Annotated in this window: 173 protein-coding genes, 2 tRNA genes and 2 pseudogenes (1 of these 177 only partly in view); 89 read left to right on the forward strand and 88 right to left on the reverse strand. The window is 59.0% G+C overall.

Features of this window, described 5'->3' with window-relative positions; translation table 11 throughout:
• The 4 genes in view from MCRY_RS04635 to MCRY_RS04650 are tightly spaced (at most 7 nt apart) and all read left to right on the forward strand, a layout consistent with a single transcriptional unit that may run on beyond the window.
• A protein-coding gene (locus MCRY_RS04635; RefSeq protein WP_085628310.1) for an extracellular solute-binding protein crosses the window boundary here: on the forward strand, positions 1 to 783 show its 3' portion. Its footprint begins 1,167 nt before the window's first position; only the last 783 of its 1,950 coding nucleotides appear in the window; its start codon lies beyond the left edge, outside the window; it ends in the stop codon at positions 781 to 783.
• A gap of 7 nt (positions 784 to 790) precedes the next feature.
• A complete protein-coding gene (locus MCRY_RS04640; RefSeq protein ID WP_085628311.1) occupies positions 791 to 1,951 on the forward strand; it encodes a microcin C ABC transporter permease YejB in 1,161 nt (386 codons plus the stop codon).
• A 3-nt stretch (positions 1,952 to 1,954) separates the two neighbouring features.
• Entirely contained in the window at positions 1,955 to 3,145 is a 1,191-nt protein-coding gene (locus MCRY_RS04645; protein ID WP_085628312.1) for an ABC transporter permease, read from the forward strand.
• A complete protein-coding gene (locus tag MCRY_RS04650) occupies positions 3,142 to 4,734 on the forward strand; it encodes an ABC transporter ATP-binding protein (RefSeq protein ID WP_085628313.1) in 1,593 nt (530 codons plus the stop codon). The genes MCRY_RS04645 and MCRY_RS04650 overlap by 4 nt, the downstream gene beginning before the upstream one ends.
• Here MCRY_RS04650 and hemN read toward each other — a convergent pair.
• Positions 4,731 to 6,086: an oxygen-independent coproporphyrinogen III oxidase gene (gene hemN / locus MCRY_RS04655; RefSeq protein WP_085628314.1), complete on the reverse strand. Its 1,356-nt coding sequence runs from the start codon at positions 6,084 to 6,086 to the stop codon at positions 4,731 to 4,733. The two genes, MCRY_RS04650 and hemN, sit on opposite strands and share 4 nt — an antisense overlap.
• Positions 6,087 to 6,145: 59 nt before the next feature.
• Here hemN and fnrL point away from each other — a divergent pair, with 59 nt between their 5' ends.
• Positions 6,146 to 6,892, forward strand: coding sequence for a transcriptional regulator FnrL (gene fnrL, locus MCRY_RS04660; RefSeq protein ID WP_085628483.1), 747 nt, complete (start codon positions 6,146 to 6,148; stop codon positions 6,890 to 6,892).
• Positions 6,893 to 6,895: 3 nt separating this feature from the next.
• On the opposite strand, the gene MCRY_RS04665 is transcribed toward fnrL, so the two are convergent.
• Positions 6,896 to 7,987: a TFIIB-type zinc finger domain-containing protein gene (locus MCRY_RS04665; RefSeq protein WP_085628315.1), complete on the reverse strand. Its 1,092-nt coding sequence runs from the start codon at positions 7,985 to 7,987 to the stop codon at positions 6,896 to 6,898.
• Between the two features lie 77 nt (positions 7,988 to 8,064).
• Between MCRY_RS04665 and MCRY_RS04670 the strand changes: the two genes are divergently transcribed.
• A complete protein-coding gene (locus MCRY_RS04670; RefSeq protein WP_085628316.1) occupies positions 8,065 to 8,430 on the forward strand; it encodes a CZB domain-containing protein in 366 nt (121 codons plus the stop codon).
• 133 nt (positions 8,431 to 8,563) lie between these two features.
• Here the strand turns inward: MCRY_RS04670 and MCRY_RS04675 are convergent, their stop codons facing one another.
• The 7 genes from MCRY_RS04675 to MCRY_RS04705 all read right to left on the reverse strand — a co-directional run bounded on the left by MCRY_RS04675 (position 8,564) and on the right by MCRY_RS04705 (position 14,915).
• The gene (locus MCRY_RS04675; protein WP_085628317.1) at positions 8,564 to 9,688 is read right to left on the reverse strand and encodes an SPFH domain-containing protein; all 1,125 of its coding nucleotides are present in this window, start codon (positions 9,686 to 9,688) and stop codon (positions 8,564 to 8,566) included.
• 17 nt (positions 9,689 to 9,705) lie between these two features.
• Positions 9,706 to 10,605: a DUF2927 domain-containing protein gene (locus MCRY_RS04680; protein ID WP_085628484.1), complete on the reverse strand. Its 900-nt coding sequence runs from the start codon at positions 10,603 to 10,605 to the stop codon at positions 9,706 to 9,708.
• A gap of 76 nt (positions 10,606 to 10,681) precedes the next feature.
• On the reverse strand, positions 10,682 to 11,881 hold the full coding sequence (locus MCRY_RS04685; protein ID WP_085628318.1) for a toxic anion resistance protein: 1,200 nt from the start codon (positions 11,879 to 11,881) through the stop codon (positions 10,682 to 10,684).
• A gap of 30 nt (positions 11,882 to 11,911) precedes the next feature.
• A complete protein-coding gene (locus MCRY_RS04690; protein ID WP_085628319.1) occupies positions 11,912 to 12,814 on the reverse strand; it encodes a 5-bromo-4-chloroindolyl phosphate hydrolysis family protein in 903 nt (300 codons plus the stop codon).
• A 171-nt stretch (positions 12,815 to 12,985) separates the two neighbouring features.
• Entirely contained in the window at positions 12,986 to 13,840 is an 855-nt protein-coding gene (locus tag MCRY_RS04695; RefSeq protein WP_085628320.1) for a hypothetical protein, read from the reverse strand.
• Positions 13,840 to 14,037, reverse strand: a complete 198-nt coding sequence (locus MCRY_RS04700; RefSeq protein ID WP_085628321.1) for a hypothetical protein — start codon at positions 14,035 to 14,037, stop codon at positions 13,840 to 13,842. The genes MCRY_RS04695 and MCRY_RS04700 overlap by 1 nt, the downstream gene beginning before the upstream one ends.
• A 53-nt stretch (positions 14,038 to 14,090) precedes the next feature.
• A complete protein-coding gene (locus MCRY_RS04705; RefSeq protein ID WP_085628322.1) occupies positions 14,091 to 14,915 on the reverse strand; it encodes a pseudouridine synthase in 825 nt (274 codons plus the stop codon).
• Positions 14,916 to 14,978: 63 nt separating this feature from the next.
• Between MCRY_RS04705 and MCRY_RS04710 the strand changes: the two genes are divergently transcribed.
• Together MCRY_RS04710 and MCRY_RS04715 are read left to right on the forward strand one after the other, a co-directional pair.
• The gene (locus MCRY_RS04710; protein WP_085628323.1) at positions 14,979 to 15,440 is read left to right on the forward strand and encodes a nucleoside deaminase; all 462 of its coding nucleotides are present in this window, start codon (positions 14,979 to 14,981) and stop codon (positions 15,438 to 15,440) included.
• Positions 15,437 to 15,982 (forward strand): pseudouridine synthase, encoded by a 546-nt coding sequence (locus tag MCRY_RS04715; RefSeq protein ID WP_085628324.1) that lies wholly within the window; start codon positions 15,437 to 15,439, stop codon positions 15,980 to 15,982. Before MCRY_RS04710 ends, MCRY_RS04715 begins: the two co-directional genes overlap by 4 nt.
• Positions 15,983 to 15,995: 13 nt before the next feature.
• Here the strand turns inward: MCRY_RS04715 and MCRY_RS04720 are convergent, their stop codons facing one another.
• From MCRY_RS04720 to clpS, 5 genes are all read right to left on the reverse strand, one after another.
• A complete protein-coding gene (locus tag MCRY_RS04720) occupies positions 15,996 to 16,457 on the reverse strand; it encodes an SRPBCC family protein (protein ID WP_085628325.1) in 462 nt (153 codons plus the stop codon).
• Positions 16,458 to 16,590: 133 nt separating this feature from the next.
• Positions 16,591 to 17,484: an oxygen-dependent coproporphyrinogen oxidase gene (gene hemF / locus MCRY_RS04725; RefSeq protein ID WP_085628326.1), complete on the reverse strand. Its 894-nt coding sequence runs from the start codon at positions 17,482 to 17,484 to the stop codon at positions 16,591 to 16,593.
• Positions 17,485 to 17,572: 88 nt separating this feature from the next.
• A complete protein-coding gene (locus MCRY_RS04730) occupies positions 17,573 to 18,376 on the reverse strand; it encodes an SDR family NAD(P)-dependent oxidoreductase (protein ID WP_085628327.1) in 804 nt (267 codons plus the stop codon).
• A gap of 12 nt (positions 18,377 to 18,388) precedes the next feature.
• Entirely contained in the window at positions 18,389 to 19,402 is a 1,014-nt protein-coding gene (locus MCRY_RS04735; protein WP_085628328.1) for a class I SAM-dependent methyltransferase, read from the reverse strand.
• Between the two features lie 24 nt (positions 19,403 to 19,426).
• Positions 19,427 to 19,786: an ATP-dependent Clp protease adapter ClpS gene (gene clpS / locus MCRY_RS04740; RefSeq protein WP_085628329.1), complete on the reverse strand. Its 360-nt coding sequence runs from the start codon at positions 19,784 to 19,786 to the stop codon at positions 19,427 to 19,429.
• 85 nt (positions 19,787 to 19,871) lie between these two features.
• Between clpS and MCRY_RS04745 the strand changes: the two genes are divergently transcribed.
• Positions 19,872 to 20,570 carry an HAD family hydrolase gene (locus tag MCRY_RS04745; RefSeq protein ID WP_085628330.1) on the forward strand — a complete coding sequence of 233 codons (699 nt, stop codon included), beginning with the start codon at positions 19,872 to 19,874 and terminating at the stop codon, positions 20,568 to 20,570.
• 205 nt (positions 20,571 to 20,775) lie between these two features.
• Positions 20,776 to 22,326, forward strand: coding sequence for a D-alanyl-D-alanine carboxypeptidase family protein (locus MCRY_RS04750; protein WP_420890821.1), 1,551 nt, complete (start codon positions 20,776 to 20,778; stop codon positions 22,324 to 22,326).
• A gap of 11 nt (positions 22,327 to 22,337) precedes the next feature.
• Here MCRY_RS04750 and ccoS read toward each other — a convergent pair whose 3' ends face one another.
• From ccoS to MCRY_RS04775, 5 genes are all read right to left on the reverse strand, one after another.
• The gene (gene ccoS / locus MCRY_RS04755; RefSeq protein WP_085628331.1) at positions 22,338 to 22,496 is read right to left on the reverse strand and encodes a cbb3-type cytochrome oxidase assembly protein CcoS; all 159 of its coding nucleotides are present in this window, start codon (positions 22,494 to 22,496) and stop codon (positions 22,338 to 22,340) included.
• 13 nt (positions 22,497 to 22,509) lie between these two features.
• A complete protein-coding gene (locus tag MCRY_RS04760; RefSeq protein ID WP_085628332.1) occupies positions 22,510 to 24,696 on the reverse strand; it encodes a heavy metal translocating P-type ATPase in 2,187 nt (728 codons plus the stop codon).
• A gap of 3 nt (positions 24,697 to 24,699) precedes the next feature.
• The gene (locus MCRY_RS04765) at positions 24,700 to 25,161 is read right to left on the reverse strand and encodes a FixH family protein (protein ID WP_085628333.1); all 462 of its coding nucleotides are present in this window, start codon (positions 25,159 to 25,161) and stop codon (positions 24,700 to 24,702) included.
• Positions 25,161 to 26,597, reverse strand: a complete 1,437-nt coding sequence (gene ccoG / locus MCRY_RS04770) for a cytochrome c oxidase accessory protein CcoG (protein ID WP_085628486.1) — start codon at positions 26,595 to 26,597, stop codon at positions 25,161 to 25,163. The genes MCRY_RS04765 and ccoG overlap by 1 nt, the downstream gene beginning before the upstream one ends.
• Positions 26,598 to 26,693: 96 nt before the next feature.
• Positions 26,694 to 27,572, reverse strand: a complete 879-nt coding sequence (locus MCRY_RS04775) for a LysR family transcriptional regulator (protein WP_085628334.1) — start codon at positions 27,570 to 27,572, stop codon at positions 26,694 to 26,696.
• 98 nt (positions 27,573 to 27,670) lie between these two features.
• Between MCRY_RS04775 and MCRY_RS22815 the strand changes: the two genes are divergently transcribed.
• Positions 27,671 to 27,811 (forward strand): hypothetical protein, encoded by a 141-nt coding sequence (locus tag MCRY_RS22815; protein WP_171046124.1) that lies wholly within the window; start codon positions 27,671 to 27,673, stop codon positions 27,809 to 27,811.
• Positions 27,812 to 28,004: 193 nt separating this feature from the next.
• Here MCRY_RS22815 and ccoP read toward each other — a convergent pair whose 3' ends face one another.
• The 4 genes from ccoP to ccoN are packed head-to-tail and all read right to left on the reverse strand — an operon-like array spanning position 28,005 to position 31,419.
• Positions 28,005 to 28,874, reverse strand: coding sequence for a cytochrome-c oxidase, cbb3-type subunit III (ccoP, locus tag MCRY_RS04780; protein WP_085628335.1), 870 nt, complete (start codon positions 28,872 to 28,874; stop codon positions 28,005 to 28,007).
• The gene (locus MCRY_RS04785; RefSeq protein ID WP_085628336.1) at positions 28,871 to 29,056 is read right to left on the reverse strand and encodes a cbb3-type cytochrome c oxidase subunit 3; all 186 of its coding nucleotides are present in this window, start codon (positions 29,054 to 29,056) and stop codon (positions 28,871 to 28,873) included. The genes ccoP and MCRY_RS04785 overlap by 4 nt, the downstream gene beginning before the upstream one ends.
• 10 nt (positions 29,057 to 29,066) lie before the next feature.
• Positions 29,067 to 29,795, reverse strand: coding sequence for a cytochrome-c oxidase, cbb3-type subunit II (ccoO, locus tag MCRY_RS04790; RefSeq protein WP_085628337.1), 729 nt, complete (start codon positions 29,793 to 29,795; stop codon positions 29,067 to 29,069).
• 13 nt (positions 29,796 to 29,808) lie between these two features.
• A complete protein-coding gene (gene ccoN / locus MCRY_RS04795; protein WP_085628338.1) occupies positions 29,809 to 31,419 on the reverse strand; it encodes a cytochrome-c oxidase, cbb3-type subunit I in 1,611 nt (536 codons plus the stop codon).
• Between the two features lie 201 nt (positions 31,420 to 31,620).
• Between ccoN and MCRY_RS04800 the strand changes: the two genes are divergently transcribed.
• The gene (locus MCRY_RS04800; RefSeq protein ID WP_085628339.1) at positions 31,621 to 32,460 is read left to right on the forward strand and encodes a universal stress protein; all 840 of its coding nucleotides are present in this window, start codon (positions 31,621 to 31,623) and stop codon (positions 32,458 to 32,460) included.
• Positions 32,461 to 32,468: 8 nt separating this feature from the next.
• On the opposite strand, the gene MCRY_RS04805 is transcribed toward MCRY_RS04800, so the two are convergent.
• Positions 32,469 to 33,119 carry a GntR family transcriptional regulator gene (locus MCRY_RS04805; protein ID WP_085628340.1) on the reverse strand — a complete coding sequence of 217 codons (651 nt, stop codon included), beginning with the start codon at positions 33,117 to 33,119 and terminating at the stop codon, positions 32,469 to 32,471.
• Positions 33,120 to 33,149: 30 nt separating this feature from the next.
• On the reverse strand, positions 33,150 to 33,842 hold the full coding sequence (locus MCRY_RS04810) for a M48 family metallopeptidase (RefSeq protein ID WP_085628341.1): 693 nt from the start codon (positions 33,840 to 33,842) through the stop codon (positions 33,150 to 33,152).
• 104 nt (positions 33,843 to 33,946) lie between these two features.
• Here MCRY_RS04810 and MCRY_RS04815 point away from each other — a divergent pair, with 104 nt between their 5' ends.
• The 3 genes from MCRY_RS04815 (at position 33,947) to MCRY_RS04825 (ending at position 36,242) form a co-directional block, all read left to right on the forward strand.
• On the forward strand, positions 33,947 to 34,267 hold the full coding sequence (locus tag MCRY_RS04815; RefSeq protein ID WP_085628342.1) for a TIGR02300 family protein: 321 nt from the start codon (positions 33,947 to 33,949) through the stop codon (positions 34,265 to 34,267).
• Positions 34,268 to 34,335: 68 nt separating this feature from the next.
• Positions 34,336 to 34,411, forward strand: a tRNA-Ala gene (locus MCRY_RS04820).
• Between the two features lie 292 nt (positions 34,412 to 34,703).
• Positions 34,704 to 36,242, forward strand: coding sequence for an asparagine synthase-related protein (locus MCRY_RS04825; protein ID WP_085628343.1), 1,539 nt, complete (start codon positions 34,704 to 34,706; stop codon positions 36,240 to 36,242).
• A gap of 25 nt (positions 36,243 to 36,267) precedes the next feature.
• Here the strand turns inward: MCRY_RS04825 and MCRY_RS04830 are convergent, their stop codons facing one another.
• On the reverse strand, positions 36,268 to 37,206 hold the full coding sequence (locus MCRY_RS04830) for a hydrogen peroxide-inducible genes activator (RefSeq protein WP_176234496.1): 939 nt from the start codon (positions 37,204 to 37,206) through the stop codon (positions 36,268 to 36,270).
• Positions 37,207 to 37,309: 103 nt separating this feature from the next.
• Here MCRY_RS04830 and MCRY_RS04835 point away from each other — a divergent pair, with 103 nt between their 5' ends.
• The 8 genes from MCRY_RS04835 to mnhG are packed head-to-tail and all read left to right on the forward strand — an operon-like array spanning position 37,310 to position 43,949.
• Positions 37,310 to 38,281 carry a universal stress protein gene (locus MCRY_RS04835; RefSeq protein WP_085628345.1) on the forward strand — a complete coding sequence of 324 codons (972 nt, stop codon included), beginning with the start codon at positions 37,310 to 37,312 and terminating at the stop codon, positions 38,279 to 38,281.
• Complete coding sequence (locus MCRY_RS04840) at positions 38,281 to 40,539, forward strand: putative monovalent cation/H+ antiporter subunit A (RefSeq protein ID WP_238939400.1); 2,259 nt, start codon at positions 38,281 to 38,283, stop codon at positions 40,537 to 40,539. The genes MCRY_RS04835 and MCRY_RS04840 overlap by 1 nt, the downstream gene beginning before the upstream one ends.
• The gene (locus MCRY_RS04845; protein WP_085628346.1) at positions 40,536 to 40,955 is read left to right on the forward strand and encodes a Na+/H+ antiporter subunit B; all 420 of its coding nucleotides are present in this window, start codon (positions 40,536 to 40,538) and stop codon (positions 40,953 to 40,955) included. Before MCRY_RS04840 ends, MCRY_RS04845 begins: the two co-directional genes overlap by 4 nt.
• On the forward strand, positions 40,955 to 41,317 hold the full coding sequence (locus tag MCRY_RS04850; protein WP_085628347.1) for a Na+/H+ antiporter subunit C: 363 nt from the start codon (positions 40,955 to 40,957) through the stop codon (positions 41,315 to 41,317). Before MCRY_RS04845 ends, MCRY_RS04850 begins: the two co-directional genes overlap by 1 nt.
• Positions 41,314 to 42,810 (forward strand): Na+/H+ antiporter subunit D, encoded by a 1,497-nt coding sequence (locus MCRY_RS04855; RefSeq protein ID WP_085628348.1) that lies wholly within the window; start codon positions 41,314 to 41,316, stop codon positions 42,808 to 42,810. Before MCRY_RS04850 ends, MCRY_RS04855 begins: the two co-directional genes overlap by 4 nt.
• Positions 42,807 to 43,286 (forward strand): Na+/H+ antiporter subunit E, encoded by a 480-nt coding sequence (locus MCRY_RS04860; protein ID WP_085628349.1) that lies wholly within the window; start codon positions 42,807 to 42,809, stop codon positions 43,284 to 43,286. Before MCRY_RS04855 ends, MCRY_RS04860 begins: the two co-directional genes overlap by 4 nt.
• Entirely contained in the window at positions 43,286 to 43,585 is a 300-nt protein-coding gene (locus MCRY_RS04865; protein WP_085628350.1) for an MrpF/PhaF family protein, read from the forward strand. Before MCRY_RS04860 ends, MCRY_RS04865 begins: the two co-directional genes overlap by 1 nt.
• Positions 43,578 to 43,949, forward strand: coding sequence for a monovalent cation/H(+) antiporter subunit G (gene mnhG, locus MCRY_RS04870; protein WP_085628351.1), 372 nt, complete (start codon positions 43,578 to 43,580; stop codon positions 43,947 to 43,949). Before MCRY_RS04865 ends, mnhG begins: the two co-directional genes overlap by 8 nt.
• A gap of 53 nt (positions 43,950 to 44,002) precedes the next feature.
• Here mnhG and MCRY_RS04875 read toward each other — a convergent pair whose 3' ends face one another.
• Positions 44,003 to 44,290, reverse strand: a complete 288-nt coding sequence (locus tag MCRY_RS04875) for an HU family DNA-binding protein (RefSeq protein WP_085628352.1) — start codon at positions 44,288 to 44,290, stop codon at positions 44,003 to 44,005.
• 185 nt (positions 44,291 to 44,475) lie between these two features.
• Positions 44,476 to 45,960 (reverse strand): AMP nucleosidase, encoded by a 1,485-nt coding sequence (locus tag MCRY_RS04880; protein WP_085628353.1) that lies wholly within the window; start codon positions 45,958 to 45,960, stop codon positions 44,476 to 44,478.
• 113 nt (positions 45,961 to 46,073) lie between these two features.
• Between MCRY_RS04880 and MCRY_RS04885 the strand changes: the two genes are divergently transcribed.
• From MCRY_RS04885 to MCRY_RS04900, 4 genes are all read left to right on the forward strand, one after another.
• A complete protein-coding gene (locus tag MCRY_RS04885) occupies positions 46,074 to 46,493 on the forward strand; it encodes a VOC family protein (RefSeq protein ID WP_085628354.1) in 420 nt (139 codons plus the stop codon).
• 77 nt (positions 46,494 to 46,570) lie between these two features.
• Positions 46,571 to 47,326, forward strand: a complete 756-nt coding sequence (locus tag MCRY_RS04890) for a class II aldolase and adducin N-terminal domain-containing protein (RefSeq protein WP_085628355.1) — start codon at positions 46,571 to 46,573, stop codon at positions 47,324 to 47,326.
• 69 nt (positions 47,327 to 47,395) lie between these two features.
• The gene (locus MCRY_RS04895) at positions 47,396 to 48,259 is read left to right on the forward strand and encodes an SDR family oxidoreductase (RefSeq protein ID WP_085628356.1); all 864 of its coding nucleotides are present in this window, start codon (positions 47,396 to 47,398) and stop codon (positions 48,257 to 48,259) included.
• Positions 48,256 to 48,888, forward strand: coding sequence for an exopolysaccharide biosynthesis protein (locus tag MCRY_RS04900; protein ID WP_085628357.1), 633 nt, complete (start codon positions 48,256 to 48,258; stop codon positions 48,886 to 48,888). Before MCRY_RS04895 ends, MCRY_RS04900 begins: the two co-directional genes overlap by 4 nt.
• On the opposite strand, the gene dxs is transcribed toward MCRY_RS04900, so the two are convergent.
• Genes dxs through MCRY_RS04930 form a run of 6 tightly spaced genes read right to left on the reverse strand, consistent with a single transcriptional unit; the run spans position 48,885 to position 54,141 of the window.
• Positions 48,885 to 50,810, reverse strand: a complete 1,926-nt coding sequence (gene dxs, locus MCRY_RS04905; RefSeq protein ID WP_085628358.1) for a 1-deoxy-D-xylulose-5-phosphate synthase — start codon at positions 50,808 to 50,810, stop codon at positions 48,885 to 48,887. The genes MCRY_RS04900 and dxs overlap by 4 nt on opposite strands.
• 21 nt (positions 50,811 to 50,831) lie before the next feature.
• Positions 50,832 to 51,701 (reverse strand): polyprenyl synthetase family protein, encoded by an 870-nt coding sequence (locus MCRY_RS04910; protein ID WP_085628359.1) that lies wholly within the window; start codon positions 51,699 to 51,701, stop codon positions 50,832 to 50,834.
• A gap of 9 nt (positions 51,702 to 51,710) precedes the next feature.
• Positions 51,711 to 51,953, reverse strand: coding sequence for an exodeoxyribonuclease VII small subunit (locus MCRY_RS04915; protein WP_085628360.1), 243 nt, complete (start codon positions 51,951 to 51,953; stop codon positions 51,711 to 51,713).
• On the reverse strand, positions 51,950 to 52,876 hold the full coding sequence (locus tag MCRY_RS04920) for a histone deacetylase family protein (RefSeq protein WP_085628361.1): 927 nt from the start codon (positions 52,874 to 52,876) through the stop codon (positions 51,950 to 51,952). Before MCRY_RS04920 ends, MCRY_RS04915 begins: the two co-directional genes overlap by 4 nt.
• Before the next feature lie 52 nt (positions 52,877 to 52,928).
• Positions 52,929 to 53,630, reverse strand: coding sequence for a response regulator (locus tag MCRY_RS04925; protein WP_085628362.1), 702 nt, complete (start codon positions 53,628 to 53,630; stop codon positions 52,929 to 52,931).
• Between the two features lies 1 nt (position 53,631).
• Positions 53,632 to 54,141, reverse strand: coding sequence for a MarR family winged helix-turn-helix transcriptional regulator (locus tag MCRY_RS04930; protein WP_085628363.1), 510 nt, complete (start codon positions 54,139 to 54,141; stop codon positions 53,632 to 53,634).
• Between the two features lie 161 nt (positions 54,142 to 54,302).
• On the opposite strand from MCRY_RS04930, the gene MCRY_RS04935 reads away from it, so the two are divergent.
• Positions 54,303 to 55,172, forward strand: a complete 870-nt coding sequence (locus MCRY_RS04935) for a branched-chain amino acid aminotransferase (RefSeq protein WP_085628364.1) — start codon at positions 54,303 to 54,305, stop codon at positions 55,170 to 55,172.
• 132 nt (positions 55,173 to 55,304) lie between these two features.
• Here the strand turns inward: MCRY_RS04935 and MCRY_RS04940 are convergent, their stop codons facing one another.
• The 5 genes from MCRY_RS04940 to MCRY_RS04960 all read right to left on the reverse strand — a co-directional run bounded on the left by MCRY_RS04940 (position 55,305) and on the right by MCRY_RS04960 (position 60,881).
• A complete protein-coding gene (locus tag MCRY_RS04940; RefSeq protein WP_085628365.1) occupies positions 55,305 to 56,495 on the reverse strand; it encodes an ABC transporter permease in 1,191 nt (396 codons plus the stop codon).
• A 3-nt stretch (positions 56,496 to 56,498) separates the two neighbouring features.
• A complete protein-coding gene (locus MCRY_RS04945; protein WP_085628366.1) occupies positions 56,499 to 58,196 on the reverse strand; it encodes an ABC transporter permease in 1,698 nt (565 codons plus the stop codon).
• A gap of 3 nt (positions 58,197 to 58,199) precedes the next feature.
• A complete protein-coding gene (locus MCRY_RS04950; protein ID WP_085628367.1) occupies positions 58,200 to 58,487 on the reverse strand; it encodes a DUF1330 domain-containing protein in 288 nt (95 codons plus the stop codon).
• Between the two features lie 58 nt (positions 58,488 to 58,545).
• A complete protein-coding gene (locus tag MCRY_RS04955; RefSeq protein ID WP_085628368.1) occupies positions 58,546 to 59,664 on the reverse strand; it encodes an extracellular solute-binding protein in 1,119 nt (372 codons plus the stop codon).
• Between the two features lie 110 nt (positions 59,665 to 59,774).
• On the reverse strand, positions 59,775 to 60,881 hold the full coding sequence (locus MCRY_RS04960) for an ABC transporter ATP-binding protein (RefSeq protein WP_085628369.1): 1,107 nt from the start codon (positions 60,879 to 60,881) through the stop codon (positions 59,775 to 59,777).
• Between the two features lie 533 nt (positions 60,882 to 61,414).
• On the opposite strand from MCRY_RS04960, the gene MCRY_RS04965 reads away from it, so the two are divergent.
• The 9 genes from MCRY_RS04965 to MCRY_RS05005 all read left to right on the forward strand — a co-directional run bounded on the left by MCRY_RS04965 (position 61,415) and on the right by MCRY_RS05005 (position 69,151).
• The gene (locus MCRY_RS04965; protein WP_085628370.1) at positions 61,415 to 62,074 is read left to right on the forward strand and encodes an ABC transporter ATP-binding protein; all 660 of its coding nucleotides are present in this window, start codon (positions 61,415 to 61,417) and stop codon (positions 62,072 to 62,074) included.
• Positions 62,052 to 63,674, forward strand: a complete 1,623-nt coding sequence (locus MCRY_RS04970; protein ID WP_085628371.1) for a KpsE/RkpR family capsule polysaccharide export protein — start codon at positions 62,052 to 62,054, stop codon at positions 63,672 to 63,674. Before MCRY_RS04965 ends, MCRY_RS04970 begins: the two co-directional genes overlap by 23 nt.
• Before the next feature lie 147 nt (positions 63,675 to 63,821).
• The gene (locus MCRY_RS04975) at positions 63,822 to 64,742 is read left to right on the forward strand and encodes a manganese-dependent inorganic pyrophosphatase (protein ID WP_085628372.1); all 921 of its coding nucleotides are present in this window, start codon (positions 63,822 to 63,824) and stop codon (positions 64,740 to 64,742) included.
• Positions 64,743 to 64,801: 59 nt separating this feature from the next.
• A complete protein-coding gene (locus MCRY_RS04980; protein ID WP_244897881.1) occupies positions 64,802 to 65,083 on the forward strand; it encodes a DUF1294 domain-containing protein in 282 nt (93 codons plus the stop codon).
• Positions 65,084 to 65,161: 78 nt separating this feature from the next.
• The gene (locus MCRY_RS04985; protein ID WP_085628374.1) at positions 65,162 to 66,034 is read left to right on the forward strand and encodes a TIGR01459 family HAD-type hydrolase; all 873 of its coding nucleotides are present in this window, start codon (positions 65,162 to 65,164) and stop codon (positions 66,032 to 66,034) included.
• 104 nt (positions 66,035 to 66,138) lie between these two features.
• Positions 66,139 to 66,582 (forward strand): MaoC family dehydratase, encoded by a 444-nt coding sequence (locus tag MCRY_RS04990; RefSeq protein ID WP_085628375.1) that lies wholly within the window; start codon positions 66,139 to 66,141, stop codon positions 66,580 to 66,582.
• Between the two features lie 117 nt (positions 66,583 to 66,699).
• Complete coding sequence (locus MCRY_RS04995) at positions 66,700 to 67,632, forward strand: bifunctional riboflavin kinase/FAD synthetase (protein WP_085628376.1); 933 nt, start codon at positions 66,700 to 66,702, stop codon at positions 67,630 to 67,632.
• Entirely contained in the window at positions 67,629 to 68,102 is a 474-nt protein-coding gene (locus MCRY_RS05000; protein WP_085628377.1) for a YcgN family cysteine cluster protein, read from the forward strand. Before MCRY_RS04995 ends, MCRY_RS05000 begins: the two co-directional genes overlap by 4 nt.
• The gene (locus tag MCRY_RS05005) at positions 68,102 to 69,151 is read left to right on the forward strand and encodes a threonine aldolase family protein (RefSeq protein ID WP_085628378.1); all 1,050 of its coding nucleotides are present in this window, start codon (positions 68,102 to 68,104) and stop codon (positions 69,149 to 69,151) included. Before MCRY_RS05000 ends, MCRY_RS05005 begins: the two co-directional genes overlap by 1 nt.
• Before the next feature lie 68 nt (positions 69,152 to 69,219).
• Here the strand turns inward: MCRY_RS05005 and hspQ are convergent, their stop codons facing one another.
• Positions 69,220 to 69,546 carry a heat shock protein HspQ gene (gene hspQ, locus MCRY_RS05010; RefSeq protein ID WP_085628379.1) on the reverse strand — a complete coding sequence of 109 codons (327 nt, stop codon included), beginning with the start codon at positions 69,544 to 69,546 and terminating at the stop codon, positions 69,220 to 69,222.
• 228 nt (positions 69,547 to 69,774) lie between these two features.
• Between hspQ and MCRY_RS05015 the strand changes: the two genes are divergently transcribed.
• Positions 69,775 to 70,365 carry a transglycosylase SLT domain-containing protein gene (locus tag MCRY_RS05015; RefSeq protein WP_085628380.1) on the forward strand — a complete coding sequence of 197 codons (591 nt, stop codon included), beginning with the start codon at positions 69,775 to 69,777 and terminating at the stop codon, positions 70,363 to 70,365.
• Positions 70,366 to 70,454: 89 nt separating this feature from the next.
• On the opposite strand, the gene MCRY_RS05020 is transcribed toward MCRY_RS05015, so the two are convergent.
• Positions 70,455 to 71,669, reverse strand: a complete 1,215-nt coding sequence (locus MCRY_RS05020) for a flavin monoamine oxidase family protein (protein WP_085628381.1) — start codon at positions 71,667 to 71,669, stop codon at positions 70,455 to 70,457.
• A 190-nt stretch (positions 71,670 to 71,859) separates the two neighbouring features.
• On the opposite strand from MCRY_RS05020, the gene MCRY_RS05025 reads away from it, so the two are divergent.
• Positions 71,860 to 72,528, forward strand: coding sequence for a hypothetical protein (locus MCRY_RS05025; RefSeq protein WP_085628382.1), 669 nt, complete (start codon positions 71,860 to 71,862; stop codon positions 72,526 to 72,528).
• 30 nt (positions 72,529 to 72,558) lie between these two features.
• Here the strand turns inward: MCRY_RS05025 and MCRY_RS05030 are convergent, their stop codons facing one another.
• The 4 genes from MCRY_RS05030 to MCRY_RS05045 all read right to left on the reverse strand — a co-directional run bounded on the left by MCRY_RS05030 (position 72,559) and on the right by MCRY_RS05045 (position 78,870).
• Entirely contained in the window at positions 72,559 to 73,155 is a 597-nt protein-coding gene (locus tag MCRY_RS05030) for a LolA family protein (RefSeq protein WP_085628383.1), read from the reverse strand.
• Between the two features lie 104 nt (positions 73,156 to 73,259).
• Positions 73,260 to 76,217 carry a DNA translocase FtsK gene (locus tag MCRY_RS05035; protein WP_085628384.1) on the reverse strand — a complete coding sequence of 986 codons (2,958 nt, stop codon included), beginning with the start codon at positions 76,215 to 76,217 and terminating at the stop codon, positions 73,260 to 73,262.
• An 11-nt stretch (positions 76,218 to 76,228) separates the two neighbouring features.
• A complete protein-coding gene (locus tag MCRY_RS05040; RefSeq protein ID WP_085628385.1) occupies positions 76,229 to 77,419 on the reverse strand; it encodes an aminotransferase class I/II-fold pyridoxal phosphate-dependent enzyme in 1,191 nt (396 codons plus the stop codon).
• A 122-nt stretch (positions 77,420 to 77,541) separates the two neighbouring features.
• Positions 77,542 to 78,870 carry an amidase gene (locus MCRY_RS05045; protein WP_085628386.1) on the reverse strand — a complete coding sequence of 443 codons (1,329 nt, stop codon included), beginning with the start codon at positions 78,868 to 78,870 and terminating at the stop codon, positions 77,542 to 77,544.
• Positions 78,871 to 78,958: 88 nt separating this feature from the next.
• On the opposite strand from MCRY_RS05045, the gene MCRY_RS05050 reads away from it, so the two are divergent.
• Positions 78,959 to 80,176 carry a UbiH/UbiF/VisC/COQ6 family ubiquinone biosynthesis hydroxylase gene (locus MCRY_RS05050; RefSeq protein WP_085628488.1) on the forward strand — a complete coding sequence of 406 codons (1,218 nt, stop codon included), beginning with the start codon at positions 78,959 to 78,961 and terminating at the stop codon, positions 80,174 to 80,176.
• A 74-nt stretch (positions 80,177 to 80,250) separates the two neighbouring features.
• On the opposite strand, the gene MCRY_RS05055 is transcribed toward MCRY_RS05050, so the two are convergent.
• Entirely contained in the window at positions 80,251 to 81,777 is a 1,527-nt protein-coding gene (locus tag MCRY_RS05055; RefSeq protein WP_085628387.1) for a DUF2125 domain-containing protein, read from the reverse strand.
• A 125-nt stretch (positions 81,778 to 81,902) separates the two neighbouring features.
• Here MCRY_RS05055 and MCRY_RS05060 point away from each other — a divergent pair, with 125 nt between their 5' ends.
• The 5 genes from MCRY_RS05060 to lpxK all read left to right on the forward strand — a co-directional run bounded on the left by MCRY_RS05060 (position 81,903) and on the right by lpxK (position 85,792).
• A complete protein-coding gene (locus tag MCRY_RS05060) occupies positions 81,903 to 82,655 on the forward strand; it encodes an SDR family oxidoreductase (protein WP_085628388.1) in 753 nt (250 codons plus the stop codon).
• Positions 82,652 to 83,272 carry an enoyl-CoA hydratase/isomerase family protein gene (locus MCRY_RS05065; protein ID WP_085628389.1) on the forward strand — a complete coding sequence of 207 codons (621 nt, stop codon included), beginning with the start codon at positions 82,652 to 82,654 and terminating at the stop codon, positions 83,270 to 83,272. The genes MCRY_RS05060 and MCRY_RS05065 overlap by 4 nt, the downstream gene beginning before the upstream one ends.
• Positions 83,273 to 83,335: 63 nt before the next feature.
• Positions 83,336 to 83,572, forward strand: a complete 237-nt coding sequence (locus MCRY_RS05070; protein ID WP_085628390.1) for a DUF4170 domain-containing protein — start codon at positions 83,336 to 83,338, stop codon at positions 83,570 to 83,572.
• Positions 83,573 to 83,576: 4 nt separating this feature from the next.
• The gene (locus MCRY_RS05075; RefSeq protein ID WP_085628391.1) at positions 83,577 to 84,803 is read left to right on the forward strand and encodes a 3-deoxy-D-manno-octulosonic acid transferase; all 1,227 of its coding nucleotides are present in this window, start codon (positions 83,577 to 83,579) and stop codon (positions 84,801 to 84,803) included.
• Positions 84,800 to 85,792, forward strand: coding sequence for a tetraacyldisaccharide 4'-kinase (gene lpxK / locus MCRY_RS05080; RefSeq protein ID WP_085628392.1), 993 nt, complete (start codon positions 84,800 to 84,802; stop codon positions 85,790 to 85,792). Before MCRY_RS05075 ends, lpxK begins: the two co-directional genes overlap by 4 nt.
• A gap of 3 nt (positions 85,793 to 85,795) precedes the next feature.
• Here lpxK and MCRY_RS05085 read toward each other — a convergent pair whose 3' ends face one another.
• On the reverse strand, positions 85,796 to 86,659 hold the full coding sequence (locus MCRY_RS05085; protein WP_085628393.1) for an N-formylglutamate amidohydrolase: 864 nt from the start codon (positions 86,657 to 86,659) through the stop codon (positions 85,796 to 85,798).
• 146 nt (positions 86,660 to 86,805) lie between these two features.
• Between MCRY_RS05085 and MCRY_RS05090 the strand changes: the two genes are divergently transcribed.
• Positions 86,806 to 86,880, forward strand: a tRNA-Val gene (locus MCRY_RS05090).
• Positions 86,881 to 86,962: 82 nt separating this feature from the next.
• Entirely contained in the window at positions 86,963 to 87,088 is a 126-nt protein-coding gene (ykgO, locus tag MCRY_RS05095) for a type B 50S ribosomal protein L36 (RefSeq protein WP_008562923.1), read from the forward strand.
• Positions 87,089 to 87,449: 361 nt separating this feature from the next.
• Here the strand turns inward: ykgO and MCRY_RS23325 are convergent, their stop codons facing one another.
• Positions 87,450 to 87,950: a hypothetical protein gene (locus tag MCRY_RS23325; RefSeq protein WP_238939399.1), complete on the reverse strand. Its 501-nt coding sequence runs from the start codon at positions 87,948 to 87,950 to the stop codon at positions 87,450 to 87,452.
• On the opposite strand from MCRY_RS23325, the pseudogene MCRY_RS23590 reads away from it, so the two are divergent.
• From MCRY_RS23590 to MCRY_RS05105, 3 genes and pseudogenes are all read left to right on the forward strand, one after another.
• A pseudogene (locus MCRY_RS23590) lies at positions 87,852 to 88,376 on the forward strand (hypothetical protein); the annotation flags it as partial. The gene MCRY_RS23325 and the pseudogene MCRY_RS23590 sit on opposite strands and share 99 nt — an antisense overlap.
• Before the next feature lie 33 nt (positions 88,377 to 88,409).
• Positions 88,410 to 89,969 carry a glycosyltransferase family 61 protein gene (locus MCRY_RS23335; RefSeq protein ID WP_238939397.1) on the forward strand — a complete coding sequence of 520 codons (1,560 nt, stop codon included), beginning with the start codon at positions 88,410 to 88,412 and terminating at the stop codon, positions 89,967 to 89,969.
• A 139-nt stretch (positions 89,970 to 90,108) separates the two neighbouring features.
• On the forward strand, positions 90,109 to 90,417 hold the full coding sequence (locus MCRY_RS05105) for a DUF4389 domain-containing protein (protein ID WP_085628395.1): 309 nt from the start codon (positions 90,109 to 90,111) through the stop codon (positions 90,415 to 90,417).
• 4 nt (positions 90,418 to 90,421) lie between these two features.
• Here the strand turns inward: MCRY_RS05105 and MCRY_RS05110 are convergent, their stop codons facing one another.
• The 9 genes from MCRY_RS05110 to MCRY_RS05150 all read right to left on the reverse strand — a co-directional run bounded on the left by MCRY_RS05110 (position 90,422) and on the right by MCRY_RS05150 (position 101,059).
• Complete coding sequence (locus tag MCRY_RS05110) at positions 90,422 to 92,083, reverse strand: peptidoglycan-binding protein (RefSeq protein ID WP_085628396.1); 1,662 nt, start codon at positions 92,081 to 92,083, stop codon at positions 90,422 to 90,424.
• 99 nt (positions 92,084 to 92,182) lie between these two features.
• Positions 92,183 to 93,382 (reverse strand): phenylacetate--CoA ligase family protein, encoded by a 1,200-nt coding sequence (locus MCRY_RS05115; protein WP_085628397.1) that lies wholly within the window; start codon positions 93,380 to 93,382, stop codon positions 92,183 to 92,185.
• A gap of 46 nt (positions 93,383 to 93,428) precedes the next feature.
• A complete protein-coding gene (locus tag MCRY_RS05120; RefSeq protein ID WP_085628398.1) occupies positions 93,429 to 94,253 on the reverse strand; it encodes an ABC transporter ATP-binding protein in 825 nt (274 codons plus the stop codon).
• Between the two features lie 69 nt (positions 94,254 to 94,322).
• Positions 94,323 to 95,624, reverse strand: coding sequence for an ABC transporter substrate-binding protein (locus MCRY_RS05125; RefSeq protein WP_085628399.1), 1,302 nt, complete (start codon positions 95,622 to 95,624; stop codon positions 94,323 to 94,325).
• 61 nt (positions 95,625 to 95,685) lie between these two features.
• On the reverse strand, positions 95,686 to 96,915 hold the full coding sequence (locus MCRY_RS05130; RefSeq protein ID WP_238939396.1) for a branched-chain amino acid ABC transporter permease: 1,230 nt from the start codon (positions 96,913 to 96,915) through the stop codon (positions 95,686 to 95,688).
• Positions 96,915 to 97,154 (reverse strand): hypothetical protein, encoded by a 240-nt coding sequence (locus MCRY_RS05135; protein ID WP_085628400.1) that lies wholly within the window; start codon positions 97,152 to 97,154, stop codon positions 96,915 to 96,917. Before MCRY_RS05135 ends, MCRY_RS05130 begins: the two co-directional genes overlap by 1 nt.
• 75 nt (positions 97,155 to 97,229) lie before the next feature.
• Positions 97,230 to 98,183 carry a branched-chain amino acid ABC transporter permease gene (locus MCRY_RS05140; protein ID WP_085628401.1) on the reverse strand — a complete coding sequence of 318 codons (954 nt, stop codon included), beginning with the start codon at positions 98,181 to 98,183 and terminating at the stop codon, positions 97,230 to 97,232.
• A 10-nt stretch (positions 98,184 to 98,193) separates the two neighbouring features.
• Positions 98,194 to 98,949 (reverse strand): ABC transporter ATP-binding protein, encoded by a 756-nt coding sequence (locus MCRY_RS05145; protein ID WP_238939422.1) that lies wholly within the window; start codon positions 98,947 to 98,949, stop codon positions 98,194 to 98,196.
• 145 nt (positions 98,950 to 99,094) lie between these two features.
• A complete protein-coding gene (locus MCRY_RS05150) occupies positions 99,095 to 101,059 on the reverse strand; it encodes an AMP-binding protein (protein ID WP_085628403.1) in 1,965 nt (654 codons plus the stop codon).
• 217 nt (positions 101,060 to 101,276) lie between these two features.
• Here MCRY_RS05150 and MCRY_RS05155 point away from each other — a divergent pair, with 217 nt between their 5' ends.
• Genes MCRY_RS05155 through MCRY_RS05165 form a run of 3 tightly spaced genes read left to right on the forward strand, consistent with a single transcriptional unit; the run spans position 101,277 to position 104,319 of the window.
• Positions 101,277 to 103,163, forward strand: coding sequence for a hybrid sensor histidine kinase/response regulator (locus MCRY_RS05155; RefSeq protein ID WP_085628404.1), 1,887 nt, complete (start codon positions 101,277 to 101,279; stop codon positions 103,161 to 103,163).
• Positions 103,160 to 103,861: a response regulator transcription factor gene (locus MCRY_RS05160; RefSeq protein ID WP_085628405.1), complete on the forward strand. Its 702-nt coding sequence runs from the start codon at positions 103,160 to 103,162 to the stop codon at positions 103,859 to 103,861. Before MCRY_RS05155 ends, MCRY_RS05160 begins: the two co-directional genes overlap by 4 nt.
• On the forward strand, positions 103,852 to 104,319 hold the full coding sequence (locus tag MCRY_RS05165) for a GNAT family N-acetyltransferase (protein ID WP_085628406.1): 468 nt from the start codon (positions 103,852 to 103,854) through the stop codon (positions 104,317 to 104,319). The genes MCRY_RS05160 and MCRY_RS05165 overlap by 10 nt, the downstream gene beginning before the upstream one ends.
• A 2-nt stretch (positions 104,320 to 104,321) precedes the next feature.
• On the opposite strand, the gene MCRY_RS22820 is transcribed toward MCRY_RS05165, so the two are convergent.
• The 7 genes from MCRY_RS22820 to leuS all read right to left on the reverse strand — a co-directional run bounded on the left by MCRY_RS22820 (position 104,322) and on the right by leuS (position 113,519).
• Positions 104,322 to 104,483: a hypothetical protein gene (locus MCRY_RS22820; RefSeq protein ID WP_171046125.1), complete on the reverse strand. Its 162-nt coding sequence runs from the start codon at positions 104,481 to 104,483 to the stop codon at positions 104,322 to 104,324.
• A 49-nt stretch (positions 104,484 to 104,532) separates the two neighbouring features.
• Positions 104,533 to 105,732, reverse strand: a complete 1,200-nt coding sequence (locus MCRY_RS05170; protein WP_085628407.1) for a Zn-dependent hydrolase — start codon at positions 105,730 to 105,732, stop codon at positions 104,533 to 104,535.
• A gap of 152 nt (positions 105,733 to 105,884) precedes the next feature.
• Positions 105,885 to 108,653 carry a formate dehydrogenase subunit alpha gene (gene fdhF / locus MCRY_RS05175; protein ID WP_085628408.1) on the reverse strand — a complete coding sequence of 923 codons (2,769 nt, stop codon included), beginning with the start codon at positions 108,651 to 108,653 and terminating at the stop codon, positions 105,885 to 105,887.
• 153 nt (positions 108,654 to 108,806) lie between these two features.
• A complete protein-coding gene (locus tag MCRY_RS05180; RefSeq protein ID WP_085628409.1) occupies positions 108,807 to 109,391 on the reverse strand; it encodes a glutathione S-transferase family protein in 585 nt (194 codons plus the stop codon).
• 39 nt (positions 109,392 to 109,430) lie between these two features.
• Positions 109,431 to 110,456: a DNA polymerase III subunit delta gene (holA, locus tag MCRY_RS05185; RefSeq protein WP_085628410.1), complete on the reverse strand. Its 1,026-nt coding sequence runs from the start codon at positions 110,454 to 110,456 to the stop codon at positions 109,431 to 109,433.
• Positions 110,453 to 110,947 (reverse strand): LPS assembly lipoprotein LptE, encoded by a 495-nt coding sequence (lptE, locus tag MCRY_RS05190; RefSeq protein ID WP_085628411.1) that lies wholly within the window; start codon positions 110,945 to 110,947, stop codon positions 110,453 to 110,455. The genes holA and lptE overlap by 4 nt, the downstream gene beginning before the upstream one ends.
• Positions 110,934 to 113,519, reverse strand: coding sequence for a leucine--tRNA ligase (gene leuS, locus MCRY_RS05195; protein ID WP_085628412.1), 2,586 nt, complete (start codon positions 113,517 to 113,519; stop codon positions 110,934 to 110,936). Before leuS ends, lptE begins: the two co-directional genes overlap by 14 nt.
• Positions 113,520 to 113,667: 148 nt before the next feature.
• Here leuS and MCRY_RS05200 point away from each other — a divergent pair, with 148 nt between their 5' ends.
• The gene (locus tag MCRY_RS05200) at positions 113,668 to 114,930 is read left to right on the forward strand and encodes a glycosyltransferase family 4 protein (RefSeq protein WP_085628413.1); all 1,263 of its coding nucleotides are present in this window, start codon (positions 113,668 to 113,670) and stop codon (positions 114,928 to 114,930) included.
• A 47-nt stretch (positions 114,931 to 114,977) separates the two neighbouring features.
• Here the strand turns inward: MCRY_RS05200 and MCRY_RS05205 are convergent, their stop codons facing one another.
• Positions 114,978 to 115,487, reverse strand: coding sequence for a DUF3576 domain-containing protein (locus tag MCRY_RS05205; RefSeq protein ID WP_085628414.1), 510 nt, complete (start codon positions 115,485 to 115,487; stop codon positions 114,978 to 114,980).
• Positions 115,488 to 115,762: 275 nt separating this feature from the next.
• Between MCRY_RS05205 and MCRY_RS05210 the strand changes: the two genes are divergently transcribed.
• A complete protein-coding gene (locus MCRY_RS05210) occupies positions 115,763 to 116,737 on the forward strand; it encodes a porin (RefSeq protein WP_085628415.1) in 975 nt (324 codons plus the stop codon).
• A gap of 465 nt (positions 116,738 to 117,202) precedes the next feature.
• On the opposite strand, the gene MCRY_RS05215 is transcribed toward MCRY_RS05210, so the two are convergent.
• Entirely contained in the window at positions 117,203 to 117,769 is a 567-nt protein-coding gene (locus tag MCRY_RS05215) for a tyrosine-type recombinase/integrase (protein ID WP_085628416.1), read from the reverse strand.
• A 1,087-nt stretch (positions 117,770 to 118,856) separates the two neighbouring features.
• On the opposite strand from MCRY_RS05215, the gene MCRY_RS05220 reads away from it, so the two are divergent.
• On the forward strand, positions 118,857 to 119,252 hold the full coding sequence (locus tag MCRY_RS05220; RefSeq protein ID WP_085628417.1) for a DUF6626 family protein: 396 nt from the start codon (positions 118,857 to 118,859) through the stop codon (positions 119,250 to 119,252).
• Positions 119,253 to 119,522: 270 nt separating this feature from the next.
• Here MCRY_RS05220 and MCRY_RS05225 read toward each other — a convergent pair whose 3' ends face one another.
• Positions 119,523 to 120,479, reverse strand: coding sequence for a site-specific integrase (locus MCRY_RS05225; protein WP_085628418.1), 957 nt, complete (start codon positions 120,477 to 120,479; stop codon positions 119,523 to 119,525).
• Between the two features lie 152 nt (positions 120,480 to 120,631).
• On the opposite strand from MCRY_RS05225, the gene MCRY_RS05230 reads away from it, so the two are divergent.
• From MCRY_RS05230 to MCRY_RS05240, 3 genes are all read left to right on the forward strand, one after another.
• Positions 120,632 to 121,519 (forward strand): porin, encoded by an 888-nt coding sequence (locus MCRY_RS05230; protein WP_085628419.1) that lies wholly within the window; start codon positions 120,632 to 120,634, stop codon positions 121,517 to 121,519.
• 99 nt (positions 121,520 to 121,618) lie between these two features.
• The gene (locus MCRY_RS05235; protein ID WP_085628420.1) at positions 121,619 to 123,088 is read left to right on the forward strand and encodes a tetratricopeptide repeat-containing sulfotransferase family protein; all 1,470 of its coding nucleotides are present in this window, start codon (positions 121,619 to 121,621) and stop codon (positions 123,086 to 123,088) included.
• Complete coding sequence (locus MCRY_RS05240; RefSeq protein ID WP_085628421.1) at positions 123,079 to 123,741, forward strand: YggS family pyridoxal phosphate-dependent enzyme; 663 nt, start codon at positions 123,079 to 123,081, stop codon at positions 123,739 to 123,741. Before MCRY_RS05235 ends, MCRY_RS05240 begins: the two co-directional genes overlap by 10 nt.
• Before the next feature lie 107 nt (positions 123,742 to 123,848).
• On the opposite strand, the gene MCRY_RS05245 is transcribed toward MCRY_RS05240, so the two are convergent.
• From MCRY_RS05245 to MCRY_RS05265, 5 genes are all read right to left on the reverse strand, one after another.
• The gene (locus MCRY_RS05245) at positions 123,849 to 124,412 is read right to left on the reverse strand and encodes a F0F1 ATP synthase subunit B (RefSeq protein WP_238939395.1); all 564 of its coding nucleotides are present in this window, start codon (positions 124,410 to 124,412) and stop codon (positions 123,849 to 123,851) included.
• Between the two features lie 5 nt (positions 124,413 to 124,417).
• Positions 124,418 to 124,963, reverse strand: a complete 546-nt coding sequence (locus MCRY_RS05250; RefSeq protein WP_085628422.1) for a F0F1 ATP synthase subunit B' — start codon at positions 124,961 to 124,963, stop codon at positions 124,418 to 124,420.
• 85 nt (positions 124,964 to 125,048) lie between these two features.
• Positions 125,049 to 125,273: a F0F1 ATP synthase subunit C gene (locus tag MCRY_RS05255; protein ID WP_072775827.1), complete on the reverse strand. Its 225-nt coding sequence runs from the start codon at positions 125,271 to 125,273 to the stop codon at positions 125,049 to 125,051.
• Between the two features lie 66 nt (positions 125,274 to 125,339).
• Positions 125,340 to 126,089 (reverse strand): F0F1 ATP synthase subunit A, encoded by a 750-nt coding sequence (locus tag MCRY_RS05260; protein WP_085628423.1) that lies wholly within the window; start codon positions 126,087 to 126,089, stop codon positions 125,340 to 125,342.
• Entirely contained in the window at positions 126,073 to 126,420 is a 348-nt protein-coding gene (locus tag MCRY_RS05265; RefSeq protein ID WP_085628490.1) for an AtpZ/AtpI family protein, read from the reverse strand. Before MCRY_RS05265 ends, MCRY_RS05260 begins: the two co-directional genes overlap by 17 nt.
• A 230-nt stretch (positions 126,421 to 126,650) precedes the next feature.
• Between MCRY_RS05265 and MCRY_RS05270 the strand changes: the two genes are divergently transcribed.
• Positions 126,651 to 126,986 (forward strand): ArsR/SmtB family transcription factor, encoded by a 336-nt coding sequence (locus tag MCRY_RS05270; RefSeq protein WP_085628424.1) that lies wholly within the window; start codon positions 126,651 to 126,653, stop codon positions 126,984 to 126,986.
• A gap of 72 nt (positions 126,987 to 127,058) precedes the next feature.
• Complete coding sequence (locus tag MCRY_RS05275; protein ID WP_085628425.1) at positions 127,059 to 128,006, forward strand: hypothetical protein; 948 nt, start codon at positions 127,059 to 127,061, stop codon at positions 128,004 to 128,006.
• 2 nt (positions 128,007 to 128,008) lie between these two features.
• Here the strand turns inward: MCRY_RS05275 and MCRY_RS05280 are convergent, their stop codons facing one another.
• From MCRY_RS05280 to MCRY_RS05305, 6 genes are all read right to left on the reverse strand, one after another.
• On the reverse strand, positions 128,009 to 130,021 hold the full coding sequence (locus MCRY_RS05280; RefSeq protein WP_085628426.1) for a M3 family metallopeptidase: 2,013 nt from the start codon (positions 130,019 to 130,021) through the stop codon (positions 128,009 to 128,011).
• Between the two features lie 79 nt (positions 130,022 to 130,100).
• Entirely contained in the window at positions 130,101 to 131,171 is a 1,071-nt protein-coding gene (locus tag MCRY_RS05285; protein ID WP_085628427.1) for a HesA/MoeB/ThiF family protein, read from the reverse strand.
• Positions 131,168 to 131,626, reverse strand: a complete 459-nt coding sequence (dut, locus tag MCRY_RS05290; protein ID WP_085628491.1) for a dUTP diphosphatase — start codon at positions 131,624 to 131,626, stop codon at positions 131,168 to 131,170. The genes MCRY_RS05285 and dut overlap by 4 nt, the downstream gene beginning before the upstream one ends.
• 50 nt (positions 131,627 to 131,676) lie before the next feature.
• Positions 131,677 to 132,870 (reverse strand): bifunctional phosphopantothenoylcysteine decarboxylase/phosphopantothenate--cysteine ligase CoaBC, encoded by a 1,194-nt coding sequence (gene coaBC, locus MCRY_RS05295; RefSeq protein ID WP_085628428.1) that lies wholly within the window; start codon positions 132,868 to 132,870, stop codon positions 131,677 to 131,679.
• 59 nt (positions 132,871 to 132,929) lie between these two features.
• Complete coding sequence (locus MCRY_RS05300) at positions 132,930 to 133,709, reverse strand: ChaN family lipoprotein (protein WP_085628429.1); 780 nt, start codon at positions 133,707 to 133,709, stop codon at positions 132,930 to 132,932.
• Positions 133,706 to 134,584 (reverse strand): RNA polymerase factor sigma-32, encoded by an 879-nt coding sequence (locus MCRY_RS05305; protein WP_085628430.1) that lies wholly within the window; start codon positions 134,582 to 134,584, stop codon positions 133,706 to 133,708. Before MCRY_RS05305 ends, MCRY_RS05300 begins: the two co-directional genes overlap by 4 nt.
• A 207-nt stretch (positions 134,585 to 134,791) precedes the next feature.
• Here MCRY_RS05305 and MCRY_RS05310 point away from each other — a divergent pair, with 207 nt between their 5' ends.
• Both MCRY_RS05310 and MCRY_RS05315 read left to right on the forward strand, forming a co-directional pair.
• Entirely contained in the window at positions 134,792 to 135,667 is an 876-nt protein-coding gene (locus MCRY_RS05310; RefSeq protein ID WP_085628431.1) for a glutathione S-transferase, read from the forward strand.
• Between the two features lie 89 nt (positions 135,668 to 135,756).
• Positions 135,757 to 137,268 carry a YifB family Mg chelatase-like AAA ATPase gene (locus MCRY_RS05315; RefSeq protein ID WP_085628432.1) on the forward strand — a complete coding sequence of 504 codons (1,512 nt, stop codon included), beginning with the start codon at positions 135,757 to 135,759 and terminating at the stop codon, positions 137,266 to 137,268.
• Between the two features lie 29 nt (positions 137,269 to 137,297).
• Here MCRY_RS05315 and gshB read toward each other — a convergent pair whose 3' ends face one another.
• The 3 genes from gshB to rsmI all read right to left on the reverse strand — a co-directional run bounded on the left by gshB (position 137,298) and on the right by rsmI (position 139,618).
• On the reverse strand, positions 137,298 to 138,230 hold the full coding sequence (gene gshB, locus MCRY_RS05320; protein ID WP_085628433.1) for a glutathione synthase: 933 nt from the start codon (positions 138,228 to 138,230) through the stop codon (positions 137,298 to 137,300).
• 66 nt (positions 138,231 to 138,296) lie between these two features.
• A complete protein-coding gene (locus tag MCRY_RS05325) occupies positions 138,297 to 138,722 on the reverse strand; it encodes a YraN family protein (RefSeq protein ID WP_085628434.1) in 426 nt (141 codons plus the stop codon).
• 38 nt (positions 138,723 to 138,760) lie between these two features.
• Positions 138,761 to 139,618 carry a 16S rRNA (cytidine(1402)-2'-O)-methyltransferase gene (rsmI, locus tag MCRY_RS05330; protein ID WP_085628435.1) on the reverse strand — a complete coding sequence of 286 codons (858 nt, stop codon included), beginning with the start codon at positions 139,616 to 139,618 and terminating at the stop codon, positions 138,761 to 138,763.
• Positions 139,619 to 139,708: 90 nt separating this feature from the next.
• Between rsmI and MCRY_RS05335 the strand changes: the two genes are divergently transcribed.
• Genes MCRY_RS05335 through MCRY_RS05345 form a run of 3 tightly spaced genes read left to right on the forward strand, consistent with a single transcriptional unit; the run spans position 139,709 to position 145,579 of the window.
• Positions 139,709 to 140,890, forward strand: coding sequence for a penicillin-binding protein activator (locus MCRY_RS05335; protein WP_085628436.1), 1,182 nt, complete (start codon positions 139,709 to 139,711; stop codon positions 140,888 to 140,890).
• Positions 140,850 to 143,663 carry a [protein-PII] uridylyltransferase gene (locus tag MCRY_RS05340; RefSeq protein ID WP_085628437.1) on the forward strand — a complete coding sequence of 938 codons (2,814 nt, stop codon included), beginning with the start codon at positions 140,850 to 140,852 and terminating at the stop codon, positions 143,661 to 143,663. The genes MCRY_RS05335 and MCRY_RS05340 overlap by 41 nt, the downstream gene beginning before the upstream one ends.
• Before the next feature lie 26 nt (positions 143,664 to 143,689).
• Positions 143,690 to 145,579 carry a DUF4214 domain-containing protein gene (locus MCRY_RS05345; RefSeq protein ID WP_085628438.1) on the forward strand — a complete coding sequence of 630 codons (1,890 nt, stop codon included), beginning with the start codon at positions 143,690 to 143,692 and terminating at the stop codon, positions 145,577 to 145,579.
• Positions 145,580 to 145,677: 98 nt separating this feature from the next.
• On the opposite strand, the gene MCRY_RS22825 is transcribed toward MCRY_RS05345, so the two are convergent.
• Complete coding sequence (locus MCRY_RS22825) at positions 145,678 to 145,977, reverse strand: type II toxin-antitoxin system Phd/YefM family antitoxin (RefSeq protein ID WP_171046128.1); 300 nt, start codon at positions 145,975 to 145,977, stop codon at positions 145,678 to 145,680.
• A 299-nt stretch (positions 145,978 to 146,276) separates the two neighbouring features.
• On the opposite strand from MCRY_RS22825, the gene murJ reads away from it, so the two are divergent.
• Positions 146,277 to 147,818: a murein biosynthesis integral membrane protein MurJ gene (gene murJ, locus MCRY_RS05355; protein WP_085628440.1), complete on the forward strand. Its 1,542-nt coding sequence runs from the start codon at positions 146,277 to 146,279 to the stop codon at positions 147,816 to 147,818.
• On the opposite strand, the gene MCRY_RS05360 is transcribed toward murJ, so the two are convergent.
• Positions 147,815 to 148,504, reverse strand: coding sequence for a rhomboid family intramembrane serine protease (locus MCRY_RS05360; protein ID WP_085628441.1), 690 nt, complete (start codon positions 148,502 to 148,504; stop codon positions 147,815 to 147,817). The genes murJ and MCRY_RS05360 overlap by 4 nt on opposite strands.
• A 77-nt stretch (positions 148,505 to 148,581) precedes the next feature.
• Here MCRY_RS05360 and trpS point away from each other — a divergent pair, with 77 nt between their 5' ends.
• The 16 genes and pseudogenes from trpS (at position 148,582) to MCRY_RS05440 (ending at position 162,111) form a co-directional block, all read left to right on the forward strand.
• On the forward strand, positions 148,582 to 149,616 hold the full coding sequence (gene trpS, locus MCRY_RS05365; RefSeq protein WP_085628442.1) for a tryptophan--tRNA ligase: 1,035 nt from the start codon (positions 148,582 to 148,584) through the stop codon (positions 149,614 to 149,616).
• Positions 149,617 to 149,710: 94 nt separating this feature from the next.
• Positions 149,711 to 150,193 carry a VOC family protein gene (locus MCRY_RS05370; RefSeq protein WP_085628443.1) on the forward strand — a complete coding sequence of 161 codons (483 nt, stop codon included), beginning with the start codon at positions 149,711 to 149,713 and terminating at the stop codon, positions 150,191 to 150,193.
• A 184-nt stretch (positions 150,194 to 150,377) separates the two neighbouring features.
• Positions 150,378 to 151,241: a branched-chain amino acid aminotransferase gene (locus MCRY_RS05375; RefSeq protein WP_085628444.1), complete on the forward strand. Its 864-nt coding sequence runs from the start codon at positions 150,378 to 150,380 to the stop codon at positions 151,239 to 151,241.
• Between the two features lie 79 nt (positions 151,242 to 151,320).
• Entirely contained in the window at positions 151,321 to 151,776 is a 456-nt protein-coding gene (locus MCRY_RS05380) for a universal stress protein (protein WP_085628445.1), read from the forward strand.
• 62 nt (positions 151,777 to 151,838) lie between these two features.
• Positions 151,839 to 152,369 (forward strand): hypothetical protein, encoded by a 531-nt coding sequence (locus MCRY_RS05385; RefSeq protein ID WP_085628446.1) that lies wholly within the window; start codon positions 151,839 to 151,841, stop codon positions 152,367 to 152,369.
• Between the two features lie 100 nt (positions 152,370 to 152,469).
• On the forward strand, positions 152,470 to 153,033 hold the full coding sequence (locus MCRY_RS05390) for a NifU family protein (RefSeq protein ID WP_085628447.1): 564 nt from the start codon (positions 152,470 to 152,472) through the stop codon (positions 153,031 to 153,033).
• On the forward strand, positions 153,023 to 153,598 hold the full coding sequence (tsaB, locus tag MCRY_RS05395; RefSeq protein WP_085628448.1) for a tRNA (adenosine(37)-N6)-threonylcarbamoyltransferase complex dimerization subunit type 1 TsaB: 576 nt from the start codon (positions 153,023 to 153,025) through the stop codon (positions 153,596 to 153,598). The genes MCRY_RS05390 and tsaB overlap by 11 nt, the downstream gene beginning before the upstream one ends.
• The gene (locus tag MCRY_RS05400; RefSeq protein ID WP_085628449.1) at positions 153,595 to 154,008 is read left to right on the forward strand and encodes a GNAT family N-acetyltransferase; all 414 of its coding nucleotides are present in this window, start codon (positions 153,595 to 153,597) and stop codon (positions 154,006 to 154,008) included. The genes tsaB and MCRY_RS05400 overlap by 4 nt, the downstream gene beginning before the upstream one ends.
• A 150-nt stretch (positions 154,009 to 154,158) precedes the next feature.
• Positions 154,159 to 155,154, forward strand: coding sequence for a BMP family lipoprotein (locus tag MCRY_RS05405; RefSeq protein ID WP_085628450.1), 996 nt, complete (start codon positions 154,159 to 154,161; stop codon positions 155,152 to 155,154).
• A gap of 96 nt (positions 155,155 to 155,250) precedes the next feature.
• Positions 155,251 to 156,813 (forward strand): annotated as a pseudogene (locus MCRY_RS05410) (ABC transporter ATP-binding protein); the annotation flags it as partial.
• 493 nt (positions 156,814 to 157,306) lie between these two features.
• Entirely contained in the window at positions 157,307 to 158,398 is a 1,092-nt protein-coding gene (locus MCRY_RS05415; RefSeq protein ID WP_085628451.1) for an ABC transporter permease, read from the forward strand.
• The gene (locus MCRY_RS05420; RefSeq protein ID WP_085628452.1) at positions 158,398 to 159,363 is read left to right on the forward strand and encodes an ABC transporter permease; all 966 of its coding nucleotides are present in this window, start codon (positions 158,398 to 158,400) and stop codon (positions 159,361 to 159,363) included. Before MCRY_RS05415 ends, MCRY_RS05420 begins: the two co-directional genes overlap by 1 nt.
• 161 nt (positions 159,364 to 159,524) lie before the next feature.
• Complete coding sequence (locus tag MCRY_RS05425) at positions 159,525 to 160,439, forward strand: sulfite exporter TauE/SafE family protein (protein WP_085628453.1); 915 nt, start codon at positions 159,525 to 159,527, stop codon at positions 160,437 to 160,439.
• Positions 160,439 to 161,197 (forward strand): TIGR02186 family protein, encoded by a 759-nt coding sequence (locus MCRY_RS05430; protein WP_085628454.1) that lies wholly within the window; start codon positions 160,439 to 160,441, stop codon positions 161,195 to 161,197. Before MCRY_RS05425 ends, MCRY_RS05430 begins: the two co-directional genes overlap by 1 nt.
• Positions 161,197 to 161,628: an acyl-CoA thioesterase gene (locus MCRY_RS05435; protein WP_085628455.1), complete on the forward strand. Its 432-nt coding sequence runs from the start codon at positions 161,197 to 161,199 to the stop codon at positions 161,626 to 161,628. Before MCRY_RS05430 ends, MCRY_RS05435 begins: the two co-directional genes overlap by 1 nt.
• Before the next feature lie 69 nt (positions 161,629 to 161,697).
• The gene (locus MCRY_RS05440) at positions 161,698 to 162,111 is read left to right on the forward strand and encodes a hypothetical protein (RefSeq protein ID WP_085628456.1); all 414 of its coding nucleotides are present in this window, start codon (positions 161,698 to 161,700) and stop codon (positions 162,109 to 162,111) included.
• Between the two features lie 32 nt (positions 162,112 to 162,143).
• Here MCRY_RS05440 and uvrC read toward each other — a convergent pair whose 3' ends face one another.
• The 5 genes from uvrC to MCRY_RS05465 form a co-directional block, all read right to left on the reverse strand.
• A complete protein-coding gene (gene uvrC, locus MCRY_RS05445) occupies positions 162,144 to 164,012 on the reverse strand; it encodes an excinuclease ABC subunit UvrC (RefSeq protein ID WP_085628457.1) in 1,869 nt (622 codons plus the stop codon).
• 311 nt (positions 164,013 to 164,323) lie between these two features.
• Positions 164,324 to 165,103 carry an SDR family oxidoreductase gene (locus MCRY_RS05450; protein ID WP_085628458.1) on the reverse strand — a complete coding sequence of 260 codons (780 nt, stop codon included), beginning with the start codon at positions 165,101 to 165,103 and terminating at the stop codon, positions 164,324 to 164,326.
• Between the two features lie 18 nt (positions 165,104 to 165,121).
• Positions 165,122 to 166,069, reverse strand: a complete 948-nt coding sequence (locus MCRY_RS05455) for a calcium/sodium antiporter (protein WP_085628492.1) — start codon at positions 166,067 to 166,069, stop codon at positions 165,122 to 165,124.
• Positions 166,070 to 166,076: 7 nt separating this feature from the next.
• On the reverse strand, positions 166,077 to 166,244 hold the full coding sequence (locus MCRY_RS05460) for a hypothetical protein (RefSeq protein WP_420870483.1): 168 nt from the start codon (positions 166,242 to 166,244) through the stop codon (positions 166,077 to 166,079).
• Position 166,245: 1 nt separating this feature from the next.
• Positions 166,246 to 167,043 carry a S49 family peptidase gene (locus MCRY_RS05465; RefSeq protein WP_085628460.1) on the reverse strand — a complete coding sequence of 266 codons (798 nt, stop codon included), beginning with the start codon at positions 167,041 to 167,043 and terminating at the stop codon, positions 166,246 to 166,248.
• A gap of 263 nt (positions 167,044 to 167,306) precedes the next feature.
• Between MCRY_RS05465 and MCRY_RS05470 the strand changes: the two genes are divergently transcribed.
• From MCRY_RS05470 to MCRY_RS05495, 6 genes are all read left to right on the forward strand, one after another.
• Positions 167,307 to 168,185 carry a LysR family transcriptional regulator gene (locus MCRY_RS05470; RefSeq protein ID WP_085628461.1) on the forward strand — a complete coding sequence of 293 codons (879 nt, stop codon included), beginning with the start codon at positions 167,307 to 167,309 and terminating at the stop codon, positions 168,183 to 168,185.
• 94 nt (positions 168,186 to 168,279) lie between these two features.
• Complete coding sequence (locus MCRY_RS05475; RefSeq protein WP_085628462.1) at positions 168,280 to 169,104, forward strand: putative hydro-lyase; 825 nt, start codon at positions 168,280 to 168,282, stop codon at positions 169,102 to 169,104.
• Between the two features lie 26 nt (positions 169,105 to 169,130).
• Positions 169,131 to 170,162, forward strand: a complete 1,032-nt coding sequence (locus MCRY_RS05480) for a TRAP transporter substrate-binding protein (protein WP_085628463.1) — start codon at positions 169,131 to 169,133, stop codon at positions 170,160 to 170,162.
• A gap of 34 nt (positions 170,163 to 170,196) precedes the next feature.
• Positions 170,197 to 170,745 (forward strand): TRAP transporter small permease subunit, encoded by a 549-nt coding sequence (locus MCRY_RS05485; RefSeq protein ID WP_085628464.1) that lies wholly within the window; start codon positions 170,197 to 170,199, stop codon positions 170,743 to 170,745.
• On the forward strand, positions 170,742 to 172,025 hold the full coding sequence (locus tag MCRY_RS05490) for a TRAP transporter large permease (RefSeq protein WP_085628465.1): 1,284 nt from the start codon (positions 170,742 to 170,744) through the stop codon (positions 172,023 to 172,025). The genes MCRY_RS05485 and MCRY_RS05490 overlap by 4 nt, the downstream gene beginning before the upstream one ends.
• 40 nt (positions 172,026 to 172,065) lie before the next feature.
• The coding region (locus MCRY_RS05495; RefSeq protein ID WP_244897882.1) for a carboxyltransferase domain-containing protein at positions 172,066 to 172,350 on the forward strand (285 nt) is incomplete at its 3' end.

Here is a 172,350-nt window from a genome sequence, read left to right on the forward strand (position 1 = left end):
AATTCGTTTGCCGAAGGTCAGGAATGGGAGGCCAAGGGCGTACCTGAAGGCGCTGAATTGGCATTCTTCCAGTCGCTGGGTGATGTTGTTCCGCAAGATTTGCTGACCGATCCGGTGGTCATGCCGCACAGCTCGAACAAGGACAATCCTTCCGACCGCCGCAACCAGCGTACTGCGTTGCGTATCCTTGCCGAAGAAGGTTGGTCGGTTGACGACCAAGGTCGCATGGTCAACGAAAACGGCGAACAGTTGTCGCTGGATTTCCTGGTTCTATCGACATGGGACGATACGCGGCAGGCGACCATCGAGACCTACGTGAACACGCTGCGCGACTGGGGCATTGAGGTGAACGCCAACGCGGTTGACTCTGCACAGGGGCAGCAACGCTTCCTCGACAAGGATTACGACCTGATCCAGACGTCGATGCAGACCTTCTCAACCATCGGAACGGGGTTGAAACAGCTTTTCGGGTCGGAAACCGCGGAAGTGTCTTCTTGGAACCCGTCGGCGCTGCGCAGCCCTGTGGTGGATGCCATCATCGAAGCAGCGCTGAATGCGGAATCGCGGGAAGACGAAGTGACCGCGATGATGGCACTGGATCGTGCGTTGCGCTATGAGCGAGTGGTTGCCCATGCTGGTTTTGTGCCTGAATATTGGGTCGCCTATTACGACATCTTCGAACGCCCCGAGACTTTGCCAACGCTTGGGTTGGGGGTTCTCGACTTCTGGTGGTTCAACGAAGAGAAATACGAGGCCCTCAAGGCCGCTGGCGCGCTGAGGTAAAAGACCCTTGGGAGCCTATATTCTTCGACGGCTGTTGCTGATCATTCCGACGTTGTTCGGGATAATGGTGATCAACTTTGCCCTGACGCAATTCGTACCAGGCGGGCCGATTGAGCAAACGCTCGCGCGCATCCAAGGCGAAGGCGACGTGTTCGCCGGGTTCTCGGGCGATGGTGGTGGCAACCAGAATGCCGAAGAGACGTTCGGGTCAGACAGCGACTACATCGGTGCCCGTGGGCTGCCCAAGGAATTCATCGAAACGCTTGAGATCGAGTTCGGCTTTGCGCGGATCGTGTGCGAAGATGGTTATGTCGGAGAGCCGGATCTCGAAGATTCTGCCTGCGAGAAAGAAGCCATCGGCGCAGTTGAGCGGTTCGGCATGATGATGTGGAACTACCTGCGTCTTGATTTCGGAGAGAGCTATTTCCGGTCTATCGGCGTGATGGAGCTGGTTCTGGAAAAGATGCCTGTTTCTATCTCATTGGGCCTTTGGTCCACGATCATCGCCTATATCGTTTCGATCCCTCTGGGCATTCGCAAAGCCGTCAGAGATGGCACCCCGTTCGACACCTACACGTCGGCAGCAATCATCGTCGCCTATGCGATCCCGGGATTCCTGTTTGCGATCCTTTTGCTTGTCCTGTTCGCAGGCGGATCGTACTTTCAGATCTTCCCGCTTAGGGGACTGACGTCTGACAATTGGGACGAGCTTCCGTTCTTTGCCAAGATCGCAGATTATTTCTGGCACATTGCGCTGCCGGTTTTGGCCTCGACGATTTCGGCCTTTGCGACGCTCACCTTGCTGACCAAGAACAGCTTTCTGGACGAGATCAAAAAGCAATACGTGATCACTGCGCGGGCCAAGGGTTTGGCAGAACGTCAGGTGCTCTATGGCCACGTCTTCCGCAATGCGATGTTGATCGTGATCGCGGGCTTTCCAGCGGTGTTTATCGGCGTGTTCTTTTCCGGGTCGTTGATTATCGAGACGATCTTTTCGCTAGATGGGTTGGGGCGCCTTGGGTTCGAAGCGGCGGTGGCCCGCGATTACCCGGTGATCTTTGGCACGTTGTTCGTTTTTGGCCTGATCGGCCTTGTCGTCGGTATCCTGTCGGATCTGATGTATGTGCTGGTCGACCCACGCATCGACTTTGAGAAACGGGAGGGCTGACACATGGCAGCCAATCCCGAACCAAGCGACCGCGATATCGTAACCGAACCAAGCCCGGCGGTGCCTATAGCCCCCGTACGCAGCCGGTTCACGTTGTCCCCGTTGAACCAACGGCGCTGGAACAACTTTAAACGCAATCGCCGCGCGTTCTGGTCGCTGATCATCTTCTGCGTGTTGTTCGGCATGTCGCTGTTTGCCGAGTTCATCGCCAACGACAAACCGATCCTCGTGCAGTATCGCGGCGAATATTACACCCCGATCTTCAGCTTCTACCCAGAGACAGCATTCGGAGGCGATTTCAGGACAGAGGCCGCATATCGCGATCCGGAAGTGAAATGCCTCATCCTTACAGGCGGGCTTGAGGAATGCTTTGACGATCCAGAAGGGCTGATCGAGCAAGTCGATCAAGGCGTCGTTCTTGATGGTGATTTCTACAAAGGCTGGTCGATCTGGCCGCCCATTCCCTATGATTATCAAACCCCGGTCGACCGCCCCGGCGCCGCCCCCCTGCCCCCAAGCGAGCAGAACTGGCTGGGCACCGATGATACCAAGCGCGATGTGATGGCGCGGGTCATCTATGGCTTTCGGCTATCGATCTTCTTCACCCTGATCGTCACGGTGCTGGCCAGTGTTGTGGGCATCGTCGCAGGGGCCTTGCAGGGGTATTTCGGCGGCTGGCTTGACCTGATCTTTCAACGGATCATCGAGATCTGGTCGTCGACGCCATCGCTATACATCATCATCATCTTGTTCGCGATATTGGGGCGAAGTTTCTGGCTTCTTGTCTTCCTGACAGTGCTGTTCGGCTGGACCGCCCTTGTCGGCGTGGTCAGGGCCGAATTCCTGCGCGCGCGGAACCTTGAATATGTAAGGGCGGCCAAAGCCCTTGGTGTCTCGAACACGACAATCATGTTCCGGCACATGCTGCCCAACGCGATGGTGGCGACTTTGACCATGCTGCCCTTTATCGTGACCGGTACTATCAGCACGCTGGCAGGTCTGGATTTCCTTGGCTTTGGTTTGCCATCGTCGGCGCCATCGTTGGGGGAATTAACCTTGCAGGCCAAGCAAAACCTCCAAGCGCCGTGGCTCGGCTTTACCGCGTTCTTCGTGTTCGCCTTGATGCTGTCACTGCTGGTCTTCATCTTCGAAGGCGTGCGCGACGCGTTTGATCCGAGAAAGACGTTTACATGAACAGCATCCTCGAGGTGAAAAACCTCTCCGTGGGTTTCCGGCAGGATGGGCAGACCGTACCAGCAGTGCGGGGCGTGTCGTTCCATATCGAGCGCGGCGAAACCGTGGCTTTGGTCGGGGAATCGGGATCTGGCAAGTCGGTGACCGCCTTGTCAACGGTGTCACTCTTGGGGGATTCCGCTAGGGTCGATGGGTCGGTTCTTTATAATGGTGAAGAGATGGTTGGTGCGGATGATGCGCAGTTACGGCGAATCCGGGGCAACGACATCAGCTTCATCTTTCAGGAACCGATGACATCGCTCAACCCGCTCCACACGCTGGAAAAGCAGTTGGCCGAGTCGCTGGCGCTGCACCAAGGTCTGGCCGGAGATGCGGCACGGGCACGGATTATCGAACTGCTGAACAAAGTGGGCATCCGTGACCCCGAAAGCCGCCTTGGTGCCTATCCGCACCAGTTATCCGGTGGTCAGCGTCAACGGGTGATGATCGCAATGGCGTTGGCGAACGGGCCGGAACTGCTGATTGCGGATGAACCTACGACGGCTTTGGACGTGACCATTCAGGCGCAGATCCTTCAATTGCTGGCCGAGCTTAAAGACGCCGAGGATATGAGCCTTTTGTTCATCACCCATGACCTTGGCATCGTGCGCAAGATCGCTGATCGGGTTTGTGTGATGAAGGACGGGCAGATCGTCGAGTCAGGGCCAACCCGCGAGATTTTCAGCAATCCGCAGCATCCTTATACGCAGATGCTGTTGAGTGCGGAATCCACAGGCTCCCCTGATCCGGTCAAAGAGGGCGCGGAAGAGATCGCGCGGACCGACAACCTCAAGATCTGGTTCCCGATCCAGCAAGGTTTCATGAAGCGCACGGTTGGCTATGTGAAGGCCGTCAACGATGCAACTATCGCTGTACGCGCTGGTGAAACTGTAGGCATCGTAGGTGAATCCGGGTCGGGCAAGACGACGCTGGCGCTGGCTATTATGCGGCTGATCGGGTCCGAGGGCGAGATCACATACCGGGGCCAGAATGTGCGCGACTGGTCAACCCGCGAATTGCGGCGACTGCGGAGCGAGATGCAGATCGTATTCCAAGACCCCTATGGCAGCCTTAGTCCACGCATGACCTGCGAACAGATCATTGCCGAAGGACTGGGGGTTCACGGGGCACCAGATGGGCGTTCCGACCGCGAACTGGTCACCGAAGTGATGACCGAAGTGGGGCTGGATCCAGCAACGATGCATCGCTACCCGCATGAGTTTTCCGGCGGTCAGCGTCAACGAATCGCCATTGCGCGGGCGATGGTTCTTCGACCCAAACTGGTGGTATTGGATGAGCCGACATCGGCGCTGGACATGACGGTTCAGGTGCAGATCGTGAACCTGCTGCGCGACCTTCAGAGGAAATACGACCTTGCGTATCTATTCATCAGCCACGATCTGAAGGTGGTCCGCGCGATGTCACACAAGGTCATCGTGATGAAGGCAGGGGATGTCGTGGAATACGGCACTGCTGAAGACGTGTTCACCCATCCGCAGACGGATTACACAAAGACGCTGATGGCGGCTGCGTTCGATCTGGCGAGTTAAATCGCTGAACTGTGGCCAGCCGAGGACAGGTCGTAGGCGTCGAAACTGCGGGCGATGATCCGAGTGAGAGGACGGGCTTCGGGGGGCACGTAAAGACCGTTACTGTCGACAACCAGCAAGTTCTCGAACTCTGAATTGGTCCGTCTGAGCAGATCCGTCACTTCGCCCTGGGTTGTTTTGTAGTCCCGCACAAGCTCTGCCGTGTCGACCCGGAAGTCACACATCAGCATTTCGATCATGCGCGCGCGCAGTTTGTCCTGTTGGGTAAAGCTGTGGCCACGCACGGTCGAGAATTCATGTGCGCGGATCGCCTTGGTATAGGCGGATGTGGCAGGTGCGTTCTGCGCATAGCCCTGCGGAAATCTGGAGATCGAAGACGCCCCCAAACCGACCAAGACGTCTGACGTGTCGTCGGTGTAGCCTTGGAAATTACGGCGCAACGTGCCTTTTCGGGCCGCAACGGACAGACCATCTTCGCGGGTGGCGAAATGGTCGATCCCGATCTCTTCGTAATTGTCCCAGACAAAAAGCTTGCGGGCGGTTTCGAACAGATCGAGCCGTTCGTCCGGGCGCGGAAGCGCATCCGAGGGAATCATCTGCTGACGCTTGGCCATCCAAGGCACATGCGCATAGCCATACAGTGCGACGCGGTCCGGAGAGAGAGACAAGAGCTTCTGCACCGAATCGACGATCTTGCTGCGGGTCTGGTCGGGCAAGCCGTAAAGGATGTCCGCGTTCAGGCTTTGAATACCCCGGTCGCGGATCATGTCGACCGCCCGTTTGGTGGTGTCGAAACTTTGCTCTCGACCAATGGTCTTTTGAATGACGGGATCAAAATCCTGCACACCGATCGAGGCGCGGTTCATGCCGCCTTCGAACAGGGCATCAAGACGACCTGCGTCAATCTCGTTCGGGTCGATTTCGACGGAGAATTCGTAGTTATCTGCAAAATCGGCCACTTCACGCACAGCAGCGTTCAGATCACGCATATGTTCAGGCGACATGAGGGTCGGCGTGCCCCCGCCCCAGTGCAGACGTGACAGACGAACGCCGCGCGGCAGGTGCCGCTTTAGAAGGGTCAATTCGTCCTTGAGCGTTTCCACATAGGCCGTGACTGGTTCACCGCTGGCCGTTCCTTGCGTCCGGCAGGCACAAAACCAGCACAGACGGCGACAAAACGGCACATGCAGATAGAGCGAAATTTCGGAGTTTTCTGGGATCGCTTCGATCCAATCGGAGAAATCCCCCGGTTTCACGTCATTCTTGAAATGCGGCGACGTAGGATAACTCGTGTACCGAGGTACCTTCGCGTCGAATAGTCCCAATCGGGAAAGTTGTGTTCTCGCTACCATATGCATAGCATTAGAAGAGAAACACCAAATCAACTTTGATGCAGATCAAGACGAAAGCCATGTTGAAAGAAGATCATCTCTCCGTCACGCAGGATTGCAACGATTGTCCGATCCGCCACCGCGCGGTTTGCGCCCGGTGTGAAACAGACGAATTGGCGCATCTTGAAGACATCAAGTACTACCGTCGCTTCGAGGCCGGACAGACAGTCATCTGGTCCGGGGACCGGATGGATTTTGTCGGGTCCGTCGTGTCAGGGATCGCGACACTGACTCAGACGATGGAAGATGGGCGCACACAAATGGTTGGCCTTTTGCTGCCAAGCGATTTCGTCGGCCGCCCGGGGCGTGCGACGGCGGCCTATGACGTTGTGGCGACCACGGACATGGTCATGTGCTGCTTCCGAAAAAGCCCGTTCGAAGACCTGATGGAACGCACACCGCATATCGCACAGCGGCTGCTTCAGATGACGCTCGACGAACTGGATGCGGCGCGCGAATGGATGCTGGTTTTGGGCCGCAAGACCGCACGCGAAAAGATTGCGTCTCTGCTGTCGATTATCGCCCGTCGCGATGCAACGCTCAACATGGGCGGGCTTGACGGGCCGGTCACGTTCGACCTCCCCCTCACACGCGAAGCGATGGCGGATTACCTTGGGCTGACCCTTGAAACCGTGTCGCGACAGGTGTCCGCGCTCAAGAAAGACGGAATCATCCACCTTGAGGGCAAGCGTCACATCATGGTGCCCGATATGAGCCTGCTTCTGGAAGAGGCCGGAGATGATACCGATGGTGGGATGCTGGTCTGACGATCACTGACTCATCGCGGCGACGTATCCCACGCCCGCCGCAAGAATCAGACCAAGAATAACGGCAAAGGCGATTTTCCACCCGGACCAAGGCCGTTCGCCCTGCACTGCACCTGTCCGCCCGTTGACGACGAACCGATAACTTTTCCCGCGGTACTTGTACGCAGCAAGCCAGACTGGAAGCAGAACGTGCTTGAACGTGACTTCTGACACCCGTGTGTCGATATCATGGACACGTTGGCGATCTCCGCCGATGTCAAATTTCACATCGCGCACGATAATGCGGTCCATGTAGGCGCGCGCCTCGTGATACCCGTCGTCCAACGCAACACCATATGCCTCAGCCCGGAACCCCGCGAGGTATTCTGGCTGGTAAGGTTCAAGTTCCGATAAATCCCACGGTTCCAGCGCATCAGTATGTTTCTTAGGCAAAGAGCGTGACGCAAGGACCAAAACATCATCAAAGAACCGTGCGACATGCCCCGAGGCCGGACGCCAACGCACCTTGGCGACGCGCACGGTTTCTGATTTTCCGTTCCGCACAACCCTCTGATTTTCATAGTAAACAGTGCCGTGCTCGCCCCGATAGGATGATTTCGTCTCTGCGTCGAAAGTCCAATATGGCACGTATATCCCGGTCATCTTCCGCCCCTTGCGGGCGTAGTCCTGCAATCCGTTGGGCGCGAACCAAAGCCGCCCCAGCCAATCGGTCATGGCTTTTCGGGCGTCCTTTTCATCCAAAGCAAAGGGCAGCAGACCCTTCGGCTTGATGTGGCGATTGGGACCGGTGTCAGTGACGACAGGTGTCGCACAGAATGGACATTCGGCGGCGTGAACACCGGGGTCGAATTCCACTTCGGCTGCGCAATTGGAACATTTTGAGACACGTGTTTCTTCCATGTCCTGCGACGGAAGCTGATTGGCAATTGCCGCCTCGAAATCAATTTCGCGGATGGAGCCACCAGACCAAGGCCCCGACTGGGAAATCTCCTCGATCGCACCGCAGTGATCACAAAGCATCCGCCCTCCCGCAGGATCGAACCGAAGATCCGCGCCGCAGTTTTCACAGGGAAAGCGATATTGGGTTTCTGACATGCCAGATCGTCTCAGTGTCTAAATATGCGGCGATAAAGGTCGTTCACGCAAAGGACATTGGATGAAAAGGATACATCATGGCCCCTACAGACCTTTATACGCAATTGAACGAAGCTATCGGAGCTCATGGCGCTTGGAAGCTCCGGCTGCGGATGGCGGCCCAGAAAGGCACCAGTTCTGAGATGATCGAAACCGCCGGGGATTGCCATGTCTGCGATTTCGGTCGCTGGTTGGACAGCTTGCCCAGCCACGTGCGAGCGCAACCCGAGGCGCGCCAGACCATCGACCTGCATGCTGCGTTCCACACATGCGCTGGCCGCGTTGCCAAGATCGCGGCTCAAGGCCAAAAGGACACGGCTTTGGCAATGCTGGACCACGAGTTCAACGACGCCTCGAATGCGCTGAAAAACGCTGTGGTCAAATGGAAGCTGGCTGCAAATTGATGCGGCATGGTCGGCTGACTGAATCATGCCGATCTTTCGACAAGGCGAGACCTGCTTTGGTCCATTCCAAAACAGGTTTGCGCAACGTCGATCCGACCGAACAGACCGCATAAAGGTGCACTCCCCATAGGTTTTAAGCGCCCGGCGGGGGTGGTGGTAGGACAGTGAACAGCTGCGCCAGTTCCATCACGTCTTCGGCCTTTTTCCAACCGTCCTGCCCAGCCGTCCAGACATAGCTTTCCCTCGTCAGGCCGCCTTGGCTGGCCATGCGGCCCAAAGCGGCCTTGGAGAAGGGCCCCTTTGTTTCGCCGTTCTCGGCCACGTGCCAGACATGTTCGACCGGCGGCGGGGGCGGCATCTGGCGCGCCGGGGGAACGGCTGCGCTTTGCACCTGCGTCGGGCCTCCCCACGGACCGGCCTGCGCTGCTGCGTGTCCGATTTGCATTCCAAGACCAGCACCCAGACCCGCCTGAATAGCGGCGGCGCCGGCTCCGTCTTTGCCCAAAGCTTCGGCCGCCTGAAACTGCATGTATTGGTTCAGATTGCCAATGACCCCCATCGATGACCGCTTGTCCAGAACCTCTTCGACAGCCGGAGGAAGCGAGATGTTCTCGATATAGAGTTCGGGCAGCTCAAGACCGTATTCCGCCAGCATGGGCGCGATTTCCTTGCCCAGAAGTTTGCCCAATTCGCGCGTGTTGGCGGCCATATCAAGAACCGGAATGCCCGCGCGAGCGATGGTGCGCGAAAACTCCTGCACGATGATGTTTCGGATCTGGTAGCTGATCTCGTCCATGGTAAATTCGCCGTCCGTGCCGACGATTTCGATCAGGAACTTCGCCGGATCGATCACACGCACGGAATAGGTGCCGAACGCGCGCAGGCGCACAGGGCCAAATTCGGGATCGCGGCAGATGATCGGGTTCTTGGTGCCCCATTTGAGATCTTGGAACCGTGTGGTGTTCACATAGTAAATCTCGGATTTGAACGGCGAGCGGAAGCCATGATCCCAGTGTTGCAACGAGGTCAGAATGGGCATGTTGTTGGTTTCAAGCATATAGAGACCGGGTGTGAACACATCGGCCAATTGGCCTTCATGAACGAACACCGCCGCCTGCCCTTCACGCACGGTCAGCTTGGCCCCGTACTTGATCTCGTGGCCCTCGCGCTCGAACCGCCAGACCATCGTATCGCGGGTGTCATCCGTCCAATGGATGACGTCGATGAATTGGCCACTCAGGAAATCAAAAATCGGCATAGGGGCTCTCCGTTCAGTCAGCTTGGTCCACCGTCGACAAGCTCTTGGGCGAGGCTTTGCACGATGGGGCGTGCCTCGTCCGCGGTCATGCCGGGGGTCAGGCGAGGGTCATAAAGGATTTTCAAAAGAAGTTCGTCATGGTTTGTGAGCAGCGCGAATTCCTCGTCGTCGTTGAAAATCGACGGCCGGGCATTGGGGTCATCATTGGCAAGGCCAAGCCCCTGCGCGAGCTCTTCATGGATGCAGGCCTGCCGGGTGAGGTCGGGGTGTTCCGTCCTCACCAAAGCAATCGCCTGACGATAGGCGCTGCTTGCGTTACTGTCGGCGAAGGCCACGACAAGACAATGGATGGCACGCGGCAGGTTCAGAAAGATCGCTCGGCTCGAGGCTTCCATACCTGGCGCGATGCTGTCCAGCGTAGCACGCAATTGGTCTTTGTCGTCTTGGCCCATGACCAGAACATGAAAGTTGGGCTGCGACGAAACAAGCGAAATGGGGTGACCTGACACGCGTGAAAGCCGACGTGTATAGCTTGACAGGATATCGCGGTCCTTGGCCTGATTTGCCGCTGACAGGCTGTCACCGAAGGTTACACCGACGCGCACCGGGACCGTCCATTTCTTGATATCGCCCAAATCTCCGCTGGACGGCTGCAATCCTGCACCCCGCGTGTATTCCTCGGCCAGTGCGATGCGTTCGAAATTCCGCGCCAGCATCTGATCGGTGAAGGGTGTGTCGACGCCACCCCCGTCAGTCCGGAGCAGACCCTGTGCCAGCAGGTCTTCCTGCACCCGCGCATAATACCGGCGCAGCTCGATCGCTTGTGCCGATGGAGTGGCAGTCTTGGCCGGGACCTCGGATTGCGGGCGCTCGGGGCGGGCCTGCGGCTTGGTATCCGCAGGCACGGCATCCGTCATGAAGGCATCGCAAGCAGACAAGGCCGCAAGCGCGGCGCAGGACCACAGAATATGAGACCAGCGCCGCTGCACGATCTTACTGGTCCGGCATAGATGCAGCTGTGGTGTCGCCAATACCGTCCCGGCGCGCTTTGGCAGAGGCGAGCGTATCGCGCAGGTCGGCTTCCATCTTTTTGAGCTCGGCTTCGGCAGCGGCGCGCTTGGCCTTGCCTTCGTCCGCGATCTGCAGGCTCTCTTGAATCGTGCCGATCAAATCAGCATTGGCCTGTTTGACCGCATCGATATCGAAAACGCCGCGTTCCATTTCCTCGCGGATCAGCTTGTTGCTCTCGCGCAGGTTCTTGGCGTTGGATGTCAAAAGCTCGTTGGTAAGATCATTGGCATCGCGCACCGCTGCCGCCGCTTCAGCTGAACGCTGGATGGTGACTGCCTGCGCCAACTGAGTTTCCCAAAGAGGCACGGTGTTGACCAGCGTGGAGTTGATCTTGGTGACCAGCGACTTGTCGTTTTCCTGCACCAGACGGATCGACGGCAGCGATTGCATCGTCACCTGCCGCGTCAGTTTCAGGTCGTGCACCCGCCGTTCCAGATCGTCACGGGCGGCCCGCAAATCCCGCAGTTCCTGCGCCTTCATCACCTGATCGTTTTCCGGTGCGGCCTGAACCTCGGCCTCTTTGGCCGGGATGTCGGTGCTGTCGATCGACTGCAGCTTTTCTTCACCAGCGGCGATGTAAAGCGCCAGTTCGTCGTAGAATTGCAGGGTCTTGTCATAGAGCAGATCAAGCGACTTGATGTCCTTGAGCAGCGTGTGTTCGTGCTTGAGAAGATCATCGGTGATCTTGTCGATCTGACCCTGCACTTTTTCGAATTTCGCGGTGAATTTCGCAAACGGTGCAGCACGGCCTAGCAGTTTTTCCCACCAGCTACGTTCGCGGCGCACATCCAGTTCCGACACCGAGAAACCGCGGATCGTGCTGACGATGCCCCGCAAACTGTCACCGGCAGGACCCACGTCCTTATTCCGCACATCGGCCAGCATCGCTTGCGAGATTTCCTGCAATTCCGCCTGCGCGTTGGACCCGAAAGACACGATGGACTGGGTATCTGTCATGTCGATTTCGGCCATGCGCGACCGGATTTCCTCGGTGAGGGCGGGATCTGCTTGCGCCAGAGGCACAATGGCGTCCGCGGCTTTGGGTTCCGGCAGGATCACAGCATTCACTTCTTCGACCAGAGCAAGCGTATCTTGGGCTTTGGCGCGGGTTGTTTCAGACATCGAGATTTCCTCTACAAAACATTTTCTACTCTATTTCATGTCCCGATCAATTCGGACACCTTCACGCTGCAAACGGTCGCGCAAAACGTCGATTTCGACCGTGAGATCGGAGCGATCGTCCAGCAACATCTTACGTGTGCGTGCTGAAAAATTTTGTTCCAGATCGTCCAACAGGGATTCGTAATCTTTGCGCGCCTGCGCGTCCTGCGTCCGGGCGTAGACGTCTGCGAACTTGATCGTCGCGTCGCGGGCGCCGATCAGATACACGCTCAGGTATTTGCGCGCGGATGTGAGGTCTCTGGGGTCGTCCTCCACCGTGCGAAATAGGTCTTTTGCGGTGGCCTGAAACCGTTCGACACGTGCGATCATGGCTCGGTCACCAGACCGGGTAATGGCATCGCGCATGGCGGCCAGATGGGTTTCGGCCTCATCGACGGCCCGGGCCACGCGATCCTGCTGGAAGGTGTCGATCCCTTCCATCCCCTTGTCCCTCAAAGGGTCAATGCCGAATGCACCCAAATGCAGCGCGGCTGCGGCCGCTCCGAAGATAATCGGGGCCACCAGGCCCGGTTCATTGGCAAATGCTGCGACGCCGACACCTACACCAGCCAGAAGCGCGGCCGCGATCTTGCGCGGGAATGCCGGTCGGCGCGAAACCTTGCGCGAGTTATAGGCAGCCTCGGCTGTCAGACCGCCCCGCAAAAGCCAGGCTCCAAGCAGGAGGGCACCCGCCCCTACAAGCCCAAGCCCCATACCGATAGCGCCCTCGTTGATCGACGTGGCGGCAAGAACGATGGGCGGTACGAAAAGAACGTTGGAGCGCGCTCCAACCGGATCAACGGTTGCGCCTTTGTATGCACCGGACGGCGAAACTTTTTCGGATTGAGAGGCTGCTTCGTTCGGGCTGTATTTGCCGCCATAGCGCTGAGCCATGTCAGAGTCCCCCCAGCCAACCGCTGGTCACTCCGAACAGGAGCACGATCAGAAGGACATAGCTGACTTTCTGCAGGCCGGCACCGGACATGAGACCCCCTTTCCCAAGTGTTGAAAGAAACTTAGGGGATGTGCCAATGGCTTACTAGGGGGAAGTCGGCGCAGTTCCGCTCATGCGGCGCGGTAGCGATTCATGCGATTGAACAAGAGGTCGGTCTGAAGTTCGAAATTGTCACGACCCTGTCCGATCCCACGCTGGCGGGCGCGGGTTTCAAACGTATCGACCAGCGCCTGAATCTTGATCAGGAACTTGCGGCGTTGAAAGGGGGTCACTTTTCCGTCAGGCGCGTCAGACAAAGCGACCACTTCGTTCTGAAGCTTATCGAGCAGCTTGGTCACCGAGGGTGCGATGCGCTGCAGGGTTGGCGTTGAAACATCAATCGTGCCCAAAAGCCCCATAATCGTGTTCACGAAAACGCGGGTGCGTTCATAAAGATCGTCGTCTTGTAACGGCACAAGGGCCTGAAGAAGAGCGTCGCAGCGGTCTTCGAACTCTTGATAGATACCGGTATTGATGATCCGCAGTTTCGTCGCCGGATTGTCCATTCCCTTGTCGCGCATCGGGTCGAGACCGAACGAAATCAGGCACAGGATAAAGGTCGACAACGCGATCACGAGCGGAACGGCCGGGACCATGATCTTGGTGGTTGCCAAAAGTCCTACCACCAAAGCCACAATGGTGCTGCCGATGAGTTTGAAAGGGATCTGCGGACGCGCGGCAACTTCGGCCATGTCATAGGCGATATGCGCTTTCTGCCCAACAGATAGGCACATTAGCCCGACACCGAACAGAGAAATGATCAGGATCGCCGATGCAAACCCCGCAACGGTTCCATCAAGCAACCACAGAATCAGAGGACAGGTCGCAAGTACCATGAACCCGACCGGCACATCTTCGGCCGGAGCGACCTTGCCCAAGGCTGCGCTGCGTTGGTTGTCGAACAGGCGCATCGACCGAAGTTCCATCACAACAACCCCAATGCAAAAATGGTTAACCAGAGGATGCAGAAGGCAACCCAAGATGCCATTGCACCTTCGCTACGAATGCGTTGCATCGCGCCACGGAGCGCTTTGGATGTATCATCTGCAACCGTCCCGAGGTTCGACAGAACCAGAAGGACCGAGGTCACAAGCACGGCGGAGGTGATGAATGTAATCAACATGACGCCTGTGTCGCCAGAAAACCGGGCGGAAAATAGGCGTCAAAAGGGTAAGATCAGGGAGTCTTTCTGGGCTTGGTTGGGCGAGGTTTTCTGCGCACCAAACCAGGCTTTCCTTTCAAAGACTTAACTGCGTTCTCGGGATCAGGAGATTCCAGTCCCAATTGGTCGCGGACGACCTTACGGCGCAGTTCCTCGACCTCTCCGGGTTTCAACTGCCCAAGTTGAAACGGGCCATAGGAGATACGGATCAAGCGATTCACCGTCAAACCGATATCCGCCAGGGCACGGCGAATTTCGCGATTCTTGCCTTCACGCAGACCGATGGTCAGCCAGGCGTTCGCGCCCTGCTGCCGATCCAGTGTCACCGCCATCGGCTGAAACCGCTCTCCGTCGATGACCATGCCCTTGCGCAGCGGCTCGAGGCTTTCGTCCTTGGGTTGCCCCTTGACCCGCACGCGGTATTTGCGCAGCCATCCGGTCGAGGGCAGTTCCAGCTTGCGCTTAATCCCGCCATCATTGGTCAGCAGCAGCAAACCCTCGGAATTGAGGTCGAGCCGTCCAACGCTCATGACACGGGGCATCTCCTCTGGCAGCTTGTCGAAGATTGTTGGCCGCCCCTGTTCATCCTTGGTCGTCGTCACCAGCCCAACGGGCTTGTGATACAGCCATAGGCGCGGCTCATCCGGTGTCCCGACTACCTTGCCGTTGACCACCACCTTGTCAGACGCGGTGACATTGAGGGCCGGGCTTGAGATGGTTTTGCCATTTACGGACACGCGCCCCTGCAGGATCAATTGCTCGGCTTCGCGACGGCTGGCAAGACCAGCGCGGGCAATGACTTTGGCGATGCGATCACCGGGGGGCGGGTTCTGTGTCATAACCAGCGGCTTAGTCCAATTCAGCCCCTTGGGAAAGCCGATTGCGCGGTCTATTACGGGGGCATGGTGTTCCGTTCGAATATGTCGCTGGCGCTGGAGCAAGCCCGCGAAGCCGCCGCCCGAGGCGAAGTGCCAGTTGGTGCCGTTGTCGTGGCAGCCGATGGAACCGTTGTCTCTATGGCGGGCAATAGGACAAGAGAGTTGAATGACCCCACAGCCCATGCAGAGCTTCTTGCGATCCGCGATGCGTGTGCCCTGCTGGGTGTTGAACGGCTGACAGATCACGATCTCTATGTGACATTGGAGCCCTGCCCGATGTGCGCGGGTGCGATCGTAAACGCCCGCATCCGGCGGCTTTATTATGGGGCGCAGGACAGCAAGTCAGGCGGCGTTGCACATGGCGCGCGGGTGTTCTCGCATCCGCAATGTCATCATGTGCCCGAGGTCTATGACGGTGTGAGCGCGTCGGAGGCCGAACAATTGCTAGTCGATTTTTTTGCCGCCAAACGGGGGACAGGTTCGTGACCCGTATCATTCTGTTCAACAAGCCCTTCGATGTTCTATCGCAGTTCACCGACAAAGGCACCGAAGGCACGACGCGACGCACCTTGTCCGAATTTATTGACGTGCCCGGCGTCTATCCTGCGGGGCGACTGGACCGGGACAGCGAAGGGCTTATGGTGCTGACCAACAACGGGAAATTGCAGGCCAAGATCAGCAATCCCAAGTTCCGGTCGCCCAAGAGCTATCTTGCGCAGGTCGAAGGCCATCCAACTGACGATCAGCTTGAGCAGTTGCGTAAAGGCGTGGTCCTGAAGGATGGCCCGACCCGACCCGCGCAGGTCGAACAGATCATGCCGCCGGCTCTGTGGGACCGTGATCCTCCGGTTCGTTATCGCAAGACGGTGCCTGACGCGTGGCTGCGCCTGACGATCACCGAAGGCCGCAACCGGCAAGTGCGCCGGATGACGGCTCATGTCGACCTGCCCTGCCTACGGCTGGTCAGGTGGTCCGTCGGTGAATGGTCGCTGGACGGGATCGCTCCGGGAACGTGGCGGGACGCTTAGGCCCAGACATCGTTCACGCAGCTCTACGCGGGCGGCGTCCTTCACATTCGGACTTCAGATCGGCCAAACCCTGCTCCAGCGCTTTTCGAATTGTGCGCTTTGCATGGCCCGTCAGAAGCGTTGCGTATGCCCCTCGAAACGATTCCGCAGTTTCGACCCGGGTGTTTGCCCCCTCGGCGGTCAAGCGCCAGATGTGTCGTGCCGAAACCACCGTCGTCTTACCCGTCCAGCCGATAAAGCTTGGCGCGTCCAATGCCTGCACGGTGCTTCGGATGGTCATGCCTCCAGCGCGCCATTCGAATCTGGTGCCGACCGTCACGCACCCGACCGCGCCGACCCACTCGACGTCCCTGTTCCAGTCCGGCCAAGTTTCGGGATCCGAAATCCGCGCCCAGACCGCCTCACGCGAGGCGGAAATAAGAATAGAGGCCCGTGCCTGAGCACGAGCAGAAATATCAATGTCGAAAAGAGACATGGCTGGCGTCCAACCTATCGGGACGCCGGCGGCTTGGCGCGCCGGACCATCCGGCAGCGCGGCGACCGGCCACTAGCAGATGCGTATGCCTCTATGCAGGATCAAGCCCGCAGCGCAGAGGCAGAAAAATAAATCAGACCCACTTGGCCAAAGGCGGCAGGCTCATCAGCACGGCATTGGCGTCATGCCCGGTTTCAAGCCCGAACTTCGTGCCTCTGTCGTAGACAAGGTTGTATTCAGCATAAAGCCCGCGATGGACCAATTGCGTGTCCTTGTCGGCGTCCGACCAGTCCTGCACACGGCGTTTTTCGACCAATGGCACATAGGCGGGCAGAAACGCGCGTCCGATATCCTGTGTCAGGCTGAAATCGGTTTCCCAATCACCTGTGTTGTGGTCATCCATGAAAATACCACCGACACCCCGCGCCCGACCCCGGTGCGGAACATAGAAATACTCGTCAGCCCATTCCTTAAGGCGCGGGTAATAGGCCTCTCCATGCGGGTCGAGATGCTTTTTCTGGGTGTCGTGGAAATGCTGGGTATCCTCGGCGTATTCGATGCAGGGATTGAGATCAGACCCGCCGCCGAACCACCACGCATGCGGTGTCCAGAACATCCGCGTGTTCATGTGCACCGCCGGAGCGTGCGGGTTTTGCATATGCGCCACGAGGCTGATGCCCGACGCCCAGAAGCGCGGATCGTCTTTCATACCGGGAATGCCCTTGCGTGCCGCCATCGCGTGCTGCGCCCGTTCACCCAGCGTGCCATAGACGGACGAGACATTGACGCCGATCTTTTCGAACACCCGACCGCCCCGCATCACGCTCATCAAACCGCCGCCCGCATCTGAGCCGTCGTCGGAATGGCGTTTGGTTTCGGTCACTTCAAAGCGTCCCGGAGCGGCATCGCTTAACGGTCCGGTGTTTTGGCTGTCCTCCAGCCCTTCGAACGCGGCAACGATCTGATCGCGCAATTCGCGAAACCACGCAGAGGCGCGCGCTTTTTCGGTGTCAAAGTTTTCCGTCATGTCACTGTCCTATATTTCTGACGGGACAGTACAATGCATCACGAGAATCACAAGCCACTCCAAGGGCTTGGGTCTGCGGCGAAAACGGTCAGTGTGCAGGGGCGCTGACCGGGTCGATCAAGGTTCGGCCGCCGTCGATGGTCATGATTTGCCCGGTGATGAATCCCGAGCTTTCCGAAGCTAGGAACTGCACCGCCTGTGCCAGTTCCGCAGGGCTTGCGATCCGGCCAAGGGGCGTGTTGCTTTCGATCTCTTTTCGGTAATCATCATGTTCCTTGAGCGCTTGCGCAAGGCTGGCCGACATCACCGACCCCAGAGCGACCGAATTCACACGAATCCGGTGTTCTGCCAGGCACACCGCCAGTGATCGGGTCAGTTGGTCAAGGGCCGCCATCGAAACCGAGAAGCCAAGCAGTTCAGGCTGTGTTCGCCGCGCCGCGATAGATGACAGATTTACGATGGCCCCGGCCTGACCGTCTTCTTTGTCGGCGGCCTGCTTGATCATGCGTTTGGCCACCATCTGCGACAGGCGAAACGTATTGGTCACGTTCTGCAACATCAGCGCTTCAAGCGAGGCATCATCAAGCTCGAGCGGATCGGACGGCAGGACCTGCCGACTGCCATTCACGAGAATATCGACGCGGTCGAATGCGTCGATTGTCGCGGATAGCAGGTTGGCCAGTGTCAGACGCTCACGGAGATCGCCTGCGAAGTAACGGATGTTGCCGTCTTCTTCTACGATCTCGCCACATTCATGCGACAGGCGTGCCTCATCCATGTCGGCAAACATGACATTTGCCCCCTGATCGACGAAATGCCGCGCAATCGCGAGACCAACACCATTTGCGGCGCCGGTGACAATGGCTGTCTTGCCTTCGATGGAAAATGACATTCTGAGGCTCCCTCAACGCCGTTTCGCGCGGCCGGGTTTTTCCGAAGTTCTTGGATGATCTGCCTGAAGTATCTTGAACCGGTTGTTGCCGTCCAGTTCCGCGACCTGCTGAAAACACTCCGAGAGCGTGGTTTCATAAGGTAGGTGTCGGTTGGCCACCAGAATGAGCGAGCCTTTCGGACGCAGCAAACGTGCGGCGGACCGGATGAAAGCTTGTCCCAACTGCGTATCGGGCGTGCGGCTGGTGTGGAAGGGGGGATTCATCACAACCCAATCCAGAGCACCCGCTTTGCCCCACGTGGTCGCGTCGGCCCAATGAAAGCTGACCCGATCATCATGGACGTTCTTCTCGGCACAGGTCAGCGCACGCCTGTCCGCCTCGACCAGATCGACATGGATTACACCGGGCAGATCAAGAAGGTGACGGGTCAAGTAGCCCCAGCCTCCACCAAGGTCTGCGCCATGACCTTTGAGCGCCTTTGGCAGCGCTTCGACAAGTGCCCGGGATCCGTCGTCAGGCCCATCCGCAGAGAAAACACCGGGTTGCGTGGTCCACCCCGACGCGATTGGTGCAGGGTCCGGCAAGGCGCACTCCTGAAATGCGCTGCGTGCTGTGAACCAGAATATCTTGCCATGCGCTTTGGACATCTGGCCTTCGATTGTGACCTTGCTCTTGGCGAATTTCAGCATTGCGTCGATGCCGTCGGTCTTGGCACCATCCACGATCACAAGGCCCTGACCGGCAATCGCTTCGGCCTGTGACAACAAACCCCGCGCAAGTTCTCGGCTGCGCGGCAACGTGACATGGACGATATCGGCAGGGCCGTGCGCAACGGTGGTCACAACGTGCCCCATTGCCTCGAACTGATCGAAGGCCGGTTTGAAATTTTGCTGAACAGAGATGTCGTACGCAGCAAGGCTGGACAAATCAGCGTCAACCGCCGGTTCCAGCAAAACAATGCGTGCACCCTCGGACAGGGTTAGCGCGCCTGTTTCAAGCGCGTGGTCTAATCGAGCTGATGTCATGGGAGATCCGGAACTGAGGCCCGGTTATTCCTTTTCCATGGTGCATTGCAGCGGATGCTGATGACGACGCGCAAAGTCCATCACCTGCCCCACCTTGGTTTCCGCGATTTCGTGGCTGAATACACCGACAACCGCGACGCCCTTTTTGTGGACGGTCAACATGATCTCAAACGCCTGCGCATGGGTCATGCCAAAGAACCGCTCCAGCACATGCACGACAAATTCCATCGGGGTGTAGTCGTCGTTCAGCAACATCACCTTGTAAAGCGGCGGACGTTTCGTCTTGGCACGCGTCTCGACGACGACCCCAGTATCGTTGTCATCATTAGACGGTGGCCCGGCCAATGGGCGGGACGACGTGATTTTGGCCGACAGGTGTCTCATGCTTGGGTCTGGACCTCGGGTTCCATATCCTTGATGGCTCTATATAACCTGTCCTGACTTCGAGAAAAGAGGCGCGTGCCCCGCTATGATGCGAAAGCTGCAAACAATCGGGTTCGATGCCGACGATACGCTTTGGCATAACGAGCGGTTTTTCAAACTCACTCAAGAGCGGTTCGAAGAGTTACTGTCTGATTACACGGACAAATCTTTACTGCATGACCGTTTGATTCAGGCCGAGCGGCGCAATATCGGCCACTATGGGTTCGGTGTGAAAGGCTTTGTGCTGTCGATGATCGAAACTGCAATCGATGTGACAGAAGGCGCAGTTCCCGGTCATGTGATCCGCAATATCCTGGATGCCGGGCAAGATATGCTAGCCCATCCCATCGAATTGCTGCCTCATGTTCAGACGACGGTCGAGACACTCGCGCAAAGCCACCGGCTGGTTTTGATTACCAAAGGCGACCTGCTGCATCAGGAACGCAAGCTCGCTCAATCCGGCCTGGGCGAGCTCTTTGATGATGTGGCGATCGTGTCCGAAAAATCAGTCGAGACTTATCAAACCGTTTTCGGACGTCATTCCGGAGGCGTTGCAGCTGCAATGATGGTCGGCAACTCGATGAAGTCAGACGTGGTGCCCGCCGTTACGGCCGGAAGTTGGGGTGTGTTCGTCCCTCATGACCTTGAATGGGATCTCGAAAAAGCCGAACCGCCAAAGAATCCACGCTTCCTAGAAATTGCTGATCTGGGTGATTTGCCATCGCTGGTGGCAGATATCGGCTGATCGCGTTCGCCACATTCTTGCCACAATGGCTGCCCTAGTTGGCAGATTGAATCCTCCCCCAACATCTTGGGGTCGGGCAGGTTATGATCGAGAAAAAGATATAAAAATAAGGACTTTATCGGTCTCCGCGCCTGTGCTACGTTTTCTGTAATAATAATGCTGACCGGAAAAATTCGGCAGCTTGAGGCAGAGAAGGCGGAAAATCGTGACGGGACGGCGTAGAAAGCCGGGCCGAATTGGCCTGTACGTGATCACTGCAATCTGGTTGGCCATATTGGTGCCAATGAGCGCCATGGCAGCACCCTATGCTGCGATGGTGATGGATTCCCGAAACGGTGAGGTTATCCATTCGGACAACGCAGACACACGGCTTCACCCAGCCTCTTTGACCAAGATGATGACGCTCTACGTGGTTTTCGAAGCTGTTCAGAACGGCGAGATCAGCATGGACACCAAAGTCCGCATCTCTCAGAAAGCCGCGGCAGAACCCCCGTCAAAGCTTGGCTTGCGCGCAGGATCCACGATCCAATTGCGCTATCTTGTGCGGGCCGCTGCAATCAAGTCGGCCAATGACGCGGCAACAGCGCTGGCCGAAGCGATTTCCGGTTCCGAAGCGGCTTTTGCTCGGCGTATGAACCGGACCGCCAAAGCGATTGGCATGACCCGGACTACCTTTAAGAACGCGCATGGTCTCACCGAATCCGGGCATCTTTCAACCGCGCGGGACATGACGATTCTTGGGCGGCATGTGCTGTACGACTACCCACAGTACTACAACCTTTTCTCGCGCCGCAGCACGGATGCGGGGATCAAGACCGTCGCCCATACAAATCGGCGCTTTCTGGACAGCTATGCAGGGGCCGACGGGATCAAGACCGGCTACACGCGCGCGGCCGGCTTCAACCTAACCGCATCCGCTGAACGCGGTGGCGAACGGATCATCGTGACCGTGTTCGGCGGCAACTCAACCGCGTCGCGCAATGCGCAGGTGGCCAAGCTGATGGACCTTGGATTCAAAAAGGCCCCTAGCCGCATGGCGCTGCGTACACCACGCAAACCGCCGTACCTTGGCCCGGACACATCGGCTACAACCGAAACTGTGATCGCACGCAGCCAAACACCGTCAACAAACACACGGGCGAAATCCATTCGCGTGGTCGCCGCCGCCGTGAAGACAAGCCTGCGCCCAACCGCACGACCGGTGGCGGAACCGATCCTGCCGGATGCGCTGGTGGCTGAATTGAAACAGGACATTCAATCGGTTCTCGAGGACGTCCAGACAGCAGAAGTGCAAGACGTGGCAGCCACTTCAGCACAGATTGCCTTAGCCACACCGGTATCAGAGGCCACGGTAGACGCGGCCTTGTCCAGCGAGCAAGCCGCACCCAGCGCTTCGGTCAAACCGGTTGTCCGGCCAAGAACACTGGTTCTCGCATCAGCCACGGCACGACAGGCTGCTCCAGCAGCCCCCGCGCCCAAGCGCGAGGCTGAAGTCGTCACGCGCATCTCGACCTCTGGCGGGCGGCATTGGGGTATCAATGTCGGGCGCTTCTCCAGCCGTCATGCTGCCGAAAAGGCGCTTCTGAAAACCGCGCTTGCCGAAATGGCCACTCTCGATGGTTCCCTTCGCAAGATCGTGAACGGATCGCGCGGCTTTGATGCCAACTTCATGGGCCTGACCCGCGATTCAGCAGACCTCGCATGCCGCAGGCTTCAGGCGCGGCAGGTCACGTGCTTTATGATCGGGCCAAGCTGACCCACAAAGGATCAGCTTTTGGGGCGGTCGTCGTAGTCGTCTGACAGGATACGCTGTGCAGCCCCTTCCGGGTCTTCGTATTGTCGCGACCTGACCGTGAACACAAAAGCCACCAGCCCGATCCCGCCTAGGATCAGCGATACAGGAATCAGATAGGTCAGGACGTTCATCGAAGGCTCCGGTTCATTTGAGGCGCAGGGCGTTCAGCGACACCGTAATCGAAGAGCTGGACATCGCCAAGGCGGCGATCAACGGCGAACACAGACCTGCCACCGCCAATGGCACAGCGATGATGTTGTACCACGTCGCAATGGTGAAATTCTGACGAATGCGCTTGATGGCCACGCGTGACGTGGACAGCGCATCGGCAATCGGCTCTAGCGACTTGCCCAGCAGCACCACATCTGACGCCACACGTGCCGCATCCAATGCGCTGGCCGGCGAGATCGAGGCATGTGCGCCAGCCAAGGCAGCCGTATCGTTCAGCCCGTCCCCTACCATCAGTACGTGTTTGCCACTGTCGGTCAGCTGCGCGATCCGCGCCGCCTTGTCCTGTGGAAGCGCCTCAGCAACCCATTTGCTGATGCCGATCCGGTGCGCAAATGCTTCCACAGCAGGCGTGGTGTCGCCCGACATCAGGATGACCTCAAACCCGTCTTCCATCAGCTGTGCCACCAAGGCTTCCGCCCCATCGCGGATCTGGTCTGCAAAGCGGAACGGATCGGCCACAGTGTCTCCGACGCGCAACCAAGCACAGGTCTCGGTGCTGTCGCCGCCACCAACCCAACTGCCGCGGCCAAGGCGTACCGTCTCGCCCATCCATGTACCTTCGGTGCCGTGACCCGGACGCTCAGTGATATTCGTGACCTTCGCCGGAGCGATCCCTACGTCACGGATGGCCTCGGCCAGAGATTGCGACAACGGATGTGATGACCCGTCCGCCAAGGCGAGAGTAATGCCAAGATCGCGGCGCGAGTGATCGCCAAGGTTAACGACCTCGGGTGTGCCAGCGGTCAGTGTACCGGTCTTGTCGAACACCACCGTGTCCACCTGTGCCATCCGCTCCAACGCGGTTGCATCCTTGATCAGCAATCCCTTGCGGAACAGACGCCCGGACGCCGCCGTAGTCACCGCGGGAACCGCCAGCCCAAGTGCACACGGGCAGGTGATGATCAGAACCGCCGCCGCGATGTTAAGCGCGGTGCGCAGATCAAAGGTATAGAAATACCAGCCAAGGAATGCCAAAGCCGACAGGATATGGACGCCCGGCGCATAAAGCTTGGCCGCTTTGTCTGCCAGCGAGGTGTAGCGCGACCGACCGGATTCAGCGATGGCGACCAGATCAGCCATGCGGTGCAATGACGTGTCCCGTCCAACTGCATTGGCCCGGATGGTCAGTGGGCCGGTCAGGTTTACCTCACCTGCGCTCACCGTTGCACCGGGACCCGCATAAATCGGACGTGTCTCTCCTGTCAGCAGCGACCGATCCAGCTCTGATTGGCCCTCGACGATTTCACCATCCACAGGCATCCGACCACCGGGACGCACCCGGATCAGGTCGCCAACAACCAGTGCAGACATGGCGATTTGTTCTTCGCCTGAATCTGTCACGCGCCAAACACGCGGCACTTCCAGCGCGGCGAGCTCTTCGGCAGCAGATCGGGCAGCAGAGCGCGTGCGGTGGTCCAGATACCGCCCCGCCAGCAAGAAAAACGTCAAGGTGATCGCCGCATCGAAATAGGCGTGTTCGCCAGACAACGACGTTTCCCAAAGCGATGTCGCAACCGCCAAACCGATGGCCAGCGAGATCGGCACATCCATGTTAAGCCGCCCTGCCCTAAGTGCGGTCCACGCATGCTTGAAGAACGGTTGTGCTGAAAACGCGATGGTGGGCAAGGCGATGGCTGCGGAGATCCAGTGGAACATGTCCCGTGTCGGGCCATCGGCCCCCGACCACACAGCGACCGACAGCAGCATGATGTTCATTGCCGCAAAGCCCGACACCGCCAGGCGCATCAGCAGATCGCGACCTGCCTTATCCGTATCGGTGGCCCGCAGCGCCGTCGTATCCAGCTCGTGGGCCTCGTAACCGGCACGCTCCAACACGCTGATCAGGTCGTCTGCCGTAACGTCCGATTCCGCTTCGATCTGCGCCCGCTTAAGCGTGAGGTTTACCCGTGCACCTTTGACACCCTCGGTCGCGCCAAGGATCCGCTCCACGCCGGAAATACAGGCGGCGCAGTGGATCGATGGCAAAGACAGGACGATATTGACGTCTTGGGGAACGGCCGCTTCGGCCAAAGCCTCGGCCGCAGGTGCGGCGGAACAGGCGGGACAGGCCGACGTCGGTGGGCGCATCGCGAGGGTCATGGATCAGCTTTCGACGTGCAGGACAACGCGCTGTTCAAAGGCAACGCCGTCCAGCGATGTGGCTTTCATGCGGATGTTCCAGTTGCCCGGGGCCAGTGTTTCACGCGCCACATACGCCCGACCGTCAAAAGCGAAATCCGGTGTACGGTCGTCCTGAACATGGGTTGCCCGGCCAAGAACAGCATCGAGCGTTCCAGCCTGCACAGGCTTACCCTCGCCGTCCTTGATGCTCAGGATCAGCAGACCGCCCTTGGCTTCGGCATACACCTCCCAGCCCAGAGATTGCTGCTGTGCACGACGCGCATCAAAGCTCTGCGAGGCGACATACGAGTTCTTCACCTCAAGCCCCGGAAAGGTTTTCACCGCAGAATAGGCGAGCACCAGATTGACCGAGATGATGACCGCAAAACAGCCGCCGAAAATGGCCAACGCATGCCAGCCGGTGAGTTTGAATTCCTTGGTCATCAGTTGCTTCTCCCATTGAAGATCGTGTCGGTGTAGGCGCGGTCGCCATTGGTCAGGTCTTCGACCCAGAACCGGATGTCACTGCGTTCGTCTTCGGCCGGGTCTGATCCCGGTGCAGCGACGACATAAACCCGTTGCAGGAAAGTTTCGTTGGCGGGGACATCGACAGTTTCGTACGGCGTGCCCTCAAGCTGAACCCGCAAGGCCGGGTGCCCGGTCACAGAGACCCGGAAAGGCCGGTCTTCGCCGTGTTTGTTCAACAGACGCACATCATAGGTGTTGCGGATTGAACCATCCGACAGGGTCACAAATGTCGGATTGCGGACCGGTGCCACGGTCATGTCGATCTCTGGCCGGATAAACAGCGCAAAAACCAGACCGATGCCCACCAGTGCCCAGAGTGTGGTGTACATCATCGTGCGGACGCGGAAGATGTGGAACCATGCGGTGCGCGGCTTTTCCCCGGCCCGTTCTCGCGGCTCATCCGACAGCGCCAGATAGTCGATCAGACCACGTGGTTTGCCGATCTTTTCCATGATGTCATCGCACGCGTCGATGCACAGGCCACAGGTGATACACTCCATCTGTTGCCCATCGCGAATGTCGATGCCCATCGGGCAGACGTTCACACAGGCCATACAATCGATGCAGTCGCCAAGTTGCTCGGCCCCATCGCCCTTGCGATGCTTGCCGCGCGGCTCTCCACGCCATTCGCGGTAGCCGATGGTCAGCGTGTCTTCGTCCATCATGGCCGCCTGAATACGGGGCCACGGGCAGGCATAGATGCAGATCTGTTCACGGGCGAAGCCACCAAAGAAGAACGTGGTCGCGGTCAGGATCAGCATGGTCGTATAGGCCACCGGATGCGCCTGACCTGTCACCAGATCGCGCAGCAGCGTTGGCGCGTCAGCAAAGTAGAACACCCACGCCCCGCCAGTGGCGAGGCCGATAAAGAACCACGACACCCATTTGGTCAGACGCAGGCGGGCCTTGCGGAAATCCATTTTTTCCTGCCGGTGCAAGCGCAGACGCGCGTTGCGGTCGCCTTCGATCCAGCGTTCGACAAGGATGAAGAGGTCCGTCCACACGGTTTGCGGGCAGGCATAGCCACACCAGACCCGGCCCAGCGCCGAGGTGAACAGGAACAGGCCAAGCCCTGCCATAATGAGCAGGCCTGCGACGAAGTAAAATTCGTGCGGCCAAATTTCGATCCAGAAGAAAAAGAAACGCCGGTTGGCAAGGTCGATTAGGACCGCCTGATCCGGCAATTGCGGGCCACGGTCCCACCTGATCCACGGAGTGACATAATAAATGCCCAGCGTGACGATCATGATGATCCATTTGAAGCTGCGGAAACTGCCATTCACACGCTTGGGGAAAATCGGTTCCCGTGGGGCGTAAAGGTTCGGCGGCGTTTGGTTTTCTGCTTGAGGCACGAGCGAATTGGCTCCCAAAGACGGATTGGCTTGATCGTCTTTTCTCAGGGGCAGCGGCGCCAGACTTTGACTTGCATCAAATACTGTATCTTTAATTCAGGTTTTTACCGCTTCCCTTCGGATCCAGCGCAAAAACGCCTTGAGCGGGGCACGCTGCACACCAGGCCGCGTGACAAGATTGTACCCGGCATCCAGTCGATCTTCGAAAACGGCTATGAGGCGCTCTGCGGCAAGGTCTTCTGCGACGGCGATTCGCGTGGACACTGCAACCCCCTGCCCGTTTCGCGCCCCATCGAGCATGAGGTTTCCCGGAACATGGGTCCGCGACAGCACTTTCGCATCGGCAAGCCCGTGCTGGGTCAGCCAAGCCGAAGATTCCGTCGTGCCCAATTCTTCAAGCCACGGGTAGTCGATCAGGTCACGCGGCTCGGATGGCGCTGGTCCTTTGAACAATGACGGCGCTCCGATGACCACAAGCGATGAGTCGATCAAACGTTCGCACTCAAGCCCGGCCCAACCACCCGAGCCATAGCGGATCGCAACGTCGATGCCGCCGGGGGATGGGTCTGTCAGAACCGGGCTTGGCGTGACGATCATGTCGATGCCCGGGTGCTCCATCTGGAAACTGCCAAGGCGCGGCATCAACCACGCGCTGGCAAAGGTCGGCGTGCACCCCACGTTGAGCGGCCTATGCGCATCGGCATTTGTCAGCGCTTCAACCCCGGCGGAAATTCTGGTGAAGCCGTCCTCCAAGGCGCGGGCAAGGTCGCGCCCGCCGTCAGTCAGCTCCAACGCCCGGCTTGAACGGTCGAACAGGGGAGTTCCAAGATGGGTCTCAAGACTGCGCAGTTGCTGGGAAATGGCGGCGTGACTGACATTCAGCGCAGCCCCGGCATCGGTCACCGATCCGGTTTGGACAAAAGCGCAAAACGCCCGCAGGGCGGAAAGCGATGGCAGCCGGGACCAATCAACCATGTAATCTCACCTTACACGTTGGATTTATCCCTGAGTCGCATTTGCTGCACCAAAACGCAAGTATGAGCGCAGGAACACAGAGATCACAGGAGACCGACATGTTCACCACATTTGCAAAAACGTTCTTCCGGGCAAGCGGCGTATCCCCGAGCCGCTACCAGCCATTGATGCCCAAATCATGGTATCGTGAAGACCTGCGCGCGCAGGACGGACCGAAGCGGTGGGAGGACTGGCGGTGATTGATCCGGTTGTGTATCAGCCGCCGCGCATCTGGCACGGGCAGGCAAACAAAAACCGCGCCGGGCGGTGGCCGTGGCGCGGTGGCAGGTGATAATCAGCCTCTCAAAATAAAAGCGCCGGTGCCTCGAAACGCGCGAACAGAAAGAGGAACCGGCGCTTTCCCATCTGGCCCGAAGGCCAGATGGTATGGGGTTATTCGACCGGGGCTTCGCCGCCGCCGAGACCATGCACATAGCTGGCCACAGCGCGGATTTCGGCCTCTGTCAGACGCTCTGTCCAAGGCGGCATCACGCCAAAGCGCGAATAGGTCACTGTCTCGGTCAGGGTCGCGTAGTCGCCACCATAGAGCCAGATCGCATCCGTCAGGTTCGGTGCACCCTGCCAACGGTCGCCTGTGCCGTCGTCCATGTGGCACGCCGCGCAATTGTCGAGGTACACGGTCTCACCGGCAGCCACCATTGAGGCGTCTTGCGGCTCACCTGAGAGCGACATCACGTAGTTGACCACTTGGCTGATCTCGTCTTCGGCCAGCATTTCGCCGAAAGCCGGCATCTGTGACCAACGGGCATCAGGGTCTTCTTCGTTGCGGATACCATGCGCGATGGTTGCATGGATCGCCTCGATATCCCCACCCCAGAGCCAGTCGTCGTCCAGCAGGTTCGGATAGCCCTTGGCACCAGCCGCACCAGAGCCGTGGCACTGGGCGCACCATGTGCGGAACACCGCAGCACCTGCGTTCTGGGCATACTGGTTCAGATCTGCATCCTGTGCGATCTCGGTCAGTTCGACAGAGGCCAGCTGCGCGTTGATCCCAGAATTGGCCTCTTCGAACCGTGCGATATCTTCGGCCACCTCGGCGCGGGTCGAGAACCCGAGAAGCCCAGGGGTGGCAGACTTGATACCGGGCCATGCCGGGTACGCGATCGAATACAGCACGCCCCACACGATACAGGCGTAGAAGGTCCACAGCCACCAGCGCGGCAGAGGTTTGTTATATTCCTTGATCCCGTCCCACTCGTGACCGGTGGTTTCATAATCAAGATCGTCGTCTTTCTTACTCATGGCCTCGCCTCCTTGGATGCGGCGGGTTTGTCTTCATTGCGAAACGGGATGTTGGCTGTGTCGCGATGTGTCTTGTTGCTGCCGGGGCGTACGGCCCAAAAGATGACCCCGACAAAGAACAGGAACAGGACGAGCAGCATCCAGCTGTCAGCGAAGGCTCGAAGGAAAGAATAGGTTTCCATAGTTTCCTCCTTAGCGGCTTGCGTCTGGGGTGAATGTCGAGAAGTCGACCATTGTGCCCAGCACTTGCAGATAGGCGATCAAAGCATCTGCTTCTGACACGCCCGGTTGACCGTCAAAGTTGCGCACATTCACGCTTTCGCCATACCGCTCAAGCAGACCGTCGAAGTCGCTGTCCGGATCAGCTTGCGCACGGAAGTCTGCACGCGCTGCTTCGATCATCTCCGAGGTGTATGGCACACCGACAAATGCGTTGGTCGCCATGACGTCACCGATATGTTCGCCTTCCAGAAGTGTCGCTTCGAGGAAGCCATATTTCGGCATCACCGATTCCGGCACGACAGACTGCGGATCGCGCAGGTGATCGACATGCCAATCGTCCGAGTAGCGGCCACCGACGCGGGCAAGGTCCGGTCCGGTCCGCTTGGACCCCCATTGGAACGGGTGGTCATACATCGACTCTGCCGCCAGTGAGTAGTGGCCGTAGCGTTCAACCTCGTCGCGCATCGGACGGATCATCTGGCTGTGGCAGACATAGCAACCTTCGCGCAGATAGACGTCCCGTCCCGCCAGTTCGAGAGGGGTGTAGGGACGCATCCCATCCACTTCTTCGATGGTGTTTTCGAGATAGAAGAGCGGCACAATCTGCACCAATCCCCCGATGGTCACGACAAGGAAGCTGAGGACCAGCAACAGTGTCGCGTTGGTTTCGATGACCTTGTGCTTGTCAAGAATACCCATTGTCCAAGCCTCCTTATTCGGCCGCGACAGCTGCTGAGCTGGCCACGGCATCTTTTGCCGGGCTGCGCTTAACAGTCATCCACAGGTTGTAGCACATGATCAGCGCACCAGCGAGGTACATGACCCCACCCAGAGCACGCACCACGTACATTGGGAACTTCGCGCTTACGGTGTCGGCAAAGCTGTTCACAAGGAACCCGTTCGCATCGACTTCGCGCCACATCAGGCCTTCCATGATCCCCGTGACCCACATCGAGGCCGCGTAGAGAATGATACCGATTGTGGCGAGCCAGAAGTGCCAGCTGACCATGCTAAGGCTGTAAAGCCGCTGACGGTTCCAGAGCTTGGGCACGAGGAAGTACAGAGCACCAAAAGTAATCATGCCATTCCAGCCAAGCGCGCCGGAGTGCACGTGACCAATGGTCCAGTCGGTGTAGTGCGACAGCGAGTTCACTGCGCGGATCGACATCATCGGCCCTTCGAAGGTCGACATGCCGTAGAAGCCAAGCGAGATCACCATCATCCGGATCACCGGGTCGGTGCGCAGCTTGTCCCATGCGCCAGACAGCGTCATCAGACCGTTGATCATGCCGCCCCAGCTGGGCATCCACAGTACGATCGAGAACACCATGCCAAGGGTCGACGCCCAATCCGGCAGGGCGGTGTAGTGCAAGTGGTGCGGTCCCGCCCAGATATACAGGAAGATCAGTGCCCAGAAGTGGATGATCGACAGTTTGTAGCTGAAGACCGGGCGTTCCGCCTGCTTAGGAACGAAGTAGTACATCATGCCGAGGAAGCCCGCGGTCAGGAAAAAGCCCACCGCGTTGTGGCCATACCACCACTGAACCATCGCATCCTGCACACCCGCGAAAACCTGCACGGATTTCGATCCGAAGACCGAGACAGGGATGCTCAGGTTGTTGAACACATGAAGCATCGCAACAGTGACAATAAAGGACAGGAAGAACCAGTTGGCCACATAGATATGCGGCTCTTTACGCTTGATGATCGTGCCGAGGAAAACCGCCAGATACGCCAGCCAGACAATGGTCAGCCAAAGGTCAATATACCATTCAGGTTCCGCGTATTCCTTGGACTGAGTTGCGCCCAGCAGATACCCCGTCGCCGCCAGAACGATAAACAGGTTATAGCCCCAGAACACGAACCAAGCCGTGTTCCCGCCCCAAAGACGCGCGGCGCTGGTCCGTTGCACCACGTAGAACGATGTCGCGATCAAGGCGTTGCCGCCAAACGCGAAAATCACCGCAGATGTGTGCAGCGGGCGCAGACGTCCAAAGTTCGCATAGCCTTGCGCCCAATCAAAGTTCAGCGCCGGAAACGCGAGCTGAAACGCGATAAAGGTTCCCGCAAGGAACCCGACCACACCCCAGAACGCCGTTGCGACTACGCCGTAGCGGATCACACCGTCCATGTAGCTTGTTTCGAGAACGGCCGCCGGCACCGGTTCATCGGTGTTCCGCAACGTCCATAGGAAGAGCCCGGCAGATACCGCCATGATAAGAATGGCGTGAACCTGGTAGGCTAAATCGCGCGCATAGCTTGCAGCAATCATCGCAAAGAGCGTGATCAAACCAAGCGCGATCAGCTTGATATAGTTCAACATTTTTTGTCCCTTCGTCGTACCTGCACGATTCGGCTGCCGCGCAGGCGGTTTTCAGACTGGGCCCTTAATGCGAAACTTGGCGAAACCTATCCTTGATCTGCATCAATAGAATTGCGGGACTTGTTTGATGGGTGTCAAAGCGCCTCATGCGACTTCAGTCGAATGTGAGGCCAGTGGGAAATACATCCAAGGGAGTCACACATGTCTTTCAAATCGATTCTGGCCGTCGCCACCGATCAGGCCCATCTGACCGAGACTGTTACCCAGGCCGCGTCCATCGCCAGCGCGCTGGACGCCCATGTTGATGTTTTGTGTATAGGCGTGGATCGCACGCAAACCGGTTATTATTACGCCGGAATGAACGCGGCCGTTCTGCAGGAAACCCTGCATCAGGCCCGTGAAGCGGCCTCGGGAATGGCGGCTTCAGCGAAAAAGCAACTCGATTCGAGCGGCTTGCGCTGGGGTGTCATCGAAGCGGTATGCCAACTTGCGGATGTGGCCCGCTTTGTCGCCTCGCATTCGCGATTTGCCGACCTGACGGTTGTTCCGCGTCCGTATGGCGATGATCGCGGCATTGAGCTTGAGCCGGTCGTCGAGGGCGCTTTGTTCGAAGGGCAGTCCCCGGTCATCGTCTTGCCTGATGGCGGGTCAGAGCTGAAACTGCCCGAGAAAATTGCGATCGGCTGGAACGAAAGCGCCGAAGCGCTGCGGGCCGTGCGCAGCGCCTTGCCCATGCTCAGCGCCGCACAGTCGGCACATATCGTCGTCATCGACCCACCCAAACATGGGCCGACCCGGTCCGATCCCGGCGGGCAATTGTCACAATTCCTTGCCCGGCATGGGGTGAAGGTCGAAATCGACGTGTTGTCAAAGACGATGCCGCGCGTGTCCGACGTGATGCGTCGGCATGTCACCGACATCAACGCCGACATGGTGGTGATGGGGGCCTATGGTCACTCGCGTTTCCGCGAGGCGATCTTGGGCGGCGCAACACGCAACATGCTCGAAACCTGCGAAGTGCCGGTGTTCATGGCACATTGAACGCCCGGTTACCCGGTCAACAAACGCAGACCTTGGGTCACGTCTGACCGAACAGCCAAGCGAAGGCCGGGTTCATCCCCGGCCTTCAACGCTGCCACGATCAACCTGTGATATTGCGGTGCCTCCGTGCGACGCAACCGGCCGTAAAGGGCGCGCATCGTCGGACCAAGCTGCAACCAGACCTGTTCAGCCATGGCCAGCATCGCCGGTGCCTGAGCACGCAGATACAAGGTTCGGTGAAAATCCAGATTGGTGCGAATGTAGCCGACCGCGTCCCGATTCGAGATCGCGTCGGAAATCGTCCCGTTGATGGCCTGCAAACGGTCGATGAGGGCAAGATGCGCGCGAGGCAGGGCCCGGCTTGCCAATTCGACCTCGATCAAGGCACGCAACGCGGCAAGTTCCTCGATACGGTCATTCGACAGTTCAGGCGTCGAGACTCGCCCCGATGCCGACATCGATAGCGCGCCTTCGGCGACCAACCGCTGAAACGCCTCGCGGGCCGGCGTCATCGACACGTCAAACTCCCGTGCGACTCCGCGTAACGTGAGTTGTTCACCCGGAGACATTTGCCCGAACATGATCCGGTTCCGCAAACCGCGATACACGCGATCATGCGCTGATAAAGTGGGTTCCGTGGGGCGGGTGAGGACGCTCATACTGAACTGTGATCACAGCACGGGAACGGGTCAAGCATCAAACCGGAAGCGATGCAGCTTCGGGCCTTCATGCCGCAGCCAGTCCCGCGCCTCGCGATGTGGTCCATAAAGCTGATCAACCACACGCCAAAAATCAGCCGAGTGGTTCATCTCTTGCAAATGCGCGACCTCATGGGCGGCCACATATTCGAGAACAGGCTTGGGTGCGAGGATCAACCGCCATGAATACATCAATGCGCCAGCCGATGAGCATGACCCCCAACGCGACCGCGTGTCACGCAGCGTCAGCCGCGTGTAGCGACGGCCCAGACGTTGCGCATAATGATCGGATGCCCGTGTCAATTCCGCGCGCGCCTGCTCCTTGAGCCACGCCAGCAAATGGATGCGTCCTGTCTCGACCGGTGCGGGCAAAGAGATGTGACCATCAGACACCGAAAGCCGCCGGCCAGTGCCCTGAACAACCTCGAACGGCTGACCACAAACTTCCAACCGCTGCCCCGGCCCGACATGTTCTGGAGTGGCCTGTTTCGACAGATGTCCGACGACCCAGTCCCGCTTTTCGGCAGCAAAGGCCAGTGCGTCCCGCTCCGACACGCCACGTGGCACAGTCAGGGTCACACCGCCGTCGACTCTTGAAATTCGAAGCGTCATGCGCCGGGCACGCGTGTTCTTCCGCAACTTCAACGGAATTTCGGGGTTGCCAGGAAAGGTTGTGACGCCCATATGCCGCTCGATGAACTCTGCGCCCTAAAGCCTTTGACACCGGTTCGGTGTTATGGCAGTTGGCGCAGATTGTCGATATGACCACGCAATAAAGGGGATGACCCATGCCCAAAGAAGAATGGGGCGTCAAACGTGTTTGCCCAACCACTGGCAAGCGCTTTTATGACCTGAATGCCAATCCGATCATTAGCCCATATACCGGCGAAGTTGTCGAGATTGACACCGGAAAGACCCGCATGATCGCGGCTGATGCCGAAGACCGTCAAAGCAAAGCCAAGATGGAAACCGACGAAGAAGTCGATGTCCTGGAAGACGATGATGTCGATGTTGATCTCGATGACGACGATGATGTTCTCGAGGATGACGACGACGATAACGTGTCTTTGGACGATATCGCTGACGTCGCAAGTGACGACGACGATTAATTTCTGCTGATGGGGCGGAATCACGCTTGATCCCGCCCCCGGCTTTGCGTAATTGAACGCCCACAAACGGGGCCTTAGCTCAGCTGGGAGAGCGCTTGCATGGCATGCAAGAGGTCAGGGGTTCGATCCCCCTAGGCTCCACCATTTCCCTAACTTATCCTTTGTTTCTACCGTTGAGCGCCGCCCGTAACAGCGGAATGGTGGTCATAGTGTTATTCTAGGTGAAGGCAGGACCCTCTGCCGCAGCGAACACGACACTCCGCATCCCGCATGATCGCTCAGATCAAAGATCTGGATACGCGGATGCACGGCACCATCAACCGTGGATACAATCCCACAGCTATCCGGATTTGCATCGCGCGTTGAAGAACAGCGTTTCGCCAAGCGAATCACTGTGTCACTGTAAAGAAAAAATAAATCGCAGTGGCAGGCAGATATGTTTCAAGCACAGCAGCAGTGGAATTTCAGGTACGGCCCATTTGAACATCGGTTTCGCTATCAATACGTGATTTCCCGATCCGATGAAGCACTTGATGGGTTCGAAGCGCGCAAACTTGATGCGCTGAATATCTACAGCGGCAAAGACCTCCCCGTTCGTGAGGTCCGCGACGCCACAGGCGCCTTGGTCGGCTTCGTTCTGGGGATTGCTGTGGGCATGCAGGCCGAGCAGTCGGCAGCAGTGGTACAACTTCCTTTCAAGAAAACGTCAAAAATCTTCTGGGACCATTTCGAAAAATATCTTGATGATGCAGCCGGGCGCTACGCCTTCGTCATGCGGGCCCGCGGACAATCGCGGCTATACACCGATCCCGTCGGGATGATCGGGGCAGTTTTCAACGCTGAGGATGGCTATGTTGCATCGTCGGTCTTGCTGGCCATCAAGCGCCCTCTGCGCCCACATCCCAAATATGATTTCGATGTGATCCGTGATCTTGGCGGCAAACTGTCTCTGTTCCATACGGCAGACGCCGATGTGCATCGGCTTAATCCGAACCACTACCTTGACCTAGACACACTCAAGACACACCGGTTCTGGCCAAGAGATATCCGCTTCACCCCAGAGCCGGCTGACCCAACAGACACATATCGCGAAATCATTGAAACCGCGCGGGCCAATATCGGCGCCATCGCGCAGGACTATCCTTGCTCCCTGCCGGTGTCCGGCGGCATGGACAGCAGGCTTCTGCTTGCCTTTGCCGGCGAACATCTAAGCAAGATCAAACAGTTCTACACCCACATCAACAATTATGCGACCCGCCGAGACGCCGCCATCGCGGCAGAGCTGTGCCGGGTCTGCAAAATTGACCACGAAGTCCATGACAAAAGGAATTTCGGGATTGCGCGGCGCGAGGTTCGGTTGAACAAACACGCGTATGAGCTGACATATGGCGCGCCAGCCTCTCCACCTCGGGAGTACCAGAATGGCGTCATCCAAGGCGTTCCTGACGGCAATGTTATTCTTCGCGGTCACCAGACCGACCTACTGCGCGCCGTCTACGTGTTCCGGCCCGAAGCCGAATGGCGCGATGCGGATTGGCAGATCGAACGCTTGTTCATCGTCCCACGCGGTGACTTTAACAAAGACGTGGCAGACCGTTTCCGAGAGGATTTCGAGGCATGGCAATCGGACCTACCTGAGCCAGCCATGGAAAAGGCAGCAGATTTCATGTTCCTTGAGGTCTATTACAATTCATCCATCGGGGCATCTTTCCCAGCGCTTTGGCGCAATTTCTACATGTCACCCTATAACAGCAGACGTCTGATCACCCTGTCGCTGATGTTCTCAGAAGCCCGCCGCAGGGCATCTGCGCCGGTGTTCGAATTGATCGAGATGATGAACAGCGATCTTTCCAAGGTGCCTTTCGATTTCGAAGCCCCTGCCTCGCTGGAAATCGGGGCGCATTGGAGCAAAGGGGCGGCCTCGACAGAAAAACGCAGGGATCGCACTGTCGAAAGTTTGCTGAAGTACGCTTAATCCAAACGGCCACAGCAGCGGCGTGTCAGGACTGGCGCGGCACGTCGCCCAGCACGGTGATCTCGGGCGCGCGTTCGGTCAGCGACCTGCAGACCAGCGCGGATAACAACCGAAACTCTTCCTCGCGCGAGGTGCCTTTGCGCCAGACCATTCCGATGGTGCGCGAGGGAGCGGTTCCCCGAAACGGGCGCGCAACAACGATGTCCTGATGGGCCACCTCGGATTTGACGTAAAGCGCTGGCATCAACGACAGGCCCATACCGGTCGCCACCATCTGACGAAGGGTATCTAGGCTCGTGCCTTCGTAGTCATGGGACAATTCCACTCCGTAATCATCCGAAATCCGGCGCACAAGCTCATACAGTCTGTGTCCCGGCTCCAGCGATAGGATTGTCTCTCCACGCAGCATCACCGGGTCGATCTCCGGTTCTTTTGCCAGACGGTGATCGGCGGGCATTACGACCTGAATCGGTTCGCGGAACAGGGACAGAGAGTCCAGATCTACCCGATTGACCGGCAGGGGAAAGAACAAGAGATCCAACGCACCGTCCTCCAGACTTCGCAAAAGCACATCCGGAAGACCCTCGCGCACATAAAGACCCAGCTTCGGGTATGTCCGATGCAGCTCCGGGATCACGAGTGGAAGAAAATACGACCCGACGGTCTGCACGACACCGATCCGAATGACCGAACTCAACACACTTTGCCGCGACTTTGCGATGGTATGAATCTCGGCCACTTCCCGAAGGATACGACGCCCTCTTTCGGCGATGTCCTTGCCAGTCGGGGTCATCACGACCTTTGAACGGCTGCGTTCGACAAGGCTGGCGCCAAGCCGCAGCTCAAGTTCCTTGATCTGCGCGCTGAGTGTTGGCTGCGTGACATTGCACGTTTCCGCGGCGCGGCGAAAATGCAGGTGATCCGCGACTGCGACCAGATATCGAAGTTGCTGCAAACTGGGCATCATCACGCTCTTTGATAGAATATTTCTATCAATACTGCGATTATTTTCGATTTGGTCAATAAAGAATGCACCCTATCTACCATTTTGGGCAAGGGAGCATGGTGTGCAGCGTTTCAAGAACATTCTTTTCGTATGCGACGAACAGAGCGCCTTTGAACTGGCGTTGGAGCGTGTTGTCTGGCTTGCCAGTGCCAATGAGGCCCGCGTCACGATGGTGACGACAATCGACAGTGGCGGCGCGCAGGACATGTCGCGTCTCTTTTCGATGATCCCCGGCCTCGGCAGCCACGATATCGGCGAAACAGTGATTGCCGTCCACCGCGCCAAGCTCGAAGATCGGGCGCAAAAGCTGCGCGACAAAGGCATCGCGGTCGACACGAAGCTGCTGATCGGCACACCCTTTATCGAAATTATCCGTCAGGTCTTGCGACAAGGGCATGATATCGTAATCAAGGGTGCACACCGTGCGGCTGGACGCAGGGTCTTTCCGGGTGCCGACATGCACCTCTTGCGCAAATGTCCTTGCCCGATCTGGGTCTTGAACTCGGCGGCTGAACCCATGTCGCGGCGCATTCTTGTTGCGGTCGATCCTGACCCGTTCGAACCCGATCGGGACAGCCTCAATCGAACGCTGATGGATCTCGCGACGTCACTTGCCCGTAACGACAATGCCAAGCTGGATGTAATGAACGTCTGGCACCTGCAGGAAGAGGCAACATTGCGGCATGGGCTGGCGAATATTCCCGAAGGCGAAATCGACCGCTTGGTCACGCAAACCCAAGACGACAGCAAGGGCCGGCTGCAAGAACTTGTGGCAGCCTATGCCGAATTCGATGACATCATGCGTGTTCTACACATTAAAGGGGTTGCAGCGGATGCAATCCCGGAACATGTCACAGCCGAAGGTATCGACACCATTGTCATGGGCACTCTGACCCGTACCGGCGTGGCCGGGCTGTTCATCGGCAATACCGCCGAAACCATTCTCAACCATGTCAGTTGCTCGGTCCTGACCGCAAAAGCCCCCGGCTTTGCCACACCGATCGGCGCAAGACCCTCAGGAGGTATCCACTGATGGCGGGCGGATTTCCCACCGACACACGCGGCAACGGTCTGACCGGGATTGTCCCGGTCCTGTTTGCCGGTGCGATTTTTGCTTATTTCGTGTCGCTCATGCCGGCGATCGCCGCAAACGAGGTGATCCGGGTCTCAATCCCTTGGATTCCCTCCCTCGGGATCGAGCTGGCGTTCCTCGTGGATGGTCTGAGCCTGACCTTCTCGTTGTTGATTTCCGGCATTGGCACGCTGGTGCTGCTCTATTCCAACACCTACCTTGCCGGGCATCCGCAATACGCCCGGTTTGCCCTGTTCTTGACCGCATTCATGCTGTCCATGCTGGGGCTTGTCCTGGCCGATGACCTGATCCTGCTTTTCGTCTTCTGGGAATTGACGACACTCACCTCCTACATGCTGATCGGGTTCTCACATGAAGCCGAGAAAAGCCGCCGGAACGCGTTGCAAGCGCTGTTCGTCACCGGCGCGGGGGGTCTGGCCTTCCTCGCCGGGTTGATCCTGTTGGCTGCGGCCTCTGGAACAACCAGCATTTCCGGCATCATCGCGCAGGGCAACGCGCTCAAAGAGCACGCCATGTACCTGCCGATCCTGATTCTGCTGCTGGCAGGTACGTTCACCAAGTCGGCGCAGGTGCCGTTCCACTTTTGGCTGCCCAACGCGATGGCCGCCCCCACCCCCGTCAGCGCCTTCCTGCATTCGGCCACCATGGTCAAGGCGGGTGTCTACGTTATGGCGCGAATGCACCCGGCGATGTCAGGCACCGATGTCTGGCTTTGGACGCTGACGATCTTTGGCGCTGTGACTGCCGTATTTGCCAGTCTGCTGGCGCTGCGCCAGACAGACCTCAAGCAGGCTCTAGCCTACACCACGCTCATGGCGCTTGGCACGCTGACGCTGTTTCTGGGGCAGGAGTCCGGCTATGCGATGACAGCATTCGCGACCTTCCTAATCGTACATTCGCTTTACAAAGCGTCGCTCTTTCTGGTTGTCGGCTGTATTGATCTGTCCACGGGCACCCGCGAGACCGATCACCTGGGCGGTCTGGGTCGTCTCATGCCAGTCACCGCTGTTGCAGCAGCACTTGCCGCGCTGTCAATGGCGGGCTTTCCACCATTCCTTGGCTTTATCGGCAAAGAACTGAAATACGCGGGTGCGATCGCGGTTGCCTCTGAACCTTTGTTCGTGGCTGGTGCGGCGCTGCTATCGAACGCACTCATGCTTGCTGTGGCAGGGGTCGTGGCCTTCCGACCGTTCTGGCAAGGTAGCGTCCCGTCCGGTCAAGCCCCTCGCGAAGCACCCTGGCAGATGTGGGCTGGTCCGATCATTCTTGCCAGCCTTGGCGCGGTTTTCGGGATTTACCCTGACCTGTTGCAAGTCGCATTGATCAACCCAACCGTGATTTCGCTGACCGGCGAAGTCGGCGAAGCGAAAGAGCTCAAACTCTGGGCGGGCATCAATGTTCCCTTGTTCCTCAGCATCGCAACCTTTGTATTGGGCCTGCTGTTCTATAAGTTCCATGTCCAACTGCGCGCAAAGCTCGAACAGGGTTTCCAGGCAATCCCGAACTTGGATCACGGCTGGGATCGGTTTCTTGACGGGCTCAAGGGGTTTGCAAAGTGGCAAACCTTGCTGGTGCAAAACGGCAAACTCACCAGCTATCTTTTCGCAACCTTCCTGACAATTGCAGCAGGTATCCTGCTGACTCTGCTCTACACTGGCATGCCAATGATCGCCGTCGATCTGTCGGATGTAGAGTGGAAGCACACCTCTATCGCGCTATTGACGATTGCAGGCGCACTTCTGGCGCTTGTCACCAACTCGCGGATCGCCGGGATCGCAGCCCTTGGGGTGGTTGGCATCGGCATCGCGCTGATCTTTATTGTGTTCAGCGCACCGGACGTGGCCATCACGCAGTTGCTTGTCGAAACGCTGGTCGTGGTGCTTGTGGCGGTGGTGATGCTGCGCTTGCCGTCGCTGCCTAAAGCCGAGTTCCGCCTAGGCCATGCGGCACTGTCGATTGCGGTAGGCGCATCCGTTTCGTTGATCCTGATCGCCGTCGTCTCAAGTCCGCTTGATCTGCGCCTGACCGATTATTTCGAAGCGACAAGCTGGCCCGAAGCCTACGGGCGGAACATCGTCAACGTAATCCTCGTGGACTTCCGTGCGCTCGACACCTTCGGAGAGATCGCCGTGGTCGTGATCGCCGCCCTGTCGGCCTATGCACTGCTGCGCACAACACGCAAAGGAGACCAAAAATGAATTCCGTCATCCTGCGCGTCGGCACGCGGTACCTTGCCGGAATCCTGCTGGTGTTTTCGTTCTACATGATGCTGCGCGGCCACAATGAACCAGGTGGTGGCTTTATCGGCGGGCTGACCGGAGCGACCGGGTTTGTTCTTTACGCCATCGCTTGTGGCACTCAGGACGCTCGGGCTGCGTTGCGCGTACTGCCGCAAACCATCGCCATGTGGGGTTTGGGCATCGCACTATTGGCAGGCCTGTTCGCAGCACTCTTCGGTGATGCGCTTTTCACCGGTCAATGGCTTTTCATCGGCGCAACCGAAAGTGACAAAGGCCTGCCCCTGTCGACCGTTCTGGTCTTCGACATCGGCGTCTATCTCGTGGTGTTCGGGTCAATCCTCACCCTTGTCTTCGCCATGGAGGAGGAAGTCTGATGGAATTCCTGTTTGCCATAACCGTCGGCGTCATGGTGTCGGCAGCGGTTTATCTGATGCTATCGAACAACCTGCTGCGCTTCATCTTTGGCCTTGTCCTGATTTCAAACGCAGCCAACCTGACGATCTTTGTCTCGGGTCGCCTGACGGATGGCGCACCGCCGCTGATCCCCGAAGGCGCCGATGCACCACTGGTCGATGTGGCCAACGCGCTGCCGCAAGCACTGGTACTGACCGCCATCGTCATCGGCTTTGGCCTTTTCGCCTTCGCCATCGTCCTCGTCTTCCGGGCGTGGACCACCCTGAATTCCCTGACACCAGACGACATGCGCCTGGCCGAACCTGAAGAGGCACAAAAGTGAGCTGGCTTCTCGCACTTCCGATCGTTGTTCCGTTTCTGACGGCGGTCCTCGCGTTCCTGACGCGACAAAGCCCGCTGGGGCGCTGGATTTCCGTGGCCGGATCAGCGGTGCTGCTGTTCGCGTCGATCACGCTCATGAACACGGTCCTACGCGACGGCGTAATTGCCGGGCAAATGGGCGGCTGGGCCGCACCGTTTGGCATCACGCTGGTGGCGGACCTTCTGTCTGCCGTCATGGTCCTGATCACCGCCATCGTTGCCGTTGCCGTATCCATCTACGCCATTGCGGATGTGGACGAAGGCATGGAGCGTTTGGGCTACCACGCGCTGTTCAACATGCTGATCGCCGGTGTGGTCGGCGCGTTCATTACCGGCGACCTTTTCAACCTTTACGTCTGGTTCGAGGTGATGCTGATTGCGTCTTTCGGCCTACTGGTGCTGGGCGGACGGCCCGAACAGATCGACGGGGGCGTGAAATATGTGGCACTGAACCTTGTGTCCACAATCATGTTCCTGACCGGTATTGGCTTGCTCTATGGCATGACCGGCACGCTGAACATGGCAGATTTGGCAACTGCTGTGGACGATGCGGACCAACGCCTGCTGACCATCGTCGCGGTCCTCTTCATGATTGCCTTCGGGGTCAAGGCTGCCGTGTTCCCGCTCTTCTTCTGGCTGCCCGCCTCGTACCACACGCCCGCCTTCTCGGTCTCGGCGGTGTTCGCGGGACTGCTGACCAAGGTCGGCGTCTACGCCCTCCTGCGCATGTTCACGCTGGTGTTCGACCACGACACCGCCTTCACCCACACGATCCTGCTTTGGGTCGCGGGCCTGACCATGGTGGTTGGCGTTCTGGGCGCGGCTGCACAATCAGACATGCGCAAGATCCTGTCGTTCCACATCGTAAGCCAGATCGGCTACATGATCCTTGGCCTTGCCTTGCTGACGCCGCTCGCCATCGTCGGCGCGGTGTTCTACCTCGTGCACCACATCGTGGTGAAGGCAAACCTGTTCCTAATCGCAGGTGTGGCGCAACGGATCGCCGGCGGGACAGAGCTTTCGCGGATCGGCGGCCTCTACAAATCCGCGCCTCTTTTGGCGGTGCTCTTCGTGGTCCCGGCCTTCTCGCTCGCTGGCTTCCCGCCGCTCTCAGGTTTCTGGGCCAAGTTCCTTCTGGTCAAGGCGGCGCTCGACGTTCAGGGCTGGATCATCGCCGGCATTGCGTTGGCGGTGGGTCTGCTCACGATCTACTCCATGACCAAGATCTGGGCGCAGGCCTTCTGGGAACCACACCCCGACGGGATCGAGCCGAAACTGTCGTCACTGTCCAGCCGAGACCGTGCTGCTATGCTGATCCCAATTGCCGGGCTCGCTGTGCTGACCGTCATCATCGGCGTGATGCCTGAACCTTTCGTCCAATTCGCCGAGGCCTCTGCGGCGCAGCTTCTTGACCCGACAGCCTACATCACCGCGGTGCTGGGAGAACAGCCATGAACACCTTTGGACTGAACATCATCCTCGCCATCGCATGGGTTGCGTTCACCGGCTCGGTGTCCCTCATTGGCCTCATCACTGGCTTTGTGATCGGCTATGGTGCGTTGTGGCTGATCCAGCCGCTGATTGGGACAAGCAGCTATTTCAAACGTGTGGCCGCATGGATCAAGCTTGTGATCATGTTCCATTATGAACTGATCGTCTCCAGCATCGCGGTTGCCATCGACGTGCTCACTCCGCGCCACCGGTCGCGCCCCGCGATCATCGAGGTGCCGCTCGACGTGAAAACCGACACCGGCATCCTGCTGGTCACAAACCTGATCTCGCTCACACCAGGCACGCTGAGCCTTGACGTGAGCGAAGACAGAAAGACGCTGCTTGTACATGCGATGTTTGCCGACGATCCCGATGCCCTGCGCAAAAGCCTGAAGGACGGGATGGAGCGTTGGGTGATTGACGCTGTGGAGGGCGCGTGATGGATGGATTTCTAGAGATTAGCCTTGAGATCGGCTTTATGTGCGTCGTGATTTCGGTCGTTTTGGCCTTTGTGCGTCTGATCAAAGGGCCAAGCCTTCAGGACCGGGTCGTCGCCCTCGACTTCATGACGGTGGCCATCGTCGCCTTCTGCGGCCTCGCTGCCATCCGCTATGGCACCCCGGCGTTTCTGGACGTGGCACTGGTGCTGGCCCTCGTCGGCTTCCTCGCGACAGTCGCCCTTGCCCGCTTTGCCGAACGCAACACTGAACGCTCCAGAGAAAGGTCACGTCATGATTGAAGTTGTCGCCGGCTCCCTGATCATCCTTGGCGGGTTCTTTGCCGTGATTGGCGCGCTTGGCCTGCTACGCCTGCCAGACGTGCTTTTGCGGATGCACGCTTCGACCAAGATCGGCACCTTGGCCTGCGGGTTGATCCTGTTGTCCAGCGCCGTGATCTTTGGCACATCGGACATTATCATCCGGGTGATTGCCATCGTTCTCTTCATCCTTCTCACTGCGCCCATCGGCGCGCACATGATGGGCCGCTCAGTCGTTTCGACGGGCGTGCCGCTGTGGAAGAACGAAGGCCTAGAGGAAGGCAAACTCGATACCGCCCTGCACGAGGAACACAGCACTCCGGCTGGGCCAAAACCTGATCACTGAAATGCAAAAGGCCGCTCTGACGAGCGGCCTTCAAGGTAAGTCTGGAGGTCGGATCAGCCGTTCACGCTGTCCTTGAGAGCCTTCGCAATGGTCATCTTGACCACCTTGTCGGCTTCTTTCTTGAACTGCTCGCCAGTGGCAGGGTTGCGCACCATGCGCTCCGGGCGCTCGCGGCAGTAGATTTTGCCGACACCGGGAAGCGTCACTGCACCGCCACCAGACACTTCTTTGGTGATGATGTTGGTCACTGCGTCCAGTGCTGCTCCGGCGGTTTTCTTGTCGCTGCCCATTTCTTCGGCCAGAGCGGCCACAAGCTGGGTCTTGGTCATTGGTTTCGCCATTTCGTGGTCTCCTTAACTGCCCGATCTTGGGCCTCGTGGTGAAAAACTAACCGTATATTGCGAGGAAACACAACGGTTGGTAGGCGATTACCCGACGTTTTTCGCCTTTTTCAGCCGATTTCCACAGCTTTGTCACACCCTAAGTCGGACGAAAGCGCCATTCGATGTCGCTAAGGCAGAATCGCCTACAGGAACGCGGTTTCCTCGAAGCTGCGCAGCTTCCGGCTGTGAATGCGCTCAAGCGGCATCTCTCGCAGGTGTTCCATCGCATGAATACCGATCATCAGGTGCCGCGCAACCTGCGTTTTGTAGAAATCAGACGCCATGCCGGGCAGCTTCAATTCGCCATGCAAAGGCTTGTCGCTAACACATAGAAGCGTGCCATAGGGCACCCGAAAGCGAAAACCGTTGGCCGCAATCGTGGCACTTTCCATGTCGAGCGCAATGGCCCGGCTCTGGCTCAGACGCTGCACCGGACCGCGTTGGTCGCGAAGTTCCCAGTTGCGGTTGTCCACGCTGGCCACCGTGCCAGTCCGCATGATGCGCTTGAGGTCATACCCCTCAAGCTGCGTTTCGGCAGCCACAGCGCGTTCCAGCGCGATCTGGATCTCGGCCAAGGCCGGGATTGGGACCCAGACGGGCAGATCGTCATCCAGAACACGATCCTCGCGCAGATAAGCATGGGCCAGCACAAAGTCGCCAAGGCTTTGCGAATTGCGCAGGCCTGCGCAATGTCCGACCATCAACCATGCATGTGGGCGCAGAACGGCGATATGATCTGTCGCTGTCTTGGCGTTTGACGGCCCCACCCCGATATTCACCAAAGTGATCCCCGACCCACCTTTGCGCTTGAGGTGATACGTCGGCATCTGGGGCATCTTATCGACCGCAGGAAGCGGCGCATCTGCCTCGAAAATCTCGGCATTGCCGGTGCTGACAAAGCTCATGTAGCCGCTGTCCGGATCGGCAAGCTGTGCCCGCGCATAGGCTTCGAATTCGGCTACGTAGAACTGGTAGTTGGTAAACAGAACATGATTCTGGAAATGGTGCGGGTCGGTCGCCGTGTAATGCGACAGCCGCGCCAGAGAATAATCCACACGCTGCGCAGTGAACGGCGCCAAAGGCTCTGTTCCATCCGGCGCGGGCTTGGCCACACCGTTCACGATATCATCATTCGTGGTCGCCAGATCAGGCACGTCAAACACGTCGCGCAGGATAAAGTCTGCCGCCCCTTCTTGGGGCACTGTGATCGTCGCATCGTTCGCCACAGCGAAATGCACCGGCATAGGGGTGTCCGAAACACCCACCTCGACCGGAACACCGTGATTGCCCATCAACAGCGACAGCTGCTGTTCAAGATAGTGACGGAACAGGTCAGGCCGCGTGATGGTGGCCGCATGCGTTCCGGGATGCGCCACGTGACCGAAACTCAAACGGCTGTCGACCTTGGCAAAGCTGGTCGTTGTGATCCGCACCTCTGGATAAAACGCACGGTAGCGCACGCCGGGATGCCCCTGCTTCATCGCGGTTTGAAAGCTGTCGCACAGGAACTGCGTGGACTGCGCATAGAGCGTGCACAGCCGGTCTACCGCCGCCTTCGGATCGTCGAAACGCTCGGGGTCCGGGGTCTCTGGTGAGATAACATCGAGATTGATGGAACGGTCCTGCATCCCCGGCCTTTCTTGGTCTTGCGCCTGCCTCGCGCGCAGGTTGACAGCTTGCGTGGGTGGGATCAAGCTGGAGAAATGGTCAGCACTGCTGACTTTTTCTATGAGGCATGCACATGGACTATGAAACTGTGTCCGCGCCCGAGTTCGGCGCATCCTTGCGCGGGATCGGATTGAACCTATTGGTGCGCGATGTGCTGGCACAAACCGAAGGTCTTTGCACGCTGTTCGGAATGCGGGCCTTTCAGGCTTCACGCGACTTCGCGATCCTGCAATATGGGCAACAGGTGTTCCAACTCCACGCCGACGCAACCTACGCCAAGCATCCACTGCTAAACCTTCTGCCAGAAAACCCGCCACGTGGCGCCGGGATTCAGATTCACCTCTTCGACACAGACCCGGACGACGCAGCCCAGCGCGCCGACACAGTCGGCTTCACCGTCCTGCAACCGCCAACCGACAAACCGCACGGGCTGCGCGAATGCTTCCTGCTGTGCCCGGACGGTTATGCTTGGGTCCCGTCGCGACCACTTTGACACCTATACACCAATATCACACCGCTTGACTTTACGTTGGGAAAGGCTTGCTTTGATCCCAAACACAGGAGGCTTCCATGTCCGTTACGCAACTCGCTCCAAATATGGAGCATTGGCAGGAACGCGTTGATCTTGCAGCCGCTTTCCGCTGGATCGCACGGCTCAACATGCACGAGGCCGTTGCCAATCACCTAAGCCTGTCGATCAATGACGACGGCACCCGGTTCCTGATGAACCCCAACCAAATGCACTTTTCCCGTATCAAAGCGAGCGACCTGCTGATCGTGGATGCGAACGACCCTGAAACGCTCAAGGGCCCCAATGCACCTGACCCGACCGCTTGGGGTTTGCACGGTGGATTGCACCGTCACTGTCCCCATGCACGCTGTGCAATGCATGTCCATTCAGTCCACGCCACCGTACTGGCTTGCCTGCAAGACCCGCGCCTGCCCCCCATCGACCAGAACTGCGCTACTTTTTTCAATCGCTACGTGATCGACACGCAGTATGGCGGTCTTGCCTTCGAGGAAGAGGGCGAGAGATGTGCGCAGCTTTTCACCGACCCAAAGCAGAAGGTGATGATCATGGGCAACCACGGCGTGATGGTCATCGGCGACACGGTAGCTGACACGTTCAATCGCCTGTATTACTTCGAACGCGCCGCCGAAACCTACATCCGCGCGTTGCAAACCGGGCAGCCACTCAAGGTCTTATCCGATGATATCGCGGAGAAAACCGCACAGGAACTTGAAGGTTACCCCGAACAGGATGCCCGCCACTTGTCTGAATTGAAAAAAATATTGGATTCCGAGGGATCCGATTACGCCTCTTGAGCGTTAACATTTCCGTGGGCAGATGACTGCGCCGCTTGGTTTTGGATTTAATTGTACCACGTTCAAATTATGGACCACACATTGCTCTCTCTTGGACACGGCTATAGCGCGGCCTTTCTGGCCCAGCGCCTGCTGCCCAAGGGTTGGAAAATAGCCGGGACAACGCGCGACCCGGACAAGTTTCGCGACTTCCATGCTCAGGGCATCACCCCACTTTTGTGGGACAGAGAGGCCATTCTTCCTTGGCTTGAAAACGCCAGTCACGTGCTGGTCTCTGCTGGTCCGACCGAAGACGGCGATCCAACGCTGGGTCTGCTCAAGACGGATTTTTCAGCCCAAGCCAAACGGCTTGACTGGGTCGGCTACTTGTCGACAACGGGTGTCTACGGGGATGCACAAGGAGATTGGGTTGATGAAAGCGCACCGTTGACCCCCGCCACCGAACGCGGCCGCCGCCGGGTCCGGGCAGAGGCAGCATGGTCCGCGATCCCGGATTTACCACTCCACATCTTCCGGCTTGCGGGGATCTACGGCCCCGGCCGTGGCCCGTTCTCCAAGGTGCGCGACGGCACCGCGCGCCGCATCATCAAACCCGGTCAGGTGTTCAGCCGCATCCATGTCGAAGACATTGCGCAAGTGCTCGAAGCATCCATGCAACACCCCAAACCGGGCACCGTGTATAATCTGTGCGATGACGATCCTGCCCCGCCACAAGACGTGATCTTGCACGCCGCGACCCTTTTGGGGGTCGATGCACCGCCAGAATTGCGCTTCGAGGACGCAGAGTTGTCTCCCATGGCGCGCAGCTTCTATGCCGAAAGCAAACGAGTCAGGAACGACCGGATTAAATCGGATCTTGGTGTCGCGCTGAAATACCCCGATTACCGGTCAGGCTTGGCCGCCATCCTTGCGCAAGAGCAGGCCAAACAGTGACACCCGATCAGGTCGCTCCACGATCGCTCACCGGCCTTCTGGACACGCTCGACCCCGAAAATCCCGCAACCGGCGCCGAACACCGCCACCATGACGCCCATGAAGGGCTAACGATTCAAGACATGCTCGACCGGGTCGGTGCACGCTCTTTTGGCGCGGCACTCTTGGTCCCGTCTCTGATCCTCGTGTCGCCTTTGTCGATCATACCGCTGATGCCCACCATCGGCGGGCTGGTCATTCTCACCATCTCCATTCAGGCATTTTTCGGTCGCGACCACTTGTGGCTGCCTGGGTTCCTCGCCACCAGACGGCTCAGCGGAGCGCAACTGAAACGCGCTGTGAACTACCTACGCAAACCCGCCGCTTGGCTTGACCGCAACAGCCGACACAGGCTGCGCTTTTTGTCCGCGTCACCAATGGACCGGATCGCGCTCTTGGCGGTCATGGTCGTCGCAGCGACATGGCCTTTTCTGGAAATCCTGCCCATGTTCACATCGATCAGCGCAGGCGGCGTTGCCCTTATTGCCTTTGCGCTGATGGTGCGCGACGGATTTGTTCTGATTGCAGGTTATACCGTTCTGGGGCTGTCGCTGGCGGTGGTCGCCGCTTTGATCAGCGGGATCTTCTAAGCCCGTTTGCCAATCGCAGCGACGCCTAAAACATCCAGCACCTTTTTCTCGATGTCCTCGGCATTCAAACCCGCCACATCATACATGGCTTGCGGGCTGGCTTGATCGATGAAGATGTCCGGAAGAACCATCGACCGGAACTTCAGCCCAGTGTCGAACACTTCGGCCTCGGCCAGCAAATGCGCAACATGGCTGCCAAAACCACCGATGGCACCTTCTTCGATGGTGATCAGCGCCTCGTGGTCTGCGGCCAGCTTGAGGATCAAATCCTCATCCAGCGGCTTGGCAAAGCGCGCGTCTGCCACGGTTGGACTGATGCCCTTGGCCTCAAGCGCCTCACAGGCGGTGAGAACTTCGCCCAAACGCGTGCCGAAAGACAAGATTGCAACCTTGCTGCCTTCGCGGATCATTCGCCCTTTACCAATTGGTAAAACTTCACCCCGCTCTGGCATTTCAACGCCCTGCCCCTCGCCCCGCGGATAGCGGAACGCGATGGGCCCTTCATCATGCGCCACTGCCGTCGCAACCATATGCTTCAGCTCCGCCTCATCCGCCGCCGCCATGACGACAAAGCCCGGCAGGTTCGCAAGATAGGCAACGTCATAGCTGCCCGCATGGGTTGCCCCGTCGGCCCCCACCAGCCCAGCCCGATCAATGGCAAAGCGCACCGGCAGCCGCTGGATCGCAACGTCATGCACCACTTGGTCATACCCACGCTGCAAGAACGTCGAATACATCGCACAGAATGGCTTAAGCCCCCCTGCCGCCAATCCAGCGCAAAAGGTCACACCATGCTGCTCTGCAATGCCCACATCAAACGTCCGCGATGGATAGCGTTCGGCAAACAAGTCTAGCCCGGTGCCATCCGGCATCGCCGCAGTCACAGCACAAATCATCGGATCATCCGCCGCTTCCTGCAAAAGCGCGTCGGCGAACACCTTGGTATAGCTTGGCGCGTTGGACGGCGCTTTCTTCTGCTCGCCCGTCACAAGATCGAACTTGGCCCGTGCGTGCCCACGATCAGCGGACTCCTCCGCAGGGCCATAACCCTTGCCCTTCTTGGTCACGACATGGATCAGGATCGGCCCATGCGCCCGGTCCTTGACCGTCCGCAGCACCGGCAAAAGCTGCTCAAGGTCATGCCCATCAATCGGCCCGACATACGAGAACCCAAGCGCCTCAAACAGCGTGCCGCCCACGGCCATACCCTTGAGCAAATCCTTCGCCCGCTTCGCCCCTTCGCGGAAAGGTTCGGGCAAGAAACTCACCGCGCCTTTGGCGGCTTCTTTCAAATCTTGAAACGGCGCACCCGCATAAAGCTGCGACAGGTAGGACGACAGCGCTCCGACAGGCGGGGCAATACTCATCTCGTTGTCGTTCAGAATGACGATCAACCGCTTTTTCAGATGGCCCGCGTTGTTCATCGCCTCATAGGCCATGCCCGCGCTCATCGCACCATCACCGATCACTGCAATCGCATCGCCATGCCCGGTGTCGCAATTACCCCCCAGATCGCGCGCCACGGCAAAACCCAAGGCAGCAGAGATAGAAGTCGAACTGTGCGCCGCGCCAAACGGATCATACGGGGATTCCGACCGTTTGGTAAAACCCGACAGCCCGTTTTCCTGCCGCAAACTTCCCATACGGTCGCGCCGCCCGGTCAGGATTTTGTGCGGATAACACTGATGCGACACGTCCCAGATGATCTTGTCACGCGGCGCATCGAAAATTGCGTGCAAAGCAACGGTCAATTCAACCACACCCAGCCCGGCCCCCAGATGACCACCGGTCTTGGACACAGCGGTGATCGTTGCACGGCGCAGCTCATCGGCCACCTGCTCAAGCTGAGCATCGGAAAACCGTTTCAGGTCAGCCGGGGAAGAGACCGTATCAAGAAGCGGGGTCTCTGTGGAAAAGGACATAAGCCGCGCCTCCGGGTCGCATCAGGTGTCGCGCGAGATAACGAACTGCGCCGCCTCATTCAAGGTTTGCGCGCGTGCGCCATAGGGCGACAAGGCATCACAGGCGGCGTCAACCAGATCGGACGCACGCCGTTTTGCGCCATCCAGCCCCAAGAGCGACACAAACGTGGCCTTGCCCCGATCCGCATCCTTGCCCACCGCCTTACCAACTGTAGTCTCGTCACCTTCAACGTCCAGAATATCGTCCGCAATCTGAAACGCGAGGCCAAGGGCCGTGGCATAGTCAGTGAGCGGTTTCAGATCAGACTGTGCCAGCCGCGCACCCGCCTGAGCCGACCACACGATCAGCGCCCCGGTCTTACCCGCCTGCAACTCGGTGATCTGGTCAAGCGTCAGCGGGGTCTCTGCCGTTTCAGCCTGAATATCCAAGGCCTGCCCCAAAACCATGCCCCTATGGCCAGAAGCACGCGCGAGGCTAAGCGCCAGATCAGCCCGGACGACAGGATCGGCATGGCAGGCCGCGTCGAGAACCAACTCGAACCCCAGCGTCTGGAGCGCATCCCCCACAAGAACCGCCGTTCCGTCATCCCATTTGCGATGAACCGTCGGCAGACCCCGCCGCAGGTCGTCATCGTCCATGCAGGGCAGATCATCATGCACAAGGCTGTAGGCATGGATCGCCTCGATGGCAGCCGCAGGCCAGATCGCCTGTGCCTCAGGCACGCCGTGCAGCCGCGCGCCTTCCATCACGAGAAACCCTCGCAACCGTTTGCCGCCCGACACCGCGTACCGCATGCCATGGATCACCGGCAGGTCAGGTTCCTTCGCCAGAACTTCGTCCAGATGCGCGCCGATCCGGGCAGCATCGCGGCGCAGCGCGTCAGAAAACATCGCTCCGGCTTACTCGGGATCAAAGGGCGCGGTGCCCGTGGGCTTGCCATCGGCATCCAGCGTGATCGCCGCGACCTTTTCCTGCGCCTCGTTCAGCTTGGCCTCGCACCGCTTTTTCAGTGCAGCCCCGCGTTCATAAAGCGCAATGGATTCCTCAAGCGCCACATCACCGCGCTCCAACTGGCCCACCACCTTTTCAAGCTCGGCCATAGCAGCTTCAAAGCTCATCTCGTCTACAGGTGTGTCACTCATGACGCGGCCTCCATCAGTTCTTCCACATGCGCACGCGCACTGATCGCGAGCGCAGACAAATCATACCCGCCTTCCAAAGTCGATACGATCCGCCCGTCACAAAGCTCTGCTGCCAAGGCGCAAAGCTCGCGGGTCAGCCAACGGAAATCCTCGGTCGACCACTGCAACTCCGCGAGTGGGTCGTCCTGATGCGCATCAAATCCTGCAGAGATGATGATCAGTTCCGGTTGGAAAGCCCGCAAACGCGGGAACACCTGCGCCTCATAAGCCGCCCGCATCTCTGCACCACCCGAACGCGGCGCCAAGGGCACGTTCAATACGTTGTCATGCGCCCCGCGTTCCGACGGATCACCGGTGCCCGGCCACAGCGGCATCTGCTGGCTGGTGATCGTCAACGCCCGTGCTTCGTTCCACAACAAGTCCTGCGTCCCGTTGCCGTGGTGCACGTCGAAATCCACCACCGCGACTCGGCTCAGACCATGCGCCTCAAGCGCGTGTTTGGCACCGATGGCGGCGTTGCCGAACAGGCAGAACCCCATTGGCGTCTCGGTTTCTGCGTGGTGTCCTGGCGGACGGATGGCGCAGAACGCGTTGCCCACCTCTTCGTCCAGCACCAGATCGACCGCCCGGACCACAGCCCCGGCGGCCCGAAGTGCTGCATTCACGCTCCCCGGAGACATCCATGTGTCTGCGTCAAGCTGGTGCAAACCCTCTGCGGGCTGCTCTGCAATAATCGCATCGATATGCGATTGCGGATGTACATAGGTCAAATGCGCCGTGTCGACCAAAGGCGCAGCCTCACGCCGCAGATCCAACCCTTGCAACGCGTGCAACACATGCTCCAGCCGTGCCACCCGTTCGGGGTGCCCGTCCGGTGTCACATGGTCCAGACACTCCGCATGTGTGATCAATGCCGTCGCCATACGCGCGCCTTCCTTGCTTCTTCTTTTTCCAAATATGCAAAAATCAAACCCGTCAGTCGGGCGCAAGCATATACCCAGCACCGCGCACCGTTTGCAGGTAGCGCGGCTGTTTCGGATTGTCCTCGAGCTTTCGACGCAAGCGGGTGATCTGTACGTCCACCGCACGTTCCTGGCTCTGCCCCCGGTCGCGGCCCAGTTCCTCGACCAGCTGTGTCCGGCTCAATGCGGCGCCCGGTTTGGCGGCAAAGATTTTCATCAGCTGAATTTCGGTCGAGGTCAGGCGAACAAGATCTTCGCCACGCCACATTTCGGCCCGTTCCGTATCATAGCGGATCGGCCCGAGATTGAGGTATTTCGGCGCGCTGTTCGCAGCAGTCTGTTCCGGCATCCGACGCAAAATCGCGTTGATCCGAAGCAACAGCTCCTTCGGCTCGAACGGCTTTGCAAGGTAGTCGTCTGCCCCGGCCTCAAGCCCTGCAATGCGGTCTTCGGTCTCGGCGCGCGCGGTCAATAGAAGGATCGGCGTGGTCGAACGCTCGCGAATGCCCCGCGTCAGGCTGATCCCATCTTCGCCCGGCATCATCACATCAAGAACAATCAGGTCGAAATCCAGCCCTGACAGGATACGCCGCGCATGGGCTGCATCCCGCGCCGCACTGACCAGAAATCCGTTGCGGATCAGGAATTTCTGCAACAGCCCACGGATACGTTCGTCGTCATCGACAATCAGCAGGTGTGCATCGGGCTCAGCCATTTCAGCGTCCTTCCCGCATCGCGATATAGGCGCGCTTCATGTCTTCATCCATCATCGCTTCGAGAACAGTCTTGAACCCGGCAACCGCCTCGGGTCCGGCCTTGCGATATGCATCCCGCATGCGGGCGCGCTGTGCGTCAGACAATTGCTGTTCCAGCGCTTCTCCAGCTTCGGTCAAGGTCAAATGCCGCTCTCTCTTGTCGCTACGTCCTACATGGCTTGTCACAAGACCATCTTCGATCAAAGTGCGCAACACACGGTTCAGAGATTGCTTGGTGACCCCAAGAATAGCGAGCAGATTGTTCACCGTGGTGCCCGGGGCGCAATGGATGAAATGAATGGCCCGGTGATGGGCCCGACCGTAGGACATACCCTCGAGAATGCGATCCGGGTCAGCTGTGAACCCACGATAGGCAAAGAACATCGCTTCGATCCCCTGCCGCAGCTGCTCGTCCGTGAGATAGAGCAGCGCCTGCCCGCTTGATCCACTTTGGGTGGGTCCGTCCGCCATGGTCCGTCGTCCAATCCGTCTTTTTGTTAAACTCGAAAATACGTCAGTCTTGTTGACATTCCAAGGCTCAAATGGTAGCGAATCTCAGTTTTGGCGCAATATTATGTCCGATTCGGACCTAATTTGCGCAATTTATGAAAATCCGGGCGAGGAGAATTGAAATGGCCGGAACCTATGACGACCGCGACGGCAAGATCTGGATGGATGGCCAGCTCATTGATTGGCGCGACGCAAATGTCCACATCCTGACCCATGCGATGCACTATGCCAGCTCGGTCTTCGAAGGCGAACGTGCGTATAACGGCAAGATTTTCAAATCGCGCGAGCATTCAGAGCGGCTCAAGCGGTCAGCGGAAATGATTGACTTCGAAATCCCCTATACTGTGGACGAAATCGAAGCGGCCAAGAAAGCGGTTCTCGAGGCCAACGGTCAGTCTGACGCCTATGTGCGGGCGGTCGCATGGCGCGGCGTGGGCGAAGACATGGGTGTCGCGTCGGCGCGCAACCCGGTTCGCATGGCCATCGCCAGCTGGGAATGGGGCGCCTATTACGGCGACGCCAAGATGAAAGGCGCCAAGCTCGATATCTCAAAATGGAAACGCCCATCGCCCGAAACCATCCCGAGCCACGCCAAGGCTGCAGGTCTCTATATGATCTGCACCATGTCCAAACACGCGGCCGAGGCCAAAGGCTGTTCCGACGCGATGATGTTCGACTATCGCGGGTACGTGGCCGAAGCGACCGGCGCCAACATTTTCTTCGTCAAGAACGGTGAAGTGCACACGCCGACACCGGATTGCTTCCTCAACGGCCTGACCCGTCAGACGGTGATCGGCATGCTCAAAGAGCGCCAAGTGAAGGTCCATGAGCGCCACATCATGCCGGAAGAACTTGAAGGTTTCGAGCAGTGCTGGCTCACCGGCACGGCTGCTGAGGTCACTCCGGTTGGTAAAATCGGCGACTACAACTTCGAAGTTGGATCGCTGACCCGCGAGATCGCGGAAGGTTACGAAAAGCTCGTCCGCAGCTGATCTCGACCTCAATCAAAGAAAAGGCCCTGCATGGTGGTGCAGGGCCTTTTTTGTTGAGCGAAAAGACTTTTGCAAAAGCCTTCGCCTGCATTTTCAAAAATGCGGAAAAGCCGCTTCCAAGCGGCTTCCCCCTTATCCCGGCGACATACCCCGGAGCCGCTCGGACCGGCGGCGCAGGATCTCGACCGAGGTCAGCAGGCAGATCGAGATACCAACAAGGATCGTCGCGGCGGCAAGGATCGTCGGTGAAATCTGCTCGCGCAGACCGGTGAACATCTGCCACGGCAGAGTCTGCAACTCGGCCGAGCCGATGAACAGCACCACAACCACCTCGTCAAACGATGTGATGAACGCGAACAAACCACCCGAGATCACCCCCGGCAGGATCAGCGGCATCTGCACCTTGAAGAAGGTGGTCACAGGGTTTGCGCCCATATTGGCAGCAGCCCGTGTCAGAGACCGATCAAAGCCCACCAGCGTGGCTGTCACGGTGATGATGACAAACGGAATACCCAGCACCGCGTGCGCCAGAACGATACCCCAATAGGTGCCGACCAGACCAATTTTGGAGTAGAAGAAATACATCCCCGTGGCCGAGATGATCAGCGGCACGATCATCGGAGAAATCAGGATCGCCATGATCGCCCGCTTGCCCGGCACATGGCTCTGGCTCAGGCCGATGGCCGCCAGTGTGCCCAAAGACACCGAGATCAACGTCGCAACCGGAGCCACCATCAACGAGTTCTTGACCGCGTTTGTCCATTCCGGGTTGGTCAGGAAGTCACGGTAATGTTTGAGGCTATAGCCTGCCGGATCGAAAGCCAGCATTTCCGGCGTGAACGTAAAGAAGTCCTCGGCGTTGAACGACAGCGGCATCACGACGATGATCGGCGTAATCAGGAAGACAAAGATCGCACCGCACAGCACGCGAAACGAATAATGCCACAGGACCTGTCCGCCAGTGAGGTAGGGCACCAAATGTGCTCGGTATCGCCCCATGCCGATCCAGTAGATGAACCAGCCGAAGAACCAGCCGAAAAGGCCGCCCATGATCAGGCCCGGAATGCCGTTGAAGAGGAACCCCGCGACAGCTGCCACGGCGATCATGCCCCAGCGCACCGGCTTTTCCAGCGCTTCACCCAGCACCTGCATGGCGACAAAGGCCAGTGCTGCCATCAAAGCGGCGCCAACAAGGATACCCAACAGGCCCGACCCTTGTGCCGTGCCAAGGAACAGCCCGGCAAACCCGCCCGCTGCGGCCAGAACACCGGCAGTGAACCCGATGGGCTTTTTCTCGATCGGTGTGAGAATGGCTTCCGACATGGCTCAGCCCCCCAATTTCACATTGTCGATGCCGACGATCCGGTCGTAGGCCCAGTATAGAAGCAGAACCACCACCAGCAGGATCGTCCCCAACGCGGCCGCAAGGCCCCAGTTGAGCGAGCTTGAGATGTGATACGCAATCCGGTTCGAGATGAAGATACCCGATGTCCCGCCCACGATTTCCGGCGTGATGTAGTAGCCGATGGACAAGATGAACACGAGGATCGATCCCGCACCGATGCCCGGGATGGATTGCGGGAAATAAACGCGCCAGAAGGTCGTCCAGTTGGTCGCACCCAGCGATTTCGCCGCCCGCACGTAGGTTTGCGGAATTGTCGACATCACCGAATACATCGGCAGGATCATGAACGGCAGCAAGATGTGCGTCATCGCCACGATGGTGCCGAACTGGTTGTTTATCATCGTCAATCGTGCGTCATCCGCCACAAGCCCCAGCCAGACCAGAGTGTCGTTGATCACACCCTGCTGTTGCAGCATCACCTTCCACGCCGACGTGCGCACCAGAAGCGAAGTCCAGAACGGCAGCAGAACGAGGATCATAAGCAGGTTTGCCGTGCGCGATGGCAGGTTCGACAGCAAGTAAGCGATTGGATAGCCCAGCAAGATACAGCTGATCGTGATCACCATACTCATGAACATTGTACGCTGGAACAGCAGGCCGTAGATGCGTTCATCCTCGTCGCGCAGCGCCGGACCTTCAGGCGTTTTCTGCATGTCGACGGAATTCAGGAAATACCCTGATGTGTAGGACGGGCTGTAGGTCTTGATGGTCTGCCAGATTTCCGGATCGACCCAGTCTTCGTCGATCTCTTCCAGCCCGTCGCGGAACGCGATGGTCTCGAAATCCGGGCTTGCGACTAGTGCCGCAGCGGCTTGGAGCATGTCAGATCGCGGGCCAGTGTAGCCGCTGACATCACCTTCCGAAAGATCCTGATACAGCGCTGTGTGTACCACTGTCCAAGGTTCTTCCTCCAGAGGGCTGTCGCCCTCTTCGGTCTGCATGAAACGTGCGAAAATCTGATAGGAGGCGGCGGTGCGCGGCAGAACATCGGCAATGTCAGAGCGCAGTTCGAACGCGGGCATTCTGCCCGATCCATCCCAGCCCTCTTGCGCCGCGATCCAAGTAGGGTCGCCCATCAACTCCGCCCACGGGCGGGCTTCGTCCCAATCACCGTTCAAATCTTCGAATTGGTCTTGGTAAACCTCGCCGATATCGTCGATCCCGCGTCCTGATTTACGGAACAGCGATGACGCGCCAGTCTGTTCGTAGTTCAGACGCGACCCAAGCCGGGTGTGCAGCTTGCGTTCGGCGGCGTAAAACACATCGTAATAAGCCGCCTCGAACACCTCGTCGCGCGGCACGCCGCCAGCAGCGGCATCGTAATCAGCCAGAGCCGCCACGGTTCGGGGCATCGTATCGCGTACGATCTGGTTTTCCACAGACCGGAAGAGCATGTCGCCAATCGGCGCGATAAAGCTGACCAGAACAAAAATCAAAAGCGGTGCGATCAGGGCAAGGGCCCGCAATTTCTGCGCACGCAAAGCTCGGTTCAGGGATTGTTTCAGCGGTCGGCCGTCCGCGGCAAGAACCGGGCCGTCATCGGCCTTGTCCGCTGCGCGTAGCGCATTGTCGGGCGTCGGGCCCGTGATCTTGTCGGGTTCGGTTGCTGCGTCCGTCATGGCTCAGGTGCCCTCGACTAGGATGATTGTGCTTGTAGCGGTGCGACGGCGAATCTCTGCGACCTCTTGATAGGCGGGGTCGTGATACGCGCGCGTTGCTGTCTCGAAATCGTCGAATTCAATGACGACGTGGCGTTTCTGGGTCTCGCCTTCCATCGTCTCGGACTGCCCACCCCGAACGATGAACTTCGCTCCGTAGCTCTCAAGGATCGGCGTATCGCGCTCGATATACTCCTTGTAGGCTTCGGGATTGTTCACCGTGATATGGCCGATGATATAGCCTTTGGGCATCAGACTGTCCTTTTGGTGCGGGATGGGCCAACAGGCCCACCCCAAAGCCATCAAAGGCTTATTGTGCCAGCCACGCCTGGAACTTCGCGTCGATATCGTCGCGATAGTCAGCCCAGAACTCGTAGTTGTAGAGGAACGTGTTGGCCGCATTGTTCGGATCGGTCGGCATATGCGGTGCCATCTCGATACCAAGCTCTGCGTGTGTGGACACCAGCGGTGCCGACGACGCACGTGCCGGGCCGTACGAGATGTACTTGGCCTGATCAGCCAAACGCTGGGTGTCGGTCGCGAAGCGAACGAAATCCATCACGCGGGCCAGACGGTCTTCCGGAAGACCCGCCGGGATGATCCAACCATCAAGGTCGAACACCTGCGCGTCCCACATCATGCCGATAGGCTGACCCTGCTCGACGATGGCAGAGAACAGACGACCGTTATAGGTCGAACCCATGAAGATCTCGCCATCCGCCAGAAGCTGCGGCGTGTCTGCACCGGCATTCCACCAGATCACTTCGTCCTTGATGGTGTCGAGCTTGGCCAGAGCCTGGTCCTGACCTTCGTCAGTTTCCAGAACGTCATAGACGTCTGCTTTGGCAACGCCGTCACAAAGAAGCGCCCATTCCATGTTGTTGATCGGGCGCTTTTCAAGCGCGCGCTTGCCCGGATAGGTTTCCAGATCGAAAACCGAGCAGATGTCCGACGGCGGCTCTACACCGGCCGGAACCATGTCTGTGCGATAGCCGAACGTGGTCGAGTATACGATCTGCGGAATGTAGCAATCAGACACGATCAGATCGCCGAAGTCGTCGCTTGCGCTTGTACCATCGGGTGCCGCTGCCAACATTTCGTCATGGTCGATTTCCATCGCCAGACCTTCGTCGCAAAGGCGAATCGCATCAGCCGCAACCACGTCGACCAGATCCCAGGTGACGTTGCCCGCTTCGTTCATCGCGCGCAGCTTTGCCACGGCTTCAGCCGAGCTTTCGTCCCAGGAGGCGCTGACATCCGGGTTCATCTCGATATACGGCGCAACGTAAGCGTTTTGCTGCGACGCCTGGTAGGCACCGCCCCAGCTGACAAGTGTCATGTTGTCGGCCATACCATGGCCTGCTGCATAGGCACCTGCAGCGGCAACGGTAAGAGCGCTGGTCGCCAAAAGTGTTTTAGACAGTTTCATTCATATTCTCCCGTTCGACCCGGTTATGACAGATGGCGCTGGCGGTCGGGCCGAACCAGCAACGCCTGTAATGACACGGGGGGACAAAGATCACCCCCGCGACAATCCTGCTAGTTAGACGCGTCTAGGGCCCGACAATCGTCGGGCAGCCACCCGATGTCGATCTGCGTTCCCGGCTCCAGTCGCACCTGATCGGGCGCGTTCCGCGTTTTAATGACGAATTCGTCATTGCCCGCCACCTTGAGCCTGGTGCGGAAGATGTCGCCCATGTAGACGAACTCGAGCACTTCCGCCTTGAGCGTATGTGCACCTTCCTGCAAACGGTCTTTGTTGATCTCGACCCGCTCCGGCCGGATCGACACGCGGGTGCGTTCGCCAACCTTGCTGACATTGACCGGCTTCGCGTCGATCAGCCCGCCATCGTCAAGCTGCACGACGCACCGCTCACCCTTGATCTCGCGGATGGTGCCTTCGAGCGTGTTATTCTCGCCGATAAACTGCGCGACAAAGCTGTTCTGCGGCTTCTCGTAAAGCTCGTCCGGCGGGGCCAACTGCTGAATGCGGCCATCGTCGAAGACGGCAACGCGGTCCGACATGGTCAACGCTTCGGTCTGGTCGTGGGTCACGTAGACCACGGTGATACCCAGACGGTGCGCAAGGTGCGTGATCTCGAACTGCATCTTTTCGCGCAGCTGCTTGTCCAGCGCGCCCAGCGGTTCGTCCATCAGAACCAGCTCGGGTTCGAACACCAGAGCCCGCGCCAATGCGATCCGCTGTTGCTGACCACCCGACAATTGCGCCGGACGGCGGCCCCCAAAGGCCCCCATCTCGACCATGTCGAGCGCCCGCTTGACCTTGGCTTCGCGGTCGGACTTGCCGATCTTGCGCACCTCAAGCGGAAAACTGAGGTTCTCCGCGATGGTCATATGCGGAAACAACGCATAATTCTGGAACACCATGCCGATCCCGCGCTTGTGCGGCGGGATGTTGTTGATCGGCTTGCCATCCAGCTTGATCTCGCCGTGGGTCGCTGTTTCGAACCCGGCAAGCATCATAAGGCAGGTGGTCTTCCCCGATCCCGAGGGCCCGAGCATCGTAAGAAACTCTCCCTTCGGCATGGTAAGGTTAAGGTCTTTTACGACCAGCTGTACGCCGTCGTAGCTCTTTTGCACTCGTTCAAATTCGACGAACGCGTCACTGTTTGACGTGTCGGGCAAAAACGAACTCCCTGTTTGGTCCACGGATTGCTTCCGCTTGTCTGGATGAAATAAATCGCGTTGCGGCCCGCATTGCAACACGGTCGTCCAAGTTTCGCGTCCAAACGGACGTGTGCGGGACAATTGAACAGTATTGAGGCAGCAAGTCAGGGAAAACGCCTGCAAAACGAAAGAAGTCAGTCCATTCTCTCATCGTGAAATGCGTCACTTTGACTCCATATCGCCCAAATCGCATGCATCTGCCCGCTACCAAGCCAGAGTTGCGAAAAGCGCGATAGGCGATTCGCGACGCTTTGTGCGCTGAATATGTCTCCGGATCAGAATCCCGCAGCATTGGACGGTCACGCATTCATCCGCTTATAGAATACGGTCCCGCTGCCGCTAGAACCCGCAAGGCGCAGTGCGTCCGGTCCGGCTCCATGAACAATACCCGCTTTTTGCTAAGGATTAGCCACAATCCAGTCAAACTCGGCCTCTAAACCCTATGGAAACCAACCTGTGCACATCCTGCATGGGTCTGACGTGGGGGCTCGATGCTTGAATTCGACAATGTGAGCAAATCGTTCTGGACGGGATCGCATCGCAAGGTGATCCTGGACCGGGCGTCGTTTCGTGTCGAGCTGGGGCAATCGCTGGGGATTCTGGCGCCCAACGGCACTGGCAAGACGACGCTGGTCAACATGATGGCCGGGCTGGAAAAGCCCGATGAGGGCGAGATCCGCAAGACCTGCCGGGTGTCCTTTCCTCTGGGCTTCATGGGCGGAGTGGTCACGCGGCACAGTGCGATGGAGAACTCGCGCTTCATCGCGCGGCTTTACGGGCTCGATCCCGATTACGTGGAGGCTTATTGCCGCTGGCTGTGTGATCTGGGCGAATATTTCGACCAGCCTTTGGGCACGTATTCCTCGGGCATGCGGGCACGGTTCACCTTTGCCCTGCTGCTGGCGCTCGATTTCGACATCTACCTCGTGGACGAGGGGATGCCGACCTACACCGATGTGGAGTTCAACCGGAAGGCAGGTGATATCCTCGCCGAGCGGCTGCGCACCACCACCATGATCATGGTGTCTCACCAACCCGAAACGCTGGCGCGATTTGTCAGCAAGGCCGCCGTTCTCAAGGATGGTCAATTGCACATGTTCGACAGCCTGGAAGAAGCGAAACAGCTCTATGACTATGAAACCCACAGCTAAGCGCTTTCGCATCCGCCGCAGCGAGCACGGGATGGGCAATGCCCAGATGGCAGCCGCCGGACATCCCGCAGCCGCCTCTGCGGCACCCGCGTCCAATGCGCCAAGCCCGCGCATTGAACGGCCCGCCGATGGTGGCGTTGAGCAGGCCTTGCTTGCAATCCGGAACGAAGGTCTGACCGCGCGCCAGTTGCGCATGGCCCGGCGGATCGCCCAGAAACATGGGCTTGATCCAAGCACCGATTACGAAGCCGTCTATCTGCTGCGCCTCAAAGGCATCGACCCGTTCCAGCGCGAAAATGCATTGGACCTCATGCTTCCTGCAGACGCGGCGTCCCAGCCCAAACGCAAGGCCCCCGTCGCCGATCAGCCTTTGGCCCAGCAGCCACAGCTGCCGCAAGCCGTGCGCGAAGATGCCCGCAATCTCCCCGCCACCGACACGCGCAGCCCGGCGGAACGCCGGGCGCAAGAGATCACCGTGATCCAGAAAGACATGGCGCGCCGCAGGCGGCGGCGGATGCGGATGCTCTTTGCGCGCCTTGCCGCTTTCGTGCTGCTGCCGACCATCGTTGCGGGCTGGTATTTCTTCACCCTCGCCACGCCGATGTACGCCTCGAAATCCGAATTCCTCATCCTCAAGGCCGAGACCAGCAGTGGTGGCATCGGCGGGCTCTTCTCGGGCACGCAATTTGCCACCAATCAGGACGCCATCGCGGTGCAAAGCTATCTCACCTCCAAGGACGCCATGCTGCGCCTCGACGGGGACGAAGGGTTCCGGTCGCATTTCGCGCAGCTCGAGATCGACCCGCTGCACCGGCTGGAGCCGGATGCCACCGCCGAGGACATGTACAAGCTCTACAAGAAATACGTCCAGATCGGCTATGATCCCACCGAGGGTGTGATCCGCATGGAAGTGGCCGCCGCCGATCCGCAGGTGGCCGCCGATTTCTCGACAGCGCTCATTGGCTATGCCGAGGAACGGGTCGACAACCTGACGGCCCGCAAGCGCGAGAACGCGGTCAAGGATGCCGAGCTGGGTCTGACCGAAGCCGAACAGGCCCGCCGCACGGCGCAGGAGAGGCTGGTGCGCCTGCAACAGGACAGCGCCGTGCTCGACCCCCGCGCCCGCATCGGGGCATTGCAGGGCCGGATCGAAACCGTCGAGACGGAAATTCAGGAAAAGAACCTGCAGCTGCAGGCGCTGATGGACAATGCTCGCCCCAACCGCAGCCGCGTCGAAGGGGTGGAGGCCGACATCCGCCGCCTTGAAACCCTCAAGGCCGAGATCAATGCCGAGATGACAGCGCAAAGCGCAGGCGCCGGATCGCTGGCAGAAACCGCGGTGCAGATCCAACTGGCCGAGGCGGACCTCACCACCCGCGACATGATGCTGTCCGCAGCCCTCGAACGGCTGGACCAGGCCCGCCGCGATGCCGACAGCCAGGCGCGGTATCTAACCACTTCGGTCTACCCCCTGCCCTCGCAGGACCCAAGCTACCCCCGCGCCTTCGAGAACACGCTGCTGACCTTCCTCGTCTTCTCCGGCATCTACCTGCTCATCTCCCTCACCGCCTCCATCCTCAGGGAACAGGTCGCCAACTGAAGCACAGGCGGAGCGTCAGCGCTCCGCCAAAACGCCAAGGCGGGTTTTCTACCCAGCCCGAAGCGGACACAAACTGCCACAGGTGACAACCCCAATCGCGCGCCCTATAACGCGCGCGACTTGATTTTGGCAGAGCAGAGGCCCCACATGACAACCTTCGTTTTCGGACACAAATCCCCCGACACCGACAGCACCGGCAGCCCGATCATCTGGGCGTGGTATCTCAACCAGATCAAAGGCGAAGACGCCAAGCCCGTTCTGCTGGGCGAGCCCAACACCGAAGCCGCGTTCGTGCTCGACCACTGGAAACTCGACAAACCCGAGATCATCTCGACCGTGGACGCCGATCAACCCGTTGTCATCGTCGACACCAACAACCCCGCAGAACTGCCGGCCGCCATCAACAGCGCCGACATTCGCGCGATCATCGACCACCACAAGCTGGTCGGCGGTCTGGAAACCAAAGGCCCGATCGACATCCGCATCGAACCCGTCGCCTGCACCGCCACCATCATGTGGAAGATGATCGGTGACGACCTCGCCCAAGCCCCGCGCGGCATCAAGGGCGCGATGCTCTCCTGTATCCTCAGCGACACGCTGGAATTCCGCTCGCCGACGACCACACAAGAAGACAAAGCCATCGCCCACGCGCTGGCCGAAGACCTGGGCGTGTCGATCCCCGACTTCGCTGCCGAGATGTTCGTAGCGAAATCCGATGTCTCTGCTTTCTCCGACGCCGAACTCCTGCGCATGGACAGCAAGGAATACCCGGTCGAAGGCACCAAGTTCCGCGTGTCGGTTCTGGAAACCACGTCACCCAAGATCGTGCTCGACCGCAAAGACAGCCTGATGGCAACCATGACCGACGTGGCAGCCGAAGACGGTGTCGATCAGGTGATCCTCTTCGTCGTCGACATCCTGAACGAGGAATCGACACTGCTGGTCCCGAATGAACTGGTCAAAACCCTTGCCGAGAAAAGCTTCGGCGCAACAGTCACCGGCGACACCGTGGTCCTGCCCGGCGTCGTGAGCCGCAAAAAGCAGATCATCCCGAACCTTAAGCTCTGATCTGACAAAGGATGACGCTGACACCCACAATGTCGGGTCTCATCCTAGGATGCGGGGTCGTGGCTTTCGTCAACGGCTTCGCTTTTTTGGTGTTCCGCATCGACAAGGACCGCGCCATTCAAGGCGAATGGCGTGTGTCCGAAACAACCCTCCTCACCCTCGCTTTTTTCGGCGGCTGGTTCGGTGCAAAGGCGGCACAACGCAGGTTCCGGCACAAGACGCGGAAAGAGCCGTTCCGCACATTCCTGAACCTGATCCCGCTTTTGTGGCTGCTCTTGGCTGTGGTCGTCGCGCACGAGGCTGACATATTGAACCTGCCTGTGTTCTCCACCTCCCAATGACGAAGTTTGCCGGCCTCGGCTGGCAATCATCCCCGGTTCGGGCGATACGTGGCACAAACCGCGTCAATCAGGTGCCCCATGACCCAGATCATCACTTCCCTCGCTGACATCGCAAATCGCTACGACGTGCTGCTCGTCGATCTCTGGGGCTGCGTGCACAATGGTGTCACCGCGCATGAAGAAGCGGTCGCATCCTTGCGCGGGTTCAAACAGGGCGGCGGCTCGGTGGTGTTGCTCACCAACGCCCCAAGATCGCGCCACGAGGTTGCCAAGCAGCTCAAGCGCCTGAACGTGCCCGAGGACTGCTATGACAGCATCGCCACCAGCGGCGACAGCGCCCGCGCGGCAATGTTCCGTGGGGCCGTGGGCGAAAAGGTCTGGTTCATGGGACAACCTTTTGACGATACCTTCTTTGATCCGATGGAGCTGATCGACAACCCGGTGACCATCCAGCGTGTCGAATTGGAAGACGCCGACGGGATTGTCTGTTGCGGTCCGTTCGACCCCTATGCCGATCCTTCGGTGAACCGCCCTCAGTTTCTCTATGCCAAGCAGAAAGGCCTCAAACTGCTCTGCGCCAACCCCGATATCGTGGTTGATCGCGGCGAAAAACGCGAATGGTGCGCAGGTGCGCTGGCCGCGCTCTATACCGAGATGGGGGGCGAAAGCCTGTATTTCGGCAAACCGCATCCGCCGATCTACGATTTGGCCCGCCGCCGGATCAGCGCGCTGGGTCTGGATATCGACCCGACCCGCATTCTGGCCATCGGCGACGGTGTCCACACCGACATAGACGGGGCGATGGGTGAGGATATCGATTCCCTCTTTATTTCCGGTGGCCTCGCGGCGTCTGAGACAAAAACGTCGCAGCAACCCGATGCAGACGCGCTAAGTGCTTACCTTGCAAAGGAAATTGCCTCTCCGACATATACTATTGGACAACTCCGCTAACGCAGATTTTGCTTGCTTTTCTGCGGTTGCAAAGTAATAAAGTTGCCAAATTGGGCATCTGACTTAGCTATTTATTACTTTGTCGCCTGCGAGTGGAGTGCGAAATGTTGGACAACCTGCCACGCGGAACGATCTGCATCGAAGACATCGAAATGGGAATGTCCCGCCACCTGCGCAAACAGGTGACCGATCAGGACATCGAGATGTTCGCGCAGATCTCAACGGATCGAAACCCGGTGCATCTTGACGACGATTACGCACAGGACACGATCTTCGAAGGCCGTATCGCGCATGGCATGCTGACCGCCGGTCTGATTTCAGCCGTGATCGGGGAACAATTGCCCGGTCATGGCACTGTCTATATGGGCCAGACGCTCAAATTCCTCGCCCCTGTGCGCCCCGGCGATATGGTCTATGCCGAGGTCAAGGTGGTCGATATCGACATCGCCAAGCGGCGCGTGACGCTGGATTGCCATTGCTCGGTCGATGGCAAGAAGGTGCTGATCGGCGAGGCCAAAGTGCTCGCGCCCTCGCGCAAATTCGACTGACCCTGCCACGGGCGAGGATGCGTCGACGCATCCTCGATTTTCCGTTGACGTAAAATCGCCCCCGCCAGACCTGAGCGGGGATTGCAACCCTCCCACGCCCCCGCTAGTCCTCTGCGCATGAAGATCGTGCGGGATTATCAATTCGTAGCAAGCGCCGACAAGGGCGCAACAGTCGCCATCGGCAATTTCGACGGCGTGCATTCCGGCCATCAGGCCGTGATCAAACTGGCACGCGACGCGAAGCCCGACGCGCCCTTGGGTGTTGTCACGTTCGAACCGCATCCCCGCGAATATTTTGCCCCCGACGCAGCCCCCTTTCGCCTGATGAACACCAAGGCGCGTGCGACCCGGCTGCGCAAGCTTGGGGTCGATGTGCTTTACGAGCTGAACTTCAATACCCAATTGGCCGAACTGACCCCTGAAGGTTTCGCAGCGAACGTGATCTCCAAAGGGCTTGGCCTGCGCCATGTCGTGGTCGGCGCGGATTTCTGTTTTGGAAAGGGGCGCGCGGGCACTGTGGACGACCTCCAGCGCTTTGGGTCCGAGATGGGCTTTGGCGTGACCGTCGCCGAACTTGTGACGGCGGGGTCCGGCGCCGTATCCTCGACCGCGATCCGCACCGCGCTGTCCGACGGAAACCCGCGTCTTGCGGCCGATATGCTGGGCCACTGGCACCGCATCGAAAGCGAAGTGATCGGTGGCGAACAGCGGGGGCGCGAACTGGGCTATCCTACCGCCAACATGTCGATCGACGGGCTGCACCCGCCGAAATTCGGCGTCTACGCGGTGCTGGTCGATGTGCTCGACGGCCCTCACGCCGGATCATATCATGGTGCAGCCTCTATCGGGGTGCGCCCGATGTTCGGCGAGAACCGTGCCAATCTGGAAACCTTCATCTTCGATTTCAGCGGTGATCTTTACGGTGCAACCGTGTCGATTGCACTTGTGGACTTCCTGCGCCCCGAGTTGAAGTTCGACAGCCTTGAGGCGTTGATCACGCAGATGGATGCCGACTGCGCCCAGGCCCGTGCCATCCTGACCGCGCTATGAGCAAGGACCCGATAGATCGGTCAGGTCTGGCCCCCCGGTTCTGGGAACGCAAAGCGCTGACAGACCTCAACCCGCAGGAATGGGAAGCGCTATGTGACGGGTGCGGCAAGTGCTGCCTGAACAAGCTTGAGGATGAAGACACCGGCCATGTGGAACTGACCCGCGTGGCCTGTCGCCTCTTCGACGACACCACCTGCCGCTGTGCGCAATACGAGATCCGGCATCAGTTTGTGCCGGAATGCATCGTTCTGAAGCCGTCGAATATCGACGACCACGCCTATTGGATGCCCAAGACCTGCGCCTACCGGCTGCTGTGGGAGGGTAAGCCGCTTTACAACTGGCATCCGCTTATTTCAGGGACGCCGGAGTCTGTACATGACGCGGGAGTTTCGATGCGAAACGCCACCGTAGCTGAATTCGAAGTTGATGAAGACGATTGGGAAGACCACATCATCGAGGAGCCGATCTGATGTTTTTTGCCTCTGACAACAGCGGACCCGTGCCGCAGGCCGTTCTCGACGTTCTGGCCGAGGTCAACCAAGGCCACATGATGGGCTATGGCGCTGATCCCATGATGGACGAGGTGCGCCAGCGCATCCGCGATCTGTTCGAAGCCCCCGAAGCGGCGGTCTATCTGGCCGCAACCGGCACTGCGGCCAACGCCCTTGCGTTGGCGACCCTGATCGAGCCGTTCGACACGGTGTTCTGCACACCCATGGCCCATATCGAAGAGGACGAATGCAACGCGCCCGAGTTCTACACGGGTGGCGCGAAGCTGACGCTGGTGCATGGGTCGGACCGGATGACACCCGAAGCGCTGACCCGCGCCATCGAAAGCCAAGGCAACCGTGGTGTGCACGGCCCGCGTCGCGGTGCAGTGTCGATCACGCAGGTGACCGAGGTCGGCAACGTCTACACATTGGCCGAGCTGAAGGCGCTGTGCGACGTCGCCAAATCCTATGACCTGCCTATTCATCTTGATGGTGCGCGCTTTGCCAATGCGGCGGTGGCGCTGGGATGCTCTCCTGCCGAGATGACGTGGAAGCTGGGTGTCGATGTAGCGGTGTTCGGCGGCACGAAAAATGGGCTGATGGGGGTCGAGGCGGTGGTGTTCTTTGATCCGTCAAAAGCATGGGAATTCGAACTGCGCCGCAAACGGGGTGGGCATCTGTTTTCCAAACACCGTTATCTGTCGGCGCAGATGGCAGCCTATCTGCGGGATGACCTGTGGAAAGACCTTGCGCAAAATGCCAACGCCAAGACAGCACAGCTTCTTGACGGTCTGCGCAAACGAAATGACGTTGAAATCGTGAACGACGTCACTGCCAACATGATCTTTTTCCGCGCGCCGCGCGCCCTGCACCAGACACTTCAGACAAGCGGTGCGCGATATCATGTCTCTGGTGGTGATCTGGCCAACGGGCCATCCGAAGGGCTGCTGACGGGGCGTCTGGTCTGCGATTGGTCACTGCCCGACACCGAGATCGCCCGCTTTGTTTCGCTGCTGAACGCTGCATAAGAAAAGGGCTCCCAAGTGGGAGCCCTAACTCATTACGTGTGGCAAACTAAGAGAGAGAGAGTATTCGATCAGTTATACTGGAAGTGCAGTTCGTAGCTTCCATCTTCGAATGCGCCAAAAAGATCAGGCACATCCGGGTGTTCGACAGGTTCGCCCGAGTAATCAGCGATCAGGTTCTGTTCGGACACATAAGCGACGTAGAAGCTTTGTTCATTCTCTGCGAGCAGATGATAGAACGGTTGCTTCTTTGCGGGTCGGCTGTCCTCGGGAATCGCCTCATACCATTCTTCGGTATTGTTGAATTCCGGGTCCACATCGAACACCACGCCCCGAAAGGGGTGTTTGCGGTGCCGAACGACTTGGCCGATGTTGTATTTTGCGCGTTGTCTGATCATGGGTCCTATCCGTTGCCACATACCTGCCTGATTTTCGACAAATTGTCCAATTCTAGCGGCGATTTTTGTGGAAACAGTCTGTGATGCATTTCGACACAAGGTTTTTTCGTTTTTTGGCAAGGGCTTGCTGGCTACAGCAATTGTGATTTCCCCTGCGCCCCCTTTGCGCTAGACTGCAAACAATCCGAAAGGCGGAGCAACCGCCTTCGAGCAAAAAGCGAGAGGCCCATGAGCAGATTCTTTCGCGCCTTGGTGATTGTCCTGCTGGCGGCCTCGTGTGGAGGCGGCGGTGGCACATCGGCGCCCCGAAACCTCGACGATGCCTGTTCGATCCTGCAACAGCGCCCCGGCTACCTGCGCGCGTTCCGCGCCGCAGAGCGAAAATGGGGGGTGCCGGTGCATGTGCAGATGGCGTCGATGTATCAGGAAAGCAAGTTCAAGTCCGACGCCCGCACACCGTTCCGTTATACCTTGGGCGTGATCCCGATGGGGCGGCAAAGCTCTGCCTATGGCTATAGCCAGGCTTTGAATGGGACATGGGAGGAATACCAGCAAGATCAGCGTAAGTTCCGTGCGAAACGCAATGACATCAGCGATGCGACGGATTTTATGGGCTGGTACATGGCAGAATCGAACCGTCGCCTTGGCATTTCGCTGGCAGATGCGCGCAACCAATATCTGGCCTATCACGAGGGTCGGACCGGATTTTCACGCGGGACGTATAACAGCAAGGCGTGGTTGTTGCGGGTGGCCGACGAGGTTGCCTCGCGGTCAGTGACGTATCAAGGCCAGTTGGCGCGCTGCCCAGTGCGGAGATAGGTCCGAAACGGCCCAATTGTTTCGCGCGCGAAACAATGAGGCAACGCTCCTGACCCTTTAACCCTTTGTTAACATATTGCATTTCCTGCCTACCCATCGGGGTACGCAGCCTCAAGAACCTGCAGGGCCCGAGAGATCAGGGCCTCATCAGGCAGCGCTGACAGATCGCGCGCAGGACCAGCCCCGTTAAAAGCCAGCAGGATCGGCGCATCGAGCACGGGGGCCAGGTTGAGCCACTGGTTGAACTGGCCCGGTGGCAGCCCTGTGTCAGGCGTCAGAATCCACGTTGCCTCGGCATCCCAGAACGCCTGTTCAAACTGCAAGTAAAGCTTGTCCAAAAGGCCAAAGCCAAGACGGTGGATCGCAGTCTCCTTGTCTTTGGGCAAAGCGGGCGAAAAGTCGATGCGCTGCGCCTTCAGAACGCCCAGCGGTACGGTGACGATGACAGCGTCGAAGCGGCCCAGCTCGTCTTTGGCCGAGCCAAGCTGCACACCTTTGTCCGTCAGCGCGACACGCCGCACCTCGGTGCCAAGGCGGATGTCCAGATCGGTGTCCAACTGTCCAAGGATCTGCGAATAGCCGCTTGGAAAGAGCCGGTCCATGCCGTCGTAATCGAGGTCGTTCTGGTAGGCGTTCCAGTTGATGTCAGATGTGCCAGCCCCGTAGTCCTGCTGGATTGTCACAACGTCTTCAAACCAATCCGGCAAGTCGCGGTCGCGCAGCCTGCGCCCCCCTGCACCGCGCAGAACGTAGTCATCCTCTGTTGGGACGCTTTGCATCCCCCGCTCGGCGGCAAGCCCGACAAGCGGGTTGCCTTCGTCGCCGTGCAGCCAGCTTGCCCCAAGATCAAGCGGCTGGCCCAAAGTGATGTCTGTCCAGATGCGCCCACCGATGCGGTTGCGCGCCTCGAAAAGGGTGACGTCAATTCCAGCCGCTGCAAGTCGGCGCATCGCTGTCAGGCCACTGATCCCCGCACCGATGATGGCAAGCGATTTCGCGCCAGTGATGCGGACAGTCTCGGCCACAGCCAGACCGGTTTCATAGGCCGCATGGACCGTGCTGTTGTAGTCGGGATGGGTGGCTTCTCCGGCAAAAAACAGGCGGTTGTCGATGGGACGGGCCAGAGCGCGGATGTCGTCGCGGGAGGCCGCCCGCGCGATGTACGAATAAGACCCAAGACTGAAGGGATCGCGGCTCCAGTTGGTGCGCAGATAGCCTGTCGGCGCGCGCGCGATACGTGCCACGGTATCAGTTGGCGTGAGCAGCGCGGCGGCGGCAAGGGTGAGGATTTGTCGACGGTGCATCTGCGCAGCATTGGTTCGGGGCCGCGTTTGCGTCAACGCAAACGTGCGATGCGTCGACGCATCGCGGCGCGTGGTGAAGTCGTGCTGAGAAACCGGCGTGTCGCGCGGCCTTCACCAAGACGGCCAATTCCTGCCATTTTGCACTGGTACACGTGGTCGGCAGTGCAACGTGCAAAGGACCGTAGCCGGGATGTTCGATGAAGGCACCAAGATCGCTGTTTTTGCCATTGTCATGGCGGCGTGGGTCTTTGGTTTGAGCGCAGACAAACATGCGCCGTTCCCTGATCTTGCGACCGCTGTGGAGCTGTCGCAGCTTCCAGCCTTGCCTCTGACAGCGGCGCCCGACGGGTCTCCGGCGCAAGCCCGTGTGTCGGGCCAACGGGTCGCCCTGAGTGCCGGATTCGAGGCAAAACTGTTGGCCAGCTACGTGATCGAAGGGCGTGTGGTGACGCGCCGCACGTTTCGCCATGACCCGACGAGCGCCGTCTCCCCGTTGGACCTTGGCATAGTCTGGGGTGATCTTGCTGCGCCCGGAGGCACAGATGACATCGCGTTCCGTACCGGGCACAGGATGATCTGGTTTTCGAACGCGCCGGACGCCGACTTGCCCAAGACATGGAAGGATCAGGTTACCAACAACCACCTCATCCCAGCCAACCCACAGGTGAACGATGCGCTGATGGCGATCGAGGTCGGGGCGCGGGTCAGGCTGCGGGGCTATCTGGTGACCGTCACTGGCGACGGGATCTCGCCGTGGCGGTCGTCCACACGGCGGGATGACGGGTCTATCGTCGGTGGGTGCGAGATCATCATGGTGACCGATGTGCAGGTGTTGTCAGAGGATGCCACGGCCGCCTAGGCCGCAGTCCGGACATCCCCGTACGACGCGTCAGCGGTTCGCTGTGCGTTCCTGTTCGATGTTGAACAGGCGGTTGGCCAATTGCTTGCGCTCCCATGCGCCCAGAACAACCGTCGTCTGGCCGCCGCCGTCATCGGTGATGACCCATTGGCGCAGTTCGACCGGGTTGTCGGTGAACTTGAGCTGGATGCTGCCGTATTCCGGGTTCTCGGGGTCTTGCGCCGTGACCGTGGTTGCAGTGCCATCATACCCGTGCGCAACAACCATATTGGCGCGGCCGAGATCGACGTTCCGCGCAAGGATCAGCCCCAATGGTGTGCGGTTGAGCGGATAGGTTTCAGGCTCTCCACCCAGCTTGCGGTCGAACACCACCACCGCGCCATTGTTCGCCATCACCAGCGCCTGTTCCGGCGGGTTGTATTCGAACCGGACTTTGCCGGGGCGGCGCATGTAGAGCGTGCCTGTCGAGATCGTGCCGTCGGCGTTGATCTGGGTAAAGCTCGCCTCTGCGCTGGTAAGCTGGTTGAGGTAGTTGGACAGCGCGTTCAGCGAGAGTTGCTGGGCCGCTGCGGGCATCGCCCACATCCATGTCAGGGCTGCCATGACGGCAAGAAAACGGTATCGCATCGGGTCTGTGGTCCTGTCTGCTCGAAACACTTGCCCTCTATATGGCGAAACGGGCGCTGCTATGCGATAGCAGCGCCCGTTTTTGTGACTGGATCGGCAGGTCTTTACTGCTCGGGCACCAGAATTTCGCGTTTACCGACGTGATTGGCAGAGCTGACGACACCTTCTTCTTCCATCTGCTCGACCAAACGTGCGGCCTTGTTGTAGCCGATGGCCAGTTTGCGCTGGATGTAGGAGGTCGAGCATTTGCGATCGCGGATGACGATGGCGACGGCCTGATCGTAAAGCGCGTCTTCGCCATCGGTGTTGCCGCCAGTGTTGAGGCCCAGCACCGCATCAATGTTGTCAGCCTTTTCATCATCCGGGCCTTGCACAACGCCACCGACATATTCGGGGGGGCCGAACGCCTTGAGGTGGGTGACGATTTCCTCAACCTCTTCGTCGGACACGAAGGGGCCGTGGCAGCGGATGATCTTGGAGCCACCCGCCATGTAAAGCATGTCGCCCTGCCCCAGCAGTTGTTCCGCGCCCATTTCACCAAGGATAGTGCGGCTGTCGATTTTCGACGTAACCTGAAAACTGATCCGGGTTGGGAAGTTCGCTTTGATCGTGCCGGTGATCACGTCAACCGATGGGCGCTGCGTGGCCATGATGAGGTGAATACCGGACGCACGGGCCATCTGGGCAAGACGTTGAATGCAGGCTTCGATCTCTTTGCCCGCAACCATCATCAGGTCGGCCATCTCGTCGACGATGACGACGATATAAGGCATTTTTACGGGCTGGATTTCCTCGGTCTCGAAGATCGGCTCGCCCGTGTCATCGTCAAAGCCAGTTTGGACTGTGCGTTCGAACATTTCGTTCTTCGAGAGCGCGTCAGCGACGCGGCTGTTGTAGCCGTCGATGTTGCGGACGCCCATCTTGGACATCTTGCGGTAGCGGTCTTCCATCTCGCCCACAACCCATTTCAGGGCGACAACCGCTTTTTTGGGGTCGGTCACAACGGGTGACAGCAGGTGCGGGATGCCGTCATAGACGGAAAGTTCGAGCATCTTGGGGTCGATCATCACAAGACGCAGATCCTGCGGTGTCAGCTTGTAGAGCAGCGACAGGATCATGGTGTTGATCGCCACCGACTTACCCGAACCCGTGGTCCCTGCGATCAGCAGGTGGGGCATTTTGGCAAGGTTGGCAACCACCGGGTCACCGCCAATGTCCTTGCCCAGCGCAAGCGGCAGCTTTTGTGTGCCGTCGCCGTAGTCGCGCGTGGACAGGATCTCGCGGAAGGACACCATCTCGCGCTTTTCGTTCGGGAGTTCGATGCCGATCACGCTGCGGCCCGGCACAGTGGAGACACGGGCAGACAGGGCTGACATGGAGCGCGCGATGTCGTCGGCGAGGCCGATCACGCGGGACGCTTTGAGGCCCGGCGCGGGTTCAAGTTCGTACATCGTGACCACGGGGCCGGGGCGGACGCTGACGATTTCGCCCTTCACGCCGTAATCGTCCAGCACCGCCTCCAGCATGCGGGCGTTTTCTTCGAGTGCTTCGTCGCTGAGGTGATGGCGTTCGATATTGGCCGGGTCCATGAGCAGGCCAAGTGGCGGCAGATCGTATTCGACCTGCTTGTCTTCGAATTGCAGTCGCGGCTGGGCTTCTTCCTGCGCGCGTTTGGAGGGCTGGAGCGGCTTGCGTTGCGGTTGTTGGACGACCTTGCGCGCTTCGGGCTGCGGCACAGGTGCAGGCGGCACTGCCGCGTAAGCCTGAGTGTCGTCGCCGTAATCGTCCCAGTCAGTCATATCGTCAAAAATGTTTTCCGACTCATCGTCATAGGGCGAAATCTCAGGCTGCGGCTGATATGCCGCCATTTTGGGCGCGGTCACCGGCGGTTCGGCACGCAGAGAGGCTGCGGCGCGGGCGGTCACCGGGGGTTCCGGGGGCAAGCCAGCGGATGGCTTGAAGATCAGCGGATCGGGGCCACGCCCACGGCCCTTGGTCAAGGGGGCAGCCACGGCAGAAGTCATGGCAGGGTTCTGACGCACGCGGGATTTGATGGCGTCTGCGATCTTGGCGCGGACGCGGTCATCGCCGGGCAACGTTTCGGGCAATTCGCCGTGCGGGTAGGTTTCGACCAATTCCGGTTCGGGATCGGCACGCCGCATGAGAGACGGCATTTTGGACAGGAAACCCGTTTTTTGCGGTGCCACTGGTGCCGGATAAGGATCGTCAATCAGGCTGTCTTCGGCGTAGATCGCAGGTGGTGCTTTAGGTGCGACACGGGTCACACGCGGTTCAGCTTTGACGGCCTCCTGTGCGGCGGCCCATTCGGCGGCTTCGGCCTCTTCCTGGGCACGGATGGCACGACGCTCTGCATTTTTCGCCTGCATCTGGCGTGCGGCGACCAAAGCACCGGATGCGCCTTTGCCCATCAGCGACAGCATCGTGGCGTAAACCATGATGACGCCCACCAACAGGAACCGCGCAAGCCGCATCAGTTCAATCTTGGTGAAGCCAAGCACAAACGTGCCCATGACGATCACAACGCCACCCAGAATCAGCATCATCAGTTTCAGCGCGAAGGTCGTTCCCAGCGGCAGGATCGTCAGGATCGATCCCATCATCATATCACCGAACAAACCGCCCAGCCCGAAACTGTGGGTCCAGGCCGTGCTTTCGGGCACACCCGCGGCATAGACAGCGGCCAAAGCCACCCAGATCGGCGCGAAGATCAGGCAGGACAGCGCCCTTTCTTCCCCCCGGTGCAGCGCGAGTCGCGCACCCCAGACCAGAAGAACCAGCGCCAGACCCCAGCTTGCCCAGCCGACAATCATGAACAAAGGTGCTGCGACAGAGGCGCCCGCTTGGCCAAGCCAGTTCTGGACCGGCGCATCTGTGGCGGACAGCCAGCTTGGGTCTTGCGGCGAGTACGAATAGATCATCGCGGCGGCCATTGCCCCCAACGCCATCAGCACAAAGCCACCAAGCTCTTTGCCACGCTTTTCGAGCGCAGCCTGCATGTTGCTGTCAAAGAGGGGGTCACGCCCCCGCGCCTGATATGCCATCGTTCGCCTCTTTATTGGTCTTCAGCGCCGTAAAGGCAGTCCCTGATCTGCGTCAGGCCGCGTTCGGTTTCTGCTTTTGGGGCCACCATGGCGACCCGAATATAGTGCTTGCCGGGATTTCCGGTCTGGGTGTCTTGCGACAGGTACGCGCCGGGCAGCACCCGGACACCAGTTTCTTTCCAGAGCTTGAGCGCTGCGGTTTCGCCGTCTTCTACCGGAAGCCAGAGGAAGAACCCCGCCTGTGGGGATCTATAGCCCGGCACATTGCCAAAGATACGATCAGCAAGCGCGTATTTCTCAGTATAGAGCGCGCGATTTTCCTCGACATGCGTCTCGTCTGACCAGACAGCCTCGGCCACGGCCTGTAGCGGCAAGGGGAGCGGCGCGCCAGAATAGTTGCGCAATTGCTGGATGCGTTTGATCGATTCCGGACCACCGGCCACAAAGCCGGACCGCAGACCCGGCAGGTTCGACCGTTTGGAGAGCGAGTGGAAGATCAACACGCGCTCGGGATCGGCACCCATCTCTTGGGCGACCTGAAGCGCTCCTACGGGGGGGGTGTCGCGGTAGATCTCGGAATAGCATTCGTCAGCGAGGATCTGGAAATCGTGCTTTTCCGCCAGCGTGATCAGCCGTTCCCAATAGTCGCGATCCGCCACTGTGCCCTGCGGGTTGGCGGGCGAGCAGATATAGGCCAGCGTGGTGCGGTTCAGCACGTCTTCGGGCAGACCTTCGAAATCGGGCAGATGGCCGGTCTCGTCGGTCGCGTTCACGAAGACCGGATCAGCGGCCACGGAAATCGCCGAGATCAGGTAGACCTGATAAAACGGGTTTGGCATCAGGACAGCGGGTTTCGCGCCGTTCTTGGTCTCGGGGCACAAGGCCATCCCGACGTTATACAGCCCTTCGCGCGTGCCGTTGAGCGCCATGATCTGCGTGTCGGCATCCAGCGCGACATCGTAACGGCGCTGCACCCAATCGCGGATTGCGGCGCGCAGTTCGGGCGTGCCTTCGTTCGGGGGATATTTGTTAAAACCGGCCATGTTCTGCGCAAGAATGTCAGAAATCCACGCCGGAAACGCGTGTTTCGGCTCTCCGATCGTCATGTGTACGACTGGCCCACCCGGTTCGTGCACGTCCAAAAGGGCGCGCAGACGCGGGAACGCATAAGCCGGAAGGTTCGAAAACCGCTCGGGAAACATGCCAATACTGCCTCAGATTGAGGGTCGTTCGCGCCCTCTTTGGAGCCAAATTACATAGCAAGGGCCTGTGCGTCCAGAAAAAGAGCGCACAGATCAGTCGGTTGTGGCTTTCAGGCCAAATTTCAGGCCAGCGCCGCTTCGGCAGCGAGACCCAGCCGCAACAGCCTCCGCTCTTCGCGCGGTGCCGCCATCAAGGATACACCGCAAGACGGGACGCCGGTTGGAAGCGTGAGCACACACAGCCCCATCAGGTTGCCGATACGGGTGTTTCGCAGCGTGAGCAGGTTCTCGGTGGTAAAGAAATCGACGTCGGACAACAGGCGCGGCACGTTCGGCGGGGTGATCGGGCTGGTTGCACAGAGCACAGCGTCAAAGCGGGCGGTTGCCTCAAGATAGGCTGCGCGGAGAGCGTCGAGCTTGTGCCAGGCGGCAACGTAATCAGCACCAGAATAGTCCTTGCCGGACCGGAAGCGGGTGCGCACCGGTTCGTACATCAGCTCAGGGTTGGCTTCGATCGCGTCCTTCCATGTTCCGTAAGCTTCACACCCGAAAAGAACACCTGACAAAGCCATTGCTTCGGCCACTTCGGGAATGGCGATCTCGACGATGTCGGCGCCTGCCTCTTTCAGGGTCTGGACAGCCTTTTCAAACGCTGTGCGCGGGGCGTCTCGGATGTCGTCGAAGGCGGTTGTGGTCAGGACGGCCAGCCGCACGCCCTTGAGCGATGTCATCTCAAGGTCGATTGGTTTGTCCCCCTTCATGGCGGCAAAAAGCAGCGCAGCATCCTCGACCGTTTTGCAAAGCGGGCCGACCGTGTCGAACTTTGCCGCAAGGGGAACCGCACCCTTGAGGCTGAGCACGCCAGAGGTGGTCTTGAGGCCGACAAGGTCGTTCCACGCCGACGGGATACGCACGGATCCACCGGTGTCCGACCCGATGCCAGCCGGTGCGAGCCCGTAGGCCACCGATGCAGCCGCACCGGACGAGGACCCGCCGGGTGCTGCGTCGGGGTCGTGGATGTTGGGTGGTGTCGCCGTCTTGGGGTTCACCCCCAGCCCCGAAAAGGCCAGTTCGGTCTGGTGTGTCTTGCCAAGACAGATCACCCCCTGATGGGTCGCGTTCTGCAACACTTCGGCGTCTGTGTCAGGTGTCCGGCCCTTGAGGAGCTGCGAGCCCGACTCGGTTGCCACACCAGCGGTGTCGAACAGGTCTTTCCAGCTGATCGGCACGCCATCAAGCGGCGAGCGACGCAATTTGAGGCGGGCGCGTTCTTGCGCAGCGGTCGCCTCGGCCATGGCACGATCCGGGGTCAGACGGGCATAAATACGGTCGCGGTATTCGTGCGTGTCGATGGCATCAAGGAAAGACCGGGTCAGCTCAACCGGATCAATGTCGCCCTTGTCGATGCCGCGCCCCAGATCGGCGGCTGTCATTGCCTGCCATTCGTTCATGTGATCATCCCTTGGACTGTGGTTTGCCGCGACGGTAGCGGCAGAGAAGCGCATGGACAATCCCGGCTGCGCTTCCATATTTCAGCCCATGAACACATCCAGCGATATCCTTATCATAGGCGGCGGGCTGAACGGTCCGACGCTTGCCCTTGCTGCCGCCAAAGCCGGGCTGTCCAGCACCGTGATCGACGCGCGCCCCGAAGGCACGCGACGCAGCGACAATTTCGACGGGCGGTCCTATGCGCTGGCGCTGGCGTCGGTGCGTATGTTGAACGCTTTGGGGCTATGGGATGGGCTGAAGCCGAACGCGCAGCCGATGACAGAGATCAAGGTCAGCGACGGGCGCGCGGGCGATGCCGAGGTGTTTCTGGGCCTGCATTTCAACAGCGCCGAGATCGAGGAAGGGCCGATGGGCCACATGCTCGAAGATCGGTATCTGCGGCGGGCTTTGCTTGAGGCGATGGCGGCGGAGCCGCTGATCACGCATCTGTCGGGTGAAATGGTTGTGGATCAGAACGTGACCGCATCAGGCGCGAACGTCACCTTGGCGTCGGGCGACGTGTTGACCGGCCAGATGATCGTCGGCGCCGATGGCCGTCAGACCGGAACCGGACAGCGTGCTGGCATTCGGCGCACGGCTTGGGACTATAACCAAACCGCGTTGGTCTGTGCGATTGCGCATGAAAAGCCTCATGGGGGTGTGGCGCATCAGTTGTTTATGCCTGCGGGGCCACTGGCGATCCTGCCGTTGACGGGCAATCGCTCGTCGATTGTCTGGAGCGAGCGCAAAGGTCTGGCAGAAGAGATCAACGCGCTGCCGGAAGAGGATTACCTTACGGTACTGCGCTCCCGGTTTGGCGATTTTCTGGGCGAGATTTCCTTAGCTGGCGCGCGGTTCACCTATCCGCTGGGTCTGACCATGGCCAACCGGTTCATTGCGGACCGTCTGGCGCTGGTTGGCGATGCGGCGCATGGGATGCACCCGATTGCCGGGCAAGGGCTGAATGCCGGGCTGCGCGACGTGGCGGCCTTGGCACATGTGATCGGCCATGCGGTGCGGCGTGGTGAGGATTTTGCCAGCCCGTTGGTTCTGGCACGCTATGAGCAATGGCGGCGGTTCGACACCGCAACGCTTCTGACCGCGACGGATGTCTTCAACCGACTGTTCTCGAACGACAATCCCATCCTGCGCGCAGGGCGCGACCTTGGTATGGCAGCGATCAACGCGATCCCCGGTGCGCGGCGCACCTTCATCCGTGAAGCGGCCGGGTTGAACGGAGATTTGCCCGAATTGATGGCAGGGTAGCGCACCGCCGCACTGACCGAGGTTATCAAAGCGGGGACGGCGATGCGTCACCGCATCGCCGCGTTTGGCCAAAGTTACTGGATCCGCATCCCGTTCGCCAGAACGTGCCCCTGCTCGTTGATCGTCAGCGTGGATTTGAGGCTGTCCTGCCCCTCCCCCGGTACTGCGAACATGCTCATCATCATGCGTGCGCCCATCGCGTCTTCGTTGGTCAGCAGACCCATGGCGATCAGCTTGTCGATAAGGGAATTGGCCCCGTCCAGTGTGACGTTGATCTCGCCATTCGGACGCGGGAAGCCACCAAAGGTTTGCAGGTCGTCATTGTCAAAGGTGAACGACCCGGACCCGCCAAGCTTGGCCCCGGCAGCATCGATGGTGAGGTCGTTCAAAGTAAGCGCGTTAAGCTCTCCCGGTGTTCCGCCAGTGGCTTCGAGCATGGCCATCTGTTCGGGGTCGAAAAGATTGAAGAAAGGGGTGACCTGACCGGTGATATCCATCGCTATGGTGGCCGGATCACGGGGCAAGGCGGCACCCGGATCAAACACGTTCCAAAGCAGGTCGGACATCTCGAACCCACGTAATGTCAGGCCGAACGCCATGTCTTGGGGTTCGTCGGCCTTGGCAATCGGTGCAGTGACGCGGAAGGCGCTTTCCGCCATGCTTACATCTAATGGCAAGGGCATTTCCGGCCCGGACAGGGTAAATGCCTGATCGGTGGCCTGCACATCGTAACGCAAAGCATCAGAGTCCATCGCGAACTCAAGCCTTACTGTTCCGGTGCGAGTGGTGCCGGATGTCGTGCCAGCAGGTTCGGTTGCGGCGAATTGCATTTCGCCAGCGGTGTAGCCCATCGTGCCCCGCGCCGCGAAGCCCCCCGCTGCAAGCGATTGCGCATCGGTTGGATCAAAGCCTTCGGGCAGGACTGTCGTGCTGGACACAAACAGTCCGGCCATCGACCCTGACACTAATGCGGCATCGTCACTTTCGGGGTCGTTGAAGGCAAAGTCATAGCGCGCCGAGGCTGCTTCGACGTTCTGGGTGAACTCTGCCCCCGTGGTCGTCGCGGTGACGGTGGTGCCCTCCACATTATCCAGAATGAAATCGAATCGCGCCTCTTCGCGTGCCACCGGGGTGCCGTCGATCTCAAGCTCGGCCAATGAGATGGAAAGTTGTGTGGCACTGTAGGTGTAGGTCATGTTGCCGGGTTCGCCAGAGACCACCAGTTCAAGCCCTTGGTTGCCGTAGTCCAGCACCATCATCACGGCTTCTTCGCCTTCGGGTGCGGCATCAATGGTGATCGGCATCGAGGCAGGAAAGGTCATGGAGACCGACCCATCGCCGTTTTCCACCAAGTCGATGGACTCGAAGCTGATTTCCACTGTTGCGTTGTCTTCCGGCGCATCGAACCGCATGACGACATCCGTCACATCGAGGCCATCGCCCGTCGGGGTTTCAGTGGCCGTGACCGAATAGCCAAAGCCCTGCAGGGCAGCCTCGAGCCCATCCCACACTTGGGGTGCGGTGACTTCGGCAAAGCTGGCCCCGCCGGACAGGGCAAAAGCCAGCACGGAGCAAGATGAAAGACGGGCAATACGGCGCATGGTGATATCCTAAACAATCAAATTCCCAGTCCCAGCTTCGACCTCCTGCCAGATAGGGTCAAGTGGGTGGACCCCGCGTCATGTCCGAAGTAGCACTGCTGTGAACGCATAAGGGAGGCTGCCGCATGATTGATCTAACCGGACGTACCGTTCTCATCACCGGAGCAAGCCGTGGCATCGGGGCCGAGGCTGCGCGGGTTTTCGCCGAAGCCGGGGCAAATGTTGCGCTTGTGGCGCGGTCGGCCGACAGCATTGCCGATCTGGCAGGTGAGATCGGCAATAAAGCAGTCGCCATCCCCTGTGACATCAGCCGCTATTGGGAGGTGGCGCAGGCGGTTGAAAACTGCGTCACGGCGTTTGGCGGTTTGGATATCCTGATCAACAACGCGGGCGTGATCGAACCCATTGCACGGCTGGAGGATGCGGATCCCGAAGGCTGGGGACAGGTGATCGACATCAACCTCAAGGGCGTGTTCCACGGCATGCGCGCGGCGCTTCCAGTGATGGAGGCCGAGGGTGGCGGCACGGTTCTGACCATCAGTTCGGGCGCGGCCCATAATGCCATTGAAGCCTGGTCGCATTACTGCGCGTCCAAGGCCGGGGCTGCGATGCTGACCATGTGTCTCCACAAGGAAATGGGCGACAAGGGCATCCGCGCCATGGGTCTGTCACCGGGCACTGTTGCCACCCAGATGCAGCGCGAGATCAAAGCAAGCGGGATCAACCCGGTGAGCCAGTTGGATTGGTCCGATCATATCCCGGCGGATTGGCCAGCCAAGGCGTTGTTGTGGATGTGCGGACCCGAGTCGGATGCCTATCTGGGACAGGAAATCTCGCTTCGGGATGAGGGCATTCGCAAAAAGGTGGGCCTGCTATGATCGAAATTCAGAATGACGGCACGCTATGTGTCCTGACGATCAACCGCCCGGACAAGGCCAATTCGCTGACGGGCGAGATGCTGGAGGCGCTGTGTGTCGGCGTCGAAGAGGCGCGCAGCGCGCGGGCTGTCATTCTGACCGGTGTCGGCAAGGTGTTTTCCGCCGGCGCCGACCTTGAGGCGGCCAAGGCGGGGCTCGCGCTCAGCCCTTTATGGGAACGGCTGTCTGGTGCCATCGCACGACATCCGGGCCTGACCATTTCGGCTTTGAACGGCACTGTTGCCGGAGGTGCGATGGGCATGGTTCTGGCCTGTGACCTGCGCATCGCGGTGCCGGGCACCAAGGTGTTCTACCCGGTGATGAAGCTGGGCTTTCTGCCGCAACCGTCGGACCCGGCGCGCCTCTCGGCGCTTGTGGGTCCATCACGGGCCAAGATGATCCTGATGGCGGGACAGAAAATCGCGACCGACAGCGCGCTGACTTGGGGACTCATTGACGAGATCGTGGAACCCGATGCGCTGATCGACCGTGCCAAGGCTTTGACCGAGGATGTCTGCGGCGCAACCGCCGAGCATGCCCGCGCCATTAAGGGCCTGATCGCGCAGAGTTTGCCCTAATCGTCTTGACCCGACCAAGCGGCCCCTTACGTTGGCCGCACCGCAGCAAGGAAGGATCGCCCCATGGCCGAGCATCTTCACATCGTCTTTGGCGGAGAACTGGTGACGCCGTCGGAAAACGTGTTCAAAGACCCTGAGACCATCCATGTCGTCGGGATCTTTGCGGATCGCAAATCCGCCTATGACGCGTGGAAAACCGAAGCGCAGCGCACCGTGGACAACGCGCATATGCGCTATTTCCTTGGGGATTTGCAGCAGTTGATGGACGCCAGCACGCAAGCGCCCGAGGCACAGGACTGACCATTTGGCGCGCAGGCCGTTCAGTCTGACCGCCTATCTGGCGCTGGCGCGGGGGTCGGATCGCCTGACCGCCGAAGCTGCGCAATGGCCCGCGCGCCCGACCGGCGCTGTCCTATGGCTGCACAGCGACACGCGCACCCGGCTTGAAACCTTGCTGACCCTGATCAAGCGGCTTCGGCTGCAACGCGAGGATTTTTCGCTGCTTCTGACCTGCGATTCGATTCCAGCCGAGGGGCTTTCGATAGAAGGCCACAATGTCAGCTCCCCACCAGCCGAGACCCTGAGCGACGTTCATCGGTTTCTGGATCACTGGCGACCGAATATTCTAGTCTGGGCGGGCAATGGTTTGCGCCCCGCGCTGATCCACGAGGCGGCCGTGTCAGGGGCGCACCTGCTGTTGACCGACGTTGCCGATGCGCCTTGGCGGCAGCCGTCAAAGCGGTTTCTGCCCGATGCGTCTGCGGGTGCGTTGAGCCTATTTCACACCATCCTGGCACAAGACAAGAAAGCTGCGATCCGAATGCGACGGCTTGGTGTGCCGGATGACCGGATCGAAGTTGCGTCGCCGCTGGAACCAGAGGTCTTTCCCTTGTCGAGCCATGACGGCCTGCACGAGGAGCTTACAGCGATTCTGGCTGGTCGACCGGTTTGGTTGGGCGCACATATACAACGCGACGAGGCAGATGCGATTCTGCGCGCGCATCGGCGGGCGGCCCGCTTAGCACATCGCCTCTTGCTGGTCGTGGTTCCTGCGGATGCAGAGGATGAACCGTTCTTTGCCGAGCAATGCCAGGAAATCGGCCTGCGGCTTGCGCGGTGGGAGAACGGCGATATGCCCGACGAGAACACGCAGGTTCTTTTTGCGGGCGACGACAGCGAGTTGGGTCTGTGGTATCGGCTTGCGCCCTTGTGCTTCCTTGGCGGCTCGCTGGCGGGGAAAACAGGCGGACAGTCCCCGATGATGGCCGCAGCATTGGGCTCAGCGATCCTGTATGGTCCGAATGTCGGACGCCACCTTGAATCCTATTCTCGTTTGGTTGCTGCAGGCGCCGCGCGGATCGTCAAGGACATGGAATCGCTTAGTGCGGCGGTGTCGCACCTGATTGCACCAGACCGTGCGGCAGCGATGGCTCATGCGGGATGGAACGTGGTGTCCGCCGGGGCCGAGACCGCCGATCTGGTTCTCGCTCAGGTCAGCGAATGGCTTGATGCGTTGGAGGGGGCAAGGTGAGGCCGCCTGTGTTCTGGGATACGTCCCCTGATCAGCCCAGTTTGTGGCCACGGCTGCTGGCCCCGGTGGGTGCGCTTTACGGCATGGCGACCGCGCGGCGCTTGCGGCGGAGCACGCCGACCCGTGTCGGGATACCGGTGATTTGTGTCGGCAATGTCAATGCGGGCGGGACAGGCAAGACACCAACGGTGATCGCGCTGATGCAGATGCTGTCGGATATGGGCAAGACCGCGCATGTCGTGTCGCGCGGTTATGGCGGATCGCTGGACGGCCCCGTGCAGGTTGATCCACGCCGCCATACGGCTCAGCACGTAGGGGATGAGCCGCTGTTACTGGCAGCGTTCGGCCCTGCCTGGGTGTCCAAGGACCGTGCGCAAGGGGCATTGGCTGCCGAGGCGGCAGGCGCAGAGGTGATCATTCTGGATGACGGGTTGCAAAACCCAAGCCTTTCCAAGGACCTGTCGCTGATCGTGGTGGATGCAACGCGCGGGTTCGGCAATGGGCGCTGCATTCCGGCGGGGCCATTGCGCGAACCTGTGTCTGCCGCAATGACGCGAGCCGATCTGGTATTGTCGATCGGGGCTGACGAGGCGCAGCAGCGTTTTTCAGAAACATGGCAATCGCAGATCCCCCTGCCCCATCTGACCGGGCATTTGATGCCCTTGCAGACCGGGATGGACTGGGAAGGACTGCGCTGTTTGGCCTTTGCCGGGATAGGCCACCCTGAGAAGTTCTTTCTCACCCTGCGCGAACTTGGGGCCGATCTGGTGGAAACCCGAGCGCTTGAAGACCACCAACCTTTGACATCGTCACTGTTGGCACGGCTTGAGAAAGACGCGCAGGCGGCCCGCGCACAATTGGTGACGACGGAAAAAGACGCAGTGCGGCTGCCACAAAGCTATCGGATGAAGGTGTTGACGGTTCCGGTGCGGTTGATCATCCCGCACACAGATGCGCTAAAAACCGCGCTTTCAGATCTGTTTGCCTAAAGCCTATTCCGCCGCAAGTGGCATGTCCTTGGCCTGCCCGGTGGCTGCGATTTCAGCAATGACACTGCGAAGGAGCTTGCGGAAATTGTGGAAATTCGCATTGGGCCGGATCGTACGTTCATCCATGTAGATCGACCGGTCGATTTCGATCTGAACCGCGTGTTGCTTGCGCGACGGGCGACCATAGGCCTGTGTGATATACGCCCCCGCAAAAGGTGTATTGCGCGCCACGATCAGACCGGCATCGGTGAACGCGGCTTCGATTTGATCGACGACCGTCTGGCTGGCAGAGGCTCCGAACCTGTCGCCCAGCACAATCTGCGGGCGCCGTGCTGTGGATTTTGCAACACCGTCCAGCGCTTCGTGCGGCATGGAATGGCAGTCGACCAGAATCGCCTCCCCGAAGCGGGCATGTGCCTGCTGCATCAACTTGCGCAACTGGTCGTGATAGGGGTGCCAGAATTGCGCGATACGGCGTTCCGCCTCGGCCAGCGGCAATTTGCCTTGGTAGATCGGGCGGCCGTTCGCCACGACGCGAGGAACAACGCCAAGGCCCGAAGCAACGCGCGGATTGTGGGTCTGGCGCCGCACACCTTCGATCAGAGCGGGGTCAAGTTCTTCGGCAGATCGGTTCAGGTCGATGTAGGCACGCGGTGCGCCGGCCTTGATGAACACAGCACCGAATTGCGGGGCGCAGTCGAACAGGCGATCGACAAACGCATCTTCCGAAGACCGGATCGTTACCTCATCCAAAGCGGTGTGACGGAGGAAATTCCAACTGTAGTCGCGGCCGGAATGAGGCGACGCAAACACCACCCTTGAGGTGTGCGCTTCCGGCTGAACGAGGTGGTACGCGACTTTGGGCATATGCTCTCCCTATCTGCCATACATAGACCGATTTTTTCTGTGACCAAAGCCCTTGATCCCCGCTACGACTCCTTTTATAGACCGCTCCACCGGCGCGGCTTTACGCGCCCCTTTTATTTGGGGCACGTGAATCGAACCGGGTCAAAGGGCGATTAGCTCAGTGGTAGAGCACTTCGTTGACATCGAAGGGGTCACAAGTTCGAACCTTGTATCGCCCACCATTGAATTCGCCGTCTCGGGCTTTGGCTCGGGGCACCCGCAACCACGAAGGCGCTCGCGCGCCGCGATAAGAGGAGAGACCCGATGAAGGTCAAGAACTCGCTTCGTTCGCTGAAGAACCGCCATCGCGACTGCCGCGTTGTGCGCCGCAAGGGCCGCGTCTATGTGATCAACAAGACGCAGCGCCGGTTCAAAGCCCGTCAGGGCTAAGCGGAAACCGCAGTTATTGCGAGAAAGCCGTCCCTTGGGACGGCTTTTTTGTTTGTGCAACGGTCTGACTCTGGCTTCATCAAATCGGCGCCGCCGTCAACGCGGATGTGAAATATCAGGCCTCTTCAAAAGGCTGCGATATCGAAAAAGCCTCGAAATCAAAGCGTTCTGACGATACCAATGAAACGGCAACCCGAAACAACATCGGCATGAGGCAACGCAGTCGTTGAGACTTAAGGTAACTTCAGATCCGAGAGACTTGTTTTTCGCTCCAAGCTTGAGTTCGAAAATGATCGCCCTCACCACGGGTTCTGCACGGTTTTCCGAAATTCGGGGCGCGCAACTTGAAATCGTGGGGCAATCAGAAAGCGAAGAGGTCGGTTGCGCGATCACGAAACAGGTCCGGCATTTGACCGATCATGTTCGTTTCAATAAGTCGCTGCTGTCTCAAACGATCGCGGTACGATTGCAGGATGCAAAAGCTGCCAATGGGCGTCTGTTGATCAAGAACAAGGTCGTTCTTAATCAGGCCTATGGTATCCGCTTTTTGAACCGATACATGCGCGTCAATGAACACTACCGGGCCAAAAAACATGACGTCACGGACTGGATGATTGGGGATGACGGGCCGTTTCAGCTGCCACAGCAAGGGGACGTATCCAAAGCTGATTTGACCACGCCGTTCCTCATTATTCTGAAGAACGGCTTCAACTTCTATCATTTTGTTGATGATGTGCTCAGACAGTTTTCGACAATCGACACGCTGGGCCCCGAATACACTGGTGAAATTGTGATCTCGGCCCCCAACGAACCGATAAGCAACTTTGTCGAACGGTTCATCGCAGCACTCTTTCCGCACCATTACGCGCGTCTGCGGATTGTGAAAGCCGATGTGAGTTTTGACACGGTTATCACGTCTTACGACACCAACCTTTATGCAATGTCGGATCACGCGCGGGCTGCCATGCCGGGCATTAACGACGCTTTACCAAGCAAAGGCATTGTCAAAGGCTACAATCCAATTGCGAATCTTGTCCGTACGCATCGCGCGAATATCACCTCGGACGCATACGCAAGTCTGCGACGCACAGCACTGGAACGCTGCACAGACGTTGATATCCCCACGCCTAGGAAGCTCTTTATTGAACGCGGTGACAGCGCTCGAAACCGTCAGGCTGACGGGCAAAGTGCATTCAAAGACATGCTGTTCCGCCATGGTTTCACACCATTCGTGCTTGAAGACCATTCGCCGCTTGAGCAGATCAAAATTGTGTCTGGCGCAGATACCGTTGTCGGGTTTCACGGCGCGGGTTTCACGCATTTGCTTTTTGCCAAGGAAAGCGCCACCTGGATCGAAATCGGAACCCTTCAATCCCTGCGAGAGCGCTGGCCAGACTTCTGGCACCTCGCAGATGTGCCAGGAGTGCGATATCGCAAATATTGTTTCGACTACGCGAAAGACGATCCTTTCGAATATCCAAACTTTGCAAAGGACAGCATTGTTGCACCCCAGATCACTTCAAGGGGGCTAGAACGTCTGGACTCCGACCTTGAACATTTAGCGGATGAAACTTCGGAATCGCCAGAAAGACTTGCTTACTTTCCATCTACTGCCGCAACGCAGACCAACCAAAATACCAGCCCGTCACCAACTCAGAGAAACAGACACCCAAATGACCCTTACACGTGCCCGTTCACATTTAGACCGCCTCATATGAAAAGCGCGACCAGCGAAGACACCGCGCGCGGCTTCAAGGGCAAGCTGGCCGTAAGCCGGAACGCCGTTCTGCTTCCGGGAAACGTTGACACGGGCCTGAGGCGCCAAGTCTACTGCCCTGAAACACACCGCATTCTCTACCACGATATGGATATCGCGGATCTTGCGCCTGCTGAAGACTTCGATGTTACCAACTTGGATTTGGCCAAAAAAACCGGGACCTACGTCTTTGGTGGCTTTGTCCGCGTTCACTTTGGGCATTTCCTGGTGGAATGTTTGGGTCCGCTCTGGACGTTGGATGCGGTTGAAGAGCCGATCGACGGTGTTCTTTTCATGCCGTACCACGCAAACCCGAATGAGACCCTGCGCAACATTCGACTGCTTGATGATCATTCCGGGCGCTGGCTCAAAGCTTTGGGGGTGGATGAAAAGATCGAAATCATCCGACAGCCAACGCAAGTCGACAAACTTGTTTTGGGTGAAAACGGGTTGGGCCTTTCAGAGCGATTTCGGGGCTCCAGCTGGTTTCAGGACTTTGCCAGAAGCCGCAATGCGCACTACCGCAAGGCAAAGCCCCCAAAGGCCAACACATCCATTTATGTCACGCGCACAAAACTCAGTGGCCGCAAGGGTGGCATACTTGGGGAAACCGCACTGGAAAACACGTTCAGGAACGCCGGATACCAGATTTTTGCTCCGGAAAAGCACTCTCTCGAAGATCAGCTTGCCACCTATGCATCAGCCAAACGCATTGTGGCCGTGGAAGGGTCTGCGCTTCATCTGCCACCCTTCGTCATAGACAACGATTGCCGCATTGCCGTCCTTTCCCGGCGATCCGGGCTCGACAAGATCGCAAGCGAATTCGGTGAGCAGTATTCAGGTTTCGTTGGTGTGGACCTCGATATCATCGACACCGCAAAGGATCATTGGGTGCCTGCCGGGCAACCAAGAACAAATCTCGAAAGCTATGCCGTTGTCGATTTTGACGAAACCTACGATCAGCTTATCGCCTTGGGATACCTTCCCGAAACCGTGCGGCGATCAATCCCGTCACCTTTAGATGTCACCACCCAGATCAGAGAAATTGCCAAAGCGCGAAAACAGCATCCCACCGTTTTGAATTGGGACAAAGACGCACCAGAGACAGTGTCGCAGTCTGACTGACTCTCCCAACCAAACCAGTGCTGCGACCGACAGGTGCAATTGCGCCTGATTTGATCAAGATATTTCGAATGGAATTGGCGAATTTTACAGAAACCTCATATACAGAACCGGATTCCAAGAGACATGAAAGGCGACCGAGATGGCACCCTCAGACGACGACAAGGTCACAGGCCGGCTTCATGGCGAGCAGTTTGAACCTGAGAAGACGGATTCTCTGATCGAACGCCTGATCTATATGATCCTGATCGCGGTCATGATTTCCGTCGCGCAGACGGTTCTGGGGGTGATGACCGTGGTGCAGTTCATCATAATGTTGGTGAACAACAAACAGCCCAACGAACGGCTGGCCGAATTCGGGACGGACCTTGGCATCTGGATCGCCAAGGCCGCACGGTATCAGACGGCAGCCAGCAACGTGAAGCCTTGGCCGTGGACAGACCTCGATTGACCGATCAGCGCAGGATCGTATCGGCCATAAGCCGCACCACCGTGGCCTGATCCAGATACCCCGACACCCGCAGTTTGCGGGCATCTTGATACCTGCGGATGGCGCGTCGCGCGTCTTTGTCAAAAGTGCCGTCCACCGCCCCCGGCTTCAGCCCGAGATCTGCCAGACGCGCCTCGGCCAAGCGACGTGCCGCTGCGTTCAACCCCAAGGCGGCCTCATCTGACTGGGCCCGATCTTGCAGGGCGATCTGTTCGGAGTTGTTGGCGAAATAGTCGATCCGCGCCCGCGCTTCCTCGACAAAAGCGCCATTCGGCCGTTCCGCCAGATAGGCCCGATAGCCTGCCTCTGTGTCAGTCTCACGTGCGATCTGCCAACGACGTCGGTCTTCGCCCTCGGCTTGGGCGCGACGCTGGTCTTCGATGGCTTCCAGCCGGTCTTGCGCGTCTTCTGCGTATATCCCGTCCGGGAACCGCTTGAGATAGGCGCGGAAGCCTGCCTCGTCGCCCTGCGCGCCGGTTTCGGACCAAAATGTCCGGTCCTGCCGTTCCAACTGTGCCTGACGCTGACGCGCCTCTTCCTCGAGTTCTGCCGCACGCCGTTCGGCCTGAGCATCCAGTCGGGCGATTTGGTCTGCACCCAGATAACCCGACGCAGTAAGACCGTTTGCGGTCTGCCAAGCTGTCACGGCTCCACGGGTGCCGCGGCCAAATATTCCGTCAATTCCCCGCGTGTTGTACCCCAAGAGCGATAAATCCCGCTGGATTTCGCGCCGTGCATCTCGGGATAGTGCAAGGTCAGATTCGACCTGCTTTTCGCGGTAAAACGGCTCTGAGCGGATGGTGGCCAAGCGCTGACGGGCTTCGCCCGCAAAACGACCTTCGGGAAACGCGGCAAGGTACGTGTCGTAGCCCGCCTCTGTGTCTGCCGCGACCGCCCGGTCCCACGCAGTTGCATCCTCTACGCTGCGGTCGTTCGGAACGTCAGGTGTGATCTGCGGCAGCGTGACATCGGTGCCAGCGAACAGTGGCAGCGTGCGGGGCACGAACCCCGTCAGACTGAGGCCCTCAGCGCGAGCCAAGGGCAAAATATCCTCTCCGGTGGCCATGGACAGACGGCTGACAAACCGCGCTGCATCGCCTGCGGGACCAATCGCGACTGTCACCCCTTGGGGGATGTCGTTAAGCGGCACGGTTGCTGACAGGCCATCAGGAACATCGCCCTCGCCGTCTACCTCGCCCAAGACGATCAGGGCTTGCCCCGGGTACTCCGCAGCCACGGCGTAGACTGTATCGAGAGGAAACCCATCGGTGAGGACTTCGGCCAAGGTCGGCGCATCCATGCCATTGGGCAAAAGATACGTGCCCGCGATGGTAGACACGAACCGCCCGGTCAGCAAAACGCCAATATCGCTAGTGGTGGCGTCCAGACCATTGGCAAAGCCCCGAAACGCATCGCGCATGGCGTCGCCATCCGCACGTATGGACAGGCTCACCTCTGCACCGCGTTCCTCGAACGCGGTTTCGATACCCTCAAAGTCTGCGGTTCCCGTAAGGCGTTGAAGCATGCCCGGGTCGCTGTTGCCGATGATCAAGAGATCACTGTTGTCGGCCCAGACCGATGTCGTCAGGGCAAGGGTTGCCGAAAGCGAAAACGCGAGTCGTTTCATGGGTGGTCCTCCGTACGTGTCAGGAGACTAACGCACGAAAGCCAAAAGTTATCCAATAGCCGCACACATTTTCCGGGGCATATCCCGCGTCCTGCCAGATCAGTCGTAGCTGCGCGCGTCCTCGATCACCAATCCGTCGCGGGGAAGCGCACCGGGAGGCACCAGTTCAACCCGGCCTTTAAGCTTAAGGGTTTCCACGATGCTGGGTTCAAACGCCGCCGAGTCCTGCGCCGCAGTTTCGATGCGTACCGTCATCACATCCATTTCGCCATCGCGGCTGGCCACAACACGGGCGCGGTCGATCTCGGCATGTTTTGCGACAAGGGCTGCCACTTGTTCCGGGCGCACGAACATGCCCTTGATCTTGGTGGTCTGATCCGCTCGACCCATCCAACCCTTGATGCGGGCATTGGTGCGGCCGCATGGGCTTTGCCCCGGCATCATCGCGCTCAGATCTCCGGTGGCGAACCGGATCAACGGGTAATCGGGGTTGAGCGTGGTCACCACGACTTCTCCGACCTCGCCCTCTGGCACCGGATCCCCTGTGCCGGGCGTGACGATTTCCACGATGACGCCTTCGTCAAGGATCATGCCCTCTTCGGCTTCGGATTCATACGCGATGTTGCCCAGATCGGCGGTGGCATAACACTGGCGGCACGTGATGCCGCGGTCAGCGTACCAGGCCCGCAACGATGGGAACAGCGCCCCGCCGCCAACAGCCGCACGGGTGATTTTGAGCGGCAGACCCATCTCGTCAGCCTTCTCGAGGATAAGCTTAAGATAGTCAGGCGTTCCGGCATAGGCCGTGATGCCGATGTCGTGCGCCGCTTGCGCCTGAAGCTCTGTCTGGCCAGTGCCCGCAGGCAAAACTGCGGCCCCCACCGCCCGTGCGCCACTTTCGAAGATCATCCCGGCAGGGGTCAGGTGATAACCGAAACAGTTCTGAACGATGTCACCCTTGCCAATACCACAGGCATGCAGGAACCGCCCCATCCGCCACCAATCGTGGCTCACGCCGCCGGGTTCGTAAATCGGGCCGGGCGACTGGAACACATGCGCCATGTTGCTGATCGCCATACCCCCGAACGGTGGGTTTTCTTTTTGCCATGCCACCAGCTGCGATTTCCGCAGGACCGGCAGTTTGGTGATGTCGTCCAGCGACGACACTGGGCCATCAGCCACAAGACAGGAGTTTTGCGCTGACATCGCGCGCGTCACCTGTTGCAGAAAGGCCGTCTCTTGCGCGGCGCGGCGTTCGTCCGCACTTCGGGTTTCCAAGTCGTCGAAATGGGTGGTCATGGCAGCAAAAGCCTTGTCTGTTCAGTTCATTGCAACGGGAACGGCGTTATGCCAGCCACCGCTTGCGGCGGCGGTAGCTGCGGACATCTCGGAAGGATTTACGTCCGTCATCCGAAACCCCGAGGTAGAATTCCTTTACGTCCGGGTTTTCTCGCAGCTCGGCTGCAGGGCCGTCCATTACAACGCGTCCGTTTTCAAGGATGTACCCCTCATGCGCATAGCGCAGGGCTACGTTGGTGTTCTGTTCGGCCAGAAGGAAAGACACGCCTTCATTCTCGTTCACCGATTTCACGATCTCGAAAATCTGTTCCACCAACTGCGGCGCAAGGCCCATCGACGGTTCGTCCAGCAGGATGGTCTGCGGACGCGACATCAAAGCGCGGCCAATCGCCGTCATCTGCTGTTCACCGCCCGAGGTATAGCCCGCCTGCGATTTACGGCGTTCCTTCAGGCGGGGGAAATAGTCATAGACCAACTGGAGATCGGCCTCGATGGCGCCCTTTCCATCCTTGCGCGTGTAGGCGCCGGTCAGCAGGTTTTCCTCGACGGTCAGGTGACCAAAGCAATGGCGGCCTTCCATCACCTGAATGACCCCGCGCTTGACCAGCGCCGCCGGGTCCAGATCCTGCACCCGCTCGCCTTTGTAGATGATCGAGCCTTTGGTGACTTCGCCCCGCTCGGAATGCAGCAGGTTGGAAATCGCCTTGAGCGTGGTCGTCTTACCCGCGCCATTGCCTCCCAGAAGCGCGGTGATGCCACCCTTCTTTACGGTCAGGCTCACACCCTTCAAAACGAGGATCACGTGATTGTAAATCACCTCGATATTGTTGACCTCGAGCAAGGTCTCGTCTGTGCGTCCGGCGTCCAGCATGGCGGGCCTTTGTGTTTGAAAATATCCTAAAAGCGCCCCGGCGATATGCACCGCCGGGGCAGGCTGGCCTTAGTTGGTGGCCGAGCACTCTTCGTTCATCGCCCAAGGTGCGTTCGAGGTCGCGTATTCCGCCGCCGACGACGCGATCAGGTCAGCATACCCGTCCACGTTCGGCTTCAGCAGGTCAGACGCCTTGACGAACTTGGAGCCATCCCATTCAAGCATCCAGCCGCCCGAGTGACCGGTGTGGTTGGCACAAGACGTCGAGAACGGCGGCACCATGCCTGCCATGCCCAGCTCTGCGATCCGCTCCTCGGTCAGGTTGAGGTTCTCGAGGCCCCAGCGCAGCTGTGTCGGAGAGATCTCGGCCGTGCCGAAGTTTTCCTGTGCGCCCTTAATGGCTTCGGCCAGGATCATCGACATGACAAGACCACGGCCATAGAACACGCCCTGCATCTCTTCTTCGTTGGTCTGGCTCAGGCCCGCGTCGATGACACGCTCCTTGATTTCCTGCATGACAGGCGCGTCCATGTTCGGGAACGACCACGAGATCGACTTGTAGCCTTTGCCCTCTTCACCGACGAGTTTCAGGTCAGCATCGTGACCCGCCCACCAGACGCCAAGGAAGTTTTCCATCGGGAACTTGGTTTTGACCGCTTCGGTGATGGCACCGGCGTTCATTGCACCCCAGCCCCACATCACGACATAGTCGGGACGCTCACGACGGATTTGCAACCACTGGGCTGACTGGTTCTGCATTTCCTTCAGACCGACCGGAATCGGCAGAAGCTCAAACCCTTTGCCTTCGGCGTGCATCTCAAGAACCGGAAGCGGCTCTTTGCCAAACGGATGGTCGAGATGCAGGAACGCGATTTTCTTGCCGTCCAGCGAACCACCTTCATTTTCAAGGTACTGAACGATCATGTCTGCCGCATCCCAGTACCCGGCAGGCATGTTGAACGCCCACTGGAACACCTTGCCGTCCGCCATCGGCGAGAAGCCGTAGCCTGGTGCAAGGATCGGGATTTCGTCCACATTGGTCTTGGGCAGAACCTGAAGCGTAATGCCGGTCGACCAAGGCTGGGTCACGATGGCCGTGCCCTTGGTCTTTTCATAGCATTCCACGCCTTTTTCGGTGGAGTAACCGGTTTCGCATTCTTCGAAGTCAATCTTGGCACCGCCGATACCGCCATCGCGCTCGTTGAGCAGCGTCATGTAGTCGGCCTGACCGTTCATCAGCGGAATACCCGTCGCGGCAAATGGGCCGGTGCGGTATGCGAGGTTCGGCGTGTAAAGCTCCTGCGCGATGGCCGCCGTGCCCAGCACGGTGCCCAGCGCAGCCGCAGTGGCCAGTTTGGTAAAGTGTTTCATGGTTGTCCTCCCATTGGAACTTTCATGTTGCTTTAGGTTCTTGGTCTTGGGCCCACCCACCTCAGTGCGGGAACGGCCAGATAATCAGTTTTTCACGGATCAATCGCCAAAGCTGATTCAGCCCGTGAGGCTCGATAATCAGGAAGAAGATGATCAGCGCCCCAACAATCATCACGTTGATATGCTCGATCAGAGCGGATTCGATGCGGAAACCCTGCAATTGCGCATAGCCATAGATCAGCGTCACCGCGCCGAATCCGATCGCCGCCGCCATGCCCCAGAGATTGCGCGCGACCCCGAAGAGGAAGGTCGCCGCAGCGATCAGCGCAGCCAGCAGAATGGCCGACCCCGTAGACATCTCGAACACCTGCGTGCCCGCCACCACGTTTAGCACAACTGGCAGGCCGACGATCAGGATCGCGCCCAGATAGTTGCCCATGACCGAGCCAAGGCCGCCGATGATGGCGATGAAAAGCACCTGGAACGACAGCGGAATATCGAACACGTTGGGCTCAGCTGCGCCCTTCCACATGAAGACATAAAGCGCGCCCGCAACCCCGACAACATAAGACGATACGGCAAAGGCGGTCAGCTTGGACTTCATCAAGTTGATGCCGATGAGTTCTGCTGCGATGTCCATGTCGCGCGTCGCTTTCCACGTCCTCCCCAGATTGCCCCGCGTGAGGTTGATACACAGCATGGTCAGCAGCGAAACCACAAACAGGACGATATAGTATTCCGTCACCGATGCCGCCTGTGGGCCTGAAACAAACACGCCGAACATCTCGAGGTTGGGTACTTGGATCGCGCCAGAGGCGTTGTAGTTGTAAAGCCACGACCACTTCTCGAACAGCCAGACCAGAAAGAACTGCGCGGCCAGCGTCGCGATGGCCAGGTAGAACCCCTTGATCCGCAAGCTCGGAATTCCGAATGCCACCCCGATCCCCGCGCTGAACACGCCCGACAGCAGGATCGCGACAATCGGGTTCATCCATGGGAACAGAGTGACCATCTTGTAGCAGGCATAGGCCCCAACACCCATGAACGCGCCGGTGCCAAGGCTGAGCTGTCCCGCAAACCCGGTGAGGATGTTCAGCCCCATCGCGGCAAGCGCATAGATCAGGATCGGGATCAGCAGCGTCTGGAAGGTAAATTCCGACGCGGTCATCGGGAACACCACCCATGCGAGGATCAATATGATCCCCAAAAGGAACGCGTCTTGCTTGACCGGGAACAGGGCCTGATCGGCATTATAGCTCGTCTTGAACTGGCCAGCCGTGCGGTAGAGCATCAGGCGGTCTCCTCTTCGTTGATCACAGCGCGGTTGCGCGGTTTGGCGTAACCGGTCACCTCTGAATGGCGGATGAGCCAGAAATAGGCCCATAGCCCTGCGGCCCCTCCGACAGCGGCCAGCAGGATCGCGACAACCGTCTGGCTGCCTGCTTCAGACCCGCTCGACAGCGCGAGGTAGCCAAAAGCCCAGAAGCCGGACCATGCGATGACGTTCAGAAGTGCGATCAGCTTTGCCATATGTCTTCTCATGTAGGGTGCGTGATCCTCACGCTCCGTTGCTTGTTGGTTTCGAAAAGCGCGCCCCGCGCTGCGCTAGACCCGTTCGATGATCCGTTCTCCGAACAGCCCTTGCGGGCGGAACAGCAGTACGATCAGTGCAAGGACAAAGGCGAACCATGTCTCGGTATTGCCACCCAACAAAGGCTGGCCCCAGTAAATCTCGAACAGCTTTTCCAGAATGCCGATCATCAACCCGCCGACGATGGCCCCGGTGATCGACTCAAGCCCGCCGAGCATCAGCACAGGCAACGCCTTGTACGCAATCACTTCAAGCGCAAAGCTGACGCCCGCACGCGCGCCCCATGCAATACCTGTGACCAGAGCGATGATCCCGGCGATGAACCAGACCAGCACCCATATCGTCTGCAGGCTGATACCCACGGAAAGCGCCGCCTGATGGTCATCGCCCAACGCCCGGATCGCACGGCCCATCTGCGTGTAGTTGAGGAAGGCCAAGAGCGCGAGCACCAGCAAAGTCGCCACGATCACCACGGTGATATCCAGATGCTGCAGGATCAGCAGACCGCCAAACGGTTCCAGAACCGTGTCACCCGTTGGAATACCCAGCTCTTCGGTGATCATCACCTTGTTTTCGCCGCCGAAAATCGTCTCACCAAAGCCAATCAGGAACAACGTGATCCCGATGGTGGCCATGAAAAGGATGATGTCGGGCTGCCCGACCAAAGGCCGCAGCACGACCCTTTCGATCAACACCGCCAGCACGAACATCACACCAAGCGTCAGACCGACGCTGATCCATGCCGGCACGCCCATGGCGAACAGGCCCACAAGGGTCAAAGCGGCGAAGACCACCATGATGCCCTGCGCAAAGTTGAAGATCCGGCTGGACCGGAAGATCAGCACGAACCCCAATGCGATGAGCGCATAGAGAATGCCCGAAACGAGCCCCTCCCACAGCACCTGCATGAGAAAGTCCGGTGCCTCGACCATGTCCACGAATGGCGCGATAAAGATGTCGTTCAGCATGTCTGCTCCCTCAATGCGGCACGCCCAGATAGGCGTCGATCACATTCTGATTGTTGCGCACCTCGTCTGGCGTGCCGTCGCCGATCTTTTTGCCGTAATCCATAACGACCACGCGGTCGGAGAGATCCATCACGACCCCCATGTCATGTTCGATCAGGCAGATCGTCGTTCCGAATTCGTCGTTCACATCAAGGATGAAGCGGCTCATGTCCTCTTTCTCCTCGACGTTCATGCCCGCCATCGGTTCGTCCAGCAGGAGCAGCGAGGGCTCCGCCGCAAGGGCACGGGCCAGTTCAACCCGTTTCTTTAGGCCATATGGCAGCCGCCCCACCGGAGTCTTGCGGATGTTCTGTATCTCGAGGAAGTCGATCACCCGCTCGACCTTTTCGCGGTTCTCCATTTCCTCGTCCCGCGCCTTCCCCCACCAGAGCGCCTGGGAGACGACCCCGGCGTTCATATGAGTCAGACGCCCGGTCATGACATTGTCGAGCACCGTCATACCTTCGAAAAGGGCAATGTTCTGAAAGGTTCGCGCTACGCCTTGGCGGGCGACTTCGAATGGCTTCATAGGAGGACGCTTGGTGCCTTGGTACCAGACCTCACCTTCGGAGGGCGTGTAAAAGCCCGATATGACATTGAGCATCGACGACTTTCCGGCACCGTTGGGCCCGATGATTGCGCGCACTTCGCCTTCGCGGATGTCAAACGAGATGTCCTGAATGGCCACCACGCCACCGAACCGCAGGGTGATGTTGCGCATCTCCATCAGCGTGCCGCCAATCTGGCGCCCATCTGCGGTGACATATCCTTCGGTGTCTTTCACGGCCCAACCCTCTTTGTTGCACCAAGAATTTTCGTACGAAAATTCTCGGTCGGCATAATCTTCGTACGAAGATTATGTCTGCATCCCATCATTCTGCAGCCATCCGCTGCGGGGACGCCGGCACCACCTTCGCGTCGCGGATTTCCAATGTCGCTTTGATTTTGCCCTTGCGCCCGTCTTCATAAGTCACCTCGGTTTCGGTATAGACCGATGTCGAGCCGTCATAGAGCGCGTTGACAAGGTCTTCGAACTTCTCACCGATGATCTTGCGCCGCACCTTTCGCGTCCGCGTCAGCTCTCCGTCATCCGCATCCAGTTCCTTGTGCAGCACAAGAAACCGGTGCACCTGACACCCCGAGAGCATCTCGTCCTGAGCGATGCTTGCATTGACCTCTTCGATATGCGCTTGGATGGTGTCCAGCACCTGCTGATGGCCAGCCAATTCCTGATACGACGCGTAGGCGATGTTGTTGCGCTCAGCCCAGTTGCCGACGGCTGTAAGGTCGATATTGATAAAGGCACAGCAGCGATCTCGCCCCGAACCGAACACCACCGCTTCGAGGATGTTGGGGTAGAACTTGAGCTTATTCTCGACATACTTGGGCGCAAACATTGCACCATCGGCCATCGCGCCCACATCTTTGGCCCGGTCGATGATACGCAAATGGCCGGTAGCCTCCTCTATGAAGCCAGCGTCACCCGTAGCGACCCAGCCTTCGGCGTCCTTGGTATCCGCAGTCGACTCTGCATTCTTATAGTATTCCACAAATACGCCGGGTGACCGGTAGTAGACCTCGCCATTTTCGGCGATCCGAATTTCCACACCCGGTGACGGTACACCCACCGTGTCCGACCGCACTTCGCCGTCGGGTTGCTGGGTGATGAAAACAGATGCCTCGGTCTGACCATAGAGCTGCTTCAGGTTAATTCCCAAAGAGCGATAGAAATCAAAGATCTCAGGGCCAATGGCTTCGCCCGCAGTATAGCCGACCCGTACATTGGAAAAGCCCAGCGCGTTTTTCAACGGACCGTAGACCATCACCTCGCCGAGCTTGTATTTGAGCCGGTCAAACGCGCTCACCTCATGCCCATCAAGGATGGCCGGGCCAACCTTGCGGGCGTGGGCCATGAAATAGTCGAACGTCTTTTTCTTGAACGCGCCGCTGTCTTCCATGCGGATCATGATCTGCGTCAGCTGCGTTTCGAACACGCGCGGCGGAGCAAAGTAATAGGACGGTGCGATCTCGCGCAGGTCCGTCATCATGGTTTCCGGGCTTTCAGGGCAATTCACACAAAAGCCCGACCAATAGGCCTGACCGATCGAAAAGATGAAATCGCCGACCCAGGCCATCGGCAGATAGGCCAGCACCTCATCATCGACCTTAAGGTGATCAAATTCCGAAGACGCTTTGGCCGTTTCGATAATGTTACGGTTCGACAGAACCACACCCTTGGGCTTGCCTGTCGTGCCGGACGTGTAGAGCATCACACAGGTGCTGTCGTAATCCAGCTTCGCCGTGCGCGCCTGCAATTCGTTGATGAACTCGTCATAGGCTGCGCGGCCCTGATCCTGCACATGGCTGAACTGATGCAGGCGGGTATGATCGTATTTCCGCAAGCCGCGCGGGTCGAGATAGATCATGTGCTCGAACTGGTGCAGACGGTCCTGCACTTCGATCACCTTGTCCACCTGCTCCTGATCGTTGACGATGGCAAAGCGCGCCCCACAATGATCGAGCACGTACTCCATCTCTTCGGCGACAGCGTCCTGATAGAGCGGCACAGGGATCGCGCCGACCGATTGCGCGGCGACCATCGACCAATAGAGATAGGGACGGTTGCGCCCGATGATGGCGATGAAATCGCCTTCGTTCACGCCAAGGTTCAGCAGACCCAGCGCAAGCGCTTCAACCTCCTTGGCAGTCTCAGCCCAGGTTCTGCTTTGCCAAATACCATATTCCTTCTCGCGATAGGCAGCAGAACTGCCAAATTGCGAAGCATTGCGCGCCAACAGCGCCGGAACCGAGCGCAGCCCCTCTGCGCCCATGGTCATATGTGCCAAAACTTTTCCTCCCATTGCCCGGGTATTCCCCGAACGGATCGCTTTGCGCGACTCTGTCTCAAGATTGGACAGAAGGCAGGTTGGGGGTCAACTTTTTCCTGAAGTTTTCTCAATCCTTACGAATTGTAACAGGAGGCCAGTCGGCCTTTGCGTCGCGCCCATCCAGTGCTAGCCAGAAACACACGACCCCATTTCTGGACCGTGCTCCATGCAGACCGACGCTCTCATTCAGGCTGGCTTGAACCTGATCGGACAGGCACTGTCGATCTACGACAGTGACTTGCGGCTGGCCGCGTGCAACGCGCGCTTTGCCGAGATGTTCAACCTGCCACAGGCGCTGACCCGTCCAGGCGCCGATTTCGAGACCACCATCCGTCACCTTGTCGAATGCGGCGAGTACGGAGAGATCGACGATGTCGAAAGCTTTATCTGCGCACGTGTAGAACAGGCCAGCGCCTTCCAACCCCACTACATGGAACGCACTCGCGCCAATGGCCGCACGATCAGCGTAGAAGGTGCACCACTTCCGCAGGGCGGTTGGGTCACGGTCTATACTGACATCACCGAGGTCAAATCGCAGGAACAGCTCTTGCGCACCCGGTCCGAACTGCTGTCCGAAGAGGTGCTCGCGCGCTCCGAAGAACTCGCGGCTACAAACCGCAAACTCGCCGCCACGGTGTCTGCGCTGGAAGAAGCCCAACGCGAGTTGACCGAGATGGAGGCCCGCACGCGCCTGACCACGGAAATGATGCCCGCCCATATCGCGCATGTGGACAGCGCCGGGCGCTACACGTTTTCCAACCGCCGCCTGTCGAATGTGATGCCGGGTCGTCCGTCCAAGATCGTCGGGCTGCACATTTCCGAAGCGTTGGGCGACGATGCCTATGCCCGAGTCCTGCCGCATCTTCAAATGGCACTGGCAGGCGATCCGTCGACTTTCGAATTCACCGATATTCACAGCTCCCGTCGCATCCGTGTCGCCTTTACCCCAGATGAATCCGAAAACGGCGTTTATATCCTGTCGATGGACGTGACCGAGGAAACACAGGCCCGTGCAGCACTTCAGCAAACCCGCCGCCGTGAGATGGCGGCCCAACTTACGTCTGGCCTCGCACATGATTTCTCAAACCTGCTGACAATCATTCTTGGCATGCAGTCCAAACTCGCCCGGATGGACCTGCCCAATGATGCCGACCCTCTCATCACCGCCACGTTGCAAGCCGCCCGTCGCGGCGGCGACCTGCTCAACCGGATCGCCGACATCACCGCCCACCGCGCATGGCGGCCCGAACCGCTCGACGTGGCAAATTTCCTGTCGGACCTGCACACTCTGGCAGCGCCGTCATTGCCAGACAGCATCGCCTTGCATGTTGACACCTCTATCACCCAACGCGCCCTGCTTGATCCCGGTCAGCTTCAGGACAGCCTTCTCAACCTCATCCTGAACGCCCGAGACGCCTGCGGCGGTCATGGCGCGATCCGGCTGACAGCCACCGAAATGCGCGACACATGGATCGATTTCACGGTCGAAGACACTGGCTCCGGATTTTCCGAAGAGGCACTGAAACACGCGCTTGATCCGTTCTTCACCACCAAGGGGGATGGCGGGTCGGGCCTCGGCCTGTCGATGGTCTACGACATGGCCAAACTGGCGGGTGGCCAACTTCAGGTCGGCAACACCAATTCCGGTGCGCGTGTGACCCTGCGCCTGCCTTTGCGCCACGCTGCCCGCCACCTGTCGAACGAGCTGGTTCTGCTGGTCGAAGACAGCCCAGATCTGCGCACGACCATCCGCGACATGCTTACCAGCCTTGGCCACAGCGTGATCGAGGCAACCTCGGTCGACGAAGCACTTGCCCTCGCGCAAGGCGTGCCTGACATCGCCTTTGTGCTTTCGGACATCTCACTGGAAGGTCCGGCCTTGGGCAGCGAACTGGTCTCGGCTCTGCAGAAAAAACCCGTCTACCTGATGACCTCCCTGCCCGTCTCCGACACCCGCCACCAAGCTGCCGCATCGAAAACCGCCGTTCTGCCCAAACCCTTCACCAAATCCGATCTGGCCACGTTTCTGGGCCACAAGGCCGATCTCTCATGACCAAACCCCTGATCACCATCCTCGACGACGAGCCCGCGATCCGCACCATGCTGTCCGAAGCACTCGAGGACGCGGGCTATGACACCCAGTGCTTTGCCCGCGCCGCCGAATTCGAAACCGCGCTGCGCAGGACCACACCCGATGTCTGCCTCGTCGATCTGGGCCTGCCCGACCGCGACGGGCTAAGCCTTGTGCACCGTCTGGCGCTGGAACAGGGCGCAACCGTCATCATCATCTCGGGCCGCGCGCAGGTGCAGGACAAGATCACCGGGTTGGAACTGGGCGCCGATGACTACATCATCAAACCCTTCGATCCCGCCGAAGTCGTGGCCCGTGTCCGCGCTCGTCTCCGCACCCGCGCCACACCAACGCCCACTGGCCAAACCGCCCGCTTCAACGGCTGGACCGCGCATTTCGACCGCTATTCTCTGGAAGACGAGACCGGCACCGAGACCCCGTTTTCGCATGCCGAGGGCGAAGTGCTGCGGCTGTTCCTCGAAAGTCCAAACCGCCTGATCACCCGCGACTACATGCAGGACACACTGGGCGGTGCCGCTGGCGACAGCTTTGATCGTGCGATGGATGTGCGTATCTCGCGACTGCGGACCAAGCTGCGCGAAGACCCCAAGAACCCGCGCCTTATCAAGACGATCTACGGCGCGGGCTATATCTTTCTGAGCGAAGTGACATGGACCTGACGCCCTATCGGCTCGGTCCCGGCGATCCGGCGCTGCCAGCCGTCCTGACCCTGATTCAATCGTCGTTTGCCTTCATGGACGAACGCATCGACCCACCCTCCTCCATGCACAAGCTGACACTGGGCAGCCTGTCCGAACAGGCCGAAACCGGCGAGATCTGGGGGATCGGCCATCCGGTTCAGGCCTGTGTCTTTCTCACTCCGAAACCGGGCAGCGTGTATCTGGGAAAGCTTGCAGTCGCGCCAAATGCCCGGCGTCAAGGGCTGGCCCGCCGCCTGATCGACCTTGCAGCAACCCGCGCCGCAGACCTGCGCTGCTCTTTTGTCGAACTGCAAACACGGATCGAACTTGTCGAGAATCACGCGACCTTCGAGGCGCTCGGATTTCGGGAAGTCGGGCGAACCGCCCATCCCGGCTACGATCATCCCACCTCGATCACCTACAGATTGAATCTCTAGTGTCAGACCCCAAGCGCACCGCGCAACATCGGCAACAGCGCCGCCGCGACAATCCCAACCAGCGCCGCCACCGCGAAACGTTGCCACAGGGACGGAAACCGAGGCGACACAGCCCCCAATCCGCCACACACAAGCGCGTAGAACGCCATCGCCGTTACATCCATACCGTGTGCTCCTTGTTGGCCTCACGGCAGACTAGCACAGATCCCGCGCTCAGCCCAAAGCTTCCACTGCGCTTGCAAGCACCCGCAGCCCAGTCACCAGATCGGCCTCTGCCGTATCCTCGCCGAACGCATGACTGATCCCACCAATCGAAGGTACGAACAACATCGCCACCGGCATCAACTTCGACACGTTGGTCGCATCATGCAATGCACCCGACGGCATCTTGCGCCAACGCCCCGGCACATCCGTTTCGGCGGCCTGTTCCAACGCCCCGCGCAAGCGGGCATCCATTTCCACCGGCTCAAGCCCAAGCATCGGTCCAAACCTCAGATCAAACCCACCGGAAACCGCCACTTCTTCAGCCGCTTCACGAATGATGGCCTCCATCCGCCCCAACCGGTCTGCATCACCATCGCGCCACTGCATCGAAAACGTGACTTTCCCCGGAACGATCGACGATGCGTTGGGATGCAGCGTCACATGCCCGATGGTCCAGACCGTGCTTGGCGTGACAACATTGGCGAACCGCTCCGCGATCAGCGCATTAAAGCGCGACAAGGCCTGAAACGCATCGCGCCGTCCCTGCATCGGCGTGGTGCCCGCATGGTTCTGCTCGCCCTCCAACGTGATCTTCATGTCGCGAATGCCGACAATGGCGTCGACCACACCAATCGCCTCGCCTTCGCGGTCCAGCACAGGTCCCTGCTCAATATGCATCTCGAGGAATCCGGTAAACCGCGCGGGATCGACAAACCCGTCCAACCGCCCCGGCATCACCGCCCGCGCCTCGGCAAAAGACACACCGTCCCGGTCGGTCAACCCATCGGCTTTCTCCAAGGACAGGTTCCCAGACCAGACCGCCGATCCGGTGGTCACCCCGAACCGGCCTTCCTCATCCTGAAACGACACGACTGACACCGGCGGCCCTTCGGCCTCGACCGAGGCGCGCGCCACTTCCAGCGCTGCGATCACACCCAGCGCCCCGTCAAGCCAACCGCCCTCGGGCTGGCTGTCGGAATGCGACCCCATCAAAAGCGACGCGCCCTCGGCCAAGCCAAACACCGACCCAACCGGGTCGACATGCACCGACAGGCCCGCCTCGCCCATGCGCCCCACCAACCATTCCCGCGCCGCAATATCCGCATCAGAGTACGCCGGTCGCACAACGCCTTTGCCGACACCAGCGGCGCCAAAGCTCCGCAATGTGTGCAGGTCAGCCAAGAAACGATCCGCGTTCACAGGCAACATGACCCTGTCCCTTCTTCTTTTTCCAAATATGCAAATCCGACCGTGACACATGCGACAGTGCAGTCAAATGCGTCGCCTCACCAAACGCAGATCGGCCACAGGGTGCAACCCCGTGGCCGAGAAAACCTGCGCGCGTCAGCGCTCAATAAAACTTATTCAGCCGCCACCGCGCCTGCATCCGCCGCTTCAACCCGCACAGCCGAGAACTTGAATTCGGGGATCTTGCCGTAGGGGTCCAGCGCCGAATTGGTCAGGATGTTCGCCGCAGCCTCGACATAGGCAAAGGGCAGGAACACCATGTCGGGTGCCACAGCCCGGTCCGCCCGTGCCATGACGACAACCGATCCCCGCTTGGTGGTCAGGCGCACATGCCCGCCCGGCTCGACCCCCATCTTGCGCAGGGTGCTGGGATGCAACGAACAGTTCGCCTCCGGCTCCACCGCGTCCAGAACGGCAGACCGCCGCGTCATTGACCCGGTGTGCCAATGCTCCAACTGCCGCCCTGTCGTCAGAATCATCGGATAGTCCGCATCCGGTACATCGTCGGGCGCAATGACAGACGCAGGCGTGAACCGCGCGCGTCCTTGCGGGCGGGGGAAACCATCGCCGAACACAATCGGCTGACCCGGGTCTTCCGGCGACAGCGACGGGTAGGTCACCGCGTTTTCGCGCGTCAGCCGGTCCCAAGTGATATTCTCCAGCGACCGCATGTTCAGCTTCATTTCCGCAAACACATCCGCAGGGCTGTCATAGCCCCAAGCCATGCCACAGCGCCGCGCCAGTTCGGTGGTGATCGCCCAATCTTCACGCGCTTCACCCGGAGGTGTGACGGCAGGGCGACCCATCTGCACCTGACGGTTGGTGTTGGTCACGGTGCCCGACTTCTCGGCAAAGGCCGAGGCCGGCAGGATCACGTCGGCATAGTTGGCGGTCTCGGTCAGGAAGATGTCCTGCACCACCAGCATGTCCAGCTTGGCCAGCGCATCGCGGGCATGTTCAACGTCCGGGTCCGACATGGCCGGATTTTCGCCCAGAATATACATGGCCTTAATGTGGCCGTCGTGGACTGCATCCATGATCTCGGTGACCGTCAGACCTTTCTGGTTCGAGAAATCCTCCGATCCCCAAACTTCGGTAAAGGCAGACCGCACTCCGTCATCCATCACCGACTGGTAATCCGGCAGGAACATCGGGATAAGCCCCGCATCCGACGCGCCCTGCACGTTGTTCTGTCCCCGCAGCGGGTGCAGACCGGCACCGGGGCGCCCGACATGCCCGGTCATCAGTGCAAGCGAAATCAGGCAGCGCGAATTGTCCGTGCCGTGGATGTGCTGGCTGACGCCCATTCCCCAGAAAATCATCCCCGCCTTGCCGCCCGCAAAGTCACGAGCCACCGCACGCAGGGTCTCTGCGTCGATGCCGCAGATGTCGGCCATCTTTTCTGGCGCGAAATCCGCCAGATGCGCCTTCTCGGCCTCCCAGTTCTCGGTATAGGCCTCGATATACTGGCGGTCGTACAACCCTTCCTCAACGATCACATGCATGATCGCGTTCAGCATGCTCACATCAGCGCCGGGCCGGAATTGCAGCATATGCGTTGCATGCCGCTTGAGCGCTTGACCGCGCGGGTCCATCACGATCAGTTTGCCACCACGCTTGGTGAACTGCTTGAAATAGGTCGCCGCCACCGGGTGATTTTCGATCGGGTTCGCGCCGATCACAATGGCCACATCGGCGTTCTCGATCTCGTTGAACGTCGCTGTCACAGCGCCGGAGCCGACGTTCTCCAACAGCGCCGCGACTGAGGACGCATGGCACAGCCGCGTGCAGTGATCGACGTTGTTATGGCCAAAGCCCTGCCGGATGAATTTCTGGAACAGGTACGCTTCTTCGTTCGTGCACTTGGCCGAGCCAAAACCCGCCACCTCGCGCCCCCGGCCCTTCAGCCCGTTGGCAGCAAAGTCCAACGCCTCGTCCCACGTCGCTTCGCGGAACACCTCTTGCCAATTGTTCGGATCGACATTCAGCCCCTTGGCGGGCGCATCGTCACGCCGGATCAGCGGTTTGGTCAGGCGGTGGTCATGGTGGATATAATCGAACCCGAACCGCCCCTTCACGCACAACCGCCCTTCGTTTGCCGGGCCATTGATCCCCTCGACATAGACAACCTTGTTGTCCTTGACCTTAAGCGAGACCTGACAGCCCACACCGCAGAACGGGCAGACGCTTTCGACCTCTTTGTCGAAATCCTTGCTGTCGCCCTGCTGCTGGTCGTCCAGCACAGTCGCCGGCATCAATGCCCCAGTCGGGCAGGCCTGCACACATTCACCACACGCCACGCAAGTCGACGCACCCATTGGATCGTCGAAATCGAACACCGGATAGGCATCATGCCCCCGCCCCGCCATGCCGATCACGTCGTTCACCTGCACTTCACGGCAGGCGCGGACGCAAAGACCACATTGGATGCAAGCGTCAAGGTTCACCCGCATGGCCACATGGCTGTCGTCAAGCAAAGGGATACGTTCCGCCTCAAGTGTCGGCAGTCGGCTTTCCGTCACACCGTTCGCCTCGGCCATGTCCCAAAGATGCGAAGACTTGTCATGCGCCGCGTCGCGTTCGGGCTGATCCGCCAGCAGCATTTCGACCACCATCTTGCGCGCGGATTTGGCGCGGTGCGAGTCCGTGGTGACCACCATGCCTTCAACGGGTTCGCGGATACAGGAGGCCACCAAAGTGCGCTCGCCCGCGACCTCGACCATACAGGCGCGGCAATTGCCATCCGGGCGATAGCCGGGTGCCGGTTTGTGGCACAGATGCGGGATCACCAGACCCCGGCCATTGGCAACCTCCCAGATGGTCTCACCTGCGCGGGCCTCAACCTCTGTGCCGTCCAGAGTAAAGCGGATCGTGTCAGTCATCGCGGTCTCCCTTGTCGGAGACACTCTAACCGCAATTCAGGCCTGTCGTGGATCAACAATCCCGACACCTTGGCGCGGATTTGCGGCTGACCGGTTTCCGATGCGAACAATTCTCTCTCAAGGGGCGCGGGAACCCCTTTCAAAGCCCTTGCCTCAGAGCGCCGCTGCCCTCTCGAACGCAGGACGGGTTCGCAACCGCCGCAGGTAATCGACCAAAGCTTCCGGTGCATCCGGGAACTTCGCGTTCCGCGCCCAACCCAGACAATGCGCCAACAGGAAATCCGGCACAGTAGGTTCAGCCCCGGTAAGGCATTCTGACGTCAACTCCGTCGCGATCCGCTCGAGGTTTTGCGCAAACTCCACCTTCAGGCTCTCTTTCACGTCAGGCACGCGCTGGTCCTCGGGCAGGATGAAACTGTGCCGCGCCGCTGTCCAGAGCACTGCATCCACCTCGTCCAGAACCCGAAAAGTCCACGCGTCCTGCTTGGCCCGCGCAACCGTCCCCGCAGGATGGGTGAACGCTCCATGCTTGTCCGCAAGGTAGGTCAGGATCGCGGTCGAATCGGCAATCACATCATCGCCGTCCACCAGCACTGGCACCTTTCCCAAAGGGCTGACCGCGCGCACCTCTTCAGATCGGGGCGCTGCGGGCACATGCTCATAGGGCACGCCCAATTCTTCCAACAACCACAAGGGCCGAAACGCCCGCGTCGCGCGATTGCCCACCAGTTTGTACATGTTCGTCCTCCCAAAACCGGGCCTCTGCCCGGCAAAAGCCTACCTGCGCCCCAGCATCGCCAGCCGGATGAAGGCTCGTTCTACAATCGCAAGTGCCGGCCCGTGTTGCCCCGCTGATCGCAGCGACAGGTCAGTCTCCAACAGCATCTGTAACGCCTGTTCCAAGCGGTACATGCCCCAGCCCGAAGCCTGCCGCGACATGCGGTCCCGGCGGGGCCCAAAGACCGGCGGTCGCAAACGCCCCATGCCCTGACCGACCCCGCTCGGATCCGATGCGGCAGTGTGCAAAGCACGGAAATGCCGGGTGGCCATGATCAGCAACGTCACCGCCGCCGTGCCCTGCGCCTCCAGCCGCGACATCACCGGACCAATCTCTCCGGTGCGCCCTTCGGCCACGATGTTGAGCACATCGTCCAGATCAGCCTCGGTTGAACCCGGCGCACAGAGCGTCACTTCCTCCGGAGTCAGCGGCGCCGCATCCCCCAACTTGTAAAGCGCGATTTTCTCAAGCGTCTGTCGGAAATCGCCCGGATCAAGCTCCTTCGACAAAGACGTCAACATCTCCATCGCGGCCCCATCTGGCCGGGCCAGACCGGCGCGGGTTAGCTCCGCCTCGATCTCCGCCCGGCTAGGCGGATCATTATACAAAGCCGCCGCATACGCATTCGGATGCCCCTCGAACAGCTTGCGCAGTGCCGACTTGGCCTGCAACTGCCCAGCGGTCACGACGATCTGCGCATCGCCCGGCTGCCAATCCTCGACCGCCGCGGCAATCGGCTTGATCACCGTGTCATTCGCATCCTCGACAAAGGCCACGCGCGGGCCGGGAAAGAATCCCACCGCCTTGATCGCATCGCCCAAAAGCGAAGGTTCCTTGCGAAGGTCGGAGGCGGGGATGCGCGTCAGCCGCATCTCGCCCTCACCTTCGGGTCCGATCAGCGCCGCGATCAACTCCTGCCGTTTGAGCGCCACCCGCATCGCGTCTTCGCCATAGATCAGAATGCCCAGCTTTGCGGGATCAGGGCGGGCGAAATAGCCAGACGCTTCGCGCGGGGGCAGCTTCATGCAGGCAAACCGCCAGCCGAGATCACCAGTCGGTCAACGATCTGATCCGCGAGAATCACCATCAATCGCGCCGCCGCATCTCGTTCGGCGGCCAAGGTCGCGACGGTCGAGCCTGTAGCGGAAAAGCCGGCGAAGTCTGTCACGCGCCCTTGCCGGACCACCGTGTCGCTATCTTTGTCTCGCAGCGCAAAATCCGCGCGGCCGGTCAGTTGGAAGCGGTTTGTCGTGCCTTCGACCGAAGTCGCCAACCCTTGCCTTTGAATCGTTGGCGTGACGGTCAGCACGTAGCGCCCACCGTCATTGCGTCCGAACCTGTCCTCAAGCCGCTGCGCAATCAGGAACCCGTCGCGCCGTTCCGGGGCAGCAACGCGCAGATTGTCCTGCAACACAGACGCGCCACCCTCCGGCCCGTAGGCGGGCGTGAACCCGCAGGCCGCGCCCGCGACAAGCGCGGACAGCGCGAAAAGCGTCTGGCGTCTATGCAACCACATTCACGATCCGACCCGGCACAACGATCACCTTCTTGGGGCTTGCGCCATCCAGCGCACGTTTCACACCATCGGTCGCCAGCGCGAGCTTTTCAACCTCGGCCTTGTCCATGTCTTTGGGCACGGTGATCTCGTCACGGCGTTTGCCGTTCACTTGAATGGGCAGGGTCACGCTATCTTCGACCAGCATCGCCTCATCGGCGACCGGCCAGTGCGCGTTCGCAACAAGGCCGTCACCACCCAGCAGCGCCCAGACCTCTTCCGACAAATGCGGGGTCATGGGGGACATGAGCTGGGCCAACGTTTTGGCCGCCTGCCGCTTGGCGTCGGAACCCGCCTTGGATTTCGACAGAGCGTTGGTGAACGCATAGAGCCGCGCAATCGAGGCGTTGAAGCCAAAGCTTTCGACACCCACGGTCACATCATGGATCGCCTTGTGCATCTCACGCAAAAGCGCATCATCCTCGGCATTGGCTGCATCAGTGGCCTCGGCCACCTCTGCCGCGATCCGGTAGACCCGGCCCAAATGGCGCGCCGCCGCTTCCGCACCCGAGGCAGTCCATTCCACGTCCCGTTCGGGAGGCGAGTCGGAAAGCACGAACCACCGCGCGGTGTCGGCACCGTATTGCTGGATGATCGCAACAGGATCGACCACGTTGTTCTTGGACTTCGACATCTTGGCCGAGGGGATGATCTGCACCTCTGTTCCGTCTTTCAGGAATCCCTTGCCATCGCGCAGCTCTACATCTTCGGGATAGTGATAGACCGGACGACCATCCGCCCCCTTTGTCTGATAGATTGCATGCGTGACCATCCCTTGCGTGAAGAGCGCGTTGAACGGTTCCTTGCAGCGTTCCGGCAGATGTCCGGTGATGTGCATCGCGCGGGCAAAGAAACGCGAATAGAGCAGGTGCAGGATCGCGTGTTCGATACCGCCGATATACTGGTCGACATTCATCCAGTAATCCGCATCCGCCATATCCGTCGGCGTGTCCGCACGCGGCGCGGTGAAGCGGGCAAAGTACCAGGACGAATCGACAAACGTGTCCATCGTGTCGGTCTCGCGCTTGGCAGGCTGACCACAGGACGGGCATGGGCAATTGCGCCATGACGGGTGACGATCCAGCGGGTTGCCGGGGATCGAGAAGTCGATGGCCTTGCCATCCTCATCATAAGGCAGCGCAATCGGCAGGTTCTCTTTCTTCTCGGGCACCACACCGCAGGCATCGCAATGCACCACCGGGATCGGGCAGCCCCAATAGCGCTGACGGCTGAGGCCCCAGTCACGCAGACGGAACTTGGTCACGCCATGGCCGACGCCGTTCTTTTCACAGAAGTCGATGGCGGTATCGATGCCCGCGTTGCCGGTCTGCGCCTCTTCCCCGGCAAAACCGCGAACATAGCGCACGGTTTCGGGTTTGGGCGGCACGTAGGCCGGGCCACCGTCTTCGGGCAGGATGAACGCATCCTCACCCATCGCAGGCACAAACGTGCTGTGCACCGCCAGGTCATATTTCCGCGCGAAATCAAGGTCGCGCTGGTCATGCGCCGGGCAGCCAAAGATCGCACCGGTGCCGTAATCCATCAGGATGAAGTTCGCCACGTAAACCGGCAATTCCCAAGCTGTATCAAAGGGATGGCGCACACGCAGCCCAGTATCAAAGCCTTTCTTCTCGGCCTTCTCCAACGCCTCTTCCGTTGTGCCACCCTTGCGGCACTCGGCATTGAACGCAGCCAATTCAGCGTTGTCTTTTTCCAGATGCTTGGCCAGCGGATGGTCCGGCGAAATACCGACAAACGATGCGCCCATCAGTGTGTCAGGGCGGGTCGTGTACACCTCGATCCGGTCAAACCCGTCGGGTGCGTCAATCGTCGAGAACGCAAACTGAAGACCGCGCGACTTGCCGATCCAGTTCGCCTGCATCAGCTTCACCTTGGCGGGCCAATCGTCCAACGTGTCCAGCGCGTCCAACAGTTCCTCGGACATATCGCTGATCTTGAAGAACCACTGCGTCAGCTCGCGCCGTTCCACCTCGGCACCGGATCGCCAGCCTTTGCCGTCGATCACCTGCTCATTGGCAAGCACGGTCATATCAACCGGATCCCAGTTCACCACCGCGTTCTTGCGGTAGACCAACCCGGCCTCCAGCATATCGAGGAACAACGCTTGCTGCTGGCCGTAATATTCAGGATCGCAGGTCGCGAACATGCGCGACCAGTCAAGCCCGAACCCCAGCGGTTTCATCTGGCTGACCATCGTGTCGATGTTGGAATAGGTCCAGTCCTTGGGATGCCCGCCCGACGCCATCGCGGCGTTTTCGGCTGGCATTCCAAAAGCATCGAACCCCATCGGGTGCAGCACGTTATGCCCGGTAGAGAGCTTGTAACGCGCGATCACGTCGCCCATCGTGTAGTTACGCACATGTCCGATATGGATACGGCCCGACGGGTAGGGGAACATTTCCAGCACGTAGTATTTCGGCTTGTCGTCCGACCGCACAGCGCGGAACGTTTCACTCTCTTCCCAGACGGCCTGCCACTTGGGTTCGATGACAGAGGGGTCGTAACGCGACATGGAATAGGTCCTTCGGGTGTGCATCTTCTGTTGGCAGGGTGATAGGCTGATGCCACAGGATCGTCCAGTCCCGCCCCCATCTGCGCCATTGTGATGCCGGATTTTTGCAGTCATACCCTGTAAAACCAAAGGCAAGACGACCTGGCAGATGAAAATACTCCTGATCCACCAGAACTTTCCCGCGCAGTTCAAGCACCTTGGCCCTGCTTTGGCGGAACGCGGCGATCAGATTGTCGTCCTGACGCCCAAGGTCAAGGAAGCCACAAAATGGAAGGGCATCACCGTCCTGCCTTATGCGGTCAAGGGATCAACGACTCAGGGCATCCATCCTTGGTTGGCGGATTTCGAAACCAAACTGCTTCGCGGAACCAGCTGCTACGATGCAGCGCTTGCATTGAAAAAGCGGGGCTTTGACCCCGATGTGATCCTGGCGCATCACGGCTGGGGCGAAAGCCTGTTTCTCAAGGATGTCTGGCCCGACGCCCGGCTAGGCCTTTATTGCGAACTGTACCACCGCTCTGGCAAGGCCGAAACCGGGTTCGATCCGGAATTTCCCAGCGCTTCGCCCGAACGCGACCCACTGCGCTTGCGGCTTAAGAACATCAACAACCGCCTTCACGAAGAGGTCATGGATGCGGGTATCAGCCCGACACAGTTTCAGGCGGGCACCTTCCCCGACAGCTATCAGTCCCGCATCACAATCTGCCATGACGGCGTCGACACAGATGCGATCGTCGCGAATCCCAACGCGTCGCTTGCGCTGCCCAATGGCAAGACGGTCACCAAGCGGGACGAGGTGATCACCTTTATCAACCGCAATCTCGAACCGTACCGCGGCTATCACCGCTTCATGCGCGCGCTGCCCGAATTGCTGCGCCGCCGTCCGGACGCGGACATCGTGCTGCTAGGCGGCGACGAGACCAGCTATGGTGCCCGCCCTCCCGATGGCAAAACCTGGAAGCAAATCTTCATCGACGAAGTGCGCGGTCAGATCCCGGATGCCGATTGGGCCCGCGTGCATTTCATGGGACGTGTGCCGTATGACACTTTCCTGTCGATGATCCAGGTCAGCACGGTACATGTCTATCTGACATATCCTTTTGTCCTCTCATGGTCCCTGATCGAAGCGATGAGCGCGAAATGTGCCATCATCGCGTCGGACACTGCACCGGTCCGAGAAGCGATCATTGGCGGTCAAACAGGTGTGTTGGTTGATTTCTTCGATCAGGAAAAACTGATTCAAGAAACCTGTACCCTGCTCGACGCCCCGGAACGGCGCGAATTTCTTGGTGCCAATGCCCGGCGATTCGCGCGCGAACGGTACGACCTCAAACGGACCTGCCTACCAAGACAGTTGAAATGGGTGGACGATCTTGCTGCGGCCTATCCAGTGCGCAAACCACGGGACTGAACCCACTAGTCAGTTTGCTTGCGCAGAACGTGTAGGCCCGTTTCTGTTCAGAACCGGCTGTCCTGCTGACGCAACTGCCGAGCCCGCGTGAGGATCGCGTCCTCAACAGCCCTTACCGTTGCTGCACTGGCCGGACCGTTGCGCGTCATCAAGGCGACGTTCAAAGACCGTGCGTCCAGCGCCGGGTCATTGACAAGAATGGTTGCCCTGTAGGAACGCCCGCCGCCGGGAGGTGTCCCGTAGCCCGTTGTGATCACGCCGGTAAACGGATCAACCGACTCGACTGGCAGAAAATCGAGGGTCTCGATCGCTGCATTCCAGATGTATTTATTGACCGCACCGACCTGCCCAGCATCATCGCGATTACGGAAGAAATCGAACAGCGACGACTGCGCTCTGTTCGGACGACGCTCTTCAAGCACCTCATCCAGGATGTCATTGGCAGGACGTGTCTCGACCGGTTCACGGTCGGACGATCCTCCAAAGAAACCACAACCCGAAACAAACACTGCTATAAGAGCAACGCCAAAACCGGTCCTGAAACGTGTAAGGTCCATGTGAGACTGCCCTCGTTCGCCTGTTTGCCTTGTGCTTTGCATACAAGCCGATCCCAACCACGACAAGCCGAACTTGAGAGCACCGCCCGAATGCCATGTTCTTTCAACAGGAAACTCCGCTCACAAAGCTTGTGGCAAATGAGCATCACAGGTGGCGAAGTTGGCAGGCTTTGGGCCGCTTGTCTTGCAAACACGCCCATCCAAAGAGCATAGAGTTTCCAGCTAATCCGGACCATCCGGTTTGGTACGTGCCTTACGAACACATGAGGGAAAAAATGAAAACTCTTCTTCTTGCTTCCACTGCGCTGGTCGCAACTGCTAGCATCGCTGCTGCTGACGTCGCAATCTCCGGTTACGCTGAAATCGGCATCATCGGCGGCGACGCTTACACAGACTCCCGCACTCAGTATCACACAGACATCGACGTCACGTTCAGCATGACTGGCGAAAGCGACGGTGGTCTGGCGTTTGGTGCAGCTGTTGACTTGGATGAGAATGGTGCATTCGGCAACACTACACAGGGTGGTGAAACATACTTCCTGTCGTACGGCGGTCTGCGCTTGGACATGGGCGACACAGACAGCGCATATGACGCTGCAATGCAGGAAGTCGCACTTGCAGGTGCGTCCATTGCGGACGACGAAACCACTCACGCTGGCTACAACGGCAACAGCGGCATGGACGGTAGACACGGCGGTCAAATCGCACGTGTGTCCTACTCTGCATCTGGCCTGACTGTGGGTGTGTCTGCAGCAGTCGCAGACTGCGACGAGGGTACAATTGTCGGTGGCGTTGCTTGCCCGAACGATAACCCAGCACTGGCAATTGGTGCAGCATACACTGCAGACATGGGTGGCACGTCCGTTACTGTCGGCGGTGGCTACATCACGCAAGAAGACTTCGCAGACATGGTCGGCATCAGCGTCAAAGCAGCAATGGCTGGCGGCTTTAGCGTTGGCGTGAACTTCAGCGAAATGGACTACGATGCTGCTGGGCTTGAAAATCAAACGCACATGGCGATTGGTGTTGGCTACAGCATGGATGCACTGTCGATTGGCCTGAACTACGGTGTGTACAATGACCATGCTGGCGTCGATGGCGACGAAGACTCCGGCTTTGGCCTCGCTGCGACATACGATTTGGGTGGCGGTCTCGCTGCACACTTCGGTTATGGCAACAGCACAATGGAAAATGCTGGCGTCGAAACCGACAGCGACAGCTACTCGCTGGGCCTGTCGATGAGCTTCTAATAGCTGATCGAACTGCTGAATGGTTAAGGGTGGGCTCAGCGCTCACCCTTTTCTTTTGTGCTTACTTCAAAGTTTGAAGTAAGCTCAGTGATGAAAAAGCGTTAGAGCTTGAGTGCTAACGCAGAACGAATCACCAACACATTATGATGTGTGCGTGCAAAAACTCATAGTGGCTGAATTTTTTGTTGTGCTCGCAACTATTTTTTTCCACTGCGGCCACTGAAGTTGAGAAACTACTTTGATGCGCATACTCGATGGTGGGTGGCTGCTTACTTCAAAGTTTGAAGTAAGCTCAGTGATCGACACAGCGTTGGAGCTTGAGTGCCAGCGCAGAACGAACCACCAACACACGACGCTGTGACTGACGCTGTTGCTTGGTGTTGGGCAGGTGCTGCGCTAACCAAGCTCTGTGACGCAGCTCACGTTGCAATTGTTTGTGCAATGCAAGTTCAGTGCGCTTGGGCATCAAATCAACTCCACTGCTCTTGCCAACTGTGCATCATTGACGTCGATGTAGCGTTGGGTGGTTGAAATATGACGATGACCTGCAAGCGCAGCAAGCAAGCGCACATTCACCCCAGTGTTGGCCAGCTTTGTGATAAAAGTTCTGCGACCACTATGTGAGCTTGCTCCCTGCATTCCACAATCTGAGTAGATTTTGAAAAACAACTGACACATGCTGTTGGCGCTGAACGCGGTTCCCAACTGCGTTGCGAACAGGGCATCATTGCGATTGCGTTGCGCAACCAATGGCTGATATTGCTCCAGTGCTCGACGCAATTTGCGATTGACGTACACGCTGCGCACAACCTGACCTTTGGTTTGATCAGCGGTCAATGTAAATTGTGATCTTACCTCTCCAGTTTGATCGTAGACGTCACTGATGCGCAAAGCAGCGATCTCCATTGCACGCAGACCAGCGTAAAAGCTGACCTGAACAATGGTTTGATCTCTGAGAGCATATTTGCGGGTTGCACAGAATGCGATCACTTGTCGGAGCTGTGCGTCTGTGAGTGTGAGGGCCTGCTTCATGCTGTACCTCCAATATCATGCGTGTATCTTTATATTTTATTATCTCTTAAGTTGTCGATGATCTGTGCAGATCAGAAATGCTCAACGGTGTCAGCGTGTTAGGCTCTGGTCGCTGAAAATATGTATTTTATTATCTGTGCGCTGTTCACTGACGCTGATGAACGGCGACGTTTTTGGCAGGGATTTTTGCACGAGTTGATAAATAACGATGTAGGCAAAACACTGGGCACATTCAGGCAACAGGGCATTTGAAATTTTTGAAGGCGGCTAACAGGGCGACTTTTGCTCTCAAAACAGCGCATAACAGGCAAACGCACAGGAACAGGATAAGGCGATCGATTAGGCAAACGCATAGGAAATGGATCAGGCGCAGAATTAGGCGATCGATTAGGCAAACGAAGCAGCTGCGTACAGAGATCAGCGCAGCAGCGTCGAAGGCATCACAGGCACAACAAACTGGGTTAAGGTTAGCACGCCGAAGATAATTGTGCTGCAAGTCCGTTCTGCTGTGAGACGGTAAGCAAACGCAGGTCCAGTTCTGCGCTTCAATCAACTACCCCATCCTCGTAGGTGGGATGCTTAAAGCTAGAAAAGTACAAATGTTTAACCAGCCCTTAGCTTTGATTGTCGTAATAGTGTGTGGTGGCAGAGGCGATGCAATATGCAATCGCTTCGCAAAGTGAAATGGATGACAACCTCAGAAATGAGACCCATTATCGTTTGAGATGGCCTAGCTGTATGGGTCTCAAACGTGCGTATGATGCGCTGGTAATAAAGATTGATAGCAAAACCTGCTTTTCCTGCAATGGTTCAGTGATACAGCCTGGCAAGCGACGTGCAAAGCACAGCTTGGTTAGATCGACGCTAAAATAGCGTTGATCTGACTGCTCCTTGCAATGCGTTGTAGAAGTTGAACTGCTTTGACTTTTTGACGAGTTAAGCATTGCTCTAAGCAAAGATCACTGAGCTGTGCGATGTGATCGCTGCGCAAGAGCGACACGACGCGAAGCGGGCGTGTGAAACAAGTCTGCGTAATTCCCCAAATATCTGATCGTTGACTAAATACGATGATTAAGGAGGACTACGAATGAATTTAGGTGTGTTGACGCAGGTGGCAGACACTCTGCGTATGGCAGGATTGGTGAGCAGTGAACGTGAGTTCTGCGAGCAATGGCTGGCGAAAAGCGAATGCTACATGCGCACATTGCGACTGAAAAACTCTGCGGCAAGTGCGGAGGCGCTTGCGACATTGGGCAGCAAGCTGGGCTGTTGCGCAAATGAGCTGGCGGAACTGAACTCAGATGCGGCACGGCACTGGCATTCAGTTATTACTGAACTCCGGCATCAGGTGTATGAACAGCTGGAAATACAGATGAGGGCGAGATGGAAACGGGCTTTTGCTGCGGCGGAAGATCAGCGACGAAACACAGGGCACAAGTACTTATCAAAACCACAGGTGGGTTCAGAACATGCGGGTGCATGAAGTGGTTCCAGTGCGCAGGGTGTCGATGACCAAACCCTGTGCCCCCTGCAAATGTCGTACTCAACCCAAGTCCAAAAAAGCGGCGAAACCCTTCAACAAGCGCAAACCTGATAATCTATCGTAGTGATTGGAGTGCAGAAGAAATGTTGACTGAAAAACCCAGCAATTTTTGCGCCAATATAACAACCGCCAGAATTACGATAAAATACAGTGTATCTCAAATCTCAGTTACCAATGACGTACTGGTATAGCTGCACTGGTACGAAATGCTCAGTCTTTGAGCGAAGGGTTCACAACACCACTGAGCAATTCGGTTCTGCGATGCAACAGATTGGGTTCTAAATGTGCGTAGCGCTGCGTCATCTGCAAACTGCTATGGCCCAAAAGCTTCTGCACTTCGTACAAGCTCACTCCCCTGTTAATCAACAAGCTGGCGTAGGTGTGACGCAAATCGTGCATTCGAACATCAGATAAATCAGCTTGCGCACGCACTTTGAACCAAACAGTGTTGAAGCTGTGATAGGCGGTTTTGGTGATGGGATTGGTAAACACGAAACTGTCTGGCTTGGTGGGCAAATGCAGCTGCTCTGTGACAACTCGAACTGCTTGCAATGTGTCCACTGCTGCACTGCTGAGCACAACACGACGCGATCTTCCATTCTTGCTCAGAGGCACGGTCCAAATGCGCTTTGAAAAGTCCACGTCTTGCCAACGCTGCGTACGCACCTCCCCTTTGCGTGCACCAGTGAGCAACAGAAACTGTACGATGTGATAGATGTAGGGATGACGATCTTGCTTGCACACGCTGAGCAAGCGATCAATCTCAGCTTCGGTTAAAAAACGCTGGCGATGATCACCAAGCTGCAAGCACCTGAGGTTCTGCTGCTGTGGATCATGTTGCGGGATAAATCCCCAGTGTCGTGCTAAATTCAACATGCGGTTCATTAAATGAATGTGCTTGTTGATGGTTGCTTTCTGGTACCCAGTTAAAATTTGCTCACGCTTCCAAACATCCAACACTGGGTTTTTGAGATCAACGATCAGATAGCGCCCCAAACTGGGTCTCATGTGCTTGTTGAAAACATGCCAATCCAAATCTGGTGCACGCTTGCTGGCTTGAGCGTGGGGAAAATAATGATCATCGAAGAACACACTTAGTGTGAGCGCTTCACTTGTTCGACTGTGCTGGTCTTGTGCGTTCTTGTTGCGATTGAAGAAGGGTATCATAGCTTGCTCCGAAATGATTATCCAAAAGCTACAATTGGATAAGCACGGACACGATGCTGAATGTGACAACGATGCAATCTGCGAAACGACTGGCAGCAACAGTCGAACCAAAAACCGTGTTCTAACCAAATAGTCTTCTTGCTTCCACCGCGCTGGTTGCAACCGCTGGCTTCGCCGCGGCTGATGTCAAAATCACCGGTTACGCTGAAATCGGTATTATCGGCGGCGACGTATACGCAACCGACCAGTGGCACACCGACATCGACGTCACTTTCGCCATGACCGGCGAATCCGACGGTGGTCTGGCCTTCGGTGCAACCGTTGATCTCGACGAAAACGGTGCATTCAACAACACCACTCAGGGTGGCGAAACATACTTCCTGTCCTACGGCGCTCTGCGTCTCGACATGGGCGACACCGATGGCGCGTTTGACGCAGCCATGAAGGAAGTGAACTTGGCGGGTGCGTCCATCGCGGACGACGAAACCACTCACGCTGGCTTCAACGGCAACTCCGGCCTCGACGGTACTTTCGACGGTCAGATCGCTCGCGTGTCCTACTCCGCAGCTGGCTTCACAGCCGGTCTCTCCGCTGAAATCGACGACACAGGCGTTGCTGATCCGGTTTGGGGTCTTGGCCTGCGTTACACCACCGACTTCGGCGGCACAGCAATCGGCATCGGCCTTGGTTACCAGACCCAGGAAGACGTTGCTGACCTGCTCGGTGTCAGCCTCGACGCATCGTTCGGCGGCGGCTTCTCGGCTGCGATCAACTACACAACCGCAGACATCGAAGGTCAGTCCGACGATGGCACGCACATGGCGATCGGCGTTGGCTACTCCATGAACGCTCTGTCCATCGGCGTGAACTACGGTGAATACGAAGACTGGACACTGGGCTGTGGCACATGTGACGGTTACGGTATCGCTGCAACATACGACCTGGGTGGCGGTCTTGCTGCACACCTCGGCTACGGCGCAAGCGATTTCGGCGCAACAGACACCGACCAGTACTCGCTCGGTCTGTCGATGAGCTTCTAATAGCTCATAACCAGATTTGGTTAAGGAAAGAGCGGGCTTTGCCCGCTCTTTTCTTTTTTGCAGGGTCCAAGTAGCTAAGAACAAAAGGCAAAGGCTCCGATGCAGACCAATCCGCTCCAAACAGTCAAATCGACCTATGACAGGGCGCTGACACTGGCCCGTCAGGGCGATGTGGCTCAAGCGGCAAGCCTTCTTGATGGGTTGGCCCTCACTGCGCCTAGCCTGCCCGAAATTCACTTCCAACGCGCCCGCCTTGCGGCTCGATTAGGTGACCAAGACAAACGCCTATCCAGCATTGATCGCGCTGTCTCACTTCGCGCTACGGAGCCCGCAATTCTAACTGAGGCCATCGCTGCGCATTCAGCTGCGGGACATCACGATACAGTTCTCGACCTCTACGACCAGCTGATCGCACTGGACCCCAAGGTGATCAAACCACAAGCGGAAAAGGCGCTTTATCTTCAAACCGCCGGCCGGTTCGAAGAATCGGAAAAGCTCCTCCGTAAACTGCAAAAAAAGCATCCGCACGACGCAGAGCTGTACCGCATGCTCGCCACAACCATTCGAATTGCACCCAACGACCCGATGATTGGCGCAATGCGGCGGCTGGCCAGTCACCCACGTCTGTCGGCACTGGGACGCATGCACATCAATTTCGCACTGGCGAAAGCGATGGAAGACACAAAGAATACGGCCAAGGTGTTTTCTCACCTTCACCTCGCCAACAAGACTCAATCCGAGCTTTTCCCAGACGATCCTGCGTCCCGCGCCGCCGAGCGCAAAGGCGTACTGGCCGCGCAGCGCAATCTGAATAGCGTGCCCGCCGCCAAAGGCACCGACCCCGCGCTGATCTTTGTCACTGGCCTACCACGGTCGGGCACAACGCTTGTCGAGCAAATCATCGGCAGCCACAGCAAGGTGCACACCGGCGGTGAAATGGCCACCGCCTTGCGAACCGCCTACAGCGTCTTCGGCCAAGGGGCCGAAATGCGCCGCTTGACGGAAGAACCGACCGACAGCTTTCAAACCTTCACCCAACGCCTTGACAGTGCGCTGCACTCCTTCGCCGATCCGGCAAAGCCGTACCTCACCGACAAGTCGATCATGGTCTTCCTGATCTATGGGCTTCTCCACGCAGCACTCCCCAATGCTCGTTTCATCGTAGTCCACCGTGACCCGCGCGATATCGCGCTTTCAATCTACAAAAACCACTTCAACGCGGGCACACACCGCTATGCCAATGATCTTGCCTCCATCGCCGAAGTGATCAAATCCTTCCGCCAGATCATCTCGCATTGGCGCGACACCCTGCCCGACCGGTTTGCCGAAGTGCGCTACGAAGATCTCGTGGCAGATCCCGAAACTCAGTCAAAGCGCCTGATCGCATCTGCGGGCCTCGACTGGGAGGACCAGTGCCTTAACTTCCACCAAAAAGGCGGCACCGTCAAAACGCTCAGTCTGCATCAGGTCCGCCAACCTATTTACCAAAGCTCTGCCGCCGCATGGCGCCGCTATGAGACCGAGCTGCAACCTTTCATCGACGCTTGGGGAGATACACCATGCGATTGACAGACATCACCGCGCGCATCGCCAAAGCCGCCAAAGACGCCGACCGCGATCCTGCCGATATCACCCTGATCGCTGTGTCCAAGGTGCAACCGAACGAACGGGTCGAATCCGTTCTCAGGGAAGGCCATCGCAGCTTTGGTGAAAACCGCGTGCAGGAGGCCGCTGGAAAATGGCCGGATTTCCGCGAAACCTATGAAGGGATCGACCTGCATTTGATCGGCCCATTGCAAAGCAACAAGGCCCGACAGGCGTTCGAACTCTTCGATGCGATCCATACGCTCGACCGTCCAAAACTGGCCACAACCTTCGCGCGTCTGGCGCAGGAGACGGGTCAATGCCCGCCGCTGTTCATTCAGGTAAACACCGGAGAAGAGCCGCAGAAAGCCGGGATCGCCCCTGCAGACACCGACGCGTTCATCAAAGAATGCCGTGATCTCGACCTGCCAGTGCAAGGCCTTATGTGTATCCCACCAGTCGACGAAACACCGTCGCTCCATTTCGCCCTTCTGCGCAAACTGGCCGACCGCAACGGCCTCAGCCAATTGTCCATGGGCATGAGCGACGATTTCGAACAGGCCGTCGCGTTTGGAGCGACCCATATCCGTGTGGGGTCTGCCTTGTTTGGAGAACGGGTTCCCCCCTCAGGCGCGTAGGGTTTTCCTCCAGCGGAAAATCAAGAGGCGTCAACGCATCCACGAACCCCAAAAACAAAAAAGCCCCGGATAACCGGGGCTCTTTGCGTTCGTGCTTCTGGCACAGATCAGTGCAGTTTCTGTCCAACTTCGGCAATCGCATCGTCGATGCTCTTGGCTGCGTCCTTGGCTGTCATCTGCTTGGCAACCACATCGCGGGCAGCCTTGATCGCCACGGCAATGGCGCGGTCCCGCACTTCTTTGACGGCGCTGGCCTGAGCCGACGCAATCTGATCCTCGGCAGCCACCAAACGGCGGGCAATCGACTTTTCCAAATCAGCGCGCGCTTGCTCACCGGCCAAAACGGCCTCGTCCTTCGCATGTGCGATAATCCGGTCAGCCTGCTCCTGAACTTCGCGCTGACGACGCTCGTAAGATGCCAGCAAAGCCTGCGCTTCTTCACGCAAAGCCTTCGCTTCGTCCAGTTCGCTGCGGATGCCCTCAGCGCGCTTGTCCAACAAACCCATCAGCAACGATGGGACTTTGAAGTACAGCAGAACGCCGATGAAGACGAGGAAACCAATGGTCACCACGAAATCGGTGTTCGCCAGCGAGAGGAACGGCTTGTCTCCGGCAGCAAGCGAAGGGCTTGCGACCAGTGTAGCGGCGGCAATAGTCATGATACGGTTCATGTCGCTCACCCCTTCATCTGTGCGTCTACGGCAGCAGCAACCGTGCTGTCGTCGGCCTGACCACCCAAAGCGGCCACAATAGCGCCAGCGGTGTCTTTGGCCACGGCTTCGACACTTTCTACGGCAGTTGCCCGGATGTCCGAAATCGCTTTCTCGGATTCCGCGGCTTTGGCTGCAATTTCAGCGTCCGCCTTGGCAATCGCCTTGTCCAGCTCAGCCTGCATTTCGGCCTTGTTCTGAGCGATGATCTTTTGCGCTTCAGTACGCGCATCAGCCAAAGCTTTATTGTAGGCGTCTTCGGCCTCAAGGGCTTTCTGCTTGAGATCTTCAGCAGCCGCGAGGTCGTTTGTGATCGTGCCTTGTCGTTCCGCAAGAACCGTCGCAATCCGCGGCAACGCGATGCGGGACAGGACAAAGTAAATCGCGATAAGCGCGATCAAAAGCCAGAAAATCTGGTTCGGCATCCAGTCGGCGCAAAGCTGCGGCATACCGATGGCGCTGCCATCCGGGCCTACACATGCGCTGGCTGTACCAGTGGTTTCGGTTGCCATGTCGTCCTCCGTCGGAACTTGTCGTTACATCGGGCGGGCCGCGTGATTACGGCACCGCCCGCGCGTAAGGATAAAAGTCCGAAGCTTAGACGGCGAACATCAGCAGCAGCGACACGAGGAACGCGAAGATCCCCAGCGCTTCTGCGAACGCGATACCGATGAAGAGCGTTGCTGTCTGCGATGCAGCAGCGGACGGGTTACGCAGGGCACCTGCGAGGTAGTTGCCGGCCACGTTGCCCACCCCGATTGCGGCTGCGCCGGAACCGATTGCTGCCAGGCCTGCGCCGATGTGTGCGAGATCGCCTTCCATGTGAATTCTCCTTACGATTGGAAGTTAGCGTTGGTGCGTAGGGTGCGTGATGTCACGCACCTTTTGTTAGTGAGACGGGTGCAGCGCGTCCTTGAGGTACACGCAGGTCAGGATCGTGAAAACGTAGGCCTGAATGAAAGACACCAGAACTTCGAGAGCGTAGATGCCAATGATCCCAAAAATCGCAAGCGGTGCGACTGCTGTGATGGCCGCGAAACCCGCGAACACTTTGAGAACCGCGTGGCCTGCCATGATGTTACCGGCAAGACGGATCGAATGGCTGACCGGGCGCACGAAGTACGAGATAATCTCGATAATCGCGAGAACAGGACGCAGCGCCAGCGGTGCAGACGACACCCAGAAGAGACCAAGGAAACCCGCGCCATTCTTGACGAAGCCCAGGATGGTCACAGCAAAGAACACGCCGAAGCCCAGAATTGCCGTCACTGCGATGTGCGAGGTCGGCGAAAAAGACATTGGGATCAGCGCAAGGAAGTTCGAGAACACGATGAACATGAACAGCGTGAAGATATACGGGAAGTACTTGACCGCATCTTTGCCGGTCACGTCCTCGACCATCTTGTAAATGAAACCGTAGGCCAGCTCGGCCACCGATTGCGTGCGCGTCGGGATTGTCGCGCGCTTCGAGGTGCCCAGCACCATAAGCGCAACAACACATGCCACTGCCAGCAGCAGCCACAACGCTACGTTGGTAAAGGTGAACATGCCCACCGCGCCGTCACCAAACAGCGGTTTGACGATGAACTGGTCCATCGGGTGGAATACAAGTCCGCCGCCCTCAGCTTCCGTCGCCATGTCGTTCCCTCTCGTTCTCTCCGGCCTGACTGGCCAGTTGCTTGGTCTGGAATTCCTTGGCGGTGCGCATCATCACGTTCACCCCGGCCGCAAAACCCAGCAATGTAAACAGCACCATCAAGAAGGGCTGCGTTCCGAAAACCGCATCAAGCCCGTATCCGATGCCAAATCCGATCCCAAGACCGGACACCATCTCGATCACCATGCGCCATCCTTGCTGCGCCTGGCTGTAATGTTCCTCTTGATGTGGCTTGTCCTCTTTGGCCCCTTTGGCCGCCGCAATCCGCGCTTCCAGCTCTTTCAGCTTCTGCTTTGGATCACTCTCAGACACGCGCTCCACCTCGGTTGGAACTTTGCCCTGTGCTACGGTGCAGCATGGCCTGAGTCAAGGCGCTGGTTGGCACACCCTGAACGTGATCAACGCATTGTTTTTAAAATGATTTTTATACACGCGCTATGAGCCATGCAAACGGTTACAGGGGCAAACCCCCCCGTTTCGCCCCAATCCGCATATTCAACTTTCCGGTTGAGTTTTCCCGGAACAGTCGTCTACTGCGCTCCATGGCCCCAACTCTCGACACTGTCTTCGCCGCTCTGGCCGATCCGACCCGCCGTCAGATTCTGACGATGCTGCTCGAGGATGACATGGCCGTAACTGATGTGGCCGACCCGTTCGAGATGTCACTCGCCGCGATTTCCAAACACCTTATGGTACTGGCCGAGGCCGGTCTCATCAGCCAAGAAAAGCGCGGGCGCGTGAAATGGTGCAAACTGGAACCGGACGCGCTCAAGGATGCCAGCGTTTGGATGCAGGCCTTTGGTCAGTTCGAGGCCATCAACCTTGATGCATTTGAAGCGTTTCTAGAAAAAGAAAAACTCAGTGCCCCGCAAGAGTAACGCCAGGCTTTCGGGACTGGGACGACTGCACTAGACTGGTCTTCAAACCGAACATCGCATCACAGGCGGCGCATGTCGAAACCTTGGTCCACAACAAAATATCTTGGCTGGGCGCTTGCTGTCTGTCTGAGCCTCGGCCCGACGCCAAGCGCCCGGGCCTGTGCGTTTCACGGCTACACACCCAACCCCACCCTGGTCGACCTTCTGCTGGCCACAGAACAAGCTGTGGTCGCCCGCCCAACGTCGCGTGGAACGTACCAGATTGTCGACGCCCTGCTCGGACCCGATCTGGGTGAAATCCCCTTCCCAGTCAGCATGCATTACCGCACTCAATTGGAAGGCGACAAATCCGCAACGGCCCTCCTCGTCCGCGACGGCGCCTATGGCCCGTGGATGGAGGTAACCCTGCTTGATCCAGGGTTCCGCAACATCATCAGAACCGTGGTGCAGAACCAATCCGCTTGGCAATTGGGCCAAGACGCCGGGCGCATCAAATTGTTCGCAGCGCTTGTCAACGACTCCAACCCGTCCATTCAGCGGCTCGCCCTGCAGGAACTCGACCGCCTGCCCTACGCAACACTCAAGAACGTGCCCGTGCCCCCGATCCGCGGCCTGCTTGAAAACATCGAAGCCGGAGAGCTGGACCAACGCCCGATCCGCATCCTTCTTGCATGCCTGTCGAAGGATCGCAGCTTCGGGCCTGTGCTGGCCAAGGCGCTGCACCAAGCCGTATTGCAAGACAAAGCCTATCTCGGCGCATATGTCACCGCGCTGGTCGAACTGCAGGGCAAACCAGCGGTAGAAGCCATTGTTGCCCATTACCTTGCATCCGGCACAACGTCCGAGGGCATTCAAGAGAAACTGCTCGACGCTCTTGCCCTGCAATACAAAACTGCACGCGGTGCCACGCGCCGCTCAATCGCCCGCGAAATGGCCGACCTCGTTCGTGAAAAGCCTGAAATGGCCGACCTTTTGATCGCCCAATTCGGCCCACAAGCCAGCGGTCGGTTGTTGCGATAAGCCTAGGCCGCCAGCCCACGTCCCTTGAGCAACGCCTCGACCCCCGGCATCCGCCCACGGAACTTGGTGTACAGCACATCCGCCTCCTCGGACCCACCGGCTGACAGGATAAACTCCTCAAGCTTTCCCGCCATTGCCGGATCAAATGCCCCACCCGCTTCCTCGAACGCCTCGAATGCATCCGCATCCATCACCTCGGACCACATGTAGCTGTAGTACCCCGACGAATACCCGTCGCCGGTGAACACATGCGCAAAATGCGGCGTCGCATGGCGCATCACAATCGCCTCCGGCATCCCCAATCCGGCCAGCACCTTGGCCTGCTCGGCCATCGGATCAGCGGGTGGCGCGCCCTCGTGGAACGCCAGATCCACCAGCGCCGAAGCGACATATTCCACCGTCTGGAACCCCATGTCATAGGTCGCCGCCGCCAGCACCTTGTCCAGCATCTCCTGCGGCATCGCCTCACCTGTCTCGGCGTGTACTGCGAATTCCTGCAACACCTCCGGCACTTCCAGCCAATGCTCATAAAGCTGGCTTGGCAATTCCACAAAGTCCCGCGCCACCGACGTGCCCGAGATCATGTCATAGGTCACATCCGACAACATCTGGTGCAGCGCATGGCCGAACTCGTGAAACAACGTCCGCGCATCGTCATAGGACAAGAGTGCCGGATCACCCTTGGCGAAATTGCAGATATTCACCACGATCGGCGCCTGCACATCAGGAAACTTGCGCTGCGACCGCATCGCCGAACACCAGGCACCTGACCGCTTCGACGCCCGCGCAAAATAATCCCCGATGAATACCGCTATATGCCGCCCGTCCCGCGTCACTTCCCACGCCCGTGCGTCGGTGTGATAAAGAGCAACATCCAAAGGCCGAAACTCCAGCCCGAACAACCTGTTGGCACAGGCAAAGGACGCCTCAATCATCTTTTCCAACTGGAAATACGGCTTCAGTTCCGCCTCGTTCAGCGCAAACTCCTCGCGCCGTCGTGCCTCTGAGTAATAGCGCCAATCCCACGCCTGCAACGGTCCGTTCACACCATCAGCCACCATCCTGTCTTCCAGCAGCGCGGCATCCGACAAGGCCCGCGCCTTCGCAGGTTCCCATACATCCATTAACAAACTGCGAACGGCCTCGGGCGTCTTCGCCATCTCGGTCTCAAGCTTATAGGACGCGAAATCGTGATAGCCCAAAAGCGATGCACGCTCCTGACGCAACTGCAAAATCTCTGCTGCCACACCGCGATTGTCCGTCTTGCCTCCATTTTCACCGCGCGCGACCCACGCGCGCCACGCCTCCTCGCGCAACGACCGGTTGGGGCAGAACTGCAAAAAAGGCACGATTACCGACCGCGACAACGTCAGCACAGGGCCATCCGCCCCACGCTCCTTGCCCGCCGCGCGCACTGCGCTCACCACAAATGCAGGCAAACCCTCCAACTCGTCTTCGGACAAGGTCCGCTGCCAGTCCCGCTCATCCGCCAGCAGGTTCTGCCCGAACTGCGTGCCCAAAGTGGCCAGCCGCCCCTTGATCGCCTTCATCCGCGCGGCCTCATCCCCGGTCAACGCAGCCCCCGCCCGCACAAATCCGCGATGGGTCAGCATCAGCACCCGCGCCTCTTCCGGCGTCAAATCCAGCGCATCCCGCGCCAGCCACACCTGTTCGATCCGCGCAAACAGCGCTTGATTGCCATAGATCGCAGCCGAATGCGCCGCGAGCTTGGGCGAAAACTCCCGCATGATCTCTTCACGCATGTCGGTGCTGTCGGCCCCGGCAAGGTTGTAGAACACGCCCAGAACCCGGTCCAAGGCAGAACCCGTCTGCATCAAGCCTTCGACGCTGTTCTCGAATGTCGGCGGCTCTGCGTTGGTCGCCACTGCCTCGACCTCCGCCAACCCTTCCGCCATCGCGGCCTCGATTGCAGGCGCGAAATGCGCGTCCTCAATCAGGTCAAAGGGTGGCAGGCCGAACTCGGTGTCCCAGGTTTCAAGCAACGGGTTTGTCATCGAACGCTCCTATGGTTTGACCAAAATCTAGGGCGCGGCGCACCGAACAACAATGGCCCAACAACACCGAAAGCAGTGTTCAGCGTGCCGCAGCTGCCTTTGCACCTTGGCCACAAACCGGGCAATCCCCGCGCGGCTTGAGCCCGATTTTCCGCGTCTCACCCCAAAGCGCATCGTAAATCAGCATCTCACCCTTAAGCGCCTGCCCCGCCCCGGTGATCAGCTTGATCGCCTCAACCGCCATCATCGACCCGATCACACCGGGCAACGGTCCGATAACACCAGCCTCAGCACAGGACGGCGCCAAACCATCTGCCGGAGCTTCGGGGAAAATACACTGGTAACAGGGCGTACCCGACGCCGGGTCAAAGACCGAAATCTGCCCTTCCCATTGCGACAGGGCGCCTGAAATCAATGGTTTACCCATGGCGGCAGCAGCGCGGTTTGCCAGATAGCGCGTCTCGAAATTGTCCGTCCCATCCAGCACCAGATCATAGTCCGACACCAGCTTTTCCGCCATATCCTCGGTCAGCCGTCGATGATACGGGCGCACCTCAACATATGGATTCTGCGCCACCATTGCCGCTTGGGCGGAAAACACCTTGGGCATGCCGATATCCGCATCGCGATGAATCACCTGCCGTTGCAAATTGGCGTTCTCGACCACATCATCGTCGATCACTCCGATGGTGCCCACGCCCGCCGCAGAAAGATATTGCAACGCAGGCGCGCCCAAACCACCCGCCCCGATCACCAACACCTTGGCGTCCCGCAGCGCCTTCTGCCCCGGCCCGCCGATCTCGCGCAGCACGATATGTCGCGCATAGCGCTCCAGTTCCGAGGCCGAGAAACTGGCAGACCGCTGCATCGGCGGGGCTTCGCCTTGTTCCTTGACCAGCGCGCGGTCTTTCAACTTTTTGACGACCTTGCCGTAAAGCACGGCAATCGCCGCAAAAACGCCAAGCAAGATCCAAAGCGCCGCACTCTCTCCGGTCGCCATGCGCAGCGGATGCCCCATCGGCAACGCGATCTGAATGAACAGAACGCCCACATAGAGCAGCCCGATCATGTAAAGCCGTGCTGTCTTTGGCATCTTCATCAGCGCGCCAAGCCCCCAAAGCGCGGCGGCCATTGAGAAAACGACAATCATTCCGAAACCCCGGTCGATCCAAAGCCACCTGCGCCCCGCGTCGTGTCATCCAACGCCTGCACCTCGACCAAATCAGCACGCATAACAGGCGCCACGACCATCTGCGCAATCCGGTCGCCGTGCGAAATCTCAAAGCGCTGATCTCCAGCATTCATCACGATCACTCCCAAAGACCCGCGATAATCACTGTCAATCGTCCCCGGCGCATTGGGAAGCGTGATCCCGTGCTTCAAGGCAAGCCCCGAACGCGGCCGGATTTGCACCTCAAACCCGTCAGGAATCGCCATGCGCAAACCTGTCGGCACCAGCGCCCGCGCACCCGGTTCCAAAACCACCGCCCCACGATCCGGGAAATTCGCCCGCAGATCCGCTCCTGCCGCTCCAGCACTGGCATAGACCGGCAGTCCCAATGACCTGTCCGCTCCGTCGTCCCAAGTCAGACTGATCGTGACCACGCTTTGACCTTCTTCTTTTTCCAAATATGCAAAATGGCCCAACGGCGCCATCAGACCAGCGCGTCGGCAATCCGTGCTGCCAATTGATGCGCCACCGCATCCTTGCCCATGCGCGGCCAAGCCTCGGCCCCGGCGTCCGAGATCAACGTCACCGCATTCTCGGTACCGCCCATGATCCCCGTCGCGGGTGACACATCATTGGCGACGATCCAGTCACAACCCTTGCGCACCCGCTTGGCGGTGGCGTTTTCAATCACATCGTTGGTCTCGGCAGCAAAGCCCACCACCAACCCCGGACGATCTTCTGTCAGTTTTGACACCTCTGCCAGAATGTCGGGGTTCTCCTCGAATTCCAGCACCGGCAGCGCGCCTGCCACCTTCTTGATCTTGCTGTCCGAAGCCCCAACCACACGCCAATCTGCCACTGCAGCCGCAAACACCGCCGCATCCGCAGGCAAAGCCGCCAGCACCGCAGCCCGCATTTCGCGGGCTGTTTCCACGGGCACCACCTCGACGCCGTCAGGCGGCGACACATCCGCAGGACCGGTGACAAACACCACCTCGGCCCCCAACATGCGCAGCGCCACCGCAATTGCAGCGCCCTGCGCGCCCGAGGACCTGTTCGCGATATAACGCACCGGGTCAATCGGCTCATGGGTCGGCCCGGATGTCACAACAATCCGTTTTCCCCGCAACGGCCCGTCCGCCAGCGCGCCTAAAAGCGCGTCGACAATTTCCAGCGGCTCCGCCATCCGGCCCGGACCAAACTCGCCACAGGCCATATCACCGTCATTCGGCCCGACCACGGACACCCCATCAGCACGCAGCACTGCCAGATTGCGCTGGGTCGCCGGATGTTCCCACATCCGCACATTCATCGCAGGCGCGATCATCACCGGCGTGTCCGTCGCAAGAAGCAGCGTCGTCGCCAGATCCCCCGCCATCCCCTGCGCCATCTTGGCCATCAAGTCCGCCGTCGCCGGGGCCACCAGCACCATATCCGCCACGCGGGACAGCTGGATATGGCCCATCTCGGCCTCGTCCGTCAGATCGAACAGATCGGTATACACCTTTTCCCCCGCCAGCGCCGACACCGACAAAGGCGTGACAAACTCTGCTGCCGCGCGCGTCATGACTGGCGTCACCTTCGCGCCGCGTTCGCGCAGGCGACGGATCAGATCGAGGCACTTATACGCCGCGATCCCGCCGCCAATGATCAGAAGGATACGTTTGCCGCTCAACATAAGGCACAGTCCTGACAAGGTTATGTGCCTTTGTTACGGGGCCGCCGGGCAAAACTCAATCAGCGGAACGCGGCGCAGGGGTCTCCACGATCCGCAGGTGGTGCGCTCTCGACCAGATCAAATAACCCGGACGGCGCGCCATCATCTTCACCCTGACCCAAGGACGTCACACGCAACGCAGGCGCCGCCGCCATCAGGTAGACCGGCGCACCCCAGTCCATCCGCGCATGACCATTCCCGGTGATCACCACCACTGGCCCGCCATGCGCCTCGAACGCCTGTACCGCAGAATAGGCCAGTTCCGCATCCCGCAAGCGCTGAATGTCCACCATCACCGGCAGCATCTCTTCCGGCATCGCATCGCAATGCGCCGCCAGTTGCAACGCCTCGCGTTCTGACTGCTGGTCCGCCGGCAAAGGCGTGGTCAGCCCATAGACCTCTGCATCACCGCGAAAACCGGTGTGCAACCCCTCGGCCATCGCCGCGCGCGCCACCTCACGGGGCACGGCCGCCCCGAAATAAGCAGCCTCGGGCGCTGCCGCAAAGATCGGATAATACATCGAAAAATCTGGCCAGCCGCTGGCATTCCAGCCCAAGGCGGCCTCCAGCGCCGCTTCGTCGGCCACCAGATCGGCTGTGACCACATCCGCCTGCGCCTGCGTCAACATCTCGAACACCAACGCAGTCGGTTGCAATTCAACCACAAGCTCTGCTTGCCGCAGATGATGCGCCGGGTTGTCATGCAACTCTCCAAGGAACACCACATCGGCCCCATCAAAAACGCCCCCAGCAGCCAGAGCCGTGGGGGCGAAAATCAGGAAACCAAGTGCATACCTCATGAGAGGAAGTGTTGCACCTCAGGGCTCTGCGCTTCAAGCGATTTGCGAATTTTCGCAAACGCCGCCGCCTCCAACTGACGTACCCGCTCCTTGGACAGGCCAAGCTCGTTGCCAAGGCTCTCCAGCGTTCGCGCATCTTCGCGCAGCTTGCGTTCCCGCACGATGAACCGTTCCCGTTCATTGAGCTGGTTCATCGCCATCATCAGCCACTGACGCAGCTGCGCAAGGTCCAAGTCTTCCTCGACCCGCTCATCCGCCTGCGCGCTCTCATCTTCAAGCGCATCAATCCACTCACGGCCCTCATCCTCTGTCGATTGCGTCGCGTTCAGCGAATAATCGGACCCGGACAACCGTCCTTCCATCATCTCGACGTCATGCAAAGGCACGCCGATTTCTTCCGAAATCATCCGGCGCATCTCGTGCCCTTCGAGAACCTTACCCTCGGCAGCGGCTTCCCGCTCCAGCCGCGCCTGAACCCGGCGCATGTTGAAGAACAGTGATTTCTGCGAAGACGTGGACCCGGTCCGCACGATGGACCAGTTGCGCATCACGTAATCCTGAATGGACGCCTTGATCCACCAAACGGCGTAGGTCGAGAACCGCACGCCACGGTCAGGATCAAACTTGTCGGCAGCCTTCATCAGGCCCAGACCCGCTTCCTGAATAAGATCGTTCATCGGCGCACCGTACCGCTTGAACTTCGACGCCATTGAAATGGCGAGACGCATATAGGCGGTGATCAGACGATGAAGCGCGACCTCGTCGCGCTGATCGCGCCACGCATAGGCCAGTTTGAGTTCCGTCTCCGCGTCCAGCAGTTCTGCTTTCATTGCGCGACGAGACAGGGTTTGGTCGTTAAACGAGTCCAGTGCCATTGGTGCCCCCTGATTTTATCTCTTGTACTGATTACGAGGGTCCCCTGCCCGTGGATCAAAGATTCATGAAAAAAAGTTTCAACATCGGGCCAACGCCCATGCGTTCTATTCGTTCCGGTGATGGCCTCGCGCACAATTCGAAATTGGGAAAGCCCAACTTGCCGAGATAGACTTGCGCGAAAGATGGGCAATCGGAGACACCCCAGCATGGTTTACGAGCTTTTCATCGGCGATTACGCTTATTCCAGTTGGTCGCTGCGCGGCTGGCTGTTGTTCCGCCAACTCGGCATCGCGCCCAAAGTCCATCTGGTCGACTTCAACAAAACAGGCGTGGCCGAACAACTCGACAGCATTGCGCCTGCCCGCACCGTCCCTGCGATGCGCGCGCCCGACGGCACCATCGTCTGGGATTCGCTGGCGATGGCAGAAGAGCTTCACAGCCGACATCCCGATGCCGGGCTTTGGCCCAATGACCCAGTCGCCCGTGGCTTGGGCCGTGCGCTCGCTGCAGAAATGCATTCGGGGTTCACGGCGCTGCGTGGCGAATGCCCAATGAACCTACGCACGGCCTACCGTGATGTGACACACTCCGACGCCACGCATACCGACATCGCGCGAATCGAAACCATCTGGTCCCTTGCCCGAAATCGCTATGCCGATCAGGGGCCATGGTTGCTGGGACAGTATTCCATCGCGGACATCGCGTTCGCCCCGGTGGCCGCCCGGTTCGCCGGGTATGATGTGGCGCTCTCGGACACTGCACAGCGCTATGTCGACACACATCTGGCCGATCCATGGTTCCGCCAATGGCGCACAATGGGCCTGACCACCGGGGACACCCTGCCGTGGTACGCAAAACCGTTCGAGACCAAAGCATGGCCCGGCCCGGCACCGCTAAACGCAACGCCGGTTGATGCGGGGCCAGCAGTCAACGCGCATTGCCCTTTCACAGGTGGCGCACCGACATATTTTCTCGAAATGGACGGGCGCATCTACGGCTTTGAAAACAAAACCTGCCGCGATGAAACCGCGCTTGATCCCGAAGCTTGGCCAGCCTTCATGGCGCTCACCACCTCCAGCTAAGTGGCTGCGCCCAGAAGATTTCGCAATCCGCGTTAACCATTTCGCAACCATGATGGTCCCACCCTCGCAGCAGACGAGGACCGGATCTCATGGTTGCGCATGCCTATACTGTCGCCTTCGAAGGCGTGGACGCCCGCATGGTCGAGGTGCAATGCGCCATCACCCCAGGAATGCCGGCCTTCGCCGTCGTGGGCCTTCCGGACAAGGCCGTGTCCGAATCCCGCGACCGGGTGCGCGGCGCGCTTTCCACCCTGCACATTGCGCTGCCTTCAAAACGGATCACCGTGAACCTCTCGCCTGCGGACCTGCCCAAGGAAGGTTCGCATTTCGATCTGCCCATCGCGCTGGCCCTGTTGGCCGAACTGGAGATCCTGCCCAAAGACGCCGTGTCCGACACTGTCGCCCTTGGGGAACTGTCACTGGATGGCGCGCTCATCCCGGTGATCGGTGCACTGCCCGCCGCGATGGCCGCGGCCGAGGAAAACCGCGCCCTGATCTGCCCCGCAGCCTCCGGCGCCGAAGCGGCTTGGGTCGGCGGTTGTCAGGTGATCGGCGCCAAGGGTCTGATGGACGTGATCCAGCACATGACCGGACGCACGCCGCTCAGCCCCTGTGATCCCGGCGAAGTCAGCCACGCCCCTGACAGCCGCGACATGCGCGATGTCAAAGGGCAAGAACGCGCCAAACGGGCGCTCGAAATCGCGGCAGCCGGGCGGCACCATGTTTTGATGGTCGGCACGCCGGGCTCTGGCAAATCCATGCTGGCCGCCCGCCTGCCGGGCATCCTGCCGCCGCTCACCCCAGCCGAGGCGCTGGAAACCTCGATGGTGCATTCGCTCTCCGGCCTGATCGAAGCGGGCGGTATCTCGCGTCACCGCCCGTTTCGCGAACCGCATCACACAGCGTCAATGGCCGCCATCGTCGGCGGCGGGCGCACCGCCAAACCGGGTGAAATCAGCCTCGCCCACAATGGTGTGCTCTTTATGGACGAATTCCCGGAATTCCCCCGCGCCGTGCTGGAAACCCTGCGCCAACCGATCGAGACCGGAGAGGTGATGGTCGCCCGCGCCAATGCCCATATCAAATATCCCTGCCGGTTCATGCTGGTCGCCGCCGCCAATCCCTGCAAATGCGGCTATCTCAGCGACCCGGCCCGCGCCTGTTCGCGTGCACCCAATTGTGGTGAAGACTATATGGGCCGCATTTCCGGCCCCCTGATGGACCGTTTCGATCTGCGCGTCGACGTGCCGCCCGTTGCCTTTCGCGACCTTGACCTGCCCAGCTCCGGTGCCAGCAGCCACGAACTGGCCACCCGTGTCGCCGCCGCCCGCGCGGTTCAGGCAGCCCGCTTTCAGGATCACCCCGATATGCACCAAAACGCCGATCTTGAGGGCGATCTGCTCGACCAGACCACCGCACTCGACATCCCGGCCCGGACCCTGCTGACCGATGCGGCAGACCGTTTCGGTCTTTCCGCGCGTGGCTATCATCGCGTGTTGCGCGTGGCGCGCAGCATCGCCGATCTTGACGCCACCGACGCCATCACCCGCGACCACATCGCCGAAGCCCTCAGTTACCGCCTGCCTCAAAGCGCTCCGTAAAAAGGGCCTCTCGGCCCGATGAAAGGCCTTTAAAGTTTGGCCTCGATCGCCTGCCAGATCTTCTCTGCGACGTTGATCCCGTCAAAGCGCTCAAGTTCCTGAATCCCCGTGGGCGATGTCACGTTGATCTCGGTCAGGTAGTTCCCGATCACGTCGATCCCGACGAATACCTGCCCCTTTTCACGCAAAAGCGGCCCGATCCGCGCGCAAATCTCCAGATCGCGCTCCGTCAGCCCGATCTTTTCGGGTCGCCCGCCGACATGCATGTTCGACCGCGTCTCCCCCTCTGCGGGCACTCGGTTGATCGCCCCAACCGCCTCACCATCGACAAGGATCACCCGTTTGTCGCCCGCTGACACGTCCGGCAAGAACTTCTGCATGATCAGCGGCTCTCTCGAAAACCCGGTGAACAGCTCGTGCAGCGAGGACAGGTTGCGATCATTGGCATCCAATCGAAACACCCCCGCGCCGCCATTGCCATAAAGCGGCTTCAGGATCACATCCTGATGGCGCGCCTTGAACGACTTGATCGTCCCCAAATCCCGCGCGATCATCGTCGGCGGCGTCAGGTCCGGGAAATCCAGCACCAGCAACTTTTCCGGATAGTTCCGCACCCAGAACGGATCGTTCACCACCAGCGTCTTGCCCTTGAGACGGTCCAGCAAATGGGTCGATGTGATGTAGTTCATATCAAATGGCGGATCCTGCCGAAGCCAGACAACATCGACCTCTTCCAGATCGACCTGCACTTCCGGCCCAAGCGCAACATGGTCGCCCTGCACCCGCTGCACCGTGAACCAATGACCCACGGCAAGGATGCGCCCCTCGTCATAGGCCAGCTTGTCCGGACTGTAGAAAAACAGCTCATGCCCTCGCGCCTGGGCCTCTTCGGCCAGCCTGAAAGAACTGTCGGCATTTATGTTGACCGACTGGATCGGATCCATCTGAAACGCGATTTTCATGTGGTGCCCTTTGCAAACTCTGCCTGTGTAATGGCGCAAGCCATGAGGGCGTGCAAGATCGCCGCGTCAGAGGCCCATGCTGGCATTCGGAATGATGTCGATCCTGCCCTGCGCATCCACCAGCGCCACATCCAGTCGCGCATCGGTAAGGGCTCCCGCCGGACATTGGCCCAGATAATCTTCCGCGCTGCGCAAAATACGGCCAAGCTGCCGCGCCGTCACTCGCTGTACGGCAGCTGCATGAGTGCGGCTTTTCTTGACCTCCACGAAAACAACATTGTCGCCTTCCAACAGGATCAGGTCGATCTCACCACAGCGCCCGCGCCAACGGATCTCTCGCAGCACTGCGCCCCTGTCCTGATAGTGACGCGCAACAGCCTGTTCAGCGCTCACCCCAGCATGGTAATTTGTCCGCCGCGCATCCCCAACTTGCCCTGCGGCATGCTGGGGAACGTCGGCCCCAGCGGCATCGGTCTGATAGTCAAATGGCATAAAGCACCCCTTCGATCACCGACCCTACCTCCAAGACATCAATTTTTGGCTAACGCCATCGCCCTTTGATACGCCTCGCGGCGCGGAATCCCAAAAACCTTAGACACTTCGCTGGCCGCATCCTTGACCGACATCCGTATCAACGCATCCTGCAAAGCCTCGTCCAGCGTCGCCTGATCGGTGACCGCACCAATACCGCGATCGATCAGAACGACGATTTCACCCTTCGGGGTTTCTTCGGAATACTTGGTGGATAAATCCGCCAGCGACCCCGCACAACGCTCTTCGAATTTCTTGGTTAACTCCCGGCACACCACCGCGTCCCGGTCTGGTCCCAACACCTCGGCCGCATCGCGCAGCATCGCACCCAGACGTTTCGGGGATTCGTAGAAGATCAACGTCGCCGGCACACCCACGAATTCCGCCAGCGCCGTTTTCCGCTTGCTTGCAGTGTTGGGCAGGAACCCGGCGAACAGGAACCGGTCAGACGGCAAACCCGACAAGGTCAGGGCAGCAACCGCCGCCGTTGCCCCCGGTGCCGTGGTGCAGGGCACTCCGGCCTGAAGCGCTGCTCGCATCAGGTCGAATCCCGGGTCCGAGATCAACGGCGTGCCTGCTTCCGACGCATAGACAACTGACTGGCCCGCCTCCAACGCGGCCATAAGGCGGGGGCGCGCCCGGTCTCCATTGTGATCATGATAGGCCACCAACGGACGGTCTCCCAACGCCACACCATGGATCTCCATCAACCGCCGCAGCGACCGCGTATCCTCTGCTGCAAGCACGTCCGCACCTGCCAGCAGGTCAAGCGCCCGCAGTGTGATGTCACGCGCATTGCCCAGCGGTGTCGCCACCAGATACAACCCCGGCGCGATCTCGCGTGTCTGCCAATTCATGTCTGGACCCGCCTTTGTCGTTGTCTATTATCGGTCCCAATTAATGAAGCGCGCCCAAATCCTGTTCGGCGCGCCAAGGGAGTGCGTTTTATGTTGGCTGTTTTGTCCACCCCCCGCAAGCTGTTGCGCAAAGCCGCTGCAGTCGCGGCCTTCATCGGTCTGGCGGCCTGTGATCCGACGATGATGACCGCCCCAAGCAGCGGGTCCGGGCCCAGCGTCAATACAAATGCGCCTATCCCTGTGGCTCTGTTGATTCCCCGCAGCGACAGTGGCGCTGGGGCCGTCGCTGCCAGCCTTGAAAACGCCGCACGTCTTGCTGTCGCCTCACTCGATGGGGTGCAGATAGACCTGCGCGTCTATGACACCGCTGGCGATGCCCAGCGCGCGGCCCTTCAGGCCGAAACCGCCGTTGCCGAAGGCGCACAGATCATTCTTGGCCCGCTCTTTGGCGAAGCAGCGAATGCCGCAGGCGTCGCGGTTGCCGACAATGGCGTCAACGTGCTCAGTTTCTCGAACAACCCCTCCATCGCAGGCGGAAACGTGTTCGTGCTCGGCCCGACCTTCCGCAACACCGCGAACCGTTTGCTCGGCTATGCATCCCGTCAGGGCAGAAATTCCGTTGTGATTGTGCACCCGCAGAACGTCGAAGGCGAATTTGGCAAGGCCGCGATTCAAGCCGCAGCAAGCCAGACCGGCGTGCGCGTCGCCGCCATCGAATCCTTTGCGTTTTCGCAGGAAGGCGTGACCTCAGCCGTGCCGCGCATCCGCGCGTCCGTCGGCGCTACGGGTGCCGACTCGATCTTCCTGACATCGAACGCCGCAGGCGCGCTGCCAATGTTGCTGCAACTTCTGCCCGAAGCAGGGGTCAACCCCGCGACAACCCAGTATATGGGCCTCGCGCGCTGGGATGTGCCGACACAGATCCTGTCCATGCCGGGCGCACAGGGCGGTTACTTCACCCTGCCCGACACCGCAGCCAAAAACGCCTTCGACAGCCGCTATCGGACGCAATTCGGGCAAGAACCTCATCCGCTGGCCGGTCTTGCCTTTGACGGCATCGCAGCCATTGGCGCTTTGGTTCGCCAAGGCCGATCCGACGCTCTCACTGCGCGGGCGCTGACACAGAATTCGGGCTTTCAAGGCGCAAATGGCGTCTTCCGGTTACGCCCGGACGGAACCAATGAACGCGGTCTCGCAGTGGCGACCGTGCGCAACAACCAGGTGACCATCCTTGACCCAGCCCCATCCGGCTTCGGCGGCGCAGGCTTCTAAATCCCTGAGCATGACCAACCCATCGGAGGCGCCCACCGCCTCCGATGACTTCTCCGACATTCTCGATGTGCCCGCCACGCGAGACGTGATGTGGGCCGCAGTCGGCGACATGTATGACGAGCGCGAGGTGCGCAACGCGGTTGTCGCGGTTCTCAAGGACGCGCAGAAAACCGGGCGTGCGGCCGTTGCTGCGCGGCTTGATGCGCAGCCGCGCAATGCCCTGTCGGTGACCACGGGCTACACGTGGCTCACCGATCAGGTGATCAGGCTGACATTCGAGATCGTCACAGAGCGTGTCCACCGCAACCCCAATCCGACCGAGGGCGAACGCCTGTCGGTTTTGGCAGTCGGCGGCTACGGGCGCGGCGAGATGGCTCCGTTTTCCGATGTCGATCTGTTGTTTCTCACGCCTTACAAGATCACCGCATGGGCCGAGAGCGTGATCGAATCCATGCTCTACATCCTGTGGGATCTGAAACTGAAAGTCGGGCATTCGTCGCGCACCGTCAAAGACTGCCTGCGCCTTGGTGCCGATGACTTCACCATCCGCACCGCCATGCTCGAACACCGCTTTCTGGTCGGCTATGAACCCTTGGCGGTCGAGCTTGACTCCAAGCTCTGGAATACGCTTTTCAAGGGCACCGAGGTCGAATTCGTCGATGCAAAACTGGCCGAGCGCGATGCCCGGCACGTCAAGCAAGGCCAGCGCTACATGGTCGAACCCAATGTGAAAGAAGGCAAAGGCGGGCTGCGCGACCTGCAATCACTGTTCTGGATCGCCAAGTACATCCATCACACCGACGACCTAAGCAAACTGGTCCGCGCGGGCGTGTTCCGCCCCGAGGAATTCCAGACCTTCGTCAAAGCCGAGAACTTTCTCTGGGCGGTGCGCTGCCACCTGCATCTCGCCTCGGGCCGCGCCACCGAACAACTCACCTTCGACATGCAGGTCGAAGTGGCTGATCGCATGGGCTATGCCGACAAAAGTGGCCGCCGCGGCGTCGAGATCTTTATGCAGGATTTCTTCCGCCACGCCACCTCCGTCGGCGACCTGACCCGCATCTTTCTCACCTCGCTCGAAGCTTCGCAGCAAAAGGAGCCGCCACTTTTGATGCGGCTCTTCAAGCGCCAGCCCAAGACGCGTGACGGCTACGAGGTGGTGAACAACCGCCTCGCCATTACCGACGACGCGGCTTTTCTGGCCGACAAGATGAACCTCCTGCGCATTTTTGAGGAGGCGCTGCGCACCGGTCTGCTGATCCACGCCAATGCCATGCGCCTGATCAGCGCCAACTTGAACCTGATCGACAAGGACATGCGCAACGACAAGGAAGCCCAGCGCATCTTCCTCGACCTTCTGCTCAAACACGGCAACCCCGAACGCGCCCTGCGGCGCATGAACGAACTGGGTGTTTTGGCGGCCTTCATCCCCGAATTCGAACCGATCGTGGCGATGATGCAGTTCAACATGTACCACCATTACACGGTGGACGAACACACGATCCAATGCATCTGGCACCTGAGCGAGATCGAAAACGGCCACCTCGAAGAAGACCTGCCCGTCGCCAGCTCGATCCTCAAACACGGCATCAACCGCAAGGTGCTCTATGTTGCGCTGCTCTTGCATGACATCGGCAAGGGGCGCGACGAAGACCACTCTGTCCTCGGCGCCAAGATCGCCCGCAAGGTCGCGCCGCGTCTGGGCCTCAACAAACAGGAATGCGCCACCGTCGAATGGCTGGTGCGCTATCACCTGCTGATGTCGGATATGGCCCAGAAACGCGACATCGCCGATCCCCGAACCGTCCGCGATTTCGCCAAGGCGGTGCAAACCCGCGAACGGCTCGATCTGCTTTGTGTCCTCACCGTCTGCGACATCCGCGGCGTGGGCCCCGGCACTTGGAACAACTGGAAAGCTGTGCTGATCCGCGCGCTCTACCGCCAGACACGCCGCGCGCTCGAAGACGGGATGGAGGCGCTCAACCGCGAAAACCGCGGTGCCGAGGCCAAGAAAGCCCTCCGCGACGCGCTCGAAGGCTGGGATACCAAGGACCTGCGCGTCGAAACCGGCCGCCACTACCCGCCCTACTGGCAAGGTCTGCATGTCACCGCCCACAAGATCTTTGCCGAACTGCTGCGCGACATCGGCAACAACGAAATCCGCATCGACATCCATCCTGATGAGGACCGCGATGCAACCCGCGTGTGCTTTGCCCTGTCAGACCACCCCGGCATCTTCTCGCGGCTCGCCGGCGCCTTGGCTCTGGTGGGCGCAAATGTCGTCGATGCCCGCACCTTTACATCGAAAGACGGGTTCGCCACGGCCGTCTTCTGGATTCAGGACAGCGATGGATCGCCCTACGAAGACGTGCGCATTCCCCGCCTGCGCGACATGATCTCCAAAACCCTGCGCGGTGACATCGTTCCGCGTGAGGCCATAAAACCGCGCGACAAGATCAAGAAACGCGAACGCGCTTTCAATGTCCCGACATCCATCACCTTCGACAACGAAGGGTCGGAAATCTACACCATCATCGAAGTCGACACGCGCGACCGCCCCGGCCTGCTGTTCGACCTGACCCGCACCATGGCCAACGCCAACGTATACATCGCCTCCGCAGTGATCGCGACCTACGGTGAACAGGTTGTGGACACGTTCTACGTCAAGGACATGTTCGGCCTCAAATTCCATTCCGAAAGCAAACAGAAATCTCTTGAGACCAAGCTGCGCACCGCCATTTCCGAAGGCGCAGCGCGGGCCAAGGAACAGTAACCCCAAAGCATTTTCAGGACGATTACATGCAGTTTACCTATACCGGCAACAACACCCGTTTTCTGGAACAGTCCTTTTTTGACAGCAGCATGACGCTGCGCGTGACACTGGACGTGGTATCGCCGACCGAGGCGATTTTCACCCACACCATATTCACGCAGGCCAATGTCAACGTGGTGCTGCGGGGCGTCGGGCTCAGCGCAGACGCCGCAGGCCGTTTCCAATCCGGCGTGATCACGTCCATGGAATTCAACGGGCTCGATATCGAACAGGCGCGGGTCACTGGCATCAACTGGTCGGCCTCTGCCTTTCAGGACGCGCTGACCGATATTGGCGAGAGGTCTGATTTCTCCGGCTTGGCCAGCCTCTTCAACACGTCCACACAGATTGTCCTTGACGCCAGCGGAGGGCTCAGTGGCTTTGATCAGGAACTGGCCTGGGCCGGGTTTCTGCCGCTCATCAGCCGTCCGATCATCTTTGAAGGATCGCCCTTTGATGACGCAATCGAAGGTGGGTCCGGCAGCGATGTCATTAACACTGGTGCCAGCACATCCGATGGCGACCGCATCGTCGGCAGTCTTGGCAATGATGTCATTACCTTCGAGAGCGGAGGTCCCAATGGCCCCGGTTTCTTTCTCGATTACGATACAATCGACACACCGGTCACCTTTGATATCGATGCTGTCACGAACACCGGCACCGTCAATACGGCTGGCTTCACCGATACCCTGCAAAACGTCTCGGGCGCATTGGATCAATACCTGAGCCTTGAGGGCACCGCTGGCGCGGACACCTTCACAATTCGTCTCGCCGAAGGTCAGGTTGTCGCCCTCGCCGGCGGTCTGGGAGCGGATGTCTACAATGTCGATCCGGGCAGCACTGGCGTGCCCATTCTTGACTTCTTTTTCACCGATGCCACTGCGGGGCTGAACCTTGATTTCACAACAGGCGTCATTGAAAACGACGGCTTTGGAAATGTGGAAACCTTTGATTTCACCACAATCCCGGATGCGACCATACTTCTCGCCACAAACCTTGCCGATATCGTTGCCGACGGCCCCGGAGCACAACAGGTCATTCTCTATGGCGGCGATGACCTCTTCCTTGGCGATATGTCCGGAAATGACAGCATTGACGGCGGTGACGGGGATGACCTCGTGCGTTTTGACAGCATCCCGCAAGGAGAGATGACGCTCACCTTCTTCGGTGTCCGCACAACGGTCAGTGACAGGTCCGACCCGGCGGATGAGACTGCCTTGCTGCGTGTAGAGACGATCGAAACCGAAGGCGGCGTCGCGTTCGAACTCGACAAGCACGACGGGATCGGTCTGATTTCTGCCGCCGATCTGACAACCCTGACCGAACTCTACATCGCCTATTTCGACCGTGCGCCCGACGCGCTGGGACTTTCGTTCTGGGCCACTGCTTTCCAGAAAAACGGTTTTTCCTTCGACGCGATTGCAGATCTGTTCTTTGAACAGCCCGAAACAGTCGCGCTGTATTCTGGTATGAGCAACAGCGATTTCGTGACAGCGGTCTACAACAACGTGCTGGGCCGCGACCCCGAACTGGACGGTTTCAATTTCTGGACAGGTCAATTGAACGCCGGCAACGTAACAGAGAGCAGTTTCATTCTTGATCTCCTCGCTGGAGCCCGCGCTGCGACCGGATCGCCCGCCGATGTTGCCTATATCGAATCCAAGACTGATCTGGGGCTCTATTTCGCGGTGATTCAGGGTCAGAATGATCTCACTTCCGCCAACGACGTGATGGATGCCTTCAACGGCAGTGCCGCAAGTCTTACTGCAGCTCAGGATTTGTCCGACGCCTCGCTTGCCGTTGCTGAAACCGGCAGCACGGATGTGCTGATGCCGGTGGTCGGGGTCATCGACAATCCCTTTGCGGACATCGCCTGACACGGTCTGCCACTCGGCGCGGATCATGGCTTGCAGCCGGACAAGCGCCCGCAGAACCAGCGCAGTCCAATTGTGCTGGATCCACCCAAGCGCCGCGTTCACGTCGCACCCGTATACAGTGCGCTTTCAGCCTGCCCCAAATAGGCAACGGCCTGCCGCAAGCGATCTTCGTCGCGCCGTTTCAGTCCTTCGTGCATTTCGCGGTATTTTCGGTCCGCGCGCGTTGCTTCGAACAATGCGCGCGCCTCGGTGATCGGAACGAGCCCTGCCACGGGTTGCCCACGTCGCAGGATCGCATAGCGCGCGCCGTGATTTACCTCGTTCAACACATATCGCAGATGGCTGCGCAGCCAATCGGTGTTGATATCCTCGATAGGTGACAGATTGAAGATGTACACAAACGATTCCCAGTTTTGGCGATCCTGCTCACCTTGGGATAAAATCATTGACGAAAGGTAAGCGCGCAGCGCGGTGCGCCAAGGAGCCGCCGATTTAACCACCAGTACGGATGAAGCGTACGGCACCGGCATATGTCCCGTACGGTTGGGCGTGGTGCGGGTGAAACCCCGGCAAGATCCGCTGAAAACAGCCCAAATCCGGCTTTGAACCGTACGGGACACCTGCATGAGCCGTACAACAGGCACTTTTCGCCAGACGATTTCTGCTCTACCCCGGTCTGCACGCGCAAGGAGCCCGCATGAAACCCATTCGCCTTATTTCCGGTGTTCTCACCGTCGGCTTCTGGACCCTGATGAGCCGGGTTCTGGGTGTTCTGCGCGAGGTCATGATCCTCGCTTATATCGGCCCCGGCCCGGTGATGGATGCCTTTGTCGCCGCCTTCCGTCTGCCCAACATGTTCCGTCGCTTTTTCGCCGAAGGTGCGTTCAACGCGTCCTTCGTTCCCATGTTTTCCAAGCGGTTAGAGACCGATGACGACCCGGTCGGCTTCGCCACTCAGGCGCTGTCGGGGCTGGCTTTCGTTCTGCTCATTCTAAGCGCTGTTGCCATGATCTTCATGCCGGCTCTTGTCTGGCTCACCGCCGGTGGCTTCGTTGGCGACGCGCGGTTCGATCTGACGGTGGAGTATGGACGCATCGTCTTCCCTTATATCCTGCTGATGTCGCTGACTGCCCTGTTTTCCGGTGTTCTGAACGCCACGGGTCGTTTTGCCGCCGCTGCCGCCGCACCTGTGTTTCTCAATATTTTTGTCTGTATCTCAATGGCTTGGGCTGCCCAAACCGGAGGTGAAGTAATTCGTTGGCTGGTTTGGACCGTGCCTGTCGCAGGCATCGCCCAACTCGGCCTTGTCTGGGCCGCCACCGACCGCGCCGGACTCCGCCTTCGCCCGATGCGGCCGCGTTGGACGCCCGAGATGAAGCGTCTGGTTGTCGTCGCCATCCCGGCGGCACTGGCCGGGGGGGTCATGCAGATCAATCTGCTGGTCGGTCAACAGGTTGCGTCGCATTTCGACAAGGCCGTAGGCTGGCTTTATGCAGCAGACAGGCTTTATCAACTGCCCCTTGGTGTGGTTGGTATTGCCGTCGGGATCGTGCTTTTGCCAGACCTGTCCAGACGCCTCACCGCGCAGGACGACACCGGGGCCAAACATGCCTTCTCGCGTGCCGGAGAACTGTCGCTGGCTCTGACCATCCCGGCAGCGGTTGCCTTGGTCGTGATCCCCCTGCCACTCGTTTCGGTGCTGTTCGAACGTGGCGCCACTGGCGCCGACGATTCCGCAGCCATCGCAGCGGCGGTCGCGATCTATGGTTTGGGGCTTCCCGCCTTTGTTTTGCAGAAGGTTCTGCAACCCTTGTTCTTTGCGCGCGAAGACACGAAATCCCCCTTTCGATTTGCGGTTTGGGCGATGGTGGTGAACGCGGCAGTTGCCGTTGGACTGGCGCCTTTCCTCGGTTGGATCGCACCTGCCATCGCCACGACACTGGCCGGTTGGGTCATGGTTTGGATGCTGGCGAAAGGGGGCCGCAAAATGGGCGATGTCGCTCGGTTCGACGACCGCTTCCGCCGTCGCATCTGGCGGGTATGCCTCGCTTCAGCAGCAATGGGCGGCGTGCTCTGGGCCGGCACGCTTCTGCTCGGTCCCCTACTCGAAATGGCAGGCATTCGTTTCCTTGCGCTGGGCGCGCTGATCGTTTTGGGAATGATCAGCTATGCATTGATTGGACAAGGTATTGGTGCCTTCTCCCTACGCGAATTCCGCGACGCTTTCCGCCGACGTTAATTGCGCTGACGCAACCGGTCGACCAACCTCGCCCACCCGCCGGGCACCAGAATTGTCGACATCACGAACCCGATGGCAAAGCCTGCCAAATCAGCCACCCATTCGGCATTCGCCCCGAAAAGAAGACCGAAAATCAATTGGATCGCCAACAGAAACCCGATCAGGGTGAATGCGCGCACCTGTTTTTCACCCAACTGCCCCAGCCGCAGCCAAAGCAAGTAGGTGAACCCACCAATCAAACCATAGACGGCAGGAAACGCTCCGATCAGCGGCGTGGAGCCGCCTACGGTCAGCGCATATACCAACGCACCACCGGCGGCCGAGACAAAGAAGATCAACAGCACCGCAAAGCTGCCCATCGCTTCGCCCACCATCTTGCCGAGGGCCAGCAACATAACTCCGGCAAACAACGCGTGGGTAAAGCTGGCATGGACAAACGGGTACGAGACAAACCGCATCACATGTTCGATGGGCCAACGCCCGGACTCGCGCATCCAATCGAAAATCTCGGCCGAAAAGGCAAACCGCTCCAGCGTGCCAAGACGCCACCCCACGGCCTGCGGCCCGCCAACTAGACCGCGCGCGCCAAGATTGAAGGCAACCTCCAAACCAACAATGACAAGGAACAGCGCGATCACCACCGGAGGCAGCGGATTCAGCGGGGGTTCGTTATGCGGATGGGTCACTGCTCGGGCCCTTGCTTGACGGCACTTGGGGTCATGGGTAAGGCACCAGCACCAGTTTTGCCAGATGGAGTTTTGCCATGTCCGAGGGGGTCCAAACCTCTCCCGCGTTCACACCCCGGATTTTTTCGGGGATTCAGCCGTCTGGAGGGCTGACGCTGGGCAACTACCTTGGCGCGATCAAGCGCTTTGTCGAAAAGCAGGATGAGGAATTCGAGACGATTTATTGCATCGTCGACCTGCACGCGATCACCGCCACGCTGTTCGAACCCGACGTTCTGCGCCGCCAGACCCGCGAGTTGACCGCAGGCTATATCGCATCCGGCCTCGACCCTGCGAAATCCATCCTGTTCAACCAGAGCCAGGTCGCAGAGCACACGCAATTGGCTTGGATTTTCAACTGCATCGCCCGCATGGGCTGGATGCAGCGCATGACCCAGTGGAAGGACAAGGCGGGTAAGAATACACAGAATGCCTCGTTGGGCCTGCTTGCCTATCCGGCGCTGATGGCCGCAGACATTATGGTTTATCATGCGACCCATGTGCCCGTGGGCGAAGATCAGAAACAGCATCTTGAGCTCGCCCGCGACATCGCGACAAAATTCAACCATGACTACGGCGTGGAGTTCTTCCCGATCACCGAACCAGTGATCGAAGGTGCGGCGACACGTGTAATGTCGCTACGCGATGGTTCGAAGAAGATGTCGAAATCCGATCCTTCGGATGCCAGCCGGATCAATTTGACCGACGATGCAGACGCCATTGCACAGAAGATCCGCAAGGCAAAGACAGACCCGGACGCGTTGCCCTCGGAGGCAGAAGGGCTTGAGGGTCGCCCCGAGGCGCGCAACCTCGTTAACATCTATGCCGCCCTCGCCGATCAGTCGGTCGAGGCCGTGTTGCGCGATGTGGGTGGCAAGCCTTTCTCGGAATTCAAACCAATACTGTCCGAGCTTGCGGTGGAAAAGCTCGCGCCGATTTCGACCGAGATGGCGCGGCTGATGCAACAGCCTGATGAGATCGACGCGATCCTGAGCAAAGGATCCGAGCGGGCGCGCACCATCGCGGCGCCTATCCTGAAACAAACTTACGAAATCGTCGGCATGGTGTCGTAAGCTCAGCACCGATGCACAGATCTTGCGCGCCAATAGCCCTTTTCCGCACAGGCGCACAGGATTACTTTGGTCCAACCGGTCGAAAGGACAGACCATGACCAAAGCACATCAAGGCATGACCATTGGGCATGTCCACCTCAAAGTTACGGACCTTGAACGCTCCATCGTATTTTACCGCGATGTCATGGGGCTTGACGTGACGCAGCAGTACGGCGATCAGGCCGCCTTCCTGTCGGCGGGGGGCTATCACCATCATATCGGGTTGAATACGTGGTTCAGCAAAGATGGCCCGCCTGCATCCAAACGCAGCCCCGGCTTGTTTCATGTCGCCTTTCTCTACCCTGATCGTGCCGCGCTGGCTCAAGCCTTACGGACAGCGCTTGACGCAGGTGTCGACATCGAAGGCGCTGCAGATCATGGTGTCAGCGAAGCGCTCTATTTCAGCGACCCGGACGGCAACGGAATCGAGATTTACCGAGACCGGCCAGAGGCGGAATGGCCTCGGAATTCAAGCGGTGAGCTGAATATGATAAACGCGCCTCTCGACCTCGACGCATTGTTGCTCGAAGCGGCCTGACGCGACACGTCCGGGTGTGGTGGAAAGCCTTTTCGAAAAGGCTTGAGACCGCGATTTCGAAATCGCGGTCCAAGCATCTCACAAGATGCTTGAAGCAAGGTGCTTCGAAGCACCTTTCCGCCCCGCATGGTCTGGACCTTCCTCAATCACGCACCTAACCTGCGCCGCAACAAGGGAGGTCATCATGGCAACCGGCAAGAACATCCACACCTATTTCAATGGTACTTGGCACAATGGTGATGTCGCCGTCATGAATGCTGCCGATCACGGCGCATGGCTTGGCAGCGGCGTTTTTGATGGTGCACGCTTCGTCAATGGTGTGGCTCCCGATCTTCTGGCTCATTGCCAGCGGGTGAACCGCTCGGCTGAGGCGCTTATGGTCACCCCTACTGTCAGCGCCGAAGATATGGTGCAGATCGTTTGGGACGGGCTGCGCGCCTATTCCAAGGACACAGCCGTGTACATTCGTCCGATGTACTGGGCGATCGACGGAGACGCGTCGGCCATCATGCCCTCACCCGACAAGACGGGCTTTGCGATCTGCCTTGAGGAAATTCCCATGGCCCCCGAAACAGCCAGCGTGTCTTTGGGCAAAACACAGTTCCGCCGCCCCGTTCTCGAAAGCGCGGTGGTCAATGCCAAAGCAGGCTGTCTTTACCCCAACAACGCCCGCATGCTGGCCGAATTGCGGGCGCGCGGGTTCCAAAATGCACTGGTCACTGACGCCATGGGCAATGTGGCCGAAAGCGCCACGGCCAATGTGTTCATGGTCAAGGATGGCGAAGTGTTCACGCCCATCGCCAACGGCACCTTCCTTGCGGGAATCACCCGGTCGCGCCACATGACCAACCTCCGCGCCGACGGGACCAAGGTCCACGAAACCGTGCTGAGTTTCGCTGATTTCGAAGTGGCGGATGAAGTCTTCCTGTCTGGCAATATGAACAAGGTCACGCCAGTGGTCGGGTTCGAGGACACGTCCTACCAAGTCGGGCCAGTGACCCGCCGTGTCCGCGAGATGTACTGGGACTGGGCACAGTCTTCCCACTAGGTGCAATCTGCGACACTGGAGCCAAGCTCTATTGCACGGGTGCGGTTCCTAAGCCATGATCCCCTGCGGGAGAACATCTATGCGTAAATTTCTAGTCGTCCTGGATGACAGCCGCGAATGTCTGAACGCGATGCGCTTTGCCGCGATGCGGGCTGCCAATACCGGCGGCGGGGTGGAGATTTTGTCGATCATCCCAGCAGACGAGTTCAATCACTGGATCGGTGTGGGCGAAGTCATGCGGGAAGAAGCGCGCGAGCGCATTCATGCGCATTTCGAGGTTTTCGCCAAATGGATGCGCGACAAGCAGGGCGTCGACCCAGAGCTTGTTATTCGCGAAGGCGAAGCGGTGACCGAAATCATCGCACAAGTGCAGGATGATCCGGACATTGGCGTTCTGGTTCTAGGCGCGAACTCCGGCAAAAAGGGCCCCGGTCCGCTTGTCACGCAACTGACCAAGAACGCGGGTAGCCTGCCGATCCCGATCACCATCGTGCCGGGCGAACTGTCGAAAGAGCGGCTCGAAGCGATCACCTGACACGTCCCCTCGCGTCAGGTGGCACGGCAAACCGTGTCCGCTGCAAGACGAAGGAGGATTGCGTGACTGCATTTTCGGGTTTCCGCTTTCTGCGCGCAGTGTCGGCGTTTTGCATCGGCACCAGCCTCTTGGCTGCGTCGATGGCGACCGCCAAGGAAGAGGGGCGGATAACGCTCACCTTGGCAGATGAAACTCTGGAATTGCCACTAAGCTCGGGCCATAGCGATTGGACCGGTTCGCAAGGCTTTGTGAGGGTTAGTATTCTGACCCGGCCTTCCGATCTGGGAACATGGCAGCGCTTCCAATCCTTGAGGCTGGCCTTCGATCTGTTGCGCGACCGCGCACAACTGCCGGAAATGTCGCTGCTGCGCCGAACCGAGGATGCCGAATTCGAACGCTGGTATGGGCGGGTGGACAGTGGCGGCTTGATCGTTACCGTGACAGACCGAGACCTTAAAGACGACTTGCTGCGCATCAGCGGCACGTTCATCGGAACACTGGGGCAAAGCGCAGATTTCGGGAAGACCATCGACCTGTCAGCGCCGATGCCGGTGTCAGGCACGTTCGAGGTAACATTACTCCCCATTCGATAGCGGGACCTGCAGTGCCAAACCGGCGACTTAGAACTGTTCTAAACCTTGACGCTGCTCCAGCGCATGCGCATATATGATAACGTCATCAGGAGGTGCCGCCATGTTTATCCAAACTGAATCAACGCCCAACCCCGCCACGCTCAAGTTCCTACCCGGCCAGACCGTGCTGGACATGGGCACTGCCGATTTCCCGACAGCTGAAGGTGCGTCGGTTTCGCCACTGGCCACGCGGCTCTTCGCGGTCTCGGGCGTCAAAGGCGTGTTTTTCGGACATGACTTCGTCACTGTGACCAAGGATGACGGCACCGATTGGGACCACCTGAAGCCCGCGCTTCTGGGCGCGATCATGGAGCACTTCCAATCCGGCGATCCGGTCATGGCAGGCGACGCGAAAGCACCTTCGGGACATGCAGAGCATACCGGCGAAGATGGTGAGATCGTGGGCCAGATCAAGGAATTGCTGGACAGCCGCGTCCGCCCTGCCGTGGCGCAAGACGGTGGAGACATCACCTTTCATGGCTTTGACCGGGGTGTGGTCTACCTTCACATGCAGGGTGCCTGCGCGGGTTGCCCATCTTCGACCCTGACGCTCAAAATGGGGATCGAAAACCTTCTGCGGCACTATATCCCCGAAGTGACCGAGGTGCGGCCGGTTGCCGTCTGACACGACCCTTCTGGCATTTGACACATCGGCTGCGCATTGCGCAGCCGCTTTGTTTTGCGGTGGTCGAGTTGTCGCAACCCGTGTCGACGCGATGGCACGCGGACAGGTCGAACACCTGATGCCGATGCTCGAGACGTTTCTCGCGCAGCACGGCAAGACATGGGCCGATCTGAGCCGCATTGGGGTCGGGATCGGGCCCGGCAATTTCACGGGAATCCGAATTTCGGTGTCCGCCGCACGCGGGCTTGCATTGGGGCTTGGCGTTCCGGCCATCGGCGTGTCCACGCTCGATGCTCTGCATCACCTGCACCCTATGGCGACCGCTGCTGTTGCTGCTCCACGCGACATGATCTACGCACAATCCCCCGGCGGAGCACCTGCGCTCATCGCGGCCAGCGATGTCCCCGAGGCCATCTTTGCCGAAGACGCGCACGCGTTGATCACCGCACTGGCCGAGGTCGCGGCACGGGCCGATGCACAGGCTGCAGTGCGGCCCAAACCGCTCTACATCAAACCAGCCGATGCCGCCCCTGCACGGGATACGGCCCCAGTGATCCTGTCGTGACACCCGAACGCTGCGCCGCGATCATGGACAGGGCCTATGTCCAGATGCGGCCATGGTCGGCGCAAGACATCGCTGACACTCTCGCCGCCAAGCACAGTCTGATCCTGTCTCAGGATCAAGGCTTCGTGATAGCGCAAATTGTGGCCGACGAGTGTGAAATTCTGGCGATTGCCACAGACCCCGGGGCACAGCGAAAAGGCCTGGCGTCTTCGCTCTTGACCAAGCTCATCACCGTTGCAAAGCAGCAGGGTGTCACGCGCATCCTGTTGGAAGTGGCGCTACAGAACGCACCAGCCCGGTCCTTTTACGCAGCGAAGGGATTCGCGCCGATTGGCACGCGGTCGGGCTATTATACCTTGCGCGACGGCACAAAAGACGATGCCATGCTGCTTTCAATGGCCATTGCGTAAGGTCAAATCGCTCCTGCGCCAACGTCACAGGGCTCTGGCACAAAAAGCGGTTGAACTATCGTCCGCGTGCAGCCTTAATTGACGCTGATCAATCGATCTAACCAAGCGACGCAATAAAGCCGTCGCAGTCCAACATCTGGGAGCTGCTAAATGACCCTCATGACAAAACTTTATGGTGCCGCCGCTGCTTTGGCGCTCACCGCTGGCGCGGCTGCTGCCGAACCGGCCCTGATCTTCGATCTGGGCGGCAAGTTTGACAAATCCTTCAACGAAGCCGCCTTTAACGGTGCCGTGCGTTGGGCCGAGGAAACCGGCGAAACATTCCGCGAGATCGAGCTTCAGTCCGAAGCCCAGCGAGAACAGGCCCTTCGCCGCTTTGCCGAGAACGGCAACAACCCGATCGTGATGACCGGCTTTGCCTTCGGCAACGTGCTCGGCGAAGTCGCTCCAGATTACCCGGACACCAAATTCGCAATCATCGACATGGTCGTCGATCAGCCGAACGTGCGCTCTGTCGTGTTCAACGAACATGAAGGCTCCTACCTTGTGGGTATGATGGCAGCGATGGCATCCGAATCCGGCACCGTTGGCTTTATCGGCGGCATGGACATCCCTCTGATCCGCAAATTCGCCTGCGGCTATGCGCAAGGCGTGAAGGCTGTAAACGCGGACGCCACGGTTGTGGCCAACATGACCGGCACGACTCCGGCTGCGTGGAACGACCCGGTTAAGGGCTCTGAGTTGACCAAGGCTCAGATCAGCCAAGGCGCAGACGTGGTCTACGCTGCCGCGGGTGGCACAGGCGTGGGCGTTCTGCAAACCGCTGCAGACGAAGGCATCCTGTCCATCGGTGTGGACAGCAACCAGAACTACCTGCACCCGGGTCAGGTTCTCACGTCGATGATGAAGCGCGTGGACAACGCGGTCTATGATGCGATGACCTCGGGCACCGATCTGGAAACAGGCATCAACGTCATGGGTATCGCCAATGGCGGCATCGGCTACGCCCTTGACGAGCACAACGAAGCACTCGTCAGCGCCGACATGAAAGCAGCCGTGGACGATGCTTCTGCCAAGATCGCCAGCGGCGAGTTGATGGTGCATGACTACATGTCCGACGACAGCTGCCCCGCGCTGAGCTTCTGATCCGATCAGAACGCGTGTAGACTTTCGGAGCGGCCGGTCACGGCCGCTCCGCCATGTATCGGGCACCAGACCCGAAGACTGATGCAGGGATAGTTCATGAATACCGCTGTTGCCGCCCCCGAAACGGACCCGCTCCTTGCCTCGGTCCCGCCTGCCATCCAGCTCAAAGGCATCTCCAAGGCATTTGGCCCTGTTCAGGCCAACAAGAACATCTCGATCAGCGTCAAACCCGGCACCATTCACGGCATCATCGGCGAGAACGGCGCGGGTAAATCGACTCTCATGTCGATCCTCTACGGCTTTTACAAAGCCGACAGCGGCCAGATTTTCATCAACGGAAAAGAAACCCAGATCCCCGACAGCCAGGCCGCAATCAAGGCGGGCATCGGGATGGTGTTCCAGCACTTCAAGCTGGTTCAGAATTTCACCGTTCTTGAGAACGTGATCCTCGGTGCCGAGGATGGCCCCCTGCTCCGCCCGTCGCTGAACAAAGCGCGTGGTGTGTTGAAGCAACTGGCCGAAGAATACGAATTGAACGTCGATCCCGACGCGATCATCGAAAACCTGAGCGTCGGCCACCAGCAGCGCGTGGAAATTCTCAAGGCGCTTTACCGTCAGGCCGACATCCTGATCCTTGATGAACCAACCGGCGTTCTGACGCCTGCCGAAGCCGACCACCTTTTCCGCATCCTTGATAACCTGCGCAAAGAGGGAAAGACGATCATCCTGATCACTCATAAACTGCGCGAAATCATGGACGCCACCGACACCGTGTCGGTGATGCGCCGTGGCGAGATGACGGCGACGGTCAAGACGGCAGAGACCAGCCCCGAACGGCTGGCCGAGATGATGGTGGGCCGCAAGGTGCTGTTGCAGGTCGACAAGAAACCCGCCGAACCGGGTAAGCCCGTGCTTGAGGTCGAAAACCTGCGCCTGACCGACGAAAAAGGCGTCGAACGGCTCAAGGGCATTTCGCTCAATGTGCTTGCAGGTGAAATCCTTGGAATCGCCGGTGTTGCCGGGAACGGTCAGTCTGAACTGCTCGAGGTGTTGGGCGGCTATGCCAATGCCACCGGCACGATCCGCGTCAACGGTCAAGAGATTGACCTGACAGGCAAGCATTCCGACGGCCAGTCACGTCGCGCGCGGGGCATCGCCCACGTGCCCGAAGACCGCCACCGCGAAGGGCTCATCATGCCGTTCACGGCGTGGGAAAACACTGTTTTCGGCTATCATCGCGATCCGAAAATCCAGTCTGGCATGCTTATGGACAACGCAGCCATCAAGGCCGAAGCCGCCGCCAAGATGGAACGATTTGATGTGCGCCCACCGAACCCCAAGCTGGCCGCGCGCAATTTCTCGGGTGGCAACCAGCAGAAGATCGTTCTGGCGCGAGAAATCGAACGAAACCCGGATATCCTGTTGGTCGGCCAGCCCACGCGCGGTGTCGATATTGGCGCAATCGAATTCATCCATCAGCAAATCATTCGCCTTCGGGACGAGGGCAAGGCGATCCTGCTCGTGTCCGTCGAACTGGACGAGATCTTCTCGCTCTCAGACCGCATCGCGGTGATGTTTGATGGCCAGATCATGGGCGAGCGCATCCCGAGCGAGACCAACGAAAAGGAACTGGGCCTTCTGATGGCCGGGATCACCGATACAGCCCATGCCAAAATGCCTGCGTCCCCGATGGCGATGAGCGAAGAAGAGGTGCAAGAGGCCGCTGAAATTGAGGCAGACGCCCAAGCAGAGTCCGAATTGACCCCCGAAGTGCCACAAGACGCAGAGGCCCCATCAGAAACAGAGGTCAAACTGACCACCACCGACGCGGGAGCGGAAGTAGCCCCAGTCGAGGCGCAGGTGGACGAAACTGCGCCGGATATCAGAACCGACGCAGCCCCCGATATCAGCGCAGACGACGAGACCAAGACCGAGGCCCCGGCCGCCGCGGACATCGCATCGCCGACAATGCCGCACGAAGAACCGATGACCTTCAGTACCGATCCCGTCGATGTCGAAACACCACCTGCCAAAACCGAAGCGATCAGCCTTGGCAGCCTAAGCGCAACACTCACCCAGTCGACACCAGAGCGGCCAAAGTCGCCGGATACCAAATCAGACCCTATAAAAGACCCCGAGGAGGGCGGCAAAGATGGATAAGATGCCCGGTTGGGCCGACGCGGTCCTTGTCCCCCTGATTTCGCTACTTCTTGCCGCGATCCTGTCGGCACTGGTGATCATCGGCATTGGCGAAGACCCGGTAGCGGCGTTCAAGCTGATGGTCGACGGTGCGCTGATGCGATCGTCGGGGTGGGGCTACACGCTGTACTACGCGACCAACTTTATCTTCACCGGCCTTGCTGTCGCCGTGGCTTTCCATGCGAGGCTGTTCAATATCGGCGGCGAGGGTCAGGCGATGATCGGCGGTTTGGGCGTGGCGCTGGCCTGTCTCTATATCCCCTGGCCCAACTGGTACGTGGCGCTGCTGGGTGCAACAGTATCGGCCGCGCTGTTCGGCGCGATGTGGGCCTTGATCCCGGCCTATCTCCAAGCCAAACGCGGCAGCCATATCGTGATTACCACGATCATGTTCAACTTCATCGCCGCCGCTGTTCTCAACTACATCCTCGTGAATATCCTGCGCCCCCAAGGTGCCATGGATCCGGCCACCGCCCGCTTCCCAGAAGCTGCGCAATTGCCCACCTTTCAGGACATGTTCTCGACCGCTGAAACCGCGATGTTTCGGGGCGCTCCAGCCAATGTGACCTTCTTTCTGGCGGTATTCATGTGCCTTGCCGTCTGGGTGTTGATCTGGCGCACCAAGCTGGGCTACGAAATCCGCTCCTTTGGCCAATCTGAATCGGCTGCGAAATACGCAGGCATCAGCCCCATCAAGATCACCGTGGTTGCCATGCTGATCTCGGGTGGTCTTGCTGGGATGATGGCACTCAACACCACGATGGGTGAGGCGGAACGCCTTGTCATGAACGCGACCGAAGGCGCTGGATTTATCGGCATCGCGGTCGCGCTGATGGGCCGGTCACACCCGCTGGGTGTTCTGCTGGCCGCGCTGCTGTTTGGCTTCCTTTACCAAGGCGGCGCAGAATTGGCGCTTTGGACGAATATCCCACGCGAACTGATCGTGGTGATCCAAGCGCTGGTCATCCTCTTCACCGGGGCTCTCGACAATATGGTGCGGATGCCACTCGAAAAACTCTTCCTCGCCGCCCGGAGGAAAGCCTGATGGATTTCGCAACACTGCTTCAGGTGCTCGACAGCACTGTACGCCTTGCAACACCGCTGCTTCTGGCCTGCCTGGCGGGCCTCTTCAGTGAGCGTGCTGGCATCTTCGACATCGGCCTCGAGGGCAAAATGCTTGCCGCGGCGTTCTTTTCAGCCGCCATCGCAGCAATCACCGGTGACGTTTGGATGGGGCTTGGGGCAGGTATCCTTGCCTCTCTGGCGCTCTCCGTGCTGCACGGGCTGGCGTCCATCACCTTCCGGGGCAACCAATTGATCTCGGGTGTCGCCATCAACTTCCTCGCGGCAGGTCTCACCGTCCTGATCGCACAAGACTGGTTCAGCCAAGGCGGACGTACGCCATCGCTCATCGGGGCGGGCAGGTTTGAACCCATCATACTCCCCGGTGCCGCGGAATTCGCTGGCGTGCCGCTCATTGGTCCGATCTATGCCGAATTGATCTCGGGTCATTCGATCCTTGTCTACGTCGCCTTTGCGATGGTGCCATTGACGTGGTGGCTGCTCTACCGGACACGCTTTGGCCTGCGCCTGCGCGCAGTTGGCGAAGCCCCCGAGGCGGTGGACACTGCCGGTGTGTCGGTGGTTGGGCTGCGCTTTGTCGCCGTGGGGATCTGTGGCATTCTGTGTGGCGTTGCAGGTGCATATCTGGCGACCGCACTGCAGGCGGGTTTCGTCAAGGACATGACCGCCGGGCGAGGCTTTATCGCGCTGGCTGCGCTGATCTTTGCCAAATGGCGGCCATGGTATGCGCTTTATGCCTGCCTTCTTTTCGGCCTGCTTCAGGCTGTGGCGCTGCGCTATCAGAACATCGACCTGGGTGCGTTTGTGGTGCCGGTGCAGTTCATGGACGCGCTGCCCTACATCCTGACCGTGGTGATCCTTGCCGGTTTCGTCGGTAAGGCGATTCCGCCGCGTGCCGGTGGCGAGCCCTACGTCAAGGAACGCTGACATTCAGGTTAAGCGGGCGTTTACGTCAACGGAAACGGGTGATGCGTCAACGCATCACCCGTCCCCCACCTGAGTCCAGTTGACCCACTTTCGTAAGTCCTTTTTGCACCTGCGGCACCGCACCGCTTGAAACGGAGCAAAGGTTGGGTCTATGGACGAACATGCAGATCTACCTTCCCATCGCCGAAGTATCGGTCAACGCGTTCCTGCTGCTTGGCCTTGGCGGAATGGTGGGCGTGCTGTCCGGCATGTTCGGTGTTGGCGGTGGCTTCCTGATGACGCCGCTCTTGTTCTTCATCGGCATCCCACCGGCAGTCGCCGTGGCGACCGAAGCAAACCAGATTGTCGCGTCGTCATTCTCCGGCGTGCTTGCCCATCTCAGGCGAAAAACAGTCGATCTCAAAATGGGAACGGTGCTTCTTGTCGGGGGCCTTATCGGCGCCGCGCTTGGCGTGTGGGTATTCAATTACCTCAAGAGCCTCGGTCAGGTCGATTTGCTGGTCAAACTCTGCTATGTCGTCTTCCTTGGAATCATCGGCGCGTTGATGTTTGTGGAAAGCCTGAACGCGATCCGCAAAACACGCTCCGGCTCTGCACCCAAGCGCAAAAAGCATAATTGGATTCACGGCCTGCCGTTCAAGATGCGCTTTCGCACCTCGGGGCTCTATATCTCGGTCATCCCGCCGGTGATCGTTGGTATTCTGGTCGGTATCCTCGCGGCGATCATGGGTGTGGGCGGCGGCTTTATCATGGTTCCCGCGATGATCTACCTTCTGGGCATGCCCACCAAGGTGGTTGTCGGCACCTCGCTCTTCCAGATCATTTTCGTGACCGGTTTCACCACCCTGCTGCACGCCACCACGAACTACACTGTGGACATGGTACTGGCCGTGCTGCTGCTGATCGGCGGCGTCGTCGGAGCGCAGATCGGCACCGTAATCGGGGCCAAGCTCAAGGCCGAGCAACTGCGCATCCTTTTGGCGATCATGGTTCTTGCAGTCTGCGGAAAGCTCGCGCTCGACCTTCTGATCCAACCGTCCGAGCTGTTCTCAATCGGCACGGCAGGAGGTCACTGATGCGCGCTATACTCGTGCTCCTCCTGCTTTTGGCCACCCCTCTGAAAGCCGAAGAAGTGGTGCTTGGCCTCAGCCGGGACCAGGTGTCGATCTCAACCAATTTTGACGGTTCAGAGGTTATCATCTACGGCGCAATCAAGCGCGAAGTGCCGATCCCTCAGAACGAACCGATCCAGGTGATCGTGACCATTTCCGGCCCACAGGCTCCGATCACTGTACGCCGTAAAGACCGCGTTCTTGGCATTTGGGTGAACACCGATGCAATGGATGTGTCCGCGGCACCAAGCTTTTACGCAATTTCCACTTCAGCCCCTTGGCAACAGGTGCTGAACGAAGCTGATGACCTGCGCCACAACGTGTCGATCCCGCGCCGCATCCGGTCAATCGGGGCATGGTCGCAAGTCGCCAACCCACAGGAATTCATCGACGCGCTGGTGCGCATCCGGATGGCGAACGGTCTCTACGTGTTGGATGAGGGCGCAGTAGATCTGCGCGAATCCACCTTGTTCAACACCGCGATCCAGATGCCAGCAAACTTGACCGAAGGCGAATACGCAACACGCGTGTTCCTGACCCGCGGCGGTAAGGTCGTGTCGAAATACGAAACCAGCATCGAGGTGCGCAAGGTCGGCCTTGAACGCTGGCTCTACAACCTGTCGCGCCAGCAGCCTTTGGTCTATGGCCTTCTATCCCTTGCCATCGCCATCGCTGCGGGCTGGGGTGCGTCGGCCGCCTTCAGGCTGATGCGGTCGGGCTGATGCCTCGTACGCCCCCCGGAACCCGCGCTAACTATTGCGCCTTCCGCACACTGCCGACACGCTGGCAGGACAACGACGAATACGGGCATCTCAACAACGCCACCTATTACGCACTCTTCGACACCGCAGTGAGTTTGTGGCAAATGGAAAAAGGCACCGAAATCCGCGGCCCCAACGCGACCAAATTTCTCGTTGTCGAAAGCGGCTGCCGCTACCACGCTGAATTGAGCTTCCCGGACATGCTCACCGCAGGCATCCGCGTCGCTCATATCGGCACCTCGTCCTTCCGCTATGAGATCGCACTCTTTGGCAATGACGAAGACACCGCCGGGGCCGAAGGCTTTTTCACGCAAGTGTATGTTGACTCCGATGGTCGCCCAGCCCCGCTATCCAACACGGTGCTTGCCATTCTCACGAGCATAAAGACTTGAAGCAAATACAATTTTGACGCGCAATAATGTCGGGGTACTCTGTCTTTGAATAGTTCAGGAGACCCGCTCATGTCGTTCCCAACAAATCGCCTGCTTGCCACCATGCTTGGACTGGCTTTGGCCACCAATGTGTCCGCGCAATCCAAATCAGACGTCAAATTTGCACCGGGTAATTTCGGGACAATGGTGTCAGGCACCATCACTGGGCAAGAGTACACTGACTATTTGCTGGGAGCTAACGCCGGACAGGAGATGTTTGTTGAGCTGACTGTGACCGACAGCAACGGCAACGGCACTGTCTACTTCAATATCCTGCCTCCGGGCAGTGATGGTGGTGCGATCTACAACAGCTCGATGAATGGAAACACAACCACCGTCAGCCTACCCGAAAACGGAACTTACGCCATTCGCGTCTACCACATGGGCAACGACGAAGACACCGGCAAGACCAGTGGCTTCAATATCGACCTGTCGATTCAGTGATCTGAAACGGAACACCAAAGCGCGCCAGCGTGTCAGCTGTTTTCGTGGAAAAAGCCGTAAATCCGCTCGGCCAGCGCCTCGCTGACACCCTCCACCGCCTTCAGGTCCGCAAGGTTTGCCCGGCTGACAGCTTTCGCAGACCCGAAATGCGCCAGAAGCGCCCGCTTGCGCGCTCCACCAACACCCGAGATCTCGTCCAGGGGGTTCGCCATTTGTGACTTTGCCCGCTTCGCGCGGTGCGTGCCAATGGCAAAGCGGTGTGCCTCATCACGCAGGCGTTGGACGAAGTACAAGACCGGATCATTGTGGCGCAGTGCAAAAGGCCGCGTGCCCGAGCGGTGGAATTCTTCCTTGCCTGCATCGCGGTCCACACCTTTGGCCACACCGACCATCGGCACATCTCCGACGCCATGTTCTTCCATGATCTCGCGGACAGCAGACACCTGCCCAGCACCACCGTCGATCAAGAGCAAATCGGGCCAAAGCCCTTTATCCCTCTCGGGATCCTCTTTGAGCAAACGCTTGAACCGCCGGGTCAGCACCTCTTTCATCATGCCAAAATCATCACCGGGGGTCAGTTCATCCCCCTTGATGTTGAACTTGCGATACTGGCTCTTGAGAAATCCCTCGGGCCCCGCAACGATCATCGCCCCGACGGCGTTGGTCCCCTGAATATGACTGTTGTCGTAGACCTCAATCCGATCGGGCGGCGTATCCAGCCCAAACGCCTCCGCCAGACCGCGCAACAGTTTGGCCTGCGTTGCCGTTTCCGCCATTCGCCGCGCCAGGCTTTCCCGCGCGTTACGCAATGCGCCGTCGACCAGTTCAGACTTTTCACCCCGACGCGGCACAGCAATCTCGACCTTGCGGCCCAGCTTGTCCGACAGCGCCTCGGTCATCAGGTCTTCGTTTTCAATTGGGTGTGACAGCAACAAGAGCTTTGGCGGTTCCTTGGTGTCGTAAAACTGCCCAAGGAACGCCTCCAGTACCTCGGCCTCTTCCACGTCCGGCCCGACACGCGGATAGAAATCGCGGTTGCCCCAGTTCTGGTTGGCCCTGATGAAAAACACCTGAACGCAGGCCTGCCCCTTTTCAAGATGCAGGGCGATCACATCCGCCTCGGTCACACCGCGCGGGTTGATCCCTTGTGCCGTCTGCACCTGCGTCAGGGCCCGGATGCGGTCGCGTAAAGCTGCGGCGCGCTCGAACTCCATGGCCTCAGAGGCCTCGGCCATCTCTTTCGCCAGCGTTTCCTGCACATTGGTAGATTTGCCCGACAAAAAGCGCTCGGCGTCCTTAACGCTGGCAGCGTAGTCTGCTTCGCTGATCTTGCCCACGCAGGGCCCGGAACAGCGCTTGATCTGGAATTGCAGGCAGGGCCGTGTCCGGCTGTCGAACATCGCATCGGAACAGTTGCGCAACAGAAACGCCCGCTGCAACTGGTTCAGCGTCCGATTGACCGCACCCGCACTGGCAAAGGGACCGTAGTACGCACCTTTATCTTTCTTCGCGCCGCGATGTTTGTGGATCATCGGATAGGGATGAGCCGTGACGTGAATGTTCGGGAACGACTTGTCGTCGCGCAAGAGCACGTTGTAGCGCGGTTTGAGCTGCTTGATGAGGTTCTGTTCCAGCAACAGCGCTTCTGTTTCGGTGCGCGTCGTCAGGAACATCATCGACGCGGTTTCCGAAATCATCCGGGCGATGCGGCCCGAGTGCTGCGGCGATGGCCGCGAATAGTTCGAAACCCTCGCGCGGAGGTTGCGTGCCTTGCCGACATAAAGCACGCGCGCTTGAGAATCCAGCATGCGGTAGACACCCGGACTGGAGTCCAACGTCTTGAGATAGCTCTGAATACAGGCGTATCCGGTCAGATTGTCAGCGTCGGTTTCCTTGGTCATGTCAGCCTAGATTTACGGTTTCCGGGTTTGCACGATTCTCCCGGTTTCGCTGCCCCATCGCCCCCCATGATGCAACCTTTAAGGCATCCACGCTTTCTGTGGATAAGTCTGCGGAGAAGTTTTGAACGTGAGGGTTTTTCCCTTGTATTTCGGCACCCTCTCTGACTTGCTCATTTTTTAGGCATATTTGCAAGGTATTGATTTTAATAACAATTTAAATGCACCCACGACAAGCTACTGAAAACATTAACACTTTCGTAACGTTTTCGTAACGTCAGTCTAACCAGTGCAAAACTTGTTTTTCAGCAGCATCATTCGACGCCAATTACGTCCGGTGTCTGCCATCCCAGATGCTGTCCACCATCGACACAAAGAAGCTGACCAGTGACGCCGGGAGCATCCAGAAAATACCCCAACGCCCCGGTGATATCCGACGTATTTGCCCCCCGCTGCAACACCGTGGCCGCGCGCTGCTTTGCAAAATGTGCTTCGCTCTGACGACCTCCGCGCAAGGTTGGGCCGGGGCCAATGGCATTGACGCGACACGCCGGTGCCAACGCCTGTGCCGCCGTCTGGGTGAAGGCCCACAGCCCCATCTTGGCGATTGTGTAGGTCATGAACTCCGGCGTCAGCTTGCGCACCCGCTGGTCGATCATGTTGATCACCAGCCCAGATGCGACGGGTTCGTTCATCTCATCCATCTCGGGCGCGGGAAGTTGCGCTGCGAAACGCTGGGTCAGCACAAACGGTGCACGCAGGTTGCTTTCCAGATGCCGGTCCCAGCTTTCGCGGGTCGCAGTTTCGACGTTGTCATACTCGAAGATCGACGCATTGTTGATGAGCACCGTCAACGGCCCACCGATCCCTGCAACTGCAGCATCGGTCAGGGCTTGGGTCTCGCTCTCGTTCAACAGGTCGGCCTGCACCGTACAGGCGTGCTGTCCCTTGGCGTGGATCAGGTCTGCCACCTCTTCTGCGGCATCGGCAGAGCTTGCGTAGTGCACAGCGACATCAAAACCGCGATCCGCAAGGTAAAGCGCCATCGCGCGACCCAGCCGTTTGCCTGCGCCTGTGATCAATGCCTTACTCATGGGGTCTGCCTTTCGCGCTTACATGATGACAAGCGCAATGTAGCCCAGATAAAGCGCCGACAAGACCACTCCCCAGATACGCGTCAGGTCGCGGGCCAGAAAGACCAGCGGGAAGATCAAGAGCGATGCCCCCAGCATCACCCAAAGGTCAAAGCGCAGGAATTCGGGATCGACCGGGATCGGCGCGATCAGGGATGCGACGCCGATGATGGCCAGCAGGTTAAACATGTTCGAGCCGATCACATTGCCCAGCGCCACATCCGCCTGACGCCGCAGCGCCGCCATAACGGTCGTTGCCAGTTCCGGCAGCGACGTGCCCAAAGCGACCAGGGTCAAGCCGATCACCGTGTCGCTGACGCCAAAGATCGTCGCAATTTCGACCGCGCTGTCGACAAGAAGATCCGCACCAAGCGGCAAACCGACAAGGCCCAAGGCGAGGTAGAGAATAATCTTCCACCAAGGCATGTCCGGGTCGGCGCCTTCGGGTTCTTCTTCATCATCCGCGTCCTTACCAGCGCGCCTGTGGGCCAACGCCTCGCGCATGGCATCACCAAGGATCACCGCGAGGACGACCAGCAACACGATACCTGCGGTCCAATCAAACACGCCCCGGAACGCCAGCGCGATAAACAGCACCGACGATGCCAACATGATCACATAGCTTTTGCGTGTGTCGCATTCGCTGGTGTGCATCACCGCAAGCAAGGCGGGAATGCCCAATACCAGAAGGACATTGGCCGTGTTCGACCCAACCACGTTCCCAAGCGCGATGCCCGGAACGTTTTCCATCGCCGCCTTGATCGAGATGAGAAGTTCCGGCGCAGAGGTTCCAAAGGCAACCACGGTCAGGCTGACGATCAAAGCAGGGATGCCGATGCGCAACGACAGGTTCACCGCACCTTTGACCAGCGCATCGCCTGCCAAAAGCAGGATCACCAATCCGATGACCACACCTCCCCAGATCATCATCATGTCAGCTTGCCTTTCCGGTACACGGGCATGGCCCTTTGCCAATGCGATAGCGTCCGCATTTGCGGCACTTGGCACTGGCCAGACGTTTCGCACCGGGGATGCGCAGTTTGCCGAACATGGCAAGCACAGCGATGAAGACGAGGAAGAGAATAACGATCTTGCTGATCACGTCAGAGCCCATACCGCGCGAACTCGGCACGCTCTTCAATGACGCTGAGTGCGTCGTCGGTGAGTTTCGCGCCGAAACGGCTGAGGAAGGGACGGCGTTGTTCGTAGCGGCGGAACTTTACCTTGTCGCCGAACCGCTCCTTCATCGCTGGAACGAGGTGTCCGATGTGATCCGCAAGACCGACATCGACTGCGCCCTGTCCTACCCAGATTTCACCCGTAAAAAGGTCAGGATTGTCAGCGAGCTTTTCGCCACGACCGGTTTTGACCTGAGTGATGAAGGTTTCGTGCAACTGACCCAGCAGCTTGTTCAGCCGTGCCACGTCGTCTTCGCTTTCGGGGCGGAACGGGTCGAGCATGGATTTGGATTTGCCAGCCGTGTAGACGCGCCGTTCGATGCCCTGTCGTTGCAGAAAGACGTGCGCGCCGAACCCGGCAGAGATCACGCCGATGGAACCGAGGATAGACGCAGGATCAGCATAGATTTCATCCGCCGCACTTGCGATCCAGTAGCCACCGGACGCGGCCACGTCTTCGACAAAGGCGTAGACAGGCACTTCGGTTTCATCGGCCAGTCGCCGAATGCGCGCTCCGATCAAAGAGCTTTGGACCGGCGATCCACCTGGCGAATTGATCTCGATCGCCACAGCGGCGGGCTTGCCCTTGCGAAACGCTTTCTCGAGAAGAGAGCGGAGGCTTGCGTCGCTCAGAGTCCCGCGAGACCCTGCCGCAATCGTTCCTTGCATCCGAACAACAGCGACGGTGGGGTTGGATTTCACAAATGGGATAAAACGCTTCATATGGGCCCATGTAGAATGTGGGTGGGGGGCATACAAGGCATCGCAAGAAATATGGCGGCCCTGTGGGACGTGGGACGCAGAGGGAAAAGGCACCCTTTATGACCTATTGTTTCGCACGCGAAACAATAGGGCCGAAGCGGCCCCATTAACCCTATGTGAACTTTTGTGTAATTCCGGGTGCCCTGCGCGGAAACAGGCATCACAAAATGATCGCCAATCAATTTATCGTTTTGCGCCGTGGCTGATAAATTCTATGAAAGCCCATGACCTTCGATCAGATCCGGACTTTCCTGTGGGTGGCACGTCTGGGAGGGTTTCGCAAAGCCGCCGACAAGCTGCATTTGTCTCAGCCCGCCGTGTCGACACGCATCTCCAATCTCGAACAAGAACTCAAGGTTCCGCTTTTTGAGCGCGGATCAGGCGAGTTGATCCTGACAAAGCATGGCACGCTGCTTTTGTCCTATGCGGAACAGATGCTGTTCGTCGAAGAAGAGATCAAACAGCGCGTCGCGAACCCGTCGGAAACCGAAGGCCTGTTCCGCGTTGGTGCGTCGGAAACCATCGCGCAGGCGTGGTTGCCGGAATTCCTCAAGACGTTCAGCGAACACTACCCAAGGGTGAATGTCGATCTTACGGTCGATATTTCGTTGAACTTGCGATCTGCCTTGCTGGAACGCAGTCTTGACCTTGCGCTTTTGATGGGGCCGATTTCGGAGTTTTCGGTCGAGAACGTACCTTTGCCGACCTTTGATCTTCACTGGTATCGGTCAACGTCGAACCCGCAGACGGACCTGAGCAAAATCCCGGTCATTTCCTATGCCAGCAAGACGCGGCCTTACCGCGAACTGACGTCGGAACTGTCCCGCCGCGTAGGGCCGAAGCTGCGCATTTATACGTCAGCATCCTTGTCTGCGAGTCTCAAGATGATTGCGGCGGGAATCGCGGTTGGACCCTACCCCCGCGCTCTGGCCGATGATTTCCTGAAGTCCGGGCAGATCGTGGAATTCGATCCGGGGTTTCATCCGCAGCCCTTGGCCTTCACCGCATCCTACCTGTCGGAGCCGCGCAGCTTTCTTGTTGAAAGAAGTGCAGAATTCGCGCGTGAGGTGGCTTTGAAGTGGGACAGATCTCACCCCAAGTAGATCAATTATTTTTATCGTTATTGATATAAAATGATAATTTGCATGAAAACAAGCGGCCGTGTGATGGTTCAGCATCCAAGCAAAGGACCGCTCGATGGCAGAAGAGTCTGTTTCGCATTCCAGTCTGATTGGCGCCCCGCCCACTGAGGTTCGGGCCGCTATCCGTCGCGGTGCCTATGCCGGACATACGGCTGGTCTGGCCGCCGGTTACCTGCAATGCAACCTTGCCATTCTGCCGGAACGCTATGCTTTGGATTTTCTGCGGTTCTGCCAGCGCAACCCAAAGCCCTGCCCGGTTGTCGGCGTTGGAGATACAGGCGATCCGCAGATGCGGACACTGGGGCGGGACATCGACATTCGCACGGATGTGTCAAAGTACCGTGTCTTTCGCGACGGTGCATTCAGTGAGGAAGTGACGGATATCAGCAATGTCTGGGCCGATGATCTTGTGACTGTCGCGCTTGGCTGTTCGTTCACTTTCGAAAACGCGCTGATGCGCAACGATATCCCGGTACGCCATATCGAGAGCGGGCGAAATGTGCCGATGTTCCGAACCAGCATCGACCTTGTGCCTGCAGGGCCCTTCGGCGGAGAGATGGTGGTGACGATGCGCCCAATCCCCGAGCATCAGATTGAGCAGACCCGCGCAATCTGTGCCCGCTATCCGCAGGCGCATGGCGCGCCGATTGCCAGTGGTGATCCGGCCAAGATTGGCATTCCCGATCTGTCCCGTCCCGATTGGGGGGATGCGGTCGAAATCCACGATGGCGAAGTGCCGGTCTACTGGGCCTGTGGCGTGACCCCGCAAAACGTTCTTCTGGCGGCTGGACTGCCGCTCTGCATCACGCATTCGCCAGGGCACATGCTGATCGCGGATGTGGCTGAAGATGCCGAGACCACAATCCTGAAACAAACATAAAACCGATCCAACAAGGAGACCAAACAATGAAAAAATCATTCGCCTTTCTGATGGCCAGCACCGTGTGTGCCACACCTGTCTTTGCCGAAACCCTGTCTGTCGTGGGAAGCTGGTCCAGCCTGCCGCTGCACAACCAGTACGAAGCCCCGTTCTGGAGCGAAACGCTGCCTGCTGCATCGGGTGGTGATCTGACCGTGGAACTGACCACGCACAACCAGATGAGCCTTGGACTGGGCGACATCTATCCTTTGCTGGGTCAGGGCGTTTACGACGTGGCGATGACCGTGGCGGATTATGCCGTGGCCGATGCGCCCGAGCTGGAAGGTCTGGATGTGCCGCTGATCGCGCTTACTGCGGACGAAGCGCGCGCGATGGTGGATGCGGCCCGCCCGATGGTAACCGACATTTACCACGACCGGTTCAACAGCCATGTTCTGGCAATTGCGCCCTATCCGCCGCAGGTCGTGTTCTGCAATCACGAGATTTCCAACCTTGCCGATCTGGAAGGTTTGAAAGTGCGGGCCTCTGGTCGCATGACCGCCAAGCTGCTTGAGGCGCTGGGGGCCGAGGGCGTGAACGTGTCCTTCGCCGAAGTGCCGGGCGCGTTGCAGAATGGCGTTGTCGATTGTGCTGTCACGGGTGCCGGGTCGGGCTACAGCGCGGGCTGGTGGGAAGTGTCGACGCACCTGCTGCCGATCCCGCTGGGTGGCTGGGATTCGGTCGTGACGGCGATCAACCTCGACAAGTGGAACAGCCTGTCGGACGCTCAGAAGGCGCTGATCGAAAGCGAGATCAAATCCGGCTTCGAAGACCCCGCATGGGCCAGTGCGCAGGATGCGCTTGTCAACGACATCGCCTGCCTGACCGGCAATGGCGACTGCCCGTCGGGTGACGCGCGGTCGATGACGTTGGTCGAGGTAAGCGACGCCGATTTCGAGCGCGCACGGGATATCCTGACCAGCGAAGTGCTGCCCGAATGGGCCGAGCGCGCTGGCGGTGACTGGGCCGCGCGTTGGAACGACAGCGTTGGCAAAGTTGTCGGCGTGACGATCAACTAAGCCAACCCCGAAACCACCAAGGGACGTGCCGAAAATGGAACTGAAGATGATCGACGGACTGCGCCGGATCAACCGAGGGGTCGCCCTTGTAGTGGGTCTTGGCCTGTTGCTCTGCGCGGCGTTCGTGCTGACCGATATCATCATGCGCCAGATCGGCACGTCGCTTGGCGGCACCGAAGAGATCGCGGGCTACGCCATGGCGCTCGCGACCTCTTGGGGCATGTCCTTTACGCTCTTGGAGTTGGGACATGTCCGTATCGACCTGCTGCGCAGCCGCGCGGGGTCGTTTGTGCGAGCGCTGTTCGATGTGTTTTCGATGGTCGTCATGTCGGGAGTGATCATCACCATCGCGATCAAGTCATGGCCTGTGCTGGAACGGTCGTTGGTCAACGGATCGCGGGCCAATACGCCGCTTGAGACTCCGCTGGCCTGGGTGCAGGCACCGTGGTTTGCCGGGTGGGTGTGGTTTGCGCTGATGTCGACGCTGGTGACATTTGCGGCGCTGAGTCTGTTGATCAAGCGTCGTCACGAAGAGACCGAGGCCTTTGTCGGGGCCTTCGCGGAACAGGACAGCCTGCAATGATCTTTTATGTCTCTGTTGGGCTTTTGGGCCTCTTGTCCCTGTCGATTCCCGTCGGGATTGTGCTTTTCCTGCTCGGGTTCGGAATCGACACGTTCTTTTCCAGCTTCCCGCTGACGCGGGGCTTGGGCAACATGGTGTGGTCGGCCTCGAATTCAGCCACGCTGATCGCCATTCCGTTCTTTGTGCTGCTGGGCGAGATTCTTGTCCGCAGCGGTGTTGCCACCCGCACCTATGCGGCGCTGGATCGCTGGGTGTCGTGGCTGCCGGGTGGATTGGTGCATGCCAATATCGCAACGGCGACGATGTTTTCAGCCACATCGGGATCGTCGGTGGCCACTGCCGCGACTGTCGCCACCGTGGCGATGCCGCAGGCTGAAAAACTGGGCTACGATCCCAAGCTCTTTTCCGGCGCTATCGCGGCAGGCGGCACATTGGGCATCATGATCCCGCCGTCGATCAACTTGATCGTCTATGGCTTCCTGACCCAGTCTTCGATCCCGCAGTTGTTTCTGGCCGGGCTGATCCCCGGTCTGGCGCTGGCGGTTGCGTTCATGGCGATCACGGCTGTGATCTGCCTGATCCGTCCGAACCTTGGCGGTGTGCGGCGCACGTTTCCGTTTCCGCAGATGCTGCGAGCGTTGATTGATCTGGTTCCAATCCTGATCCTGTTCGGCCTGATCGTCGGCTCGATCTATCGCGGCTGGGCCACCCCGACTGAGGCGGCTGCCGTGGGTGTGGCCGGGGCGCTGATCATCGCGCTTGTCTTTGGTGGCGTGTCCTGGGGCATGCTGACCGAGAGTCTGATGGGCACGGTGAAGATCACCTCGATGATCATGCTGATCGTCATCGGCGCGTCGTTTCTCAACTTTACACTGGCCTCGGCGGGGTTGGGCCGCGAATTGACCGAGTTCATGACCGGGTTGGGTCTGACTCCGCTCAAGACGATCCTTGTGGTGGTGGTGCTTTACATCGTGCTTGGGTTCTTCATCGAAACGCTGTCGCTGATGGTGGTGACGATCCCGATCATCGTGCCGCTGGTTGTGGCGCAGGGCTATGACGTGATCTGGTTCGGCATCCTGATGATCGTGCTGATCGAAATGGCGCTGATCACGCCGCCCGTCGGGTTGAACCTCTATGTGGTTCAAGGCGCGCGAAAATCAGGATCGTTGAACGAGGTGATGCTTGGGGCACTGCCCTATTGCCTGACCATGCTTGCCATGGCGTTCCTGTTGATCGCGTTTCCAAGCATCGCACTCTTTCTGCCAAACGCGCTGCAATAGCCATCACCCACCCTTTTTGTTCGTCTGAATGAGGTCCATCATGGAACCCTGGTTCAAACCTGTTGCCGATCATGCGCTGCTGGTCTGCTTTTCCGAAACCCATGACGAGCGCGCGCATGCCCGGGTCGTTGCGCTTGACAAGGTCATTGCGGCAAACCCGCCAGCGGGGATGATCGAAACAGTTCCCGCGCTGGTCAATCTGCTGGTGAGTTTCGATGTCAGCATAACGGATCATGACAGGGTCGCAGCGCATGTGCGCGAGTTGCTCAAGGATGTTACCGCAGACAAGATCGCAGGCCAGATGCGGCGCGTGCAAGTGTGCTTC

The organism is Marivita cryptomonadis, from assembly GCF_002115725.1.
In the GTDB taxonomy this organism is placed as follows: Bacteria; Pseudomonadota; Alphaproteobacteria; order Rhodobacterales; family Rhodobacteraceae; genus Marivita; species Marivita cryptomonadis.

Coding starts and splice junctions, on each gene's coding strand:
- MCRY_RS04955 (WP_085628368.1), bottom strand. CDS start 59,664: ATGAAACTGTCTAAAACACTTTTGGCGACCAGCGCTCTTACCGTTGCC.
- MCRY_RS05235 (WP_085628420.1), top strand. CDS start 121,619: ATGCAGACCAATCCGCTCCAAACAGTCAAATCGACCTATGACAGGGCG.
- MCRY_RS04915 (WP_085628360.1), bottom strand. CDS start 51,953: ATGAGTGACACACCTGTAGACGAGATGAGCTTTGAAGCTGCTATGGCC.
- MCRY_RS05015 (WP_085628380.1), top strand. CDS start 69,775: ATGAGCAGATTCTTTCGCGCCTTGGTGATTGTCCTGCTGGCGGCCTCG.
- MCRY_RS05465 (WP_085628460.1), bottom strand. CDS start 167,043: ATGAAGCGTTTTATCCCATTTGTGAAATCCAACCCCACCGTCGCTGTT.
- MCRY_RS04745 (WP_085628330.1), top strand. CDS start 19,872: ATGATGCGAAAGCTGCAAACAATCGGGTTCGATGCCGACGATACGCTT.
- MCRY_RS04645 (WP_085628312.1), top strand. CDS start 1,955: ATGGCAGCCAATCCCGAACCAAGCGACCGCGATATCGTAACCGAACCA.
- MCRY_RS04695 (WP_085628320.1), bottom strand. CDS start 13,840: ATGGAACTTCGGTCGATGCGCCTGTTCGACAACCAACGCAGCGCAGCC.
- MCRY_RS04925 (WP_085628362.1), bottom strand. CDS start 53,630: ATGGCTGAGCCCGATGCACACCTGCTGATTGTCGATGACGACGAACGT.
- MCRY_RS04990 (WP_085628375.1), top strand. CDS start 66,139: ATGTTGGACAACCTGCCACGCGGAACGATCTGCATCGAAGACATCGAA.
- MCRY_RS04735 (WP_085628328.1), bottom strand. CDS start 19,402: ATGACATCAGCTCGATTAGACCACGCGCTTGAAACAGGCGCGCTAACC.
- MCRY_RS05325 (WP_085628434.1), bottom strand. CDS start 138,722: ATGCCATTTGACTATCAGACCGATGCCGCTGGGGCCGACGTTCCCCAG.
- MCRY_RS04865 (WP_085628350.1), top strand. CDS start 43,286: ATGGATGGATTTCTAGAGATTAGCCTTGAGATCGGCTTTATGTGCGTC.
- MCRY_RS05245 (WP_238939395.1), bottom strand. CDS start 124,412: ATGAACCGTATCATGACTATTGCCGCCGCTACACTGGTCGCAAGCCCT.
- MCRY_RS05255 (WP_072775827.1), bottom strand. CDS start 125,273: ATGGAAGGCGATCTCGCACACATCGGCGCAGGCCTGGCAGCAATCGGT.
- MCRY_RS04675 (WP_085628317.1), bottom strand. CDS start 9,688: ATGCCGATTTTTGATTTCCTGAGTGGCCAATTCATCGACGTCATCCAT.
- MCRY_RS05220 (WP_085628417.1), top strand. CDS start 118,857: ATGAATTTAGGTGTGTTGACGCAGGTGGCAGACACTCTGCGTATGGCA.
- ccoS (WP_085628331.1), bottom strand. CDS start 22,496: ATGAACGTCCTGACCTATCTGATTCCTGTATCGCTGATCCTAGGCGGG.
- MCRY_RS05105 (WP_085628395.1), top strand. CDS start 90,109: ATGGCACCCTCAGACGACGACAAGGTCACAGGCCGGCTTCATGGCGAG.
- MCRY_RS04830 (WP_176234496.1), bottom strand. CDS start 37,206: ATGCCCAGTTTGCAGCAACTTCGATATCTGGTCGCAGTCGCGGATCAC.
- MCRY_RS05440 (WP_085628456.1), top strand. CDS start 161,698: ATGTCGTTCCCAACAAATCGCCTGCTTGCCACCATGCTTGGACTGGCT.
- MCRY_RS04680 (WP_085628484.1), bottom strand. CDS start 10,605: ATGACGGATGCCGTGCCTGCGGATACCAAGCCGCAGGCCCGCCCCGAG.
- MCRY_RS05025 (WP_085628382.1), top strand. CDS start 71,860: ATGTTCGATGAAGGCACCAAGATCGCTGTTTTTGCCATTGTCATGGCG.
- MCRY_RS04700 (WP_085628321.1), bottom strand. CDS start 14,037: ATGTTGATTACATTCATCACCTCCGCCGTGCTTGTGACCTCGGTCCTT.
- MCRY_RS04895 (WP_085628356.1), top strand. CDS start 47,396: ATGGACCACACATTGCTCTCTCTTGGACACGGCTATAGCGCGGCCTTT.
- murJ (WP_085628440.1), top strand. CDS start 146,277: ATGAAACCCATTCGCCTTATTTCCGGTGTTCTCACCGTCGGCTTCTGG.
- MCRY_RS05005 (WP_085628378.1), top strand. CDS start 68,102: ATGTTTTTTGCCTCTGACAACAGCGGACCCGTGCCGCAGGCCGTTCTC.
- uvrC (WP_085628457.1), bottom strand. CDS start 164,012: ATGACCAAGGAAACCGACGCTGACAATCTGACCGGATACGCCTGTATT.
- MCRY_RS04935 (WP_085628364.1), top strand. CDS start 54,303: ATGGCCGGAACCTATGACGACCGCGACGGCAAGATCTGGATGGATGGC.
- MCRY_RS05485 (WP_085628464.1), top strand. CDS start 170,197: ATGGAACTGAAGATGATCGACGGACTGCGCCGGATCAACCGAGGGGTC.
- MCRY_RS05420 (WP_085628452.1), top strand. CDS start 158,398: ATGGATTTCGCAACACTGCTTCAGGTGCTCGACAGCACTGTACGCCTT.
- MCRY_RS05240 (WP_085628421.1), top strand. CDS start 123,079: ATGCGATTGACAGACATCACCGCGCGCATCGCCAAAGCCGCCAAAGAC.
- leuS (WP_085628412.1), bottom strand. CDS start 113,519: ATGTCGCGTTACGACCCCTCTGTCATCGAACCCAAGTGGCAGGCCGTC.
- MCRY_RS05425 (WP_085628453.1), top strand. CDS start 159,525: ATGCAGATCTACCTTCCCATCGCCGAAGTATCGGTCAACGCGTTCCTG.
- mnhG (WP_085628351.1), top strand. CDS start 43,578: ATGATTGAAGTTGTCGCCGGCTCCCTGATCATCCTTGGCGGGTTCTTT.
- MCRY_RS04765 (WP_085628333.1), bottom strand. CDS start 25,161: ATGACCAAGGAATTCAAACTCACCGGCTGGCATGCGTTGGCCATTTTC.
- MCRY_RS04850 (WP_085628347.1), top strand. CDS start 40,955: ATGGAATTCCTGTTTGCCATAACCGTCGGCGTCATGGTGTCGGCAGCG.
- MCRY_RS05020 (WP_085628381.1), bottom strand. CDS start 71,669: ATGCACCGTCGACAAATCCTCACCCTTGCCGCCGCCGCGCTGCTCACG.
- MCRY_RS05300 (WP_085628429.1), bottom strand. CDS start 133,709: ATGAGGTATGCACTTGGTTTCCTGATTTTCGCCCCCACGGCTCTGGCT.
- MCRY_RS05470 (WP_085628461.1), top strand. CDS start 167,307: ATGACCTTCGATCAGATCCGGACTTTCCTGTGGGTGGCACGTCTGGGA.
- MCRY_RS05345 (WP_085628438.1), top strand. CDS start 143,690: ATGCAGTTTACCTATACCGGCAACAACACCCGTTTTCTGGAACAGTCC.
- MCRY_RS04650 (WP_085628313.1), top strand. CDS start 3,142: ATGAACAGCATCCTCGAGGTGAAAAACCTCTCCGTGGGTTTCCGGCAG.
- dxs (WP_085628358.1), bottom strand. CDS start 50,810: ATGTCCTTTTCCACAGAGACCCCGCTTCTTGATACGGTCTCTTCCCCG.
- MCRY_RS05210 (WP_085628415.1), top strand. CDS start 115,763: ATGAAAACTCTTCTTCTTGCTTCCACTGCGCTGGTCGCAACTGCTAGC.
- MCRY_RS05060 (WP_085628388.1), top strand. CDS start 81,903: ATGATTGATCTAACCGGACGTACCGTTCTCATCACCGGAGCAAGCCGT.
- MCRY_RS04945 (WP_085628366.1), bottom strand. CDS start 58,196: ATGACGGACGCAGCAACCGAACCCGACAAGATCACGGGCCCGACGCCC.
- MCRY_RS05155 (WP_085628404.1), top strand. CDS start 101,277: ATGCAGACCGACGCTCTCATTCAGGCTGGCTTGAACCTGATCGGACAG.
- MCRY_RS05415 (WP_085628451.1), top strand. CDS start 157,307: ATGGATAAGATGCCCGGTTGGGCCGACGCGGTCCTTGTCCCCCTGATT.
- MCRY_RS05150 (WP_085628403.1), bottom strand. CDS start 101,059: ATGACCATGGGCGCAGAGGGGCTGCGCTCGGTTCCGGCGCTGTTGGCG.
- MCRY_RS23325 (WP_238939399.1), bottom strand. CDS start 87,950: ATGGTGCGGAAAGAGTGCTGCGATGAACCGTTCGACAAAGTTGCTTAT.
- MCRY_RS05000 (WP_085628377.1), top strand. CDS start 67,629: ATGAGCAAGGACCCGATAGATCGGTCAGGTCTGGCCCCCCGGTTCTGG.
- MCRY_RS04920 (WP_085628361.1), bottom strand. CDS start 52,876: ATGGCGACGGCATTGATCACACATGCGGAGTGTCTGGACCATGTGACA.
- MCRY_RS05165 (WP_085628406.1), top strand. CDS start 103,852: ATGGACCTGACGCCCTATCGGCTCGGTCCCGGCGATCCGGCGCTGCCA.
- MCRY_RS05250 (WP_085628422.1), bottom strand. CDS start 124,963: ATGGCAACCGAAACCACTGGTACAGCCAGCGCATGTGTAGGCCCGGAT.
- MCRY_RS04825 (WP_085628343.1), top strand. CDS start 34,704: ATGTTTCAAGCACAGCAGCAGTGGAATTTCAGGTACGGCCCATTTGAA.
- MCRY_RS05205 (WP_085628414.1), bottom strand. CDS start 115,487: ATGGACCTTACACGTTTCAGGACCGGTTTTGGCGTTGCTCTTATAGCA.
- MCRY_RS05450 (WP_085628458.1), bottom strand. CDS start 165,103: ATGAGTAAGGCATTGATCACAGGCGCAGGCAAACGGCTGGGTCGCGCG.
- MCRY_RS04705 (WP_085628322.1), bottom strand. CDS start 14,915: ATGACACAGAACCCGCCCCCCGGTGATCGCATCGCCAAAGTCATTGCC.
- MCRY_RS05380 (WP_085628445.1), top strand. CDS start 151,321: ATGCGTAAATTTCTAGTCGTCCTGGATGACAGCCGCGAATGTCTGAAC.
- MCRY_RS04785 (WP_085628336.1), bottom strand. CDS start 29,056: ATGGAAACCTATTCTTTCCTTCGAGCCTTCGCTGACAGCTGGATGCTG.
- MCRY_RS04970 (WP_085628371.1), top strand. CDS start 62,052: ATGACTATGAAACCCACAGCTAAGCGCTTTCGCATCCGCCGCAGCGAG.
- MCRY_RS04950 (WP_085628367.1), bottom strand. CDS start 58,487: ATGCCCAAAGGCTATATCATCGGCCATATCACGGTGAACAATCCCGAA.
- MCRY_RS04985 (WP_085628374.1), top strand. CDS start 65,162: ATGACCCAGATCATCACTTCCCTCGCTGACATCGCAAATCGCTACGAC.
- MCRY_RS05115 (WP_085628397.1), bottom strand. CDS start 93,382: ATGACCACCCATTTCGACGACTTGGAAACCCGAAGTGCGGACGAACGC.
- MCRY_RS04885 (WP_085628354.1), top strand. CDS start 46,074: ATGGACTATGAAACTGTGTCCGCGCCCGAGTTCGGCGCATCCTTGCGC.
- MCRY_RS04690 (WP_085628319.1), bottom strand. CDS start 12,814: ATGGCTCAGCGCTATGGCGGCAAATACAGCCCGAACGAAGCAGCCTCT.
- MCRY_RS22815 (WP_171046124.1), top strand. CDS start 27,671: ATGTTCACCACATTTGCAAAAACGTTCTTCCGGGCAAGCGGCGTATCC.
- MCRY_RS05435 (WP_085628455.1), top strand. CDS start 161,197: ATGCCTCGTACGCCCCCCGGAACCCGCGCTAACTATTGCGCCTTCCGC.
- hspQ (WP_085628379.1), bottom strand. CDS start 69,546: ATGATCAGACAACGCGCAAAATACAACATCGGCCAAGTCGTTCGGCAC.
- MCRY_RS04975 (WP_085628372.1), top strand. CDS start 63,822: ATGACAACCTTCGTTTTCGGACACAAATCCCCCGACACCGACAGCACC.
- MCRY_RS04720 (WP_085628325.1), bottom strand. CDS start 16,457: ATGTCTCTTTTCGACATTGATATTTCTGCTCGTGCTCAGGCACGGGCC.
- MCRY_RS05285 (WP_085628427.1), bottom strand. CDS start 131,171: ATGATTGTCGTTTTCTCAATGGCCGCCGCGCTTTGGGGGCTTGGCGCG.
- MCRY_RS05040 (WP_085628385.1), bottom strand. CDS start 77,419: ATGTTTCCCGAGCGGTTTTCGAACCTTCCGGCTTATGCGTTCCCGCGT.
- MCRY_RS05370 (WP_085628443.1), top strand. CDS start 149,711: ATGACCAAAGCACATCAAGGCATGACCATTGGGCATGTCCACCTCAAA.
- MCRY_RS04965 (WP_085628370.1), top strand. CDS start 61,415: ATGCTTGAATTCGACAATGTGAGCAAATCGTTCTGGACGGGATCGCAT.
- hemF (WP_085628326.1), bottom strand. CDS start 17,484: ATGACGGAAAACTTTGACACCGAAAAAGCGCGCGCCTCTGCGTGGTTT.
- MCRY_RS04840 (WP_238939400.1), top strand. CDS start 38,281: ATGGCGGGCGGATTTCCCACCGACACACGCGGCAACGGTCTGACCGGG.
- MCRY_RS05110 (WP_085628396.1), bottom strand. CDS start 92,083: ATGAAACGACTCGCGTTTTCGCTTTCGGCAACCCTTGCCCTGACGACA.
- MCRY_RS04880 (WP_085628353.1), bottom strand. CDS start 45,960: ATGCAGGACCGTTCCATCAATCTCGATGTTATCTCACCAGAGACCCCG.
- trpS (WP_085628442.1), top strand. CDS start 148,582: ATGTCCGAGGGGGTCCAAACCTCTCCCGCGTTCACACCCCGGATTTTT.
- fdhF (WP_085628408.1), bottom strand. CDS start 108,653: ATGACTGACACGATCCGCTTTACTCTGGACGGCACAGAGGTTGAGGCC.
- MCRY_RS04930 (WP_085628363.1), bottom strand. CDS start 54,141: ATGGCGGACGGACCCACCCAAAGTGGATCAAGCGGGCAGGCGCTGCTC.
- ccoN (WP_085628338.1), bottom strand. CDS start 31,419: ATGTTGAACTATATCAAGCTGATCGCGCTTGGTTTGATCACGCTCTTT.
- MCRY_RS05145 (WP_238939422.1), bottom strand. CDS start 98,949: ATGGAGATGCGCAACATCACCCTGCGGTTCGGTGGCGTGGTGGCCATT.
- MCRY_RS04890 (WP_085628355.1), top strand. CDS start 46,571: ATGTCCGTTACGCAACTCGCTCCAAATATGGAGCATTGGCAGGAACGC.
- MCRY_RS05030 (WP_085628383.1), bottom strand. CDS start 73,155: ATGCGATACCGTTTTCTTGCCGTCATGGCAGCCCTGACATGGATGTGG.
- ccoP (WP_085628335.1), bottom strand. CDS start 28,874: ATGAGTAAGAAAGACGACGATCTTGATTATGAAACCACCGGTCACGAG.
- MCRY_RS05225 (WP_085628418.1), bottom strand. CDS start 120,479: ATGATACCCTTCTTCAATCGCAACAAGAACGCACAAGACCAGCACAGT.
- clpS (WP_085628329.1), bottom strand. CDS start 19,786: ATGAGACACCTGTCGGCCAAAATCACGTCGTCCCGCCCATTGGCCGGG.
- MCRY_RS22820 (WP_171046125.1), bottom strand. CDS start 104,483: ATGGATGTAACGGCGATGGCGTTCTACGCGCTTGTGTGTGGCGGATTG.
- lptE (WP_085628411.1), bottom strand. CDS start 110,947: ATGTGGTTGCATAGACGCCAGACGCTTTTCGCGCTGTCCGCGCTTGTC.
- MCRY_RS05055 (WP_085628387.1), bottom strand. CDS start 81,777: ATGCGCCGTATTGCCCGTCTTTCATCTTGCTCCGTGCTGGCTTTTGCC.
- MCRY_RS04800 (WP_085628339.1), top strand. CDS start 31,621: ATGTCTTTCAAATCGATTCTGGCCGTCGCCACCGATCAGGCCCATCTG.
- MCRY_RS05065 (WP_085628389.1), top strand. CDS start 82,652: ATGATCGAAATTCAGAATGACGGCACGCTATGTGTCCTGACGATCAAC.
- MCRY_RS04810 (WP_085628341.1), bottom strand. CDS start 33,842: ATGGGCGTCACAACCTTTCCTGGCAACCCCGAAATTCCGTTGAAGTTG.
- MCRY_RS04760 (WP_085628332.1), bottom strand. CDS start 24,696: ATGACCCTCGCGATGCGCCCACCGACGTCGGCCTGTCCCGCCTGTTCC.
- MCRY_RS05085 (WP_085628393.1), bottom strand. CDS start 86,659: ATGCCCAAAGTCGCGTACCACCTCGTTCAGCCGGAAGCGCACACCTCA.
- MCRY_RS05160 (WP_085628405.1), top strand. CDS start 103,160: ATGACCAAACCCCTGATCACCATCCTCGACGACGAGCCCGCGATCCGC.
- MCRY_RS05475 (WP_085628462.1), top strand. CDS start 168,280: ATGGCAGAAGAGTCTGTTTCGCATTCCAGTCTGATTGGCGCCCCGCCC.
- MCRY_RS04775 (WP_085628334.1), bottom strand. CDS start 27,572: ATGGTTGATTGGTCCCGGCTGCCATCGCTTTCCGCCCTGCGGGCGTTT.
- MCRY_RS05260 (WP_085628423.1), bottom strand. CDS start 126,089: ATGGCGACGGAAGCTGAGGGCGGCGGACTTGTATTCCACCCGATGGAC.
- MCRY_RS05180 (WP_085628409.1), bottom strand. CDS start 109,391: ATGTACAAACTGGTGGGCAATCGCGCGACGCGGGCGTTTCGGCCCTTG.
- MCRY_RS05305 (WP_085628430.1), bottom strand. CDS start 134,584: ATGGCACTGGACTCGTTTAACGACCAAACCCTGTCTCGTCGCGCAATG.
- MCRY_RS05275 (WP_085628425.1), top strand. CDS start 127,059: ATGTCGAAACCTTGGTCCACAACAAAATATCTTGGCTGGGCGCTTGCT.
- MCRY_RS05120 (WP_085628398.1), bottom strand. CDS start 94,253: ATGCTGGACGCCGGACGCACAGACGAGACCTTGCTCGAGGTCAACAAT.
- MCRY_RS04730 (WP_085628327.1), bottom strand. CDS start 18,376: ATGTCATTTTCCATCGAAGGCAAGACAGCCATTGTCACCGGCGCCGCA.
- MCRY_RS05170 (WP_085628407.1), bottom strand. CDS start 105,732: ATGTTGCCTGTGAACGCGGATCGTTTCTTGGCTGACCTGCACACATTG.
- hemN (WP_085628314.1), bottom strand. CDS start 6,086: ATGGTAGCGAGAACACAACTTTCCCGATTGGGACTATTCGACGCGAAG.
- MCRY_RS05215 (WP_085628416.1), bottom strand. CDS start 117,769: ATGAAGCAGGCCCTCACACTCACAGACGCACAGCTCCGACAAGTGATC.
- MCRY_RS05390 (WP_085628447.1), top strand. CDS start 152,470: ATGTTTATCCAAACTGAATCAACGCCCAACCCCGCCACGCTCAAGTTC.
- coaBC (WP_085628428.1), bottom strand. CDS start 132,870: ATGTTGAGCGGCAAACGTATCCTTCTGATCATTGGCGGCGGGATCGCG.
- MCRY_RS04995 (WP_085628376.1), top strand. CDS start 66,700: ATGAAGATCGTGCGGGATTATCAATTCGTAGCAAGCGCCGACAAGGGC.
- MCRY_RS05310 (WP_085628431.1), top strand. CDS start 134,792: ATGGTTTACGAGCTTTTCATCGGCGATTACGCTTATTCCAGTTGGTCG.
- ccoO (WP_085628337.1), bottom strand. CDS start 29,795: ATGGGTATTCTTGACAAGCACAAGGTCATCGAAACCAACGCGACACTG.
- MCRY_RS05430 (WP_085628454.1), top strand. CDS start 160,439: ATGCGCGCTATACTCGTGCTCCTCCTGCTTTTGGCCACCCCTCTGAAA.
- MCRY_RS05045 (WP_085628386.1), bottom strand. CDS start 78,870: ATGAACGAATGGCAGGCAATGACAGCCGCCGATCTGGGGCGCGGCATC.
- MCRY_RS05405 (WP_085628450.1), top strand. CDS start 154,159: ATGACCCTCATGACAAAACTTTATGGTGCCGCCGCTGCTTTGGCGCTC.
- MCRY_RS05375 (WP_085628444.1), top strand. CDS start 150,378: ATGGCAACCGGCAAGAACATCCACACCTATTTCAATGGTACTTGGCAC.
- MCRY_RS04665 (WP_085628315.1), bottom strand. CDS start 7,987: ATGTCAGAAACCCAATATCGCTTTCCCTGTGAAAACTGCGGCGCGGAT.
- MCRY_RS05455 (WP_085628492.1), bottom strand. CDS start 166,069: ATGATCTGGGGAGGTGTGGTCATCGGATTGGTGATCCTGCTTTTGGCA.
- MCRY_RS04860 (WP_085628349.1), top strand. CDS start 42,807: ATGAACACCTTTGGACTGAACATCATCCTCGCCATCGCATGGGTTGCG.
- MCRY_RS04670 (WP_085628316.1), top strand. CDS start 8,065: ATGGCCCCTACAGACCTTTATACGCAATTGAACGAAGCTATCGGAGCT.
- MCRY_RS04845 (WP_085628346.1), top strand. CDS start 40,536: ATGAATTCCGTCATCCTGCGCGTCGGCACGCGGTACCTTGCCGGAATC.
- MCRY_RS05200 (WP_085628413.1), top strand. CDS start 113,668: ATGAAAATACTCCTGATCCACCAGAACTTTCCCGCGCAGTTCAAGCAC.
- MCRY_RS05130 (WP_238939396.1), bottom strand. CDS start 96,915: ATGCTCTACCGCACGGCTGGCCAGTTCAAGACGAGCTATAATGCCGAT.
- MCRY_RS04940 (WP_085628365.1), bottom strand. CDS start 56,495: ATGTCGGAAGCCATTCTCACACCGATCGAGAAAAAGCCCATCGGGTTC.
- MCRY_RS05135 (WP_085628400.1), bottom strand. CDS start 97,154: ATGGCAAAGCTGATCGCACTTCTGAACGTCATCGCATGGTCCGGCTTC.
- MCRY_RS05035 (WP_085628384.1), bottom strand. CDS start 76,217: ATGGCATATCAGGCGCGGGGGCGTGACCCCCTCTTTGACAGCAACATG.
- MCRY_RS04805 (WP_085628340.1), bottom strand. CDS start 33,119: ATGAGCGTCCTCACCCGCCCCACGGAACCCACTTTATCAGCGCATGAT.
- MCRY_RS05490 (WP_085628465.1), top strand. CDS start 170,742: ATGATCTTTTATGTCTCTGTTGGGCTTTTGGGCCTCTTGTCCCTGTCG.
- MCRY_RS05140 (WP_085628401.1), bottom strand. CDS start 98,183: ATGCTGAACGACATCTTTATCGCGCCATTCGTGGACATGGTCGAGGCA.
- MCRY_RS04815 (WP_085628342.1), top strand. CDS start 33,947: ATGCCCAAAGAAGAATGGGGCGTCAAACGTGTTTGCCCAACCACTGGC.
- fnrL (WP_085628483.1), top strand. CDS start 6,146: ATGTTGAAAGAAGATCATCTCTCCGTCACGCAGGATTGCAACGATTGT.
- MCRY_RS05335 (WP_085628436.1), top strand. CDS start 139,709: ATGTTGGCTGTTTTGTCCACCCCCCGCAAGCTGTTGCGCAAAGCCGCT.
- MCRY_RS04910 (WP_085628359.1), bottom strand. CDS start 51,701: ATGTTTTCTGACGCGCTGCGCCGCGATGCTGCCCGGATCGGCGCGCAT.
- MCRY_RS05315 (WP_085628432.1), top strand. CDS start 135,757: ATGGTTGCGCATGCCTATACTGTCGCCTTCGAAGGCGTGGACGCCCGC.
- MCRY_RS05125 (WP_085628399.1), bottom strand. CDS start 95,624: ATGAAACACTTTACCAAACTGGCCACTGCGGCTGCGCTGGGCACCGTG.
- MCRY_RS05280 (WP_085628426.1), bottom strand. CDS start 130,021: ATGACAAACCCGTTGCTTGAAACCTGGGACACCGAGTTCGGCCTGCCA.
- gshB (WP_085628433.1), bottom strand. CDS start 138,230: ATGAAAATCGCGTTTCAGATGGATCCGATCCAGTCGGTCAACATAAAT.
- MCRY_RS05050 (WP_085628488.1), top strand. CDS start 78,959: ATGAACACATCCAGCGATATCCTTATCATAGGCGGCGGGCTGAACGGT.
- MCRY_RS05070 (WP_085628390.1), top strand. CDS start 83,336: ATGGCCGAGCATCTTCACATCGTCTTTGGCGGAGAACTGGTGACGCCG.
- holA (WP_085628410.1), bottom strand. CDS start 110,456: ATGAAGCTGCCCCCGCGCGAAGCGTCTGGCTATTTCGCCCGCCCTGAT.
- MCRY_RS04875 (WP_085628352.1), bottom strand. CDS start 44,290: ATGGCGAAACCAATGACCAAGACCCAGCTTGTGGCCGCTCTGGCCGAA.
- ykgO (WP_008562923.1), top strand. CDS start 86,963: ATGAAGGTCAAGAACTCGCTTCGTTCGCTGAAGAACCGCCATCGCGAC.
- MCRY_RS04685 (WP_085628318.1), bottom strand. CDS start 11,881: ATGTCTGAAACAACCCGCGCCAAAGCCCAAGATACGCTTGCTCTGGTC.
- MCRY_RS05480 (WP_085628463.1), top strand. CDS start 169,131: ATGAAAAAATCATTCGCCTTTCTGATGGCCAGCACCGTGTGTGCCACA.
- MCRY_RS04710 (WP_085628323.1), top strand. CDS start 14,979: ATGGTGTTCCGTTCGAATATGTCGCTGGCGCTGGAGCAAGCCCGCGAA.
- rsmI (WP_085628435.1), bottom strand. CDS start 139,618: ATGAATTGGCAGACACGCGAGATCGCGCCGGGGTTGTATCTGGTGGCG.
- MCRY_RS05270 (WP_085628424.1), top strand. CDS start 126,651: ATGGCCCCAACTCTCGACACTGTCTTCGCCGCTCTGGCCGATCCGACC.